Source organism: Neorhizobium tomejilense (assembly GCF_964254135.1).
GTDB lineage: Bacteria > Pseudomonadota > Alphaproteobacteria > Rhizobiales > Rhizobiaceae > Neorhizobium > Neorhizobium tomejilense.
This window is the reverse complement of the sequence record NZ_CAXUSO020000001.1, coordinates 662,891-882,065: the sequence shown is the minus strand read 5'-3', so window position 1 is coordinate 882,065 and position 219,175 is coordinate 662,891. Positions and strand designations below refer to the sequence as shown.

Sequence of the window (219,175 nt, the reverse complement as noted above, 5' to 3'; positions counted from 1 at the left end):
AAGACCGCCGTGAGATTGACTTCCAGAACCGCATCCCAGTCCTCGTCGCTCATGCGCACGAACAGGCCGTCCTTGGTGATACCGGCATTGTTGACGAGGATGTCAACGCCTTCGAGCTCGGCCTCGGCCTTTTCGCCGAGCGCCTTCACTTCGGCGCGGTCCGAGAGGTTGGCCGGAAAGATCTTGACCCGGTCACCGAGTTCGGAGGCGAGCGCCTCGAGCTTCTCGACGCGCGTGCCGTGCAGGCCGACTGTGGCGCCCCGGCTATGCAGCATCCGGGCGATCTCTTCGCCGAGCCCGCCGGTTGCGCCCGTCACCAATGCCTTGCGGCCGGTCAAATCAAACATGATCGTGTTCCTTCGCGTGTCTTTGGGTCTCAGCAGGGGGTTTCAGCCGAGAATGGCTGTGAGCGCGGCTTCGATATCGGCCGGCGTGTTGACGGCAATGCCGGAGATATTCTTGTCGATGCGACGGGCAAGGCCGGTCAGCACTTTTCCCGAGCCGATCTCGTAAAGGGTCGTCACGCCGTTGGCGCCGAACCATTCCACCGTCTCACGCCAACGGACCTGGCCGGTGACCTGGGTGACCAGCAGCTTGGCAATCTCGTCGGCATCGTAGACCGGTACGGCGCGTACGTTGGCGATGACCGGGACGACCGGGTTGTTCTTCGCCACCTTGTCGAGCGCGTGGCGCATTGCGTCGGCTGCCGGCGCCATCAGGTCGCTGTGGAAGGGTGCGGAGACCGGCAGCATGATGGCGCGCTTGGCGCCCTTTTCGGTCGCAAGCCCTGCTGCCTTTTCGACCGCTGCCTTGGAGCCGGAGATGACCAGCTGGCCGCCACCATTGTCGTTGGCGATCTGGCAGATGCCGGCCTCGCGCGCTTCGGCGCAGATCGCGTCGACATCGCCGTGCTCAAGGCCGATAATCGCCGCCATGGCGCCCTGCCCGACAGGCACCGCCGACTGCATGGCATCGCCACGGATGCGCAGCAGGCGTGCCGTATCGGCGAGCGAAAAGGTGCCGGCGGCGCAAAGAGCAGAGTATTCTCCGAGCGAATGGCCGGCAACGAAGGAGACCTTGTCGGCGAGCTTCAAGCCGCGCGCTTCCATCACCCGGATCGCTGCGACCGAGACGGCCATCAGCGCCGGCTGCGCGTTGGCGGTCAGCGTCAGCGTTTCTTCCGGTCCGTTCCACATGATGTCGGAGAGCTTCTGGCCGAGCGCCTCGTCGACTTCATCGAAGACGGCGCGGGCTTCGGGAAAAGCCTCCGCCAGATCCTTGCCCATGCCGACAGCCTGGCTGCCCTGGCCGGGGAACGTGAATGCGATCGTGCTCATGGGATGATTTCCTTCCCTTATGTTTTGCCCTCTCCATTCACATTCCGGCCCGGAGAGTCAAGGGCGGCGCGGTTTTCGGGGCCTTTTCCGGCCCGTTGTCCCCTTGCGCTTCGTCAAATCGCGCTTAGAGTGCCGCCGACTTTTTGAGGACGGGATCTGTCGGCATGAAATACAAGAAACTTGGGCGCACGGACCTCTCCGTGTCGGAAATCTGCCTCGGCACGATGACCTGGGGCACCCAGAATTCGGAAGCCGAAGCCCATGAACAGATGGACTACGCGTTCGAGAACGGCATCAACTTCTTCGACACCGCCGAGCTCTATCCGACCACGCCAGCCGGCCCCGCCACCTATGGCCGTACCGAGGAATATATCGGCACCTGGCTGAAGAAGAATGCGGCCAAGCGCAAGGACCTCGTCCTCGCCACGAAGATCGCCGGCAGCGGCCGCCCGCATATCCGCGACGGACGCGACATCGAGTCCGCCACCATCCGCCAGGCCGTCAACGCCAGCCTGACCCGCCTGCAGACCGATTATCTCGACCTCTACCAGATCCACTGGCCGAACCGCGGCACCTTCCATTTCCGCAATTCCTGGACCTTCGATGTTTCGCAGCAGGACCGCGACAAGGCCGCCGCCGAAATTGCCGAAATCCTCGAAACGCTCGGCGAGCTGGTGAAGGAAGGCAAGCTGCGGGCCGCCGGCCTGTCCAACGAAAGTGCCTGGGGCGCGATGAAATACCTGCGCCTGTCGGAGAAAAAGGCCCTGCCGCGCATCGCCTCGCTGCAGAACGAATACAATCTCCTCTACCGGCACTTCGATCTCGACCTTGCGGAGGTCGCCCATCACGAGGATGTCGGGCTGATGGCCTACTCGCCGCTCGCCGCCGGCCTCCTCACCGGCAAGTACCAGAACGGCGCAAGGCCGGAGGGCTCTCGGGCGACGATCAACACGGATCTCGGCGGCCGCCTGACACCGTACCAGGAGCCGGCCGTGAAGGCCTATCTCGAGGTCGCCGAAAAGCACGGCCTAGACCTCGCCCAGATGGCGCTCGCCTTCTGCCTGTCGCGCCCGTTCATGACGTCGATCATCATCGGCGCGACGTCGATGGCCCAGCTGAAGCACGACATGGCGGCTGCGGACGTCACGCTGTCGGACGACGTGTTCGCGGACATCGCCAGGGTTCATCGGCAGTATCCTATGCCGCTCTGATACGGCGATCTTCAGGTTTTGCTCGAGGGATGCTCTGCCGCCGCAAAGCATCCCTTTTTCTTTACCAAGCGCTTACCGCGCAAAGCGATGCCGCTGTTTTGCAGCCCTCAACTCCGATAAGCTGTTCTCAATCAATGTCCGGCATGATGGCGGGTGAAAGACAGGACCTGCGGCCTCTGGGCTGCATGCCGGAGGACAGAGCCATCACCAGTATCACCAACGCCTTCTACCGGAACTCCAATGCGGCGAGCTATGCATCGCTGCTGTTTTCCGGTCCGTCCGTTTCGGCAGGCCAGTCATCCGGCAGCGCCCAGGGCTTAGGCCCGGCCAGCGCGGGCGGCATCGAGCCCGACACGCAGGGACCGGCGCAGCGGGCGCTGGCGCGGATCGTCGAGATCCTGGCACTCGGCAAAGCCGACGACCCATCGGAGGTGAATGTCAGCGAAAGCCTCGGCTATATCACCCATGCCTCCGGCAGCGAAGGCGACGACAGTCTGACGATGACCGGCCGCGCCGTCTACGATGTCGATAGCGGAGCCGGTGACGATACGTTGAAGATCAAAACCGCCTCGCTCTCCGGCGTCGATGCCGGCGAAGGCGCCGACAAGATCGAGGCGAAGGCCGACCTGCTGCGTGGCATAGATGGCGGCGCCGGCAAGGACGACATCCAGCTTGCAGGAAAGCTGGCGATGGACGTGTCCGGTGGCAGCGGCGCCGACAGCATCCGGATATCGGCCGAAACGATGACCGGCATCGATGGTGGCGATGGCGACGATATCCTCTATCTCGAAGGACGCCGCATCTTTGCGTCCGGTGGCGCCGGCAACGACACGGTGACCATCCACCAGACCGGCAAACCGGCCGGCAAGGGCGTCGTCGAATACACGTTCGGCAAGAATGGCGGCCAGGACACGATCGCCACCGACGGCCCGATCTCGCTGCGGTTCGACGGTTATTTCGAGAAGGATGTCAGCATTTCGATCAAGGACAATGTGCTGACCGCCTCCTTCGAGGGCTCGGACGACAAGATCACAGTGACGCTCGACGAGAAGGCGCTGAAGGGCAGCGTCTTGTCCTATGGCTTCGCTTTCGAAAATGGACAGACCGTCCTCAAGATCGGCTGATCCAATCTTCCAAGCAAAAGCATGCCCCCCGGGACATTATCGGGGATATCGCCGGTTCTCCCGGCGATATCCGATAGTTATGTCCGATAGTTCACTCCGTCGGCGGTGCTGCTGGCTCGACGACGGGCTCGGGGACAGGGATCGGCACCGGCCGGAACGGCGCGGCATCGACCGGCAGGCCCGACAGGCGGATGATGGTCGGCAGCCCCCATTTGCGGCCGTTGACCTGTTCATCGGCGTTGAGGCCGGGCTTGCCGGCAGCGATCAGATCCGCCTCGACGCTGTCGAGCAGCTCATCCTTGTCGGGCGTCCATCCGGGCTCCAGGTTGAAGAACGACAGCGGATCGCCCTTCAGCAGCCCTGCAAAGGTCGCCGCGACGATGATCGAGCCGAGTGTGCCTAAGCGATCGCCGGCGCCGCCCACGGTCAGCGTCGAGCCCTCGACCTGGGGGTCGAATTCGGCCTCCCGCAGGATGTAGTACCAGAGGGCCTCCCGCTCATCCTCGTTGATCTTGATGATCGGGACGTCGAGCAGCTTGGCGACCTCGATCGCTGAAGGCAGCTGCATCCTGACGCCGCGTACCAGATTGCGGGCCGCCAGCACGTTGAGGATTCTGGTGTTGTCGCCCGGCTTGTCGGGATCCTCCGGCAGTTCGCGTAGCGCATTCGCCAGCACGCCGTCGAACTTGCGGGCAACCTGCGGGAATGTCGGCCGCACGGAGGACGACATCCTGAGGAACCAGTCCCACTGGACGACCCGGTCCGGGTGCAGCGCGCGAAACCCTCTGAGGTCCTCGGCATTGAACTTGAAGGTCGGCGTGAAGACGCCGACGCCCTTGGCGAAATTCGTCTGGTAGCCGTTGCGGACCAGCGAATGCCCGAACCGGTAGGCGGCGACCGAAAACTCCAGCGGCATGAACGGATTGTTCTTCCAGTCGTAGACGTCTTCGTAACCGAGCTCCCAGAAGGTGCGCCCGTTGCCGGCGTCGCGATCCTTGCGAAGCGCCCGCTTGTGGACGGAGGGATCGCAGATGCGAGCCATGTAGTCGTGCCAGATAATCCACTGGTAGAGCCGCCGCAGCGTCTTCCGTGCCGCTTCAAAGGCCTTCCTGGACGACATGCCCTTCTTGACCGCCGCCTTGACGAGCGTGTTATGGGCCAGAAGGAAGGCCAGGTGCAGCTGGGAGACAATGGCGTTCTCGTCATTGCGCGGGTCGCCGATCAGGGCGGTATCCTGGCCTGCGGCGCGCGGCAGATCCTTGAACGGCGTGCCGGCGATCTCGCTGATCCGAAAACAGCCCGGCGCAGTCTTGTCATAGAGATAGGGCTGCGCGTCCGGCCCCTGTCCGTAGATGCAATCGAGATCGAGCCTCGGCGTCCGGAAGTTATGGAGCCGGTTCGGATCGAGCTCGGCTTCGCTGAGCGGCGTCGTGTCCAGCGTCAGGTCATGGTCGATGAACTGACCGAAATAGACGTAACCTGACGGAAGTTTGGAGTCGCCCGCGGGCGGCGCCGTCGTATCGACCATCTTGGTCGCTACAAAATCCATGAAATAGGCTTCCAATGCCGCAGCACTACCTATCCCTGCACCTGTAAAACCGGTTGTATCCGGCTCCCAGCCCGGAAGCTCGGGAAACAACCGCCCGAAACCTCCCTGGTAAAATCGAGAACGTGGTGCGGTTACTTCAAAATTCTTCTCTCCATGATGCATAACAAATTCCCCTCCACCTTGGTTGAATACCCTCCAGCACTTTTCCCGCGGCGAACTATACTCCGATTACTCGGATTTTCAACCTGAAGATTTGTTAACTCTACCTTAAGTATAATTAAGATATCGCTAATTGATTACATTCGATGAACCGCCCTTGCCTTCTCTCTAAAAATCCGTATAAGCGCGCTGTTCGCAACACCCGGTCTTCTGGCTGGTGGCTGAACGGAGGGCAGGTTTGCCGCAAGGCAAGCCGCAGGGACCATAGGGTCCAAGCCTCCCGTGTCTCCGCTCTCGACCGTCTCGATACAACACTTTTCTTGCCTGGGGTTTCCCCGTTCAGGAGCAGTCGTTGAGGCTTAGCCGCCGAGGTCCGGGTAGACAACCGCAAGAAAAGGCAAAGCTACATGGCTCTTTACGAACACGTATTCCTTGCCCGGCAGGATATGTCCGCTCAGCAGGTTGATGCCCTCGTCGAACAGTACAAGGGCGTCATCGAAGCTAACGGCGGCAAAGTCGGGCGCATTGAAAACTGGGGCCTCAAGTCCCTCACCTACCGCATCAACAAGAACCGCAAGGCTCATTACGCCCTGATGGACATCGACGCACCGGCTCCGGCCGTGCACGAGATGGAACGCCAGATGCGCATCAACGAAGACATTCTTCGCTACATGACGATCGCCGTCGAGAAGCATGAAGAAGGTCCGTCGGCGATGATGCAGAAGCGCGACCGTGACGACCGCCCGCGCCGTGATGGCGACGACCGTGGTCCGCGCCGCGAATTCGGCGACCGTCCGCCGCGCCGCGAAGGCGGCTTCGGCGACCGTCCGGACCGTGGTCCGCGTGAAGGCGGCTTCGAGCGCCGTCCGCGCGAAGACCGTGCGTAATAGAGGCTAAGGAGAAAAGACCATGGCTGACGTATCATCATCCTCCTCCCAGGCACGCCGTCCGTTCCATCGCCGCCGCAAGACCTGCCCGTTCTCGGGTGCCAATGCGCCGAAGATCGACTACAAGGACGTACGCCTCCTGCAGCGCTACATTTCCGAGCGCGGCAAGATCGTTCCGTCCCGCATCACGGCCGTTTCCCAGAAGAAGCAGCGCGAACTCGCCCAGGCGATCAAGCGCGCCCGCTTCCTCGGCCTGCTGCCCTACGTCGTAGCGTAATTACGAATACCGGACCCGCTGATGAAGAGTCAGCGGGTCTATCCCTTCCGCGATGGGCGCGGATCGGAATTTCCAAATCCCATGTTGGGGATGAAGTACCTGAGAGATAGATTCAGGTGTGATCCCCTAACTGCTTCAAAAAGCAGGACAGCGAGACCGTGACGAACAAGATACAGACAGTGCTGCCCACCGGCATCCTTGCCGGCATTGCCGCCACCCTGCTCGTGCTGGGTGCGAATGCGCAGCTGTCGATCTTACTGTTCGTCCTCTATGCGGCCTCCGCCCTTCCGATCCTAGTCGCCGGCCTCGGCTGGGGCAATCGTGCCGCGATGATCGGAATATTGACCGCTTCCGTGCTTGGAGCCATCCTCGTATCACCCCTCTTTGCATTCGGGATGGTGATCTTCACGCTGGCCCCGGCCGGCTGGCTCAGCCACCTTGCCAATCTGGCTCGTCCAGCCGACGAGCTTGGCGGCCCGGACCATCTGATGGCCTGGTATCCGATCTCGGACATTCTGCTCCATCTGTGCGCCCTTGTTGCGATCGCAGCTTTCGCCCTAGGCGTCATGATGGGTTATGGACCAGAGGTCATCGACCAAGCATTTGATGGACTCGTCGCAGCTATTCAGGCCCAGGAGCCAACATTTACGGCCGACCAAGCCGGCATTGCCTATACAAAAAAATGGCTTCTGTTAGCTACGCCCTTGGTGATGAGCGGCTTCTGGGTCGTGCTGCTGTTTGCGGCGTTCTATATTGCCGTACGCATTGTCTCCCGTTCCGGTCGGGCTTTGCGTCCGCGTGAGGACATGCCCTCAGCGCTGCGTATGAACCGGCATGCAATCTTCATCTTCCTCGCAGGCATTGTCATGATCTTCGCGGGTGGCATTCCTGCCCTGATCGGCGCGACAATCTGCGGGACGTTCGGCGCCGGTTTTGTAATGGCAGGCTTCGCCTCCATCCATTTCCGAACCCAAGGCAAGAGCTGGCGGATTCCAGCGCTCGTCCTCTGCTACATGTCTTCCATTGTTACGCTGCCGGCGATCGCGATTCTCATTCTGGGACTTTCCGACACGCGACGGACGATTGCACTGACACCGGTCAAGGGTGCCAACCCTCCGACCACTCCTGAAAAAAACAAGATTGACTGATCGAAAGGAAACCTGAATCATGCAAGTCATTCTGCTTGAACGCGTACCGAAGCTTGGCCAGATGGGCGAAACCGTCAAGGTCCGCGACGGCTTTGCCCGTAACTACCTTCTGCCGCTCGGCAAGGCTCTCCGCTCCAACGAAGCCAACAAGAAGCGCTTCGAATCCGAGCGCGCCACTCTCGAAGCCCGCAACCTCGAGCGCAAGGGCGAAGCCCTGAAGGTCGCCGAAGTCCTCGACGGCAAGTCCTTCGTCGTCGTGCGCGCCGCCGGCGAAACCGGCCAGCTCTACGGCTCCGTCGCTGCCCGTGACATCGTCGACGCGCTGGCTGCCGAAGGCTTCACCATCGGCCGCAATCAGGTCGACCTCAACACGCCGATCAAGGAAATCGGCCTGCACAAGGTCTCGCTGCACCTGCATGCGGAAGTCGAAGTTTCGGTTGAACTGAACGTTGCCCGCTCCGCTGAAGAAGCCAGCCGCCAGTCCCAGGGCGAAAGCCTCACCTCGGCCGACGCCATCTACGGCGTCGACGAAGATGCGCTGCGTCCGGAAGACTTCTTCGATCCGGAAGCCGACGGCGCCGGCGACGACGAATAAGCTTCGTTCCAAAGACTGTTCAAAGAGCGCCCGGGCCGACAAGGTCCGGGCGTTTTTTTGTCTTTTTCGGGCTATAAAAGAGAGTGATCCCCCGAGTCGATTCGCTCCGGGAACACAGTCAAACGGATTTACGGTTTCCGACCGTTTTTCGCTTCGCAGCGCAGTTTTGCCTGTGAACTACTGTGGGAATCAATATTGCCGTTTCGTGACAGGCCAGACACCTCTAAGGGTACTGCCGGGGTACAGGGACAGAACGGAAAACACCATGAACGACGCAGTACGCAAGCTCGCCAACATCCAGCCGGCAGAGCCGCATTACCGCGAAGCCCCGAACAATATCGAGGCCGAACAGGCGCTTCTCGGCGCGATCCTGGTCAATAACGACGCCTATTACCGCGTCTCCGATTTTCTCAAGCCCGTCCATCTCTACGAGCCGCTGCACCGCAAGATCTTCGAGGTCGCCGGCGATATCATTCGGATGGGCAAGACCGCCAATCCGGTGACGATCAAGACCTTCCTGCCCGCCGACGACAAGGTCGGCGATCTGACGGTGGCGCAATATCTCGCGCGCCTCGCCTCCGAAGCCGTGTCGATCATCAACGCGGAAGACTACGGCCGGGCGATCTACGACCTGGCGCTCCGCCGCGCGCTGATCACCATCGGCGAGGACATGGTCAACATCGCCTTTGACGCGCCGCTCGACATGCCGCCGCAGACGCAGATCGAGGATACCGAACGCCGGCTGTTCGAGCTCGCGGAAAACGGTCGCTACGACGGCGGCTTCCAGTCGTTCAACGATGCGGTGGCGCTTGCCATCGACATGGCCGGCCAGGCCTTCGAGCGCGACGGCCATCTTTCCGGTGTCTCGACCGGCATCATGTCTCTCGACAGCAAGATGGGCGGGCTTCAGCGTTCCGACTTGATCGTGCTTGCAGGACGCCCCGGCATGGGCAAGACCTCGCTCGCCACCAACATCGCCTATAACATTGCCGCCTCCTACGAACCGGAAGTCCAGCCGGATGGATCGTTCAAGGCCAAGAACGGCGGCGTCGTCGGCTTCTATTCGCTCGAAATGTCGGCCGAGCAGCTCGCCACCCGTATCATCTCCGAGCAGACGGAAGTCTCCTCGTCAAAGATCCGCCGCGGTGACATTACCGAGGCCGATTTCGAAAAGCTCGTCGCCTGCTCACAGATGATGCAGAAGGTGCCGCTGTTCATCGACCAGACCGGCGGTATCTCGATCGCCCAGCTTTCCGCCCGCGCCCGCCGCCTCAAGCGCCAGCGCGGCCTCGACTGCCTGGTGGTCGACTATATCCAGCTGATGACCGGCTCGGGCAAGTCGGGCGAGAACCGCGTCCAGGAAATCACCCAGATCACAACGGGTCTGAAAGCGCTCGGCAAGGAGCTGAACGTGCCGATCATCGCGCTGTCGCAGCTCTCGCGCCAAGTGGAAAGCCGCGACGACAAACGCCCGCAGCTCTCCGACCTTCGCGAATCGGGCTCGATCGAGCAGGACGCCGACGTCGTGCTTTTCGTGTTCCGCGAGGAATATTACGTGAAGAACATGGAACCCCGCGACATCGCCGACCCGAAATATCCCGAATGGGAAGTGCTGATGGACAAGGTCAAGGGCACGGCGGACGTGATCATCGCCAAGCAGCGCCACGGACCGACCGGCACCGTCAAGCTCGCCTTCCAGTCGGAATACACCCGCTTCGCCGATCTGGCCGACCCGAGCTTTACACAGTACGAAGAGCATTGATCGAGGCGGTCGCATTCTCTCTTCTCCCCGGCGGGGAGAAGATGCCCGAAGGGCAGATGAGGGGGCCTTGCGGCAAACTCGACTTATTTTGGCTGGCGCCCCCTCATCCGGCTGCCGCCACCTTCTCCCCGCTGGGGAGAAGAGACATGCCGCGGCATGCGGATTTCGACCTACGCAGCGTTGCCTGAATTCCCGACGGCCTAAAGATTGTGCAGCGCGAAAGATTTTGCGGGCGCGGTCTTTTTCCTGCCTTCGAAACCGGTAGGATCGCTGCAACCGTTCTCATGCCCCCGATCCTCATGCCCTACGAGCCGACATGACCGATTTCGACAGCGAGCTTTCCTATCCCGACGATTTCGACATTGCGCCCGTCCGGCTGACGGTCGATCTGGGTGCGCTTGCCGACAATTGGCGGGAGATGGCGCGGCGTTCGGGAACGGCGCGGACGGCGGCTGTCGTCAAGGCGGATGCCTACGGGCTCGGGCTCGAGGATTGCGGCATAACGCTTTACGAGGCCGGCGCCCGGGATTTCTTCGTCGCTGTCGCGCGAGAAGGCGTGACGCTGCGCGCCTATGCACCCGACGCCCGCATCTATGTTCTCTCCGGGATATGGCCCGGCCAGGAGGCGATGTTCTTCGAACACGATCTGGTGCCGGTTCTGGCCTCGGAAGAACAACTCGCCTTCTGGATGTCGGTGACATCGGAATATGGCGACCATCCCTGCGCTTTGCAGGTGGATACCGGCTTCAACCGTCTCGGCCTGCCGCTTGAGGATGCGATCGCCTTTGCTGACGACGTGTCGCGGCCGGCAAGCTTCTCGCCGGTCCTGGTGCTGTCGCATCTCCATAGCGGCGACACGCCCTCCTCGCCCCTCAACCAGAAACAGCTTTCGGCTTTCCGGAAGGTCGCGGAGGCTTTCGAAGGAATCGAGACGAGCCTTTCGGCTTCCGCCGGGATCTTTCTGGGGCCGGACTATCATTTCGATCTCACCCGCCCGGGCATCGCGCTTTATGGCGGCGAGGCTGTCGTTGGGGTACCGAACCCGATGAAGCCGGTTGCCAAGGCGGAAGCGCGCATCATCCAGATCCGCGACGGGAAAAAGGGCGAGACGGTGAGTTACGGCGGCACCTACCAGCTCTCCCGCGACAGCCGGCTGGCGATCGTTTCCGCGGGTTATGCGGACGGCTACAGCCGAGCGCTCTCCGGCTCCGGCGTGCCGCTTCGCAAGACGGTCGCCCAGGGCGGTTTCGGCTTCGTCGCCGGCCGCAAGGTTCCGGTCATCGGCCGCATCACCATGGACCTGACGATCTTCGACGTCACCGACATCCCGGCATCGGAGATCCAGGCCGGCGACTATGTCGAACTGTTCGGTCCGAACATAGATCTCGACGACGTCGCCCGCGCCGCCGGCACGATCGGCTACGAACTGCTGACCAGCCTCGGTCTGCGCTACGAGCGGCGTTATCTATATCCCGAGGATTGATCGGCGCTCGCTTGCCTCTTGGAAGCGGAAATCCCTCGTGCTATACGAGAACAAAAGGAGATCGAAATGACCGAGATCCATCTGAGCGAGAAACAGCGGGCGTTTATCGACGCCCAAGTCGAGGCCGGAGTCTACAAGGATGCCAGCGAGGTTGTTGCGGCCGGTTTGCGCCAGCTTCAAGAAAAAACGGAAACGCTGAAGCGATTGATCCAGGAAGGGCTGGACGATGTCGAAGCGGGCCGAGTGATGAGTTTTGAAAACGGCGAGGAATTGACGGCGCACATTCTCAAGATGGCAGAGGAACGGAAGAATGCAAGCGCGCCGTCTCAACGTGTCCCAACGCGCGCTGACCGATCTTCTGGAAGATTATGAGTATACCTCGCAATTCAATCCGATAGCCGCAAGACGCCTGCTGGACGAGCTCAATGCCAAGATGGCCTCGTTGGCGGAACTCGGCCTTACCGGCAGTTCCCGAGAATTCGTTCCTGGATTGCGGGCCTTCCCCTTTCGCGGCAGGTGCATCTATTTCGTGATCGACGAAACGACGATGCATGTCCTGCGCGTTCTTCACGGACATCAGGACGTTTCTGCCGACAACTTCCCAACCGACGAAACCTGAATTCCCCATGGCAAAAGCAAAAACCCAATTCGTGTGCCAGAACTGCGGCACGGTGCATAACCGCTGGGCCGGCAAGTGTGACGGCTGCGGCGAGTGGAACACCATTATCGAAGACGACCAGATGGGCGGCATCGGTGGAGGCCCCGGCAAGGTGCCGAAGAAGGGCCGTGCCGTGGCACTCACCACATTGTCCGGCGAGACCGAGGAAGCGCCGCGCATCTTCACCGGCATTTCCGAACTCGACCGGGCGACCGGCGGCGGGTTCGTGCGCGGTTCGGCGGTGCTGGTCGGCGGTGATCCGGGCATCGGCAAGTCGACGCTCCTGATGCAGGCGGCGGCGGCCCTTTCCCGCCGCGGCCACCGGATCATCTATGTCTCGGGCGAAGAGGCGGTGGCGCAGGTGCGGCTGCGTGCCCAGCGGCTGGATGCCGCCGATACAGAAGTGCTGCTCGCGGCCGAAACCAATGTCGAGGACATTCTCGCCACGATCGGCGACGGCAAGCGCCCCGACCTCGTCATCATCGATTCGATCCAGACGTTATGGAGCGACACGGCCGATTCGGCGCCGGGCACCGTCACCCAGGTGCGCACCGGCGTGCAGGCGATGATCCGGTTTGCCAAGCAGACCGGTGCCGCCATGGTCCTTGTCGGCCACGTCACCAAGGAAGGCCAGATCGCCGGCCCGCGCGTCGTCGAGCACATGGTCGATGCGGTCCTCTATTTCGAAGGCGACCGCGGCCACCACTACCGCATCCTGCGCACCGTCAAGAACCGATTTGGCCCGACCGACGAGATCGGCGTCTTCGAAATGTCCGACAAGGGGCTTCGCGAAGTCACCAATCCGTCCGAACTTTTCCTCGGCGAGCGCAACTCGAAATCGCCAGGTGCCGCGGTCTTTGCCGGCATGGAGGGCACACGGCCGGTTCTGGTCGAGGTGCAGGCGCTGGTGGCGCCCACCTCGCTCGGCACGCCGCGCCGCGCCGTGGTCGGCTGGGATTCGTCGCGCCTGTCGATGATTCTCGCGGTCCTCGAGGCCCATTGCGGCGTCAAGCTCGGACAGCACGACGTGTATCTCAACGTCGCGGGCGGTTATCGCATCACCGAGCCTGCGGCCGACCTTGCGGTCGCTTCCGCACTGGTATCCTCGCTTGCCGGTCTTGCTCTGCCGGCCGATTGCGTCTATTTCGGCGAAATCAGCCTCTCGGGCGCGGTGCGGCCGGTTTCGCAGACCGCGCAACGCCTTAAGGAAGCTGAGAAACTTGGTTTTGCAGGAGCGATGCTGCCGGCCACGTCCGCGGAGGTGCCGAAGGGCGCGAACGGACGCTGGGTGACGATCGAGGACCTGCCGGATTTGGTATCCCGCATCGCGGGTTCCGCCGCCAAGCTGAGACAAACGCCGGAAGATGATTGATCTTCCGTTAACAAGCCCGCTGATGTATGACGGCTGCGGTAAGGCGGGGCGCCGGGCTTGAAGCCGGCAAGTCTTGAAGTCGGCAAGTCTGGAGTAGATCATATATGCCCATCACGATTTTCGATGGTATCGTCATCGCTGTGACGCTGTTTTCCGCCGTTCTCGCCATGGTTCGCGGTTTTTCGCGAGAGGTGCTGTCGATCGCAAGCTGGGCTGGCTCAGTCGCCGCCGCCTATTACCTCTACCCCCTGGTTCTGCCCTATGTGAAGCCGCACCTGAGTGACGAGCGCATCGCGATCGCCGCGTCCGCCGGTGCCATCTTCCTGATCGCGTTGATCATCATCTCGTTCATCACCACAAGGATCGCCGATTTCATCATCGACAGCCGCATCGGCGCGCTCGACCGGACGCTCGGTTTCCTGTTCGGCGCCGCCCGCGGCATCCTGCTGCTCGTCGTGGCCGTCGCATTCTGGAACTGGCTGGTGGCCGTCAATGCCCAGCCGACCTGGGTAACGCAGGCGAAATCGAAGCCGTTCCTCGACACGCTCGTCGCCCGCCTCGAAGCCGTGCTGCCCGCCGATATCGAGCCGCAGATCCGCGCCCGCATCCTCGGCCGCGGGGCAGCGCCAACCGATGGCGCTCCGGCTCAGGATCAACCGACGGCAGACGACGCGCCTGCGACAAATAATTGACGCGATCTTGCGCTTGATGCAGCGCAAAACGTCACCATTTGTGGTATCATTCGCATTCAAGTGAAAACAGGCTGGTTTCCGGGGAGGTTCTCCCCGGCCGGCCTTTCCATTTTTCCGACAGGGACAGGTTGTCCACAGGGATAAGGGGCCAAGATGAATCAGGCGGTTTCCGAGACGTTCGCCGAAGACAGCGTCAACGAGTGGGATGGCGATACGCTGCATGAAGAATGCGGCGTGTTCGGCATTCTCGGCCATCCCGAGGCTGCGACGCTAACGGCGCTCGGGCTGCACGCCCTGCAGCATCGCGGTCAGGAAGCGGCCGGCATCGTCTCCTTCGACGGCTTGCGCTTCCATTCAGAACGCCGCATGGGCCTCGTCGGCGACCATTATACCGATCCCGTCACCCTTGCCCGCCTGCCCGGCAATATCGCGATTGGCCACAACCGCTATTCGACCACCGGCGAAGTGGCGCTGCGCAACGTCCAGCCGCTGTTTGCCGAACTCGAAGTCGGTGGTATCGCGGTCGCCCATAACGGCAATTTCACCAACGGCCTGACCCTGCGCCGGCAGCTGATCGCCGGCGGCGCCATCTGTCAGTCGACCTCCGATACCGAAGTCGTCCTGCATCTCATCGCCCGCTCCCGTTATTCGTCGACCGCGGACCGGTTCATCGACGCGATCCGGCAGATGGAAGGCGGCTATTCGATGCTCGCCGTCACCCGCACCAAGCTGATCGCCGCGCGCGACCCCACCGGCATCCGCCCGCTGGTCATGGGCGAACTCGACGGCAAGCCGATCTTCGCGTCCGAGACCTGCGCGCTCGACATCATCGGCGCCAAGTTCGTCCGCGACGTGGAGAACGGCGAAGTCATCATCTGCGAAATCCAGGCGGACGGCTCCATCTCGATCGACGCCCGCAAGGCCGGCAACGGCCAGCCGGAACGGCTCTGCCTGTTCGAATACGTCTATTTCGCCCGCCCCGATTCCGTCGTCGGCGGCCGCAGCGTCTATGTGGCGCGCAAGAACATGGGCATCAACCTCGCCAAGGAAGCGCCGGTCGAAGCCGACGTCGTCGTGCCCGTGCCGGATGGCGGCACGCCTGCTGCTCTCGGCTACGCCCAGGAAAGCGGCATTCCGTTCGAATACGGCATCATCCGCAACCACTATGTCGGCCGCACCTTCATCGAGCCGACCCAGCAGATCCGCGCCTTCGGCGTCAAGCTCAAGCATTCCGCCAACCGGGCGATGATCGAGGGCAAGCGGGTCGTGCTGGTCGACGATTCGGTGGTGCGCGGCACCACGTCGCTGAAGATCGTCCGAATGATCCGCGATGCCGGCGCCAAGGAAGTGCATCTGCGCGTCGCCAGCCCGATGATCTATTACCCGGATTTCTACGGCATCGACACGCCGGACCGCGACAAGCTGCTTGCCAACCAGTACGACAGCCTGGAAGCCATGTGCCAATATATCGGCGCGGACAGCCTCGAATTCCTGTCGATCAACGGCCTCTACCGTGCCGTCGGCGGCGAAGACCGCAACAACGCCCGCCCGCAATTCACCGACCATTACTTCACCGGTGATTACCCCACCCGCCTGCTCGACAAGGACGGCGAGACGATGGGCCGCAAGGTTTCGGTACTGGCCAGCAACGGGTGAGACGAGCTTCCTCCCTGAAGCTGAAATTAAGCGCCGAGCCAGTTCGCCGCACCCACATCGGGAGCCGTGAAAGCCTCTCCCGCGCGCAAGGACTTGCGCGCACCGGATCGCTGTGACAAGCACAGGGCTACGGAGAGCGAGGCCGGGCTCCTGCGACAAGCAGCTGTCGCCTCCTCCACCAACATCCATCGGCGACTGTAATGACCGTCGCGCGCATTGCATTTGAGGGCGGAAAATCATGAATATCGATCTGAAGGGCAGGATCGCGCTGGTGACCGGCGCATCGCGGGGCATCGGCTATTTCACGGCGCTGGCACTCGCGAAAGCCGGCGCGCATGTGATCGCCACCGCGCGCACCGTCGGCGGCCTCGAGGATCTTGACGATGCGATCAAGGCGGCCGGCGGCACCGCCACGCTGGTTCCCTTCGACATCACCGACATGGCGGCGATCGACAAGCTCGGCGCCTCGATCTATGAGCGCTGGGGCAAGCTCGACATCCTCGTGGCGAACGCCGGCATCCTCGGCGTCATCTCGCCGCTCGGCCATATCGAGGCGAAGGTGTTCGAGAAGGTAATGCTGACCAACGTCACCGCCACCTGGCGACTGATCCGCTCGGTCGAGCCGCTGCTGACGAAATCCGATGCCGGCCGCGCGCTGATCCTGTCGTCCGGCGTCGCCTCCAAGGCGCCGGCTTTCTGGGGGGCCTATTCGATCTCCAAGGCGGCGGTCGAGAACATGGCCCGCATCTGGGCTGCCGAGACCGCCCACACGCCGCTCAAGGTCAACATCGTCAATCCCGGCGCCACCCGCACCGCCATGCGCGCCCAGGCCATGCCCGGCGAAGACCCCGAAACCCTGCCGCACCCGTCGGAAGTCGCCCAAAAGATCCTCTTCCTCGCCTCCCCCGATCTTCAGGATACTGGTCGCCTGTTCGTCGTGCGCGACAACAAGTTCGCGGATTTTCGCGCGCCGGAATAGAGGCGACCGCTCGCCGCAAGAAGCCTGGATGATGCAACCGCACCTTACCGACGAGCAAAGAGAGCAAGCGACGGCGACCGCCAATCTCGTCGCCGCGGCGATGGCCCGCCTTCATCGCGAACATGGGGACGCCGCCGTCATGGAGGCAATGCGGCTGATCAGCTCCGCCATGACCGACGACGCGCGGCGCAGGTCCATCGCCCAGGCCCTGCTCGACAACAGCAACCCGCCGACCGAAAGAGGCCGCTGAGGCGGCAGAACCCCGGACGCCGGCGCGCGTTTGCAACCCTGCCCTCCTCCTCCGAATTGCCATGACCGATACCCCATGTTTGAAAATCCGATTTTCTGCTATGCTGCAGGTCCTGCGATAGGGCGCAGGAACTTCATATTTCGGGGGAATATCTGATGAGAAACATCGCCTTCTATTTCTTCGGCGCGGCTGTGCTCTGTGTCACCGTCGGCATGTTCTGGGGCATTCACATGGCCATCTCCGGCGACCATCTGATGGCGCCGGCGCATGCCCATCTGAACCTGGTCGGCTGGACGACGATGGGGCTTTTCGGCCTCTACTACACGGTGACCCCGGCGGCTGCCGATACCGTGCTGTCGAAGATCCATCTCGGCTTTGCGGTTCTCGGCGTGCTCTGTATCGTGCCGGGCATCGCGATGGCGGTGTCCTCGGGCGGCGAGGCGCTTGCCGCGATCGGCTCGATCCTCACCGTCGTGTCGATGCTGATCTTTCTGTTCACCGTCGCCAGAAACGGCATCGGCCGCAAGACGGCGTAAGGCCGGTTTCGGAGATCCCGCGCGGGCAAAGCCCACTTGACCAAACGGCTTGCCCGCGCCATAACCACCTCCATGAAAACGGCGATTTCCATTTGTGGGATCATTATCCGCTAGCGTTCGCGCTGGCCCGGCCGTTTTCGTCTCTCGAAAAGCCTTGAAGACAAACGACCCGGCCGGAGCCGGATGCTTTCGTGTCTCCTGAACGCGAAAGCATCCGGCTCCTAGTTGATAGTGAGAGCGGGATGTCGTCCGAAAACCGCGTACACTTTTCGGCATCCCGCCCAGCCGGATGCTTGCCGTGCGAGACTTTGGGGAGATTTTTCGATGAGCATTTCGCTGAGGTTCTACAATACGCTGACCCGTGAAAAGACGGCGTTCGCGCCGATCGACCCCCAGAACGTACGCATGTATGTCTGCGGCCCGACGGTCTACGACTACGCCCATATCGGCAATGCCCGACCGGCCATCGTCTTCGACGTGCTTTTCCGGCTGCTCCGCCATGTCTATGGCGAGGCCCACGTCACCTATGCCCGCAACATCACCGACGTCGACGACAAGATCAATGCGCGGGCGCTGCGCGACCATCCCGGCCTGCCGCTCAACGAGGCGATCCGCCTCGTCACGGAAAAGACCGAGACGCAGTACCACGAGGACATCGCCCTGCTCGGCAATCTCGAACCGACCGTCGAGCCGCGCGCCACCGACACCATTGCCGAGATGATCGAGATCATCGAAAAGCTGATCGGCAACGGCCATGCCTATGTGGCAAAAGGCGAAGTGCTGTTCGACACCAAGTCGATGGCCGACTACGGCCAGCTTTCCAAACGTCCGCTCGACGAACAGCAGGCCGGCGCCCGCATCGCGGTCGATGCGCACAAGAAAAACCCGAGCGATTTCGTGCTGTGGAAGCTCTCCTCCCACAACGAACCCGGCTGGGAAAGCCCCTGGGGCCGCGGTCGTCCGGGCTGGCATATCGAGTGCTCGGCGATGAGCCGGCGTTATCTCGGCGAAGTGTTCGACATCCATGGCGGCGGGCTCGACCTGATCTTCCCGCACCATGAGAACGAGATCGCCCAGTCGCGCTGCGCCCACGGCACCGAGGTGATGGCGAATGTCTGGATGCATAACGGCTTCGTGCAGGTCGAAGGCCGCAAGATGTCGAAGTCCGAGGGCAATTTCATCACCATCTACGACCTGCTGCACACCGAGAAATTCGGCGGCCGCCAATGGCCGGGCGAGGTGCTGCGGCTTGCCATGCTGATGACGCACTATCGCGAGCCGATCGATTTTTCGGTGAAGCGGCTGGAAGAGGCCGAGCGCCTTCTCGCCAAATGGCCGGCGGCGGAAGCCTCCGGTGCCACGCCCTGCGATACGGTGATCAACGCGCTTGCCGACGACCTCAACACGGTTGCCGCCGTGCAGGCGCTGCACGCGCTGGCGCAAGAGGCCCACGGCGACCCGGACGCACTTGCGGTGTTTGCCGCCAGTGCCGCGTTTCTCGGCGTACTGCCTGAGAAAACCGAGGTCGACGAGGCACTGGCGTCCGCCGTCGATGCCCTGGTCGCCCTGCGGCTCGAAATGCTGAAGGCGAAAAATTTCGCCGAGGCCGACAAGATCCGCAACGAACTGTCGGACAAGGGCATCCAGCTGAAAGACGGCAAGGACCCGGCAACGGGTGAGAGGGTGACGACCTGGGAGGTGAAGCGCTAAGCTTCATCTCCCGAACAACGCGCGAGGAGCCAAGCGGTGATCGATCACATGGGTATCAAGGTCGCGGATTTCGACCGCGCCAAAGCATTCTACGACGCAGCCTTCGCGCCGCTCGGTGCCTCGCTGCTTTACATGGTTCCGGCTGAATATACGGGTGGCGCCAAGGTCGGCGGCTACGGGCGCGAGCGGCCGATCTATTGGCTCCATGAGGATAAGCCGGTTCTTGGTCACTCCCAGCATGTCGCGTTTACCGCCAACAGCCGCGCCGAGGTGGACGCCTTCTACGAAGCCGCAATCGCCGCCGGCGGCCGCGACAACGGTCCGCCCGGCCTGCGGACGCATTACCACCCGAACTATTACGGCGCCTTCGTCTTCGACCCCGATGGCAACAATATCGAGGCAGTGTGTCATGTGCAGGAAGGAACCCAAGGATGAGCGCAGCGATCCACACCGGTGGGTGTCAGTGCGGGGCGGTGCGCTACCGGGCAAAGGGCGAGATCGGATTTCCGCATCTGTGCCATTGCCGCATGTGCCAGAAGGCGGCGGGCAATTATTTCATGCCGCTCGGCGGGGTGATGCATGAAAATTTCAAGCTGACGCGCGGCGAGCCGGCGTGGTTCCGGTCGTCGGAAACCGTGCGGCGCGGGTTCTGCGAGAAATGCGGCACGCCGCTCTTTTATGACGGGTCGAGCGATCATATGAGCATCACGCTCGGTTCGCTCGACGATCCGCAATCGGTGAAGCCGGAGCTGCAGACCAATCTTACCCACAAGATGTCCTGGTTCGGCGAGCTCGACCACCTGCAACACGACATCGCCATGGACATGACCGAGGAACAGGAAAAGACTGTCTCGGCCAGCTGCAACCAGCACCCCGACCACGACACCGAGGTCTGGCCTCCAGGCAATCGACATGCGGAGGGCCAATCATGAGCGAAACCATCCGAACCGGCGGCTGCCAATGCGGCGCGATCCGCTTCCGGCTTGAAGGCGAGCCGTTCGATTCCTCGGTCTGCCATTGCCGCATGTGCCAGAAGGCCTTCGGCGCCTATTACGCGCCGCTGGTGGCGACCGGCGAGGCGAAGCTCACCTGGACGCGCGGCGAGCTGAAATATTTCCAGTCGTCGAACCACGTCCGGCGCGGCTTCTGCGGAGATTGCGGCACGCCGATGACCTACGAGGCGGCGGACGGGATCGCGATCTCCGCCGGCAGCTTCGACGATCCGACCCTGCTGCCGCCGGTCGTGCAGTTCGGCGTCGAGGGCAAGCTTCCCTTCGTCGACCGGCTGTCCGAATTGCCGGCGCGCCACACGATGGACGACATCGACACCGCCCCCTTCCTGGCCGATATCGTCTCCTACCAGCATCCCGACCACGACACCGAAATCTGGCCGCCGGAGAGCGGTCCGCCAGAAAACCAGCCACCGGAGAACAAGCGATGAGCGAAACCCTTAGAACAGGCGGCTGCCAGTGCGGCGCCGTGCGCTTCCGGATCCATGGTGAACTCGGCCGCGCCTCGATCTGCCATTGCCGCATGTGCCAGAAGGCCTTCGGCGGCTTTTTCGGGCCGCTGGTCACCGTGCCGAAGGACGGTGTCGAATGGACCCGCGCCGAGCCGAAATATTTCCAGTCCTCGGTCAATATCGACCGCGGTTTCTGCGAGAATTGCGGCACGCCGCTCACCTACCGCTATCCGGGCGGGCTGGACCTGGCGATCGGAGCCTTCGACAAGCGCGACGATCTCGCCCCGAAAATCCAGGTGAACTACGCCTCGCATATCCCGTGGGTGACGACGATCTTCGACCAGCCGGTCCGCGACAGCGGCGAGGACGCCGTCCAGCAGGAGCAGATCATCTCCTTCCAGCATCCCGATCACGATACTGAAAACTGGCCGGCAAAGGGTCTCCATCTATGACCGAAGTTCTGCGTACCCTCTACCCCGAGATCGAACCCTACGCGACAGGCCGGCTCGATGTCGGCGACGGTCATGTGATCTACTGGGAGCGGGTCGGCAAGCCGGGCGCGAAGCCCGCCGTCTTCCTGCATGGCGGCCCCGGCGGCGGCTGCAACCCCAACCAGCGCCGGCTCTTCAACCCGGACCTCTACGACGTGGTGCTGTTCGACCAGCGCGGCTGCGGTCGTTCCACCCCGCATGCAAGCCTCGAGGCCAACACGACCTGGCACCTGGTCGCCGATATCGAACGGCTGCGCGAAATGGTCGGCGTCGACAAATGGCAGGTGTTCGGCGGTTCCTGGGGCTCGACCCTGGCGCTCGCCTATGCAGAAACCCATCCCGAGCGGGTCACCGAACTTCTGGTGCGCGGCATTTATACCCTGACCCGGCCGGAGCTCGACTGGTACTACCAGTTCGGCGTCTCGGAAATGTTCCCGGACAAGTGGGAAGCCTTCGTCGCCCCCATTCCCGAAGCCGAGCGCCACGAGATGATGGCCGCCTATCACCGCCGCCTCACCGGCACCGACAAGGCCGAGCAGATCCGCTGCGCCAAGGCGTGGAGCGTCTGGGAGGGCTCGACCATCACGCTTCTGCCGAGCCCCGAGCTGGCGTCGGACCATGACGACGACCATTTCGCGCTCGCCTTCTCTCGCATCGAGAACCACTTCTTCATGAATGCCGGCTGGCTGGAAGACGGGCAACTCCTGCGCGACGCCACGAAGCTCAGGGGCATTCCCGGCGTCATCGTGCACGGCCGCTACGACATGCCCTGCCCGCTGAAATATGCCTGGCAGCTCTCTAAAGTCTGGACGGACGCGGATTTCCACATCATCGAGGGCGCCGGGCATGCTGTTTCGGAACCCGGCATCACCGACCAGCTGATCCGCGCGACGGACCGGTTTGCGGGGAAGATTTGACCGGTGTTCCTGCAGCCCCCTCACCCGGCCTCCGCTTCGCTCGGCCACCCTCTCCCCGCTGGGGAGAGGAAGAACGGCAACGGTGCGGCATATCTTCTTCTCCCCGGCGGGGAGAAGGTGGCGGCAGCCGGATGAGGGGGGTCGTGAAATTCGGACGCCTATTTCGGAACTGACACCGCTCCAGGAGGAGCACCCATGACACGCGAACGCATCTATCTCTTCGACACCACGCTGCGCGACGGGCAACAAACCCCCGGCGTCGATTTTTCCGTCGAGGACAAGATCGCCATCTCCAATCTGCTGGACGAGTTCGGCCTCGATTACGTCGAGGGCGGTTATCCCGGCGCCAATCCGACCGACACCGCCTTTTTCTCGCAGAAGCGCACGGTGAAATCGAAATTCGTCGCCTTCGGCATGACCAAGCGGGCCGGCATTTCGGCCTCAAACGATCCGGGACTGGCCGTCCTGCTGCAGGCGAAAAGCGACGCCACCTGTTTCGTCGCGAAAAGCTGGGACTATCACGTGCGCGTCGCGCTCGGCTGTTCGAACGAGGAGAACCTCGAGGCGATCCGTGATAGCGTCGAGGCCGCCCGCGACGCTGCCAAGGAGGCCCTGGTCGATTGCGAGCATTTCTTCGACGGCTACAAGGCCAATCCCGAATATGCGCTTGCCTGCGCCAGGACGGCCTATGAAGCCGGTGCGCGCTGGGTGGTGCTCTGCGACACCAATGGCGGCACCCAGCCGGGCGAAATCCGCGCCATCGTCGAGGCGGTGATCGCGTCGGGCATCCCCGGCACGTCGCTCGGCATCCATGCCCATGACGATACCGGCCAGGCGGTCGCCAATTCGCTTGCCGCGATCGAGGCAGGCTGTCGGCAGATCCAGGGGACGCTGAACGGCATCGGCGAACGCTGCGGCAATGCCAATCTGGTGACGATCATCGCAACGCTTGCCCTGAAGGACGCTTACACCACCCGGTTCGAGACGGCGATCGATGCCGAGCGGCTGACCGGGCTTACCCGCCTCAGCCACGCCTTCGACGAGCTCTTGAACCGCTCCCCGAACCACCAGGCGCCCTATGTCGGCGCCTCGGCGTTTGCCACCAAGGCCGGCATCCACGCCTCGGCGCTGCTGAAAGACCCGCGCACCTACGAACACGTGACGCCGGAAAGTGTCGGCAACCTGCGCAAGGTGATGGTGTCCGATCAGGGCGGCAAGTCGAACTTCATCAACGCGCTGAAGCGCCGCGGCATCGAGGTCGGCAAGGACGATCCGAAGCTCGACCAGTTGATCTCGATCGTCAAGGAACGCGAGGCGACCGGATACGCCTATGAAGGCGCCGACGCGAGTTTCGAGCTGCTCGCCCGCCGCACGCTCGGCACCATTCCGGAGTTCTTCTCCGTCGAAGGTTTTCGGGTGATGGTCGAGCGCCGGTTCGACAGCCACGGCCGCATCAAGATCGTCTCCGAAGCGGTGGTCAAACTCGTCGTCGACGGGCAGACGCTGATGTCGGTGGCCGAGGGCGACGGCCCGGTCAACGCGCTCGACCGGGCGCTGCGCAAGGATTTCGGCAAATACCAGCACGAGATCGACGACCTGGTGCTCGCCGACTTCAAGGTGCGTATCCTCAACGGCGGCACAGAGGCGATCACCCGCGTGCTGATCGAATCCACCGACGGCGACGGCGTGCGCTGGTGGACGGTCGGCGTCTCGGAAAACATCATCGACGCCTCGTTCCAGGCGCTGATGGATTCGGTCATCTACAAGCTGATGAAGAACCGGGAGCTCGCGGGCAAGATCGCGGCGGAGTGAGGCTGGAAGGGCGAGGCTGAGGCCGCCTCGCCATGTTCGAACCTTCACCGCCCGGCCATTTCGCGCAGGTCCTGGATGAGGCCGCCGGGACCAGTCTCGGCTGTCGCCGCGACGCCGATTTTGGTCAGCCAGCACCACATGCTGGTGCGATGGAAAAGGGTGTAGAGCCACAGCGCCCGCTCCATATCCGGATGGTCGGTCCGGCCGTAACCGTCAAGGATGGGCCGGTGGCTGCGCGGGTCCTCGTGCGAGGAGCAGAACAGGGCCTTGGCCAGATCGAAGAGCCTGTCCCCTGCCCGCGCATTGCCGAAATCGATGAGCCCGCTCAGCCGAAGATCTCCGGCACCGTCGCGCAACGCGAGCACATTGCCCTGATGGAAGTCATCGTGGCAGAGCACGGGGCCGCCGTTTTCGGCCAGGAGATCGAAACTGCCTTCGGCAAGGCGCTGCAGGTTTCGCCCGAGTTCGGCATCGCCGCCGAGATCGCGAAAACGCCGGAACACGTCTTCGAACGCCGCCGTCATATAGTCCGCATTGGTCGGACACGGCTTGTCGATCCCGTCGCCACGAATGTAGCCATAGGCTGGCATCGGCACGGCGTGAACCTGCCTCAGCAGCTCTCCCATCTGCCGATAAGCCTGCGCGATATCCGGTTCGCCCATCCAGTGGCGGAGCGAACGGCCGCGCAACAACGTCAACAGAGCGTAGCGCAACGGCAGAAGGGTGCGTGTTTCATCGACCCGCAGCCACCGGGGAACGGGCGGTATCGGCCCTTTCAGCCAGCCGGCCACTAGGTTCTCCTTCGTCGGCAGCCATTCGGGTTCATCCGGATAGATTTTGAGGACAAGCGAGCTGTGCTCGGCCCGCACGAGATCAATCCGGTAAACCTCGGTACTGCCGCCCTCGAGCCTGCTGAAACCGCTGGCGACAAAACCACGATCGAGGTGCCGGACGAGCCGATCAACGGTTTCCCCGTCGAGTTCGAGGGTCGTTCTTCGCTGCGGCGCCATTTCCACCGTCCAATGATTGCTATATTGGGTTACCGACTATCGACACTGTTGGAGCGTGGACAACGCGGCTCTCCATAAACTACGCAATCGCAACCTGCGGAAAGCCTGCCCATGACGGCGTCCCCGAATTTTCGTACCGAACCTTGACCGGCTCCAACCCGCCCTCATCGCTTGAACTGCTCGGCTGGTCCGATTTCTTTGCGGCTCAGGTCGAACTGGGCGAAGCGGATCTCGTGCCCCGGCGCGTCGCTTCGGTTCACCGGGCGCGCATCGATGCGATCGACATCAGCGGGCCAGTCGAGATCGAACTTCCGCCCAATAGCAATACCGCGGATTTTGCGGTCGGTGACTGGGTTCTTGCCGATCCGCTGACGGGCATGCTCGTGCGCCGTCTCGACCGGAAAACCGTGTTTCAACGGCGTGCGGAAGGCGGGCACGGCCAGCAGCTTGCCGCGGCCAATGTCGATACGCTGTTCATCGTCACCTCGTGCAATGCCGATTTCAACCCGGGACGGCTGGAACGTTACCTGATCATGGCCAATCAGGCCGGGACCAACCCGGTGATCGTACTGACCAAGGCCGACACGGTCGAAGATGCCGGCCCGTTCGAGGAACAGGCCAAGGTGCTGCAGCGCGACCTGCCGGTGGTCGTCCTGAACGCCCGATCCGAAGATGCCGTTGCCTTGCTGAAGCCCTGGTGCGGGGTCGGGCAGACCGTAGCGCTGGTGGGTTCCTCCGGCGTCGGAAAGTCGACGCTGGTAAATACCCTGGCGGGGCCGCAGTCCGACACGATGCAGAAGACCGGAAGCATCCGCGAACGTGATGCAAAGGGTCGTCACACCACGACGGCGCGGTCGCTGCATGCGATTGCCGGCGGCGGCTGGGTGATCGATACGCCGGGTATTCGGACGCTTTATGTCAGCGACGTCACCGACGGCATCGATACGCTGTTTGCCGAAATCACCGATCTGGCGCCGAATTGCCGGTTTCGCGATTGCACCCACGCTCACGAACCGGGCTGCGCCGTGCAGGCAGCCGTTGCCAAAGGCGAACTTTCCGCCGAGCGCCTGGAACGCTGGCGCAGCCTGCTTGCGGAAAACCGCGACAGGACGCCGGTGATGAGCGGGCCAAAGGGCAACAAGATCGTCCGCAAGAAGAAATACTGAAGGTTTCGCGCGCGAATACCCGCCCTGAAGGAGTTGGCAGGCCGCCCCGAATCCTGTGGTCCCGATCCGGGCCATTGTATTTCAGGGGTTTTCGTACCATATAGACGGCACATTGAGGCAGCCGCTCGCGGTAATGACGCAGCAGCGCCTGGCAACCAACCCCCTCACCATTTCATTAATCCAAAGAGGCTTCGGCATTCTGCCGGAGCATCGAGATCGGAGACGTTCATGTCTGATAAAAAAACAAACACCCCGGACCAGCCTTATCAGCCCATCCCCTTTGCCAAGAAACATCGCATTTCGGTTGAGGACGCGAAGGCTATCATCGAAAAGCACGGCGCAGACCGGAAGTCGGCCGACAAGGAAGCACGGCGCGTAGCCGTCTAATCCTTCTCGCCTGCAAGACGACTGGAAGAACCGGAGACTGAGGATGCCGCACCCGGCTATTGAACCTTCAGTCCCAGTTCCGCCAGGATATCTCCGGCCTGCTGCCGCGAGATCGTCGCTCCCTTGAACTTCCTGGCGTCGATCAGCTTCAGTCCGCCGAGGTCCGCGCCGCGCAGATCGGCCCCTTCGAACCTGGCATCGACGAGCCCCGTGTCCCGCAGGCTGCAGCCGTCGAACACGACGTCGCGAAAATCGCATTTCGATAGATCGGCAATGCTGAAATCGACCCGCTCGATCCGGGATTTCCGGAACGACAGTGCGGGAAGTCTCGCCTGCGCCAGGATCGTTTCCTTGAACGACAGGCCAAGCGACGCGATCCGCGTCAGGTTGGCACCGGTCAGCTTGCAGCCGACGAACCGGGTGTCGTTCATTTTGGCTTCCAAAAAAGCGGCGTTGTTGAAGTCGCAATTCCCGAACTCCACCTCGGCGAGGTTGGCGCCTGTAAAATTGGCGAACGCCCCCCGGCACCCCTCGAACTTCGCCCCTTCCAGGTCGGCGGCCCGCAGATTGACGGTCGTCATCCTGCAGTTTTTAAATTCCCAGCGCTGAAGATCGAGCCCCGACAGGTCCGCTTCCTCCAGCGTGCAGTCTTTCAGGACCACCGTGTTTCCGGCCGCCGTAAAGTCGAGCACCTCGGCGCGTCCTATCTGTTGTTCGGAAACCTCGATGGGATCCTGCTCCGCCATGACCTTCGCCTCCGCCGACATTCGCTCGGCGTGATTGATCAGAGATTCGGGTTGGAAACAATCGGCGAGGCGGAACAGTGGGGCACACTCCCTCTGATTGACCGCCTTAGTGGAAAAGTGGGCTGACGCTCTCACACCTCCTCAAAACTCAGCCCCCAATCCTCCTCGCCGTACCATTCGTCGCCCTGAGGCGGCCGATGCCAGCGCAGGCTGCGGACCTGATAGCCGCGGCGGGAGCGGAAGGCTTCCGCCAGCCCCTCGTGACGGCCTGGCGGAGGTGGCTGCTGGCCTTCCGCCCAGACGAAGGAGACGGGTTGCAGGAACCTGGCGCCAAAACCCGACGCACGCCGGTCGATCATCAGGAAACCCGCGGAACGGGTAAACCCGCTCCGTCGGCCGTTGTCGATCGCCGGAAAGCCGAGCGGGAAGAGCGCGCGCCCGGAAACCGCGAGATTGTCGATCCAGGCGGCCGGCGGGTGGTCGAGCGCGAAATTGGCGTAGATCACGTCCGCGTCCTCCTTCGGCCATTCGGTCGCGTCGCCGCGGACGAGTTGGACATTCGCGTAACCCGCCAGGTTCTGCCGTGCCTTGTCCGCGAGAGCCTCGTCATATTCGACGGCGGTCACCCGGCCCGACGGCCCCACGAGCTCGGCGATGATGGCCGTGTAATATCCGGTCCCGGCGCCGAGATGAGCGACGGTCTCGCCGTCGCGGATACCGAGCGCGTGAAGGGCTCCGGCATGCAGCGACGGCATGCCGTTGTTGACGCCCCGGCCCGTATCCAGCCCGACCAGCACATCCTGGTAAAGCACCAGCGGGTCGGTCGAAGCGAGCTCCCGGTAGTTGCGAAAGTCGTTGTAGACCCAGGGCGGCGGGCCGACGAATTGTTCGCGCGGCACCTTGGCGAAGGCCGCGAAAAGGCGCGCGTCCGCACTCACGCCGGCCTTCGCCAGGATCTGGCGGGCATAGATCTGCCGGTGCAACGGCTGGTTTTCGAAATCCATCCAACTCCTCCCTTCTGACAAGGGCTCACTGTCGCAAGCCAAGCCGACAGAATCGCGACAAACGATAGGTTCTTCAATGAAATGAATTGGTCCGGCTCAACCTATTCGTTTAAACGGGGGATAACCAGAACAACATACCGGAAACACCCCACATGGCCACCGACACCGCCGCGGCGACGACCGTGAAGAACGAAGATACGCCGCGTGGCTTCGCCTTCGGGCTGACGGCTTATTTCCTCTGGGGCTTCCTGCCGTTCTATCTGAAGGCCGTCGCCCATATTCCTTCGCTCGAAGTGCTGGCGCACCGGGCGATCTGGTCGGTGCCGGTCGCCGGGATCGTTCTGTTGATCCTGCGTCGCACGGGTGATCTCAAAGTGGCGGTGCAGAACCCGCGCATGCTGGCGATGGCATGCCTGACCGCCCTGATCATCATGGCGAACTGGGGCATCTATGTGTGGGCGGTTGCCGCCGGACGGGCGCTCGATGCGGCGCTCGGCTACTTCATCAATCCGCTGTTCAGCATTTTCCTGGCAGCGGTCCTGCTCAAGGAGCGGCTGGCGCCGGTTCAGCTCGCCGCGATCGGCCTTGTGGTGGTGGCGGTGGCGATCCTCACCTATGATGCGGGCGGATTGCCGTGGGTTTCGCTGGCGCTCACCTTCACCTGGGGGTTCTATGCGCTGTTCCGGAAAACCCTGCCGATCGGCCCGAACCAGGGTTTTTTCCTGGAAGTGCTGCTGATCAGCATTCCCTGCCTGCCCTATGTGATCTGGCTGGAATCGACCGGCCAGGGCCATCTCCTCAATTCGACCGGCTGGGACACGTTCATCCTGATGGCCGCCGGCATCGTCACCGCCGCACCCCTGATGATCTACGCCAACGGCGCAAAACTCCTGAAGCTCTCGACCATCGGCATCATGCAGTATATCGCGCCGACAATGATCTTCCTGATCGCCGTCTTCGCCTTCCACGAGCCGCTCAGCCCCGTGAAGCTCGGGGCCTTCGTCCTGATCTGGACGGCGCTGGCGATTTATACCTGGTCGCTTCTCAAGCAAGCGCGCGGCCGATAGGCCTTTCCCGGAGCATTCCCATGAAAATCAGCGATATCCCGTTCGGTACCACCGACTGGAGCGCCATTCCGAAGACAGAGCACAAGGGCGACACGGGGCTGGCGACCTGGCAGACCTGCCATTTCGGCGGGATCAGGGTGCGGATGGTCGAATATACCCCGGGCTATCTCGCCGACCACTGGTGCGTCAAAGGCCATATCCTGCTCTGCCTCGAAGGCGATCTGACGACCGAGCTCGCCGACGGCCGGGTCTTCGTGCTGACGCCCGGCATGAGTTATCAGGTGGCCGACGATGCCGAGCCCCACCGCTCATCGACATCGGTCGGCGCAAAACTTTTCATCGTCGACTAGGGCTCAAGCGCCGGCGCTCACAGCCTCGAAATCACCGCGCCCTCGCCGCTCGTCGGCGGGCGCTCCTCACCCTGCTCCAGGATCGCCGGAACGATGTCCTCGACGTCGGCGATGACCAACGGCTGGACGAGATGCGCGCGGTGGATGAACCCCTGTTCACGCATGTGGGTGATGAGGTCGAGCATCGGATCCCAGAAACCGCCGATATTGGCGAACACCATCGGCTTCTCATGCCGTCCGAGCTGCGCCCAGGTCATGATCTCGACGATCTCCTCCAAGGTGCCGATGCCGCCCGGCAGGGTCACGAAAGCGTCAGCGCGCTCGAACATCTTGTGCTTGCGCGCATGCATGTCCTCCGTCACAATCAGCTCGTTGAGCTGGCCGAGCGAATGGCGCGTGGCCTCCATGTCGACCAGGAATTCGGGAATGATGCCGGTGACCTGACCGCCGTTCGACAGAACGCCGGCCGCGACTGCACCCATGATGCCCTTGGTGCCTCCGCCATAGACAAGCCGAAGCCCGTGGGCGGCGATGGATTTTCCGAGCGCACGGCCGGCTGCAAGGTAGGCGGGATCGCGCCCCGGCTGCGAGCCGCAGTAAACGCAGATGGATCGAATCGGCACAGTTTTCTCCGCAACGCATTTCAAAGGGAGGGCCAAACCAGGCCCCGGTCGTCAAAATTGACGGGAAATGCCCGGAAGAGCAAGGGTTTATCGTGTGAAAAGCTTGTGAATGCGGGAGGAAAAGGTTAATCCGAATATGCGATGGCTATAGCTGTCGGGAGAGGCATTGATGATGAAAAACCGCGCCGGCTGGCTGGCTCTGATCGTATTGGCTATCGCATCGCTGCTGATGGTGTTCTTGGTGATGCCTGCGATAAACAAGGATTCCAAGCCGATCGGCGACGCGATCAATGCCGCGGGCAATGCCGTCAAGGACGCGGTGACGGAACCGCAGCCGACGGCCAGGGCGCCCGATGCCGCAAAGCCGGCCGACCAGGCCGCTGCCACGGCGCCGCAGACGGCTCAGCCCGCCGCGTCTTCCGCAGCAGGCCAGGCTGCAGCAATGACGCCGCCATCCTTCGACGTGCTGCGCGTCGAGCCGGATGGGTCGACCGTGATCGCCGGCCGCGCCGCGCCCCATTCCAAGCTCGAAGTTACCGATGGCACCGCGATCGTCGCCAAGGTCGACGTCGGCCCGAGCGGTGATTTCGCCGCCATCCTCGACAAGCCGCTGCCGCCCGGCGACCACCAGCTCGTGCTCAAGGCAATCGGCAAGGATGGCAAGACCATCCTGTCGGAGGAGACGGCGACCGTCTCGGTGCCCGCCGACAAGAACGGCAAGCTGCTCGCCATGGTCACCAAGCCCGGCAAGGCAAGCCGCCTGATCGCGACCCCGGACGCCGCAACTTCGCCTGGCACGAGTGCCGCACAGCCGGCAGCCCAGGCCGCGGCAGCTTCGCCCGCTACCAATCAGGCTCCGGCCAGCCCCGCGCTTGCCGCCCCCTCGGCCAATACCTCCGTTGTCGCCCTGCCGGCACCGCCGGCCGGCTCGTCCAATCTCGCATCTTCCGCGCCGAGCATACCGGTCTCGGCGCCCGCCTCCCCGGCGGCGACATCCGCTGCGCCTGAACTGCGCGTCACCGCTGTCGAAATCGAGGGCAACAAGATCTTCGTCGCCGGCAACACCAAGGCCGGCACCTTGCTGCGCGGCCAGGCCGACGGCCGGCCGATCGGTACCGCCCAGGCGGGCCAGGACGGCAGTTTCGTGATCGAAGGGGCGATCGACCTTGCCGTCGGCGACCACCGGATCGGCGTCGAGGTTGTCGGGGCCGGCGGACAGGCTCTGGTACGGGTCGAAGTGCCCTTCAACCGACCGGCCGGAGACCAGGTCGCTGCCGTCGCAGCGCCGCAGGCCGCCAATAACGGCATGTCGGCGGCCGACAGCGGCGCCTTCGACAAGCTGCGCAACGAAACGGTACGCGCCTTCAACCTGCTGCGCGGGCTTTACGACAACGGCCGCGTACCCTCGGCGGAACAGATGGCAGCCGCCCGCTCCGCCACTTCGATCGCCCTGAAATCGCTCTCCGAATATCGCCTGCCGGCCGATGCGGCCGCCTCCGCCCGGGTGCTTGCCGAAACCACCGTCCAGAACGCCGCGGCAGCGGTTGCCGCCCTCGACGCGCTTCCCAAGGATGTCGCAAGCGTCGGTGCCGGCCTGAAGCGGATCGGCGAAATGATCGCCCGCGCCGTCGGCCCGACCATCGCCCGCGAGCTGCAAGGCGTGCAGGCCACCACAGCCGCGCCGATGACGGTCACCGATGCCAGCGGCACCCGCACCATCCAGCAGGAGCCGCTGACCCAGAGCGAACGCAGTTCGGTGATCATCCGCCGCGGCGACACGCTCTGGCAGATCTCCCGCCGCGTCTACGGCCAGGGTGTGCGCTACACGACGATCTACCTCGCCAACGAGGCCCAGATCCGCAACCCCGACGTCATCCAGCCCGGCCAGATCTTTGGCGTGCCCGACGCGGCCCTGCCGGACGCTGAAGAACTCCATCGCCAGCGGATGATACAGCGCCGGTCGTAAGGGGGTGGGGCCTGGGGTATAGAAACCCCTGCTGACCCATTCGAGACATCGCCTGGGACTGCCATGGCTCCCCAACCTCCCTCATTCCTGTGCTTGTCACAGGAATCCAGCCGCGCCGCGTCGGCGGTGCGAAAGTCTCTTCCTGCGCATCTCCCCCGCCGAGAAACCGGGGACGATTTCCCCACCCCGTGAAAAACGCATCCAGCCCAACCACCGCCGCCGCCTCAATTCCACTCCCCCAAAAGACCCTTGGACGGCTAATGGCCACGCCGGCTGCCGTTGGGCCAGCTTGGCGCAGGTTAGGAGGAATACCGCGGTGATCAGGCGGCGTGCTCGCATATTATCTCCGGCTCTGATCCATGCCGCGCGGACAGGAGAAGAAAATGGTTTCCAGCATTAATTCCATTCGGACTTGGTCCTCTCAGGCGGCCCTCAATGCATTCAATGATGTCTCCAACAACAGGGCGCCCGGCAGCTCGGCGTCCGGCTCATCCTCCTCGTCGCTCGCCGACATCCTGTTTTCCAGCGGCAGCGGCGGTGACGACGACTACGAGGACGACAAGATCGCGGCGCTGATCGCCTCGCTGCAGCAGACCATCAACGGCAATGTCCCGGACACCGCAGGCGACGGATCGGTCGGCGACATGTCCAGCAGGGCGTTCATGAAGGCGCTGCAGGAGAAGCTGGAGGCGCTGAAGGCGAGCCCCGACAGCAAGGCGATGGCCGACGCAATGCAGAAGGCGCTCGACGCCGGCACGCTGAAGATGACCGACGCGGTCGCCGGCGACCAGATCACCGCCTGGGACATTACCGACGGCAAACAGACCTCGGCCGGCATTACCTCCGTCGACAAATCCGACTGGACCCAGTTCCTCAAGGACCGCCTGACACGGGACGAAAGCGGCAAGTTCGTGCGTAACGCCGACGGCAGCTATATCGAGAAGGCGACCGGGGCCAGCTCCTATTTCGGCATGGTCGGCGAGGCCTATTATTACATTTCCTGGCCGACGCCGGCAGCGACCACCAAGCCCGCCGCAGGCACCACGCCCGCCGCCTCCACGTCGCATCAGAGTGAGTATATCGGCAACTAGGCTGGAGGCCGCGTTTTCCTGTTCCCGCCCACGGACGATATTTGGCTGGACTACGACAGTTTGGTTGCTCGCGGCGTCGAACTCGTCAGACAACGAAAGAAAGCAGACTACGGCATCGTCGCAGTCTTCAAGGATCTTAACCGCAACCTCTGGGACCTGGTCGTGTTCAGCGACGGAAGAGCCTGAACCTCCACTAAAGCCGACGTCCAAGCAGGCTTCGCATTGCGGTTCCTGGGCGCTCGAATTTGCGGATAAAGCAAAGGCACAACTGGACATTGACACGGGTGAGCATGTATCAGTCTGCCACTCTCACAACCTATGAGCACAATGATGAGCCTCTTCAGGCGTACTCTTCTGGCCGCCGCGCTATTGCCTACCATCGCCCAAGCAGCCGACTGCCCTTCATCCAAGACGGCAAAGAACGGCTTCGTACTCGGACGGCTTGACGCGCTGAGCGAATTTCGCAAAGCCAAAGGACCACTTGTCCAGATAATCACCTCTTTCGGTGGGCCGGACAAGCAGATCGTTTATTCGTTCGAAGGGCTGTTCGATCTTTCCCGTGAGGATCGAAAAGAGAAGTATGCCAGATATCCTCTATCGGATCTGAGCAACATCCTTCCCCTTAAGAAGGGCGATCGTCACGCCATCAATTTCGTGCCCTTTGACGCGAAGAGATCGGCGGATGACTGGGTTCTGGAACTCACCGTTACTGCAGAGGAGACCGTCAGCGTCGGTCGCTGCAAGTACGACGTGTTTCGTGTAAAACAGGAAACAAAGCAGAATGGAAAGACGACCGAAAACCTGAGCTTCCTTTATTCACCCGATCTTCACGTGACCCTTGCCAAGATCTATGACGAAGGCACCGGCAACCAGGCCATCGTCGGCTACGAGCACATCAGGCCTCTTGCGCGTTGAGAGGATAGCCGCCTTAGGCCATAGGCACCAAAAGGCGGGACGTCCCCCACGAGGTGCGGCTTCAGGGCATCTTTCACGAAACCGTCATTGCAACATTCTTCCCCGGACCTTATGTGCGGGAGGCGTTTCGACGCCCCCGGCCCGGAGACATTGATGGCGAATAACAAGAAGACCATTTCGGCGGATGCCAGCAATCCGCTCGGTACGCTCGTCAACCTGTGGCCCTATATGTGGCCGGGAGGACGCGCCGACCTGAAGGCCCGCGTCGTCTGGGCGACCTTCTACCTCTTCCTCGCCAAGTTCGTGCTCCTGACGGTGCCCTATTTCTTCAAATGGGCGACGGACGCGCTGAACGGAAAATTGGATATGGCAGGTCTCCTGCCTGCCTTCCTGCTCGGCGCCGTGGTGTTGGTCATCGCGCTCAATTTCACCCGCATCCTGCAGGTCGGCCTCAACCAGTTGCGCGACGCGCTGTTTGCCTCGGTCGGGCAATATGCCGTACGCCAGCTCGCCTACCGTACCTTCGTGCACATGCACCAGCTGTCGCTGCGCTTCCACCTGGAACGCAAGACCGGCGGCCTGTCGCGGATCATCGAGCGCGGCACCAAGGGCATCGAGACGATCGTCCGCTTCACCATTCTCAACACCGTGCCGACTCTGCTCGAATTCCTGCTGACGGCCATCATCTTCTGGGTCAGTTACGGCTTCTGGTACGTTCTCGTCACCGCCGTCACGGTGGCGCTCTATATCTGGTTCACGGTGAAGGCCAGCGACTGGCGCATCGCCATCCGTCGCTCGATGAACGACAGCGACACCGACGCCAATACCAAGGCGATCGATTCGCTCCTCAATTTCGAGACCGTCAAATATTTCGGCAACGAGGAGATGGAAGCCAAGCGTTTCGATAGTTCGATGGCACGCTACGAGAAGGCGGCGACCGACGTCTGGACTTCTCTCGGCTGGCTCAACTTCGGCCAGGGCGTCATCTTCGGCCTCGGCACGACTGTCATGATGGTGATGTCGGCGCTGGCCGTGCAGCGCGGCGAGCAGACGATCGGCGATTTCGTGTTCGTCAACGCGCTGCTGTTGCAGCTTTCCGTCCCGCTCAACTTCATCGGTTTCGTCTACCGCGAAATCCGCCAGGGGCTGACCGATATCGAGCAGATGTTCGAGCTGCTCGAAGTGCAGCCGGAGGTCGTCGATCGGCCGGATGCCGCGCCTCTCGCCATCCCCCAAGGGTCGATTTCCTTCAAGGACGTGCATTTTTCCTATGATCCGGCCCGGCCGATCCTCAAAGGCGTCTCGTTCGACGTGCCGGCTGGCAAGACGGTGGCGATCGTCGGGCCCTCGGGCGCCGGCAAATCGACCATTTCCCGCCTGCTCTACCGGTTCTACGACATCCAGGGCGGATCGATCACCATCGACGGCCAGGACGTGCGGGACGTGACGCAGCATTCGCTGCGCGCGGCGATCGGCATGGTGCCGCAGGACACGGTGCTGTTCAACGATACGATCGCCTACAACATCCGCTACGGCCGCCCCTCGGCGAGCCAGGAAGAAATGCTTGCCGCCGCCGAAGTGGCGCAGATCGGTCACTTCATCAGCGCCCTGCCCGACGGTTTCGACACCAAGGTCGGCGAACGGGGCCTGAAACTTTCGGGCGGCGAGAAGCAGCGCGTGGCGATCGCCCGCACCGTCCTCAAAGCCCCGCCGATCCTGATCCTCGACGAGGCGACCTCGGCGCTCGACACAACGACCGAGCACGAGATCCAGTCGGCGCTCGACGTCGTCTCCAAGAACCGCACGACGCTGGTGATCGCCCACCGTCTTTCGACCGTCATCGGCGCCGACGAGATCATCGTCCTGCGCGACGGGCTGATCGCCGAGCGCGGCACGCACAGTTCGCTGCTCGAACAGAACGGGCTCTACGCCTCGATGTGGAACCGCCAGCGCGAAGCGGTGCAGGCCGAAGAGCAACTGCGCAAGGTGCGCGAAAGCGACGACCTCGGGGTCGTGCTGCGCGGCGTCCCGGCGGCGGAATAGGGCCGGCGGCGCAATGAACTTCGGAAAGGGACGGATCTCAACGTGAAACGATACCTCACTCCCCGCATGCTCGTCCTCGGCGGCATCGCGATCGCCTATATCCTGGTGCTGATCTTCTTCGGCTCGCCGCTACTCGCCTTCACCACCTGGATGGGCTGGGTCGATCCGCAGGCCGCGCGGTAAGCGGACGCACTGTTCACAGGGCGGCGACTGTTCATGTCGCGGTCGAGATGCCATCTAGCGTGTAACTTCAGACACAGTAAATTCACGGTGGTAACGCAATGAAAAAGATCGGCTTTCTCTCCTTCGGGCACTGGACGCCCTCGCCGCAGTCGCAGGCGCGCTCGGCATCCGACGTCCTGCTTCAATCCATTGATCTGGCGGTCGCCGCCGAAGAACTCGGCGCCGATGGCGCCTATTTCCGCGTCCACCATTTCGCGCGGCAGCTCGCCTCACCCTTCCCGCTTCTGTCGGCCGTGGGCGCCCGCACCAAGCGCATCGAGATCGGCACCGCCGTCATCGACATGCGTTATGAAAACCCGCTCTACATGGCGGAAGATGCCGGCGCTGCCGACCTCATCGCCGGCGGACGCCTGCAGCTCGGCATCAGCCGCGGCTCGCCGGAACAGGTGATCGACGGTTTCCGCTATTTCGGCTACCAGCCCGCGGAAGGCGAGACCGATGCCGATATGGGCAGGCGTCATGCGGAAGTGTTCTTCGACGTGCTGCGCGGCGAAGGTTTCGCCAAGCCCAACCCGCGGCCGATGTTCCCCAACCCGCCCGGCATGCTGCGCCTGGAGCCGCATTCGGCGGGCCTGCGCGACCGCATCTGGTGGGGTTCGAGTTCAAACTCGACCGCCGTCTGGGCAGCCAAGCTGGGCATGAACCTGCAGAGCTCGACGCTGAAGACCGACGAGAGCGGCAAGCCGTTCCACATCCAGCAGGCCGAGCAGATCCGCATCTATCGCGAGGCCTGGAAGGAAGCCGGCCACGCCCGCGAACCGCGCGTCTCCGTCAGCCGCAGCATCTTCGCGCTGATGAACGACACTGACCGCGCCTATTTCGGCGGCAGCGGCGAGAGCCAGGATCAGATCGGCAACATCGACCCGCAGACCCAGGCAATCTTCGGCCGCTCCTATGCCGCCGAGCCGGACAAGCTAATCGAACAGCTGAAGGCCGACGAGGCAATCGCCGAGGCAGATACGCTGCTGCTCACCGTGCCCAACCAGCTCGGCGTCGAGTACAACGCGCATGTGCTGGAGAGTATCTTGAAGCATGTGGCGCCGGGGCTGGGGTGGCGCTGAGATAGCCCACAGTCGGAGAACGCAGTTGCCGAAAGCTCCAGCGACCTCCTTGCGGGGATGTCGCTGGAGCCAGTAGGGGGCGGTGATGCGGCAGGCACGGCGGTCGGTTGGGATCGGCCTGCTGTAGCCTCAGCGATCACTTCGGCATTTCAAGCCAGGCGGTGTGTCCGGTCAGCCGGTGCATCCCGGCACGATATTCATCTTCCGAGGTCGACCAGCGCAGGCGGGCATATTCTTCCACATCCGGGCCGACCTGATAGCGAAGGCGACCCGTCGCGTCGACGGCCGCCGCATAGATCGCCTCGACCACCGATTGCTCTTGCGTCGAAGCGAACGGGTAGTTGATCATCGACTGCAGCATGTGGTCGAAATAGGGTTTATAGCTTTCCGGCAGCGGAGCCGCTTGTGATGCGGCCATTCCGGTGGCGGTGAAATTCGTGCTGCGCATCGCGCCCGGCTGGATCAGCCGGACCTTGATGTTCTGCGACGCCAGTTCGTAGGAGAGCGATTCGGACAGACCTTCCACGGCCTGCTTTGAGGCACTGTAGAGCGATAGCAGTGGCATGGCTGCGATCCCGACACCCGAACCGACGTTGACGATAGTGCCGCCGTTTCGCCGGTGAAGATGCGGCAACGCCGCCTGGATGACGTTCATCATGCCGAAGACATTGGTCTCGAAGATCTGGCGGATCGCCTCCGCCGGCGTCGCCTCGAAGATCGAGACCATGGTGATGCCGGCATTGTTGACGACCGCGTCGAGGCCGCCGAAGCGCTCTACGCCGGCCTGGATTGCGGCCTCTATGCTCGCCGGATCGGCGACGTCGAGGGCTGCGACCAGAATGCGGTCGGGATACTGATTGGCAAGATCCGGGTCCGGCCTGCGCATCGTCGCGATGACGTTCCAGCCCTTTCCCGCGAAATGGCTGGCGGTCATCTTTCCGAGGCCCGACGAGCAGCCGGTAATGAGAATGGTCTTGGTCATGATCTGGCTCCAATGTGTTGATGCGCCTTCACTAGACCAGCCAATCGGAACATTCTATAATGTAACATCCGACAATCATTACGGATCGTCCCGATGGATGCTCTTACCGACGTCATCAAGCTGCTTCGCCCGTCCACCGTTCTGCTCGGCAGCATGTCGGCCAGAGGGAGGTGGGGCGTTCGCGTGCCGGAACAGCCGGGGCCGACCTTCTACTTCATCACGGAAGGCCGGTGCTGGTTCAGGACCCATGACGGCGGCCCCGTCGAGCTGCAGGAGGGAGATTATATTCTCTCGGCTAGACCGCTTTCGGATTCGTTCCTCAGCGATATCAACGCGCAAACCGAGCTGTCGGACGATGCCTTCAAGGCCCGACATACCGTTGACGGCGAGATTCGTGTTGGCGAAGAGGGATCGGGACCAGCGACGCGTGTCCTCGGCGGCCTCATCCAATGTGATCCCGCCAATGCCGATCTGCTGATCGGGCTTCTGCCGCGTCTCGTACATGTGCGGGCCACGGAGCAGACTGGCGCGCGATTGCGGGCGCTGGTCTCCATGATCCTGGAGGAAGCCGGCGACACACGGCCCGGGCGCGACGCCGTCCTCTGCCGCCTGATCGAGGTCATGCTCATCGAGACCCTGCGCCGCGAGGCGGCCTGGGCGCCACATGCGGGCCTGCTGGGAGGGCTTGCCGATCCGCAGCTCGCCCAGGCGCTCGGCCATATCCATGCCGATGTCGCCCGCGGCTGGACGGTCGGCGAGCTGGCAAGGCGGGTCGGCATGTCGCGCTCGGTCTTCGCCCGCCGTTTTTCCGAGACTGTCGGCGTCGCGCCGGTCGAATATCTGCTCGGCTGGCGGATGGCGTTGGCGAAAGACGTGCTGCTGCGCGGCCGCGGATCGCTGGAGGAGATCGCCGGGGCGGTCGGCTACAAGTCAGCCAGCGCCTTCAGCACTGCCTTCAGCAACAGGGTCGGTTGTCCGCCGAGCGAATACGCATCGCATCTGCAGGCCGGGCGGAAATGAGGATCGGCATTTTTCCGGCATATCCGCGCTGCGGTTTCGGCGATACGGAACCGCATTGCCGCAAAAACGGTTTCGCTGTAGTCAGATGGCACTGACATACGGGAGAAAACGTTGATCAACCTCTTCGACACCATCCGCAACACGCTCGTGCCGATCCACAAGGAAGGTTACATCTTCGTCGCCGCCTTCTTCATCGCCTCGCTGATCCTCGGTTATATCGCCGAGCCGCTGTTCTGGATCGGCTTGGTGCTGACCTTGTGGTGCGCCTACTTCTTCCGCGATCCGGAACGGGCGGTGCCGCAGGACGACGATCTCATCCTCAGCCCTGCCGATGGCCGTATCAGCCATGTCGCCATGGTCGTGCCGCCGGTCGAACTGCAGCTGGGTTCCGAACCCATGCTGCGCATCTCGGTGTTCATGAACGTGTTCGACTGCCACATCAATCGCTCGCCGGTGCGCGGCCAGGTGTCGCGCATCGAATACCGCCCAGGCCAGTTCATCAATGCCGAACTCGACAAGGCCTCCGACGACAACGAGCGCAACGGCCTCGTCATCGAAACCCGCCACGGCAAGGTCGGGGTGGTCCAGATCGCCGGCCTGGTGGCGCGGCGCATCGTCTGCTGGGTGAAGCCGAGCGAACCGGTCAATGCCGGCGAACGATTCGGCCTGATCCGCTTCGGCTCGCGGCTCGACGTCTTCGTGCCGGCAGGCGGCCAGGCGCGCGTGTCCGTCGGCCAGCTCGCCATCGGCGGCGAAACCGTGCTTGCGGAATTCGGCTCGACCAAGGGCCCGATCATCAGCCGCCGCACGTAAAGGGAGCCAGAGCCTGATGGAGACGCCCGCCTCGCCGCCCTCGCCCCCTCATTCGCACAGGGAACACAACCGCCCGAACGAAGAGGCCCGCGGGCCGCGCCTGCGCGAAATCCCGCTCCGGCTGCTGGTGCCGAACCTGATCACCGTGCTTGCCATCTGCGCCGGCCTGACCGGGATAAGGCTCGCCTTCGAGGGGCGTTTCGAACTGGCGGTCGCCATGGTGCTGCTGGCCGCCTTCCTCGACGGCATCGACGGGCGCGTGGCACGGCTCCTGAAGGCCACCTCCAAATTCGGCGTGCAGATGGATTCGCTTGCCGACATCATCAATTTCGGCGTCGCGCCGGCATTGGTCTCCTACGCCTTCCTGCTCGACCAGGCACATTCGATCGGCTGGATCGCAGCCCTGCTCTATGCGATCGCCGCCGGCCTGCGCCTCGCCCGGTTCAACGTGATGGAAGACCGTAACATCAAGGCCGACTGGCAATCGGAATTTTTCGTCGGCGTACCGGCGCCGATGGGCGCCATGCTGGTGCTGCTGCCGGTCTATCTGGGCTTCCTCGGGCTCGAGGCGACGCCGGTCTTCGTTTATGTCAGCGTCGCCTATACGCTGCTGATCGGCTACCTGCTGGTGTCCCGCCTGCCCGTCTGGTCCGGCAAGTCGAGCCGTATCCGCCGCGACCTGATGCTGCCGATCATGCTCGCCGTGGTGCTCTATGTGGCGCTGCTGATGAGCTATACGTGGGAGGTGCTGTCGATCACCGTCGTCGGGTACCTCCTCGTCCTGCCGTTCAGCGCGCGCGCCTGGCACCGCCGCTACGGCACGATCACGATCGAGGATGACAGTGCTAACGTCTGAGGGCAGGCGCACTCGGTAAGTTGCAACTTCCGCGCAACAGTTTCCCGCAAGATGACAGTTCTACGAATACCGGGCGGCACTGCCGGCTTGCCGGCCACGATTCCGCCCGCTTTTATGGGAAAAGCCGCGATCGCAAAATGCAAACAAGAGATTCGCGTGTTGAGGAGACAGCCATGAGCACCGAGAAGAAGATTGAATCCAAACCGGAAATGACCACGCCCTACCGTCCGCTGGGCCTGAAGGCCGTGGTTGCGGCCGCCCTGATGCTGAACCGCAAGCCGAAGCTTACCCCTGCAGGCTGATCAGGCCCGCTGAGCCGGATCAGAGACCAGGCAAGCGACGAGTCATTCGCCGCTGAAAAAGCTCCACAGGAGTCCCAGCGCGAGAAGGCCCATGACGATGCCGATCACGACATCCAGCACCCGCCAGGCGGCGGGTCTGGCAAACAGCGGCGCCAGAAACCGCGCGCCGTAACCGAGCCCGAAGAACCAGACGAACGAGGCAATCGCCGCACCGGCGCCATAGGCCACGCGTCCCGCCCCTTCGAAGGCCGCAGACAGGCTGCCGAGCAGCACGACCGTATCCAGATAGACATGCGGGTTGAGGAAGGTGAAGGCCAGGCAGGTCAGAACCGCCGCCTTCAGCCCCATCGGTTCCGGCGCGCCCGCCACCAACGCGGCCGGTTTTACCGCCCGGCGGAAGGCCATCACGGCATAAAGCCCGAGAAACACCGCGCCGCCCAGCGTCACCACCGAGATCAGCACGGGAGATTGCGCGACGATCGTGCCGAGCCCGCCAACGCCGGCGGCGATCAACGTCGCATCCGACAGGGCGCAGATCAGGCAGAGGATGAAGACATGGGCGCGAATCAGCCCCTGGCGCAGGATGAAGGCGTTCTGGGCGCCGATGGCGATGATCAGCGAAGCCCCGAGTGCGAGGCCGGAAAGGCCGGCGGAAAACAGGTTCATGGCATTGTCCGTCTAGGGAGGAGGCCGAGGGATCAGAAAAGCGACATCTGGGTGGAGTCGGGTTTCGGCTTTTTCGGCGGCTCCTCTTCCGGTTGGGCGACCGCGACCGGTTTCTGCAGATCCGGACCCATATTCGCGACCTTGTTGACGAGATCGGAGACCGGCAGCGCCTCGAAGAAATCTTCCTGGACGGGCCGCATCAGGTCGGCCACATCGCGCGGCTCCTGCGTCCTGCAGTCGAGCCAGCGGGCAAAATCCTCAGGCGCGATGACGACCGGCATGCGGTCGTGGATGTGGCGGATGCCGCCATTCGCGGCCGTCGTCATGATCGCCGCCGTATCGACTTCGGAACCGTCGGCTGAAGACCAGGTCTCCATCAGGCCGGCAAAGGCGATGACGCCGCCGCGCTTGGGGCGGATCCAATAGGCCTGCGGCTTGACGCCGCTTTCCTTCGGCGGCCGCCGCCATTCGTAGAAACCGGTGGCCGGGATCAGGATGCGGCGATGGCGCATGGCGGCGCGGAAGGACGCCTTGCCGATCGCCGTCTCGGAGCGCGCGTTGATCAGCAGCGGAAACTCCTTCATGTCCTTCACCCAGCCGGGGATCAGACCCCAGCGGGCAAGGAAGGCACGGCGCTCCGGCAGGTTGCTGCCCGGCTCACGCTTTTCCGACGACATGACGACGAGGATCGGCTGGGTCGGCGCGATATTGTAGCGTGCCGGGAAATCGTCGAGATCCGCCAGGCTAAAGAATTCCGAAATATCCTTGGGGGTCGCCGTCAGGGCGTAGCGTCCGCACATGCGAACTATGTGGCATCGGGCTTTCGAAGGGTCAAGCGCCGATCAGGCGCTGATGTCATGCGCCTCTAGGGCCGAACAGGATGATCGCCCCGCCGACCAGGCACACAGTGACGCCGAGAATGTCCCAGCGGTCCGGCACCCGGGCCTCGATGGCCCAGAGCCAGAGGATCGAGGCGAGGATATAGATGGCGCCATAGGCCGCATAGGTGCGCCCCGCCGCCTCGCTCGGCACCAGCGCCAGCAGCCAGGCGAAAACGACCAGCGATACCATGCCCGGCACCAGCCACCAGACCGGCTTTTCCAGCCTGAGCCACGCCCAGAAGGCGAAACAACCGGCGATTTCGGCAAGGGCGGCGAGGAAGTAGAGGGTGTAGGTTTTCATCAATTGCCTACCCGAAATCCTGCGGCTTCACATCCTGCGCACCGTGCATGACCCGTAGAACCACGATCCGGTCGAGATAGGACCGATAGTAGATGCAGCGTTGCCGATAGGGAAAGCCGCGCAGGCCGGGCGAAATATGGTCACGCGGCGAACCGGTGAAATCCACCTCGGCGATCCAGGCGATCTTGGCGGTGATGTCCGCCAGGAATTCCCGGGCATAGAAGGGGCTGCTTTCTGCGATAAAGCGACGGATGGCACGCAGGTCTTCGCGCGCAAGAGGTGCTACGATGAGGCGCTTGGGGCTAATGACCGTCGCCTTCGCTCATGACGTCGGCAAGCAGGTCTGCACCCGAGGCATATTCCTCACCGAGGCCCGCTTCGATTTCCGCATCCGCCGCATTGATCGCATGGCGCAGCGACTGGATGCGCATCTCATAGTCCGCAAGCATACGTATGCCTGCCCGAACGGCTTCGGTCTCGGTGCCAAAGCGCCCGTTCTTGACCAGATCGGACAGGATGCCATCATAGGCGTCGCCCAACGAGAATGTTTTCGCACGTGCCATGGCAAGCTCCTTTGCATGAAGCATACGATGAAATACAATACTTTTACAATACCGGCTGGACGGATGCGGCAGGTCGGCCTCATTGGAACAGGCGACAGAGTTAGGGATGACGTCGATGGCGGAATATAATGTGAAAAGGCCGATCCAGCGTTGCCCGTCACATCCCGGCGCGTTGCTCGAGGAGATCATCACGGCAACCGGCAAGACAAAGGTCGAGATCGCCGGACTGCTCGGCATCTCCCGCCAGCAACTCTACGATATCCTGCGCGAGCGCAAGCCCGTCTCGCCGAATGTCGCAGCCCGGCTCGGGAAGATGTTCGGCGATGGTGCCGCTATCTGGCTGCGCATGCAGGCCGCCCATGACGCCTGGCACGCGGAACGCGAGGTGGATGTCAGCAATATTCCCACTTTAAGCGCGGCGTGAAGCATTCCCAGCCCATTGAACCATAAAGACCGTAACATGCCCTCCTCTCCCCAAGCCGCGTCCTCCGCCATTCTCGAACGGGATGGCCGGTTTCTGCTGATTCGGCGGGTGAACCCGCCGTCGATGGATCTGTTCGCGTTTCCGGGCGGGCGGGCGGAGCCCGGCGAGACGCCGGACCAGACGGCGGTGCGGGAATTTCTCGAGGAGACCGGCATTGCGGTGCGCAATCCCGTCCTCTTCGCGACCTACGATCTGAAGAGCGAGAAAGAGGACAGGCGGCATTTCTTTCTGTCGGTCTTCCGTGTGGAGGCCGATCCCGACGCCCAGGCGATCGCCGCCGACGATGCGACCGATGCCGGCTGGTATACGGTCGAGGAGATCCGCGGCCTGGCTGTGCCGGCGAGCGTGCTCGAATGCGCCGAGAGGCTGGCGGCGGAGATCAATGCCCGCTAAGAATGCTCGCAAAACCGGCGCGATCGCGCCGCATCGGGACCCGTTCATGAAGCTCATTCCGCGACTTGGCTGCCTGACGCTGCTGGCAATCCTGGCGGCGACGCCGCTTGCCGCCCAGCCGGCGAAACAGCAGCCGGCAGCGCCGCCCCCGTCTCCGCCGGCCGAGGAAAAGCCGGCGCCTTATGACGTACAACTGACGCGGCTTGCGGAAGTGCTCGGCTCGATCCAGTATCTTCGCACGCTGTGCGGCGTCCCGACATCCGAATGGCGCGCCTCGATGCAGCAACTGCTGGATGCCGATACCGGCACCGAACCGAAGCGCCGCGAGCGGTTGACGGCGGCCTTCAATCGGGGGTACCGGTCGTTTGCCGCCGTGCACACGTCCTGCACGGATGCGGCAAGGACCGCCGAGGAGCGTTATCGTATCGAAGGCGCAACACTTGCGACAGAAATCGCGGCGCGCTTCGGAAATTAGAGGATTATTTACCTCTTTTGGCAGGAGGCCGTGTCGTTTTGATAAAAGGCTGATAAAGTTTTTAACGGGCTAGTAATTAAACGGGCACCGAGGACGACAGAATGCAGACAGGCCGCAACGACATCGACGACATGATTGTGCATGAGAAGATGCAGGCTGCCTTGGAATATCAGAGTGAGGCATGGGCAGACGGCCGTGCCGACGGTATCGAGCCGGAAATCATCGCCGACGCAGCTCTCGTACTTGCCATGCGGGAAACCATCCGCATTCATGGAGAAATGGGCGCCGAAGCCATGCTCGATTCGCTCAAGAGCCGCATGCTCGCCGGCGAATTCTCCCCCGAGCGCACTGTTCAATAACGATAGAGGTTTCCCGTGCGGAATGCGGCGGAAACGACGATAGCCCAATTGATCCTCCGCCTTTCGGCGGCAACGATGCTTGCCGCGGCGGTCGGCGGCCACGCTCTTGCGCTCTCCGAGCTGCGCCCGAGCGACGAGCCCAGTCAGCCCGAGCAGGGACAGAGCCGCGCCATCCTCCAGGCTTTCGAAGGTACGACCCTGCCGCAGCCGGGTCCTGCGATCAATCGGTCGGCACAGGCCGGCGACGCCAAGACGACCGCCCCCCCGGCGGACCCCAACGCCGCCAAGCCCGCGCCGGCTGACAGCAAGCCGGCGGAGATCATCCGCGACATGACCAAGCTGCCGGCGCCGGTCAAGCACATGCGCGAACAGCTCGTCGAGGCCGCGGCCTCCGGCGACATCGCCCGCCTGCGCGCCCTGATGGGAACAGGTGCCACCCAGACGCAGGTCATGAACGGCGAGTTCGAGGACCCGATCGAAACGCTGAAGAGCTTTTCGGGCGACGCCGAAGGCCAGGAAATCCTCGCCATCCTGCTCGACATCCTGTCCACCGGTGCTGCGCATTTCGACGTCGGCACGCCGGACGAGGCCTATGTCTGGCCCTATTTCGCAGGAAAGCAGCTTTCGACGCTGACGCCGCCGGAACGGGTCGACCTTTTGCGCATCGTGACGGCCGGCGACCTCGCCGGCATGGAAGAGAACGGCAACTACAACTTCTTCCGCGCCGGCATCAGCCCGGACGGCAAATGGAAGTTCTTCTCCGGCGGCGACTGAGCGAGCGTGGATGCTTTGATGGGTGCAGAACAGTGCGCCCAGCCGATCTCCCCCCTTGAGGGGGAGATGTCCGGCAGGGCAGAGGGGTAAACCTCCCAGCACACTTCTTCCGCCACTGCATTTGCCGCACCGTTGCTACCCCCCTGTCACCTTCGGTGACATCTGCCCCTCAAGGGGGGAGATCAGGGATTGTGCCGCACCGGCTCGCCTCAACGAACTTTGTTGGCAATCTCCCCGAACGCCTTGCCGCCGCCCCTGCGAAGACTTAACTCTCAGGTTCAGAACAACCGGATTCCCGTGCCATGCCCGCCGCCTTTCTTCCCTCGCGAAGCCTGATCCGCCTCACCGGCAAGGATGCGCAAGATTTCCTGCAGGGGCTGATCACCACCGACATCGATTCGCTACCGGAAGGTGAAGCCCGGCCGGGCGCGCTCCTGACGCCGCAGGGCAAGATCCTGTTCGATTTCCTGGTCTGGCGGGAGGGAGACGGGTTTGTCATCGAGACCGAAACGGCCCAGCGCGAGACGCTGATGCGGCGGCTGACGATGTACAAGCTGCGCGCAGCCGTAGATATCACGGTCGGTCCGGAAGACGGTATCACCGTGTTCTGGGGTGATGATTCGGGCAAGGGCTCGGTGAAGGATGCGGCCTTTGCCAAGGCCGGAATCCCCCTCGCCCGCGCTCCCGGCAAGCTGGATGACGGGCCGGAAGAAACCTATCACGCGTTGCGGATCGAAGCCGGCATCTCTCTCTCCGGGCACGACTATGCGCTGCAGGACGCCTTTCCGCACGACGTGCTGCTCGACCAGACGAGCGGACTTTCCTTCCGCAAGGGCTGCTATGTCGGCCAGGAAGTGGTCTCCCGCATGCAGCATCGCGGCACGGCGCGGCGACGGGTCGCGATCGTTTCGGGCGAAGCCGCCCTGCCCGCTTCCGGCACCGAGATCATAGCCGGCGGCAAGCCGGTCGGCACGCTCGGATCGGTTGCCGGAAACAAGGGGCTGGCGATCGTGCGCATCGACCGCGTCGGCGACGCCTTGGCACGCGGCGTGCCGCTTTCCGCTGGCGACGTGACCGTCAGCCTGGCGCTTCCCGCCTGGAGCGGGCTCTCCTTCCCCGTCGAGGCTGAAGAGGCCGAGACGTGAGCCCAGCGATGACGGCACCACGTGCCTGGCAACGGATGCTGTCGGGACGCCGGCTCGACCTGCTCGATCCCTCGCCGCTCGACATCGAAATCTCCGATATCGCCCACGGGCTTGCCCGCGTCGCCCGCTGGAATGGCCAGACGCGCGGCGACCATGCCTTTTCCGTCGCCCAGCACTGCCTTGTCGTCGAGGAGATCTTCCGCCGCTGCAACGAGGCCTGCTCGGCCGATGCGCTGCAGATGACGATGCTGCACGATGCGCCGGAATATGTGATCGGCGACATGATCTCGCCGTTCAAATCGGTGGTCGGCGGCGGCTACAAGGCGGTCGAACAGCGGCTGGAGGCGGCGATCCACCTGCGCTTCGGCCTGCCGCCGCATCCGAGCCGCGAACTCAAAGCGCTGATCAAGAAGGCCGACACGATCGCTGCCTTTTTCGAGGCCACGGAACTTGCCGGCTTCTCGGTCACCGAGGCGCGGAAATTCTTCGGCCAGCCGCGCGGCATCACCCGCGACATGCTGCCGATCCAGCCAATGCCGGCGCTGACGGCGCAGCAGCTTTTCCTCGACCGGTTCCATCAGATCGAGGCCGAGCGCGCGGGCAAGACACCATGACCGCGATCGTCGTCTGCCCGCTGAGCTCCATCGCCGAGACCGCCGTCCGCCACAAGGCGCGCGAAATGGTGAGCCTGATCGCCGAGGGCCAGGACTTTCACCGGCCGGGCGTGATTGCCGCCGACCGCCACCTGAAGCTGGCGATGAACGACATCGGTTTTGCCGGCACGGGAGGTCTGATCGCGCCCAGCGAGGCGCATGTGGAAAGCCTGATCGGCTTTGTGCGCGACTGGGACCAGGCAGCGCCGATCGTCATCCATTGCTGGATGGGCGTCTCCCGTTCACCTGCCGCAGCGGTGATCGCCGTTCTCTCGCTACACCCGGAGGAGGACGATTTCGCGCTGGCTGCGAGGCTTCGCAGCGTCGCGCCGCATGCGACCCCGAATACGCGGCTGATCGAGATCGGTGACCGGCTGCTCGCCCGCAACGGCCGGCTGATTGCTGCCATCAAGGGGATCGGCCGCGGCGCCGAGACCGATGGCCGGGCCTCCTTCATCCTGCCGCTAAAAATCTCGCCTTGAACCAGAAAGTTGAATTTTCCTAATTGTTTAGCTCGGGGTTAAAAAGCTCCACTTTTATCTTGACGTCGCGGCCTGCTGCCCCAATTAACGGCGAAACTAAAATCAGGAGCAGACCGCCGGATGGACCAGGCGTCGGAATTCGTTGTGGCGACCAGGGCGGCGCTCGCTCAGTTGAGCGCGCTGGCGGTGCAATATTCCTTCTCCGCGGTCGGCGCGATCGTTCTCCTCATTCTCGGCTGGATGGCCGCCGGCCTGATCAGCCGCTGGGCTCATCGCGGCCTGTCGCGCATCCACGGCATTGACGCGACGCTGTCGCAATTCTTCTCCAACATCATCCGTTATGCGATGCTGGTTCTCGTCGTCGTCATGGTGCTCGGCCAGTTCGGTGTGCAGACGGCATCGGTGCTTGCGGCGCTGGGCGCGATCGGCCTTGCCGTCGGTCTCGCGCTGCAGGGCACGCTGCAGAACATCGCGGCGGGCATCATGCTCCTGGTCCTGCGACCGTTCCGGGTCGGCGAGAGCATCGAGACCGGCAGCGTCACCGGCACGATCGTCGATGTCGGGCTGTTTGCGACCGAGCTTCGGACCGCCGACGGCGTCTATCGGCTGGCGCCCAACTCGACATTGTGGAACGTGCCGATCACCAATTACAGCCGGCTGAAGACGCGCCGCAACGAGATTTCGGTCAGTATCGGCACCGACCGCGATATCGGCCGGACCCAGGCAAAACTGATGGCGATCGCCAGCGGCGACAGGCGGGTGCTGAAAGACCCGGCGCCGACCGTCTACGTCGCCGAATTCGATGCGGGCAGCGCCAAGCTGACGCTGCGCTACTGGACGAAGAGCAGCGACTGGTGGGAAACCGGCCGCGACCTGACCAGGGAGGTCAAGCTCGCCTTCGATAAATTCCCTGGCGACAAATTGCCGGAACAGATTCCAGACCCTCAGGTAGAAACCCGCAACGTCACCGGTGAGAGCGGACCTCCGGCTCCTCACGGTGCGGACGAACCGGTCACGCAGCGGACCTGAAGGAAAGGATGCATCGGGGCCGGCTTTTTACGAGGAAGCCGGCCCCGATGCCCAAATTTTCACGAGAATCGGCTCGGCGATCGCCGTCACACGGCCTTGAGGTCGTATTCCTCGCTGCCCGACCAGACGACGTCCCAGGACGCTCCCGGGCGTACGTTGCGGATGGCAGTCGGCTCGAAGGCGACGAGGCAGCGGCCTTGATCGTGCCGCACCGACGGATAGATCAGTCCGTCATGGCCGTCGCGCCTCAATCTTTCGGCAAGCGCCTGCCCCTGGGGATAACCGATCGCGAGATCCGGATCGAGCGCCGGGTGGCCGCGTTCGTCGGTGATGTCCGGATACTCGCCGATAAAATCCGCCAGCAGTTCCACATAACGCGCGGTCTCTTCGAAGAGGCCGATGAACCTCAGTTCCCGCGTCTTGTGGAAGGCGACCTCGGCGATCGACGTCATCGTGTCCCAGCTGCAGTACCAGGCGCCGCGGTTTTCGTCGTTGAAGCGGTTCCCGCCTTTTCTCGTATAGGTGAAAGCGGCGTTGATATGGGTGTTGCCGTAAACCTGCAGGTCGTGCCTGCGGCGTTTCCAGGCGAGCTCGCGGCGGTCGAGATGCAGGTTCAATCCCCGCTCGGCCGTCAGCCGGGCACTGGTCATGCCCTCGATCTCGGCAAGGATCGCCAATTCCTCGTCGCTATCGACCAGGCCGCGCAGGCTAGGCGGCTTGTGATAGGTCGCCGGGATCAGCCGCACCAGGCCCCGGTCGCTGACAGGCGTGACGATCACGCGCCGCCCCGCAGGGCGTCGAGGTAGTTTCGGACGGCAAGGAACTGCGGCAGCCCCTCCTCGATCAGCGTATCGATCGGGCGGGTACCGCGGAATAGCGGTCCCTCGTTCGGCAACGTCATCCATCTGGAAGCGATCGGATCGCTGAAATAGAGTTTTAAAGCCTTATAGATGCCGATGACGGCGCTGAGGCGCAGCATCTGGTCCTTGGTCAAGCCGCCGGAATAGCCGGGTTTCCGGGCACGTTTCCAAGTGCTTTCCGACATGTCGGCAAGGGCCGCCGCCTCGTTCACCGGCACGCCCCATTCGGCCACGACATTGCCGAAGGCCTTCAGCGCGACGGCCGTCAGCTGCTCTGCTTTTTCTTTTCTGGCGGCGACTTCCATGGGCAAGGCTCCTTTGAGTCGAGTGCAAATGTAGCTCATTTGCACTCGATGTAAAGGTCAAATGGCCCGTTTCGCTCGGAGGCTCCTCACTGCGACATGGTCGAGCGGTGGGCCCAGCCGGTCATGCGCCGCTCGATCCAGGCCATCAGCGCGTACATAGCGATACCTTCGACGGCGAGCATCAAGAGACCGGCGAAGACCAGCGGCACGTTGAACTGGCTCTGGGCCGAACTCATCATATTGCCGAGGCCGTAGTTTGAGGCGACGGTTTCCGAGACGACCGAGCCGACGAAGGCGAGCGTGATCGCCACCTTCAGCGAGCCGAAGAAATAGGGCATCGAGCGCGGAATGCCGACCTTCAGCATGATGTCGAGCTTCTTTGCGCCGAGCGCGCGCAGCACGTCCTCAGTCTCCGGCTCGATCGTGGCAAGGCCGGTCGCGACGTTGACGACGATCGGGAAGAAGGAGATCAGGAAGGCGGTTAATATGGCCGGTACGGCGCCGATGCCGAACCAGATGACCAGGATCGGCACGAGCGCCACTTTGGGGATGGCGTTGAAGCCGATCATCAACGGGTAGAGCCCGGCATAGATCGCCTTCGACCAGCCGATGAAGAGGCCGATCGCCAGGCCCGCGACGACGGCGATCGCGAAACCGACGGTGGTCGTATAAAGCGTCTGGAGAGAATTCTTCCAGATCGGCGACCAGTATTGGACGATCGCCTGAAAGACGCGGGAGGGCGCAGGAAGGATGGTCGGCGGCGTCTGCAGCACGATAACCAGCAGTTCCCAAAGGACGAAGAGCCCGATCGTGTAAAGCCAGGGGGCGAGCGTCACCCAGTTGATGCGCTGGGCAAGCGGCTTCGCCGGCGAGGCGGGAGCGGCGGTATTTCCGGTCACGATAATCATGCGACCACCCTCGCGCTGGCGATTTCGCCATGCAGTTCATGCACCATGTCGTTGAAGGCCTTTTCGTACATGACTTCCAGATCGCGGGGCCGCGCGAAAGGCACTGTATGTTCCTTCAGCACCTTGCCGGGACGGGCGCTCATTACGAAGATGCGGTCGGCGAGGAAGGTCGCCTCGCGCAGGTCGTGGGTGACGAGGACGATGGTGACGCCTTGGGCCGCGTGCAGGTCGCGGATGACGCACCACAGTTCTTCACGGGTAAAGGCGTCGAGCGCGCCAAAGGGTTCGTCGAGCATCAGCAGTTCGGGTTCGTGGATAAGTGCGCGGCAGAGATTGGCGCGCTGCTGCATGCCGCCTGAAAGCTGCCAGGGAAATTTCGAGCCGAACCCTTTCAGGCCGACGGTTTCGAGCAGGTGCTCGGCCTTCTCGACATATTCCTTCTTGTTGGCGCGCAGGCGGTGGCGGTGTCTCTCGACGATTTCGAGCGGCAGCAGGATGTTGTCGAGCGTGGTGCGCCAGGGCAGCATGGTCGGGTTCTGGAAGGCCATGCCGACGATCGAGACCGGCTTGGTCACCTGTTTGTCCGCCACGATCACCACGCCGCTCTGCGGGATGTGCAGGCCGGTGACCAGTTTCATCAGGGTCGACTTGCCGCAGCCGGACGGGCCGACGACGGCCGCGAACTCGCCCTTGCCGACCTTCATGGTGAGGCCGGAGACGGCAAGCGTGCCGGCCGGGCCGCCATAGCGCATGTCGACATTGTCGATGGAAACGAGGTGCGTCATTTGGTCTCCGTCTGCTGGCGGCTTGTTCCTCTTCTCCCCTCGGGGAGAAGGTGGCCCGGAGGGTCGGATGAGGGGGCGCCCGCCGCAGGTTCGGCCCTTCGCTTATCGCGCAAGGCGTCGCTACGCTCCTCCCCCTCATCTGCCCTATCGGGCATCTTCTCCCCGAGGGGAGAAGATAGATCCTATTACGGCAGCATACGCTCCGCCTTGGCAGGCAGGAAGCTGGCGTCGAAAACCTGCTCGGCCTTGACGTTGCCCTTGAGGCCCATGGAGACCTTCAGCGTGTCGATCGAGGCGGCAAGGCGGGCCGGGTCGATGCCGCCGAAGCCGTTGGCGACCACGTAGGGCGTCTTGATGTTCATCGCATTCGCCATCTTGAGGCGCTCGAGCTCGATATCCTTGTTGAGCGTCTCGTTGCGCTTGAGGACTGCGGTAACGCCCTCTTCCGGCTTGGCGACGGCATCGGCAAAACCCTTGGCAAGCGCCTTCAGGAAGCCCTTGACTGCGGCCGGGTTCTTGGCCGCGAAATCGGTGTTGATCAGCACCGCGTTGCCGTAAAGGTTGAGGCCGTGCTCGGCCATCAGGATGGTGGCGATGTCGTCATCCTTGATGCCCTGAGCCTTCAGGTTGAGGATGACCGAGAAGGCGAAACCGAAGACCGCATCGACCTTGCCCTGGGCGAGCATCGGCTCGCGGACCGGGAAGCCGATCGATTCCAGCGTGATCTTCGAATCGTCGATCTTGGCGACCTGCTTGAAGGCCTTCCACTGCGCGAAGGCACCATCCGGAGGAGGCGCGCCGAGCTTCTTGCCCTCCAGCGACTTCGGATCGGTGGTGATGCCGAGCGACTTGCGGCCGACGACCGCAAAGGTCGGGCGCTCGTAGACCATCATTGCGGCCTTGATCTTCTGGGAGCCGTCCTCGTCCAGGAACTTGATCAGCGAGTTGATGTCGCCGAAACCCATCTGGTAGGCGCCGGTGGCAACACGCGGGATCGCCTCGACCGAGCCGTTGCCGGTATCGATGGTGACGTCGAGGCCTTCGGCCTTGAAGTAACCCTTGTCCTGGGCGAGCAGGAAGCCGGCGGCCGGGCCTTCGAATTTCCAGTCGAGCGTGAACTTGACTGCGGTTTGCGCCACAGCCTGGCCGGCCGGCATGGAAAAGCCGGCGGCAAGCGCCAGCGCCGCGACGGCCGAGAGTTTTGAAAGCAGTCTGCGCGAGATCATGAAAGGTCGTCCCCCTGGAGTTTTTTGTGCGGATGGGCTGCATCCAAGCGCTTATTCGGGGGCCGCGCAAGTCGAAACTGCACATAAAACAATCATATTTTCATATCGCATACTCAATATGCATATGCAGCTTTGGTGCACATGACGCCGCCTATCTTTTCAGCAGGAGCCGCCGCGCCACCTGGGACCGTCCAGACCACGTTGCAAAGGACCTGCCGGCTACCGGATGCGGCAAACGGAACTCCGAAACGACAATAGTTTCCAAGGCTTCCGATTGGAAATTGGCTGTGGAACGGCTCTTCCCTTCCCTCGTCCGGCAATTGTATAAACGCACGACCGAACTCTTCACCTGCGAGCGTGCCGATGATCGAAATCCTCCTTCTGCTGCTGGTGATCCTAATGACAGGTCTCCACCGCAAGACATCGGCCCGGGTGACGTTGCTTGAAAAGGAGCTTGAGGCGGTCAAGGCGGATCTCCTGGCTCGGCAACCGGTTTTCGCTGCCACGCCCATGGCGGGGCCGGCGGCCGTTCCAGCCGCAGCAGCGGCTGTCACCACCGAGACGGTGGTCGTCGAAGAACCGCCTGCTCAGGCAGAGCCGGTGCCCGAGGCTGTTCCGGCTGCGCCCGCGGCCCTGCCGGAGGAGACGATCGCGGCAAGCACGACGGCCGAGGAGGCTCCGGCCATAGAAGAGGCTCCTGCCCCGGCTGTAGCGAGGGCACCGACGCCGGCCAAGCCGAAGACCAAAGAAAACCTCGAAAGCTATCTCGGTGCACGCTGGCCGGTCTGGGTCGGCGGCGTGGCCCTTGCCTTCGGCGGCATCTTCCTGGTGCGCGCCTCGATCGAGGCCGGGCTGCTCGGACCGGGCGCACGCCTCGTGCTCGCCTGCCTGTTCGGCCTCATCCTGATGGCCGGCGGCGAGATCGTCCGGCGCCGGGCGATGCCTCAGGTATCCGATCGGTTCAGCAATGCGATGATCCCCGGCGCGCTGACGGCGGCGGGTGCAGTGACGCTGCTGGGCGCGATCTATGCGGCCTACGGCGTTTACGGATTTATCGGCGCAACGCCGGCCTTCATCCTGCTCGCGCTCGTATCCTTCGCAACCATCGGACTGTCGCTGCTGCACGGGCAGGCGCTGGCCGGGCTCGGCCTGCTCGCTTCGCTGCTGACGCCGGCCCTGGTCGCCAGCGAACAACCGAACCCCAATGCGCTGTTCGCCTTCCTCTGCCTCACCTGGGTGGCCGTCAATGCCGCCTCGCGCTTCCGCCGCTGGACGATCGTGCCGATGCTCGCCAATATCGGCATCGGGCTTTGGGCGATCGCCTACACGTTCGGCGCCGCCGAGTTCGACCCGATGCCCTCGACCCTGACGCTGATCGTGATGATCGCCGGCACCGGCTTCTTCTGGCCGGGGGCCGCCTATGGCACCGACCGTGTGGCCAAAAGCGGCTGGAGCGGGATGCTCGGGCGCCAGCCGCTGGCCATCACGCTCTCGGTGGCGATCATGTCGGTGCTGCCGGCGCTCGCCATGCTGGTGGCGGACACGGTCACCGGCATCGATCCGTACTTCGCCTCCGCTGCCGTGATCGCGGCCCTCGCCGCCCTCGGCGCCAGCCGTGCCTATACGGTTTGGCCGGCGATGATCGCCGCCTGCGGGTCGGTGCTGGTCCTTGCCGTCGTGGCGCTGATGCTGCTCGATACCTATGTGCCGCAACCGGTCGGCAACGAACCGCTGCCGGTCGTGACCTATGCGACGGAAATCGCCATCAGCCTGCTGCTCGGGGCGGTGTTCACGCTGCTCGGCTTTGCGTTCCTGAAGCGCTTCCGCAGGGCGGAGCCGGAATTCTCGATGGTCTGGAGCGTGCTGATGTCCGGCGTGCCGGTGGCGCTGGCGACGATCAGCTTCCTCAATTTCGGCAATCTCGGACGCGACTGGACGCATGGGCTCTACGGGGCCGGCCTCGGCCTCGTGCTGCTGGCCGGTGCCGAATGGCTGTTCCGCGAGCGTGACGAGACGAGCGATGGACGCATCGACCGGGCGGCCAATTTCTTCATCGCCGGCTCGTTTGCCGGCTTCACGTTCGCGCTGCACGCGCTGACCAACGGCATCGTCACCACCATTTTCCTGTCCGTGCTGGGCTTTGCCTATGTACTGGGCATGCGGGCGCGGCCATGGCCGGCGCTTCCCTGGATGATGGCGGCGGCGATCCTGATCGTGTTCGGCCGGATCGCCTGGGAGCCGACGCTGATCGGCCAGAACAGTCTCGGCACCACGCCGTTCTTCAACGCGCTTCTGCCGGGCTACGGCATTCCGACGCTGCTGGCGATCGTGACGGCCTATCTGCTGAAGGATTCCGCCGATTTCCGCATCCGCAACCTCATGCAGACGCTTGCCTCGCTCGCCGCTCTCATGACGGTTGCCGTTCTGGTGCGCCACGCGATGAACGGCGGCGTGCTCGACGACCGGGTGCCGACGCTTGGCGAGCAGTCGATCTACACGCTGCTGACGGTCGGCTTCTCGGGCATATTGATGACGCTCGACCTCAAGTCGCCGAGCCCGGTGTTCCGCTGGGGTTCGATGATCGCCGGCGTGCTTGCGACGATCAACGTTCTGTCGCTGCACGTGTTTGCGCTCAACCCCTATTTCAGCGGCGAAAACACCGGCGCCTGGCCTTTCCTCAACCTGCTGCTGCTCGGTTATCTTCTGCCCGGCCTCGCCTATGCGCTCGTTGCCTATTACGCACGCGGGCGGCGGCCGATGCCCTACGTGGTCATGCTGGCGCTCGCAGGCGCGGTGCTCGGTTTCCTCTGGGCGACGCTTTCCGTGCGGCGCTTCTGGCAGGGTGAAAACATCGCCGACTGGAAGGGCTTCATTGCGGCCGAGACCTATACCTATTCGGTGGTCTGGCTGCTGATCGGCGTGGCGCTGCTGGCAATCGGCTCCAAGCTCGATGCCAAGAGCCTGCGGCTGGCTTCCGCCGGCCTCGTGCTGGTCGCGGTGATAAAGGTGTTCCTGGTCGACATGTCGAACCTTGAAGGGATTCTGCGGGCGCTGTCCTTCATCGGGCTTGGTGCGGTGCTGATCGGGATCGGGCTTTTCTACCAGCGCATTCTGGTGAACAAGAGCGGTGAACCCGCAGCTATCGATTCCCAGGAACCCGCTTCGTGACCGTTTCGCTTATCGCCGCCTTTTCACCCTTCGAGGCGCTTGCCGAGACCCTGATCCCGCATGCGACCGAAGGCGACGACGGCTCGCACGACATCGCCCATATCCTGCGCGTCTTCCGTAACGCGATGCGCATCCATGCCAAGGAGGGCGGCGACGGGCGGGTGCTGGCCGCTGCCGTGCTGCTGCATGATTGCGTTTCGGTGGAAAAGAACTCGCCGCTGCGGGCGCAGGCCTCGCGGCTGGCGGCGGAAAAGGCCGCAACCATCCTTGCCGATCTCGGCTGGGACAAGACGGATATCGCGGCCGTCGCGCATGCGGTGACGGCGCACAGCTTTTCCGCCAACATCTTGCCCGAGACGCTGGAGGCCAGGATATTGCAGGATGCGGACCGGCTGGATGCGATCGGCATGGTGGGGGCGGCGCGCTGTTTCTATATCGCCGGGCGCATGGGGTCCGGCCTCTACGACCCGGCCGATCCGCTCGCCAAACATCGCCCGCTCGACGACAAGGCGTTTGCGATCGACCATTTCGAGGTGAAACTGTTCAAGCTCGCCGACGGCTTCCAGACGGCGACGGGCCGCGCGCTTGCCACCGAGCGGCATGAGCGCCTGCGCCAGGTGCTCGACCTCTTCATCGACGAGATCTGAAGGAGAAACCATGCGGATCAGCGAACTCAACGTCTATCCCCTGAAAAGCGGCCGCGGCATTGCGCTTGACCACGCGGAGATCACGGCCGCGGGCATTCCCGGCGACCGGGAGATGATGGTCGTCGATCCGACAGGCATGTTCATCACCCAGCGGGAACTGCAGTCGCTTGCCCGGCTTCAGGTCTATCCGGGAACCGATGCCATGCGCTTCGCCATGGAAGGTCAGGGGGAGATCAGCGTCGCCCGACCGCCGGCTGAGCGGCGCATGGAAACCGTGGTGTGGAAATCCAGCGTCAATGCGGCGCTCGCCGACGATGCGGCCAATGCGGTGCTGTCGAAATGGCTCGGGCGCGATATCCGGCTGGTGTTCTTCGACAATGGGGCAAGGCGCGTCGCAAGCCCGGAATGGGCGGGCGACAATTCGCCGGTGACCTTTGCCGACGGCTACCAGGTGCTGGTGACCACGACCGGGTCGCTTGCCGCGCTCAATGCGGACATGGCGGCGAGAGGCGAAGGCGCGGTCGGCATGGAACGGTTCCGGCCGAACATCGTGCTCGACCACGACGAACCTTGGGCGGAGGACGGCTGGACCGGCATCGAAATCGCCGGCATCCGCTTCGATTTCGTCAAGCCCTGCGCCCGCTGCATCATGACCACCCAGGACCAGCAGACCGGTTCGCGCGACGTGCCGGACCCGATCCCCGCCATGGGCCGCATCCGCATGTCCGCCGACCGGCGCGTGCCCGGCCCGCTGTTCGGCTGGAACGCGGTGCCGCGCGGCACAGGCCATATCAAGGTCGGCGACATCGCGACGGTGGTTGCCGAGCGGGCGGAAGCCTGGGCGATCAAGCGGCGGGCCTGACACGACTGACGGAAATTGGTTGGCGGCGGAGGCTCTGGTTTGTCGAGGTGCCGCCCCTCATCCGCCTGCCGGCACCTTCTCCCCGTTTTGACCGGGAGAAGGAGTTATGCCGCACCGTCGCGGCTCCCCCTCGCCCCGTTAAAAACGGGGAGAGGGTCGCCGAGCGCAGCGGAGGCGGGGTGAGGGGCTCGCCTCCCCAAAGAGATCACTCAGCAGGATTGAGCGCCCCTGCCCCTGGCACCGCCTGCCGATCCGGCCGGCTCAACAATCCGTAACCGGCGAGCATGGTGGTGAGCGCCAACGCGCCGCCTGCGACGGCGACCCAGAAGCCGCTGGAGGCGCCGTAGGCATCGATCGTCCAGCCGGCGAGCGAGGAGCCGGCGGCAAAGCCGATGCTGACGCCGGTCATCGCATAGGTGATGCCTTCCGTGACCTGCGACGAGGGAACGATGCGCTCGATCAGGGTCATGGCGCTGATGAAGGTCGGCGAGATCGCCGCCCCGGCAAGGAAGATGACGGCCGTCAGCGCCCAGAGGCTGCCGACGAAAGGCATGGGCAGCGTGGTGACGGCGGCGACCAGGCTTGCGAAGAGCAGCCGGCGGGCCAGCGACGACTTGAACTTGATGGCGCCGAAGACGAGGCCGACCACGAAGGACCCGGCGGCATAAGCCGACAGGATGTAGCTGGCGGCACCCTTGTTGCCCAGCGCTTCCGAGAAGGCGACGACCGAGACTTCCGCCGTGCCGAAAATGGTGCCCATGCCGGCAAAAACCACGACCAGGAACCACATGGGCAGCAGCCGCATGACCGAACCACCGCCTTTCATCCGCTGCGGATCGACTTTCGGCTCGGTCGACTTCTGGACCACGAACAGCGCCGTGCCGACGGCGAGGAAAGCGGCGGAGGCGAGCACGCCCGCTTCCGGGAAGAGCGCGACGCTGAGGCCGATGCCGAAGACCGGGCCGCAGATATAGACGAGCTCGTCCATCACCGATTCGAAGGCGAAGGCGGTGTGCAGTTCCGGCCGGTCGCGATAGATTTCCGACCAGCGGGCGCGCACCAGCGCCATCATGCTCGGCATCAGCCCGGCGACGAAGGCGAAGGCGAACAGCGTCCAGTTCGGCCAGCGCATCCAGGCGGCGGCGGCAAGGCCGACAAGCGCCAGGAGAGTGATGATCGTGGTCGGCACCAGCACCGCCGACTGACCCCTGGCATCCACCCAGCGCGACACCTGCGGGGAGATGAAGGCGTTTGCGAGTGCGAAGGTGGCCGAGACCGCGCCGGCCAACCAATATTCGCCATGCGTCTGGGACAGCATGGCAACGAGGCCGATCGTCGTCATCGGCAGCGGCAGCCGCGCCACGAAAGCAGCGGCGGAAAAACCTTTGGTACCCGGCCTTGCGAATATTTCGCGATAGGGATTGGGCATAACCTGCTCCTTGGGTTATTTTGAATGAGGACTTACATACGCCGCGTATGTGAGCTAAATAGTCGCATACGTGCCGTATGTCAATTCACATACGGAACGTATGCGAATAATTCGGAGTCCGCATGGCAGAAAAGATGGCAGACAAGATCGCACCCGAGATGGCTCCCGGCACGGGCCCGAAGAGCGCCGCCAGGCCGCGCAAGGAAATGATCGCCGAAACGAAGGCCAAGCTGATCGCCGCCGCACGGCATGCGTTTGCGCGCCAAGGTTATGCGGAAGCCTCGATGGATGATTTCACCGCCGGCGCCGGGCTGACGCGCGGGGCGCTCTACCACCATTTCGGTGACAAGAAGGGCCTGCTGATGGCGGTGGTCACACAGATCGACGCAGAAATATCCGATCGGCTCTGCGAGATCTCGAGCCGGGCCGACAATACCTGGCGCGGCTTCGTCGACGAATGCGTCGCCTATATCGAGATGTCGCTGGAGCCGGAGATCCAGCGGATCATGCTGCTCGACGGCCCGGCGGTGCTCGGCGATCCGTCGCAATGGCCAAGCCAGAGCGCCTGCATCCGCACCACCACCGCAAGCCTCCAGAAACTGATCGACGACGGCACGATCCGCCCCGCCGACGCCGAAGCCACCGCCCGCCTCGTCAACGGCGCCACCTTGAGCGCCGCACTCTGGATCGCCAGTGCCGAGGACCCGGAGGCGGTGTCGAAGAAGGCGGTGGAGGCGTTTCTGACGCTGGTTTCGGGGTTGTTGGTGGAGAGGTGAGCGGGGGACGGGCCGATATCCATCACATTGCTCAGCCGACATCACCTCCCCCGGCTGCACGAAATAAACATGTATATTCTTGTTATTGACGGGATTTCGTTAAAGATGCTATTTTAGCTCTAAATGAGGTATCCCATGCTCTACAAGCTAGAGATTGAAAACTTCTTCTCTGTCCGCGATCCGCAGGTGCTCGATCTGACGGTCGATGGAAAAGTGCCTGATCCTGAAGGCCGCTATGGCCCCATCTTCGAGGGCGCGGACGTGCGCGCGCCGAAGGTCGTCGCGCTCTATGGCGCGAACGCCTCGGGCAAAACGACGGTGTTGCGCGCACTCGAATTCATTGTGACTATGATCCGCGACAGTGTAGCGCGCACGGTGCCGGGCTTCGCTGGTATTGAGCGTTTCAACGATGTGGAATCTGCCAATCGGCCGATCCGGTTCGCGATCGAGCTGGGCGGCATCATGAACCTGACGCCCGAAATCTTTCAGCGCGCCACGAACGGCGAAAAAGTCGAGAAAGGCACCTACCGCTACGAACTGGAAATTGAACTCAAGGAAGGGCTTGCGGTAAGGATCGCGTCTGAGGCGCTGCGCCAGAAGCCGAACGGCCAAGGGAAATGGCAGCGCGTCTATGAACGCGATGCCGAGGGCAAGGTGAAGGACTCCAAGACCTTTAGCCTCTCGGGATTCCAGCACCTCGTGAAAACACTCGCCGGCAATCATACGGTGCTGTCGTCGTTTGCGAAATTCCAACACCCGACCGCGCAGCTCCTCGTGGATACGGCGCGCAAGGCCTTCTTCCAAATTGAGCCTCTGCACTCCTTCGTCGATCGCGACGTGATCGACTATCTGAAGAACCAGCCCAACGTCGTCTCGCGACTGAAGGATGAGCTAAGCCGCATCGACGTGGGCGTGGAAGGGATGCGCTTTCAGAATACGGACAACGGGCCGCTGCTGCTTTTCAAGCACGCGGGGCTTGCGGTCGAAATGCCTTGGCTGATGGAAAGCCACGGCACGCGGGCCTTTATCAAGATGTTCCCGTTCATCATGAGCGCGCTCGACATGGGTGGTATCGCCGCGATCGACGAAATGGACGCTGCCATTCATCCGAACATGCTGCCCGAACTGGTGCGCTGGTTCTATGCGGCTTCGGGGCGCAACAAATTCGATGCACAGCTCTGGCTTTCCTGCCATTCGGCCTCGCTGCTCGATGACCTCAACAAGGAGGAAATCGTGATCTGCGAGAAGGACCGGCAGGGCCGCAGCCACCTTTACAGCCTCATGGACGTGAAGGTGCGCCGCGACGAGAACCACTACCGCAAATATCTGAGCGGTGCATACGGCGGGGTTCCACATCTCGGATGAGCCGTCGTCGCCCACCATACATCGAGCTTCGCCGTCCGGTATATATCGGCTGCGAGGGCGCGTCAGAAGTCGGTTATGCCGGTTTTCTGCAAGACCTGATTCGCGATGCCAATTTGCCGGTGCACCTGCACGTTGACGAATTGGGGCCGGGGACCGGCGATCCGCTATCGCGTATCGAAATGGCGGTGCTGCGCCTCAAGCTGCTTGAGAGGAAACGCAGTGCGCCCGCGGAACGCTTTGCGCTTTTGGATTTTGACCAGGCTGAGCGCGATCCGCAGCGCGCGGAGCGAACGCGCAAGCTCGCGGCCGACAACGGAATCACGATCCTCTGGCAACGGCCCTGTTTTGAGGCGATGCTGCTACGCCATCTGAAGGGCAAAGCGGCCAACCGGCCGCCCGATACGCCGGGGGCGATTAAGGCGCTCGAAAAGGAATGGCCGGAATACAAAAAGCCCATGACGCGCGCCAATCTGGCACGACGGATTGATCGGGATGCCGTCCTGCGGGCAGCACGTGTCGAGGCCGAACTGCAAGGCCTGCTCCGCTGCATCGGGGTGCTTTAGCGATCGGGACGCGCGCGACTTCCGCGCGATCGGCAGCGGTCAACTGGTGGCAACGGCCGCCTCACCACATCCACCTTCCGACCGGACATTCCGGAATCGACCCCAATCGACTACGGCTCCAAGCGAGGTTCATGTCCGCTTTCGGCAAAAGCGGCCACCCCACCCCCACTCCCCCGCCTCACGCATGGCAGCTATTCGCAAAAAGCAGGTTGTCCGGCCCCTTGCCGAACGGTCACAACGGGGTCATCACCATATGCTGCTCATGCGCCGGCCGGGTTTCCGGGCGGTTTCCCCGAAAGAGACTGCCTTCATGACCCCTCGGTCCACCGGCCTCATCTGCGCCATTGCGGCGGTGACGATCTTTTCGATGCAGGACGGGATTTCCAAACATCTGGGCAGCGCCTATCCGCCGATCTTCATCACCATGATCCGCTACTGGGCGTTCGCGGGCTTTGCGTTTGCACTGGCCAGCCGCTCGGCGGGCGGGGTGAAGGTTGCGGCGAACGCCCACCGGCCCTGGCTGCAGGTTGCCCGCGGCGCGCTTTTGGCGGTGCAGATCGTCATCTCGATCTTCTCCTTCTCGCATGTCGGGCTCGCGGCCAGCCACACGATGTTTGCGGCGACGCCGCTGGTAGTCGCCTGTCTTTCGGTGCCGTTTCTCGGCGAAAAGGTCGGCTGGCGGCGGTGGACGGCGATCGGCATCGGCTTTATCGGCATCCTTCTGATCGTCAACCCGCTCAACGCCACCTTCGACGCCCGGATCGTCATCCCGATGGTCGCGACGCTGATGTTCGGGCTCTATTCCGTGATGACCCGGCTTGCCAGCCGCACCGACACCTCCGACACGGCGTTTTTCTATACCGGCGTCGTCGGCGCGGTGACGATCACCGTCGTCGGCCCGTTCTACTGGACGCAGGTCACGCCCGCAGACTGGCTGTGGATGCTGGTGCTCTGCATCACCGGCATAAGCGGGCATTACCTTCTGATCCGCGCCTTCAACCTGCTCGATGCGGTGGTCGTGCAGCCGATGTCCTATATCCAGTCGGTGCTGGTCTGCCTGATCGGCGTCTTCGTGTTCGGCGAAGTGATGACCGCCAACATGATCCTCGGCGTCGCGATCGTCATCGGCGCCGGCATCTTCACCATCTGGCGGGAGGCCCGGCTCGGCCGCGCCGCGCCGCCGGCGATCGACCCGCCGGGCACGCCGTAAGGCAGCGCACCATCAATCCTGGTGATGGATTGATTGAGCAAAAGTTGTTTTAAGAACAGCGGCGCACGCGGTATGTTTTGCTCCTTGTGTTCGAGGAGATTCCCATGCCCACGTCCGCGTCGCCATCCGTGCTCCCCTCGAGGCCGAAACCGGCTTCCATGCCCTGGCTGATCATCGTCGCCGGCGCCCTGATCGCCATGCTGACCTTCGGCCCGCGCTCCGCCATGGGCTTCTTCCAGCTTCCGATGCTCTCCGACACCGGCTGGGACCGGTCCACCTTCGGGCTCGCCATGGCGATCCAGAACCTCGCCTGGGGGCTCGGCCAGCCCTTCTTCGGGGCGCTTGCCGACAAATACGGCACAGGCCGCGTCCTCACCATGTCCGGCGTGCTCTATGCCGCCGGCCTCATCATCATGGCCAATGCCAACGCGCCGGTCTGGCTGCATATCGGCGGGGGCGTGCTGATCGGCCTGGCGATCGCCGCCGGCTCCTTCAGCGTCATCCTTTCGGCCTTTGCCCGCAACGTGACGCCGGAGCAGCGCTCGATGGCCTTCGGCATCGGCACCGCCGCAGGCTCGGCCGGCATGTTCCTGTTTGCGCCGTTGAGCCAGGCGCTGATCAGCAATTTCGGCTGGTCCGACAGTCTGGTCTATCTGTCGGTGCTGATGCTGATCGTGCCGCTGCTCGCCTTTCCGCTACGCGGCAATGCAAACTCGGGAAGCCAGTCGCACAGCCAGTTCCAGCAATCGGTAGGGGCTGCCCTGAAGGAAGCCTTCGCTCATCAGAGCTATCTGCTCCTGACCGCCGGGTTCTTCGTCTGCGGTTTCCAGGTCGCCTTCATCACCGCGCATTTCCCGGCCTATCTCGGGGATATCGGCATCGCGCCCGCTTACGCGGTGATCGCCATGGCGCTGATCGGCTTCTTCAACATCATCGGCTCGCTCGGCGCGGGCTTTATCGGCCAGCGGTATTCCAAACCCTATTTCCTCGCCTACATCTATATCGCCCGGTCGATCGCAGTGACGGCCTTCCTCCTCCTGCCGCAAACGCCGACCTCGGTGATCGTGTTCGCGATCGTCATGGGGCTCCTGTGGCTCTCTACCGTGCCGCCGACCAACGGGCTCGTCGCCATCATGTTCGGCACGCGCCATCTCGGGCTCTTGGGCGGCCTCGTCTTCCTGTCGCACCAGGTGGGCTCGTTCCTCGGCGTGTGGATGGGCGGTTATCTCTACGACCGTTTCGGCTCCTACGATCCGGTCTGGTGGCTCGGCGTGGCACTCGGCCTTTTTGCCGCCGTCGTGCATTGGCCGATACAGGAAAAGGCGGTGGACCGCGGGGTATTGCAGCCGCAGCCAGCGGAGTAATGGCGGGCAAGCCTTAGCTGGCCTGACGTTCCGCGTCCTTCGAAAGCGCCTTCAGCGCCGCCTGGACGAAACCGTCGCGGGCGGCGTTTTCCGTCAGGCCGCGGGGCTCGTAGACGTGGCGGTGCAGGAAATAACCGGTGAGCCGGAAAGCCTCCGCCATGCTGTCGCGGTCGGCCGCCGAAGCAGCGCCTTCTCCGAGGAACCCCGGCAGGGCCAGCATGCGGTCGGCATAGGGCGTGCCGGCCTCGCGGGAAACGGCGCGGCCGCTTTTCGGCGAGACGTAGACGAGGTTTTCCCGTCCGCCGGTCGCCGCGCATTCGGTGAGGTCGAGGCCGAAACCGAGGTCGTTCAACACCGCGAGCTCGAAGCGCACAAAAAGCTCGCCGGCATCGGCGGGATCGTCGAAGGCATCGAGGATGATGTCCAGCGCATCGAAGAGATGCGGATGCGGGTCGCGCTCGGGCAGCAGGCGCAGCAGCGCGCCCATCGCCTGGACGCCGTAGACGGCGGTCGCCGTCTCCATCAGCTTGGCGGCGCGCAACCGGATCGGTTCCAGCTTGAACTCGCCAAGATGTTCGTCGAGCCGCGCGCGCCAGACCACTTCCACCCGGTTTCCGGCCTGCAGCACCGGCTGCATCGCCCGCGAACGACCGGAGCGGACGAGGCCCAGGTGCCTTCCGCGGTCACGGGTCATCAGCTCGGCGATGACGCTCGTCTCGCCGTGACGCTTGACGCCTATGATGATCGCTTCGTCCTGCCACTGCATGTATCTGTTCAAGCTCCTTTCGAGCCGATTCAACAATAGAGCATAAGTCCTTCGGACTGAATCGGTTTCTGCTGTCGCGCAGTTGCGTCAAAGATGCATATGCCCATGGGCTTGCCTGGAACAAATCGGCCTCCATTTGGATTCCTGTGCGAAAATTCGCACCGCCAAATACGACCCTTGGGAGCCCTCATGAAATACGCCCTCTTCGCCGCCGCCCTTCTGGCCGCCTCGCCTGCCACCCTTCTCCCCTCGCCGGCCGCCGCGCAATCGCAGCAGCTCGAGCAGGCCTGCATCACCGTCGCCAAAAATTTCCTGCTGGTGCCGTCGATCAAGACGGGCATCGTCCAGTCCTTTCCGGAACTGGATCCGCCTGGCGCGCGGCTCACCTATTCCACCCGCGAGGACGCCAAGCCGACCGATTTCACCAACCAGATCGAGTGCGAGTTCGACAAGGGGCAGCCGCCCTTCCGCCTGCAGCGCTTCTGCATTTCCGAGACCTGCTACGGACCCAACGAGCAGGACCAGGACAACCGACGCCGCTACCAGGAGGTCAGGGCGCTGATGGACCGGCAGAAGTGACCGGCAGGCCTATTTGCCGAGCACGTTGAGCGCCGAGGTGAGATAGCGTGCGGCGAGCATCTGGCGGCGTTTGGTGGCGAGCCAGAGGGCGGCGCGGCAATGGTGTTCCAGAGGATCGGTCGCGGCAACCGCCGCGGCCGCGGACTGGATGGCGACGGTGCCGGAATAAATATACGGAACGCCCTCGGCATCACGCAGACAACGGCCATTGGCGGTGACGTCGATCCGGCGCCCGTCCGGATGCGTGAGGCGGTAATTTTCCAGGTATGCACCACCGCCGACGATCGCGTCGTGGATTGCCTTGGCGACCCGTTGCCTGTCGCCCTCGTTGATGTAGCGGATGACCCTTTCGATGGGGGCGCCGGCGGCCAGTTCCTCTTCGGAAACGCCGAATATATCGGCGATCACCTGGTCGCCATACACTTTGTTCTCGGGGACGACCCAACTGTAGAAGCCGAGAGAATTCGGATCATCCGAGCCCGTTTCTTCCTCTCCCGATCCGACGTCCGACATTCATGACTCTCCGCGCCACTTTGTCGATAAATTGTATCGTCGGCTCTACGTTAACAAGTCATTATAATGATGGATAAAAACCGCTAGCTATCTACCCCGTCCGCAGGTGATGCCGGGAGGACTTGACGCCGCCATGCGGCGGCGTAGGCGGATAATGGCATTGCTCAGGATTTGGGAAATTCCAGTCCCATTTCGCGGAAACGTTCCGGATCGTCGCCCCAGTTCTCGCGGACCTTGACGAACAGGAAGAGATGGACCGGCTGTTCGAGGATCTCGGCCAGTTCCTTGCGGGATGCCGTGGAGATCGCCTTGATAGCGTCGCCGTTCTTGCCGAGCGCGATCTTCTTCTGGCTGTCACGCTCCACGTAGATCACCTGTTCGATGCGCACCGAACCGTCCTTGCGTTCCTCCCACTTCTCCGTCTCGACATGGCTGGCGTAGGGGAGTTCCTGATGTAGGCGCAGGAAGAGTTTTTCGCGGGTGATCTCGGCCGCCAGCTGGCGCATCGGCAGGTCCGAGATCTGGTCCTCGGGATAATACCAGGGGCCTTCCGGCAAGGTTTCGGCGAGATAATCCATCAGGTCGCCGCAGCCGGAGCCGGTGGTGGCCGAGACCATGAAGGTGCGCTCGAACGGCACGGCTTCGTTGGCCGCGGCGGCGAGCTTCAGCAGGTCTTCGTGGCGGACGCGGTCGATCTTGTTCAGGACCAGGACTTTTGGCTGGTGGACGTCCTTGAGGCCTTCGAGGATCGCCTCGGCGTCGCCGCGGATGCCGCGTTCACTGTCGATCAGGAGCAGGATCAGGTCGGCATCCTTGGCGCCGCCCCAGGCCGACGTCACCATGGCACGGTCGAGCCGGCGGCGCGGCTTGAAGATGCCGGGCGTATCCATGAAGACGATCTGGGCGTTGTTGTGGATGGCGATGCCGCGCACGATGGCGCGCGTCGTCTGCACCTTATGGCTGACGATCGAGACCTTGGCGCCGACGAGCCGGTTGAGCAGCGTCGATTTGCCGGCATTGGTCGGGCCGATCAGCGCCACGAAGCCGGAATGGGTCGCACCGGCGGATGTCTGGCCGGCTGCGTTCTCTTCACCGGTATTGTTGTCGTTCTCGGTCATGGTGTCCAATTCATTGTTCGGCAGCGGGTTTCTGCCACACGCCTTCGCGTTCGAGCATCTTGGTGGCGGCCACCTGTTCGGCGGCGCGCTTGGAGCGATCCACGCCGGTCTCCGGCGCCACGCCGGTTACCTCGACGGTCACCGTGAAACGGGGATCATGATCCGGGCCGGACCGTTCGTCCACCCGGTAGGCGGGCGTCAGGCCGAATTTCGCGTGCGCCCATTCCTGCAGCTCGGTCTTGGCATCACGCCGCGCGCCGTCTGCGCGGGTGGCGCGGCCTTCCCAGTACCTGATGATGAAGCCGCGGGCGGCTTCCAGCCCGCCATCCAGATAGAGGGCGGCGATCAGGCTTTCGACCACGTCGGCGCGCACGTTCATCATCCGCTTGCCGGTCAGCTTCTTGACGTCGGCGCCGGTACGGATGAACTTATGCAGTTCGAGTTCGTCGGCGACAACAGCGCAGCTATCGGCGCTGACCAGCTGGTTCAGACGCACCGAAAGCTCGCCTTCGGCGGCGGTGCGGAACGTCTTGAACAGCAGTTCGGCGACACAGAGGCCGAGCACGCGGTCGCCCAGGAATTCCAGCCGTTCGTAATTGGCACTCTTGGCCGACCCGGTGCTCGCGTGGGTGAGCGCCCGGTCGAGCCATTGCTTGTCGGCGAATTCATGACCTATGGCTTTTTCAAGCTGGCCGCGTTCCTCCGCCGAAAGCGTCTTGGACTTCATCACCGGACGACCTTGAAAATCCGATCCCAGCGCATGTTCGTCGGCCACTTCCAGATTTCACGGAACGATGTGTCGTTGCCGAGCGAGAAGAAGATGACGCTGGCGCGGCCGACCAGGTTCTCGGCCGGCACGTAACCGACGTCGAAACGGCTGTCGAGCGAGTTGTCGCGGTTGTCGCCCATGAAGAAATAGTGGCCGGCCGGGACGACGAATTCCTGGGTGTTGTCGCCGCGCGAAACCGGCGAATGGTCGAGTGTGTCATAGGTGACGCCGTTATCGAGCGTTTCGCGGAAGACCGGTACGTCGGTGCCCGGATCAAGGCTGTAATCGGAGGTGAAGGTGCCGTCGCCCTGTTTGGGAACCGGCTTGCCGTTGAGGAGCAGCACGCCGTTGGTAACCTGGACGCGGTCGCCCGGCAGGCCGATCAGGCGCTTGATATAGTCGATGTCCGGATGGCTCGGCAGGCGGAAGACGATGACGTCGCCGCGCTTGGGTTCACTGAATTCCAGGATACGGCCGGAGAACAGATTGGGCGAGAACGGCAGCGAATATTTCGAATAACCGTAGGCGAACTTGTTGACGAAGATATAGTCGCCAACGAGCAGGGACGGCATCATCGAGCCGGACGGGATGGTAAAAGGCTGGAACAGCACGGTGCGGATCACCATTGCCAGCAGGAGAGCCTGGATGATGACCTTGATGTTTTCCCAGAGGCTGTTCTGCGACTTGGTCTCGGCTTTGTCGGACACGTTTGACGTCTTTCTGTTCGGCTCGGCTGTTGCCAGCGGTTTTGCGTTCTCTAAACCCTTCGCAAAGCGGCGGCAATGGTCGATTAGGCCGCGAGGCGCGCTTCGATCACCACAAAGGCCTGCGCATAAGGGTATTCGTCGGTGATGGTGATGTGAATAACCGCTTCGTGGCCTGCCGGCATCATGCTCGCGAGACGTTCGGCGGCGCCATTGGTGAGCACCATGGTGGGCCGCCCGCCAGGCAGATTGACAACCCCCATATCCTTCCAGAACACGCCGTGAGCGATGCCGGTGCCGAGTGCCTTGGAGCACGCCTCCTTGGCGGCGAAACGCTTGGCATAGGAGGCCGCCCGGTTCTGGCGGCGGTCGGATTTCGCCCGCTCGATCTCGGTGAAACAGCGATGGGTAAAACGCTCGCCGAACCGTTCGATGGATTTCTCCACGCGTCTTATATCGATGAGGTCACTGCCCATGCCGATGATCATGAAATCTTCCTCGCGGCGCCCGGCCGGTTCTCGTCAGTCCTATACTGACTTGAGGGCTCCGGCCCGCGCCGTCAAGCGTTCCAGCCGCCGGTTGCGGAAACTGCGCACGCCCAGATAGGTGACGGCATAGAAAACCAGGCCGCACAAAATGCCCGGCGGCAGGGAGCCGATCAGCATCGGCTCCAGGATCGGCCGCCAGAGCTGCGAGACGTCGAGGTGGTGAACCAACCTGCCGAGATCGAGACTGTCATGGCCGGCGGCGTCGTGGCCAAGTATCGTCTCGCCAAGCTTCCAGGTGAGTGGCCAGATGATCGGACAGGTGATGGGATTGGCAAACGTGGTCCCAAGCGCCGCGGCGATCATGCTGCCGCCGAAGAGATAGGCGAGCGGGATCGCAAACAGGATGTGGAGGCCGAGAAACGGCGTCCAGGCGCTGACCACACCGATCGCAAGCCCGGCCGCAACCGCATGCGGCGAACCGCCGATGCGCATCACCTTCAGGCGATAATATGCGAGTACGCGGCGAAAGCCCTTGGGAGGCAGGACGGCACGGCGCAGTCTTTCACGAATTCCAAGCGGTGTACGGCGGCGAAACGGCATTGGGGCGCATCTGGTTCGGCAGCGGGATATTCATCCGTCAGCTGCGGGAATCTTCGGGCGAACAGGCTTTAGCCCAAGCCGAAGATGATGGCGAAAATTGGCCCGCCCTTTCATAAGAGCGGCTTTCGCAGAGGTGATCCAGTCACCGGTCGTATCGATGCGGGAAGACCTGCAGCAGCCGCGCGGCGTCATTTCCGCGCGAACGGGTGGCTGATCGGAACGTATAGCTTAAAAGGACGACTTGCGGAACATGCCGCGGTCGATCTGGCGCATGCGGTATTCGAGGTCGATCCGGTCGTTTGCTTCGTTCAGGTAAGCAACTTCACGGTCCTGGGTGGTAGGAACGCGGAAAGCGCGGGCGAACTTGCGTACTGAGTCAAACATGATGTCTTCTTTCTTTCTAATATTGCACTGCAGCAATATAAGACGGGGCATCATGTTTTACCAACGCCGCAACTGCCGGGCAGCCCTGCGTGGGAAGCATGGCGGGTTAATGGGGATGCGCAGGAAATAGGCGAGCGCCGAGTTCTCCAGTTCCATCATGCATAGGGAACGTGCGCTTTTGAGCATGTTTGGTATGATCGCAGGCACTATTTCGAGCACGGGTGTCGGAATCTCGTTTAGCCGGCCGTCTTCAAGACGGACATGCCATGGAGGACGACGATGACCATTACCATTACCGCTTTCGAACGGTCGCCCGACCGTGGCAGAGGGCTGGCGCGTGACATGCGCGTTCGCTGGGCGCTCGAGGAAGCGGGACAGCCTTATGACGTTCGCCTCGTTTCGTTCAAGGCGATAAAGGAACCCGCACATCTGGCGCTTCAGCCTTTCGGGCAGATCCCGACATATGAAGAAGGCGATCTCGCTCTCTTCGAGTCGGGAGCGATCGTACTCCATATCGCGGAACGCCACGGAGGCCTGCTGCCGGACGATGCGAATGCCCGGGCGCGGGCGATCGCATGGATGTTTGCCGCGCTCAACACCGTGGAGCCGCCGATCTTCGACCGCAGCCTTGCCAGGATCCTCGAGCGCGACGAGCCCTGGTATGAAAAGCGTCTGCGCTCCCTCGACGAGACCATCCGGAAACGGCTGGCCGATCTTTCCCGCCACCTTGGCGAGGCCGACTGGCTCGATGGCGAATTCAGTGCCGGCGACCTTCTGATGGTGTCGGTGCTGCTCCGGTTGAAAGCGTCATCGGATATCCTGGACGATTATCCAAACCTCTCCGCCTATGTCGTCCGCGGCGAAGCACGGCCCGCATACGAGCGCGCTTTCGCCGCCCAGTTGGCTGTTTTCACAGCCGCATCGGCCGGCTGACCAGGTCCGGCTCCGGGTTCGAAGCCATCATCCGGGTCTTTTTTGCTCGGCCTGCGGGGCCGATCCTAGCCTGAATCGAGAAAGCTCTATCGGCGGATTGGTGTCTTTCCGACTAGCCTTTTCCTTGGCTAAATCCCCCTCGGGCTTGTCGGGCGTGACGGCCGGCGGAAATGAGGAGGATGCCATGAATGATCGCAACGTATCGGTGAAGGAGATACGCCAGAACGAGAACCGCTTCCTGAGCTCCGACATTTTTGAATCAGGGCAGTATGTCTTCCCCCGCCGCAACGGCGAGGGCGTCCTCAGGGAAGAGGCGCGCGACATTCCGGTCTATCATCGCTGCGACGTGCTGGTCGTGGGTGGGGGACCATCCGGAACCGCCGCAGCGCTCGCCGCCGCGCGAACCGGCGCGGAGGTCGTGGTGCTGGAGCGCTACAATCATCTCGGCGGGCTTTCCACCGGAGGCGTGGTGATCTGGATCGACCGGATGACCGACTGGGACGGGCGGCAGGTCATTCGCGGCTTTGCCGAGGAGGTTCTCGGCCGCCTTCCCCCTGAAGCCGTCGCCGGGCCGGACAGGGGCCTATGGGGGCAGCGTGACGCGGATCTCGCCAAATACTGGCGGCTGCGCACATCCGCTTTCCACGGCATCGTCACCTGGGCGCCCACGATCGACCCTGAAAGACTGAAACTGACCTCGCAGGAAATGCTGATCGAGGCTGGCGTGCGGATCGTCTTCCATTCCTGGGCGGCGACACCGGTGGTCGAGGACGGCGCCGTAAAGGGCGTCATCTTCGAAAGCAAGGAAGGCCGCCAGGGGATCATGGCCAAGGTCGTCGTGGACTGCACCGGCGACGGCGACGTTTTTGCGCGCGCAGGAGCGAGTTTCGAGGCCGATATCGAGGAGGGCGACGTGCATCACTCGATGAATACCGGCTTCATGCTCGGCGGCGTGGACATGGCCACCTGGCTCGCCTTCCGATCGGAGCAGGAACAGGCGTTTGCCGACTTCAACACGCTCGGGCGCGGAGAACTCGGCTTCTTCCAGACGCCCTACGTTTCCTGGCGCAACGATATCGCGCTGTTCCTCGGGCCGCGGCAATCGGGGCTTTCGGCCCTCAACGTCGACGACATGACCGAAGTCGAAATCCGCTCGCACCGGTTCATGCAGTTACACTGCGAATTCTTCAGGAAAAATGCGCCGGGGTTCAAGGACGCTTATATGCTGCTCAGCGCGCCGCAGCTCGGCGTCCGGCACACGCGGCGGCTCGCCGGTGTCGGCCGGGTCGAGCGCAGCCAGTGGCCGGTCGGTGCCGTTCTGCCGGATGAAATCGGCGTCAGCCCCTCGGTCTCGCCGAAGTTTCCGGTGGTCTCAGTACCCTACGGCGCACTCGTGCCGGCAAGGCTGGACGGACTGCTGGCCGCCGGGCGGCACATCTCCTGCGATGCGAACAGCCACGGCTTCATGCGCGAAATTCCTCAGTGCTGGCTGACCGGACAGGCGGCGGGTGCTGCGGCGGGCATCGCGGCCAATCGCGGCGTCGCGCCGCGGGGTGTGGATATTGCCGAGCTGCAGTCGACCTTGCGCGCTCAAGGCGCCTTCGTGCGGGATGCCAGCGAGGCGGCTACGGTGGTGAGCCAGGCGGAAACGGTGCAGGGCTGATCTCAGCCTAGCTCCTGGGCCAGTCCGATGAGAAGCCCTCCGGGGCCACGGATGTAGCAGAGCCGATACACGTCCTGATAGTCGACGACTTCGCCGACGAGCTGCGCGCCGCGCGCGCGGAGCCTTTCGAGCGTCTGGTCGATGTCGTCCACGGTGAACATGACGCGGAGGTAGCCGAGCGCATTGACCGGGGCGTTCCGGTGATCTGCGACGACAGGCGGCGTGAGGAAGCGGGAGAGCTCGAGCCGGCTGTGGCCATCCGGCGTGCGCATCATGGCAATCTCGACATGCTGATTGCCCAGTCCGGTGACGCGCCCGGCCCATTCTCCCTCGATCGTCGCCTGCCCCTCGAGCTCAAGGCCGAGCTCGCGAAAGAAATCGATTGTCTCTGCGAGGTCCTCGACGACGATTCCGACGTTGTCCATCCGCTTGAGGGCCATGTTTCCGATCTCCAATGTGTCGTTTCAACCGAGAGGGTCTCGCCTCGTCAATCAAAGGACGCTCCAGACACCTCAACACCGACAGCCATCGATGCCCAATTCGCTGTTTTCCACATCAGAGGCTCGAATCGCGGGCACCTTTAAATTTCCGCCCCGTCTTCAAACGGTCTCTCAGTCATACACCCGCTTGACGTTCGCCACGCAGTCGAGGTCCTTCATCTGGCTCAACAGCTGGTTCAGCTGGCGCAGGTCCCAGACCTCGACTTCCATGGTGATCTCCGAGAAATCGGCGGCGCGGTTGCTGCCCATGGTCAGCGTGCGGATGTTGATATCGAGATGGGCGATCGTCTGGGTGACGGTCGCGAGCGTGCCCGGCTCGTTCAGCGTGTTGACCTCGATGCGTGCGAGGAAGCGGGACTTGTTGGCTTCGTCCAGATCCCAGCGCACGTCGATCCAGCGTTCCGGCTGGTCGTCGAACCGCTGTAGGGCGGAGGCCTGGATCGGGTAGATGGTAATACCCTTGTCCTTTTCCATGATGCCGACGATGCGATCGCCGGGCACTGCGCCGCTCGGCGCGAACCGCACCTGCAGATTGCCCGAAAGACCGCGGATCGGCAGCGGATCCGGCCCGGCCTCGATTTCCTCCGGGGAGACGCGCCGCTGGTTCGGCAGCTTGAAGATCATGCCCGAGGCACTGCGCATGTTGAACCAGCCGTCGTCGGTGGCCGGCTTCACCGTGACGCGTTCGTCCTTGTAATCCGGAAACACCGCGCGCAGCACGTCGAGCGAGGAGAGCTCGCCGCGCCCGACGGCGGCAATCGCGTCCTCGACATCCTTGTGGGCGAGCCGGGGCAGAGCGGGTTTCAGCGTATCGCGGGCAAAGACCTTTCCGGCGCGCTCGAAGGTGCGTTCCAGGATGCGGTGGCCGAGGCCGGCATATTGCTTGCGGATCGCCATGCGGGTGGCGCGGCGGATCGCCGAACGCGCCTTGCCCGTCACGACGATCTCTTCCCAGGCGGCAGGCGGCACCTGCACGCCGGAGCGGATGATCTCCACCTCGTCGCCGTTGTTGAGCCTCGTCACCAGTGGCATGATCCGGCCGTTGATCTTGGCACCGACCGTGGTGTTGCCGATATTGGTGTGGACCGCGTAGGCGAAGTCGATCGGGGTGGCGCCGCGCGGCAGCGCGATCAGCTTGCCTTTCGGCGTGAAGCAGAAGACCTGGTCCTGGAACAGTTCGAGCTTGGTATGCTCCAGGAACTCTTCCGGATTGTCGCCCTCGGCCAATGACTCGATCGTGTGGCGCAGCCAGGAATAGGCGTTGGATTCCTTCGGCAACAGCTCGCCGCCCTTCACCGCCCCTTGGCCGTCCTTGTAGAGCGCATGCGCGGCGATCCCGTATTCGGCGATCTCCTGCATCAGCTGGGTGCGGATCTGCAGCTCGATGCGCTGGCGGGACGGGCCGACGATCGTCGTGTGGATCGAGCGGTAGTCGTTCTGCTTCGGGTTGGAGATATAATCCTTGAAGCGGCCCGGCACGACACGCCACCGCGTATGGACGATGCCGAGCGCGCGATAACAGGACGGAATGTCGCCGACGACGATGCGGAACCCGTAGACATCCGAGAGCTGCTCGAAGGAGAGCGACTTCGACTGCATTTTGCGGAACACCGAATAGGGCTTCTTCTGGCGGCCCTTGACGAAGGCATCCTTGAGGCCGTTGGCGATCAGCAATTCCCGCAGCTCGTCCTCGATCTTCTTGATCAGGCCCTCGTTACGGGCTTCGAGATCGACAAGCCTCTGGGTGACGGTGTCGTAGGCCTCCGGGTTCATGTAGCGGAAGGAGAGCTCTTCCAGCTCGTCGCGCATGTCCTGCATGCCCATGCGGCCGGCAAGCGGCGCATAGATATCCATGGTCTCTTCGGAAATGCGCGCCTTCTGCTCGGCCTTCATATGCTCGAGCGTTCGCATGTTGTGCAGGCGGTCGGCGAGCTTGACGAGAAGGACGCGAACGTCGTCGGAAATGGCAAGCAACAGCTTGCGCAGGTTTTCCGCCTGTTTGGCTTTCTTGGAGACGAGGTCGAGGCGCTTCAGCTTGGTGAGGCCTTCGACCAGCCGGCCGATATCCTCGCCGAACAGTTCGTCGATCTCGGCACGGGTGGCGGTGGTGTCCTCGATCGTATCGTGCAGCAGGGCCACCGCGATCGTCGACTCGTCGAGATGCATGTCGGTGAGGATGGCTGCCACTTCGAGCGGATGGGAAATATAGGGGTCGCCGCTCGCGCGCTTCTGCTGACCATGCTTCTGCATGGCGTAGACATAGGCCTTGTTGAGCAGAGCTTCGTTGGCTTCGGGTTTGTATTTCTGAACCCGTTCCACCAGCTCGTATTGCCGCATCATCCTGAAAAATGTCCTCGATACCGCTTCAGTGCCTGCGAATGGGCACCGGACGAAAAGAAAATGGCGCGCCAACCGGATAGGTTGGCGCAGCCATCATAAAACATTCAAGCAGATTAGGGCGAGAGAATGAACGAAAACTTGCGAAGCGAATGTTTCGCTTAGTAATCGTCGCTCTTTTCCGGCGGCACGAGGCCTTCGATGCCGGCGAGCAGTTCCTCTTCCGACATCTGGTCGAAGGTAACGGCTTCCGGAGCGTCTTCTTCCTCGTCGCGATCCGAAGCGGTCGATCCGCTTCCGGCAGCGATCAGCGAAGCCGGATCGGGCTCGGGCTCGTCCACTTCCACATGCTTCTGCAGCGAATGGATGAGGTCTTCCTTGAGGTCGTCCGGGGAAAGCGTCTCATCGGCGATTTCGCGGAGAGCGACGACAGGATTTTTGTCATTGTCGCGGTCGATGGTGATCGAAGCGCCCTGCGAGATCTGGCGGGCGCGATGGCTCGCGAGCAGGACCAGTTCGAACCTGTTGTCGACTTTGTCAATGCAATCTTCTACTGTGACACGGGCCATTGCCTGTCCTTTGATCGGTGATTTTCGGAATTGATACGCCCGATACAGCCATTGCGCGGCAAATTCAAGTTTTTCCTGAGAATTGACTTTTGACAAGGCGCGCCGCGTCTTCTGGGGGCGCCCGCGAATTTCAACCTCAAGCTGCTTGGATTATTATGAATCGTGCCATAAATGACAGTTATATGAATAGTTCGTAATGTAGTGGATTATTCCGGAGATTTGGTTCGGCTTATATTGACCAGGCCTCCACCTGCCAAGCAGGTTGATAAGAAAAGGGGATGGAGACCACATGTTTGACCCAAGGGAGAAGATTGCTCTCTTCATAGACGGCGCAAATCTTTACGCTGCTTCGAAAAGCCTCGGTTTCGACATCGATTACCGCAAGTTGCTTAAAGCTTTTCAGAAGCGCGGTTATCTTCTACGTGCCTATTACTATACCGCGTTGATAGAAGATCAGGAATATTCCTCGATCCGGCCGCTGATCGACTGGCTCGACTACAACGGGTACAAGGTCGTCACCAAGCCCGCCAAAGAGTTCACCGACTCGATGGGCCGCCGCAAGATCAAGGGCAACATGGACATCGAGCTTGCGATCGATGCCATGGAACAGTCGGAAACCGTCGACCATCTGGTGCTGTTTTCCGGCGACGGCGACTTCACCACCCTGGTGGAAGCCCTGCAGCGAAAAGGCCGCAAGGTTTCCGTGGTTTCGACCATGGCGACCCAGCCTCCGATGATCGCCGACGACCTGCGCCGCCAGGCCGACCATTTCATCGACCTCGTGTCGCTCAAGGCGGAAGTCGGCCGCGACCCGTCCGAACGCCCGCCCCGTCCGGCGGAGTCGACCGAAACCACCGACGTCTGATCACCCGGCATCCGCACCACTAAAAAGAAGAATAGGCGCCCGTTTTTCGGCGGCGCCTTTTTTCGTTCTGGGCTAGAAAAGGTCCATGCTTTTCGAACGCCCTTCCGATGATCTTCTTTACGACGCGCTGGTCGCCCGCGACGCCTCCTATGAAGGCTTTGCCTGGGCGGCGGTGAAGACGACCGGCATTTTCTGCCGCCTCACCTGTCCGGCTCGCAAGCCGAAGCGGGAAAACACCAGTTTCTTCGAGACGATTGCCGAATGCCTGGAGGCCGGCTTCAGGCCCTGCAGCCGTTGCCGGCCGATGCTCAAGCTCGGCGAGGCGGATCCGATGGTGACGCGGCTGCTTTCGGCGCTCGATACGGAGCCTTTCCGCCGCTGGAGCGAGGAGGATGTCGTTTCGCTCGGCATCGACCCCTCCACCGCCCGGCGTGCCTTCAAGCGCCAGTTCGGCATGAGCTTCCTCGAGATCGCCAGGCTCAGGCGGATGGGCAAGGCGGCCGAGACGCTGAAGCAAGGGGCGAGCGTTCTCGATGCGCAGCTCGATGCCGGTTATGAATCCGGCAGCGGCTTCCGCAGCGCGGTGACCAAGCTGTTCGGTGCGGCGCCCGCCAATCTGCGGACCAAGGTGCTGCTCAGGGCAGACTGGATTGAAACGCCGATCGGGCCGATGATGGCGATCGCCGACCAGCATTCGCTGCACCTCCTCGAATTCGCCGAGCGCAAGGCGCTGCCGGCGGAAATCAACAAACTTCAAAAATTCACCGGCAGCGGCATCGTCATGGGACGCCATCCGCCGATCGATCAGATCGAGGCGGAGTTGAAGGCCTATTTCGCCGGCGAGGACCGTGGGTTCAAAACGCGGCTGGCGGGGCACGGCTCTCCCTTTCAGCGGCAGGTCTGGGAGGCGCTGCGGACGATCCCGGCCGGGGTGTCGACGACCTACGGAGCGGTCGCGGCCGAACTCAACCTCCCCTCCGCCACCCGCGCGGTGGCGGGCGCCAACGGCGCCAACCAGATCGCCATCGTCATTCCCTGCCACCGCCTGATCGGCGCCGACGGCAGCCTCACCGGTTATGGCGGCGGGCTGTGGCGCAAGCGCTGGCTGCTGGAACATGAGCGGCGGATGGCGGTAAGGAAGGGCTAGAAGCTCAGACCGGAGTGACGCCCTCAGCGAGGTCACGTCGATGCAGGCTCGGAAAGCTGAAGCCCCGATTGCGACTGGCGTTTTATTTTGTTGGCGCGGAAGATCGCCTCGACGATCAAGGACAGCGGCAGGCCGATGAAGAACGGGATGAAGAAATAGATCACCCGGAAGGCGACCAGGGAGCCGATCGAGGCCTGGTCCCCCATGACATGGCGGACGGTCGCTTCCAGCACGCCGAGACCGCCCGGCGCATGGGTGATCAATATCGCCAGGTTGGCGAGCACGAAGGCGGTGGCGGCTTTCAGATAACTCACGTCGGCACTGGCGGCCATGACTTCGCGCAGGCAGGCCGAGACCAGCGCGAAATTGATCGTGCCGATGACCACCTGGGCGACGGCGATCTTCAACGTCGGCATCTCGAAGGTCCAGGAACGAATCTTCAGCGGGGTGCGGACGAAGGCCGCAAGCACCAGGTAGCCGGCTGTCGCGACAAGACAGGCAAAACCAGTCGCAATGATCACGGTCTCGCTCAGGCCCAGTACCGAAGCGGCATCCTTCGGGTTGAGGACCATGACGATGCCCGACAGTATTGCCATGCCGATGCCGACCGTGACGCCCGACAGCAGCACGATTTTCGCCACGTCCTCGGTGCTCATGCCCCAATGGGCATAATAGCGGTAACGCAGCGCGCCGCTGCTCAAGCCGGAAAGACCGACGCTCTGGCCGATCGACAGCGCGATGAAGGAGGCAAGGCCGATCTTCGGATAGGCGAGGTCGTTCCTCACATATCGCACGCCGGCCCAATCGAAGCCCGAGAGGCAGAGATAGGAACCGAAGGCGAAAAGGAGCGCCATCAGGAGATTGTAAATGGGGATGGCGCGGACGGATTCGACGATGTCGGAGACCGAGTATTCGCGAAAGGTGTGATAAAGCAGATAGGCGGCGGCACTGACGCCGATCACCAGCATGCCATAAGTGAGGATTTTCTTTCGCGTCATAGCCCCGTTGCTCATTGCCCGCTCGCGCTCAGAGATGAAAAACGAACGGGCGAAGGTGGATTTTGTTCCTAGGGCTAGATTTCACAGCCGCTCGATGACGTGCGAAAAAGCGGGATCGTAGGGGTTATATCCGCGCGCAGGGCTGCGGAAGCCCGCCTCGGTCTCGGTCAGATCGCTGATGTCATCGACGTGAAACAGACGCCACCCGGAACCCGTTCCGGCAATCTGCCAAGCGCTGAGGGCAAGCGCGCCCTCACCGACATAACCGAGGATATGCGGCCGCACCTTGCGCTTCACGCCCTTGTAACGGAGTTCGATGATCCGCCGCCGCTCGATCGCACCGATGATGATATCCGGATAGCTTGTCTTCCGCACGAAAACTCCCTGATATCTCCCTTAACGGCTGGGAGGCATGGAAGTTCACGATCGATATATGGCGAAATGGCGCGGCGGAATTGAGCGGTTGTTCAGTTCGACTTCAACAGCCGCGACTTCTGGCGGTTCCAGTCGCGTTCCTTCTCGGTCTCGCGCTTATCATGCAGCTTTTTGCCCTTGGCGAGCGCGAGTTCGAGCTTGGCGCGGCCCTTTTCGTTGAAATAGATCTTCAACGGCACCAGCGTCATGCCTTCGCGATTGATGCCAACGCGCAGGCGGTTGATCTCACGCTTCGACAGGAGAAGCTTGCGGCGGCGGCGCGGTTCGTGATTGAAACGGTTGGCCTGCAGATATTCCGGCAGATGGGAATTGATCAGCCAGATTTCGTTGCCCTCGTCCGAGGCATAGGATTCGGCAATATTGGCCTTGCCTTCACGCAAAGACTTGACCTCCGTGCCGGTCAGGACCAGGCCGGCCTCATAGGTATCCAGGATTTCATAGTTGTAGCGGGCCTTGCGGTTCTCCGCGACAATCTTGTTGACCGTACGCTGGCTGCCTTTGGGGGCCATGGGTATATTCCGTTCCGCCCTTTTTATCCGAAAACAAATCCCCGCCCATGGGCAATGAGCGGGGTTACTTGTCTATGTAATGCGGCGAGAGCCGAAAGTGAAGCGGTGAGCGCGGAAGCGTCTCAGTTCAAGAGGCCGGCGTGACGCAGTGCCGCGTCGATTGCCGCTTCGGTTGCCGGTTCCAGCGTCGAGACCAGCGGCGAGCGGACCGTGCGGTTCATGCCGCGGATCCTGTTGAGGCCGTATTTGGCGCCGCAGAGGCCGGGTTCCAGGAAGATCGCCTTGTGCAGGGGCATCAGGCGATCCTGGTATTCGAGCGCCTTGGCATAATCGCCCGCAAGCGTCGCCGCCTGGAATTCCGCGCAGAGGCGCGGCGCGACATTGGCCGTCACCGAGATGCAGCCGACGCCGCCGTGGGCGTTGAAGCCGAGCGCTGACGCATCTTCCCCCGAGAGCTGCACGAAATCCTTGCCGCAGGTGATGCGCTGTTCCGAGACGCGCTCGATCTTGCCGGTCGCATCCTTGACGCCGACGATGTTCCGGTGCGCCTTCACCAGCGCGCCCATCGTTTCCGGCGACATGTCGATGACCGAACGCGGCGGGATGTTGTAGATGATGATCGGCAGTTTTGTCGCCTGCGCGATCGCCGAGAAATGCGCGATCAGGCCCTTCTGGGTCGGCTTGTTGTAGTAGGGCGTCACGACGAGCACGGCATCGGCGCCGGCCTTTTCCGCGTGCACGGCAAGCTCCACCGCCTCGCGCGTGTTGTTGGAGCCGGCACCGGCGATAACGGGAACCCGCTTTTTTGCCACTTCGATACAGAGTTCCACGACGCGCTTGTGCTCGTCATGGCTCAGCGTCGGCGATTCACCGGTGGTGCCGACAGGCACCAGACCGCTGCTGCCTTCGACGATCTGCCAATCCACATGCGCGGCAAAAGCCTGCTCATCCACCGCATCATCGGCGGTGAACGGAGTGACCAGCGCGGGCATCGATCCCTTGAACATGCAAAACTCCCAGTCGGCAGCGTCCATTCTGCTGCCGCAATCCATGACTATGAGGGCTCTCGACAACTTTGGACGGGCCGCGACGCAGCCGACCTTCCCGAAAGCCTTTCAGGTCGCGCACCATAAAGCGGCGGGAAAGCGGCGACAAGCGCAAGTGCCAGGGATTTCATATGGAATCTCATATAAGAAACCGCGCATTTTCATAAACGCGGTAAGCTTTCGTTAACGTGGCTGGCGGCTAATAAGGGGACGACCATTTTCGCGAGTTACCGGATGTACAGGCCTGTTCTGATCCTCGCAGCACTGGGGCTCGGCGCTGCGAGCATGCATGCATTTGCCGCATCGCCGCCCGAAAGCATGGCCCCCCTTCCCTATATGAAGCCCGAAAACCCGGTCGCGATCACCATGCCCGCCGCGATGCCGGTGCCGGTGCCGGACGTGACCGGCACGATCCCGAGGACGGATCCACTGGTCCTTGCTCCCCAGTTGAAAGTCGGGCTCGATGCGCTTGCCGGCAACGACATCGCCACCGCCCTTACCACACGCAACGGTCTAACCGAAGGCTCGCTCGACCGGCATATCCTCACCTGGGCGATCGCCACATCCGGCGCGCCGGGCGTGCCGTCCGGCGAGATCGCGGCGGCCCAGATGGAACTGAGGGGCTGGCCGGGCCTGAAGGGTCTGCGTGCCAATTCCGAACGCGCGCTTTATCGCGAAAACCCGCCCGCCCCGACCGTGCTCGCGGCCTTCGGCTCAACCCGGCCGGAAACCACCGAGGGCACGCTCATCCTCGCCCGCGCGCTCGTCGCCTCCGGCAAACAGGTCGAGGCCGCCCGGCCGCTTCGGCAGATCTGGTTGTCCGAGCCACTCGACAAGCCAACCGAAGACCGGATCCTCTCTGAATTCTCTGCGCTTCTCACCGCCGCCGACCACAAGGCGCGGATGGACTTCCTGATGTACAAGGGGCGTGCGGCACAGGCGAAGCGTTTTAGCGATCTCGGTAAGGCGCAATCGCTCTACAAGGCCTGGACCGCCGTCATCAGCAATGCCAAGAATGCCGAGGCGCTGCTGAACGGCGTCGACGGCTCCCTGAAGGACGATGCCGGCTATCTCTTCGCCCGCGTCGAATATCTTCGGCGGCAGGACAAATACCGGGACGCTGCGGGCCTGCTCGAAAAGGCCCCGCGCGACGCGGCCAAACTGGTCAACACGACGGAATGGTGGAACGAGCGCCGCATCGTGGCGCGTGGCCTCGCCGATCAGGGAGAGTTCAAGCTCGCCTACCGGACCGCGGCCAATTATGTCGCCGCTTCCTCCACCGATATCGTCGATGCGGAATTCCACGCCGGCTGGTATGCGCTGCGGGCGCTGCATGAGCCGGCAACCGCCGAGAAACATTTCCGCAAGATCCTTGATACCTCGAACAAGCCGCTTTCGGCGTCGCGCGCCCTCTACTGGCTCGGCCGCGCGGCGGAAGACGGCGGTCCGGGCAGCGCCAAGGAGTTCTTCGCCAAGGCGGCGCATTTCTCCAGCACGTTCTACGGCCAGCTTGCCGCCGCACGGCTCGACCTCAAGTCACTCGACGTCACCTATCCGACCGCGAGCGGGACCGACCGTCAGAATTTCGAAAGCCGCGAAGCCGTCCGGGCGATCGCAAGGCTCGAAGATGCCGGCCACGGCAAACGCGCCGCGGTACTCTATCGCGCGCTGGCGGAAGAAATGACCAGCCCGGGAGAGCTCGCGATCCTCGCGGCAAGAGCCGAATCGGAAGACAACCACGCCCTGTCGCTGCAGATCGGCAAGACCGCTTTCAGCCGCGGCATCGATGTGGCAGCACTCGCCTTCCCGATCGGCGTCATCCCGGCCGGCGCCGATATCGAAGGTTCCGGCAAGGCACTCGCCTATGCGATCGCCCGCCAGGAAAGCGCCTTCAACCCGGGCGCGGTTTCTCCCGCCAATGCCCGCGGCCTGTTGCAGATCCTGCCCGGCACGGCGCAGGGCGTCGCCAAGCGGCACGGCCTCACTTATGCGGCGGCGCGGCTGACCACGGATGCGGGCTACAATGCGACACTCGGCGCGCATTACCTCGGCGAGCAGATCGACACGTTCGGCGGCTCCTACATCCTCACCTTCATCGCCTACAACGCAGGCCCGAAGCGTGTGCCCGAATGGATTACCCGCTACGGCGACCCGCGCGGCAAGTCGCTCGACGAGGTGGTCGACTGGATCGAGCGCATCCCCTTCCCCGAAACCCGCAATTACGTGCAGCGGGTGATGGAGAACTACCAGGTCTACAAGACAAGGCTCGGGCAGAAGGCGGATATAGAAGCGGATCTGCGGTTCGGGCGGCGGTAGCAGGCTGCGGCTTGATCGAGTCTGGTCTTCACCTTCAGGTAAGAGGCGACGCGCGCTTAATTTCGAACAGCCATCCCTGTTGCAGCCGAAAGTCAATCAAAACAAAAAGCCCGGCACGAGGCCGGGCTTCTAAGCTTAATCCGATAAAATCAGATTAGAAGTCGCGCTGCAGGCGGACGATACCCTGTACCGTACCGTCTTCATCGCCAACTTCCGTGTAGTTTACAGCAACCTTGGCAGCGAAGTTTTCAACGATCTGGTAGTTGACGGTTACGCCAGCGCCCCAGGCATCATCGCCGAAGAAGTCGCCGTCTGCATCAGCTTCCGTATTCCAGATGTACTGGGCTTCCGGAATGATTTCGAGCTTGTCGGTCGCCTTGAAGGAATAGGCAACGGCCACAGCTGCTTCACCAGCACCGGTATCGGCTACGCCGTAGTAGGCATTCTCACCCGACGACCAGACACCGGAGAGGTAGAAGGTGCCCGGACCAACGGCCACGGAGCCGATCGCACGGATCGCGCCGTTTTCGGCGCTGAAGTCGTAGGAACCGAGCAGTTCGAGCTTGGCCGGGCCGATAGCCGCCTGAACGATAGCTTCGATACCGACGTTCTGGCCGCCGAGGCCCTGAAGACGAGACAGTTCGTCAACCTGGATGCCAGCCGTGAATGCAGAGCCGGTATAGGTGTAGGAGATCGACTGCAGACGGTTCGAACCGAGGTTGTCGAGCTCGCCCGGAAGGTCGTTAGCATCCCACCAGTTCAACCAGCGACCAACGCGGAAACCGCCGAGCTGGATATAGGCTTCGTTGATGTAGGCACCGGTCACACCGCCGCTACCGGCGGTAGCGTTGGAATCATAACCAACGTCCTGGTTGGCTTCGAAACGAACCGAAGCAACGGAGGTCAGCGTGCCGAGTTCGGTGTCGGACTTTGCCGTGAAGTCGAGCTGAGCGCGGCTGTACGAATCCCAGTCGCCGTTGTTGAAGCTATTCGTGTCCTCACCGAAGCCGACTTCGAAACGGACATAACCGCCGATCTTGAGGCAGGTTTCAGTACCCGGGATGTAGAAGTAACCAGTGCCGAACGCGTCGCAGACACGAACGTATTCCATAGGCTCCGGTTCGGCAGCGACGATGGCGTCGGCAGCCTGAGCACCGGAAACTGCCGCGAGAGCCGCTGCAGAACCGAGAAGAAGGCTCTTAATGTTCATTCTTTTGACCTCCAGTCAATTTCTCTGAATGCTAGTTCGCGCCCGACCTAAAATTGATCAAACGCGTAAAGGCCGCATAAGCAGCCCCATTCCCCAGTATCATCTCCCCATATGGAGGCCCTACATAGAGGCCAGCCATTTATAGAGAACTCCCCCGGTGAACCGGGGGAGTTCCGTGATGATTAGAACGTGCGATCGAGACGGACGAAACCATCCCAGAATTCTTCAGCAGCGCCCGAAGTTTCGTTGTAGTTCGCAGTAACCTTGGCAGTGAAGCCCGGAACGATCGTGTAATCGACCGTTACGCCAGCGCGCCAGGCGTCGTCGCCCGTGAATTCGCCGTCAGCATCGATTTCAGAGTTCCAGACGTAGGTACCGCCGGGAGTGATCGTCAGCTTGTCGGAGACCTTGAAAGCGTACGAAGCAGCGAGAGCCCATTCACCACGGTTGTAGTAGGCATTTTGGAAGTTCGCATCACCCACGCCGCTCGACCAGATGGCGAGAGCCTGCAGGGTACCCGGACCGACCGGAGCCGAGATGAGGGCACGAACTGCACCATTTTCAGCGCTGAAGTCATAAGCACCGAGAAGGTCGAAAGCTACGCCGCCGAACTTGGTCGTTACGATAGCTTCGATACCGACGTTCTGGCCACCAAGGCCCTGAACACGCGACAGTTCGTCAACCTGGACGCCGGCGGTGAAGGCAGAGCCCGTGTAGAAGTAGCCGACAGACTGCATGCGGGTGTTGGCGAAAGCACCGGAACCGGAGTTCCAATCGGACTCGCCGTTGATACCCTTATCCCAAGGGTTGTAGTAACGACCAACCTTGAAGCCGCCGAGCTGAATGTAGGCTTCATTGATGTAGGCGCCGTTGGCGCTGGCGTTGGAATCATAACCAACGTCCTGGTTGGCTTCGAAACGAACCGAAGCAACCGAGGTCAGCGTACCAAGTTCGGTGTCAGACTTCGCGGTGAAGTCGAGCTGAACGCGCGACCAGCTATCCCAGTCGGTGTCGTTGAACGAGTTCTGGTCCTGGCCGATGTTAGTTTCGAAACGGACATAACCGCCGATCTTGAGGCAGGTTTCGGTGCCCGGGATGTAGAAGTAGCCGGTGCCGAAAGCGTCGCAAACGCGAACGTATTCCATGGGCTCCGGTTCAGCAGCTACGATGGCGTCAGCTGCCTGAGCGCCGGAGACTGCTGCGAGGGCAGCAGCGGAGCCGAGAAGAAGGCTCTTGATGTTCATTTTTGACCTCCAGTCAAAGTTTCGTATGGGTCTGGGTTCTTTTGGCTGAAGGACAGCGTTCCCTGCCCCATCCCCGTCGATTGCTAGAAGAAGGACGATCCACCGCCTCGCTTCTGGATTTGAAAATACAAGACGGGGGAGGTCATGCAATCTGGAACTTCAATCGGGCGCCCTTCCGGTACCCGCTTCCCATAAGTCTGTTGCCGAAAGGACACAAAGCCGGGGACTGGCTTAGATGGTATTTTACGCTTTGTTAAGAAAGAGCTTATCTGGCAGCCACTTAGCGCCTCGGGAAAGCTCCGGAGGGGAATCACCTCGCTCACCACGGGGGCGCGACTGCGCGGTCCTGCGAGCAACACGCAAAGGTCGATCAGAACGGGATTGGATTTGAGGATTGGGTCGGCGTTTCGAGCCTGGAATGGCGGAGAAGATGGGATTCGAACCCACGATACCCTCTCGGGTATACTCCCTTAGCAGGGGAGCGCCTTCGACCACTCGGCCACCTCTCCGGTCGGGCCTGATTATTGGGAAACGATATCGATGGCAAGGTCTTTTATGGAAATGTCATGCGATTCCCACCGGTCACGACACGCGAATCGCAACAAGTGATTCCATTCCCGCAGCTTCAGTGATTCTCAGTAGCCCGAACGCTGCTTGCCGGCACCGCCGCCACGGCCGTAACGACCGGCCAGCGATCGCAGCGCGCCGGAAAACTCGGTGACATCGGCGCCGACGGCCACGAAGCTCGCGCCGAGATCGAGATAATGGCGGTTCAGGGTTTCGCTGAACGTCAGGATGCCGGCCGCCTTGCCGGATTTCACGATCGTGCCGATCGCCTTCTCGATCACCTCCTGGACCTCAGGGGCTTCCATGCGACCGAGATAACCCATGTCGGCCGAAAGATCGGCCGGGCCGATGAAGACGCCGTCGACGCCGTCCACCGCGGCGATGTTCTCCAGGTCGCGGATCGAGGCCATGGTTTCGGCCTGGACGATCAGGCAGATTTCGTCGGCGGCCGTCTCGGCATAGTCGGGAATTGAGTTAAAGCCGGAGGCGCGGGCGACGGCGGCACCGACGCCGCGCACGCCACGCGGCGGATAACGCACGGCCCGAACGAGTTCCCTCGCCTGCTCGGCCGAATCGACCATCGGCACGAGCAGCGTGCGGGCACCGATATCGAGCATCTGCTTGATGAGCCAGGTCTCGCCGACCGGCGGCCGGACGACGACTTCCGAAGGCGAGGTGGCAAGCGCCTGCAATTGCGCCAGAATGCTGCGCAGGTCGTTGGGGCCGTGTTCGCCGTCGATCACCAGCCAGTCGAAACCGGCATGGCCGGCAATCTCGGCCGTCAGTGCCTCTCCCATGTTCAGCCAGAGGCCGATCTGCGGCTGGCGGGCCTTCAGCGCCGCCTTGAAGTGATTCTTCGGAGACGGCATGGCGTTTCCCTTCAGGAGAGGAGCTGTTTCAGGTCGGCGGCCGGATCGGCGAGGATGGCGCGGCTCGGTTCAATGCCAGTGTCGAGCAGCTTCTTGCCGCTTACATAGGCCTTGGCATCGTTGATCGCGTCGACGGCGATGAAGCGGCCCTGACGGAAATACCAGATCGACAGGCTTCCCTCGCGGGTACCCTTGCGCACCAGCGTCTCGTCATACCCCATGTTGAAGCCGGCGATCTGCAGCTTCACATCGTACTGGTCGGACCAGAACCAGGGCTTTGCGTCATAGGGCGCCGAGCCGCCGGCAAGGATCGCCGCGGCGGCTTCCGCCTGGTCGACGGCGTTCTGTACCGATTCGAGACGGATGCGCTCGCCCTTCCAGGGCAGCATGGCGCAGTCGCCCATGGCGAAGATGGACGGATCCGAGGTGCGGGCGAACTCGTCGACGATCACGCCGTTGCCAACGTCGAGGCCACATTCCTGCGCCAGTTCGTCGTTCGGCTTGACGCCGATGCCGACGATGACGAAATCGACCTCGAGGGTGCTCCCGTCGGAGAGTTCAGCGGCGCGCACGTGTTTCCCTTCCGGGCCGCCTCCACCTACCAGGCGATGCAGGCCGGTCCTTTCGCGGATGATCACGCCGTGGCTGTCGTGAATGGCGCGCATCACGTCGGCGGTCTCTTTTGCAGCGACGCGCTGGAGGATGCGGTCGGCCATTTCGATCAGCGTCACTTCGAGGCCGAGATGGCGGGCGACGGCGGCCGCTTCGAGGCCTATATAACCGCCGCCTATAATAAGGAGCCGGCGGCCCGGCTTCATCTCGCCGGCGAGCAGGTCGGCATCGCGCTTGTCGCGCACGGTGAAGACGCCGTCGAGATCGCCGCCGACACTTGCCGGCAGCGTGCGCGGCGTGGATCCGGTGGCGAGTGCCAGGGTGTCGTATTTAAGCACGGCACCGTCCTGCATACGGACGGACTTTGCCTTGCGGTCGATCTCCTCGACATAGGTCGAGAGCAGAAGCTCGACATCGTTTTCGGCAAACCAGCTTTCGGGCCGGAAGGTCAGCCGCTCGAACTCCATTTCGCCGAGCAGATATTTCTTGGAGAGCGGCGGGCGCTGGTAGGGGATCACGTTTTCCGAACCGATGATCGTAATCGGCCGCGCATCCTTCAGGACCCGGAGTTTTGCAGCGAGCGCGAAACCCGCCTGGCCCGCACCAATTATCACCAACCTGCCCGTCACGTCTCGCTCCCCACACCGATCATGGTTTCGTTGATAGCACCACCAATCCGATCGCAAGGGGTATCCCCGCGACACAGGTCCGTCAACAACGCGACATGGCCGATTATGCGCAATGAGTTCGCAGCTGTCCCATACGGAAAGGAAAAACCGCCTCTACAGCGTTAAAACCGGGATTTGCCGTCAATATCCCCGCCGATCCGTCGCATTTTATCATTCCGTTTCAGAATGTGTCAGCGCAGGAGGAATATAGTCACAGAGTAGGAATGAAAACGGGAGGGTGTGATGCCCTTGACTATGGACCAGGACAGCAGAAAAGACGGCCCGCGCGACCGGGCCTTCGAGAAGTTCACGATCGACCGCCCCGGCAAGGTCATCCTTGTCGGCCATCATCTCAGCACCAAAACCAGCTTCCGCTGCCTGATCCGCAGCATCTCGCTCTACGGTGCGGAGATCGAGGTCGGCCCGACCCTGCCGATGCCCAACAACTTCTTCCTCGAAATCCTCGGCATCCATGACGACATCGGATGCACGGTGATCCGCCGCGAGGAAGAGAAGGTCACCGTCGGCTTCAACATGCTGATCGACGCCGAGTTTCTGCATCACGTGATCCGGCTGAGCTTCGAGACAAGTCATTAACGGGCAGATAGTCCCGCGGCCGGGGGGCCTTTTCCTCCCGCCGCTCATGGTCGCCGCTCGCCAGCCGCGACAGAAACGGCACGGCCCACAGCAGCCCGCCCCATTCGGCGCCCTCGAGTGGATCGGCCATTGGATGCCGAGGCCCGTTCAGGCAGCATCTGTCCTTTCCCTTGTTCAGCTGTTCCCAAAGTCTCACCCAGTTGAGAAGCATGGCGGTCACTCCATCTATGATGCGATGCCATCGAGCTAGTGATTTGCCGCGCGGCTTGTAGACGCGCCGGCGAAAGCTGCTTTTCATCCATGAACGATGGGAAGATCACCGGTGAAACGATAGGGTGCCTGATATGACGGACGCGGGCTGGGACGATCTCAAGCTGTTCCTGCATGTGGCGAGCGAAGGGGGCTTGAGCGCCGCCGCCGCCCGCACGGGCCTCAGTGCCCCGACGATCGGCCGGCGGATGCTAGCGCTCGAGCGGGCAACCGGCCGGAGCCTATTCGTGCGCAGCCAGCAGGGTTATCGGCTGGCGCCGGATGGCGAAACGCTGCTCGAACACGTCCGCGCCATGCAAAGGACCGCCGACAGCATCGCCGACTGGAACGCGCAGGCCTTTGCCATGCCGATCGTCTCGATCGGCGCCGATGCCTGGCTTTCCGGTTACATCAGCGAGCACACGCCGGAGATCAGGGGCAGAGAGGACCGGTTCCGGCTCTGCTGCAAGTCGTTGCACAAGGGCGTCGATTTCACCTATCGCGAGGCGGATATCGGGATCGTCGCCCGGAGGCCGGAATCAGGCAATGTGGCGATCCGCCGATCAGTCGTCGTCGCACACTCTATATATAGAGCGAAGAGCCTTGCCGAAGACGAGACCATGCCCTGGGTTTCGCTCGGCACCGACAACTCCCATTCCCCGGCCGATAAATGGGTGTTCCAGCATCACGAGGCTGATATTCGCACCTGGACCAATTCTCCGGATATCCTGCCGAGGCTGATCGCCCGCGGCAACGGGCGCGGCGTGCTGCCGTGCTTCATCGGCAATTCCGTTCCCGGCCTGGTCCGCGAGGGCGGCATCATCGCGGAGCTTACCTATACAATGTGGATCGTCGCCAATGACGACGACCGGCACCGGCCGGAGGTACGTCAGGTCATCGAAAGGCTCGACGCGCTTTTCAAACGGGAGGCGAAAAGATTTAGCGGCGATCAAGCCTAATCGAGCCCAAGCAGACTTGCATGCCGGTGAATCGATCCTATTGTGTGCCGGTTTTAAAAGAACCGGAACTGAAGTCCATGCCCGCATTCTCGCGCTTTACGCCGCTGATCAGCGCCCTTCCCGCCACCGTCCCCTTCGTCGGACCCGAGGCCATCGAGCGCAATCGCGGTCTCATGGTGAAGGCACGCATCGGCGCCAATGAAAATGGCTTCGGCCCTGCGCCTTCCGTCATCGAGGCGATCAGCGCTGCGGCGACAAGCACCTGGAAATATGCGGATCCGGAAAATTTCGAACTGAAGCAGGCGCTCGCCGCGCATCTGCGCTGTCAGATCAACAACATTGCCGTCGGCGAAGGCATAGACAGCCTGCTCGGGATGATCGTGCGGATGGTGATCGAGCCGGGCATGCCGGTCGTCACCTCGTTCGGCGCCTATCCGACGTTCAACTTCCACGTGGCCGGCCATGGCGGCCGGCTGGTGACGGTGCCTTACGTCGACGACCGCGAAAACCTCGATGGGCTGCTGGAAGCCGTTCGCCGTGAAAACGCGCCGCTGGTCTATTTCGCCAATCCCGACAATCCGATGGGAAGCTGGTGGGATGCCGACAGCATCATCGCTTTTGCCAAGGCGCTGCCGGAAACCTGCCTGATGATTCTCGACGAAGCCTATTGCGAGACAGGTCCTGCCGGCGCGACGCCCGATATCGCCGCCCTGATCGACCGGCCGAACATCATCCGCACCCGGACCTTCTCGAAGGCCTACGGCATGGCCGGCTCGCGGGTGGGTTATGCGATCTCGACGCCCGGCACTGCCGAGGCCTTCGACAAGATCCGCAATCATTTCGGCATGAACCGGATCGGTATCGCCTCGGCACTCGCGGCGCTGAAAGACCAGGCCTACCTCTCCCAGGTGATCGGGCAGATCAAGGCCTCGCGGGACCGGATCGCGGCAATCGCTGAAACCAACGGACTGAAGCCGCTGGCGTCCGCCACCAATTTCGTGGCGATCGATTGCGGCCGCGACGGCGCCTATGCACGCTCGATCGTCGATGGGCTGATGGAGCACGGGGTTTTCATCCGCATGCCGGGTGTTGCGCAGCTCAACCGCTGCATCCGCGTCAGCACGGGCCCGGAATCGGACATGGCGCTGTTCGAAGAAGCGCTGCCGAAGGTGCTGAAGGGCCTATAGGCTATACGAAAAATGACCGCGCCGGCCTTGTTCCTGCCGGTCGCGGTCTCAATTTCCGACGATCGTCCCCGTCCAGACCGACCGCCCTGTCTCCCAATCCCTCATGGGTGCTGTCTTTTGGATTGTTCTCCCGCCGGCCCTCTTGCGGGGCCGGTCAATTCGTCGAGCACGGCGCTCCTGAAGGCGCTCAATGCATGGTCATCCATTCGCGAGCGGCGCGGAGTGCCGTGGCCAGCTGCATCTTGCTCATCGTCTGAGCGAGGTCGGCGCGCAATTCGGCGGCGCGATCGGAGCCTTTGATCGCGGCAATGTTGAGCCATTTGTGTGCGGAGATCAGATCGACGTCGCAACCACGACCGGTCGCATACATCAGGCCCATTTCGCAGAAAGTGTCAGCGCGGGTTTCGCCACCCATGGTGGCCATTCCGGAATTGTTCATTTCAAAGCGTGCCATCGGTTTGATCCCTGTTAAAGCCTGTTGTTCGTCGTCTGCCCTGTTTTTGCCCTTTCGGGCTCCATCCGGATCACCGTCTTGAAGCGGCTGTTTCGATCCTTCCGGCCGGCGATTTTTTCCGCTCGTTTGATGACTTCACTATGCGCCCAACCTTCCAAAAGACGCCTAAAAAGCATGATTAATTCAACGAAAACAAAGTTCAAACGCTTCGTAAATTTGAGTTTTTGTTAAACATGGGATGCCTTGCATTTTAAGGAATTTGCGGAGATTTTTACGAAAAGTTTAGAAAACGATTTAAACCGATCGCTAACTACGAATACGGTTCGGTTGGACGAACCTGTCTCCAGGGCTGTGGAAAACCCCGGCCTTCCCGAGCGCTGAAATTCCGCCATATCGGGCCCAAACCCGTATTTACCTTTACGTGTGCGTAAGATAAATTTCGGCACGAGTTCGTCCAGAGGGGTGCGAACTGGAGGAAACCGCGCCGTCTGTCTGCTCTCGAAGCTCAGCGGCGGAAGCGAAGGAGGAGAACAATCATGATGCGCAGACTGATGCTTGTTGCAGTGCTGGCACTTGCCGCGACCGGAGCCCGAGCCGCAGAGCCGATCGAAGGCAATTGGAAGACCGCCAGCGGCGAGACCGCGGTGATCGGCAAATGCGGCACCGCCTATTGCGTGACGCTGAAGACCGGCAAACATTCGGGCAAGCAGATCGGCAAGCTCTCCGGCAAGGACGGCGAATATAGCGGCGAGATCACCGACCCCGCGGAGGACAAGACCTATAGCGGGTCCGGCTCGGTCAACGGCAATTCGCTCAAGATGAAAGGCTGCGTCCTCGCCATCCTTTGCAAGTCGCAGACCTGGACCCGCCTCTAAGCCGATCGCCCGAATATCGTCCCATATAGAAGTGCAGAAATGGCCGCGCCGGCAACGGCACGGCCATTTTTGGTTTCCAACCGTCAAGAGGTGCCTGAATATTTTGCTGCGCCGCATCAAGAAAAGGCAATTTGATCACGCGAACGGCATCGATTTGGGGCGTAAAAATCCGCGAAATTTCAATGTCACAGTTTTGTGAAAAGCTTGAATACCTATTGAACACTATTTACGCCACATAAAAGCCTCGAAAATGACATGATTTCCCGAAAATTACACGCAGTCGGTGCAATTCCTTTCGGAACCGGATATATTACTGATTTTACTTATTAATTATCTTACCAAATCGTAACTTAATCGATTTATTCGTGGCTTTTTCCGAGAAATAGCCACGATAAGCACGTTTTACGTGCATTTTTTCCAAGCAGTTTTCGCTGTCAACGTTTCGTTGACAGCAGTCGCCGAAATGGGGGGCTTTCGGATCGAACCGATCGGTCCGATATCAGCATCGCAAACAGAAATTCACTCTGGTTCGGACCCCAAGACCGAACCGAACATAACCCAAGGATAAAGACAATGACCAAGATCACTTCCGCATTCGCCGCAGCCCTTATCGCTTCGGCCTCGTTCGCTTCCGTCGCCCTCGCTGAAGGCGACTATTACGAAGGCGCCTCCAAGGCTTCCGCTACCGTCGACCATGTTCAGACCGGCAGCATTGCTCAGGATCAACAGAACCAGATCCCGGCTCCGATCGGTCGCGGCGACTACTACGACGGCGCAAACCGCCCGAACTAACCGCAGCTCATTCAAGATACCGAAACAATCTCCGCAGGCCAGGTCGCAAACTGAAAGCCGCGGGTAACTCTGAAGGGACTACCACCATGACCAAGATCACTTCCGCTATCGCCGCAGCCCTTATCGCTTCGGCCTCCTTCGCTTCCGCCGCTCTTGCTGAAGGCAACTACTACGAAGGCGTTACTCCGCCGTCGGCCGACCAGCAGCACCCGGCAACACATCAGAAGGCCAAGGGTTCGGCCAGCTACGGCTACACGGGCTCGGTCTCCAACGCCCAGGGTTCGAACCAGTCGTTCGACGGCACAGTCATCCTGAACCGTGGCGACTACTACGAAGGCGCAGTTCGTCCGAACTAACCGCAGCTCATTCAAGACACCGAAACAATCTCCGCAGGCCAGGTCGCAAACTGAAAGCCGCGGGTAACTCTGAAGGGACTACCACCATGACCAAGATCACTTCCGCTATCGCCGCAGCCCTTATCGCTTCGGCCTCCTTCGCTTCCGTCGCTCTCGCTGAAGGCGACTATTACGAAGGCGCCTCCAAGGCTTCCGCCACCGTCGACCACGTTCAGACCGGCAGCATCGGCCAGAAGGTTGATGCCCAGAAGGCCGACGTCAACAGCGGCGACTATTTCGACGGCGCAAACCGCCCGAGCTAATCGCAGCTCATTCAAGATACCGAAACAATTTCCGCAGGCCGGGTCGCAAACTTTGAAGCCGCGGAACACTCTGAAAGGACTACCACAATGACCAGAATCACTTCCGCTATCGCCGCAGCCTTCATCGCTTCGGCTTCCTTCGCCACCGCCGCTCTCGCCGATGAAGGCGACTATTACGAAGGTGCACAGCCCACCCAGCAGGCTCAGTCCGTCCATGGCGCCCGCGTCGACAGCTTCGGCTACACCGGTTCGATCGCTCGCGCCAAGGGTTCCGACCAGTCGAACCAGTCGTTCGACGGCACCGTCATCCTGGACCGTGGCGACTACTACCAAGGCGCAGTTCGTCCGAACTAACCGCCTCCTATTCAAGATATCGCACATATGTCCGCAGGCCGGGTCGCAAACTCACTGCCGCGGGCAACTCTGAAAGGCATAAGACAATGACAAAGATGACTTCCGCCCTCGCCGCAGCCCTGATTGCTTCGGTTTCGTTCGCCGGTGCAGCACTTGCTGAAGGCGACTACTACCAGGGCGCCCAAAAGACCGGACCAGCCACAACCATCGATCGCCTGAACACCGGCAGCATCGATCGCCAGGACGGCAAGCTTCCGTTCAACAATGGCGGTGGCCGCGATAACCGTGCTTCCGATCTGGACAACGGCGACTACTACAGCGGTGTCAACCGCCCGAACTAACTCTGAAGTTCGTTCACCGTCGATAGCCGCACAGAGCTTGCCCGGTGCGGGATCAAACAGACAGCAGACATACGGAAAAAATGAAATACCAGCCGCGCGAGCGGCTGGTATTCGCAGTTCATTCAAGACACCGATTGGAAAGACGGGTCGCAATCGTCTTTCCGGTGCGTGATGGCCGGACTCTGAAACCAGCCATCGAGTTCAAGATTAAGTGAAGCTTTTCCACGAATCAATCACGTTGATGCTCTTCTTCGTGAGATTTCCTGCATTTGGCACCGCGCCGCCGGTTTCCGGCAATATTACAGGCTTTTTGCCGTTCAAAAAAACCGCTAGTTGGCGGCTCCGCTCCATTTCTATTGGAACGATCCTCCCTTCCAGGGATTTGTACCTCGGACGGAGCGATGAACCTCTCGCTCCGCACCATAAGAACAGATGGAAAGGACAGGACAATGAGAACCTATCTGACTTCCGGTATTGCCGCTCTTATCATTTCAGCAGGTTTTACTGGTGCAGCCATGGCGCAGGATGCCGTCTATCCTGACCCGAACGGCCTGCCGCAATCGCCGCCGACCATCCAGCAGGATCGCGGCCAGGATCGCAGTCAGGGCGTGGATACCATGTCGACCGGCAGCATCTATCCGAGCACCGGCTACATGTACAACAACAACGCGAGCGGCAATGCCGATCTCGATGGTGGACAGGACGAAGGCGACTACTACGACGGTACGTTGCGTCCGCATAACTAAGCAGTTGCTTCAAGATACCGCATCCCGCGCAGGTCGCACCAATGCACGGGATGACCTCTCCACCGACAGACCAATTTCGAAGCCGGCCCTCGTGGCCGGCTTTTTCATGAACGCAGTGCTCTGCGGGATGTGCCTACTCCTCGGCGAGCGGATGAAACCAGCGACGGAGGTCATAGACGATTCGTCGCGCATTCCGCCCCCTTTCGGCGTTAACCATTCTGAACGCTGGATGAAACCCTCTCTCAGGGCGCATTCAGCCCCGCGCCTTTATTCTGCCGTCATTGGCTTTGGGGAGAGAACCATGACCATCCTTGCACGCCGCCTGACAATCGTAACGCTGATCATGACCATTTTCGCATTCGCCTTTGCCGCACTCGTCGCCGTTCCGGCGCGCAACGATCTGCGCGTGCATCTTGGCACCGGGGTGCCCTGCTATCATCCCGCCACGCCGAACTGCGTCGCGGCGCTTTGAAAAAGTTCAGGTGTTCAATCGGCGGGCGCCTTTCAACGTCGTTTGATTGTTATTGAGTTCTCTCTATAATAGCGCATGAACACACGAATCTTTTCCTTGACCCCGCTTTCCTTCATCAGCCCAAGCCCGGTAGAGCCGCGCGCCTTCGACAATCCGGTCGAAGCGGTCGATGCCCTGACCGAACTTTACGAACGCAATACGAAATTCCTGATCGATGCGTTTGGGGCGCTTGCCGATGGTGCTGCCGTGACCGGCCGCTACCGTGCCTGCTATCCGCAGGTCAGCATCGAGACGACCTCCTTCGGCCACGCCGACTCGCGCCTCTCCTACGGCCATGTCTCGTCGCCCGGCGTCTATACGACGACGATCACCCGGCCGAAGCTGTTCCGGCATTACCTGAAAGAGCAGCTCGGCCTCCTGATGCGCAACCACAGCGTTCCGGTGACGATTTCGGAATCGACGACACCGATCCCGCTGCATTTCGCCTTTAGCGAAGGCGCACACGTGGAGGCATCGGCGACCAGTTCGCTCGCCGACATCTCGTTGCGCGACCTCTTCGACACACCGGATCTCAACAACACCGACGACCTGATCGCCAATGGCGAATACGATCAGGTGCCCGGAGAGCCGGCGCCGCTTGCGCCGTTCACTGCCCAGCGCATCGACTATTCGCTGGCCCGGCTCAGCCACTATACGGCGACCAGCGCCGATCACTTCCAGAACTTCGTGCTGTTCACGAACTACCAGTTCTATATCGACGAATTCGCCACCTGGGCGCGCGAGATGATGGCGCGGGGCGGCGACGGCTATACGGCCTTCGTGGAGCCCGGCAATGTCGTCACGCTTGCAGGCAACGACAAGCCGGAAACCGACCCGGTCGTCCGCCTGCCGCAGATGCCTGCCTATCACCTGAAGAAAAAGGGTCATGCGGGCATCACGCTCGTCAATATCGGCGTCGGACCTTCGAACGCCAAGACGATCACTGACCATATCGCCGTGCTGCGACCGCATGCCTGGCTGATGGTCGGCCATTGCGCCGGCCTGCGCAACAGCCAGCGCCTCGGCGATTATGTGCTGGCCCATGCCTATGTGCGCGAGGACCACGTGCTCGACGACGACCTGCCTGTATGGATCCCGATCCCGGCGCTGGCCGAAGTGCAGCAGGCGCTCGAAAGCGCCGTCGAGGAGGTCACCGGCTACCAGGGCTTCGAACTGAAGCGGATCATGCGCACCGGCACGGTCGCGACGATCGACAACCGCAACTGGGAACTGCGCGACCAGCGCGGACCGGTGAAGCGCCTCTCCCAGTCGAGGGCAATCGCCCTGGACATGGAATCGGCGACGATCGCCGCCAACGGGTTCCGCTTCCGCGTGCCCTACGGGACGCTGCTCTGCGTCTCCGACCGGCCGCTGCATGGCGAACTGAAACTGCCCGGCATGGCGACCGCCTTCTACCGCACCCAGGTCAGCCAGCACCTGCAGATCGGCATCCGCGCCGTGCAGAAACTCGCGGCCATGCCGACAGAGACACTGCACTCGCGCAAGCTGAGAAGCTTTTATGAGACGGCGTTTCAGTGATGTTGTAAGGCCAGCCACCTTGGTGTATGATTTTCCGAATTCATACACACGAGGTGGCTATGCGCACCAATATCGAACTCGACGATGAACTGATCACCGAAGCTATGGAACTGACCGGCCTGCCGACGAAGAAGGCTACGGTGGAGCAGGCATTGAAGGATCTCGTTCGTATCCGCAGGCAGATGCGTGCGGTCGACAATCTCGAAGGCATCGGTTGGGATGGCGATCTCGATGACATGCGCAAAGACTCCATTCGCTTTGCCGATTGGGGCTTAGAGGGCCGCGAATGATCGTCGCCGACAGCTCGGTCTGGATCTCGTTATTTCGAAAAGACGATGTCGACGTCGCGGGTAGGCTGCGCTCCTTCATAGCCCAAGGCACTGTTCTTGTAGGCGATATCATCATGCTCGAAGTGCTCCAGGGCGCTCGCGATTACCATCAAGCCCGTTGGATCGAACAAAACTTCCGCGACTTTCCTGCCGCACAAATGCTGTCTCCCTCACTCGCAGTCAAGGCGGCGGCCAACTACCGGATTCTTCGGGATCGAGGCGTCACCGTGCGGAAGACGATAGATATGATTATCGGCACCTATTGCATCGAACGCGGCCACCGCCTGTTGCATAGGGACAAGGACTACTTGCCGATGGTCGAACATCTCGGCCTGCAGATCGCCTGATCACTCGACCTTTGTCGGCCTCGCCACCAGCAATGACAGCGCCGTCCCTACCAGCGACGAAACGATCACCAGCAGATGCGTGTTGACCGCCGCTTGGCCGAGTTCCGCCAGGGGCAGCCCGGCCGTGCCAGCGCCGAAGGCGATGGCGCCGGCGGTGATGCCGGCGGGATAGGTGCCGACGCCGGCCGGTGCATGCATGGGGAGCACCGAAGAAAGTTCGCCGCCGAGCGCGCCGCCGAAGCTTGCGGCGATGGAGAGACCACCCAGAAGGCCAAGCACCCAGGCGAGGACGGCGATCTTCGTGAACCAGTTGATCAGTGTCGCGCCCCAGGCGCGGGCGAAGGCTTTTGCGTCGAGCGGCAGGCCGGCTTCGACCTCGTCGAGCAGTTTTTTCACCTTGTCCGGCAGGACCTTGGCTGCAAACCGGAAGGCAGGGCCGCGCAGCGCGAAGGCGATAGCCGGCAGGATCAGGAAGGCGAGCCAGAGCGCCCAGGCCCAGAGCTTTCCTGTCTGCAGCGCCAGCCCCGTGCCGGCGGCGGCGAGCAGCGCATGCAGGTCGAAGAGCCGCATGACCAACAGCGCCGCGGTGCTGCGCGCAACGCCCAGGCCGAACTCGCGCTTCATCAGCAGCGGAAAGCTCGCTTCGCCGGTGCGGAAGGGCAGCATGATGTTGAGGAGGTTATGGACCTGGACAAGCCTCAGCAGCGTGCCGAACCGGCCACCGGTTTCCGCCGGAAAGTAGTCGTAGATGCGCCAGGTACGCAGGACATAAGTGCCGAGCAGCAGCGCCAGCGCTACCGCCGCCGAGCCCCAGCCGGCGCTGCTCCACAGCGACACGACGCTCTGCCAGCCCCAGGCCCATTGAATGAAGGCGGCGTAGACAAGGATGATCACCACCGTTGCGAGCGTCATCGCGTGGCGAATTATCCACGCCCGGCGGCTGGCAACCGGAGAATTCTTCATATAGTAGGGTGCCCCATGTGAAATTTCGGGTTTCGGCCATTATCAGAGGGCCTTCAAGCCCGTGGTTTAGGAGAAACGCAAGGTGCGTACAACAGCAGAGTCGGTGACCAGCCGCATCGAGACGGCCGAGCCGATCGAACTGTCCCTCGTCGTGCCCCTCTTCAACGAAGAAGAAAGCGTGCGCCCGCTGATCGAACGGATCTGCGCGGCGATGGCCGGCTACGCGGCGAGCTGGGAACTCATCCTCGTCGACGACGGCAGCACGGACGCGACGATCGCCAATGCCCGCGAAGCGCTGAACCGTCCCGGCCTCGACCTGAAGATCGTCGCGCTGCAGCGCAATTTCGGCCAGACGGCCGCCATGCAGGCCGGCATCAACCAAGCAAGCGGCCGGCTGATCGCCACGCTCGACGGCGACCTGCAGAACGACCCGAAGGACATTCCCGGCATGGTGGCCGAGCTGGAGCGGCGCGAGCTGGACCTGCTGGTCGGCTGGCGCAAGAACCGCCAGGACGGGCTGCTGCTGCGCAAGGTGCCCTCCTTCATCGCCAACCGGCTGATCGGCCGCATCACCGGCGTGCGGCTGCACGACTATGGCTGTTCCTTGAAGATCTATCGCGGGTCGGTGATCAAGCAGGTCAAGCTGATGGGCGAGATGCACCGCTTCATCCCCGCCTGGGTCGCGGGCGTAGTGCCGAGCTCGCGGATCGGCGAAATGCCGGTGACCCACCATGCGCGCCAGCACGGCGTTTCCAAATACGGGATTTCCCGCACCTTCCGGGTGATCCTCGATCTGCTGTCGGTGATGTTCTTCATGCGCTTCAAGGCACGGCCGGGGCATTTCTTCGGCTCGCTCGGCCTCGGGCTCGGCGCGCTGTCTGCGATCATCCTCTTTTACCTGTTCATCGACAAGTTCGTCATGGGCAACGACATCGGCACGCGGCCGCTGTTCCTCATCGGAGTCATGCTGTTCCTGTCGGCGGTACAGATGATCACCACCGGCATTATCGCGGAAATGATCGCCCGCACCTATTACCGCGATGACAACTCGCTCAGCTACATCGTCAGGGAAGTCTATGAGGGCGATGCGGCGCATCAGTGACGCGCTTGCCCGCCGTCCGGACCTCATCCTCTGGCTGATCGCTGCATATTATGTGCTGGCAATCGTCCTTCGGGTGCTGCGCTCGGAGGCGCTGGAAAGCGACGAGGCGGAACAGCTCTACCAGTCGCAGTTCCTGCTGATGGGCTACGGCCGTCAGCCGCCGTTGTACAACTGGCTGCAATACGGGGCCGTCCACCTGATCGGCCCGTCGGTCCTTGCGGTCGCGCTGGTCAAGAACCTGCTGCTGTTCCTCACCTGTGCGGTCTATGGGCTGGCGGCCCGGGTGTTGCTGAAAGACCGGCGGCTTGTCGCCATCGCCATGATCGGCGTGATCGCCATGCCGGCGGTCAGCGTCATGGCGCAAAGGGACCTGACGCATGCGATCGCCACGCTGTTTGCCGTCGCGCTGTTCTTTTATGGTTTCCTCAAGACGCTGACGCGGCCGACCCTTTGGACCTACCTGCTCACCGGCCTCGCGGTCGGGTTCGGGCTGATCGCCAAGTATAATTTCGTCATCGTGCCCGTCGCGGCGATCCTCGCCATCCTGCCGGAACCGGAGCTTCGCAAGCGCATTCTCGACTGGCGGCTGATCCCGGCGCTTGCCGTGACAGCGGTGATCTGCCTGCCGCATGGCCTTTGGGTGCTCGGAAACCTGGGCGAAGCGACGGCCGGGACGATCAAGGCGATGCGCGCGGACGCGTCGGGCAACCCCATTCTCGACCGGCTGTCCGGTATAGGCACGCTTCTGGCAGCGGTATTGACTGGCGGGCTGCCGGTGCTCGCCTTTTTCCTGATCGCCTTCCGGCGCCCGCTGGTCGATGCCTGGCAGGCGACGAACCAATGGACGCGGGTGATCGGGCGGACGCTCGCTATCTGCCTGATTGCTGTCGGGCTGATCGGGCTCGGTTTCGGCGCCACCAGCATCAGCGAGAAATGGCTGTCGCCGTTCCTGGTTCTGCTGCCGCTCTATCTGTGCCTGAAGCTCGAGGCGGCCAAGGCGGATACGAGCCGCAGCATCCCGCGGCTGCTGTTTCCGGTGGCGGCGCTGGCGCTCGGCTTCGTCGTCTACATCGCGCTCGGCAATGTCATCGGCCCGATGTTCGGCGATTATACCAAGGAAAACCTGCCGTCCGGGCCGTTCATCGAACAGGTGGTGGCGGAGCATGCCGGTGCCAAGCCGGCCTATGTGCTCACCGACGATCCCTATCTTGCCGGAAGCGCCCGGCTGGAACTGCCGCAGGCTCGCGTGCTGCTGCAAAGTTTCGGGCAGACGCCGCCGCTCGGCGAGGCGGAGAGAAACCAGCCGGGGCTGATCGTCTGGCAGGGAGGCGGGGAAATGCTCGATGCCCTTAAGCCATATCTGCAGGCGAACGGGGTCGCGGCGGAAGGCTTGGCGCCGGCGACCAAGGTCGTACCTTATCTCTTCTCGGGTGGACGGGACAGTGTCACGTTCGGTTATGCCTGGGTGCAGCCCGCGAAATAGGACAAGGGCTACTCGGTTACGCTGTCCCGCAGATGATCCAGCGCCGCCCGGAGCTTCTCGATTACCTCATCCACTTCCGAGCGGCTGATGGTCAGCGCCGGCGAGGCGAGCATGCGGTCAGCGGTGGCGCGCAGGATGAGGCCGTTTTCGACGCAGTGATTGCGCACCAGCGTGCCGATGTCGTCGGGCTTTGCATAACGGCGGCGGGTGGATTTATCCGCTGCAAGCTGCAGGCCGCCGATCAGGCCGGTGCTTTCGGCCTGGCCGACCACCGCGTGATCCTCCAGGCTCTTCCAGGCGACGGCAAAATAGGGGCCGATATCGTCGCGGACGCGCTCGACCAACCCCTCCTCCTCGATGATTCGGATGTTTTCCAGCGCGGCGGCAGCCGCAACCGGGTGACCGGAATAGGTGAAGCCATGATAGAAATCACCTAACTCCTCGGTCATCACGTCGGCGACGCGGTCGCTGACCAGCACGCCGCCGATCGGCAGGTAGCCGGAGGACAGGCCCTTGGCGATCGGCGCCAGATCCGGCTCGAAACCGAAATGCTGGTGGCCGAACCAGGTGCCCAGGCGGCCGAAACCGCAGATTACCTCGTCGGAAACGAGCAGGATGTTGCGCGCCTTGCAGATGCGGGCGATTTCCGGCCAGTAGGTCTCGGGCGGAATGATAACGCCCCCTGCCCCCTGGATCGGCTCGGCGACGAAGGCTGCGACCCGATCCTCGCCGAGTTCGTCGATCTTCGCCTCGAGCTCACGGGCGACCTTCAGGCCGAATTCGGCAGGCGAAAGATCGCCGCCCTCGGCATACCAATAGGGCTGGTTGATGTGGTGGATGCCTTCGATCGGCAGATTGCCCTGTTCGTGCATCAGCTTCATGCCGCCGAGCGAGGCGCCGGCGACCGTCGAGCCGTGATAGGCGTTCTTGCGAGCGATGACCAAGGTCTTCTCCGGCTTGCCCAGGGCCTTCCAATAGACCCGCGCCATGCGGAACCAGGTGTCGGTCGCCTCAGAGCCGGAATTGGTGAAGAAGACGCGCTTCAGCTTTTCGCCGGTATGGGAGGCGATCTTCTGGGCGAGCAATGCCGCCGGCGCCGTCGTGGTGCCGAAGAAGGTGTTGTAATAGGGCAGTTCCTGCATCTGGGCATAAGCGGCGTCGGCGATCGACTTGCGGCCGTAACCCACATTCACGCACCAGAGGCCGGCAAAGGCATCGAGATATTTCTTGCCCGTCGAATCGTAGATATGGACGCCTTCCGCACGCTGGATGACCCGCGCACCCTTGGCGTTCAGCTGCTTCATGTCCGAGAACGGGTGCAGGTGATGCGCGGCATCGATGGCGGCGAGATTGGAAAGCGGCGGCATATCGGTCATGACTGTCTCTCTGCCTTAGATTGTGCCGTCAATTCTTATCGGCTACGAACAGAGTTCCGCAACACCCCGCAGAAGACATTTCCCATGGCTGACGAGACCGCCCCGCCCCGCATCGAAATCCTGCTCGTCGGCATGAACGGCGACCTGCGCGGCAAGCAGATCCCGCTCGAGGCTGAAAAGAAGGTCTGGGACGGCACGGTGCGCCTCCCCTCCTCCACCCAGTCGCTGGATATCTGGGGCGACGACAACGACGACATCACCGGCCTGTCGCTGTCGGTCGGCGATCCGGACGGGATTTGCCTTGCCGACCGGCGTAGCCTTGCGCCGATGCCATGGGCGCCTGAAGGGTCGAAGCAGGTTCTCTCGACCATGCACGAATTCGATGGCACGCCTTCCTTCATGGATCCCCGCGCCATCCTCGCGGCCCTTCTCAAGCGTTTCGACGAACGCGGCCTGACGCCGGTCGTGGCGACCGAACTCGAATTCTACGTGATCGAGGACGACTGGCGCGAGACCGGCAGGCCGCGCCCGCCGGCCAGCCTCATGTATCGCGGCGAACCGAACGGCTTCCAGCTCTACGACATGAGGGCCGTCGATGCGCTCGAAGGCTATCTTCAGACGGTGCGGGCCTGGGCGAAACTCCAAGACCTGCCGGCCGATGCGACGACCGCGGAATTCGGGGCCGGTCAGTTCGAGATCAATCTTCTCCACCGCGCCGATGCACTGGCGGCCGCCGACGACTGCATCTACCTGAAACGCATCGCCGAACAGGCGGCCAGAAAGCATGGTCTCAAATCCACCTGCATGGCAAAACCCTACGCGGAGCATGCGGGCTCCGGCCTGCATGTGCATGCGAGCATCATCGACCGGGACGGCAACAATGTGCTGGATGCAAAGGGTGACGACCCGGTGCGGCTGAAGTCGGTTTGCGCCGGAATGTTGAAAACGATGCGCGATGCACAGCTGATCTTCGCACCGTTTGCCAATTCCTACCGCCGCTTCCAGCCGGGTTCGTTCGCGCCGGTCGATATCGACTGGGGCTACGGTCATCGGGGGACTGCTGTGCGCATTCCGGATGCCCAAGGGCCTGCCGCCCGCATCGAGCACCGCGTCGCCGGCGCCGACGTCAATCCGTACCTGCTGCTCACCGCCATCCTCGGCGGCATGCTTTTAGGATTGGACGAAACGCTCGATCCGGGCCCTGCAACAGAACCAGGCAAGGAGCCGCCGGCCGGTACAAACAAGCTGACGCACGATTTCCTGACGGCGGTCGAGGAGTTTTCCGCCTCGCCCTTCATCGCCGACGTGTTTGGAGCGCGCTATCAGAAGCTCTATGGCGACACGAAGCGCAAGGAGGCGATCACCTATCTGCGCACGGTCTCGGATTTCGACTACCAGACCTATCTGCCGCGGATTTAGGGCTTCATCCATGCTGCGTAGAGAATATCCTTCACGTCAACAAACATAAATACATCGCCTGGCTTGAAGCCGAATGCATCACTCCAGGCGGTGGCATATGAACCGAGTTCCATGCCGAGTTCACGTAAAGCCGTCTCGTCGCCGGTCTTGGCAGCGTTGATCTCTTCCTCCTTCATCGCTTTCATGAGGTCGCTATAGGTGCTGTTCCCCTCGCTGTCGGGAATGAAGACGATGATGCCGCTCTTGTCCTCGAACTTCACCGAAAGCTCGATCTCGTCTTCGGTGAAACGCTCGCGGTTCTTGACGATCATCTGAGGAAGCACGATTGCGAAGAGGTTTTCGCGCGAAATAGCACCGTCATGGGCCTCCTGCTGCTGTTTCACCAGCTGCATGAATTCCCATCCCCTTTCGGAGATTACCTGCTTCAGCGTCTGCTTGACGGTCAGGTCGGTGACCTTGAACTGATCCGAGTCGATAAACTCCATCGCCTCGGCGGCCAGTTCGCCCTTGGCGTCCAGTTCCATGAATGCGACGCTGATCGCAAAGGCGGCCTTCAGCGTCTCTTCAGCGGGCTCTCCGGTAATACCGTTTGCCACCTTGACGAGATCGGCTTTCTTTTCCTTGTCTTCGTCAGTTTCGGCAGGCTGGGCGTTCGCCTGCTGAAGGATCAGCAGTGCCCCAGGTTGAACAGCGGAGATGGAAGTCATGCCGGCCCTCGTCCGCGGCGCACCTCCCTTGATGGGCATTGCCGCGATTTGTCGGGCGCTTCATGGCCAGACCAACCAATGATTCTATCAATGGTTGAAAATCTAATGTTCCCCACTTAACGAGATATGAATAAGCGGATGCAAGAGGTTGTATTGCAGGCCCTGAACTCGCCCAGATTCCGCGATCTCCGGTAGCGTGAACAGGCATTGGCCGCACACGATCGATGTTTAAGCGAATGTTTCAACCTATCTTAAATTCATGGAGGCTAAGGACGCTTGATATTTGAAGTCTCGCGGCACATTCGATGCGTATTGTTATCGCCAAGTCACTCTTTGCCGGACTTTTGTCCCTGCTTGCATCTCTGGCTCTATCGTTTGCCTTCGTTCCGATGCTGGGCGGGGAAGTCGCCGGTGCCGGCCTGGTGATGACCATCGTTTGCCCGCTTGCTATCTCCATTCCCGCCTCGGCCGTGCTTTTCAGCCAGACAGAACGCGTTCGACGTGCGGAAGCCGTGGCCTCTGACGCACTCGCGAAACTGGCCGCCGCCTACGAGGAACTTCACTGGCAGTCCCGCCGGGACGGACTGACCGGGCTGTTGAATCGCAGCGCCTTCATGGAGGAGCTGCAGACCTTCAGCCGCGAGGGCGTAACCGGAGCCCTTATTTTTCTGGATCTCGACCATTTCAAGTCGATCAACGATCGCCACGGTCATGCAATCGGTGACGAGGTCCTTCGCCGCACCGGGCAGATACTCGCCGCGTATGACGGGCAATTCAACATAGCGGGCCGCCTCGGGGGCGAAGAGTTCGCTCTCTTTCAAGGTGGCCTGACCGTCGACGAGATGTTGAGGTGGTGCAAGGATGTCCGTGAACTCATCGAAGGCCTGGATGTGCGCTCCGCCTCACGATCGAACGTCCCGGTATCGGCCAGCATCGGAGCTATCCACTGTGCTCCTGGCTTCGATCCTCTTGAATGCCTCAGAGCCGCCGATGTGAACCTGTACGAGGCCAAATCGCTCGGGCGAAATCGGGTCGTTTCATCCATCTGAAGAGGCGGCAGGACGGTTCGGATACCGCCGCGAACCCGCTCAGATGCCGCTGCCGTCCCGTTCCTGCGTCACACGCTCCTGCGGCCGGTTGACCAGCACGGTCAGCTCGCCCGCATGGATCTTCAGGAGCACGTCGCGATCCATGGGCAGCAGCTCTCCGTCGATGACGCAGCGGATATCGTGGCGTTCGCGGGGGAAGTGCAGTTCCAGTTCGGTCGCCGTCATCGCCGTGACGGCCGCGTTTTCCTTCAGCCGGCCGCGCATGATATCCAACGTCAGCCGCACCACGCCCGCCGGCGTCAGCGGATCGGCGACATAGAAGCCGAGATGGCCTCCGGTCAGGCTGTCGGCGAACATCAGTGGGTCGCGGCCGAATTCATTGTTGGAGACGGAAATCGCCGAGACCTTGCGGTGCCCGATCTTGCCGCCGGCGTTGAACTCCACCTCGAATTCCGGCGGATTGAACATGACGCCGATCGCCGCCCGCGTACTCGCGCGTATCTTGCCCAGCCGCGAGGCGAAGGTCATCGAATTGCGGTAGCGCACCATGCGCGCATGCATGCCGGCAGAAAATTGATGCACGAAGCTCTTGCCGTTGGCGCTGGCGATATCGATGTTTTCCGGCGTGCCGTCGGCCAGCGCATCCAGCACCTGCCAGATATCGAGCGGCAGTCTCAGCGAGCGGGCGAAAAGGTTCATGGTACCGGCCGGAACGACGCCGAGCGTCAGGCCGCTTTTCCAGGCGATGCCGGCGGCCGCGGAGATCGTCCCGTCCCCACCACCGGCGATCAGCCCTTCGACGCCGGTCGTCGAGGCCGCCTTTTCCATGGTCGAGACCACGTCCTTGCCGGACACTACATGGCATTCGATCTCGTGACCGGCCGCCTTGAACGTCTCGGCTGCTCGAGCACAATAGGCGTCCATATCGGTGGTTCGGAAGGTACCGCCATCGCGGTTGAAGACGGCAAAAAGGTTCATTTGATCTCGCTTGCAGAGGAGCGGATTTGGCGCGGGACAACGGCCCATCAGAGAAATGGTTGCGACCGGGAGCTTTATCAACAAGCCCGCCGTCGCTTCAGGAAAAAACTCACAATCCCGTGAGGGCACGCCTGAATAAATGGCGGATACTACCGCAACGCACAATGCCATGTTAGCCTGAAGTCCGGTCGTTTCGATGACCCACTCACCTCCAGAGCGGGTGGATGCCTCCCACATCCTACCCGCGCCCTTTTTCCAGCAGATTCAATATTATGACCGATACTGCCGCCGATTTTCAATCCGCACGGGACCGTTCGGAAGCCCAGGATTTTGATGGTGCACCCGCTCTTTCGCGGCTCGCCGTCATCCTGATCGAGATCGCATTGGCGGTCGGAGGCTTCGGCATCGGCACCGGCGAATTCGCCATCATGGGCCTGTTGCCGGATGTCGCCTCCACCTATCAGGTCAGCATTCCGATGGCGGGGTACGTGATCAGCGCCTATGCTCTCGGCGTCGTCATCGGTGCGCCGATCATCGCGGTCGCCGCTGCCCGGATGACGCGGCGGTCGCTGCTGCTGATCCTGATGACGGTGTTCGCTCTCGGCAACATCTCGAGTGCCATGGCACCGGACTTCTGGAGCTTTACCGCGCTGCGATTCATCACCGGCCTGCCGCATGGCGCCTATTTCGGCGTCGCGGCTCTCGTGGCTGCCTCGATGGTGCCGCCCAACAAACGCGCCCGCGCCGTCGGCCGGGTGATGCTCGGCCTCACCGTCGCGACCCTGGTCGGCACGCCGATCGCCACCTTCATGGGACAGATGCTCAACTGGCGCGCCGCCTTCTTCCTGGTCGGCGGCATCGGCGTCGTGACGGTGGCACTGCTCTGGTATTTCCAGCCGCGCGACGCGGTGCATGAGGGCGCCAGCATCTGGCGCGAGCTCAGCGCCTTCGGCCGCGCGCAGGTATGGCTGACGCTCGGTATCGCGGCGGTCGGTTTCGGCGGCATGTTCTCGGTGTTCAGCTACATCGCCTCGACCACGACGGTGACGGCCGGAATGTCGGTCAGCATGGTGGCGATCGTGCTGACCCTGTTCGGCATCGGCATGAATGTCGGCAATATTGTCGGCTCGCGGCTGGCCGACCTGTCGCTCAAGGGCACGATCGGCGGCGTGATGCTGTTCAACATCGTCGTCATGGGCGCCTTCGGGCTGTGGGCGCAATATCCGGTCGTGCTCTGCCTCTGCGTCTTCCTGATCGGCTGCGGCTTCGCCGCAGGTCCCGCGCTACAGACCCGGCTGATGGATGTCGCCGCCGACGCGCAGACGCTTGCCGCCGCCTCCAACCATTCGGCCTTCAACATCGCCAATGCCCTCGGCGCCTGGCTCGGCGGGCTGGTGATAGCCTGGGGCTGGGGTTTTCCCGCGACCGGTTATGTGGGAGCGGTGCTATCGCTGCTCGGTTTTGGGGTGTTTGCGGTCTCGGCGATGCTCGACCGGAAGACCGCGGCGGCCTGAGAGCAAGTCTCCCCCTCACCCCGCCTCCGCTGACGCTCAGCGGACCTCTCCCCTAGGGGAGAGGATGATCGAGAGGTCGCGGCACATTCCCTCTTCTCCCCAGCGGGGAGAAGGTGGCCCGAAGGGTCGGATGAGGGGGTGGCTTGCGCTGCCGTCTCCCGTTAGAGTCCGCATGAACACGCAGCGCTTCGATGACTAAGCCGCTTTCGACGCTGCCTCTTCCTCCGGCATCACCATGTATTTCTGGCCATTCTCGCAGATGACGTGTTCCTTGCCCCAGAGGCGGAGCGCGGCGATGACCGGTTCCAGGCTGCGGCCGATCGGCGTCAGCGCATAATCGACGCGCGGCGGCACGACCGGAAATACGGTGCGCGACAGCAGACCCGCCTCTTCCAGTTCCCGCAGCTGCTTGGTCAGCATGCGCTGGGTGACCGCCGGAATACGGCGGCGCAGTTCGTTGAAGCGCAGCGTGCCGTCCTCCAGAAGATGATGAAGGATGACGCCCTTCCATTTTCCGTCGAGGAAACTCAGGGTCGATTCCACCGGGCAGCCAGGGAAATTGTCGGTCAGCTTGGCACGGGGTTTCGACATGGTCAGCGTCCTTTCACGGTATACTTTTCGGTACTATAGACCAAAAATGTGCATTCTTGCGCTCATTGAACATAGGCGCCATCTAGTCTCCGGACAACAGGACACGAACCAAGGAGACGTTCCATGCGCGCCGTCGGCTTCAATACTCCCCAGCCCATCACCGTCGAAACCTCGCTGATCGACATCGAGCTGCCCATGCCGGAGGCGGCGGGCCGCGACCTGCTCGTCGAGATCAAGGCTGTCTCGGTCAACCCGGTCGATACCAAGGTGCGCCGCTCGGCCGCGGTCGAACCCGGCCAGCACCGGATCCTCGGTTATGATGCTGCCGGCGTGGTGAAGGCGGTCGGCCCGGGCGTCAAACTCTTCAAGCCGGGCGACGAGGTCTATTATGCCGGCGTGATCAACCGGCCGGGCACTAATGCGGAATTCCATCTGGTCGACGAGCGCATCGTCGGCTTCAAGCCGAAGACCCTGAACTTCGAGGAGGCTGCCGCCCTGCCGCTGACGGCGATCACCGCCTATGAGACACTGTTCCACCGCATGAAGGTACAGGACAAGGTGGCGGGTGCCTGGAACGCGGTTCTGGTCATCGGCGGCGCCGGCGGGGTCGGCTCGATCGCCATCCAGCTCCTGCGCGAACTCTCCGACGTGACGGCGATCGGCACTGGCTCCCGGCCGGAGACGCAAGCCTGGATCAAGGAACTCGGCGCCCATCACGTGCTCGACCATTCGAAGCCTATGGCGCCGCAGCTCGCCCAGATGGCGATCGGCGCGCCCGCCTTCGTCTTCTCCACCACCCATACGGAAAACCATCTCAAGGACATCCTGGAGCTGATCGCACCGCAGGGCCGCCTGGCGCTGATCGACGACCCGAAGGAGCCGATGGACCTGCGCGACTTCAAGAGCAAGGCGCTGTCGGTGCATTGGGAAATGATGTTCGCCCGTGCCGTCTTCCAGACCGCGGACATGATCGAGCAGCACAAGCTCTTGAACCACGTCGCCGAACTGGTCGATGCCAAAAAGATCCGCACGACGCTTGCCGAAACCCTGGGGCCGATCAACGCCGCTAACCTGAAGAAGGCGCACGCGATGGTCGAAAGCAACCGCACCAAGGGCAAGCTCGTGCTTTCGGGCTTCTGACGGGGTCCTGTGAAAGAAACAAAGAAAGCCCGCCGTGGCTGAAACGGCGGGCTTTCTTAGCGGCCTGGCGGTGGATCAGGCCTGGATGACGACGACCTTGGCGCCGACATTGACGCGGCTGTAGAGATCGACGACGTCATGGTTCATCATGCGGATGCAGCCGCTCGACATGGCAAGCCCGATCGATTGCGGCTGGTTGGTGCCGTGGATGCGGAAATGCGTGTCGTTACCGCCGCGATAGAGATACATGGCGCGGGCGCCGAGCGGATTGTTCGGGCCACCAGGCATGCCGCCCGCCAGTTTCCGGTATCGCTCCTCGCGGCGCTGCATGTTTGCGGTCGGGGTCCAGGTCGGCCATTCGGCCTTGCGGCCGACATAGGCATTGCCGGCAAGCGCCAGTCCGGCCCGGCCGACACCGACGCCATACCGGATCGCGCGGCCGTTGCCGAGGATATAATAGGCGCGGCGGGCCGGCGTATCGACGACCACGGTGCCGGCGGCATACTGGCTGACATAGGCGACTTCGGTGCGGCGCAGCTCCGGCTTGATGTTTTCGACCGGCACGGTCTTCAGCGGAAACTGTTCGTTCGGCAGCGCTGCGTAATTCGTCTGATCGTTGATGGTGGAAGCGCAACCGGCAAGCAGAAGCGGCAGACCCGCAAGAAAGCCGCGACGGGAAATCGACATGAATGTGTCCTTGGTGCGTCGAGAGAATGACGCTGACCTTAAGAATATTATGGTTAATGAAGTGCTAAACGACCGATTGCTGCAGTCATCACGAACGCGTCAGAAGTAGACGGCGACCCGGTACGTGCGCATTGAATGTCGCATCAATTGATGCTATTTTTGATGATAAGGAGATCCGGCTATGCGTACGACCATAACCATTGATGACGAACTGCTTGAAAAGGCTCGCAAATACACGGGAGTTACCGAGACTCCAACCTTGATCCGGCTGGCTCTCGAAGGCCTCGTCCAGCGGGAGGCGGCTAGGCGCCTAGCCCAGCTTGGAGGAAGCGCACCCGACCTTGTGGCTCCTCCCCGGCGGCGCTTCGATCCGGTGGAACCGGAATGATTCTCGTCGACAGCTCGATCTGGGTAGATCATTTTCGGGCCGGCGACGCACACCTGCAGGCATTGCTAGATGCGGAAGAGGTTATCATTCATCCGTTCGTTATCGGCGAACTGTCCTTGGGACATATCCCCCAGTACGACGACGTCATGGTTATGTTGGGAGATTTGCCGAATATAGTCAAAGCGGACGACAACGAAGTAAGGCACATGATCCGCAGCAAGACACTCTTCGGAACAGGAATCGGTTATGTGGACGCACACCTGCTTGCGTCCGTGTTTCTTTCGGCTGGTCACGCACTATGGACGCGCGACAAGAAGCTCCACAAGATGGCGCATTCGCTTGGCATTGCTATGCCAAGCCATCTGCACTGAAACTCACATATTCGGATAGACCGGCCCTTCGCCGCCCTGCGGGGGGACCCAGTTGATGTTCTGGTTGGGGTCCTTGATGTCGCAGGTCTTGCAGTGGACGCAGTTCTGGGCGTTGATCACGTAAACTTGGCTGCCGTCCTTCTCCACCCACTCGTAGACGCCGGCTGGACAGTAGCGCGTCGAGGGACCGCCATAGACTTCCAGTTCAGAGCGCTTCTGCAGGTCCATGTCCCTCACCTGCAGATGGACCGGCTGGTCTTCTTCGTGGTTGGTGTTCGACAGGAAGACCGAGGACAGGCGGTCGAAGGTCAGCACGCCGTCCGGCTTCGGGTAGTCGATCTTCTTGTGCCGGGCGGCCGGTTCCAGCGAGGCTGCATCGGTCTTGCCGTGTTTCAGCGTGCCGAAGAAGGAGAAACCGAACAGCTGGTTGGTCCACATGTCGAGACCGCCGAGCGCGATGCCGAGGCCGGTGCCGAGTTTCGACCAGAGCGGCTTGACGTTGCGCACCCGTTTCAGGTCCGTGCCGATCGGCGTGGAGCGCCATTCGTTTTCGATCTCGACCACTTCGTCATTCGCACGGCCGGCTGCGATTGCCCTGGCGATGTTGTCGGCGGCCAGAATGCCGGACAGGACGGCGTTGTGGCTGCCCTTGATGCGCGGCACGTTGACGAGGCCGGCGGAACAGCCGATCAGCGCGCCGCCCGGGAAGGTCAGTTTCGGCACCGACTGATATCCGCCCTCCGTGATGGCGCGGGCGCCGTAGGAGAGGCGCTTCGCGCCCTCGAACGTTCCCCGGATCGCCTGGTGGGTCTTGAAGCGCTGGAATTCCTCGAACGGGTAGAGATACGGGTTCTTGTAGTTCAGGTGCACCACGAAGCCGACGGCGACGAGATTGTCCTCCAGGTGATACAGGAAGGAACCACCGCCGGTGGACAAGCCGAGCGGCCAGCCGAACGAGTGCTGCACCAGGCCCGGACGATGATTTTCCGGCTTCACCTGCCAGAGTTCCTTGAGGCCGATGCCGTATTTCTGGGGTTCGCGATCCTTCTGCAGGTCGAACCGCAGGATCAACTGCTTGGCGAGCGATCCGCGCACGCCCTCGCCGATCAGCGTGTATTTGCCGATCAGTTCCATGCCGCGGGTAAAGGCCGGGCCGGGCTCGCCATTGCGCTCGACGCCCATGTCGCCGGTCGCCACGCCCTTGACCGCGCCGTTCTCGTCATAGAGAACTTCGGTGGCGGCAAAGCCCGGATAGATCTCGACGCCCAGCGCTTCCGCCTTTTCGGCGAGCCAGCGACAGACGTTGCCGAGCGAGACGATGTAGTTGCCGTGATTGTTCATCAGCGGCGGCATCATGAAGTTCGGTAGGCGGATCGAGCCTGCCGGGCCCAAAAACAGAAAATGGTCGGCGGTGACCGGGGTCTTGAACGGATGACCGTCCTCCTCGCGCCAGCCGGGCAGCAGCGCGTCGATGCCCACCGGATCCACCACCGCGCCGGAGAGGATATGCGCGCCGACTTCCGAACCCTTTTCGAGCACGACGACGGTCAGGTCCGGATTGGCCTGCTTCAGGCGGATCGCGGCCGAAAGCCCCGCAGGACCCGCGCCGACGATCACCACGTCGAATTCCATGCTCTCGCGTTCTGGCAGTTCTTGCTCGTTCATATCCAACTCCGCTCGCCGGCCCCTTCCGGCTCTATTCAGGCAACCTGTTTGACAAAACCGCCCCGGCTTGTCGAGGCGGGAAAACGTCCTCTGCCTTGTCATTCGCGCAAACGGCGTTTCGGTTTTCTCATATTACGTTTACGTTCACGTCAATTATAGGCACCGAACCGCAGAAAGCAAGATCGACCTTTCGCGCCCGCCTGCCGCTGCTATAAAGGCCCGACAACCGATCACAGGAATTGGGGAAGGAACAGCATCATGGATCTCGGTCTCAACGGCAAACGCGCTCTCGTGCTCGCCTCGTCCCGCGGGCTTGGCCTCGGTATCGCCAAGGCGCTTGCGAGCGAAGGCGCCCACGTTCTCCTCGTCGGCCGCTCCGGCGAGCGGCTGGCGGACAATTGCAAGGCGATCAATGCCGAAGGCAAGGGCAAGGCAGACTGGGTCTGGGGCGACCTTTCCGAGGAGAATTTCGTCGAGGCGATGAAGGCCGCCGTCAAGGAAAAGCTCGGCGGAATCGACATCCTAGTCAACAATACCGGCGGTCCGACGCCGGGCACGACAGAAGACATGACCGCCGACAAGCTCGACATCTTCTTCCAGTCCATGGTGCTGCGCGTCATCACGCTCACCAACGCCCTCCTGCCGCAGATGAAGGAACAGGGTTTCGGCCGCATCCTGACCGTCGCCTCCTCCGGCGTCTTCGAGCCTATCGCCAATCTGGCGCTTTCCAACACGCTGCGCTCGGCGCTGGTTGGCTGGAACAAGACGATCGCGACCGAAGTGGCGGGTTTCGGCATTACCTGCAACATGCTGCTTCCCGGCCGCATTCATACCGATCGTATCGACGAGCTCGACGGCGCCAATGCCAAGCGCACCGACAAATCGGTGGAGGAAATCCGCTCCGCCTCGCTGAAGACCATTCCCGCCGGCCGGCTCGGCAAGGTCGAGGAATTCGCGGCCGCCGGTGCGTTCCTCTGCTCGGTCCCGGCAAGCTATGTCACCGGCACGATGCTCCGGGTCGACGGCGGCGCGTCGCGATCGATCTGAGGTTTGCGAAAGAGGGTTAAATCCAGGTCGTTAAACATTAAATCGAATTGGGGTGCCGCTGTTGGCGGTATCTCAATTCGCCTGAGCTAAGAGGCAAGCCGGCCCCCAAAATTAAAGGATCGCCGGCATGATCGAAAGTGTTTCGGGGGCGACCGAGGCTACCCCGCCCAGTGTACCCTCCGCCGTGCCTCACGCTGCGGCGCCTTCCTCGGCAGCCTCGATCTCGGCGACACTTGCGGCCGGACAGGTCGCGACCTATGCAGGCACCTGGGAAGCAGCAACTCGGCACGCAGCCGAGACCTCGGCGATCTCCGGCCGATCGGGAAACATGCATGCGCGAAGCCTGGAGGCCGTGGACGATGTCGTGGTCCGCAATCTTCTCGACAGCCTGTCGCCTTCGAGCCGGATCGCCGGCAGTTTCTTCCTGGCCGACGGCGAAGAACCGGCACCACGGTCGCTGATCGCCACCTATTACGAAGACGTCTGACCGGAGGCCTTTCCGGACGACCCGACATCACGCGAATGCGTCTCGCGGGAGCACCCGCCCACGCCTATGATCTCCAGACCCTGCCCTCGGAGATTCTTCCATGAAATTCACTCGACTTGCGCTTTCGATCATCGGCATCCTGATGGTGGTGATCGGCCTCATCTGGATCGGCCAGGGCACCGGCGCCTTCCCCTATCCTGCCAGCAGTTTCATGATCAACCAGACTCCCTGGATCATCAGGGGCGCCGGCGTCGCGATCGTCGGCCTTGCCGTCATCTGGAGCGCCCGGCGGTTCCTGCGCTAGTCCGGTTGGGCGCGCTTCTCCTGCGCAGCCGAAAGGCGAAGAAGATTAACTCCAGTTCATCTAAGCCCTTCATTACAAACCTTTAATCCGCTTTCACCGGTTAGTGAGCCGGTCGGTCAAACCTTGTCTTTTTTGCGCCGCAATAGGGGCTGTTCGATGTGCCGATACCATCGAGCACAACCACAGGCGAGCGGTCACCCATGAAGAAGATCTGGATTTTTGCCGGCATTCTTGTCGTTGCCGGCGTTGCGGGCTGGGAGTTCCGCGATCGGCTTCCCTTTCTTTCGTCCCTCAGCCAGCAGGCCTCTGCCGCTCCCGGCGAAGGCCAGCCGCAGGGCGCGCGCCGGCGCGGCGCAGGCGGTCCACCGCCGGCGGTCAAGACGGTCGCCGCCACCCGCACCGCCCTGCCGATGGACGTCACAGCCTCGGGTGCGGCCAATGCCGACGAGAATACCACGATCGCCGCCCAGCAACCGGGTATCGTGGTCAGCATCGCGGCAACCGACGGCACATTCGTCAAGACGGCCGACCTGATCGCCAAGCTCGACGACCGCACGGCCAAGGCCGCTTTGGACAAGGACAAGGCGCTGCTCGTCCGCGACCAGGCGACGCTCACCCAGGCCCAAACCGCGCTTATCCGCGCCAACGACCTGCTGCGCGGCAATGCCGGCACCCAGCAGACCGTCGACCAGGCGAAGGCGGCGCAGGATACCGCGGCCGCCACCGTGCAGAGCGACAATGCGGCGATTGCCTCCGATCAGATCGACCTCGACCATACCGATATCCGCGCGCCCTTCGACGGCAGGCTCGGAGATATCGACATCAGCACCGGCGCTTATCTCAGCGCCGGATCGGCGGTGGTGACGATCGCCAAATACGATCCGATCTACGTGAAATTCCACCTTCCCGAAGCCTATCTCGGCCAGCTCAAGCAGGGCGCGACGGCGAAGGCGGTAACGGTCGATGCCGTGCCGCAGGGCGGCGGCACTTCGGCCAAGGGAACCTTGAGCTTCTTCGACAACACTGTCGATCCGGCTTCGGGCACGATCCTCGCCAAGGCGCGGTTCGACAATCCGTCCGGAACGCTGTGGCCGGGGCAATCGCTGAATGTCACCGTGCATTTCCAGAGCGACGACAAGGACATCGTGGTGCCGACGGTGGCGGTCAATCCGGGCGTCGACAGCCCGTTCGTCTATGCGGTCGGCGACGACAGGAAGGTGCACGTGACGCCGGTGAAGGTGGCTCGCTCCAACGGTCCCGACACGGCGATTGCCAGCGGGCTGACCGGAGGCACGCATGTGGTGATCGAGGGCCAGGTGCAGCTCGTCGATGGCGCGACCGTCGTCGAGCAGTTCGGCAACGGCCAGAAGGCGGCCGGCGCCAAGGGCAATGAACAGGCGGTCGAAGTGGGGGCAGCGCAATGATCCCGCAATTCTGCATCCGCCGCCCGGTCGCCACCACGCTGCTCGCCATCGGCGCGGTGCTTGCCGGCCTTGCCGGTTATCAGCTGCTGCCCGTCGCCGCCCTGCCGCAGGTCGACTTCCCGACCATCAACGTCTCCGCGCAGCTGACCGGTGCGTCGCCACAGACGATGGCGACGGCGGTCTCGACGCCGCTGATCAAGCAGTTCGAGACGATCCCCGGGATCAGCGAGATCAGCGCCACCAACTCGCTCGGCAATACCTCGATCGTGCTGCAGTTCGATCTCAACCGCGATATCGACGCGGCAGCGGCCGACGTGCAGGCAGCGATCTCGCATGCGACCCGGCAGCTGCCGAACAACATGACGACGCCGCCGAGCTACCGCAAGACCAACCCGGCCGATGCGCCGGTTCTGCTCCTGTCGATCCGCAGCGATACGATGCCGCGCAGCAAGATCGACGAGATCGCGGAGGATGTGCTGTCCCCCTCGCTCTCCACGCTTCCCGGGGTCGCGGAAGTGTCGATCTTCGGCGCCCAGACCTATGCGGTGCGGGTCGAAGTCGACCCCAACAAGCTGCAGGCGCGCAATCTCGGCGTCGACAACGTCACCAATGCCATCTCCACCGCCAACAGCCAGGCGCCGGTCGGTTCGCTCGAGAACAATAGCCAGCGGCTGACCATCAATGCGGATACCCAGCGCACCAATGCCGACCAGTTCCGTTCGCTGGTGATCGCCAGCCCGAACGGCGCCCCGGTGCATCTCGGCGACGTCGCCAATGTTCAGGACAGCGTCGCCAATCTCGACGCGGGAAGCTGGTATGACGGCAACCAGTCGATCATCCTCGCCATCCAGCGCCAGCCGGATGCCAATACCGTCGATGTCGTCGATGCGGTGCGCGTCAAGCTGCCCGGACTGTCGGTCGAGCTGCCGGCCGCCGTGTCGATCAACGTCATGAACGACTCCTCGACAGCGATCCGTGCCTCGATCTCGGACGTGCAGTTCACGCTGATGCTGACGATCGGCCTCGTCGTGCTGGTCATCTATCTCTTCCTCGGCCGGATTACCGCCACCCTCGTCCCGGGGCTTGCCGTGCCGCTGTCGCTGATCACCACGTTCGGCGCCATGTATGTGCTCGGCTACAGTATCGACAACATCTCGCTGCTCGGGCTGACGCTTGCGGTCGGCCTGGTGGTGGACGATGCGATCGTCATGCTGGAAAACATCATGCGGCATGTCGAGGACGGCATGGCGCCGATGCAGGCGGCCCTGCAGGGGGCCGGCGAAGTCAGCTCGACGATCATTTCCATGTCGGTGTCGCTGATCGCGGTGTTCATCCCGATCCTGTTGATGGGCGGAGTGGTCGGGCGGCTGTTCAACGAGTTCGGCATGGTGGTGGCGCTCGCCATCGTCGCCTCGGCCGTCGTCTCGCTGACGGTGACGCCGATGCTCGGGTCGCGTCTATCCGGCGCCGAACATCACCCGGGCCTGGTGGTGCGTATCTTCGATGCCGGTTTCAGCCGCACGCTCAACGGCTATGACCGGGCGGTCGGCTGGTGCCTTCGGAACCGAGCGATCATCCTTCTCGTCTTCCTCGCCTCGGTCGGCGCCTCGGTCTATCTGTTCTGGACGTTGCCCACGAGCTTCTTCCCGCAGGAGGATATCGGCCGGCTGACGATCTCGACGCAGGCCCGCGAGGACATTTCCTATCCGGCGATGCGCGACCTGCAGGCGCAGGTGGCCGCCGCCGTGCAGAAGAACCCCGCGGTCAACCACGTCACCTCGATCGTCGGCAGCAACGGCCGCAGCTCGCTCAACAACGGCACGATCTGGGTGGAACTGAAGGATCGCGACCGGCGTCCGCCGCTCGACCAGACGCTGCGCGAACTCCGGCAGGCGACATCCGGGTTCGCGGGCATGAAGACCTTCATCACCCCGCAGCAGAGCCTGCGCTTCGGCGGCCGCGCGACGGCCAGCCAGTATCAGCTCGTCGTCCAGGCGCTGAATGCCTCGCAGACCACCGAATGGTCGGACAAGATCCAGGCCGCGATGCGCGCCGATCGCGCGCATTTCACCGACGTCACCTCCGACGCCCAGAACGATGCGATCGAGGCGAATATCAAGGTCGATCCGGAAAAGGCGGCCTCGTTCGGGATTACCGACGACGAGTTGCGCAAGACGCTGCAGATGGCTTTCGGCGGTTATACGGCCGCCGAAATCCAGTCGACCGGTGACAGTTACGACGTCATCACCGAATTCGACAATACCCAGCAGTGGAATGACCAGATGCTGCAGGGTGTCAGGGTGATGTCCTCGAACGGCTCGCTGGTGCCGCTCTCGAACTTCGCGACGGTGGTGCGCCAGACCGCACCGGTCACCATCAACCAGACCGGCCAGCTGGTCTCGACGACCGTGTCTTTCAACCTGCCGGCCGGCGTCTCGCTCTCCGATGCGACGGCGGCGGTCGACCAGATCAAAGCGAACCTGCAGATGCCGAACGACGTGTTCACCTCCTATGGCGGCACGGCGCAGATCTTTCAGCAGAGCCAGGGCAATACGCCCCTGCTGATCCTCGCCGCAGTGCTCACCATCTATGTGGTGCTCGGCGTGCTCTACGAGAGCTTCATCCACCCGCTGACGATCCTGTCGGGCCTGCCGGCTGCGGCCTTCGGAGCGTTGCTGGCACTAAAGCTGTTCGGTTTCGACCTGTCGATCATCGCGCTGATCGGGCTTCTGATGCTGATCGGCATCGTCAAGAAGAACGCGATCATGATGATCGACGTGGCGGTGGAGACGATGCGCTCGAAGGGGGAAACGGCAGCAGTCGCAATCCACGAGGCCTGCGTGCGCCGTTTCCGGCCGATCATGATGACGACCTTCTGCGCCCTGCTCGGCGCACTGCCGATCGCGCTCGGCACCGGTGCCTCGTCGGAACTGCGCCAGCCGCTGGGTATCGCCGTCGTTGGCGGGCTGATCGTTTCCCAGGCGCTGACGCTGTTCATCACGCCGGTCATCTTCGTGGAGATGGACCGGTTCGGGCGCTTCCTCGGAGGGCTCTGGACGAGGAAGGACAAGGACCTGCACGAGGCGAACGACGACGTGCCAAGGTCGATTGCGGCGGAGTGATGCCCTTGCCCGCCGTCTGAACGGGCCGGCGGGCGGGCGCCGGTGCAGGTAACCTTAATCGATAACCTGAACAACGGACTCCGTTTGCATTAGCCACCGCTAAAGCTTCTTATAGGTCGTGCAGCGTAGTACTGCGTACGCGCTGCGGCGGTCGGGCTTGGGGGTCGCCCGGCCGCTTTCAGTTTCAGGTAAGAGGCCGGAAAGTCAGAAACTTTCTGCCAGTTTCGGCAAATCCCTGATCAGCCCATCCCGCACCACGAAGCTGATCGGCTCGTTGGGGTACCGCTTTGTATCGACCAGCAGCCTTGCGAAGATGACACGCCGTTCGTCCTTCATTGCCCAGCCGACGAACCAGCCGAGCGGGCGGTCGTAATCGACCTTGCCGGCCTTGTCGCGCAGCCAGCCGGAACCGGTCTTGCCCTGGATGTCCCAGCCGTCGCCGGCATCGAAATGCGGCACGATCGCCAGCGTCATGTCGACCGCATGTTCGGAGATCGGCAGGCCGCCATTGAGGAAACGGCGCAGGAACTGGACCTGCTGGTCGGCCGAAATCTTCAGCGACGACATCAGCCAGGATTCGGTCAGGCCGTCGGTATTGCCCGGGCCGCCGGAGATATCGCGGTTGCCGTAGCCGAAGCGCTGGATGTAGTCCGCAAACTTGGGCTTGCCGAGCTTGCGGGCAATTTCCTGCGAGTACCAGACGATCGATTCCTTCTCCCAGATCAGCGGATCGACATCCTTCTTCACCCGCTCCGGGCCCTTGAACTTCGCCTGGTATTTCCAGCGCGGGTTCCGGGCGTCGGTCAGGATGCCAGCGTCGTAGCCCATCATGGCCAAAGGCAGTTTGAAGGTCGACTGGGGATAAAAGCCCTGATCACAGGTACCCTGCCGGTAAAGCGCATCGCCGCTCTCCTCGTCGATGATGACGGTGCAGCGGATCGGATCGGCGGCGCCAGCAGAGGTGCACTCAAGAAAAGTCGCGGTAATTCCGAGGGAAAATGCCAGAAGGAAAGAATTTCTGAAAGCCATCGTGGTGCTCCAAATGGGGTGACACGGCTTTTCTAGGTCGGCTTGCAAGCCCTAATCAAACGATGATATCTGCGGTCAGGCATGAATGAAATTAGGGCATGGCCATGGTTCGACCATATTTGCCGCTGAACGCGCTGCGGGCCTTCGAGGCGGCCGCGCGGCATCTCTCCTTCACCCGTGCGGCGATCGAACTCTGCGTCACCCAGGCCGCCGTCAGCCATCAGGTAAAGCTCCTCGAACAGCGGCTCGGCGTGACCCTGTTTCGCCGCCTGCCGCGCGGACTGATGATCACCGAGGAAGGGTTGGCGCTACTGCCGGCGTTGCAGGACAGTTTCGACCGCATGGCCGCGATGCTGGAGCGCTTCGAAGACGGGCATGTGCGCGAGGTGCTGAAGCTCGGTGCGGTCGGCACGCTGGCGGTCGGCTGGCTGCTGCCGCGGCTTCCCGATTTCCGGGAAAAATACCCGTTCATCGATCTGAGGCTTTCCACCAACAACAACCGCGTCGACATCGCCGCGGAGGGCCTCGACTACACGATCAAGTTCGGCAACGGCGCCTGGCACGATATCGAGGCGGATCCGCTGTTCGAGGCGCCGCTGTCCGTTCTCTGCATTCCGCCGATCGCAAGGCAGATCAAGACCCCGGAGGACGTCGCGCACCAGGTGCTGCTGCGCTCCTACCGCGCCGACGAATGGCCGGGCTGGTTCGAGGCGGCCCATGTCGCCCCGCCGCAGATCCGCGGGCTGGTGTTCGATAGTTCCGTGCTGATGGTCGAAGCGGCGATTCAAGGGGCTGGAGTGGCGCTCGCCCCTCCCCTGATGTTCTCCCGCCAGCTTGCCGCCGGCATGATCGAACAGCCGTTTCCAATCTATATTTCCAAGGGCAGCTACTGGCTGACCCGGCTCAAATCCCGCACCGTGACGCCCGCCATGGAGATGTTTGGGAACTGGCTTGCACAACAGGCGGCGATGACGCGGGCGAAAACCTAGGCCTCCTCCGCCGCCCGCCGCGCGGATTTCATCGCCTCGGTGATCGCCACGGTCTCAACGGAGACGCGGGTGACGCGCATCAGCAGATCGACGACCTTTTCCTTGTAGTCGGCGAAACGATAGGTGTTGAATTTTTCGCGGATGGTCGGGTCCTTCGGGGTCTTTTCCTTGTACTGGTCGAGGATCCATTCGAGCCCGGACCGGTTGCCGAGCCGATAACTCCAGACCTCAGGCGGAATGCCCGAGAGCGTCGTTTCCGCGTCAAGACGGATGATGCCGGCATCCTTGTCGGCCTTGAGGACGGTTTTCGGCGAGACGCCGGCCGCGCGGGCCTTTTCGTCGGGCGTATCGAGGCGTTGCAGCGGCCATGGCTCAACGGTCTCATAGCCGATATGCAGTTCCATCAACCGCCTGCCCCAGCCGGCCCAAGTCCAAAAATCCGGATAGAAGGGAATGCGCGGGAATTCACGCTTCAGGTTCAGCGCGTATTTTTCGCGATAGACCGGATCGTGCAGGACGCCGTAGACATAGTGGAAGATGTCTTCCTTGGTGATTTTTTCGGCCTTGCCGTAGTGGTCGCGGAACTGTTTTTGGCCCCAGTCGGTGATATTGTCGACGCGCTCGCCGGTGGAAGTGTAGCGGTAGAGGGGGAGTGAAAAGACGGGGTCGAGAGAAAGGAGCGCGTAGTTGACTGGCCCATCAGCCACTAAGGTAGTAAATGGAAGTCGGCTGCCAAATACTACCAATATATTAGGGTTCTTCTTGTTTAATTCAGCTCCGTATATCCTAGTATGAAGCTCCGTCAATCGATCACTCAGTGCCTTTTCCGCATAGTATTTTAGGCGCACGAACGGACGGTATATAGATGGGATTATCTTGGACTCGGTGAATTGCAATGGTGCCCTTTGCGCTATAAGTCCACTACTCCATTTGATTGACTTATCGTATTCTCCAAAAGGCCGTTTTGGTTTCGCAATTTCGTCATTAAATACAGAGATGAAATACTTCAGCCGAGCTGCGACATGGTCGGCACTATCGTCATATAACCACTCATCGCGATTAGTTTTGATAGCATTCGCACCAAGCTTAAATAGAGCTCTGTCACGACCGCTCACAGACGAGTTCTTTGTAGCTTTATCAAATAGAGGCAGAAAATCGCCCCACTGGTTTTCCGACAGATTCACCCAGTTCGCCTGCTTATCCGGTGCGATCCGCTCAAACCCGATTCCCGATAGCTTCGACGACCCCAAAAACGCCAACTTGTCTGCTGCCGTGTCGAATTCCGGCCGCCGGGCATAGAAAATCTTGCAGCCCTTCTGCTTGCGGCGCTTGACCATGAAGGAGATGGCGACGCCGGTCTGGATGCCGAAGACATTGTGCTTGGTGCCGGAGAGTTTCGGATTGGCGCGCACGTCGCCGCCGAGATCGACGACGTAGATCTCGCTGAACTCCTGTTCCACCGCCTTGCGGAAACCGTCGAAGGTTCGGCTTTCGATGAAACTCCGGTTGGTGATGAAGGCCAAAACCCCGTCGTCGTGCATGCGATCGGACGCCCACCGGAAGAAGCGGGCGTACATATCGTAGACCTTGGTCTTCTGCGCCGTCGAAAGCCGAATGTAGCTCGACTTGATCAGCTCATCGACCCGCTTGTAGTCGCGGTTCTTGTTGTTGTCGTTCTCGTTTGCCTGGTTTGCATTATAGGGCGGGTTGCCGATGATCACCGAAATCTTGCGGGCGTTCTGGCGCTTCACGCGGGCGACGTTCTCCTCCGACATGGCGCCGAAAAGTTCGTGCTGGTGTCCGGAGCGGATGCCCAGCCCGCCGACATTGTCCAGCGTGTCGACGAAACAGAGGTTCGGATATTCGGCGAACTGGCCGGTGATCGCAGCATAGGTCGCCTCGATATTCAGGTTGGCGACGTAATAGGGCAGGATCGCCACTTCGTTGGCATGCAGCTCGTTCTTGTATTTGTGGGCGAGCTTCTTCGGGTCGCCGCGAAAGCTTTCGAGAAGTTCGCAGATGAATGTGCCTGTGCCCGTCGCCGGGTCGAGGATCTCGACATGCTCGTCGATCAGGTTCTTGCCGAAATGTTTCTCGCAGAGCCAGTCGGCCCCTTCGATCATGAACTTGACGATCTCGTTCGGCGTATAGACGACGCCGAGGCGATCGGCCTTCTTCGGATCGTAGACCTTGTAGAAATTCTCGTAGATCAGCTTCAGGAAGGTCTGCTTTTCGGGATGGCTGTTGATCTGCGCCGCATTCGCCCGGATCGCCGCATAATAGGGTTCCAGCCCCTTCAGCGTGTCGCGCTTCACCGCGCCGGTGAAGAATTTCCCTTCGAGCGCATAGAGTTCCTTGGCAATGTTGTTCTCGTGGTGGAAATCACCCTCGTTGAAGATATGGGTGAAGATCTCCTCGGTCAGGATGTGCTGGATCAGCATTTCCCGGACATCCGCCTCGCCGAGCGTCGGATTGATGGTTTCCTGGCAGGTTTTCAGGAAACGGGCCGCCTCGGCCCGGAAGGCGGCATTGTCGCCATAGGCGGTGTCGATCCGCGCGCGCAGCGCATCGAGAACCGTCGGCAGATCGGCCTTGAACCGGGCGACCGCCTTGCGGAACTCAGCGATTTCCGGCCGCTCGTAGGAAAAGAACAGCGAGACCAGCCGCGACAGGCTCGCCGTATCGGTCATCGAGGCGCGGGTGACCTCCTGGCGGTTCTGGATCAGCACCGCCGTTTCGGAGTTTTCAAAGACGATATTGTCCTGCGGATAGCCCTTGGCGAGCTTCTTGCGGATCTCCTCGTCGAGATCGTCCTTGGTGTCCTTGGCCTCCCAATAGCCGAGGGGCACGCGAATATCGTGAAGGACGGTGCCGTCCGGATAGACGGTCGTCTTCAAAGTGGTCTGGACCGGATATTCCTCCAGGAAGACCAGCTTGTCGGACGCCGCCCACGAGTCCAGGAGGCGACGGAAGGCCGGGCGGATGATCTGTTCGTTGGAAAGGCCGGAAAACTTCCGCAGCCGATCGATCTCGGCAAGATATTGATTGATAAGCTGCTGACTCATGAATCCCCCTGAAGCCGGGACATTAGAACGCAGCGGCTCCAAGCGGAAGCGCGAAATCTTGCACACCCCACAACCGCTGCCAATGCGAAGCTTCCCCTTGCCATCCCGCCTGCCTTGTGCGATCACCCGCCCTCTCAAAAATTCCGGGGCGCCAGAAGCGCCCTTTTCGCATTCGGAACCTGCCGGCGCATTGCCGGGGGTTCCGGTTCAATGATCTTCGGTGGGTAAAAGGAGCACGGCGATGGCACGGGCGCTCGGGCTTGATTTCGGCACGACCAATACGGTTCTGGCACTGGCCGATGGCGGCAGCACCACGCATTCGATGCGTTTTTCCAGCGCCGCCGGCGAGAGCGATTCGATGCGCACGGCGCTCTCCTTCATGAAGGATCCGGTGATGGGGGCGCAGGCGCTGAAGGTCGAGGCCGGACAGGCGGCGATCCGCCAGTTCATCGACAATCCCGGCGACTGTCGCTTCCTGCAGTCGATCAAGACGTTTGCGGCAAGCGCGCTCTTCCAGGGCACGCTGGTGTTTGCCCGCCGGCACGTCTTCGAGGACCTGATGGAGATCTTCCTGAAGCGCCTGAAGATCTATGCCGAGGACAACTGGCCGACCGACGTGTCGCGGGTGATCGCCGGACGGCCGGTGCATTTCGCCGGCGCCAATCCGGATCCGAAGCTTGCGACCGAACGCTACAACGAGGCGCTGACGCGACTCGGTTTTCCGGAAATCCACTATGTCTACGAACCGGTCGCGGCCGCGTATTACTTTGCCCAGACGCTGAAGAGCGACGCCACCGTTCTCGTCGCCGATTTCGGCGGCGGCACCACCGACTATTCGCTGATCCGCTTCGAAACCAGGGCCGGCAAGCTGACCGCCACCCCGATCGGGCATTCAGGCGTCGGCGTCGCGGGCGACCATTTCGACTACCGGATGATCGACAACCTGGTGTCGCCGGAAATCGGCAAGGGCAGCAAGTTCAAGAGTTTCGACAAGGTTCTGGATGTGCCGGCCGGCTATTACGTCAATTTCGGCCGCTGGAACCAGCTGTCGATCTTCAAGACCAGCCGCGAATTCGCCGACCTGAAATCGCTGGTGCGCTCGGCGCTGGAGCCGGAAAAGCTCGAACTGTTCGTCGATCTCGTCGACCATGACGAAGGGTACCCGCTCTACCAGGCGATTTCGGCGACCAAGATGGCGCTGTCGGGAGCCGAGGAAGCGGAATTCAACTTCGCGCCGCTTGGGCGTGCCGGACGGAAAATGGTGAAGCGCACCGATTTCGAAGGCTGGATTGCCGAGGACCTCGGCCGAATCGAAGGTGCGCTCGACGAGGTTCTGGAAAAGACCGGCACCGCGCCTTCCGAGATCGACAAGGTGTTCCTCACCGGCGGCACCTCCTTCGTGCCGGCGGTGCGGCGGATCTTCACGCAGCGATTCGATGCCGGCAAGATCGAGACCGGCGGCGAACTGCTGTCGATCGCCCACGGCCTGGCGCTGATCGGCGAGAGCGACAATGTCGCGCAATGGGCGGCTTGAGGGGAAAAACGGACCCGCCCGTTGAGAGTATGAGGCGGTGCGAGGAGCCCCGCCCCCTTGTGGGGAGGGGTTGGGGAGGGGACTTCACCCGGTATGAAAACCCCGCCCGCCTGCCGGCCACCCTCCCCACAAGGGGGAGGGTTAAGATTGCAGCACCCTCCCCTATCGCCTTCTTCTGTCCAAAACCGGTTCCCTCTCCCACGCGACATGCTGTAGTGTGAATCAGATGAACCTCGCCAAAGACATGGACGCCTCCGAGCTCGCCGCCCTTCTGCATTTCTATGCGGATGCGGGCGTGGAGTGGCTTGTCGAGGATGAGCCGGTGGACCGGTTCGCGCAGTTTGCGGCCCAGAAGGCGGCGCAGGCCGATGCCAGGGCGCCCGCGTCTGCCCGGCAGCAGCAGCCGACGAACTATGAGCAGGCGCCGACCTCCCAGGCGGCCGCGGCAACGCCGAAACGGACCGCACCGACGGCGCGCGCGTCAGCACCTCCACCCGCCTCCGCGCCCGTATCGGTACCGGACGAACAGGCGGTCGCCTCGGCACGGTTTGCGGCCGAAAGCGCCCGTTCGCTCGACGAGCTCAGAACCGCGATCGAGGCCTTCAACGGTTGCAACCTGAAGAACGGGGCGCGCAACACGGTGTTTGCGAGCGGCAACCCCGCTTCCGGCATCATGATGATCGGCCCGATGCCGAATGCGGACGACGATCGCGACGGCATTCCCTTCTCCGGGCGGCAGGGGCAGTTGCTCGACCGCATGCTCGGCGCGATCGGGCTTTCCCGCGACAACGTTCTGCTGACCAATGTCATCCCATGGCGGCCGCCGGGCAACCGCATGCCCTCGCAGGCCGAGATGGATATCTGCCGGCCGTTCCTGGAGCGCCAGGTGGCGCTCGCCGAACCGAAGCTGCTGCTGCTGCTCGGCAATTTTCCGGCCCGTTTCTTCTTCGGCGGCAATGGGACGATCCATTCGATGCGTGGCGAATGGCGGGACATCGGTTTCGGCGGTGTGACGCTTTCGGCGATCGCTACCCTGCATCCGCAGGAACTGCTCGCGGCTCCCGCCAACAAGGCGCTCGCCTGGCAGGACCTTTTGATGTTCAAAATGCGTTTGTCGGCGCAGTGATTGCCCGCATTTCAGGCAGATTGAACCCTAATTTCAGTAAAGTTACGGAAATATGAAAAATGCCATGCAACCCGCGCATGGCAGTGCAGCGTTTTGCTGCATTGCAGAATCGATGCTGCATTGCAATATTAGGCCTGTGTCTTGGGAGGAATTCTAGGTTTAAGGAACCAAGGCCAATGACGACCCGCTTCCGCCCGATCCATTCGGGTTTCGAAACTCTTCGCATCGCCGGCCTGTCGCCGCGCTCGACGAAGGGCTATCACCATTTCGGCTCCGCGACGAACGAGCAGCTCACCTCCTGCGCCATGGCGCGCACGGTCGGCGTCACTCGTCCGGCTTCGGTCTTCGCCGATTTCCGCGAACGTTGATCGCGCGACCCAAGGAAGCATCAGCCATGACGGCCATCCTCCACCCGATCCGCACCCTGCGTGAGAACTTTTCTCACATCGGCGCTGCCGTGAACGCATCGCGCGAATACAGCCGCGCCGGTGCGGTCCGCGTCTCTACCGAAGCGGCCAACCCGGTCGCCGCGGCCATCCCGCTTTAAGCATCCGGCTTTTTTCAAGCCCCCGGGGTCAAGCCCCGGGCGGCGAAGCCTTGCGCGCCGCCTTCCGCTCGAGCCCCAATTGATGCTCGCGGTAGATGATGAAAATCCCCGCCGATACCGTGATCGCCGTCCCGACCAGCATGGCCGCCGTCGGCACATCCCCGAACAGAACATAGGCGATGCAAATCCCGAGAAGGATCGAGGTGTATTCGAACGGCGCGACCGTCGACACATCCGCATTGCGGTAGCTTTCGGTCAGCAAGATCTGGCCGACGCCGCCGCAGAACCCGGAACCGATCAGGAAAAGCTTCTCCGGCATCGTCAGCTCTGCCCAACCGAAGGGCAGGCTGAGCAGTGAAAACAGCGCACCCGAAAGCGAAAAATAGAGCACGATCGTCGCCGTCTTCTCGGTGCGCACGAGCTGGCGCGTCTGGATCATCGCAAAGCCGGCCAGCACCGCCGAGAGGATGACAGAGGCGGCGCCCATCGCCTGCTCCGAGCCCATTCCGCCCTGTTCGAACATGGTGAGCTTCGGCCAGGAGATGATCACCACCCCGACCATGCCGACCATGACCGCGCTCCAGCGGTAGATACGCACCGTCTCCTTCAGGAAGATGGCGGCGAAGACGACGGCCAGGAGCGGCGAGGAATAACCGATCGCGATCGCATCCGGCATCGGCAGGTGGACCAGGCCATAAAAGCCGAAAACCATCGACAGGATGCCGAGAAAACCGCGTTTCACATGGCCGGTCAGGCTGTTTGTGTGGAAGGCGCCGCGCAACTCGCCCTGGAAGGCGAGATAGACCATGATCGGCACGAGCGCGAAGGCGGAACGATAGAAGGTGATCTGGCCTGCCGGGATATCGGGACCTGCGGACTTGATACAGGTCTGCATCATCACGAAGATCACCACGGAGGTGACTTTGAACATGATCCCGCGCAGGGGATTCAGGGCATCGGCGGCCATCAACAACTCATGGGGATTCTTGGGGGATTTTCGGTGGAAATCCAGTCCGCACGGACAGGGCGTTTTGGAGAGGCGATCGGGGAAGATTCAGTTTGACGGCAAAGTAACGGAAAAGTGCCGTGAAGGGGATCAAAACTGATGATAGGTCGATCAATATCCGTGACCTTGTGAAAGATTGCGCGAAATACAGCGGATCAAAATCACGCTTTATTTTAGCCAAAGTTTCAACAATCGTTTAGCATTGCGTGCAATTATCCCCGCGGCGACGGGTGTGTGTGCCAGTTCGACAGGGAGTACTGCGAAACTCCCGACACCAATTTGAAGAGCCGGTTCAGGAAGCAACATGCGAACAGATACGGGCCAGATCGTTCATCTGGCAGATTACCGCCCCACCGACTTCGTCCTGGAACGCGTCGATCTGACCTTCGAGCTCGACCCAACCAACACCAAGGTTGATGCGCGGCTGATCTTCCACCGGCGCCAAGGTGTCGACCCTTCGGCGCCGCTGGTGCTGGATGGCGACGAACTGACGCTGTCCGGACTGCTGCTCGACCAGAACGAAGTGCCCGCGGCGCAATACGATGCGACGCCGGAAAGCCTGACCATCCGCGACCTGCCGGCCGACGCTCCCTTCGAAATCACCGTCACCACCTTCATCAATCCGGAAGCCAACACCCAGCTGATGGGCCTCTATCGGACCAACGGCATCTACTGCACCCAATGCGAGGCGGAAGGCTTCCGCCGCATCACCTATTTTCCGGACCGGCCGGACGTGCTGGCGCCCTATACGATCACCATCATCGGCGACAAGGCCGCCAACCCGGTCATGCTGTCGAACGGCAACTTCCTGGGCGGCGCCGGTTACGACGAGGGCCGCGCGTTTGCCGCCTGGTTCGACCCGCATCCGAAGCCGAGCTATCTCTTTGCGCTGGTCGCCGGCGATCTCGGCGTGGTCGAGGACACGTTCGTCACCATGTCCGAGCGTGAAGTGACACTGAAGATCTATGTGGAGCATGGCAAGGAGGCCCGCGCGGCTTACGCCATGGACGCGCTGAAGCGCTCGATGAAGTGGGACGAGGAACGGTTCGGCCGCGAATACGACCTCGACATCTTCATGATCGTCGCCGTGTCGGACTTCAACATGGGGGCCATGGAGAACAAGGGCCTCAACGTCTTCAACGACAAATACGTGCTCGCCGACCCGGAAACCGCGACCGACCAGGACTATGCCAATATCGAGGCGATCATCGCCCACGAATATTTCCACAACTGGACCGGCAACCGCATCACCTGCCGCGACTGGTTCCAGCTCTGCCTCAAGGAAGGCCTGACGGTCTATCGCGACCACGAGTTCTCAGCCGACCAGCGTTCGCGCGCGGTGAAGCGCATCGCCGAGGTGCGGCACCTGAAATCGGAGCAGTTCCCGGAAGACGCAGGTCCGCTCGCGCATCCGGTCCGCCCGACCAAATACCGCGAGATCAACAACTTCTACACGACCACGGTCTACGAAAAGGGTTCGGAAGTCACCCGGATGATCGCCACGCTGCTTGGCCGTGACGACTTCAAGGCGGGCATGGACCTCTATTTCGAGCGCCACGACGGGCAGGCCGCGACGGTCGAGGATTTCGTCAAGTCGTTCGAGGATGCGAGCGGCCGCGATCTCACGCAGTTCTCGCTCTGGTATCACCAGGCCGGCACGCCTCTGGTCACGGTGTCGAGCGAATACGACCAGGCAAGCGGCACCTTCAAGCTGTCTCTCGAGCAGATGATCCCGGCGCCCCCCGGCCAGACGGCCAAGGAGCCGATGCACATCCCGCTCTCCTTCGCGCTCATCCTCGACAACGGCTCGGCGGCAGTGCCGACCAAGGTCGCGGGGGGCGAAGTCACCGGCGAAGTGCTGCATCTGACCGAACGCCGGCAGACCTTCACCTTCTCGGGCATTTCCTCCCGTCCGGTCCTGTCGCTCAACCGTTCGTTCTCGGCGCCGATCAACCTGCATCTCGACCAGACGCCGGCCGATCTTGCCCATATCGCCCGCCACGACACCGACCTCTTCGCCCGCTGGCAGGCGCTGACCGATCTCGCCCTGCCGAACCTGATGCAGGCGGCGCGCAACGCGCGGGACGGCAAAAAAATCACCTGCGACCCGGCTTTCGTCGCGGCCCTTCTGGAAGCCGCCGGCGACGAGACCTTGGAACCCGCCTTCCGCGCCCAGGCGCTGACGCTGCCAAGCGAGGCCGACATCGCCCGCGAACTCGGCGGCAACAACGACCCGGATGCAATCCATGCGGGCCGCAACGCCATTCTTTCGGAAATTGCCAAGGCCGGAACCAGAACCTTCCTGCGCCTGTTCGAGGACATGAAGGTCAAGGGCGTCTTTACGCCGGATGCGGCAAGTGCGGGCAAGCGCTCGCTGCGCAATACCGCACTGTCCTACCTGACCTACGCGGAAGGAACGCCGGCCCGCGCGGCCGCAGCCTTCGCATCCGCCGACAACATGACTGATCTGGCCCAGGCGCTGGCGGTGCTTGCCCATCGTTTCCCGGACGCGCCGGAAACGACAGACGCGCTTGCCACGTTCCTCGCGCGCTTCGACGGCAATGCCCTTGTCGTCGACAAGTGGTTCTCGACCCAGGCGACCATTCCGGGTGCCGGCGCGCTTGCCCGTGTCAGGGCGCTGATGGAAAACCCGCGCTTCATCGCCAGCAATCCGAACCGGGTGCGCTCGCTGATCGGCACGTTCGCCTTCGGCAATCCGACCGGCTTCAACCGCGCCGACGGCGAAGGTTACCGGTTCCTGGCCGAGCAGATCCTGGCGATCGATCCGCGCAATCCGCAGCTCGCGGCCCGGATCCTGACCTCGATGCGCTCATGGCGATCGCTGGAACCGCAGCGCGCCGATCATGCACGGGCGGCGTTGACCACGATCGAACAGGCCGCAACGCTTTCCACCGACGTGCGAGACATCGTCGAGCGGATGCTGAAGGGCTGAGCCTGAGGCGCCGGCTTCAAGCGCCGGCGCATTTTTCCAGGAAGCGAGAAACCAGCGAGCGGCAATAGTCGGTCGTCAGCTCGCGATCGCCGAACAGGATGTGGTAGATGATCGGCGCGACGACGACGTCGATCGCTTCGCTCACGTCGAAGCCCGTCTCGCCCCTCGTCAAGGCGCGCTCGCGCAACGTCTCCAGGTGATCGTAGGTAAACTGGCAGCAGCGGCCCGCCGCGGCGCCTTCCATGCTGCCAAGCACATCCGCCAGCATCGAGCGTCCGACCTTCGACGACATTTCCTCGGCATATTGGAGAATGAAGGTTTCGAGGTCGGACCCCATCGCGCCGGTATCTTCCGGGTCGGCGACCGGCCGCATGCGCGCAACCGCGACATCCGCCAGGAGTTCCGACAGATCCCCCCAGCGGCGATAGATGGTCGACGGCGTCACGCCGGATTTTTCGGCGACCATCGGCACAGTGATCGCGCCGCGATCCATGGTCTTCAGCAGATCCCGTACCGTGCGGTGCACCTCCGACTGTATGCGGGCACTGCGGCCACCCTGGCGCACCATTTCCCTGGCCAATTTGTTCTCCTTGCCGGCACGTGCCGGAGATATGAAATTCCTTAACGCAAAGATATTGCATTAATCCGGCAATGCAACTACATGCGGCTAACGCTAATAATTTGCGTTAAGGTGAACCGCCATGAGCAGCATCCTCCCCTCGCCCAATTCCCCGTCCGCTTTCCGGATGACGGTCTACAGTTTCATATTCGCGATGCTGATCTCCGCGACCAGCAGCGCGCCGACGCCGCTCTATCATCTCTACCAGGAACTCTTTCATCTCTCGCCGGCGATGATCACCCTGATCTTCGGTTCCTACTCTTTCGCGCTGCTCGCGGCGCTTCTGACCGTCGGCGGGCTTTCGGACTATCTCGGGCGCCGCCCGCTGATCCTGCTTGCACTGATCTTCAACGCCGCGGCGCTGATCGTCTTCATGCTGGCTGAATCGGGCACGATGCTACTCGTCGGCCGTATCGTCCAGGGTTTCGCGACCGGCATCGCCTTCCCGACCTTCGGGGCGACGATCCTCGATACCGACAAGCGCCGGGGGCCGACGCTCAACAGCATCACCGCCTTTCTCGGCCTGATGGTCGGCACGCTTGCCGGCGGCACGCTCGTCGCCTTCGCACCCGCGCCGACGCACCTCATCTATGCGCTTCTTTTCATCGTGACGGTGGCCGGCATCATCGCACTTGCCTTCATGCCGGAGACCATCACCGGACGGCCGGGCGCGCTCGCCGCCATGCGCCCGCATATCAGCGTACCGCGGCGGGCCCGCGCGACGCTTCTGAAGGTCACGCCGGTCAATATCGCCGGCTGGGCGCTCGCGGGCTTCTATCTGTCGCTGATGCCGACGTTGGTCGCCGTTGCGACCGGCGTCACCTCGCCCTTCGTCGGCGGCACGGTCGTCGCCACGCTGATGCTCAGCGCCACCGCCTCGGTCTTCATCTTCCGCACATGGGCGCCACAGCAGGTTCTCCTCACCGGCGGGGCCACGCTGATAATCGGCGTCCTGATCACGCTCTCCGGGGTATACCTTGAGGCCGTCGGGTTCCTCTTCCTCGGCACCGCGGCCGCCGGCCTCGGCTTCGGATCGATCTTCTCGAACATTCTGAAGGTCGTCCTGCCCCTTGCCGAAAGCCACGAACGCGCCGGCCTCTTCGCAGCCTTCCTGGTCGAGAGCTACCTCGCGTTCTCGATCCCCGCGATAGCGGCGGGACTGATCGCCCCTACGCTCGGCCTCTCCAATGCCGCGTATATCTATGGCGGTGCAATCATCACGCTGGCGGTGATTTCGATCGCGGCCACACGCACCAACCTTTCCGAAAGCCCGGCCGTCTCCTGAGACGGCCGGTTTGCCGCCCCCGCGGGACTCTTCCGATTCGCAATTGAATCAAATCGTTAAAAAAATCTTAGCAAGCCTCTGGACACGAAGAATCACTAATGATTCATTAAGGCAGATTCGGGCGAGCGGCGCGCCGAATCACCATGAGGGATACCATGAAAACCATGTCGGACGTGCAGCGGGCAACCGCGGCCGAGGGGCGGCTGCGTCTAAAATTTCCAAGCCTTGGAAGTTTGCGGCGGGTCATCCCGGATGAGGCCCGACTTTCCGTCAAGCCCATCGCGCGGCAGATGCCGCGGGTGGAACTCGTTCTCAAGCGTTCGATCCCCCTTCTTATCATCGCCTTCCTCACCGTCGTTGCCGCGTCGCGCATTCTCGGCATCGTCTCTGAATACACGCGGATGGAAGATGCCGCACGGCAGGCAACCGCGCTGATGGCAGCCGCGGCGAGTGCTGCCTTCTCAGGCGACGCAACGGCACTCATCGGTCGGGACCGCGCCGCCGCGGAAAAACGCCTTGGGACCTTTCTGCCGCAGGAACGCCTGGAGGCCGAGGCCTTCTTCCTCTTCGTCGACGAAACCGGCCGGATCTTCGGCGGTACCAAGCAGGCCGCCAGCTATGTCGGCAGGCGCCTGACCTCCGTCCTGCCGGAAACCGCGGCACTGCGGCGGTTCGGCGACGAGAGCGGCGTGATCGAGACCTATTTCGGCGAAGTTCCGCACTATGCGGCGATCGAGATGGTCGGCAGCGAAGGCGCGCTGATCGTGGCGGCCTACTCGCTGGAGAGCATCAATCTTGCGTGGCGTCACGACGTCTCCCTCAACGTCACGCTCTTCACCGGCATTTCGGCGATCCTGCTGGTCATCCTCTACGCCTATTACATGCAGGTGAAACGCGCTCGCGAGGCCGACGAAACCTTCGTCGAATCCAACCTGCGCATCGAGACGGCGCTGTCGCGCGGCCGTTGCGGGCTTTGGGATTTCGACGTCAGCAACCGGCGCCTGTTCTGGTCCGGATCGATGTACGAGATGCTCGGCCTGCCGCCTGCTGGCAACGTGATCTCATTTACCGATGCCGCACGGATGATGCACCCGACCGACGGCAACATCTATGCGCTCGCCCGCGCCATCAGCCGCGGCAATGCCAAGCAGGTCGACCAGGTTTTTCGCATGCGCCATGCGGCCGGTCATTACGTCTGGATGCGCGCCCGCGCCCAGCTGGTGAAGACCAGCCAGGGGCGTACCCACGTCATCGGCATCGCCATGGACGTCACCGAACAGCATCGCCTTGCCCAGCGCTACGCCGAGGCCGACCAGCGTCTTGCGGACGCGATCGAATGCACTTCCGAAGCCTTCGTGCTCTGGGACAAGAACGACCGCCTGGTGATGTGCAACACCCATTTCCAGCAGGCTTACGGCCTGCCCGACAGCGTGCTGGTGCCCGGCACCGAGCGTCACGCGGTCAACGCCGCCGCAGCGCGCCCTGTCATCGAGCGCCGCGTCGCCGATCCGGACGGCAGCGGCCTTTCGCGCACCACGGAAGTGCAGCTCGCCGATGAGCGCTGGCTGCAGATCAACGAGCGCCGCACCCGCGACGGCGGCCTGGTCTCGGTCGGCACAGACATCACGCTGCTGAAGCGCCACCAGGAACGGCTGCGCGACAGCGAGCGCCGGCTGATGGCAACGATCGGCGACCTCTCCTCCTCGCAGAAGAAACTGGAGCGCCAGAAGTCCGAGCTTTCGATCGCCAACGCCAATTATCAGGCGGAAAAGGACCGTGCGGAGGCCGCCAACAAAGCCAAGTCGGAATTCCTCGCCAACATGTCGCACGAACTCAGGACCCCGCTCAACGCGATCCTCGGCTTCTCGGAAATCCTGACGAACGGCATGTTCGGACCGCTCGGCTCACCGAAATATTCGGAATATTCCAAGGACATCCACGATAGCGGCAAACATCTCCTCAACGTCATCAACGACATTCTCGACATGTCTAAGATCGAGGCAGGCCACATGCGCATCCAGTGCGAAGCGGTCGACCTGAAGCCGCTGATCGAGGAAAGCCTGCGCCTCACCTCGATCTCGGCCCAGGACAAGCAGATCGCCATCCATCAGCGCCTGTGCGACAGCCTCAACATGGTGGCCGATCGCCGCGCACTGAAGCAGGTGATGCTCAACATCCTCTCCAACGCGGTCAAGTTCACCAATCACGGCGGCAGGATCGAACTGCGTGCCCGCAAGATGGAAAAGGGGGTGCTGCTGACGATCGCCGACACCGGCATCGGCATTCCGATGGAAGCGCTCAACAAGATCGGCCAGCCGTTCGAGCAGGTGCAGAGCCAGTATGCCAAGAGCAAGGGCGGCTCGGGATTGGGGCTTGCCATTTCCCGCTCGCTGATCGGCCTGCACGGCGGCAAGATGCGTATCCGTTCACGGGTCGGCGAAGGCACGGTCGTCTCGCTGCTGATCCCTGACCAGCCCATGCTGGTCGGCCGCAAGCGGGTGGCGTGAATTGAACCGAGGGCTTTGCCTTCAGGTCGCCGCGGGCTTCTGCCACGAAGGTCAATCGGGCGGCAACCGCCAACAAGATCTTCCGCCTTACATATGGGCGATCTTGTTCTCAACTTCGGTCAATCTCGAACTGACCTCTTCGGCGAGGCGAGACGCATGTGAAGCGTCCTGCAAGGCGGTCAAAACTTCGTTGTACTGGCCCACGACATCGATTTGGGTTCGGCTAAGGTCACGAGCACGGTCATCGAGGAGTCTCTCGGTTTCCTCCATTCTCGAAGAGATTGCCTCGAGCCTGCCCGATGTCTCACTGTGCTGCCGAAGTGCGAGCTCGTGCAAAGTATTCATCTTACGATTGAGCTTAGTAATTTCCGTCTCAACCGAACCGAATTTTTCAATGGCGGCTTCAACCATGCCCAACGTTCTTTTTTGACCATTGAACATCGCTTCCATCAGCGCCAGCAATTTTGTCTCTTCGTTTTCACTCACTTCGAAAATCCTCTACTCCTTCTCAATATGGCATCCTCGCGTGTAAAGAACAAGGAAGTGGCCGATGCAGCGGGCGCTAGGGAGGCATCTCCGGCGTTGCAGTGGAGCTATTATTGTTAGTTGTGTTGGCGGTTGCTGCCAAATACCGGGCAAATGCGCCCCGTCACTTTGCTACAACGGTCTGAAATACCGCCCGCACCGCCTTCGACAGCCGCTTTACCTCGCCCTCCAGCGTGCGGATATCCGGGCAATTCCCTGCCCGGCAGACGCGCTCGACGAGCCCTGAAGGCGCTTCGCCCGGATCGAACGGTCCGTCGACGCAGAGCCGGACGATCTGCGAAAGCTCGGTGAAAAGCCGTAGCGCCTCGACGCAGATATCAAGATCGGCGGGCTTCATCAGCTTTTCGCCGAGCGCGTTCAGGGCTTCTTCCGTGCTGAAACCATAGGTATCGAGCATCACGCCCTTGGCCGGCGCTATCAGCCGCAGATACTGGGCGATGAACTCGATATCGATCAGGCCGCCGGGGACCAGCTTGAAATCCCAGATATCGCGCGGCGGCTTTTCCTTCTCGATCAGCTCGCGCATCTCGGCCACGTCCTTGGCGATCCTGGCGATATCCGGCTTGGTCGACAGCACTTCGCGGATCAGGCCTTTCGCCTCGTCGACGAGGCTTTCTTCGCCGCAGATCAGCCGGGCGCGGGTGAGCGCCATGTGTTCCCAGGTCCAGGCCTCCTGGCGCTGGTATTTACCGAATGCGTTGATGCGGGTGGCGACCGGCCCCTTGTTGCCCGACGGCCTCAAGCGCAGATCGACCTCGAAGATCACTCCCTCGGCCATCGGTGCCGAAAGCGCTGCGACCAGCCGCTGCGTCAGGCGGGTAAAATAGCGGCTGGAATCGAGCGGCTTGGCGCCCTCGCTTTCGATCGCCTCGCTATCGTAATCGTAGAGAAGGATGAGATCGACGTCGGAACCGGCAGTCAGTTCGAAACTGCCGAGCTTGCCCATGCCCATGACGGCGACGCGGCCGCCCGGATAAAGGCCATGGGCGCTGCGGATCTCCGCCGTCACCGCCTTCAGAGCGGCGTCGATCAGGAGGTCGGCGAGATGGGTGAAGGCACGTGCCGCCTGAGCACCCGAGATCGCGCCCGTCAGCAGCCGGATGCCGATCAAGAAACGCTGCTCGGCCGCAAAGATGCGCAGCCGGTCAAGCTTTTCCTCGTAGTGCCGGCCGGCGGTGAGGAATGCGGCCAGGCGATAGGAAAGATAGTCTCGGGTCGGCAATTCGGCCATCAGGCCGGGATCCAGCATGCCATCAAAGACATGCGGCTTGGAGGCGATGATATCGGCAAGCCGCGGCGCCGAGGACATGATCGTGACGATGAGCGCCAGCAGCGGCGGATTGTTGCCGATCAGCGAGAAGAGCTGGATGCCGGCCGGCAGGCCTTTCAGGAAGCTGTCGAACCTCAGCAACGCCTCGTCGGCACGTTTGCTCTCGCCGAACGCCATCAACAGCGCCGGCATCAGCTCGGTCAGCCTCTCGCGCGCCTCGGCCGATTGGGTCGCCCGGTAGCGGCCATAATGCCAGGTGCGGATGACGCGGGAAATGTCGGCCGGGCGTTCAAAGCCGAGCGAGGCGAGCGTCTTCAGCGTGCCCGGATCATCCTGCTGGCCGGTGAAGACGAGATTGCCGTCGCCGCCGGACAGTTTTGCCTCCTGTTCGAACAGCCGGGCATACCGTTTTTCGACGGTCTTCAGCATATGTTCCAGCCTGGCGGAAAAGCTGGCGGTATCGGCAAAACCGAGCATGAAGGCGATGCGCTTCAGTTCGGGCTCGGTTTGCGGCAGGTTGTGGGTCTGTTCGTCGTGGACCATCTGGATGCGGTGTTCGACATCGCGCAGGAACCAGTAGGCCTCGGTCAATTCGGCGGCGATGTCAGGCGCGATCCACCGCGCCTCGGCGAGCGCCTTCAGCGCCGCTTCGGTTTCGCGCGCCCGCAGGGGCGGCATGCGGCCGCCGGCGATCAGCTGCTGGGTCTGGGCGAAGAACTCGATCTCGCGGATGCCGCCGCGACCGAGCTTGACGTCATGGCCCTTCACGGCGATCGCGCCGTGGCCCTTGTGCACGTGGATCTGCCGCTTGATCGAATGGATGTCGGCGATCGCCGCATAATCGAGATATTTGCGGAACACGAAGGGGGTGAGCAGCCGCATGAAATTTTCGCCCCCCGCGATATCGCCGGCGATCGGCCGCGCCTTGATGAAGGCCGCCCGCTCCCAGTTCTGGCCGCGGCCCTCGTAATAGATCAGTGCCGCATCGAGCGAGACGGCGAGCGGCGTCGAGCCGGGATCCGGGCGCAGGCGCAGGTCGGTGCGGAACACGTAGCCGTCTGCCGTGCGTTCCTGCAGGATGCGGATCAGCCGTCGCATCATCCGGCCGTAGACTTCCGACCCGTCGAGCGGATCGGCGAGGATGCCTGTTTCAGGGTCGAAGAAGACGACGATATCGATGTCGGAGGAATAGTTGAGCTCGCGGCCGCCGAGCTTGCCCATGCCGAGCACGATCAGGCCCGAGCCCTTGCTCGGTTCTTCGAGGTCGGCGAGCTTCAGTTTGCCGCTCTCGTGACCGGCGGCCAGAAGGTGATCGATCGCCGCGGCGACGGAGGCTTCGGCAAACAAACTCAGCCAGCGCGTCGTGTCCCTGGCGGAAAAGATACGGGCTAGATCGGCGAGCGCGACAAGGAAGCTCAAGGCCCGCTTGCCGGCACGCAGCGCGGTCATCACCTCGTTTTCGGAGGGCGCCTTGCCGTCCGTCTTCTGCCAGGCCCGGCGAGCCGTATCCACCAGACGCTCCAGCGTCGGCTCCAGCGGCTCGGTGATTGCGATCGTCAACAGCCTTGGCGTGATGACCGCGGTATCGCGCAGATAAGGCGAGAGGGTGAAGGCAGCGACGATGAAATCCTTAAGCGCGCTGTCCTTGCCAAGCAGTTCCGCGACCGAAGGCTCGGACTTGCCGATATCCTTCAGGGCCGCCATCGCCGCCTTGGTCTCCGTCTGGTTCAGCGGGCGGATCACCTCCGCCTTCACCGTATCGAGCCGTTTTCCGGTCTCCGACACTGGCACCTCCCGTGATTCTTCCCTGGCGAAACTTAGGGCTTCGGCACGGGAAAGACCATGGTGACCGTCAGGCCGGGCGCCGCGGCATTGGTCTCGTCGGTGGCGGAGAATTCCAGCGAGCCACCATGCAGTTCCATCACCGCTTCGACCAGCGAGAGGCCAAGGCCGGTGCCAGGTTTGGAGCGGCTTTCGTCCAGGCGAAAGAACCGCTTGGTTACCTCGCCCCGCTTGTTGGCCGGGATGCCCGGACCGTTGTCGCAGACGGAGAGCCTGAGCGTGCCGTCGCTCCTGGCGAGCTTCACGCCGATCTTCGGCGTCTGGCTTCCCTCGGAAGCATATTTGATCGCATTGTCGAGGAGATTGAAGATCGCCTGGCCGATGAGCTCCCGGTTGCCGGTGACGACGAGACCCGGTTCGAGCTCGGTGGTGAGCGAAAGACCGGCCTCCTCCGCCGCCGGCTCGTAGAGTTCGGCGCTGTCGGCGGAGATCGCCGACAGATCGACATCGGACATTTCCGCAGCGATCGAACCCGCCTCGACACGGGAGATCATCAGCAGCGCGTTGAAGGTGCGGATAAGCTGGTCCGATTCGGCGATGATGCCTTCGAGGGCCGTCCGACGCACATCCGCGCGATCCTCGCCCAGCGCATCGGCCGCCTTGTTGCGCAATCTCGTCAGCGGCGTCTTGAGATCATGGGCGATGTTGTCGGAAACCTGGCGCAGACCCTCGTTCAGCTTCTCGATGCGTCCGAGCATGGCGTTCAGCGAATCCGACAGCCGATCGAATTCGTCGCCGGACTTGCCGACCGGCAGGCGCTGCGAAAGGTCGCCCGCCATGATCTTCTGGCTCGCCGCCGACATGCGGTCGATGCGTTTCAATGCATTGCGGCCGATGCCGAACCAGATCACCAGCGCTCCGACGCCCATGATGGCCAATGCCACCATCAGCGCCCGGCGCACAATGCCACGGAACCGGCTCGGATCGCCGAGATCGCGGCCGACCAGCAGCCGCAGACCGTTGTCGAGGCGGATGACGTTGGCGGTCGCCAGATGCCGGCCGCGGCGGTCCACTTCCGTATAGGGTTCATAGGTGAAGGGGATGTCCGTCCAGCCCTGCTCGTCGAGCACGCCGGGCTGCACGGCGGCGACGTTACCGGCGAGCATCTCGCCGTTGGGACCGGCGATCACATAGAGATTGGCGCCCGGCTGGCGGGCCCGCCGCTCCATCATCCGCAGGAGAAGGCTCACGCCCCCCCGTTCATAGGCGCGCTGTATCTCCTGCACTTCCTCCTGCAGCGACTGCCGCGTCTGCTGCGCCAGCAGCCGTTCGGACATCGCCGTCACGTAAATGACCAGGAATGCCGCACACAAGGCGAAGAGCAGGATATAGAGCGCCGACAGCCGCACGGCCGTCGAGCGGAACATCAGGCGGGCGCGTGCCAGCAACTCGGCTTACCCCTCGTCCTTGATCATGTAACCGGCACCGCGGATCGTCTTCAGAAGCGGCTTTTCGAAATCCTTCTCGATCTTCGATCTCAGCCGCGAGACATGCACGTCGATGACATTGGTCTGGGGATCGAAGTGATAGTCCCAGACGTTTTCGAGCAGCATGGTGCGGGTCACCACCTGGCCGGCATTCTTCATCAGATATTCCAGCAGGCGAAATTCCCGCGGCTGCAGCAGCACTTCCTTGCCGGCGCGCTTCACTTCGTGCGACAGCCGATCAAGCTCCAGGTCGCCGACCCGGTAGACCATGTCCTGTTCCGGCGTGCCCTTGCGGCGGCCGAGCACTTCGACGCGGGCGAGAAGTTCGGAGAAGGCGTAGGGCTTCGGCAGATAGTCGTCGCCGCCGGCGCGCAGGCCGGTCACGCGGTCGTCCACCTGGCCGAGCGCCGAAAGGATCAGCACCGGCGCATTGATGCCGCGCTTTCTCAACTCGCTGATGACAGACAGCCCGTCGCGGCGCGGCAGCATGCGGTCGATGACCATCACGTCGTAGGAATTCTCGGTCCCCATGAACAGGCCGCTCTCGCCGTCGCTTGCATGGTCGACCACTATCCCGGCCTCGCGAAAGGCCTTGGTCATGTAGGCTGCCGCCTCCAAGTCGTCTTCTATCACCAGAATCTTCATGTGCGGGACAATAGCGTCCGCGCCTGTCTTTGCACTACGGGAATCTGCGGTGCCGGCAGAATATCGGGTATCCGTCTCCATCACTCGCTCCATGGAAAGAAGAAGGGCGCCGACCGTTGCCGGCGGCGCCCCTGACCTTGCGACCTATTTGGGAAATCAGCCTTCGTTGATCGGCAGGGCGACAAAGCGGCTGGTATTGTTTTCACCAGCCACCTGGAACAGCGCGCGGGTGCGGCCATCCTTGCGGGCCTGGTCGAGAACCTTGCCGACATCGGCGGCGCTGGTGACCTTGCGGTTGTTGACCGAGACGATCTTTTCCCCGGTCTTCAGGCCGCGGGCAGCGGCTTCGCTGTCCGGATCGACGTCGGTGACCGAGAGACCGGAACCGTCCTCGGCCGGAGCGACAGTGATGCCGAGGCTCGCAAGCGCCTTGTCGCTGGAGGGCGCCGGGGCGTCGGGCTGCTTCGGCGTGGCCGCGGCGGCTTCGTCGCTCTGGAGATTGCCCAGCGTGACCGGGATCTTCTGCGCCTTGCCGTCGCGCCACAGGTCGACATCGACCTTGGTGTTGGGGCCGAAGGCGGCGACGCGCTTGGCGAGATCACGGGCATCCTTGATCGGCTGGCCGTTGACGGCGGTGATGACGTCGCCTTCCTTGATGCCGGCCTTCTGGCCCGGAGAGCCTTCCTGCGGAGCGACGACGAGAGCGCCGGACGCTTCCTTGAGGCCGAGCGAATCGGCGATGTCCTGGGTGACCGGCTGGATCTGCACGCCGAGCCAGCCGCGATCGACCTTGCCGTCCTTCATCAGGTCGGCAACGACGTCCTTGGCGGTGGAAGACGGGATCGCGAACGCAATGCCGACATTGCCGCCCGAGGGCGAGAAGATCGCGGTGTTGATGCCCACCACTTCGCCGGAGAGGTTGAAGGTCGGGCCGCCGGAATTGCCGCGGTTCACGGCCGCATCCACCTGGATGTAGTCGTCATAGGGACCGGAGCCGATGTCGCGGCCGCGGGCCGAAACGATGCCTGCGGTGACCGTACCGCCAAGGCCGAACGGGTTGCCGACGGCAACCACCCAGTCGCCGACACGGACCTTCGAGTCGTCCGCAAAGTTGACATAGGTGAACTTGCGGCTGGTGGCGTCGACCTTGAGCACGGCGAGATCGGTACGGCTGTCCTTGCCGACCAGCTTGGCTTCGAGTTCCGTGCCATCGTTCAAAACGACCGTGTAGGCGGAACCGTCCGAAACGACGTGGTTGTTGGTGACGACATAACCGTCTTCGGAGATGAAGAACCCGGAGCCCTGTGCCGCCGGGCGCAGACGGTGAGGACGGTTGCCGTCCTGACCCCGCGGACCGTTGCGGTCGGCGCGATCCTGGTTGCGGTTGTTGCGGTCGCCCGGAGCACCCGGAGCGCCCGGCACCTGGCCGCCGAATTCACGAAAGAACCGCTTCAGCGGATGGTCGTCGGGAAGCTGGTCGAAACCGCGGCCGCCGAAACTGAACGAACTGGTGTCGTCGGAAACGGGTTGGGCGTCGGACTGGACGCGCACCGAAACGACGGCGGGGGAAACGGCCGAAACGACATCGGCAAAGCTCGGGGCCTGCGGTGCGGTGACGCTGACCGGAGCAGCAAGGGACTGCGTGACCTGAGCCGGGATGCCGCTCGAGAGCATGACCGCGGCAAGACCAGCAACCGTGGTGGTCTTCAAGACGGTCTTCAGAGAGGGACGTCCGATATTGCGCATGTTTTAAGCTACCTTCTTCTCTTCAGTCATTTTGGCCGGAGGTCAGCCAGGCGGTGGATGACAAGAGATATAGGCGCTCGCAGGTTAACTGCAGGTGGCGGACGAATGAAATATTGGTAATGTTTGCAGCGGTCTGTTTTGGGCGCCTATTTTTTCAGAAGCTCTTCGATGCGCGCCTGTTCCTCGGCGGAGAGCGCCGCAACCGCGCGTTGGCTGGGACGCGTGCGGACAAAAACCAGGATCGCCACGCCACCGACCAGCAGCAGCAGGACGGGAGTGGCCCACAGGATCATCGTCTTGGCGCTGAGCCGCGGCTTCAGGAGCACGAATTCGCCGTAGCGGGACACGACGTAGTCGATCACCTGATCGTCCGTGTCGCCGTTCGCTAGCCGTTCGCGCACAAGCACGCGCAGGTCGCGGGCAAGCTCCGCATTGGAGTCGTCGATCGACTGGTTCTGGCACACCATGCAGCGCAACTGCGCCGAAAGATTTCGGGCGCGCTGCTCGAGCACGGGGTTGGAGAGCACTTCGTCGGGGTTGACCGCGAAGGCCGGGAGGGGGGCGAGGAGAGCCAAGAGAAGTAGGAAGGATCGGAAAAGAGCGCCGGCGGACTGGCATCCTCCCCTCTTCTCCCCCACGGGGAGAAGGTGGCCCGAAGGGTCGGATGAGGGGGGCATAGCCATCGATACCCAATCATATAACTTGTGCCGTGAGGCCCCCTCATCGCCTCGCATACGCTCGGCACTTCTCCCCGCTGGGGAGAAGAGGGAGGTTGCCGCACCGGCCTGCTGAAACACGCTCACTCCGCCGCCTCCAGCCTGGCCTTGACCGGCTTCGCCTTCCGGCTCGGCGCACCCACACGCAGTCTCCGGTCCGACAGCGAGACAAATCCGCCGACCATCATCACCAGAGCGCCGCCCCAGATGCAGAGGATGAACGGCTTCCACCAGATGCGCACGACCATGCCGCCGCTTTCCATCGCGTCGCCGAGCGAGACATAGAGCTGGCTGAGCCCGAAGGTGAGGATGCCGGCCTCCGTCGTCGGCATGCGCCGCGCCGTATAAAGCCGTTTCGACGACCAGACGTCCGCCACCTGCACCCCGCCGCGGCTGACGGCGAAATGTCCGCGGCTCTCGGTATAGTTCGGCCCAACTGCGTCGCGCAGCCCGTCATAGGTCAGCGAATAACCGCCGGCGTCGACGGAAGCGCCCTGCTTCATCTCCACCACCGTCTCGGTGCCGAAGGTCGTTGCTGCGAAAATACCGAGCACCGTCACTCCGAGGCCGAAATGGGCGATCGCCGTGCCGAACACCGAACGCGGCAGGCCGGCCAGCCGTTTCAGGCCGACCGACAGCCCGACCTTGGCAAAATTGCCGCGATACCAGAGGTCGGCGAACGCGCCGATCATGCCCCAGAAACCCAGCACCAGGCCGAAGATCGCCAGAACCGGTCCGCCGTTCTGGATATAGAAGAAGGCAAGGCCCGCTGCCAGTGCCAGACCGGCGAAGACATACAGCCGCTGCAGGGCGCCCAGAAGATCGCCGCGCTTCCAGGCGAGCACCGGACCGAACGGCACGGCGACCAGGAGCGGCAGCATCAGCAGGCCGAAGGTCATGTTGAAGAACGGCGCGCCGACCGAGATCTTTTCGCCGGTCAGCGTTTCGAGGACGAGCGGATAGAGCGTGCCGGTCAGCACGGTTGCCGTCGCCACCGTCAGGATCAGGTTGTTGAGCACCAGCGCACCCTCGCGCGAGATCGGTGCGAAAATGCCGCCCGCCTTCAGCATCGGCGCCCGCCAGGCAAACAGCGCGAAGGCGCCGCCGATGAAGATGCCGAGAATGCAGAGGATGAAGATGCCGCGGGTCGGATCGGTCGCAAACGAATGCACCGAAGTCAGCACGCCCGAGCGCACCAGGAAGGTGCCGAGCAGCGACAGCGAAAAGGTCATGATCGCCAGAAGCACGGTCCAGATCTTCAGCGCCTCGCGCTTTTCCATGACCAGCGCCGAATGGAGCAGCGCCGTGCCCGCGAGCCAGGGCATGAAGGAGGCGTTCTCGACCGGGTCCCAGAACCACCAGCCGCCCCAGCCGAGTTCGTAATAGGCCCAGTAGGAACCCATGGCGATGCCGGCGGTGAGGAAGGTCCAGGCGGCGAGCGTCCACGGCCGCACCCAGCGGGCCCAGGCGGCATCGATGCGGCCTTCCAAGAGCGCCGCGACCGCGAACGAAAAGCAGACCGAGAAGCCCACATAACCGAGGTAGAGAAGCGGCGGATGAACCGCCAGGCCGAGGTCCTGCAGCACCGGATTGAGGTCCTGTCCCTCGGCCGGCGCCGGATCGAGGCGCAGGAACGGATTGGAGGTCAGGAGGATGAAGAACAGGAAGGCGGTCGAGATCCAGGCCTGGACAGCCAGAACGTTGGCCCTCAGCGTATCCGGCAGATTGCGGCCGAAGACAGCGACGAGCGCGCTGAAGAACACTAGGATCAGCAGCCAGAGCAGCATCGACCCTTCGTGATTGCCCCAGACGCCCGAGAACTTGTAGATCAGCGGCATCAGCGAATGGGAATTCTCCCAGACGTTCGCGACCGAGAAATCCGAGACCATGTAGGCCCAGGTCAGTACGCCGAAGGAAAAGGCCACGAGCGCGAACAGCACCAGTGAGCCGGTTGGGGCCAGCGCCATCATCGCGGCATCGCCGCGCCGAGCGCCGGCGACCGGCAGCACCGAGACGATCAGCGCGGTTGCGAGCGCCAGAACAAGTGCATAGTGGCCGATCTCGATGATCATCTCGTTGCCGTCCCCTTGGCGCCATCAGGCTGACCCTGGTTGCCTTGGCCCTCGTTCCAGACGCCCTGCGCCTTCAGTCGGTCCGCGACTTCCTTGGGCATGTAGTTCTCGTCGTGCTTGGCGAGCACGCTGTCGGCCACGAAACCGTGCGATGCCGCATCGAACGCGCCTTCGGTCACCACGCCCTGGCCTTCGCGAAACAGGTCCGGCAGGATGCCCGTGTAGGTGACCGGTACGCTGCCGGTTCCGTCCGTTACCGTAAAACTCACCGTCGAGCCCTGGCCGCGCTTCACCGATCCTTCGGCCACCAGCCCGCCGAGCCTGATGCGGGTGCCGGGCTTGACATCGGCCTTGGCGAGATCGGCCGGCATGAAGAAATAGGCGACCGACTGGCTGAAGGCGAACATGACGAGCAGCACCGCGACGAGGATGAAGCTCATGCCGCCCGCGATCACCGCCAGCCGTTTCTGTTTGCGCGTCATTGCGCCACTCCTTCGACGGTGATCCCCATCTCGTTGGCGAGCGCCACCAGCTCGCCTGATGACGGGAACTGCTTGAGGCCGCTCTTCAAGGCGTCCTCAGCCCTGGATTTGTCGCCGAGCACGGAATAGGAGCGCACCAGCCTCACCCAGCCTTCGAGATTGTTCGGGTCCTGTTTCAGCCGTTCCGCAAGACTATCGACCATGCCGCGGATCATCGCCTGCCGATCGCCCTGCGACATGTTTGCGGCCGCCGCCACATCTGCCTGGGACGGATTGCCAGGCGCCTGCGCCGTGTCCTTTTCCGTCACGATGGTGCCGCCGTTCTTGACGATATGCTGGTTGATGAGCTGCATCCACGGCGCATCGGCCGGCGAGCCCTTGGCAATCGTCTCGAACTGGGCCCTTGCCTCTGCCGCCCTGCCGGCCTGTTCGAAGCCGAGGCCGACATAGAAACGTGAACGCGGATTGTCCGGATCGAGCTCCACCGCCTGCTCGAAGGCGGAACGCGCGTCCTCGGTGACGATCCCGTCATTCGATGCGACTAGAGTTTCGCCGAGCCCGGCCAGCCGGACGGGACTTGGCCCAAGAATGCGGATCGCATTGCGATAGGCCATCTCGGCGTCGCCAAGCCGCATGGAGCGGAAATAGATCGGCGCAAGCAGATCCCAGCCGGCGCCGTCATTGGGATTTTCGGCCAGATGCCGCTCCGCCTTGGCGACCAGCAGCGCGACATTGTTGCCGGGATTGGCAAGCCGCGCTTCAAGCGGCTGGTCCGGCAGCCCGGGATTGCCGAGCGCCAGGTAAAGACAGAGCCCGACGAGGGGCGGCACCAGCGTGACCACAGTGGTGGCGAGCGCATATTTTCGCGCCTTCGGAGCGGCGATCTCCTTGCCCTCCCCGGCGCCGGCCGCGGCCAGCAGCCGGCGGCCGATTTCGGCGCGGGCGTATTCCGCTTCCTCCGCATTGATCAGCCCTTGGGCCCGGTCGCGGTCCAGTTCGGCCAGCTGGTCGCGATAGACCGCGACCTCTCCGGCACGGTCAGCAGACGCTGTTTTGGTGGCTCGGGCGAAAGGCAGAATGAGGATTGCCGCAACGGCCGCCGTCAGAGCTGCGAGGATGATCCATAAAACCATAGTGGCCCAATACTGCAACGGCCCGCGCTTTCCAACAGCGCAGCCGGCGTTGACGCGAATTTGAGGCCTTTGGCCGCAAGTTCAAGCCTGCATATGGGGCCGATCCGATCTGGCGGCCATGACCCATGTCAAACGGCCGCAGAGGAAATCAGGTGAGCGGCGTCCAGGTGCCGTTGGAATTGCGGCAGGCAGCGCCCCGCGCCGTCATGTCGCGGCCATTCATGGTTACCGTATGGCGATACTGACGGCAGTTCTGGGTGCCTACCTGATAGGGGGCGTTGGCGATCACCTGGCCGTTCGCGTCGTCACCCTTCCAGGTGATTACTTCGCCGCCCGCCGCCCCTTCCAAGGCGCGATATTCCGCCTCGAGGGCGCGGGAACGGTCGCTTGCCGATAGCGTTGCGCCGCTGCGGCCGACGATGCCGCCCTGCAGCGCGGAAATATAGGATGTGGATGGCGAGGGCCGCGGTGTCAGCAGGCCGCGCGTGCCGCCGGTCCCCGCTCCTGAAGACGTGCCGCAACCTGCCAGCAGGCCGGCAACCACAAGCGATGAAACGGTATTTCGAAGGCTCAATAATCGCATCGTGTCGGAAACCGGTCGCGGCTCGTTTTCTTCGGAAAGCTCGCCGAGACTGGTCCGGTCCCGGCATGGCATCATTAAGGCGTCATTGGGAAAACACACAAATCCGACGATCTTTCAGTCTCCCCGCATATTAGCAGACATATGGAAATGCCTCTTCCGACAAAGATATAGCAGGCGATCCATCCGTCCATAAGCAATGGCAGGGAATAGGCCGATGTTGCCCTTACGCCACAGTCATGCTGGACCGTGTTGCGAATATCGGACGATCACGGACCTTCCTTGGCGACGCTCGGAAGCAGAAGCTGCGCTCTCAGGCCACCCCGTGCTCCGCGCGTCAGCTCGACCGAGCCGTGATACTCGCCGGTGATCTCGCGCACGATCGACAGTCCGAGCCCGGCGCCCGGCTTGCTCTCGTCGAGGCGCCTGCCGCGTTTCATCGCTTCATGGATCTGATCCGGCTCCAGTCCCGGGCCATCGTCCTCGACAGCGACCTCGACCCAGGAGCGGCGCGCGGTTTCGCCTTCGCCGGATTGAGGTCCGGATGTGGGCGTCGCGGTGATCCAGACGCCGGTTTCGCAGAAGCGTGCGGCATTTTCGAGCAGGTTGCCGACGGTCTCCTCGACGTCCTGCTGTTCCATGGCAAGCGCCACGCCCGGCGGAAAGACCGACAGGTGGAACTCCTTTTCCGGATTGAGCCGCCGCATCACCCTGACCAGGCGTTCCAGCGCCGGCTCGAGCTCGGTCCGGGCAAGCAGCGATTCACGCTGGGCGGCGATGCGCGCACGGTTCAGGTAGGATTGCACCTGCGCCTGCATTCCCTCCGCCTGCGACCGCACCATGTCCGACTGCACCTTTTCGACGGCACGCGATTCGTTGAGCAGAACCGCGATCGGCGTCTTCAGCGAATGGGCGAGATTGCCGACCTGCATGCGTGCCCGCTCGACGATGCGGCGGTTGCTTTCGATCAGTGCGTTGATATCGCTCGCAAGCGGCATGATTTCGCGCGGAAACTCGCCTTCCAGCCGCTCCGCCTCGCCGCGCCGCACCTTTTCGAGCGAGCGCCGTGCGCCGTCGAGCGGCTGCAGCCCGTAAAGGATCGCCAGGCCGTTGACGACCAGGCTGCCGAAACCGAAGACGGCAAGGGCGATATAGAGACTGCGGGTAAAGGCCTGGATATCCTCCTCGACAACCGCGAGATTGCCCGACACGCGGAAGCGCGCGGCGCGGCCTTCGCCGTCGAGTACGACTTCGGTTTCAGCGACCAGAACATGGTTCTTGTAGGCGTCGATCGCGGGATAGAAGCGCTCGTAGCGATTGTTGAAGGGTACCGCCAGGATCGACGGCACGCTGATGTTCGACGTGCCGAGCGAGGAGGAGGACAGCGGCGTGGCTGCGAAGGTGCCGAGGGGCTCGATGATCCAGTACCAGCCGGTCTCGGGCTGCGAGAAACGCAGGTCGCCGAGCTGAGGGCTGCCGGCGAGCTTGTTGTCGTCACCGATCGTGATCGAGTTGATGACGTTATAGAGTTGGGCGCGCAGGAGGTCGGTGAAGGCGCGTTCGGCCGACTGCCGGTAGAGCTGCGAGATGACGATCGAAATGACGACCAGAGCCAGCGCCGACCACAACGTGGCCAGAAGCAGCACGCGGGCAGTCAGCGATCTTGGTCCGATCATCCGGAATTTAGGGCGCATCGTTTGGCGCTTGCATCCTGTAGCCGAGTCCGCGGACCGTTTCGATGAGGTCGACACCGAGCTTCTTGCGAAGCCGGCCCACGAAAACTTCGATCGTATTGGAATCGCGGTCGAAATCCTGATCATACATATGCTCCACAAGCTCGGTGCGGGAAACGACCTGCCCCATGTGATGCATCAGGTAGGACAGCAGCCTGAATTCGTGCGAGGTGAGCTTCAGCGCGATGCCTTCGACGCTTGCCTTGGAAGCCTTGGTATCGAGCCGCACGGGCCCGCAGACGATTTCGGAGGACGAGTGCCCCGCCGCCCGGCGGATCAGCGCCCGAACGCGGGCCAGTACCTCCTCCACATGGAAGGGTTTTGCGACATAGTCGTCGGCACCGGCATCGATGCCTGCCACCTTGTCGCTCCAGCGGTCGCGGGCCGTCAGCATCAGAACCGGCATGCCCTTGCCTCCGGCACGCCATTTCTCGACGACGGTGATGCCGTCCATGACCGGCAGGCCGATATCGAGGATCACCGCGTCATAAGGCTCGGTTTCGCCCAGATAATGGCCTTCCTCGCCATCGAAGGCCTGGTCGACCACATAACCCGACTCCTTCAGGGCGTCGGAGAGCTGCCGGTTGAGATTGACGTCGTCTTCGACCACCAGAATGCGCATGCACCGCCCCTCGAATGATATGCCGGCAGTTGATCGCCGCCGGAGCCGCCTTACATCGGAACCCTGACGGTTACCTTGCGCGGTCTTTGATTGCCATCGCCTTGGACGAGCACCGTCACGACACAGGTCTGGCCATCGGAGGAGGGCTGAGCGGAAAGAAGCCGCCCGCCGGTTTCGCGCACCACGCGCGACGCCGCCGAGCCGCAATCGCCTGCGACGAGGACGAGATAATCACTCGCAGCGACCTTTTCCGGCAAAAAGCCGGCGAAACCGGCAAGGCCGGCGGTCAATATCGCGATGATTGGCAGTCGCGCCATGGTTACAATTTCCACTCACAAGACAAACAGGATTCATGTCCAAAGCATGTGATGGATTATGTAGCCAAAGGCGGCTGAATGGCAAATGAATGGTCCGTAATGCTTTCCTTCATCGGGCTATTTTCCCCTGATTCCGGTCTGGGCCGCGATACGACCGTAGATCGCGAAAAACCCGCCGGCAGCCCCCGCCAGCGTCACCGCAAGCTCTGCGAGGTCTGCCTGGACATCTGCTCCGAGCTGAATACCCGTGACTTGCAGAAGCGAGGCGGCGACCGCAATCAACCCGCCCCAGACCGTTTTCGACTGATACCACACCTTCATGCCATCCATGTTTATCTCCTTGTTTCAACCTAGAATACAACGACCGCCTCGGCCGGGACGCCGAGCGGGACCGCCCGGCCCATCTGCCGGACCCGCAACGAAAGGCTCGATTGGATACCGCCGAAATCGGCAATCTCGTCGGCCGCCGGATAGATGAAGGCGGGCTCCGTCACCTCGACCATGCGCCTGATAATGGTTCCGTCCAGCACCTCGAGCCGGTAGCGCTCCTCAGGCTCGTCCAGGGGAATTTCGATCCCGTCCCAATTGTCCGCCTCGACCCGGCCACGCCTCACCCAGGTCAACCGGGCATCGCCGCCAAGCTGCCGCTCGCCGCGGATATGTACCGGCGAAAGCGGCGTCTCGGCGCGCATGCCTCCCGCAAAGCCATGCGGGCCGGAACGCCCGCCCGCCTGCCCCAAGCTTTCCGCCAGCCAGTTCATGGCCAGACCGCGCTCCTCCGCCGACAGTCCCAGCGGCACAACGGCCTCGTCGAGCACGACGACGGCTGCACCCGCCGCGGCTCCCGCCAACATGGCATCCTCGGTCCCCGCCAGCCCGCGCAACAGGTTCGACAGCGACCAGCGATTCGGGCTGATCTCTTCGGCTGCAGCAAAGCCAAGCACTTCCCAGGCGCCGTTCTGCGCTTTCACGGCAACACGGTTTTCGCCATTCAACACCGCCTGCTCGTCCGCCGACGACAGGCCACCGAAAAACAGTTCGATCTCCATGGTCAGACCACGATCGAAGCGCCCGATCGCGCCGTCCGAAAGCGGCGCCACCAGAATGCCGACCCTTGCCGGCCGGTCGAGCACCGAGCGCGTGCGATACCCTTCCGTCGTCACGGAGGAGGATAACGCCATCCGCCGCCACGGTCGGCAGAAACCCGCAACGCGGGCGAAGCTCGCTGCCTCGCCGGGCGCAAACCGCGGCAGATCGAGAAAGTGCAGTACAGGCGCAAATGCGTCGGAGACGGCGCTACCGCCATTCCTGTGCCCCTCTCCGACAGCATAATTCAACGGCGCGAGCGGCGCATGATGCCGCGCCTCGATCCGCCGCGCCGCGCCCTCTTCGATCCGTTCGATGATGAACGTTCCTTCCGGGCCAGCGGCATCCGGCAGAGCCAGCCGCACCGCATCGCCGGGCTCGACGGCAATATCCGCCGGCGAAAGCGCAAAACTCAACGACCGCCTCGCGACCCTGTGCGTGCGCAGCAGCGTCTCGACCGCACCGAGCGACGTCTCCTCCGGCAGCACGGCCGGCAGGTCGTAGCTGAGGATGCGTTGGCTTTCCGCCCGCGCCCGCCGCGAGCGCACACCCGCCTGTTCGTAGTCCAGGCTCGGATTGTAGGAGGTCAGCACCGCCTCCGCCGCAAAATCGCTGTCATGCCCGCGGTTTTCCGACCACAGCGGCTCATCCTCGATATCGGCAATGACGGCGATCTCCTTGGCCGCCAGGCTCGCCGTCAACCGCGACCGGAAGCGCAGCCTGCCGCCGTCTTCGGCAACATCCACCTGAAAGACCTCGAGCAACGGCTCCAGAAGCGCCCTCGCGGAAGTCACCTCGCCCTGCACGTAGCCAGTCAGGTCACCACTCACTTCAGAAACCTCGAAATCTTCAAAACCATGTTCGGTCAGGATCGCGGCGATGGCATCGGCGAGCGTAGTTCCTCCTAGCCGGCCATTGAGCCAATGGCCCGTGCGCCAGTTGCCGCCATCGCTCCAGGCCGAAAGATCGCCGGGAAAGGCCGGAACAGGCCGGGCATCCCAGGTCCAGACAAAGACGTGGCCTGGATCGACCATGCCGGCCGGCGCCGCATGGCCCTGCCACCAGCCATGATGCGCTTCCAGGAACCGCCGCTGCATGCTGTCCGACCGCCCGCCGCTCGAAAAATACGGCAGAGCGCTTTCGGCCGATTTCGGGTCGGTAAAGACGTTCGGCTGATTGGCGCCCTTGTCGACCGCCGGGCAGCCGAGTTCGGTAAACCAGATCGGCTTCATGCCGGGCACCCAGGCCGTGGGCATTGCAGTCTCGGCACCGCCCACACGGTCATGATGCCGGTTCGACCACCAGCCCAAGAGATCCTTGTAACGATAGACCCACGGCTTGCCCGCCAGCCCGTCCGAAATTGGCGACCGCACCCGGTTCCGCCGGTCCGCATTGCTCGCGTAATACCAGTCGAAACCCTCGCCGGCGCCGATCTGCGCAGCCATCGCTTGGGCATCATCCGCGAGCCGAAAAACATCCGGATTGTCCGCGACAAGATCCTCGTCGCGCCAATCGGCGAGCGGCATATAGTTGTCGATGCCGACCGCATCGATATCCGCCGAAGCCCAAAGCGGATCGAGATGGAAATGCACCTCGTCCGAACCGTCCTGCGGATGATAGCCGAAATATTCGCTCCAGTCGGCGCCGTAGGTGAGCTTCGTCCCCGGCCCGACGATCGCCCGCACATCCGCCGCAAGCCCAACCAGTTGCTGCACGAAAGGAAAGGCCCCCGTCTCGTCGCGCAATTGCGTCAGCCCGCGTAGTTCCGAGCCGAGGATGAAACCATCGACCCCGCCCGTGGCCGCCGCCAGGCCGGCATAATGCAGCACCATGCGCCGGTATCCCTCGGAGCCGGCGCTGAAAACCTGCACCTGCGTCCGTGCATCAGCGGTCTTATCCGCCGACGCCGGAAAACAGGTGATCCGCCCGCGCCAGGGAAAGGCCGCCTGCTCCACCCCGCCATAGGGATCCGGCCGGCCGTTGCCGGGCGGGATATCCATCATCACGAACGGATAGAGATAGACCTTCAGCCCACGCGCCCTGAGGTCGGTGATCGCCTGAGCCACGCTCGCATCGCTCGGCGTGCCGCCGAAAGCTGGTCCGCTATCCTGGCTCACCAGATGCGCGCCGTCGCGCGACATCCCGGCCACCGACCACTCCGCGCTCTCCTCCCACCGCCCGGGCACTTCGACACCGGGCACAATCCGGCAAAACCCTGCCCTGAGATCCGTCCCGAACCAGGAGACCACCAGCGCCACCCGTTCGAGGTTGGGGCAGAGCGCCTGCAACTCATCGAGCGACGCCTGCCAATCGGTGCCGGCCGCCAGCGTATGGCGATTGAGAATGCGCCCGCTGCCCTCGCCTGTCTTCTCCGTCACCGGCACAGTCGCATAACCATGCTCCGTCGCGCCCGGCGTGACCGTCACGGCGCGTATCTGATGTTCGAGCCTGCCGACCGGCCGCAGCACCTCGAACTGCAGGAGCGGGATGCGATTGCCGAAACTGTCGAGCGGCAGCCGTTCGAACACGACATAGGCCAGCCCGCGATAGGCCGGCGCATTGCCCTCGCCCTGCTTCGCCTCGATCAGCGGATCGGGCAATTGCTCTCCGTCGCCACGGTAGACCCGCATCTCGATTGCCGTCAGATCGAGTTCACGCCCATCGGCCCAGACCCGCCGTACGCCGGCGATCGGCCCCTCGCAGAGCCCGACCGCCAGGTTTGCGAAATAGCGGAACGTCTCCACCCGCGGCCCGCTGGTCGCCTTGCCGCCGGAGCGCTCGTGCGTTACCTCTTCCTCGAAACGCGTCGCCCAGATCAGCGTGCCGCCGATCCGCGCCGTCCCGTAGATGCGGTTGATCGCCGTTCCTTCATCAGCACCCGGAATGCGTGCAGTCGCAAGACGCGGCCCGGAGATGGTCGTGCCGCTGCCGCCGATCAGCGCCCGATCGACCATGCTGCCGGCCAGCGCCCCTGCCGCCCGCCCGATGATCGCACCGACCGGACCGAACACACTGCCGAGCGCCGCACCCGCCGCCTGGAAAAGGATAGTGGCCATAGAAATACCTCGCCGCCGCCCAGCGCTGCCACTGGATGCTCGCTCAGATTGTGCTAGCGTCAGGAAATTCGGGAGCAGAAGCAGCACGCGCCGCGCCAGCCGGCGCATCGGCGAGGACAGGCCGCGCCGACCCAGGCAAGGGCCTTGCTCTCGAAAATGGAGGTAATGTTATGAGGCTCAGGCCGATTGGCATTACGCTTATCTTGAAGGTGACCCGGACGGGCTGGTCTATAGCCGTCCGGATCAATTTCAAAACATAAGCAAACGGTGGGCGGAGCAGCAACTCCGCTCACCACTCCAGAAAGATACTCCAAGCGGCATTTCTTTTCAATGAGACGCCAAGGGAAACCGGTACACGCCCGCAACCCGTCGCCGCCACGATGGTACCAGCGCCGAACGCGTCACGGCCGATTGCTCATAGGCGTGGATGAAATGCTGCGGCCCGACCAGTACCCCGGCGTGTTTCGCCGGACAGTCCGGTCGCCAGCGGAACAGCAGGACATCTCCCTGCTCCGCCTCAGCCAACGGCACGCTTGGCCCGAAGAGCCGCGCGGCCGCGTCCGCGAGCCGGTCTTCACCGCTCCGCTCCGCCCAATCGGGCGCATAGGCGGGCACCGTCTCCGGCTCCTCGCCGTAAAGCTCGCGCCAGATCCCGCGGATCAGCCCGATGCAATCGCAGCCGACGCCCTTCGTTGCGCCCTGATGCCGGTAGGGTGTGCCGATCCATCCCTCGGCCAGCGCCACGACGCGCTCGCTTTGCCCGCTCATTGGAAGATCGGGCCCCCGTCGTGGACCCGCTCCCCGTCGGCATAGGAATAGGCGAAATCGGCGCCCGGGACATGTGGGAAGCCGCGAAAATTCAGATGGTTGGCAAAGCGCCTCTTGCAAGTCGCAAAGGACTTGTCGCAACCGGCGGTGACCGTGAACGTATGGCCCGCCGCAACCGGCTGCTCCAGCGGCAACCAGAAAGTTAGCTCCACCGAACCGTCCGCGCTCTTTTCATGCGCGTCGACATCGACCGCCACGCCGCCCGCAAACGTCAGCACGCCCTGCCGAAAGAAATCGCTCGCGAAACTGCCGAGGCCCGAGACGACAATCCGGCTGGCATCCTTTACCGCGATTACCGCCCCTTCGCCGCGCCACAGATCAAGGTCCACACCACAACGGGCATCCCCAAGACTTGCGTCACAGCGCCGGTTATAGACGCGCCCCTGCGGCTGGCTCAACCGATGCGCCAGACTGCGCAGTTCTGCGCGAAACTGCCCGCCGGCGCGGGAAACCTCGCCGATCTCCCGCATGTTCAAGAGCACATGCTGATCCGCCGCCGCCCAGTTGACGAGAAACAGCTCCACCCGCGCACCGTCATACCTGCCGGTCGCCAGATCCTGCTCGCGGATCGCCGCATTCGAAAATCCGCCGGCCACCTCGTCGGCACCCGCCGAAAGCCCCGTTGCCGCTTCTGCCTCGCTTGCCGAAAAGCCACTCGCCGCCAGGAAGGTCGTCCCATCAAATATCAGGTCGTGGTCATGTTCGGTAAATCCCAGCACCGCCCCGTCACGCCGCGTCACCCGCCATGCATGGCAGGTGGTGGTCGTCTCCTGCGCCAGATGTTCGGCCAGATCAGTCGGTACCGTTCTCATGCCAAAACCTCCGTCAGCGGAATGGTTGGAATATGCCCGGCATCGAAATGCGCGAGGTTGACATCGATCCGGTCCGTATCGAACCGCACCGGCACGTCGAATTCGTAACCCGCCCGCACCGCGACCCCGACCGGCGGAACATGCCCGGCGGCAAAGGTGACGATCCCCGTCGCCGCATCGACGGACCAGGCCTCCGCTGGTACTGCGACGCCGTCCACCGACAAGGTGACGGTTCCGGCGACCGGCTTGGCGATCCGCCTCGTCCAGCTCCCCGCGCCATCCGCGTAGGTTTTGACGATCTGGAAAGCCGCGGTCTCCCCGTCGCCCGTGCCGATCGCCTGGTCGGTCGCCGATACCGCCTCGCCCGGCGCGCAGGATTTCCCGTCGACCGGATCGCGGAACCGAAAGCCGTAAAGCTGCCCGCCCCGCGCCTCGAAAAACTCCAGCACCGCATAAAGATCGGTGAGCGATTTCACCCCCGAACCGGCATCATAGCTGCGCCTTGAATCCCTCCAGCGTTGGTTGCGCTGCTCGCGCCCGTTGGAAAGATTGACGATATCGGTGCGCCGCACCGGCCCGCCGGTTGCCCCGAGCGCCAGGCGCAACGGAAACCGAACCTCGTGAAAACCGCTCATCTCATCCTCGCAACATCATCGTCACAAGCCGCGCCGTCCGCGCGAAACGCTGCGCGCCAGCATGGCGGAAATCTGCCCTTCGCTTTTCCGAAAGCTCGCGGCATCGCTCGCCGTCACGTTGAAGACGATCTGCGGCGTGGCCCCGCCGGCGGCCGCAACGCCGAGAGAGCCGTCCGGCCCGCGCCTGAGCGGCAGGATCGCTTCCGCCCCCGCCTCGCCCATCAGGCCCATGTCGCCGCCCATCGGAAAGAAGCTCGGGGAGCGCACGACACCGCCGTCGGCAAACGGCGTCACCGACCCGACAAGCCCGCCGATCGCATTGCCCAGCATGTTTTCGAGCGGCCTGAGGCCAGCGGCCAGCGCGATGTCCGAAAGCCGGTTGCCGAGCCCCTTGAGTACGTCCTCAAGCCCGCGCCCGCCTGTCGTCGCGGACCGCAGCGCCCCGGTCAGCGCCGCACCGAAGCGCTGCGAGCGGACTTCGAGATCCGCCATCACGCCGGTCAGCGCCTCCGCACCGGACAGGGTGCCGGCCAAACTATTGTCGTCTTCCATGGTGAACTCCCGTTTCGTCGCCGCGCCCTGACTCATCCGTCCGGAAACGCCCGCATCAGCGCGTCCAGCCCGGCCTTCTCCATACCCGCGCCACGTCCCCTCAGTCCGCCGGCCATGGCAGAAAACTCGACCGGCGTCAGCGCCCAGAAATCCCTCGGCGGAAGCCGCAGCAGGCAGAGGCCGGCATGCATCACCGCATCCCAGGGAAACGGTCGCCTCGCCTCTTCGATCGCAGTTGCGGCAGAGGAGCCACTCGAAGCTCCTCCTGCGACTGCTCCGATTCCCGCTGCGGCACTCAAGGGTTTGCCGCGGCCTCCTTGCCCGGCGCCCCAAACGTCGCCGCTAGCAGATCGCCGACAATCCGCGCATAACCTAAAATTCCGCCCTCGATACTCATCGCCGCCACCTCGTCGTCGGAGAGCAGATTGCCGCCGCCCCTCAGGCCGGCACCGATCAGCCGGATCATGTCCGCCGCCTTCAGCCGCCCGGAAGAAAACCGGTCCGCCAGCCCGTTGAGGTCGCTGACGGAAAACGCAGTTTCCAGTTCCGCCAATGCGCCAAGCGTCAGGCAGAGAATGCGGCGGTCGCCGTCGATCACCGCCTCCACCTCGCCGCGCCTGCGGTTTGCGTGCCCGCCCGCCATCACAGCACTCCGAAGGTCAGGCTGCCGGCTGATTCCAACGCCAGTTCAAAGCGGATCTCGCCGTTGTGCTCGCCGGAATATTCGAGCGCCGTCACCTGGAAGGGCCCGGTCAACGTGCCGAAGGCCGGGATCAGGATCTGCCAGGCCAGAATGCTGCCGGCAAAGAACGCCGCCCGCACCAGCGCGTCGCTTTCCTGGTCCTTGAAAATGCCGGCGCCGGTCAGAGAAGCGCGCTGCACGCCGGCGCCGCCCAGCAACTCACGCCAGCGCCCGGCGCTTTCGGCATCGGTGATGTCGACGGTCTCGGCATTGAAGGCGAGCCGCTTCGAGCGCAACCCCGCCACCGTCAGGAACGCGCCGTCATTGTCGATCTTCAAGAGCAGGTCCTTGCCCTTCTGCGCCACCATGTGGAAGTCCTTTCCGCTGTTATCCGTTTGTCGCTTCCGCACCGTAAAAAGCGGTGCTAGAGCATCGGGCGCTCAACCATCCCTTTCGCGAATGCCTCCCGCCGCCATGCCCAAAATCCTCCCGCTGCGCTCGGCGCAGACGATCGCCGTGCTCGCCGTCACCCAGATCATTTCCTGGGGCACGACCTTCGATATGCTCGGGGTCATGGGCCGCATCGTCGCACCGGAACTCGACCTTCCGAACGAGGTCGTGTTCTTCGGCCTGTCGATCATGATGCTGGTCAGTGCGCTTGCCGGTCCCGCGACCGGGCGGCTGCTCGGCCGCCATGGTGCAGCAAAAGTCATGGCCGGTGCATCCGTCATCTTCGCGATCGGCCTGCTGCTGCTCGCGAGCGCCCACGAAATCCTGGTCTACGGTCTCGCCTGGATCGTCATCGGCTTCGGCGGTGCGCTCGGCCTGTCGGCGCCGGCCTATACGGCGGTCGTCGAGCGTGAGGGGCTGGACGGCAAGCGCGTCATCGCCATCCTGATGCTGTTCACCGGGCTTTCGGCGACCATTTTCTGGCCGGCCCTGGCGCTGATGAACGATCTCGTCGGCTGGCGGATGACGTTTGTATTCTCGGCCCTGCTGCAGCTCTTCATCTGCCTGCCGCTCTATCTGTTCGGTCTTCCCAAACCGATCGACCGCAACGAGCAAAGCCAAGCTACGGATACGACCCCTGTCGATTTCACGCCGCCGGAACGTCGTCGCGCTTTTTTCCTGGTGGCGGCGGCAACGGCGATCAGTTCGTTCATCAGTTTCGGCCTGTCGCCCTCGCTGCTGGCCCTGCTGCAACAGGCCGGCGCCTCGCCGGCGCTCGCGCTGCAACTCGGCTCGGCACGTGGCGCGATCGGCGTTTCGGCCCGCTTCGTCGACATGGCTCTCGGCAGACGCGGCAATGCGCTGCTCACTTCGCTCGTCGGCACCGGCCTGATCCTCTTCAGCTTCCTGCTTACCGCGACCGTCACGTCCTCTGCCCCGGTCCTGGTAGTCTTCATGCTGCTCTATAGCTTCGGTACCGGCGTGCTCGCCGTCGCCCGTGCACTCCTGCCGCTGTCGCTCTTCTCGCCCCGCGAATTCGGCCTGCAATCGGCCCGCCTGTCGCTGCCGCAGAACCTTGCCACTGCCGCGGCCCCGGTCATCTTCACCGCCATCCTCGACCGCGCCGGCGTCACCGCGGCGCTTGTGACCGGCGCCGTGCTCTCGGCAATCTCGCTGGTATTGGTGCTGATGCTGGTGGGGCTGGTGCGGCGGGCGAATGCGCGGGCGGCCGAACCTAGTCCCGCTTCATGATCCTGTTCTTCCGCTCGCGATCCAGGTCGATGATGCGGCCGCGCATCTGCTCGAAGAATTCCTTCGGCAGCATGCCATAGTCCCAACGGCTTGGATCGTCCGGACGCGGTCTCAGGTCGTAACCGGGCCACAGGAACCGGTTGAGTTCATCCAGCCGCAGCCAATGACGGCCGTCGTCGAAGCCGAGGCTTTTGCAGATCGCAGCAGGTATTTCAAGCGAGGCCTTCGGATTGTCGCCACGAGGCGGCGAATGCGTCACCGGCGCCACGATCGTCTGGATCGCGCCTGCCTGGTTATACGCGGCGACAACGATGGCGCAGGGACGATCCTTGCCCGCCTCCACTGAGCCGCGATCTTCCTCGCTGCTCCAGAGGAACGCGTAACGAATGACGAGACCCGGCCTGGGCTCCGGAAAACTCACCTGGCAATCGAGCCATATTCGGCATCACGGATAGCAGAGAGCGTCTCCTCGTCGAGTTCACCGACCGTCAGGATTTCCCGTTCCTTGCGCTTCAGCGTCTCGTAATGGGCAAGCTCGCTGGCGGAGAGATAAGCACCCACCACGCGCCCGTGACTGGTGACACTGATCACCTTGGCGCTGATCGCCTCGTCCTGATATCTTGCAAAATTGCGGGCGAATTCCGTCGCCGCAACGCGGAGGGGTTCAGTCATGAAGCTGCTCCTTGGCTCCACTTAAAATACGCAAAATGCGTAATTTACGCAAGCCTATTCCGTCACCGCCCGATACCGCATCTCCGCCAGATAGAACTTCGTCTTCGGCTCCCGCCGCGTCCTTGTGCCCACCTGCAGCAGGTTCACCAGCACCGCGCCCTCCAGCGCCAGCGCCACATCGTGCAGCAGGGCGTGCACCAGGCCGGCAATCTCCTGTGCTTGGCGCCGTCCCTCGCCATCCGACCAGATTTCCAGAACCAGAAGATGTTCCTCGCCGGCCTCGCTGGCGGTCGAAAAATCCTGTGTCTCCATCTCGCCAAACACCACGCAGGGCAGCTTTGCCCGCGGCAGAAGCCGGTCGCGGATGCCGTCGGCACCGACGATCGCGGTCAGCGCCGCATCATTGGCAAGCGTCTGATGGATCGCCTGCAGAAGCGCGTTTCCCGCCGTCATCGGGTTTCCTCCTCGCATTGGCAGACGAGATAACGCCGCGTCTCGTCCGGATCGTGCACCAGCTTCACCAGGAAGGTCCGCGCGCCCTTGCGAAACCGCTGCCCGGCTGAAATGCCATCGCGAAACCGCACCCAGATGCGGTGGCTGATGGTGCCGGTCTCTGCGGCCGCCTGTTCGGCTACCACGAACGAAACCGGCTCGATCCGTGCCCACAGCGAGAGCGTCACCTCCCAGGCCACCGTCGCGCCGCCCTGCCCGTCCGGCACCGCCTGCGGCGCCTCGAGGTCGAGCCTTGCGGTCATCAGCCCGGGATCGAAGAACAGGACCATCAGAACCTCCGCATCCGAAAGGGTGCGATCAGCCGCTCGTAGCCGTCGGGAATGCCGGCCGGCTGGTTCTCCGGCGAAACGACGCCGCGGAAGGCGAACATGTGGCCGATATGGATCGACACCGCCCGTTTCAGCGTGTCCGGCACATCGGTGCCCGCCTCGCCGAAACCGGCCGAAAAGTCGATCTCGATGCCGTTGACCGACCTGCCCGGCGCCGGCGGGTGCCGTAGCCACAGCCGCGCCGGCCGGCCCTTGCCGTCGAGCAGATGATCTTCCAGTGGAACTTCAAGCGCCGTCCCGTCAGCGTCATAAACCGTAACGTTCTGAATCTCTTGCACCGGCGATCTCGAAATCCGGATCACCCCGTCCGCCGGCCAGCGGTCGAGATGGAGCCGCCAGGCTTGAGAGATCAGGCAAAGCCCGGTCTCCCGCTCCAGGTGTTCGCGGGCGGTGCTGATCAGCGAGGCCAGCAGCGCATCCTCATCGCTTCCATCGAGACGCAGATGCGCCTTCACCTCGGCAAGCGTCAGCGGCTCCGCGGAAGGCGGAGTGGTTTGGGCGTAGGTCATGGGGATCCTGGAGAGCTTGGCCGGCGCCGGCTCCGCATACTCCGTCATCCTCGGGCTCGACCCGAGGATCCAAGCCGAGCCCGATGGGTATCAATGCGGAGAGGCGCCACGCTAGAAAGGCTGGATCCTCGGGTCGAGCCCGAGCAACTGTGTTGTTGGTGTCAAGCTTGGAAGGGTTTTCGGTCCCTCATTGCGGCGTTAAGTGCGACGAGCAACCGTCTTGCTATGGCGATCAGGACAAGTTTTGGAGGTTTGCCGGCATTGCGCATGGCTTGGAATATGCGCTTAAAGGGACCTGACCGACAGGCCGCAAGTGCAGCCATATAGAGCGCGTCGCGGACGCGTTTGCGCCCGCCCCATATGCAGCGTTTGCCGCGCATGGCACCTGAATCGCATGCGATCGGTGCGAGGCCGGCAAGAGCTGCGACGGAACGGCGGTCACGACGACCCAGTTCCGGCATATAGGCTAGAAGCACGCTTGCCGTCTGCAGACCGACGCCCGGCGCCGAACGCAGGATCGCCTGATCTTCAGCCAGAGCCTCGACCTGGGTCACCAGGATGTCGATCCGGACATTGATGGCGGCGATCTGCCGGTCGAGCACTTCCATCATCTGTCGCAGGCTCTCGTCGATGTCCCGGCAATGGGGCTGGGCGAGACGGATGCGCTCGCTCTTGCGCATTGCCACAAGTTGGTCGCGCCGCTCGACAAGGGTTCGAAGAACCTGACGGGCTGCGTCAGGCTTGGCCTCGGGAGCCAGAGACATGGTCGCTCCATAAAGGGCAAGCATGCGTGCGTCGACCCGGTCGGTCTTGGCAAGAAAGCCTGCCGCTCTCGCAAACTGGCGTGCCTTGCGGGGATTGGCGCGATGGAAGGCCAATCCCGCCTGATGCAGCTGTCGGCAAAGTGCCCGGTCATAAGGCCCGGTCGCCTCCAGGACGCCGAAGGCCTGATACTCGGCGACAAAGCCGATGAGTGCCTGATGGCCTTGGCTGTCATTGTCAAACCGACGGACCATACCGGCGGGGTGAAGAAAACAATCCAGAAACGACTTGGAAATGTCGATCCCGACGACGCAAGATGGTAAGCTCATGAGACCCATCCTTATCCTGCGGGATCGCCGCGCCAACGGCCTCCCGGTCAACTGTTCGGGTGGAAGCATGTCTAAAGGCGGCGTACCGCGCTCGGGCACGGTCTCTCAGACCAAGGATGACGAAGGTACGCCGCCGGCCTGCTCAGATTCAACTCAAAGCAAAACCAACGCAACAGATAAGGATGACGGAGGCCGAATTATGCCGCAGCAAACTTCACCACCTTGATCGCCTCGAAATTCTGCACGCCGCCGCCGACGCGCTTGGTGGTGTAGAAGAGCACATAGGGTTTCGCCGAATAGGGATCGCGCAGGATACGCACGCCCGCCCGGTCGACGACGAGATAACCGGAGCGGAAATCCCCGAACGCGATCGAGAGCGAGTTCTCCGCCACGTCGGGCATCTCTTCGGCCTCGGCGATCGGAAAGCCCATCAGCGAGGCCGGCTGGCCGGCCGATACCGGCGGGTGCCAGAGATAGTTGCCGTCGCCGTCCTTGAACTTGCGGATGTCGCCCTGTGCCTTGCGGTTCATCATGAACGTGCCGTTCTGACGATGGCCGGCCTTCAGCGCATAGATGACCTCGATCAGCGTGTCCGAAGGACCCGTCGATTTCCAGCCGCCCGCCACACCGGTGGCGATATGGCCGATATTGCCCCAGCTCCAGGAGCCTTCCGCCACCGTCGGATAGGACAGAAATCCTTTCGGCTTGTTGGTGCCGTCACCGCGGATGAAGGCGTCGCCCTCCTGCTCGGCAAATACGATGTCCACCTCGCCGGCGATCCAGGCCTCGATATCGACCGCCGAGTCATCCAGCAGCGACTGCGTCGCCGCCGGCATCGCATAGAGTTCCATGGTCGGGAAGGAGAGTTCGGTGAGCTGCGGCGTATTGGTCTGCGGCCGCGCCGCGGTCTCGGCCACCCAGCCGGTCGAAAGCCCGGCCGCCGCAAACGGCTTCTTCAATACGGCGGAGGATACGGTGCGCACGGTCGAGAGCGCCCGCATCGGCGACACTGCCGATATCCGCCGGCCGATTTCCGTGTCGGTTTCCGGCGGGACGAGATAACCGCCGTCGGCACCGGTTCCGCCCGAAAACGCCTTGGCCTCCAGCTCGCGCAGACCGTTCTCCTCGCCGCGGCGGACATAGGCGTCGAAGGCCGCCTTGTGCTCCACGGCCTCGGCCGAAAGCTCCGAACCGCCGCGGCCGAGTTGCGGCCTGGCCTTCTTCAGCACCAGCTGGTCGAGAACCTTCTTCTGGTCGTCGACGGCACGGTTGATGCGGTCCATCTTGTCGCGGGTCACAACGTCGGCGGTCAGCTTCTGCTCGATCTCGCCGAGGCGCCGGTCGTTGACCTCCTTGAAGGCCTCGAACGCCTCCATGAATTCGTCGAAGGCCGCCGTCACCGTTTCCGGCACGGCCTTTACTTCGGGCGCCACGCTTGCCATCGTTCTCGCCTGCTCGGTCATATCGCTTTTCCTTTGAAGGTTGATTTCATCATCATCTTCGCCGCCCGCCGCATCTGGCGGACGAGCTCGGTTTCCCTGTCGCGGAAGAACCGCGCATGCTTGATGTTGGAGACCCGGGCCGATGGCAGCATCGGAAAGGTCACCACCGAGATTTCCCACAGATCGGCCTCGAGGATTTTGCGCACGCCCGTCTTGGCGTCGGTGCGGGCCTTGACCGTGCGGAACCCGATCGACAGCCCGTCGAGCGCGCCGGATTTCATCAGCGCCAGCACCTCGCGGGAGCGGGCGACGCCCGGCGACAGCATGCCTTCGACGTAAAGCCCGCGGGCATCCTCGCGGATCGTCCGCCAGGCGCCGATCGGCTCGGAAGGGTCGTGCTGGTAGAGCATCCGCACCCCCGGCGCCCCACGCTCGACGAGGCAATTGCGAAAGGCGCCGCGCTCGATCGTATCCTTGCCGAGGTCGACTTCGCCGAAGACGCTGGCATAACCGGAGAAAACCCCGTCGCCGGTAAGCCCTGCGAGTTCCAGATTGGCAAATTTGCGCGCGTTCGGGCGCGGCCCGCGATAAGCGTGCATCGGGATTCTCCTAACGATTGAATTGGAGCCAGCCCCTCATCCGCCTGCCGGCACCTTCTCCCCGTTGTCACGGGGAGAAGGAACACGCGGTGACGCCCTGGCATGCCAACGGCGTCAGAGATGAGGGAAACGGGCGCGTCGTACTTCCTTCTCCCCGCATGCGGGGAGAAGGTGCCGGCAGGCGGATGAGGGGCTCCGGGCGAAGACCGAAGTTAAGCCCCGCCGCCCCGTCCCCCATATCTGACGGCAATCCGCGCCAGCGCGCCCAGCACCCACCAGGCACAAAGACTGGCCGCCGCCGACCCCGTCAGCATCACTTCCGCTCCTGAAAGCTCCCCGCCGATCCCCAGCCTTTCCACCAGCCAAATCCCGGTCGGGCCGCCGAAGATCATTCCGCAGCTCAAGCCCGTCAGAAACCGGCTCGCTGCCTCGCGGCGGCTCTTCGGCAGCAGATAGATCAGCGACACGCCGGCTCCCGCCGTGGCGCCCACCGCCTTGGCGGCCCAGATGCCGGCCAGGGCGCCCGGATCGTTTCCGAGGTCAGCCATTTTTAATCTCTCTTGTTTATGATGCACGCATACGGACCGAACGCGCTGCTGCCATGCAATCAGCCGTTCCGCGCTCGACGCAGGGTCGGCGGATCCAGTTTCCATGAATGTTCAGAATCGCTTGGCGCTACCTGCTGGAAAGTTGAGTCCGGCACTTCGCAAGTTGAGTGAGTAGCAACAGACGCGTCGAGAAACGCCAAGCCGCCCGTCTACTCCGCGTAGACGTCCTCGTCCTCATCGGGCCGATCATCCTGCCTGCCGTGCCTGACGATCAGGATCAGCACGCCGTCGGAATCGACTTCGTACTCGATGAGATAGGGCGTAATGACCAAGACCCTGACGCCATTGGAGCCCGGCTTGATCTTGCCGATCTCCGGATGCTGCGACAGAAGCGACCGGGCATTCTGCAATTTCCTGTTCAGTTCCCGCGCCGCCGGAGCGCTGAACCTGCCGAGGTAGGTCCGCTCGGACCTGATGTAGTCCGCAGCCATCGTGGAGATGCGGACTTTCTTCATGCGGCATCGGTCCGGGATTTTTCATCCGCAGCATTCAAGCCGTCCAGTTCGTCGAGAAGGTCGTCCATATCCATGACCTTGCCGTCGCGCACGTCCTGGCGCGCCGCGGCAATTTCCAGAAGCTCGCTTCCCTCCGTGGTCAGGTAGGCTTTCAGCGCCCGGACGATCACCCAGGATCGGCTTCTGTCCGCTGTCTCAGCGATCTTCTCGATGTCCTCAAGGATGTCGAGCGGCAGGCGCAGCGTGATCGGGTCTGAAAGAACGGGCTTGGCCATGACAGCCTCCATTTTGTAATACAGCGTATTACAATCTACACCCCTTCCTTACGGATTAATACCCCACCGCCTCGCGCTTCTCTTCGTCGCTCAGGAACGCCGCCGCACCGACCCTCGCCCACAGCGCCTCGCGCTCGGCGGAAAGGCCGGCGATCCGGTCGAGGTCCGGTTCCAGCCGCAGCCGCTCGCCATAGGCCTCCGACAGCCAGGCGGAAAAGCTCGCGGCCGTTCGCGCAATTAATGGCAGCACCGTGAGCCGGTAGAAGGCACGGTTGGCCTCCTGGTAATTGGCATAGGTGTTGTCGCCGGGAATGCCAATCAGCATCGGCGGCACGCCGAAGGCGAGCGCTATGTCGCGGGCGGCGCCGTTCTTCGCCTCGATGAAATCCATGTCCTTCGGCGACAGGCCCATCGCCTTCCAGTCGAGCCCGCCTTCGAGCAGCAGCGGCCGACCGGCATTGACGGCGCCGGAATAACCCGCCTCCAGCTCGTCCTTCAGCCGCTCGTACTGGTCGGCAGACAAGTTGCCGCCGTCCTTCGGCTGGTAGACCAGCGCGCCGGAAGGTCTTGCGGAATTGTCGAGCAACGCCTTGTTCCAGCTGGCCGCCGCATTGTGCAGGTCGAGCGCGGCACCCGCCGCCCCGAGCGGCGGAAAGCCGCAATGGTCGTCCAGCGGATGAAACAGTTTCAGATGCAGCAGCGCCAGACCATCGCTCTCTGCCGGTAGCCGCCGCGTGGTGCCGCCGGCGCGATAGTCGTAACCCGCCACCCAGCCGTCGCGGCCCTCGACCACGCTCACCCGGTCGGGCCGGAGCAGATGCAGTTCGCGTAAGCTCCCGCCGATCGACAGCGGCTCGACATAGGCATTGCCGGAAAGCGCCAGGTGCCCGTAGAGCGCCTCGAAAAAGTCAGGTCCGCCCTGCCGGCCGTTCGGCCGCGTCAAGAGCGCCAGCGCCGGATGTTCGGCAAGCTCCGTCGCCCCGTCATAGGCAAGCCACGGCACGGCTGCGGCGGCTTCGGCGATCATCCGCACCGCCCGATAGGCGACCGGGTTCTTCATGAACCCTGCCCGCGCCAGCGCCGCATAGGACCGCCCCGACCACTGCGCCGCTCCCTCGCCGGACACGATCGCGAAACCGGAAGCCATCTTGGTCTCGGCCCTTTGGATGTCGGCTCCCTGGATTTCAGGCACGGTCTGTCGCCCACCCGTGGAAAACCACGGGCGCCGGAATGGAGATTTCATCGTGACTTGTCCTTTTCGCTCGCGGGCGCCAAGGCCCGCTTCAGGGAAGCGGCAGGGGCGCCTTCACCGCACTTTCGCTGTCGAAATCGGCCGCCAAACGCATCTCCCGGATCGGCCGGACGATATCGATCGATGCCTGGTAGGCCGGATGCGCCTTGTAGGCGGCAAGCGCCGCCGCATCCTCGAATTCGCCGTAGACGACCAGGTCGACCTCGTTGCCGAGCTGGTCGCTCTTCACGTTGGTGCCGATCTCCAGGGTCAGCGCATGCGGGTTGCCGGTCAGCAGGGAAAGACCTGCCCGTACCCGTTCGATCTCGCCCGTTTGCGCCGTGAAAAATACGATATGGCGTATCATGGAACCTCCAGCAAAGCGGAGGCCTCGCTATCACGGGCTGCCACGGGCGACAATGCGGCCTATTGCAGCGCCTCGGCGAACACCCGCGCATGCCGCGCCACCAGGTCCGCCCGATCGTTCCCGTTGATGATTTTTCTGGCGCCCACCCAGTCGGCTCGCCCTTGCCCGAAATAGTCGCCGAGCTTGCGGCCGGTGAAACTGCCGCGCCGCATGCCCTCGATCAGGATCGCCACCGAGACCGGCATTTCCATCGCCCGGCCCGGATCGGCCACCAGGTCGATACCGGTCACAGCGGACATCGCCTCGTAGTTCCGCCTGTGGGTGAGCTGCACCAGTCCGCGGCCGAGCCAGCTTTTTCCTTCCGCGTCCGGCCGCCAGTAGGGCGTCTTCACCGACCCGAGCCGGCCCGCGGCAAAAGCCTCGTCCAGACGCGTGATCGCCGACCTGTCGCTGGCCGCCAGGGTTTCCCGGACGGGCTGCATGGTGGCGGCCGTCTCGTGAAAGGCGGTCGCCAGCACATAGGAAAGCGGCTGCGCCTCATCTTGGCCATCCCTTTCCCGCCAGGCGTCGAGAATCGCCGTCAGCCCCTTCACCTGACCTGTGACGAGCCGGCCCTTGAAGAGCTTCGTCCGTACCAAATCAAAGAAAGCATGCCGGTTGTGCGCCATCTGGAACCTACTCCCATACCGCGTTGCAGGGTTTCAATCGGTTTAGAAAAACTAAATCGTTTTAAGCCTTTAGGCGGCAGTTTACTTTTTTCTAATGATGTGGAACCAACGGCTCCACACGACGTTCTTGTCGGCTTTCTAAACAACAGGAGATCATGATGATGCAGCAGCCCGCACCGGCCGCCCCTTCCAAGCCGATCCCGCAGCATGTCGTCGAGCGGATCGAATCCGAGTGGAAGCAGATGCGCGAAAGCGCCCAGCCGAAGCCGGTTACCCCGCGCTGATCATCATCAATTAAGCGACGAGCCGCGCTCAAACTCCACGCACGCGCGGCTCTCCATGACCTTCCAGCATCAGCGCCGTCAGCGCCCAGACCAGCGCATCGAGCCGGTCGGGCGAACGGCCTGAAGACAGGCCGTCCGGGCCGAAGTCGCACATCTGATCTTCGAGCTCGGCAAACCGGCCGGCATGCGCCACCCGCCCCTGTTCGTAGAGGGCTGCCACCGGCTCGGCGCGCAGGAATTTGCCGCGCGTCGCCCGCACCATCGTCACCGGCAACACCGCATCGACACTTTTCAGCATCGCCGTCACCATCTCGCCGCCCTGGTTCACCTCGGCCACCACCCGGTCCGCCTGGAAGCGCACATAGGCCCGCGCCACCGCGTTCGCCCAGCCCGCCGGGGTTTTGCCTTCGACCGAACAATCGGCCAGCACCACCGCCCGGCCGCTCGCCTCCAGGCCGGCGACGACGATGCCGCAGCAGGAATGTTGGCCCGAACCCGAAGGGGGATCGACGGCGACCACGATGCGCCTGAGCGCACCGGTAAAGCGGATCGTGAAGGCTTCGAGGGCGGCGCGTTTCCACAGCGCATCCTCGCGGTCCTCGATCAGCTCGCCGGCCAGTTCCTGCCGTCCGAGTCGCGTTCCTCCGTAACGTGCCTCCAGCGCCGAAATGAAGCCGGGTGAAAGGTTGCCCGCATTGGCCTGGGTCGAGATCCGGACGAGCTGCGTGCCGGGATCGGCGATCAGCCGTTTCAGGATCGGCACCGGCCGCGGCGTCGTCGTCACCAACTGGCGCGGATCGGCCCCGAGCCGCAGCCCGAACTGCAGCATGTCGAAGGTTTCCTCCGCATGCCGCCATTTGGCGAGCTCGTCGCACCAGGCAAAATGAAACTGCGGTCCGCGGAGGCTCTCCGGGTCTTCCGAGGAAAAGATCTGCGCGATCGCCCCGTTCGGCCAGACCAGCCTCCGGCGCGAGATCTCGAAATCCGGCCGTTTGCTTCGGGCAATCCGGCAGATGCCGGACACCCCGTCGATCATCACCTCACGGGCATCGCCCAGCGTTTCCGCCACCAGCGCGATCCTGAGATCCGACCTGCTGCCGGCCGATGCGAGCCCATGGATCCACTCCGCGCCGGCCCGCGTCTTCCCCGACCCGCGCCCACCCATGATCAACCAGGTGCGCCAGTCGCCCTCGGGCGGCTTTTGGTCGCGGCGGCCGGCATGGCGCCAGTCCCGGCTTACGGCGCAGGAATGACGTGAGTTGGTGCTATCACGCCACTTGCGTAAAGAACCTGCGGAGGACGACGATGGTTCAACGATCTCCCTCTTCTCCCCGGCGGGGAGAAGGTGGTCCGAAGGACCGGATGAGGGGGGCGAAGCCACCTTCCCGCTCACCATTTCCACTTCAGGCATTCCTCGGTCCACCAGATCGACCGCTCCAGCGTCGCCGGCCCCCTCATCCCCTCGCTTCGCTCGGGACTTCTCCCCGCTGGGGAGAAGAGGGAGTTCGATGCACCCGCCCGCTCCGACCTCAATAACAGTCGTTTCGGCCGTCCCTTCATCACAGCCAGGCTCAGCGAGCACCGCATAACCCTTTGCCATTGCTCCATTCATCTGAGCCCGCAAGCTGCTGATCCGGTCCATCTTTTCCCCGTATTCAGCCAGCGTTTCGATCGTCCCAGCTTCGACAACGTCTTCAACCGGTGTCAGGCGATGCCGTTCGATCCCCTCCCGCACCGCCGGGCTCACCGATATCAATACCGGCCGCGAGACAGCGCTTCTCAAAACGCTCCTGGGCGCGCTGCTCGATAAGTTCCTCGACCTCACGCACGGCCTCCTCATACCCACCCTCGTCCGCATCGCGCTCGGCGGCCTCGTCGCGGTCGCGGGCGAGCTGGCGTTGCAGGCTGTCGACCTTTTCGAGCGTGCGGACGATCAGCGACATGGCGTCGGTCGCGGCCTTCACATCGGCACGCGCCAGTTTCTGGGCGGCGTCGTCGCCATCTGTGAGCGCCGCCTCCGCCGCGGTCCGCATCCGCCGGAAGGTCGAGAACTGGTCGCGCATCTCGACGGTCATCTCGTTCAGGAGCCGCCGCAGTTCCTCGCCGGGAGAGAATGCGCCTTCGGCCGATTTGATCTCCAGCAGCACGCCGCGCACCGCGTTCGACAGCACAGAATCATCCATGACGACCGCGTCGCCATAGACCGGCGCCTCCGTCCAGAGCCCGAAAAGCGCCGGATCGAACGTCTCGAATTCATCCATCTGGGATATCCCCGGGGCCAAAACAGGAGCCAAATGAGGGCCAAAATTTCGGCGCAGAAAATCCCGCCGCGCCCGTTTCCGGTCGCTGCGCGTCCCCGCTGCCGATTGTCGAGATAAAAAGAAGGCCCGGCTTTGGGACCGGGCCAATTTGACTGGAAGTCTTGCCACCGGCTATCCACCGGCGCAATTCTTCGACTGTGCCTAGAACCTACCAAACAACCGTCACGCCGTCAAGGACTATTTTCCTAATTAGCAAAAATTAATTTACGGACGGATCACGTCCCGCAGAACGTCTGCGTCACCCGCTCCTCAGGCTTCGGCGGCTGCATGTAGCTCACGAATTCCGGCCGCTCCTCGAATGGCTTTTCCAGCGCCTCCAGCAACCGTTCGAAGAAACTGTAATCGCCGTAATTGGCGGCCGATAGGGCTTCCTGGACCTTGTGATTGCGGGGGATGACCGCCGGGTTGACCGAGCGCAGGGCGTCAGCCAGTTCGCCGACCGGCCGCGCTTCCGTGGTCAACCGCTCGCGCCAGTCCGCAAGCCAGGCCTGCGCCTTGTCGGGATGGGCAAAGCAACCCAGGAACGCCTCTTCCCGGCCCTCCGCCGCGTCGGCAAGCCGCCGGAAGGCCAGCGTGAAATCCGCCTGCCCCTCATGCATGGCCGCCAGCAGCGCCTGGATCAGGTCGCCATCGCCCTCAGCCTCGGTCGCAAGGCCGATCTTCGCGCGGAAAACCCCGATCCACTCTTTCTGGAACCGCTCGCCGAACGCCTTCAGCACGGCGTTTGCCGCCTCAACTGCCTTTTCCTCGTCCTCGTCCAGCAGCGGCAGCAGGCATTCCGCCAGCCGCGCGATGTTCCACTGGCCGATGCCCGGCTGGTTGCGATAGGCGTAGCGGCCGCCTTGGTCGATCGAGGAAAACACCTTCATCGGGTCGTATTCGTCGAGAAAGGCGCAGGGCCCGAAATCGATCGTCTCGCCTGATATCGTCATGTTGTCGGTGTTCATCACCCCGTGGATGAAACCGATACCCATCCAGCGGGCGATCAGATCCGCCTGCCGTGCCGCTACACCCTGCAGCAGCGCCAGATAGGGGTTTTCCGCGGTTTTAAGCTCCGGGTAGTGCCGCTCGATGACGTAGTCGGCGAGCAATTTGATCCCGTCATTGTCGCCGCGGGCGGCAAAAAACTGGAAGGTGCCGATCCGCACATGGCTTGCCGCGACGCGCACGAACACCGCGCCCTGCTCCACCGTCTCGCGATAGACCTGTTCGCCGGTCGCGACAGCCGCCAAGGCCCGTGTCGCCGGCACGCCGAGCGCATTCATCGCCTCGGAGACGATATATTCGCGCAGCACCGGTCCCAAAGCCGCACGTCCGTCGCCTCTGCGGGAATAGGGCGTCGGTCCGGCGCCCTTTAGCTGGATGTCGCGACGTTTGCCGTTGCGGTCGACGACCTCGCCCAGCAATATCGCCCGCCCATCACCCAGCTGCGGCACAAAATTGCCGAACTGGTGGCCGGCATAGGCCATGGCGATCGGCATGGCACCGGGCGGCACGACATTGCCGGCAAGGATCGCCGCCAGCCGGACGGGATCGGAAAAGTCCGCCTCGACGCCCAGCTCTTCTGCCAGCGACCCGTTGAATTTCAGAAGCTTCGGCCCCTCCACCGGCTCGGGATAGACGGAGGCGAAAAACCTGTCCGGCAGGCGGGCATAGGAATTGTCGAACTGGAACACGGGAAGGTCTCCTTTGGCCGCCGGGATGCGGCGACCTTTTCTTCAAATATGGGAAATCTGTCCCGTCGAACAAGCGAAATGCGCTTTTGTTGCGCCGCTCAAGCCTTGGTCAGCCGCACCCCGAACCCGAGGAGGAAGGTCAGCAGCGCACCGGTAGCCGCAGTCCCGTAGAGCCACAGGGCCGGCCCGCCGGCGTTGCCGTTTTCCAGCGCCGAAACCAGGCCGGTCGCGCTTGCGATCATCCCGGCGATCCCAGCGCCAATCGCATAACCGGCGGTCGAAATCGTCGGCAGCAAGGCACTTGCGAGATCGCGCTCCTGCCTTGCTGCCGCTTCCATCGCCGCCTGGTTGACGCTTGCCCAGGCGACGCCGAAGCCCGTACCGATCGCCACCTGGCCCGCCAGCAGCAGCACCAGCGAGCCGCTCGCAAACGCGGCCGCGAGGCAGAGGAAACCGGCCAATTGAAACAATGCGCCTGCGCGCATCCACCGATGCCGCGGAGCAAGCGCCGTAATCCTGCTCGCGACCACTGCGACAGCACTCCAGGAGAGCGCCATGGTCACCACCAGATAACCGACGACGGACGGCCGGAAACCGAAGACGGCGTCGATCATCAGCGCCAGGTAGACGCTGCCGACAGAGTGGCTCGCCGACATCAGGAACAGCACCCAGAACCCGTGCCCGAGAACCGAACCGAGCCGGAAGGCGCCTTCCGGAAACAGCCTTGGCCCGATCCGCCCGTCGAGCTTCAGCGCCGGCAGGAACAGGCCCGCCCCTGCCACCACCGCCACTGCCTGCATCGCCCCTCCGGTCACCACCGACGACAGCGACAGGACGAAGGAGGCGGCAAGGCAGAGCGAAATGGTGGCGGCGGAGAGCGGCACCGGCGCCGCCTCCGTCACCCTCACCTTCGCGGTCAGCGCAAACACGGCCAGCAGCAGCACGAACGGCGAGACGGCCAGGAAAGACGCCCGCCAGGAATAGGCCTCGGTCAGAAGCCCGCCCGCCAATGGCCCGGCAATCGCCGCCACCGCCCAGACGATCGCCTCCACCGCAAACACCTTTGCGATCAGCGCTGAGGGAAAATTGGCCGGGATGAGGCTGTAGCAGATCGCCACGATCAGCCCGTCGGCAATGCCCTGCAGCAGGCGCCCGGCCATGATCCAGGAAAAAGCCGGCGCCGACAGCGCCAGCAGCCCGCCGGCCGCAAAGACCAGCGCCGAAAGAAGCAGAATGAAACGCGCGCCGAACCGGTCGCGCATCGCCGCCGCACCCGTGCCGCCGGCGATCGAGCCGAGGAAATAGAGCGTATAGGCCCAGCTGAAATAACCCGTGCCGCCGATCTCTCTTGCTGCCGGCGGCAGCGCCGCGACGATCGCGAACTGGTTGAAGGCATGCAGCCCGATCCCCGCCGAGATCAGCCCCAGCATCGCCCCTTCGCGGCCCTTGAGAAGCCTCGACCAGCCCACATTGATATCCTGCAACACGCCCTGCCTCTTATCCGTTTTTTCAGTCCCGGGGACGCTACAACCTCAACCATGATTGAGGTCAAGGGATGAGTCGAAAATTAAAATTACGCATTTTCAGTATCTTAAGGCGTAATTGCAGATTTTTTCCGATGTTGTATTTTAGCTACAGCTTTCCAAGCAAACCGCTCTATTTGCGTTTTTGCCAACCAATCGGAGGGAATATCCATGAAGGCTCTTTTCATCCTTGCAGCGTCGGCCGCCATGACCGCCTCTTCCGTTGCTTACGCAGCCGACGCCGTCGAGCAAATCCCGCAGGCTCCTCAAGCCGTCGAAACGCCCGTCGTGTTCTCCTGGAACGGCCCCTATATCGGTGCCCACACGGGATATGCCTGGGGCGACGGTGATGCCCCCGGCGGCGGTTCGGACGATTTCGACAGCTGGAGGCTTGGCGGCTTCGTCGGTTATAACTGGCAGTTCTCCAGCGGTTTCGTGGCCGGTATCGAAGGCGACGTCAACTATGACTGGAACGAGAACAGCTATGCCGGCGGCATCGACGTCGACACCGGGTTCTCCGGTTCGGTTCGCGGCCGTGTCGGTTACGCCATGGACCGGGCGCTGATCTTCGCGGCAGCCGGCTGGACGGCCACCACCGCCCATATCGACGGCGGCGGTTTTGACGACGACGACATGCTCAACGGCTGGACGGTCGGCGCCGGCGTCGATTACGCCTTCACCGACAATATCTTCGGCCGCCTCGAATACCGCTACAACGACTTCGGCAACGGCAGCCTCGCAGGCGCCGATTTCGACTTCAGCCAGCACGTGATCAACGTCGGCATCGGCGTCAAGTTCTAAGCCGCGGCTTCGGGATACGTTCAATGCTCCACCTTGCGAAAAGGTGGAGCAAGATTTCGAGGGGTGGCGGGCGTCCTCAGGGGCGGGCCAGTACCTTGAAGGCGATGAACTGCGTCTTCTGTTCCTTTGAGAAATTGTTGTCGGAAACAAAAATCAGCAGATCGCTGCCATCGGTGCCCTTGGCGAAGGTGACGGCCTCGATATTGTCCGGTTGCAGGCCGATCGCCCGCATGTCGAGCACCTGGGCCTTGCGCACCGGCACGATGGCCGCCTCTGTACCGGCGAGCGAAGGGATCGCCGAGACATCGGTGGCGCCCTCGGTATCGACCATGAAGATCTTGATCGAACTGCCGAACCCTTGCGCAAAACCGCGCTCGACCACCAGAAGACGGTGGTCGTCGAGGCTCAGGATTTCCGAAGCTCCGTTGTCGTTATAACCCTTGTCGACGGTCGGCGCCTGGGGGATCGGCGCGATCGGATAGACATATTCGGCCTTCGGCCTGCCGCTTGCCGCGTCGTAGCGGATCATGCGGGCGAGCGTGCCGCGGGTGAGCCCGGAGATCGGGCCGTCCTGGAACAGCGCCGATTCGACCTCCACCATCAGGTCACCGCCGGGCAGCGTGGCAAGCCCCTCGAAGGCGAGGTTGTCGCGAACACCGGCGGACTTGTCGGCGGTCGGCATAAAAGCCTTGGGAAGCTCGAACTCGCGCACGAAGGCGCCGTCCCGGTCGGCGACACGGACGAAGGGCGGCAGAAGCTGCTTAACGTCGCCTTCGCTCGACCAGTAGATACCGTCCTTGCCGAACCGGACCGATTCCGGATCGACGCTCTTGGCTGCAAAAGCCTCGCCGTTCCTGTCCTTCAGGGTCACGGTCTTGATCACCTTCACATCGGAGATGCCGGCCGCGCTCGCCTCGATCGAAAGCTCGTAGAACCGGGCCGGCGACCGCTCGGAACGGTCGTCGGAAATGGCGATATAGCGATTGCTTGCCGGGTCGTAATCAAGGCCGGACAGGCCGCCGAACTCGACGCCGTCGAACAGCGTGCCGGTCGGGATGCTAAATTCACCGGCGAAGGAAAGCCCGATCGCCGCCTTGCAATCGCCGAACGGGCAAGGAGTTGCGACCGTCACGCCGGGCTCGGCGGCATGGGCAACGGGCGCGAAGAGGATGGCGAGGGCAACGGTTGAAAACAGCGCTTTGAGCATGATGGGTGTCCGGCAATTCGAGGCGGGTGAAAAACGGAGACCCGCCTCACGAATGAAAGCCAGTCCCGCAGTTGCTTCTTCCTCTGCCACGCGAGTTTTGCGGACGTATAACGGTCGGCCGTCAGAATGTTGAAATTTTCGTGACGGGCGGTGGGGAAGACCTCAGACCGCTGCTCTTTCCGGCGAATACCCAGCCTCGCGGATCGCCTCTTCGGCCTTCGCGGCGTCGCCTTCGATCGCCACCGTCTTGGCCGTCAGATCAATCGCCACCGCCGCGCCCGGCAGGGCTTCCGCCAGCGCGCCGCGCACGGTTTTTTCGCAATGGCCACAGGTCATGTCCGGCACGGTGAAAATCGCAGTCATCCGAATCTCCTTGTTCGTTAGATGTGTTGTGCAGCTTCCCATGGAGGGAAGGTCAAGGGCATTTGAGGAATGGAGCCGGTGCGGCATGCTCCAGATGATCTCCCCCCTTGAGGGGGAGATGTCACCGAAGGTGACAGAGGGGGGTGGCGCCGGTGCGGCAAAACATTCGGCCGAAGAATATGCGGAGCGGTCACCCCCCTCTGCCCTGCCGGGCATCTCCCCCTCAAGGGGGGAGATCGGAAGGAGGCGAGGTCCTGCCTCATCCGAGTGCGGGGCATCAGGCATCCTGCCTCGTCTTTTTCCTACCCGCCGGAACGGGTGCATCGGCCGCTCCATCCCCCGCCAGGTCATCGAGGATCGGGCAGTTGGGGCGGTTGTCGCCGCCGCAGCAGTTGGCAAGGTGTTTCAGCGTCTTCAGCATGCCCTGCATCTCGGCGATGCGTCGTTCGAGATCGCCGATATGGGCGGTCGCGACGTCCTTGACGGCAGCGCTTTCGCGGCTCTTGTCCTGCCAGAGTTTCAGCAGCGTCTCGGTCTCTTCGAGCGAAAAGCCGAGATTGCGGGCCCGCTTGATGAAGCGCAGGATGTGCACCTCCTCCTCGCCATAGACCCGATAATTGTTGCCGCTGCGGCCCATCGGGCGGATCAGGCCGATCTCCTCGTAATAACGGATCATCTTGGCCGAAACGCCGGACGCATTCGAAGCTTCGCCGATATTCATCTGGTTTCTCCCACTTTCACCGCCTTCAGCCGCAGCGCGTTGCCGAGCACGAAGACGCTCGACAGTGCCATGGCGCCAGCGGCGATCATCGGCGACAGCAGCCAGCCGAAGGCCGGGTAAAGCACCCCGGCCGCGACCGGCACCAGCGCCACGTTGTAACCGAAGGCCCAGAACAGGTTCTGCTTGATGTTGGTCATGGTCGCGCGGCTCATGGCGATCGCCGAAACGGCGCCGGACAGATCGCCGCCGACCAGAACCACGTCGGCGCTTTCGATCGCCACGTCCGTGCCAGTGCCGATGGCGATGCCGATATCGGCTTCGGCGAGCGCCGGCGCGTCGTTGATGCCGTCGCCGACGAAGGCAAGCTTTTTCACGCCCTGCTCCCCCTTGGCCCGCATCTCGTGGATCGCCTTCACCTTGCCTTCCGGCAGGACCTCGGCAACGACCTTGTCTATGCCGACCTGTCTTGCAATCGCCTCCGCCGTGCGGCGGTTGTCGCCGGTCACCATCACCGTTTCGACGCCCATCGCCTGCAACGCCCTGATCGCGTCGCGGCTTGAGGGTTTCAGCGGATCGGCAACCGCGATCACGGCGGCCAGCTTGCCGTCGACAGCGGCATAAAGCGGTGACTTGCCCTCGTCGCCGAGCCTTGCGGCGGCTTGCGCAAACACCTCAACCGAAAGCCCCAGCTTTTCCATGAACCGGTCGGCGCCGACCGAGATCCTGCGACCGTCCGCCTCCGCCTCGATGCCGTAGCCGGTCACCGACGAGAAGCGTTCCGCCTTCGGCACGGTCAGGCCCTTGGCCTCGGCCGCCTTGACGATCGCCTCGGCGATCGGGTGTTCGGACTGCGCCTCGACGCTCGCGACCAATGCCAGCACCTCGTCCTCGGCAAAACCTTGCGCGGTCACCAGGTCGGTCAGTTCCGGCCGGCCCTTGGTGACGGTGCCAGTCTTGTCGAACACGACCAGCTGGACATTGCGCAGTTCCTGCAGCGCCTCGCCCTTGCGAAACAGCACGCCGAGTTCGGCCGCACGGCCGCCGCCGACGACGATCGAGGTGGGCACCGCAAGCCCCATGGCGCAGGGGCAGGCGATGATCAGCACGGCGACCGCATTGGCCAGCGCATGGGCGAGCGCCGGTTCGGGGCCGACGAATAACCAGACGGCGAAGGTGAGAACGGCCAGCACGATCACCGCCGGCACGAACCAGGCCGTCACCCGATCGACCAGCCCCTGGATCGGCAGTTTCGACCCTTGAGCCTGTTCGACCATGCGGATGATCTGGGCCAGCATCGTATCGCGGCCGACCTTGTCGGCCCGGAAACGAAAGGCGCCGGTCTTGTTGATCGTGCCGCCGACCACGGTCGCGCCGGCCGCCTTTTCGACCGGCAGAGGCTCGCCCGAAATCATCGATTCGTCGACATTCGAGGAGCCATCGATGACGGTGCCGTCGACCGGAATCCGCTCGCCCGGCCGGATCACCAGCACGTCGCCGGCGACCACCTGTTCGGCGGGGATGTCCAGCAGCTTGCCGTCGCGTTCGACGCGGGCGGTCTTCGCCTGCAGCCGGCTCAGCTTCTCGATCGCCTCGCCGGTGCGGCCCGTGGCGCGGGCCTCGAGCAGCCGGCCGAACAGGATCAGCGTGACGATCACCGTCGCGGCTTCGTAATAAACGAAGCGCGCGCTTTCCGGTAGCAGGTCCGGGGCAAACGTCGTCACCAGCGAATAACCGTAGGCCGCCAGCACGCCGACCGCGACCAGCGAATTCATCTCCGGCACGCCGCGCAGCAGCGCCGGCAGGCCGAGCTTCAGGAAACGGAAGCCCGGGCCAAAGACAACCACCGTCGCCAGTGCGAAATAGAGATAATAAAGGTTCTGCGTCTCGATCACGCCCATCAGCCAGTGGTGGAACGGATCGTAGACGTGGCCGGCCATTTCCAGCACGAAGAGCGGCAGGGTCAGTACGAAGGCGATTGCCAGGTCGCGCTTCAGCACGCCCTCCTCGCCCTGGTGCATATGCATGTGGTCATGCCCGCCGGCATGGCCCGCCGCCTGGTCGTGCCCCATGGCGGCATGGTCCATGTGGGCTTCCGGTGCGGAAGGCCCGTGGTGGTGCTCATGCCCGGCATGTGCCGTCGGCGCCACAGGCGGCATCATGCCCGCCTCGCGCATCGCATGGTCGATGGCGCCTGGCGGGATTTCGTAACCAACCTTCCTGATCGCCTTCGTCAGTTCCTCCGGCGAAAAGCCCTCGGCCGATTCCACCGTCAGTTTCTTGGTCGCGAAGTTGACGGCGCTCCTGTCTATGCCCGGCACTTTCGCGGCAGCGTTCTCGACGCGGCGCACGCAGGAGGCGCAGGTCATGCCCTCAACGGGAACGGTAAAAGGCTCGGCTTTGTGGATCGGCTTGACGGTCTGGTTCACGGGCGCAATCTCCCCTTTTTTTGTCGGGATGTTTTACTGTCCCGCACTATGTGGAGCTTCCCATCATGGGAAGGTCAAGGGGTAGTTGTGGATATTCTCAAGGGCGGCAGAAACCGGCGGGTCGGGCAGCGGGGACGGGGCCATTACCGCAGCCCTCAGTCGCCGCTTTCACGATAAGATCGTACAGATGGTACTTCTTTCCGAGCAGCCGTATTCCACCCTGAGAATAGTGTCCCGCATCCGCATAAAGGGAGACGCCATCCTCGGAAACCCGGCAGGTCGTGCCGTTGCACCGGCCGCTGCCCAGATCGATCACCGGATAGTCCCGCGCCACGACATTCATGATGTCCATCGCAACGCGGCCTCGCCGGTTCACGTCGTCAGCAGACAGATCGCAGTGGTTGGCCGCGATGCCCAGCAATCGTGAACGGGCAACACAACTGCCGACATCGGTGCCCGTCTGTGGAGGTTGCGCGAAAACCACGGGGTTCAATCCCATTTGCCGCAGGCCGGACAAGGACGCTAAAAAGCTGTCCAGAAGCAGCGTCCGGCTTGCCGGCACACTCTGTCCATCCTTCCGAACGAACGTTTCAGTTTCCGTATAGATATCGAGATTGACGCCTATCGCGACGTATCGAAGCGTCCTGGTTGCCGCCATGGCGTCGAGGACGTCCCTGTTCCGGGACAGGCAGCTTTCAGGCGACCTGCGACCGTCGCTGGTAACCGGGTAGGCAATGTCGGTGAACGGTCCGCAAAGGCTTTTGGTGAACTGCACGAGTTTGACATCGGGGGCCGACGCCAGGATTCCTTCCACGAGATGGGCGCCGAAGGAATCTCCCCACACCGCGATCTCCGGACTATCCGACGTGGAGCATTCGGGCGCCATCTTGCCGTTACAGTTTTCGCTCAGACCTTTGCTCACCTCGGTCATCTCGTAAAGACCCGGCGCCCTGAACGCAGCGCCGTCGGTCATTTCGAACATGATCCCGGAAGCGATGCTGGCGGCTCCCGTAACCCCGGCCAGAGTGACGAAAGCCCTTGTGCCGACGCGGTTCCCGTCGCGAAACGGCCGCTCGACGAGATAGTAGCTCACAACCGCAAGCAACGCCGTGACGCCAAGCAGAAGAGCGGACGTTGAAGCGCTCAGGTCATCCGTGAACAGTCGCAAGCGCGCGAAGGCGAGGACCGGCTGATGCCAGAGATAGAGGCTGTAACTGATCAAACCGACAAAGACCAAGGCTCTTGCGGAAAGAAGCCGTCCAGCGAGATTTTCTGAGGATGAAAACAGAAGAACCAGCGCGGTTCCGACCACGACAGGCAGCGTCTGCCAGCCGGGATAATACGGTCCGCCTTCAACGAAGAAGCAGGACAGGACGATCATCGCGAGACCGCAAGCCGCCGCCACACCGCCGTGGCGGGCTTTTTCTCGATCGAAACTCGCCAGGCTGATGCTGGCGCCAACGCCAAGCTCCCAGAAGCGCGTGGGCAGAAGATAGAAATTCGCCGCAGGATCGAACAGCGGCACGACCTGCGTGGCAAGGAAACTCGCTGCGCTCAACAGGAGGATGGCCGCCAGAACAAACTGGCGGCGAAACCGGTGCAACGCCATGAGAACAACAGGAAATATGATGTAGAACTGTTCTTCTACCCCGAGGGACCACGTATGCAAAAGCGGCTTCAGGTCGTTGCTTGCATCGAAATAGCCGGTTTTACTCCAAAAATAGAAGTTCGAAACGAACAGAGTCACCTGATAGAGGCTGCGGCCGAAGTCGCGCAGCTCATAGGGAAGCATCCATGCCCATGCAAAAGGCAGACAAGCCAGGCAGACGCAAACAAGCGCCGGAATGATCCGTCGCAGGCGCCGCTCGTAGAAGCGGACGAGGCTGAACTTCCGCGCTTCGACTTCGCCATACATGATCGATGTAATCAGATAACCGCTGATGACGAAGAAGACGTCGACGCCGACAAATCCGCCGCGGAAACCCAAACCACCGTGGAATATGAGGACAGGAACCACAGCGACGGCCCGCAGGCCATCGATTTCCGGTCTGTATTTCATTCTACAACCCAATGCGGCATCAATTCACGACAGCCGAGCGCATCGATCGATTGCACTCGCTCATGCCTGAGCCAATTGCGACTTCGCACATGCGTGCACGTCATCCAGCAAAGGAATGTGGCCAATTTAACCCGAACGCACTTTGCGAGGCGTTCACGGCTCCTGCCGACCGCCACCGCCGAAGCTCGGCGCGTTCAGGCCTGAAAGCAGCAGCACCAGTTCCGCCTGGCGGGTGGTGCCGGTTTTCAGCATGATCTTCTTCAGGTGCGAGCGGGCGGTCTCGAGCGAGATGCCCAGCGCGGCGGCGGCCATTTCCGGCGTCTGGGCCATGGCGATGCCGCGCGCCACGCGGGCTTCGGCGGGGGTGAGGTCGAATAGGCCGCAGAGCACCCGCATGTCCGGCGGGCCGACCTGCCCCACCTGGGTGACGGCGAGCACCGCCATCGAACGGGAGAAGATGTCGCGGGCGGCGCGGCGGATCGGCAGAAGATGCAGGATCAGCGGCGGCGCGCCGTCGCGGCCCGCCATCGGCAGCGACTGCACGGTCGGCGTGGCCTGCGCCTTGTAGTGCTCTATCGCCCCGTCGAGGAGAGCACTGGCACCCGTCCCCTCCAGCACCAACCGATCGCCGGCGCCGGTGCGGATGCGCGGGCTCAGTGCCTCCATCTCCGGGTTCATTGCAATTGCCTGGCCGCCGTCGCCGATGACCGCCGCCGGCAGTCCGAGCAGCGACAGCGTCTCGGTCATCGAACGCGCCTCGGAAAAGGCAAGCCGCGACGCCATATAGGCGGCCCGGGCGAGATCCGGCTTCAGGAGATCGAGGCGCGCCAGCTGTTCGTCGGAGAAATGCGTCAGGCCCTTGGCGCGCATCAGGGTGATGACGATGACGTGCCCGGTCGGCTCCTGGAAAGCCCAGCCCGCCTCCCATTGCATGCCGTGCGGCTCGATGATGTCGCGCTGGATCGCATCATTGGCAAATTCCTCCGCGCTCAGGAGATCGGTCACGCGGACGAACGAAAAGGGCGAACGCTCCATTCCGCGCGCGGGCCGGACATTGTCGAACCGGTGCTCGCTCTTGACGAACTCGGCAAACGCGTCGGCGATATTGGGAGTGGTGACGTAACGATGATTGCCGCTGCCGTCGATGGTGAAGATCGAGGCGGTGCTGGACCCTGCCTCCCGGGCTATCCTCTCGCAAGTTTCCGTCCAAAGCTCAGGAACCAGGGCTGCCTCGTAGAGGCGGTCTGCCAGCGTGCCTTCTGCATTCATCTAGGTGCCATCGAATGAATTCGGAATGAATCTTGACTGTCACCGTAGTCTTAGCGTTTCTGCACGCTCGGGCATACTGGTAGAATTACCTGAAAAACCTGTCTTGCCCATCTTAACTTATGTCATTGACACGTAATAAACCTGTGCTTCGTGCGGGTTCCTGCGCCTTCCTCGCTCGCCGGTTTAGCCCCGAGGGCTATCGATCCGGCATCGGGCAAGGAACGGACAATCGCCGGCAACAGGACGCAGGACCCGGCTTTCAGTCGGTGTTGCGGTTCATTCGGGCGCGGCGATCCGGATAGGACGCGTTCCGACCGGAGCGCCGGTGGCGCGGTCGATGGTGACCGGATCGATCTCCGTTCCGGTTTCGGCGTCGAAGAACCGGGTGACCTTGCCGCCGCCGCGATGCTTGCGCCCCCATGCGCCGATCGCAAACAGAACCGGCAGAAAGTCCCGGCCGGCTTCGGTCAGCAGATATTCGTCCCGTGGCGGACGGTCGGAATAGCGCCGTTTCTCCAAAAGCCCCTCCTCCGTCAGGCCTGAAAGCCGTCCGGTCAGCATGGTCGGCGCAATGCCGAGGCTCTTGCGAAACTCGTCGAAGCGGGTCAGCCCCGCATGGGCGTCGCGCATGATCAGCATGCTCCACGCGTCCCCCACAAGCGCCAGGCTCCGGGCGATCAGACAGGGCTGGTCGGAAAGATTCTTCATGTCGATATCTTTTTAGTAGTGACTTGATACTGATTTGATAGTAACTGATCGCTCAACGATGTTCCATCACAAAATGAAAGCGAAACCGATGAGCAAGAAAAAACGTGGCATTGCCCTGGTTACGGGTGCCTCCTCAGGAATAGGACTGGTGACGGCGCAGGCGCTGCGGCGGGATGGCTATCAGGTCTTCGGCACCAGCCGGAAGCCGATGCCGGACACGGCGGACGGGGTGACGATGCTGGTCTGCGACGTGACCGACGACGCATCGGTCGAAAGTGCCGTTAACGAGGTTCTGCGCCGCGCGGGGCGGATCGATCTTCTTGTCAACAATGCCGGGGTCGGCCTGCTTGGCGGTGCCGAGGAATCCACGATCGAGCAGGCGAAGGCCCTGTTCGACGTCAACGTGTTCGGCACCATCCGGATGACGAATGCGGTCCTGCCCGTGATGAGGGGCCAGCAGAAGGGCCGCATCGTCAACCTGAGTTCGATACTGGGGATGATCCCGGCTCCTTTCAACGGCCTTTATGCATCGACCAAACACGCCGTCGAAGGGTATTCGGAGTCCCTCGACCATGAAGTGCGGAACCAGAGCATCCGCGTCGTGCTTGTCGAGCCCGGCTTGACCCGCACCGCCTTCGAGGAGAATCTGACCCGCGCCGACCGCCCGCTTTCCGTCTATGATACAGTTCGCGCCGGTGCGGAACGGCTGATGCAGGAAGCCGTCGCGAAGGGAGATGCACCGGAAGTGGTCGCCGAAGCCGTCCTGAAGGCCGCCAATGCGGCATCGCCCAAACGGCGCTACACTGCCGGGAAAATGGCGGGACAGGTCCGTTTCATACGTCGCTTCCTGCCCGAAAACATCGTCGACAAGAACCTTCGGAAGTTCAACGGGCTCTCCGCCTGAGCATTCATCGCAGGCCCGCCGGCGATGCCGGCCACCACGGAAACGGAAGTCAGTCCGATGAAATCATTCCTGATCGATCGCTATCGCAAAGGCGGCGCCCTGCGGCCCGGCGAAATACCCGAGCCGGCATTGCGCGACAACGACGTCCTGGTGGAGGTTCATGCCGCCGGAGTGAACGCCCTGGACAACAAGATCAGGGACGGCGAATTCAAGCTTATCCTGCCCTACCGCCTTCCGCTGGTGCTGGGCAATGATGTGGCAGGCGTCGTCGTCCGGGTCGGACCCAAAGTCCGGAAGTTCAAGCCGGGAGACGAGGTCTATGCACGTCCGGCCCAGGACCGCATCGGCACGTTTGCCGAATATATCGCCATGGACGAGGCCGATGTGGCGAGAAAGCCCGGCAATCTCACCATGGTAGAGGCCGCATCCATTCCGCTTGTCGCGCTGACGGCATGGCAGGTCCTTATCGAGCGCGCCAACCTGCAGAAGGGGCAGAAGGTCCTGATCCATGCCGGCTCGGGCGGCGTCGGCACCATCGCGATCCAGCTCGCCAAGCATCTCGGGGCCTATGTGGCGACGACCACGAGCACCGCCAATATCGCCCTCGCGAAAAGTCTCGGGGCGGACGTCGTCGTCGATTACAGGAAAGACGACTTCGAGAAGGTGCTGCAGGGCTACGACGTCGTGCTGAACAGCCTGGGCAAGGACACGCTCGAAAAATCTTTGGACGTATTGAAGCCGGGCGGCAAGCTGGTCTCGATTTCCGGCCCGCCCGATCCGGATTTCGCCCGGCAGAACGACTCCGGCTGGCTGCTTCAACAGGCCATGCGCCTGCTGAGCTTCGGCATCAGGCGAAAAGCGGGACGCCGGAAGATCGGCTATTCGTTCCTCTTCATGACGGCGAACGGCGGCCAGCTCGCACAGATCACCTCGCTGATCGAAGCGGGCCACATCCGCCCGGTGATGGACCGGGTCTTCCCGTTCGACAAGACCAACGAGGCGCTGGACTATGTCGAAACAGGCCGCGCCAAGGGCAAGGTCGTCATCGCAGTGAAGTGACGTCGTTCAGGCTGTAGAAGCGGCGAAGCCAGCCATACTGAGAACAGCCGATGACGGGCTAGCCGTCGCCTATCCTTAATTCCGGCTCCTCGGCGCAAATCGCGGCGAGGAAATCGACGAATTGCCGCACTCGGGAGGGCATGCGCCGTCCGGCAACGGTAACGGCGTTGATCGGAAAGAGCGGCGGCGCATGCTGGTCCAAAATTCGCACAACCTCGCCGGTGGCCAGCACATCCGTGAACAACCAGCTCGCGTGGTGGGCGATACCAAGGCCCGCGAGGACCGCGCCGCGGACATGCTCGGCGTCGTTCGTGCGGAACGCTCCGCCGCCGTCGACCGTGACCTGCCGACTGTCTACCTGGAAACCCCACCCGATGATATCGCCCTGGTAGACATAGCTGATACGCTGGTGGGTGCGCAGTTCGTCCAGCGTTTGCGGCGTGCCGTGTTGGGCAACATAGCCGGCGGAGGCCAGGGTTATCATCCGCATGTCGCCGATGCGCCGGGCGACGAGTGCTGAATCCGCAAGCCGACCGATACGGATCGCGACGTCTATTCCCTCCTCGATAAGGTCAACGTGCCGCCCGGAGACTTCCATCTCGATCGCGACGTCAGGGAACCGGTTCCTGAAATCCGCCAGCCGGGGAATAACGAACATCCTCCCGAAGGCTGGCGAGAGGGTCACGCGGACCCAGCCCCGAGGGGGCCGACTGCCCTTCAAGAACCCTTTCTTCGACAAAGTCGAGATCCTGAAGGATACGGACGGTGGCCTCGTAATATTCCTGTCCTGCGGGCGTCACGGCAAGGGCACGCGAACTTCTCGCAAGGAGTTGCGTCCCGAGACGCGCTTCGAGCGCAGCAAGCTGTTTGCTGACCGTCGGTTGGCTGACGTTCAGGTCCCGCGCTGCCTGCGAAAAGCTTCCGCTTTCGACGACGCGCACGAACATCCGCATCGCATCTAGCTTATCCATCAGTTTTATTCCGAACGAGACCGATCGAGCTGACTGAGCAAGTCATGACCCGGCGGCATGGAATACATCGATGAATTCCAAAATGGAATAGATGACATTCATAAGGCATGGCTGCCATTCGCCAAGGGAATATGAGACTCGACATTCGGTCGCCCTTTCACGGGCCCGGAACCGAAAGGAAGAGTTATGACAATCAAGATTTATGGCGATGCTGGCTCGGGCAGCTTGCGTCGCGTGAACGCCGCTGCGAAGATCATGGGCGTTGAACTCAAACGCGTTAACGTTGACCTCTTCAAAGGCGAGAGCCAGACCGACGAGTTCAAATCACGTCTCAATCCCCACGGTCTGACGCCGGTCCTGGAGGATGGCGACACCATTCTCTGGGAATCTTCTGCGATCAATCTGTATCTCGCCAACAAGGTGAATTCGCCGCTGGTCGGAACCACGCAGGAGGAGCGCTTCCAGGTGCTTCAGTGGATGTTCTGGTCGGGCGAGCAGTGGCGCACCTTCACCACCACCATCTTCGATGAGCGCGTGGGGAAGACGGTCATGGGCGTACCGAAGGACGAGTCCCTCATCAAATTTGCCGAGGGCAAGATCCGCGCTGCAGCGAAGGTACTCGACCGGCATCTTGAAGGCCGCAAGTTCATGGTCGGCAATGGGTTGACCTTTGCCGATATCGATATCGCGGCTCCCTTCTCCCAGGTCGATCGTGCAAAGTTTCCGTTCAAGGAATATCCAAACCTGGTCGCTTGGCACGACAATCTTCTCCAGTCGTTCCCGGCGTGGGCGGAGACGAAGGCTGAGGTTGACAACCGTATGGAGAGCTTCCTGGCAAGTGTCGGCGTGAAACTGTAATTTCTGGCCCTCTTGTCTGGCTGGCGCGCGCATGAAGATGGTGCGCGCTGGCCGGAATCGCGACGATCCTGTCAGCGGCGCGGTGGGCGGCTTATGGCCACCGACCATCTCTCCAGTGTTCAAACCAGATCAGCGTTCCTCGCCCACGGTCAGCGGCCAGTCGACCACGTAGTCCTCGAAATCTTCCACATCGACCTCGTTTTCGCTGACCGTGCGGCCGCGGGCGGAGATGCCGGCCTGGTGCACGGTGTTCGGATCGCCCGAAACCAGCGGATGCCACCAATAGAGGTCCTCGCCGTCGCGGACGAGGCGATAACCGCAGGTCGGCGGCAGCCAGGTGATCTCGTTGACCGTCGTCGGGGTGAGCTGGATACAGTCCGGCACTGTCGCCTGGCGGTGCTGGTAATCCTTGCAGCGACAGCTCTCCCCGTCGAGCAGACGGCAGGCGACGGAGGTGAAGACGACGTCGCCTGAGTCCCAGTCCTCGAGCTTGTTGAGACAACAGAGCCCGCAACCGTCGCACAGGCTTTCCCATTCATTTTGGCTCAGCTGGTCGAGCCGCTTGGTCTTCCAGAAAGGTTCGTCGGTCATCGTGGATATCACATTTGCGGCAGGGCGGAACAAATCCGCGCATCTGCATTTTACCTGTTGCGATTTTGATATCGCGCATCAACCATTTGTCAGCTAAAGCTGATTAACGGTGAGAGGCTAGAGCTCTTGATCCCTTGAAGGGACCGCGTCAAGCACAACTCATCGAAAGGGCGGGGAATTCCGAAGGTGCAGGACGAGCCAAAGTCATCCGACGACCGGCCGCGCGGCAAGCGCCACCTGCTGCTGCGCATCGATTCCTGGATCGATTCCACCGTCTGGAATCTCGGTTTCCGGCTCGGCGAGATCTGGGAGGAGATCACCATCTTCTTCCGCCGGTTTCGCGTGCGGGGCTGGAAACGCCTCGGCTTCGAACTCGCCGGCGAGGCGATGACCCTGGGCACCGCGGGTTTCGTGGTGCTCCTGGCGCTCGCCCAGCCCGCTTTCGAGGAAACCCACGAGGACTGGCGCAACCGCGGCGATTTCGCCGTCACCTTCCTCGACCGCTACGGCAACATCATCGGCCATCGCGGCATCATCCACGAAGACTCCGTGCCGATCGACGAATTACCGGACCACCTGATCAAGGCGGTGCTGGCGACCGAGGACCGCCGCTTCTTCGACCATTTCGGCATCGATTTCTTCGGCCTTGCCCGCGCCATGAGCGAAAACGCCAAGGCCGGCGGCGTTGTGCAGGGCGGCTCGACGCTCACCCAGCAGCTTGCCAAGAACCTGTTCCTTACCAACGAACGGTCGATCGAACGCAAGATCAAGGAAGCCTTCCTGTCGCTGTGGCTGGAAGCCAACCTCTCCAAGAAGGAGATCCTGTCGCTCTATCTCGACCGCGCCTATATGGGCGGCGGCACGTTCGGGGCGGCGGCGGCGGCACAATTCTATTTCGGCAAGAACATCGCGGAAGTGAACCTTGCCGAGAGCGCCATGCTCGCCGGCCTGTTCAAGGCGCCGGCCAAATATGCGCCGCATGTCAACCTGCCGGCTGCCCGCGCCCGGGCCAACGAAGTGCTCTCCAACCTCGTGCAGAGCGGGATGATGACCGAAGGCCAGGTGATCGCCGCCCGCCGCGGCCCGGCGACCGTCGTCGACCGCGCCGACGTCAAGGCGCCGGACTATTTCCTCGACTGGGCCTTCGACGAAGTGCAGCGGCTGGCGCAGGCCGGCAAGTTCCACGAACATTCGGTCGTGGTGCGCACGACGATCGACATGGGCCTGCAGCAGGCCTCGGAATCGGCGGTGGAATCGAGCCTGCGCGAATATGGCGAGAGCTTCAAGGTGAAGCAGGGCGCCCTCGTGATGATCGAGAACGGCGGGGCCGTGCGCGCCATGGTCGGCGGCCGCGACTACGGCGAAAGCCAGTTCAACCGCGCCGCCAAGGCGCTGCGCCAGCCGGGTTCGTCCTTCAAGCTCTATACCTATTCGGCGGCGATGGAGAACGGCTTCAAGCCGGAATCGACGATTTCAGACGCGCCGATCACCTGGAACGGCTGGTCGCCACAGAACTACGCGCGCTCCTACAAGGGCAAGGTGACGCTGCTGTCGGCCATGGCGCAGTCGCTCAATACCGTGCCGGTCAGGCTCGCCAAGGACTATCTGGGCACCGACGTGATCGTCAAGACAGCCAAGGCCTTCGGTGTCGAAACGCCGCTCAGGAAGGACAAGACCATCCCGCTCGGCACCTCGGAAATGACGGTGCTCGACCAGGCGACGGGCTACGCCGTGATGCCGGCCGGCGGCATGGAATCGCGCCGCCACGGCATCGAGCAGGTTCTCGGCTACGGCGGCGACGTGCTCTACGATTTCAACCGCGACGAACGGCCGGCCAAGCGCGTGCTCTCCGAGCAGGCGACATCGTCGATGAACCGCATCCTGACGCAGATCCCGGTGATCGGCACGGCCCGCAGGGCGGCGCTCGACGGCGGCATCGTCACGGCCGGCAAGACCGGTACCTCGCAGAGCTATCGCGACGCCTGGTTCATCGGGTTTACCGGCAATTACACGACCGCGGTCTGGTTCGGTAACGACGACTTCACCTCGATGGACAACATGACCGGCGGCTCGCTGCCGGCCTCGACCTTCAAGACAGTGATGGACTATGCCCACCAGGGCATCGAGCTGCGCGCCATTCCCGGCATCGACAACCCGCTGCCGACCGGGGACCACAAGGGCAACGCCGTCGCCAAGAAGAAGGATGGCACTCCCGATACCGGATTGCAGGCGCTCATCCGCCCGCGTTCCCTGTCGGCCGAATCCACCCGCCTGCTGCGGCAGATCGCCGGAAAGCTGAAAGAAGCCGGGCGGCTCGGACCTGCCACCGCCAAGGTGGCCGACAAGACCGCGACGGGATCGCTCGCCGAGGCGACGGCCGTCAGTTCCAGAAACCCCTGACCCCCTGGCTTCCGAGCTTGCCGCGCATGGTCGCGGCGACGCAGAGCGCAGTCACGCCTTCGTGCAGGCCGCCCTCGGTCAGCTTGCCGAAGGCGAACCGGTCCCGCTCCGACAGGCCGCCGCCCGCCTGCGAAAGCCAGGCACGGAATTCCGCGCTGCGCTCGGCCTGCCCCACCTCCTGCCCCATCAGGTCGAAAAAGCGGATATAGCTGTCGACCGCGAGGTTCTTGACCGGCGGGCTCGTCCAGCCCTCCCGCGCCGGCTGGGGAAGGCAGATCTCGATACCGTCGACGATGGCGCGGCGCGCCTCCGTCGGCTGGCTTTCAGTCAGCGTCATGAAGTCGAGGGAAATGTCCTTCGGGGTCGAAGGCCCCGGCGCCGGTTTCAGGTGGTAATAGGCACCCGAAAATCCAGCAGCCACGGCTATCAATGCACCGGTCGCCATCATCCATGTTCTCATCGTCTCTGCTCCGGAACGTCGTCGCAGACACGGTAGCCAAGGAATGAACCGGGCAAGGTACAGGCGGTTTTTAGTCACAGGAACCGCTCGAAACAACCTTATCAAAGGGTTAACCCTAAGATCATCCCTGTTTGGGAATGGCACGCAAAGGCCCTGGATGACCAATCCCGGCACAGGCAGCGGGCCTCTCGCCGCCGATCCGGCGGGGATCGGAGGAAGGACGGCGGGCGATTCTTGAAGGATACACAGGGAGCGATTCGCTCCGCGCCGGGAGCCAAGAGGCGAGCGTGCCGGAAAGACACAGCCCACCCATTCCTTCGCAATAGAATCAATGCTAACCCTCTGGCACAGCTGTCCGAGGGCCAAAGCAAACCCGTGTTCCGTGTTCCCTTCCTCATCGCGATCGCGCTCACCATCGCCTTCGGCGGCGGGATATGGTCCACTCTCGTGGCACTGGATGCCACGATCGGTTTCGGTGCGATCAAGCTCGGCTCGTGGGAAGCCTTTCCTGACGCGCAGACCGCGCAGGCGGACCCTTACGCGAAATCGCACCGGGCCAGCGCCGGCAAGCTCATCTACGCGAGCGCCGAAGGCCTCACCTTCATCGCCTCGGTCGACCAGGCCGGGGAGCGGCTGACCGGAAACTGCTCCTATCGCCTCACCGGCCACACGCCGCCGGCGCGTTTCTGGACGCTGTTTGCCGCAGCCCCCGGTGCTGCCCCGCCCTCGGCGCAATCGGACCTGCCGACGGCTCTCAATTCCCGCATCGTGCTGCGCAACAGCAGCAGCGACGGCGGTTTCGACATCGCGATTTCCGCAACCGCCAAGCCGGGCAACTGGCTGGCGGTCACGACGCCCGGCGTGTTCCGGCTGACGCTGACGCTGTTCGACACGCCGACGGCCGGCAGCTCCGGCCTGATTGACCTCACCATGCCGCGCATCGAGAAGACCGGGTGCGGCAATGTCTAGAAGCCTTGGGTTCGGAAGTCCGCGATTTAGACGCTGGGGGTTTAGAAGGCTGGGATTTAGAAGTCTGCGCCCGAGAGGTTTGGGATTGGGGTCCAGGGACTTCGCGTCCCGGAAGGCCGATTCCCGGGGTTTTGCGCTAAAGGTTCTGCTGGCGGTGATCACCGGGCTCGTCGGTGCGGCGCTGCTGCACCTGATCATCGTGCTGGCGCTGCCCGATTTCAGCGAGCGCGACGCCTATACGCGGGTGCTGGCGGAAGGCGAGATCTATCGTTTCTACCGGCTGGGGGAGAAGCCGGACCGGGCCGGGCTTTCCAAGGACGACCCGTTCGTCGATGCGGCGGTCTGCGCCTTCGATATCTCGGAAGGGCCGGTGAGGCTGACGGCCGCCAATGGCGGCGTGCCCTTCTGGTCGCTCGGCGTCTACGACCAGTCGTCCAACGAGGTGTTCAGCATCAATGACCGGACGTCGGCCGGCGGCGTGCTGGATGTGGTGATCGCGTCGCCGATGCAGCTGACGGCATTGCGCAAGGCGCTGCCGCAGGCGGTTTCGCAGTCGATCCTGGTGGAAGCACGGGCGGAGGAGGGATATGTGGTCTTGAGAAGTCTCGTCCCGCAACCAAGCTTTGCGGGTATCGTGTCGCAATTCCTGAACCAGGCTACCTGCGCGCCCTTCGAATGGCGCTCCCGAAGCCGGTTCTGATCTCCGTTTGCCGACTATTCGGCACGCACCGCGTGGTTTTCAGCCTTGCGGTCGCCAAAATCCTCGAAACGTTCGTATCGCACGCCGGTGAACAGCAGAACCTGTCCGGCGTTGTCGCTTTCGCCGATCCTGATCTGCGGCCGGCGCGCATGCTCGCTGCGCCATCTGTTCAGTATTACGATCTCTGCCATGCTCGTCTCCGTTTAAGGAATTCGAGACGGATGAAGACGGACCGATCTCACCCTGCCCTCTCCAAGGGCCTGACGCTTCCCGAGACAGAAGTCCGGGCATCCGCGCCTTTCTCGCCTGTGCGCCTTGTTCGAAAGCGCAACGACATTTCGACATGAACGGCCGGTTCCGCCTGAACCGGCCGCTATCGGGAAGGTCCCAGGGACGCGGGGCCATTCGGCATTTGAAACGCGGCAAATACGCGCCGGTTACCCCTGGATTCAGCCAGACCACCGTTAACAATGTATTACTGCTAATATAGCACTTGCTACCGGTACATGTCTGTTGTCCGACCCCAAAACGCAGAAGCGTCGGTTTGGTTCGCAGCCTTTGAAAGCGTGGATCGGACCTGCGATTTCCTGGCAAAACAGCGGGACTGCAAGAAATTACCGGCGTATCGAAACGAACCATTTTTACAGACCGTTAACCCTCCAAGAGTTAGCATCCGGTTAAACCAAGGCGACCCCATTCTGCAGATGTTCTCACAGCTGCGTGAGCGGACGGCGCGCCACCGGGAGTTTCCCAGGCAAGGTACGATGAGAACGCCAGGCGAGCTTTTCCGGCACACCTGACCGGCGTTCGGCACTCCGGATTTGTTTTGCGTTGATTGCGAGTTTGCCAGTGACGAATGAGTTTCGAGACCTTGAAAGGCCCCAGGCCATGCGTAAAAAGGATGTGGTGCTGATGGCCACCGTGACGAGCTTCGAAAGTCTTCCGTACCCTTCGCGGTCGGAACTTCGACAGTTCGCCGAGCTCTTCGCACCCCTGTTTTCCGCATCGTCCGAAGAGGCCCGCCGCGATGCGGTCGCGGCGCTCTCGCAATGCAAGACCGTGCCACCGGCCGTCGCCTTCTTCATCGCCAGCCAGCCGATCGCGGTTGCAGCACCTTTCCTCACCTCCTCGACCTGCCTTTCCGACGATGCGCTGATCGCCATCGCCCGCACCCAAGGGGAAGCGCATGCCCGCGCCATCGTGCGCCGCGAGGCGCTGTCGCCGACGGTGATCGACGCGCTGGTGGGCTTGCGCCACGACCGCACCAAGCGCAGCGATGCGCCCGAAAACCTCGGCGCGCTCCTGCCGCTGAGGCCGACGCCGGAAATGGTCGACGAGGCCGAGCGCAACACGCGCGAGGAACTGCTGCGCAACCGCATCAAGGCGCTTGCCGGCCATGTCGACCGGCCCGCCGCAGACCGACTGGGCTTGCGCAACCTGTCGCCGATCCAGGAGGCGCTGCTCGTCCGCTTCGCCCGCGACCGCGAGACCGGGCTGTTTGCGACCGTGCTTGCCGACACGCTTTCCGCCAGCCACTGGCTTTCGGAGCGGATCATGCTCGACATATCCGGCCAGCAGCTCGCGGCGACGCTGAGGGGCCTGGCGATGGACAAGGACGATGCGCTGTTCATCCTGCAGCGGCTCTACGACCATCTGGGTGCGGAACAGGACGGGGTGACACGCGCCACCGCGCTCTGGGACGGGCTCGACGAGGACGAATGCGGCAAACGCGTCGAGGCCTGGCGCCGCGCCGACAGCTACACCTACCCGGAACAGCAGCATCAGCCGATGTTCGCCGACAACCGCGCGGAGGATAGCTGCCAGCCGCGCGTGGTCCGCACCACCGCCAGCGCCCGCAAGCCGTTCAACGGCCTCTACCGGGTGCGCTAAAAGCCTAGCCGGGCTTCACAACTTCGAACAGATCCGCGACGTCGTCGATCTCCAGTTCCAGCAGCCAGAGATCCGGATCGAAGCGCATTTCGCGCGACAACATCTCGCGGATGGCTTCCGGCTCGGCCCGTTCCGCCCTCACCTCGAATTTGCGCCCACTGTCGTCCTCGTCGCCGAAGAAGTTCTGCGGGGCTGGTGCGTAGAGCGTTTCCAGCCCGTCGCGAAAACGCTGGCGGATGAAGATCGCGCCCGCCGCCTCCGCACCCTTCTTTTCGACGGCCGCAAAACCGCCGAGCCCGAAGACGCGGCGGATCATGGCGGAGACGACGATTTCGGATTTCAGGCGCATGGCCCCTCATACGGTGCTTCGAGACCGGGCGCAAACCTGCCTCGCACCAATTTTACCCGGATATAACTATTGCCATAATATTACCCGGGTGATATTAGCTGCCCTTCCACCAAGGAAGGCACGGGACATGAACACCATCGACAGGAAAGCGGCGATCTCCGCCTACAAGGAACGCAAGGCTCCGGCCGGCATCTACGCCATCCGTTTTGCACCCATGGGGCAGCGATGGATCGGCCGCTCCGGAGACCTCGACAAGATCCAGAACCGCATCTGGTTCACGCTCCGGCACAGCAGCCATGTGAGCAAGAGCCTGCAGGCGGCCTGGAATGCCAACCGGCCGGAGGATTTCGCGATCGAGCGGCTGGAGGAGATCGACGAGGAGCTGACCGGCTACTTGCGCGACCGGACGCTGAAGGACCGACATCTGCACTGGGCTTGGGAGCTCGGCGCCGAGGCGGTCTGAGCCCTTCCACGGGAACCAGGCAACGGAAGTCCCTGAGAAGAAACGGAAAATCGCGCTGCCGCGCCCTTTCCTTTCGCCCACTGCACCATATTTACACAGGCGGTGTCGTACGGCACTGTCATGAAAAGGAGTTTGGGGCTTGGCTACTTCCGCATTGATCAGCATTCTGATCACCTTCCTGGTGATCGTCCTGGTTCTCTATCTCGTCGCGCGCCTGCCGATCGATGGCCGCGCGAAGCAGATCGCGCAGATCATCATCATCATCATCGGCATCATTTCGCTGCTGAAATATCTCGCCGTGTTCTAAAGGCAGAGATGCGCCCGGCCATGCCGGGCGCCATCCAACCGGTGCGATGAGGATCACGCCGTCATTGCATTTGTACGCCGGTATTCCTGCGTTACTCCGCCGAAACCCCAGGCGTCGGCCTCGACCTCGTGGACGATGACATAGGTGGCGGGCGGTATCTCGCCGAGGCTCTGCTTCAAAAGCGCGTCCATCGCCTCGATGAAACGCTTCTTCTCCTCGGCCGTATTGGTGCCGAGCGTGACATTGGCCTCCACATGCGCGGCCACTTCCAGAGGTTCGCCGCCGACGGTCCAGCCGGAAAGATCGACCTCCTCCACCAGGACCGCGGTGACCTCGCGGCGCTTGCGCATGATCGTGTTCATCAGCACCGTGGTTTCCTGCTGCAGCCGGCGCCTGGCTTCCGGTTCGATGCTTTTGCCGGCGATGATGACGTGAACGAAGGGCATGACGTTCTCCTTTTCGGATTTCTGTTGACGCCGCTATCTTCTCCCCGCACAATCGTTTTGAAAATCGCGAAGTTTTAAACAAACTCTTTTGCAGAACTCAACGATCATGCTGCCCATCAACCTCGATATCGACACGTTGAGAAGTTTTGCCCTCGGCCTGGAACTCGGCAGTTTCGCCAAGGCCGCCGACCGGCTCGGCCGCTCCCCTTCGGCGATCAGCCTGCAATTGAAGAAGCTCGAGGAACAGGTGGGCGAAACCCTGCTGCAGAAGCAGGGCCGTGGGCTTGTGCTGACCGAAGCAGGCGAAATCCTGCTTGGTTATGCCAGGCGCATCCTGGAACTCAACGACGAGGCGCGGGCGGCGGTGCGCGGCGTCGGCAAGCTCGAAGGCTGGGTCAGGATCGGCGTGCCGCAGGATTTCGCCGAAACCTGGCTTCCCGACCTGCTCGGCCGCTTTTCAAAAGTCCATCCGAAGGTGCGGGTCGAGGCGCGCGTCGACCGAGGTGTCGCGATGGTACAGGCGATCGACAAGGGCGAACTCGACGTGGCGCTGACCTGGGGCACGCTCGCCAGCCCGCGGGCGCAGATCGTCGCAAGGCGCGACATCGCCTGGATCGGCCCGGATGGTTTCCGGCATATGCCCGGAGACGCACTTGCGATCGTCGCCTTCGATCCGCCCTGCGCCTTCCGCAAGGCCGCCATCGATGCGCTCGATCGGAACGGCATCGCCTGGCGCCACGCGTTCGCCAGCCCGAGCCTTGCCGGCCTCTGGGCCGCGGTCACCGCAGGGCTTGGCGTCACCCCCCGGATCGTCGAGGGCAAACCGGCGCAGCTTGCCGCGCTTGATGCGAAAGACGCGGGCCTGCCCGATCTCGGCGCGATCGAGCTTGCGCTGCACGTCGCCGAAACCCGCCTCGCCCCACCTGCCGAAGAGCTGAAACGGCTGGTGCTGGAAGCGGTGGCGATGCGTTGAGCGGCGAGCTCTCGCCGCTGGAAACATCGAACATTCGGGAGATTGGAGGACATCACCTTCCTGGTAATCGTCCTGGTTCTCTATCTGCGCCATGTGTGGACATGGCGGCACGACTAGATCTCGACGAGCGTGTTAAGGCATTTGCTGGATGCTGCCACTGCCTCTGATCTCCGAGCGACGCATGGTCGGGCGCCCGAAAAGTTCAATATCGCCACTCCCGGAAATCGAAACGTCCGCATCGACCTGTGCAGTCAGCCTGGCATCGCCGCTGCCACGAATGTCCACCTTTACCGACTTTGCAGTCAGATCCCCGAACTGCGCCTCGCCCGACCCGGAAATGCGCAGATCGACCGCGTCGGCGGTTCCCGTGGCGGTAACATCGCCGCTGCCTTCGATGGTCACCTGAAGCTTCGGCTGGTTGATTTGCGACAGGGTCAGATCACCACTACCACGCAGTTCCCATATGGAGATCGACGGGCCTGACAGCTCAACCTCAAGCCGCGAGGCAAACCAACCGGGATCGCAATCCAGGCCCAGCACGCCAGCTTCGAACCGCACATTGTCAAGCAAAGCGGGGTCGCCGCTGATGACGGCCTCTGCTCTATCGCCTGGTTGATAATGGACGGAAGCCGGCATATGGATCGCCAGACTGTCGCTTGTCGCAAATGGGAGCGTAACCTGCCGTCGTGCCGAGGTCGCCGGCCCGCAGGTCGATTTCCCTATGCCCCACAAACCCGCCGCATCGGTCCAGCTCGGGCCTGCAAGCGCGATTCCGATCGTCAAAAAAGCAGCGGCGCCAATGAGGCCCGTCGTTGCGACAAATGCCAATGTCCGAGTCATATCGAGGCTCCCTCCGTGAAATATGTCGAAAGTTTCAAACGCCGTGCCGGTCCGGTTGGGCCAGACGGAAATGCAATCGGGCATAGTGGCCAAGCATGCGGGTGCCGGCACTTATTCCCATCAAAAGCAAAGCGCCGCCGCCCAGGAAGCCGCTCACAAGTCCGACGCCGATGAACAGGCGCGCCAACAGATGCGTCAGGGCTCCGCCCGGATCGAAGAGCAAAGCCGTGAAGACGATCTTCAACCCGACCGCGCCAATCGCCACCAGCACGATGGCAAAGGCCATCACCAGCACGATCGCCACGATCAGCAATGGCAGCAGCAGAAGCAGGTCGACGATGGCGAGGCCGGCCAATGCCATCATGGCGCCCATGAGGTTGGACAGGCTCCAATGGGTTTCAAAACGCCGCAGCCCGATATCGGCGCGCAGTTCCCGGGCGATCCTCGCCGGATCGCCCAGTGCGGCGGCGACCTCCGCTTCACTGCGTCCATCGGCGTTGGATTCGGCGAAATGGGCCGAATAGTCGGCGACGATCTCTTCAACCTCCTCGGGCGGAAGACCGGCAAGCCCCTGTTTCAGCCTGCTCAGAAAGGCATCCCTGGTCATCATATATCCTCAACAAGTTTATCGACAGCGGCAGCGAAGGATCGCCAGTCATTGCGATGGGCCTCGAAAACCGTCCGGCCAAGCGGTGTCAGCCGGTAATATTTGCGGGGCGGCCCGCTGCTTGATTCCACGATGCGCGTGGCAACCAGGCCTTCATTCTGCATTCGACGCATCAAAGGATAGATCGTGCCTTCGCCCATGCCGACAGCGGTGACGAGGGTACTGGCAATCTCGTAGCCATAACTTTCCCCCCGCGACAGCACCGCCAGGACGCAGAGATCGAGCGCGCCCTTTCGCAGTTGAATTTGGATTGAGTCAGTCATCCCGTTCCTCATATTTACATACTATCTATAACACGCTACCTGTTAATGCAAGGTAGCAAGACAGATTGCTGAATATTGCACCCTGCACAATCGCAATACGGCGAGCCGCCGGTCGACAAGGACGGGCCGGCGGACTTCCTTGGTAAATTGGAGCAACGACTATGACGTACCTACGCCTGGCCCTGGCGGCCGCCTTTTGTCTCGCTGTGTCCTCTGCCCATGCAGCGGGATTGAAGCTCCTTCATATCCCTGGCGGGCAAGGGGAGGATCCGGCAATCGATGCGGCGATGTGGTCACCCTGTGCCGAGGCGCCTGCAGATGTGCGGATCGAAGGGCTGACGGTGCCGGCAGTCCTGGATTGTCTGATTGCCGGAGAGAAGCTGCCGCTCGTTATCATCTCGCACGGCTATGGTGGCTGGTACCTTGGCCACCATGACACGGCCGAAGCCTTGGCGGACGCCGGCTTTGTCGTCGTTGCCGTCAATCATCCGCACGCGAATTATGCCGATATGAGCCGCGCTGACGGTTTGGGCGCGTTGATCGGACGTCCTGTCGATATCAAGAGAACCGTTGATTTCATGCTTATGGCCTCACCTGATGCCGCTAAGATAGATCCGCAGCGTGTCGGCTTCTATGGGTTCTCTCAAGGCGGCTATACGGGCCTTGTCATCGCCGGGGCCAATCCGGATTTCAGCAAATTGCCGCCGCGTTGCGCGGACCCGAAAGCAACCGGCTGCCCGCAAACCAATCAAGTCCGACGTTCACAACAAAGGCCGCTACCTCAGTCGCTAACTCATGATCCCCGCATCAGAGCAATGGTAGTCGCTGACCCTCTCAGCGTTGTCCTTCAGACCACGGACAGTGTGAAGAACGTCACGATTCCGCTTCAGCTATGGGGATCGGAGCTGGGAGGGGGTGGCGGAGCATCGCCGGAAGATGTCGCGACACTTGCACGTGTATTGCCCGAAAAGCCTGACTTTCGGATAGTGTCTAATGCCGTCCATCTGTCGTTTTTGACGCTGTGCCCCAAGAACCGTCAGTTTTCGGAGGTGTGTATCGACGCTCTCGGCTTCGACCGTGCCGCCTTCCACAGGGAGTTTAATGCCGAAGTGATCGCATTCTTCCGGCAAAATCTGAGGGAGTGAACCGGCGAAAATGCCATTCCTGCCCGCAACGGAGCATCACCAGTGGCTATTGGCTTCGCCCCAATAACGAAATTCGGGAGATTGGGCGCAGCCGCCCCTACAGCGCGCCGATCGACTTCAGCTTCTTCAGCACCAGCTCGTCGGGCTCCCCGGTTTCGGGCAGGCGGTAGTGGCGCTGGAAGCGGCGGATGGCGGCCTTGGTCTGGGTGCCGGCGACGCCGTCGACCTCGACATCCGCATAGGCGATGTTCGACAGGCCGCGCTGGATCTGCAGCACGAGGTTCGTGGGCTGAACGGGGGCGTTCGGCTTCTGGGAGACGGGCGTGGCCACGGGCCTGCCGGAACTGGAGGCCCCGTTCGGGATATTGGCGGGCGGCGTCATCGTCGGCTTGCGCTCGGAGGCGCGGATTGCGGCGGCAACCGGGTCTTCGCCGCGCGCATTGGCGCTCTCGGCCGGGCGGGCGGGCGAGACAGGCCGGGGCGGCTGGACCAGGGACTGCGCAGGCCTTGCCGGCGCGGCCGGTGTGGCGCGTGCTGTCTCGGCGGGTTTTGGCGCTGCGGGCTGAGCGTCAGGAGGGGTTGCCGGCTGGGCGGCGGCCTGCTGCGGCGCCGGGCGCGGCATCGGCGCGACAACCGTCGGCGCGGGCGCTGCCGTCTGGGCAGGTGCTGCGGCTGGCATTGCGGTCGGCGCGGCGGCCGGAGCCGGCGCTACGACGGTCGGATCGGCCCGCTCGATACGAAACGTGGTGACATCGGCGGGCGCGGTGCGCCTTGCCGGACGATAACCGGCGATCTGGTTCGGGTTCTTGGCGTCGCGGGTGGCGAGGAACGGGGACGGATGGCCGCCCGGTTGGTACCAGAGCGCATTGCCGGCGACGAAGGAGAAGACGATGCCGAAGGCAGCGCAGCCGAACAGGGTCTTCGGCCGGCGCGCAGCAGCACGCGCTCCCGCCAGCAGCAGGTTCGACAGAATGCCCGGTTGCTTGACAGTTTTTTTTCTGTCAGGCGATTTTCGCTTCCGCGCGGTCATCGATAAAATCCTGTTCGTCCATCATGGCCGCATGCCGGGCTGCCCTCAGCCGCGGCGGGAATTCGACTTTTTCCTCCCGGGAGTCATCCCGTTTTGCTTCGACGCCCGAGCCGTCTGCCGGCAGGGAGATCGTCACCACGGTCCCCTCGCCCGGACGGCTGACGATCGTAAAACGACCGCCATGCAGCGCCACCAGACCTTTTACCAGAGAAAGTCCGAGACCGGTACCTTCGTAGGTGCGGGTATAGGCGTTTTCCACCTGCATGAACGGCTGGCCGATATATTGCAGCTTTTCCGCCGCGATGCCGATGCCGGTGTCGCTGACCGAAATCTTGACGTCATCGCCCTCGAGCACGGCGTCGATCGACACCACGCCGCCGGGGCCGGTGAACTTGATCGCATTGCCGGCCAGGTTGATGAGAATCTGCTGCACGGCGCGGCGGTCGGCGATCACTTCGCCGAGCCCGCGGGGCGCGCGGCTCGTCAGCGTCACGCCCTTTTCGCGGGCGGTCAGATCGAGCATGGCACGGCAGGTTTCCACGGCTTCGGCGATGGCGAAGGGTTCGGCGAGCAGTTCGTAACGGCCGGCCTCGATCTTCGACATGTCGAGCATGGTGTTGACGACGGACAGGAGATGGCCGCCGGACTGGCGGATCAGGCCGACATATTCGCGCTGGCGGTCGTTTTCGAGCCGGCCGAAATATTCACCGATGAGCACGTCGGAAAAACCGAGAATGGCGTTGAGCGGGGTGCGCAGCTCGTGGCTGACGGCAGCGAGGAACCTCGACTTCGCCTCATGGGCGGAGCGCGCCTCGGCGACATTGGCCGCGGCTTCCAGACGGAGCTGCTCTTCTTCCGACATGTCGCGCGCCTGCGCCAGGACGTAGAGGAGTTCTCCTTCGCCATCGCGGATGGCGGTCATGTCGAGGCGAACGGACAGGAACTGGCGGCCGGCCGCCGAGTATGGCCGTTCGATGCGGATATCGGCAGCGGCGCTTGGCACACCCTGGCGCAGCATGTCGAAAGCCTGGACGAGGCCGATCCGGTCGGACACGTGGACGCGCTCGGCAAGCGGCTCACCGGCCGCCTCGCGCAGGCTTGGCGGAAACAGATGCTGATCGCGACCGCCGGTCTTCACCAGCAGGCCATGCGGATCGAGAATGAGCGACAGGCCCGGCATCGCATCGAAGGCAGCGTCTTCCGGCGCAGGCTGAGCAACGGGAGCCACGGCATGGCGCGGAAAGGCGAAGGACGCGGCCGCGGCCAGAAGGAAAAGCGACAGAACCAGCGCCACGCCGACGGGCAGGGCCAGCGCCGGCGGCAGGAGCAGCGCAAGCGCCGGCGGCACGGTGACGAATGCGGCAAGGCCACAGAACACGAGCCGGCGGAACTGGGCAATTTCACCGGGACGCGCGGTGTCGCCCTCGCCGAGGCGCGTCAGCCAGCGGCTTGCGGTCTCGTCGACCAGCATGACCGCCTTTCCGGCAATGTTACTCAATACGCGCACGCAAAACCCTGCACAGACTCGTTTATCGAAGCCGACAATAGGCCCCCGTGGCTTAAGGAAAGGATAAAAGAAGGGGTGTCTGGAAGTCCCGCAATGGGCCAAAATCCGGCTTTGGGACAGAAGGACCAAGCCTTCTGAGCTTGTGGTTAACGCGACGTAAGCGGCGGATTTGCTTCGATTTTTCGCAATGCGTTAACCTTTGTGGCAAACCAGCCCCCGACAAAGCCCGGGGTTTCGGGCGGACCGCCGCAATTATGCTTAACATCGATCGCTAAAATTCGATTCAAGTTCGCTGCAAAGACGCTGCAAATGCCGATATTTCGCATTTTAAGCAAATTTGCCGAAAAACCGAACGATCCCGTCAAAGCCATATTTGCTTCCCGGCGGTACAACCATGTTCAAGACCGGCACAGATCCGGCGGCCCGCTCGAGACCCAAGAGCGGGAAAAACAGGTGGATAGAACGATGTGGTTTCTCATCAAGGGAAGTATGTGGTTCGCGGCGGTGCTGGTAGTGCTCTCCTACTTCAGCAGCAAGCCGGCGACCGAGACCGACGGGCTTTCGCCCCTGCAGGTCAGCAATGCATTTTCGGCTGCGACCGAAGCCTATCAATATGTGAGCGCCATCTGCACCGAAAAGCCTGAGGTCTGCGAAAAGGGTGCCGAGACCTTCTCGGCGCTCGGCACGAGGGCCAGGCAGGGCGCCCAGGTCGCCTTCGAGCTGCTCGACAAGCAGTTCGGCGACAAGGGCACCCGGACCGCGGTGCTTGCCGATCCGGAGCCGACCCCATTCCCGGCCAAACAGGCTGAAACGGCAGCCGCTACCGGCGCCGATACGATCTTCACCGGCACCGTGCCGGTCCCGCAGAAACGGCCGACCCACTAATCCCTCGCACCAGGTCGGCGCACCAGATCGGCCTGATACCGGACGTCTGATCCGAATTCGAATTTCAAAGCTTGCACCGGGCTCTCAATGCCACGGTTCCCGGTGCCTGATCTGCCTGCCCTGTCATTCAGCATTTGCTGACGCCGTGAGGTTTACCCCTCACGGCGTTTTTTTTGCTTTTATCCCGGCCTGCAGTGCCTATATGGAGCGGATAGAAGAACCGGAGCGCTTATGGCCAGCCTCGAGCAGATCATCGAAGATTTCGAATACCTCGACGAGTGGGAAGACCGCTATCGTTACGTGATCGAACTCGGCAAGGCGCTGCCGGACCTTCCCGACGACCAGAAGACCGCGGAGAACAAGGTGCAGGGCTGCGCGAGCCAGGTCTGGCTGGTCAGCCATCTCGGGGACGGCAGCGCCGACCCGGTGATGACCTTCGACGGCGATTCGGACGCCCATATCGTTCGCGGCCTCGTCGCCATCGTGCTCGCCGTCTATTCAGGCAGGACCGCCTCCCAGATCGCCGCCACAGACGCGATCGAAATCTTCGACCGCATCGGCCTGGTCGAACACCTGTCGTCCCAGCGCGCCAACGGGCTGCGTTCGATGGTCAAGCGCATCCGGGAAGAGGCGCGGATCAGGGCTGCGGCTTAGGGCGCAAAGCCCCCTCGCCCCTGCCCTCGGGCCAGGTGGCGAGCGCTTGCTCGGCAACGGCCTCCAGCGTGTCGCGACTGAAGCCGGCCTTGGCCTGCACCGCCATGCCGTGAAGAACGGCCATCAGGAATGCCGCAAGGGTGTCGGGCCTCGCCGTCTCCGGCAGGTCGCCCTCGGCCTTTGCCCGCTCGAAGCGTTCGCGAAGCTGCGCCTCGCCTTCAGCGCGCGACTCTATCAAGGCCTGGCGGACAGGCTCCGCTTCATCCGATCCCGCCAGCACCCCCTGGATGGCGAGGCATCCCGTATGGTCGGGATAACGGGTGGTGAGGTCGATCGCACCCTGCAGAACGTGCGCCGCAACCTCGCGCGCCGTGGGCAACTGGAGTGCCGCGGGAAGATAGTCCACATAGCGCTCGTAGTAGCGTGCCAGGACCTTGCGGAAGAGCGCTTCCTTGTTGCCGAAGGCGGAATAGAGGGCCGGCCTTTCGACACCTGCCGCCTCCGTCAGGTCGGCATAGGAGGCACCTTCATAGCCCTTGCGCCAGAAGACGCATAACGCGGCGTCGAGCGCCTTCTCCACATCGAATTCGCGATGGCGTCCCATCAGCTCTGTCCTGTTATTTTCATAACGATCGTTATTAAACGGCTTGACCGGCCCTGTCAAATTCCATACCGATCGTTATCGTAACATACGTTATGAAATTGGGCGCCGCTTGGCAGGATCGAGCGGAGCCCTCGTCGAATTGGGAAAGGATACTCATGTCCAACATATTCAAGGGGAAGGTCGTCCTCATTACCGGCGGCTCGCGCGGCCTGGGTGCCGCGACGGCGGAAGCCTTCGCCGATCACGGAGCGGACGTCGCGATCAGCTACGCGGCCTCGGCCGACAAGGCGAAGGCCGTCGTGGAAAAGCTCAGGGCAAAGGGCGTTCGCGCGATTGCGGTCAAGAGCGACCAGGCCGACCTTTCTTCCGCAAAACCGCTGATCGACAGGGTGATGGCGGAATTCGGCAGGCTCGACATCCTCGTCAACAATGCCGGCATCGCCATCCAGGGCCAGATGGTCGACGATCCGGAACTCGACTGGGACAACTATAATCGCCAGTGGCAGGTCAACGTGCTCGGCACGATCGCCAACACCCGCGCGGCGGCGCAAAAGCTGACCGACGGCGGCCGGATCATCTTCGTCGGCTCCCTCCTCGGCTCCTACGTCCCCTTCCCCGGTGTCGCCGACTATACCGGAACCAAGTGGGCGCTTGCCGGCTATGCGAAGGGCATCGCGCGCGACCTCGGGCCTCGCAATATCACCGTGAACGTGGTTCAGCCGGGAATCATGCCGACGGACATGGCGGCAGACGTTGCCGGCGAGCTTCCGAACCGCGACGCCATTCTCGACATGCATCCGATCCGCCGCATCGCAACCCTCGAGGAAGTGGCCGAAACCATCTGCTTCCTGGCGGGACCCCATGCGGGCTACATCAACGGCGAGACCGTGAATGTAGCCGGCGGTCTCGGGATCTGAGCGCCGAAGCCCGGACCTTCGACGGAGAGGCCCGGTCACCAGTCTGAAAATCCCTGAGCTTCAAATGAAGCTCAGGGATTTGGCGTCAAGGGATCAGGCTTCCGCTGCTTTGGCAGCCATTGTGGCCTTTGCCCACCAGACCAGCTCGTCGAGCGCCGTTTTGGCAGACGGCAGCAGATTTGCCTCGATCTCCTCGATCGGCTTGTTGCCGCCCCTGGGGGCGACCGCCATGAAGTCTCCGCCACCGATATGGACGGCGGCGTGGGTCGATACCATCTGCAGCTCGACCCCGATGCCGCGCAGGTGTTCCACGGCGCGCGACGCGCCCGTGCCGCCATAACCGATGGCGGTAAAGGGCTTCCGGATCCATTCCTTGTAAGCCTGGTCGAGGGCGTTCTTGAGCACGCCGGTGAGCGAGTGATTGTATTCGGCGACCACGAAAATGTAGCCGTCAAAGCGGCCGACGGTTTCCTGCCAGCGGACAGCTTCCGGATTTTGGCTCGGCATCCACATGTTCGAGGCCATCTCGTCGAAGAACGGCAGCGGATGGTCGCGCAGATCGACCAGTTCGACCTCTATGTCGTCACGCGCCTGCGCCTGCTTCAACATCCACTGTGCCGGCTTGTCGGCAAAGCGGGTGGGGCGGGTAGAGCCGATAATGACCGCGATTTTGGGCTTCGGAACCATGGTATCCTCATGTATGTTGGTTTCTGTCCGTAACCATCTATCCGAGGATCCGGTGCCCCATCAAGACAGCACTTTTCGGAAACCAGGTAACCGCGAGGATACCGTGTCCTGCGGGCCGATCAGCCGCATGCTGGCCCGGATCAGCGACAAGTGGACGCTTCTGGTCGTGCGCGTTCTGGGTAACGGCCCTCTTCGCTTCAATGCACTGAAGCGCGAGATCGGTGAGATCAGCCAGAAGATGCTGGCTTCCACTCTTCGCGATCTCGAGGAGAATGGTTTCGTGACGCGGACCGTCACCCCGACGACGCCTCCGCAGGTGGAATATGCCCTGACGGACCTCGGCCGGGATTTCTGGGAACCAGTCCAGGCGCTGGCCGACTGGACCCATGCGAACTCCCCGAGGATCGACGCCGCCCGCGCCGCCTATGCAGCGAAACGGGCGGCGCAGTAGGCCGGTGCTTCTGGCATTTGCAGCGTCAGCCTGACAAGTCTTCTCCGTCACAGGACCGGCCGGTAATCCTCGGCTCCCCAGTGGTGGTTCTGGCGGCGTTTTGCCGGAGCCGGCGGCGCATAATGGCGGGCGAGCGCCAGCAGCGCGGTACGCAGCATGAGTTTGGCCGAGCGGGCCGGCCATTGGCGTTCGCGTTCCACCGTCTCAAGACCCTTCGCAAAGCAGCAGACATCCACCGCGACGCCGGAAAGTTCCGGCCCCATCGCTTCCACCGCCCTCGAAAAACGGTTGCGGGCCGATATCGCGCTGTCGGCGATGTCGGCCTGGCCGCCGGCGGTGCCCTTGGCGCGGGTGGCGAGCCGCGGCTCCCAAGAGGCGGTAACGCGGGGCTGGAGCTGTCCGCGAGTGAAATCGGTGAGCAGCCGCTCGCCCGCTTCCAAGGCTTCGGCCGGCAAAAAGGGTTTTCCGTCGCGGTCCTTCATCCGTGCGATCACGCCGAGCGGTGATTCGGCCAGGTTCCGGCGCACCGGCTGGCGGGCGCCGTCGATCTCGGCCGAAGCCATGACGATCTCGCCATGCTGCTCGACGAAGGCCTCCTCGCCGGTCACCAGCGCACGGCGCAGGAAGCTGGACGCCGCCGCACTTGCGGCAATCCTTCCGTCGCCAAGCTGCGCCAGCCCGAGCGAGCGGGCCTGGGCGATCACCGCTTCGGGATAGGCTCGTTCCTCCGCCCCGACGAGCCTGATCTCACCCGCCTCACCCGCCGTGATCGCGCAGTCGCCGCGGGCGAGCTGGCGGATCAGTCGCAGGAGGTGCCGCCTGAGGGTCGGGTCCGCGGCCTTGTCCATCACGGGTTTCCGGATTGCTTCAGTCATGGGCCGCTACCTCCGAGAGGCCGAAAACGGCGGTGACGATGCGCTCGACGGCCGAGACGAACTCGTCGAAGGCGAGGTCGTCGCGGCGATCCTCGACCACGTGGCAGGCGTGACCGACGGTGGTGCGGTCGCGGCCGAAAGCCTCGCCGATGTCGCTCATCGAAATCTGGAGCGCCACATGGCAGACATACATGGCGATCTGGCGCACATGGCAGGAAAGCCGGCGCCGGTCGCGGCGCAGCATCACCCTATCGCCGAAAAGCTGTACCAGCTCCGAGACCATCTGGCGGACGATGCGGCAGGCGCTCTTGAGCGGCAGGCTGGCTGGAAGCATCGGCGAACCGGCCGTGTCCAGCGGCACGGGCGGGGAAAACGGCAAAGAGGAAGGCGGGACGGAGGGCTGGAAATATCTCTCGAAAGGCATGACAACTCCTCAATTAATAGGAATTAATTCATACACCCTAGAGCAAAAACGGGGACGCTGGAAACCGCCTCCACGCAATTATAGGCTGAAATTGTTGATAATTTCCACAAGCTCCCGAAAGATAATGGGATTTTTTTCCTTTACCCATCCCCGCGATGCCTGTTTCAAAAAAGAAAAACCGGGCACTCAATCGGCCCGGTTCTTTATCCGCATCTTTACGTCGATGCCAAAACCAGCCACCCCGCCGCTGTTGCGATCGGTCCTCATCGGGCTGGTCTCAAATCCTCCCTGCCTTGTCGGGCGTCGCCCCGGATCAGGCCTTGCCGCGCTTGCGGCGCTGGCCGAGACCCATTTCCTTGGCGAGCCTGGAGCGGGCTTCCGCATAAGCGGGGGCCACCATCGGATAGTCGGCCGGCAGGCCCCACTTCTCGCGATACTCTTCCGGCGTCATGTTGTAGTGAGTCATCAGATGCCGCTTCAGCGACTTGAACTTCTGCCCGTCCTCCAGGCAGATGAGATAGTCATCCTCGATCGATTTCTTGATCGGAACCGGGGGCTTCGGCTTTTCGATGGCCACGACAACCGGTGCCGGCGAAGAGGTGTTGCTCAACGCCGAATGCACGTCCGCGATCAAATTCGAAAGATCGCTGACTGGCACAACATGGTTGCTCACATAGGCGGCCACAATATCTGCGGTCAGCTCTACCAGCAGATCCGGGCTTTTGCCCAATGCGACGTCTGTCATTTCCTGTCTCCTGTTTAAGTGACTGGCTGGCCCCGCGACCTCCGCGACACCTGCCCGTTCGTAGAGTCTCCCGGAGAAAACCTATGCCGCCCCGCCGTCTTGCGACCGAAGCCTACCCCTAAGCTTCATGCGGAAAAGAAAACGGTTCACACCGGATATTGCGCTCGATTGGAACCTTCCCTTGCGTGTGAACGGCGTTATTGTTCCTCATCGGAAGAACTTGTCGACTCACCAAAATGACGAGGGAACGCCTAATCTAGAACAACATCTGCACTCTACTTGTAATGAAGTACCACTGCTTCGCTTCATCTCCAAGTGCGAATTTTGCCGGTTACCAGCCTTTCTGCCGCCTATATCGCCCCTACATCAGCTTTACTGATGAATAGATGGGCATTTGCTCAGTCGCGACAGGGTTATAACTCGGTCCAGAAGGGATTATATTCGCTTATCGTAATCCTTCATTTCATCCCGGACGGACTCAGCGCAAAGTGGATAGCCAACCTTGTGTGCTGCCATAGCGAGCAGATGCGCCGAAATCGGCGCTGTCAGCACGAAGAAAAAGAAGCCTGCAAGCGCTCTTGCAAAAGTCGGCAGATCGCCCGCATGGACGCCGACCGCAAGCAACAGGAGCCCGGAGCCGACCGTGCCCGCCTTGGATGCGGCGTGCATGCGGGTATAGAGGTCCGGCAGACGATTGAGGCCGATCGCCGCCACCAGCGCGAACCCGGCGCCGCCAAGGGTCAGAAGAGCGGTGATCGCGGCCAATAGAATATCCATCATTTCTTCGCCTTCCGCCGGACGGCCGGCCCGGTGCCGGATGGGCGCCTTGCCGCGGATTTGCGTCGCGATTCGGGCACCGACGCCGTGAACGTCTTCATCATGTCTCCCTTCGGCGCCTCCCTGTTGCCGCGCGACAGGATGAACCGCGCAAAAGCCACGGTCGCGAGGAAGCCGACGAGGCCGAGCGAGATGGCGATATCGATATAGAGCGTGAAGCCGGTGCGGACGGCGATCAGCGCGATGAAGCCGATGACGATGCCGGTCAGCATGTCGAGCGCCACGACCCGGTCGGGAAGCGTCGGCCCCTTGATCACCCGCCACACGGTGAGCAGGAAGGATAAGCCAAGCACCACAAGCGCCAGCCAGACCGCGTAGGAAATGATCATTTCAGCCGTCGTCATCGGAACGCCTCCATGATCTTGCGCTCGAAGCCGTTGGCGATATCCCGTTTCGTGGCTTCGACATCGGAACAGTCGATCGCGTGGACGAACAGCGTCTTGCGGTCCTCGGAGACGTCGACCGACAGCGTGCCGGGGGTCAGCGTGATGAGGTTGGCAAGCAGGGTGATCTCGAAATCACGGGTGACGGTCAGCGGGAAGGCAAAGATGCCGGGCTTCAGGTCCATGTGCGGCCTCATCACCAGCACCGCCACCTTCCAGGCCGACAGCGCCAGTTCCTTCAGGAACAGGGCGAGCAGCGACAGGATGCGGCCGAGCCGCCGCCAGTAACCGCGGGCGCCCATCTCGTCGCGGACGATCCAGAGCACGAGCGTCGACAGCGCAAAACCGAAGATCAGGTTATGCAGCGTGGCGCTGCCGGTGACCGCGACCCAGACGACAGCAAAGACCAGTGACAGGATATAAGTGATCATCGCGCTGTCCCTCCCGGGAAGACCGACTGGATATAGGCCGCGGGCTCGCCGAGCCCCGCCGCCGCCCTCTGGGCGAGATCGAGCAGCGGTTCCGGCAGCAGGCCGAAAAGAACGACGAGCGCGGTCAGGCAGCCGAGCGGCAGGGCGATACGCCAATCGGCGGGCGAGCCGGCCGGAACGGCGGCCTCGGGAACAGGGTCGGGCTGCGGCCGCCAAAAGGCAAGCAGGAAGACGCGGGCGAGCGCCAGCGTGACCAGGAAGGCGGAAAGGAGGATCGCCGCGGCCAGCCACCAGGCGCCGATATCGAGCGAGGCTTTCAGGAGCGCCACCTTGGGCCACAGGCCGGAGAGCGGCGGCAGGCCGGAGGCGGCGAGGAACAGCAGGAAGGCGGCGGCCGAGAACCACGGCGCCTTCCGGTATAGCCCGCCGAGGCCGGAGAGCGCCCAGGTGCCGCCGAGCCGGCCGACTTCCCCCGACACCAGATAAAGCGCGGTCATGGTCACCACCGAATGCAGCGCGTAGAGGATGGCGCCGCTGACGGCCGCCGGCGTGCCGATCGCGACGCCCGCCATCATGTTGCCGATGCCGGCGATGACCACGTAACCAACGAGCCGGCGGATATCGTTCTGCGCCAGGGCGCCGAGCGCACCGACCAGCATGGTCAGCGCCGCCGAGATGGCGACGATCAGGCTCAATGCCTCGCGCTCGACGGGGAAGAGCATGATGGTGACGCGGATCAGCGAATAGATGCCGACCTTGGTGAGCAGCCCGCCGAACAGCGCCGACACGACCACGCGCGGCGTGTGATAGGAGGCCGGCAGCCAGAAATTCACCGGAAAGGCGGCGGCCTTCATCGCAAACGCCAGGATGAACAGTGCCGTCAGCGTCGTCAGCGGCGCGGTCTCGCGCAGGCCTGCCGCCTTGCGGGCGATATCGGCCATGTTGAGCGTGCCGAAGATCGCATAGAGGTAACCGACCGCGATCAGAAACAGGGTCGTGCCGATCAGGTTGAGGACCGCGTATTTCAGCGCGCCGTCGATCTGCTCCGGCTGCGAGCCGAGGATCAGGAGGCCGAAGGACGAGATCAGCAGGACCTCGAACCAGACATAGAGGTTGAAGATGTCGCCAGTCAGGAACGCGCCCGTGACGCCGGCCATCAGCAGCATCAGGAACGGATAGAAGCCGTAGCGCCGGCCGCTCGCGTCGATATCGGCGAGCGCGAATATGCCGGCGGCAAGTGCGACGACGGCCGCCGCGAGCGCCATGACCGCGCCGAAAAGGTCGGCGGTAAACGCGATGCCGAACGGCGGCAGCCAGCGGCCCATCACCATGGTGACCGGACCATGCACCGAGACGCGCCAGAGCAGAGCGGCATCGAGGAGGACGAGCAGTGCCAGCCCGGCAATCGCGATGCCGCCATGCAGGCGGACGGACTTGCGCACCATCATCAGCACGGCGCCGAGGCCGATCATCAGCGCGACGGGGAGAACGACCAGCCAGTCGGGAAACGCCGGGGCGGCGAGGATCAGGGCTGCGGAGAGGTCGACGGAAGGAGAGGCCATCAGTGGACGCCTCCCGGTGGACTGCCGGTTTTCCCAGGTCGAGCCATTCGCCCCGACCCGCTCTTGCAGTCTCCCGCGAGCGCAAGGCGATGCCATATGGGATGCGAGGCGGTGCGTGGAGCCCCTCCCCCTTGTGGGGAGGGGTTGGGGAGGGGTCTTCGCCGCGAATAAAACCCCTCCCGCCTGCCGGCCACCCTCCCCACAAGGGGGAGGGTTAAGGGTGCCGGACCGCCTCGCGTCCCATATCGCTCAACAGAAAGTGGAGAGATAGCGAGCGGGGAGCCAGCCCCTGGCCGATCCCCCCCCATGTGGGGGAGATGCCCGGCAGGGCAGAGGGGGGTGCCGAGGGCGAGAGAACCGATGGCGTAGCAACAAGTATCCAGCGAAAACTGCAAAACCATCCTCTCAGTATCCCAGCGGCGGGAGTGGTTCTTGCCGCGGTTCGGCGAGCCGCATCTCGTCGGTATCGTCGGTGCCGAGTTCCTGGTAGGCGCGGTAGGTCAGCACCAGGAGGAAGGCGAAGAAGGAAAACGAGATGACGATCGCCGTCAGGATCAGCGCCTGCGGCAGGGGATTGGCGGCGCCTGGCGACAGCGTGTCCATGCCGGCCGGGATGATCGGCGGCACTTCGCGGGTGAGCCGGCCGGCGGTGAAGAGCAGCAAGTTGACCGCGTTGCCGAGCAGCACCACGCCCAGGAGGATGCGCACCGTGGATTTCGACAGGATGAGGTAGATGGCGCCCGCAAAGAACAGGCCGATCAGGATCGAAAACAGTGCTTCCATCAGTCCTCCCCTTCCGCGTCGGAGCCCGGCTCCTGTTCGAGCGCAAGCGCGATCGAGGTGATCGCCCCGACCACGACCAGATAGACGCCGATATCGAAGGACATCACGGTCGAGAGCGGCAGCTCCACGTCGAAAATGACCGGATAGACCCAGAGCCCGGTCATGAACGGCACGCCGAAGAAGATGGACAGCACGCCGGAAAGGGTGGCGAGCAGCAGGCCGAAACCGGCGATCGCCATCGGATGGAACCGGATCGCGCGGCGTACCGACGGCACGCCGAAGGCGATGCCGTAGATCGCCAGCGCCGAGGCCGCAATCAACCCGCCGATGAACCCGCCGCCAGGTTCGTTATGGCCGCGCAGCAGGACGAAGACGGAGAACAGCAGCATCAACGCGGTCAGAGAGGGGGCGACGGTGCGCAGGATGAGAGTGTTCATGGATGAGCACCTCGTGCGTTGGTTGCCACCACTTCTTTGAGGTTGAACAAGGTCCGTTCCCTTCGCAGGTCGAACCCTGCAAGCCCCCCTCGGCCCTGCCGGGCATCTCCCCCTCGGGTGGGGAGATCGGCTGGGCGCACGGGCATCGCTCTAGCCGCAACGTTTGAGATGGCCGAAATCTCACCGCGAGTCGATCTCCCCCCTTGAGGGGGAGATGCCCGGCAGGGCAGAGGGGGGTAAGCCACACCCGTCAACGCCGCGTCTCCATTTTGTCGTCCGCAACCTTTTTGCCCGCCCTCACCCGGATCAGTGCCAGGACCGCGAGCGCGGTCACCATCACCACCGCGATCTCGCCCAGCGTATCCGTGCCGCGGAAGTCGACGATGATGACGTTGACGACGTTGGCGCCGTGGGCGACGGTCTTGGAATAGGTGTTGAAAAAATCGGTGAGCACCGTGTCGAACGGCGCCTGCGTCGATTTCAAAAGCAGCAGCGTGAAGCCGAGGCCGCAGGCGACCGCAACCATGCCGTCGAAGAGCGACTGTCCCAGGGGCCGATGATCCCGCGGGGTGAGCCGCAGCCGCGTCATCACCAGCGCGAGGATGACGACCGACAGGGTCTCGACCATGAACTGGGTGAACGACAGGTCCGGTGCGCCGAACAGCAGGAAGATGACCGCGACGGCAAAACCCTGGATGCCGAGCGAGACGATCGCCGTCAGCCGGTCTTTTGCGCGCAGCACGGCGATGAGGCCGATCACCGCGATTGCGAAGAACGCCGCTTCCTGGACCAATAGCTCTTCCGGCCAGGCGGGCATCGCCGGCAGTTCGCCGAACAGGAAGGGCGGGACGAGCAGCGTCACGGCCAGCAGGATGAAGGTGGCGGTGATGTAGATTTCCAGCCGACCCGGCTGGACGAGACGGGTGACGGCGACGGATAACCGCACCAGGCCGGAGACGACATGATCGAAACCTCGGTCCGGTCCGGGGCCAAGGCTTTCCACCGCCCGCACCATGAAGGCCCGAAGGTCCGTCAGCCGCCAGAAGGCGAGCGCGCCGAGCAACACGGTGATCACCGACAGAAGCAGCGGCAGGCCCAGATGCGGCACCGTCGAAATGTCGATGACGATCTTCTGGTCGGTGACCGCGCTTGCCATCGGCGAGGAGATGTAACGATGGGCCAGCCCGGAAAAGAGTGCGGCAGCCAGGCCGAGCACCGAGAGAACCACCGGGCCCAGCCAGAGCGTCATTGGTCCTTCGTGGGCATGTTTCGGCGTCTCGACATGGGGACCGAGAAAGGGTTTCAGCGCCACGGCGAAGCCAATCGCGAACATCAGCGCATTGCCGATGACGGCGAGGCCGGTGAAAAACACGGCGCGTGGATTGCCGGCGGCGAGTGCCGCATAGATCTCCTCCTTGGCGAGGAAACCGAAGAACAGCGGCAGGCCGCCCATCGAGAGCGCCGCCAAAAGCGCCGCGCCGAAGGTGACCGGCATGGCGGCGCGCAGGCCCCCGAGCTTGGTGACGTCGCGGGTGCCGGCCTCATGATCCACCGTGCCGGCGACCATGAACAGCGCGCCCTTGAACAGCGAATGGGCGACGAGATAAAGCACCGCCGCCTCGACCGCATGAGCCGAACCGAAGCCGGTCAGCATGACCAGGAGACCGAGCGAGGCCATGGTCGTATAGGCGAGCATCAGCTTCAGGTCCGTCTGGCGGACGGCGAGGAACGTGCCGGCAATCAGCGTGATACCGCCGAAGAAGGGCAGCAGGATCACCCAGGCGGGCGTATCCCCCATGACCGGGTTCAGCCGCATCAGCAGATAGACGCCGGCTTTCACCATGGTCGCCGAATGCAGGTAGGCCGAGACAGGCGTCGGCGCTTCCATGGCGTTCGGCAGCCAGAAATGGAACGGAAACTGCGCCGACTTGGTGAAGGCGCCGGCAAGCACCAGCAGCAGGGTTGCAAGATAGAACGGGCTCTGGCGCAGCCCGTCGCCGAGATGCACGAGCAGCGAAAGCTGGGTGACGCCGGTTATGTTCCAGAGGAAGACGAGGCCGGCGAGCAGGCAGAGCCCGCCGCCGCCGGTGACCACCAGCGCCTGAAGTGCTGCACGCCGCGCCGCCTCCCGCTCGTGATCGAAGCCGATCAGCAGGAAGGAGGTGATCGAGGTCAGCTCCCAATAGACGAACAACATCAGAAAACTGTCGGAGACCACGAGGCCGAGCATGGCGCCCATGAAGGCGAGGATGAAGGCCATGAAGCGCCCCTGCCCCTCATGCCCCTTCATGTATCCGCCGGAATAAAGGACGATCAGGGTGCCGATGCCGGTGATGAGAAGCGCGAAGGTGAGCGACAGGCCATCGAGGAACCAGGAGAAGGAGAGGTTGAAGCTCGGCGCCCAGGCATACCCCCCGGTCACCACCTCGCCGGCGGCGATTTCGGGCAGGAAGGTGCAGAAATGCGCAAATGCGAGCGCCGGGGCCAGTGCCAAAACCCAGGCGGCCTTGTCGCCCAGAAAGCGGGTGAGGACAGGCGCCAGAACGGAAGCGAGGAAGGGAAGGAAGAGTGCGAAGAACGTCAACGCCGGCGCATTGGCAGCCATGTCATCTCCACGCTTCAGAAGCCCCACACCGCCCGACCGTTCGGAGGCAAGTGATTTTCTATGGGAAACCTGGCCTCGCCTCAAGCGGAACCGGACGAAACACACAGAAACGCGCGTTTTCGGGAATTCGATGGCAAGGGCGATCAGCGCTTAAAGGGGCGCCTTCGCGCCATTGGCGGTCATAGCTCCGTGTAGATCCGGTAAAGGACCAGAGCGGCCAATGCTATCACTGCGACGGCAAAGGCCTGCTCCACCCGCCGGAGCCACCGCGACTTCGCTGGCGCCCCGGAAAAA

235 protein-coding genes and 1 tRNA gene (1 of these 236 only partly in view) are annotated in these 219,175 nt (G+C 62.8%); 113 read left to right on the top strand and 123 right to left on the bottom strand.

The genetic code is table 11. From position 1 onward, the window contains the following. Both fabG and fabD read right to left on the bottom strand, forming a co-directional pair. Positions 1-347: the beginning of a 3-oxoacyl-[acyl-carrier-protein] reductase gene (gene fabG / locus ACSQ3G_RS04610; RefSeq protein ID WP_046636468.1), read on the bottom strand. Its footprint begins 391 nt before the window's first position; 347 of the gene's 738 nt are visible here — the first part of the coding sequence; its start codon is at positions 345-347; the stop codon falls past the left edge of the window. Between the two features lie 42 nt (positions 348-389). Then, positions 390-1,337: an ACP S-malonyltransferase gene (gene fabD / locus ACSQ3G_RS04605; RefSeq protein ID WP_436109215.1), complete on the bottom strand. Its 948-nt coding sequence runs from the start codon at positions 1,335-1,337 to the stop codon at positions 390-392. Between the two features lie 164 nt (positions 1,338-1,501). Between fabD and ACSQ3G_RS04600 the strand changes: the two genes are divergently transcribed. Further along, positions 1,502-2,548, top strand: a complete 1,047-nt coding sequence (locus tag ACSQ3G_RS04600) for an aldo/keto reductase (protein ID WP_436109214.1) — start codon at positions 1,502-1,504, stop codon at positions 2,546-2,548. A 185-nt stretch (positions 2,549-2,733) separates the two neighbouring features. Then, complete coding sequence (locus ACSQ3G_RS04595; protein ID WP_436109213.1) at positions 2,734-3,672, top strand: RTX toxin; 939 nt, start codon at positions 2,734-2,736, stop codon at positions 3,670-3,672. 91 nt (positions 3,673-3,763) lie between these two features. Here the strand turns inward: ACSQ3G_RS04595 and ACSQ3G_RS04590 are convergent, their stop codons facing one another. Then, positions 3,764-5,221 carry a peroxidase family protein gene (locus ACSQ3G_RS04590; protein ID WP_436109212.1) on the bottom strand — a complete coding sequence of 486 codons (1,458 nt, stop codon included), beginning with the start codon at positions 5,219-5,221 and terminating at the stop codon, positions 3,764-3,766. Positions 5,222-5,787: 566 nt separating this feature from the next. Here ACSQ3G_RS04590 and rpsF point away from each other — a divergent pair. From rpsF to cimA, 21 genes are all read left to right on the top strand, one after another. Further along, complete coding sequence (gene rpsF, locus ACSQ3G_RS04585) at positions 5,788-6,267, top strand: 30S ribosomal protein S6 (protein WP_046636463.1); 480 nt, start codon at positions 5,788-5,790, stop codon at positions 6,265-6,267. Positions 6,268-6,289: 22 nt separating this feature from the next. After that, positions 6,290-6,544: a 30S ribosomal protein S18 gene (gene rpsR / locus ACSQ3G_RS04580; protein WP_007771634.1), complete on the top strand. Its 255-nt coding sequence runs from the start codon at positions 6,290-6,292 to the stop codon at positions 6,542-6,544. A gap of 158 nt (positions 6,545-6,702) precedes the next feature. After that, positions 6,703-7,692 carry a DUF2232 domain-containing protein gene (locus ACSQ3G_RS04575; protein WP_436109211.1) on the top strand — a complete coding sequence of 330 codons (990 nt, stop codon included), beginning with the start codon at positions 6,703-6,705 and terminating at the stop codon, positions 7,690-7,692. Positions 7,693-7,711: 19 nt separating this feature from the next. Continuing rightward, positions 7,712-8,287: a 50S ribosomal protein L9 gene (gene rplI, locus ACSQ3G_RS04570; RefSeq protein ID WP_105402905.1), complete on the top strand. Its 576-nt coding sequence runs from the start codon at positions 7,712-7,714 to the stop codon at positions 8,285-8,287. A 265-nt stretch (positions 8,288-8,552) separates the two neighbouring features. Beyond that, the gene (locus ACSQ3G_RS04565; RefSeq protein ID WP_046605633.1) at positions 8,553-10,049 is read left to right on the top strand and encodes a replicative DNA helicase; all 1,497 of its coding nucleotides are present in this window, start codon (positions 8,553-8,555) and stop codon (positions 10,047-10,049) included. A 316-nt stretch (positions 10,050-10,365) separates the two neighbouring features. After that, entirely contained in the window at positions 10,366-11,532 is a 1,167-nt protein-coding gene (gene alr, locus ACSQ3G_RS04560; protein WP_436109210.1) for an alanine racemase, read from the top strand. Positions 11,533-11,598: 66 nt separating this feature from the next. Beyond that, a complete protein-coding gene (locus tag ACSQ3G_RS04555) occupies positions 11,599-11,904 on the top strand; it encodes a type II toxin-antitoxin system ParD family antitoxin (protein ID WP_436109209.1) in 306 nt (101 codons plus the stop codon). Further along, positions 11,843-12,151, top strand: a complete 309-nt coding sequence (locus ACSQ3G_RS04550; RefSeq protein ID WP_436109208.1) for a type II toxin-antitoxin system RelE/ParE family toxin — start codon at positions 11,843-11,845, stop codon at positions 12,149-12,151. Before ACSQ3G_RS04555 ends, ACSQ3G_RS04550 begins: the two co-directional genes overlap by 62 nt. Before the next feature lie 7 nt (positions 12,152-12,158). Next, positions 12,159-13,562, top strand: coding sequence for a DNA repair protein RadA (radA, locus tag ACSQ3G_RS04545; RefSeq protein WP_436109207.1), 1,404 nt, complete (start codon positions 12,159-12,161; stop codon positions 13,560-13,562). Between the two features lie 104 nt (positions 13,563-13,666). Next, positions 13,667-14,254 carry a CvpA family protein gene (locus tag ACSQ3G_RS04540; RefSeq protein ID WP_436109206.1) on the top strand — a complete coding sequence of 196 codons (588 nt, stop codon included), beginning with the start codon at positions 13,667-13,669 and terminating at the stop codon, positions 14,252-14,254. Between the two features lie 153 nt (positions 14,255-14,407). Further along, a complete protein-coding gene (gene purF, locus ACSQ3G_RS04535; protein WP_436109205.1) occupies positions 14,408-15,910 on the top strand; it encodes an amidophosphoribosyltransferase in 1,503 nt (500 codons plus the stop codon). Positions 15,911-16,148: 238 nt separating this feature from the next. After that, complete coding sequence (locus tag ACSQ3G_RS04530) at positions 16,149-16,889, top strand: SDR family NAD(P)-dependent oxidoreductase (protein WP_436109204.1); 741 nt, start codon at positions 16,149-16,151, stop codon at positions 16,887-16,889. A 28-nt stretch (positions 16,890-16,917) separates the two neighbouring features. After that, the gene (locus ACSQ3G_RS04525; protein WP_046636453.1) at positions 16,918-17,139 is read left to right on the top strand and encodes a hypothetical protein; all 222 of its coding nucleotides are present in this window, start codon (positions 16,918-16,920) and stop codon (positions 17,137-17,139) included. A gap of 155 nt (positions 17,140-17,294) precedes the next feature. After that, positions 17,295-17,675, top strand: coding sequence for a hypothetical protein (locus ACSQ3G_RS04520; protein WP_436109203.1), 381 nt, complete (start codon positions 17,295-17,297; stop codon positions 17,673-17,675). Between the two features lie 324 nt (positions 17,676-17,999). After that, entirely contained in the window at positions 18,000-19,385 is a 1,386-nt protein-coding gene (gene cysS, locus ACSQ3G_RS04515; protein WP_436109202.1) for a cysteine--tRNA ligase, read from the top strand. A 36-nt stretch (positions 19,386-19,421) separates the two neighbouring features. Next, the gene (locus ACSQ3G_RS04510) at positions 19,422-19,820 is read left to right on the top strand and encodes a VOC family protein (RefSeq protein ID WP_436109201.1); all 399 of its coding nucleotides are present in this window, start codon (positions 19,422-19,424) and stop codon (positions 19,818-19,820) included. Then, on the top strand, positions 19,817-20,317 hold the full coding sequence (locus ACSQ3G_RS04505; RefSeq protein WP_436109200.1) for a GFA family protein: 501 nt from the start codon (positions 19,817-19,819) through the stop codon (positions 20,315-20,317). The genes ACSQ3G_RS04510 and ACSQ3G_RS04505 overlap by 4 nt, the downstream gene beginning before the upstream one ends. Then, positions 20,314-20,826: a GFA family protein gene (locus tag ACSQ3G_RS04500; RefSeq protein WP_436109199.1), complete on the top strand. Its 513-nt coding sequence runs from the start codon at positions 20,314-20,316 to the stop codon at positions 20,824-20,826. Before ACSQ3G_RS04505 ends, ACSQ3G_RS04500 begins: the two co-directional genes overlap by 4 nt. Then, the gene (locus tag ACSQ3G_RS04495; RefSeq protein ID WP_046667886.1) at positions 20,823-21,299 is read left to right on the top strand and encodes a GFA family protein; all 477 of its coding nucleotides are present in this window, start codon (positions 20,823-20,825) and stop codon (positions 21,297-21,299) included. The genes ACSQ3G_RS04500 and ACSQ3G_RS04495 overlap by 4 nt, the downstream gene beginning before the upstream one ends. Continuing rightward, complete coding sequence (gene pip / locus ACSQ3G_RS04490) at positions 21,296-22,255, top strand: prolyl aminopeptidase (protein ID WP_436109198.1); 960 nt, start codon at positions 21,296-21,298, stop codon at positions 22,253-22,255. The genes ACSQ3G_RS04495 and pip overlap by 4 nt, the downstream gene beginning before the upstream one ends. A 195-nt stretch (positions 22,256-22,450) precedes the next feature. Next, a complete protein-coding gene (cimA, locus tag ACSQ3G_RS04485; RefSeq protein ID WP_436109197.1) occupies positions 22,451-24,067 on the top strand; it encodes a citramalate synthase in 1,617 nt (538 codons plus the stop codon). Positions 24,068-24,111: 44 nt separating this feature from the next. On the opposite strand, the gene ACSQ3G_RS04480 is transcribed toward cimA, so the two are convergent. After that, positions 24,112-25,077, bottom strand: a complete 966-nt coding sequence (locus ACSQ3G_RS04480) for a phosphotransferase family protein (protein ID WP_436109196.1) — start codon at positions 25,075-25,077, stop codon at positions 24,112-24,114. A gap of 143 nt (positions 25,078-25,220) precedes the next feature. On the opposite strand from ACSQ3G_RS04480, the gene rsgA reads away from it, so the two are divergent. Both rsgA and ACSQ3G_RS04470 read left to right on the top strand, forming a co-directional pair. Further along, the gene (rsgA, locus tag ACSQ3G_RS04475; protein WP_436109195.1) at positions 25,221-26,243 is read left to right on the top strand and encodes a ribosome small subunit-dependent GTPase A; all 1,023 of its coding nucleotides are present in this window, start codon (positions 25,221-25,223) and stop codon (positions 26,241-26,243) included. 228 nt (positions 26,244-26,471) lie between these two features. Further along, positions 26,472-26,630, top strand: a complete 159-nt coding sequence (locus tag ACSQ3G_RS04470) for a hypothetical protein (RefSeq protein ID WP_172724107.1) — start codon at positions 26,472-26,474, stop codon at positions 26,628-26,630. Between the two features lie 56 nt (positions 26,631-26,686). Here ACSQ3G_RS04470 and ACSQ3G_RS04465 read toward each other — a convergent pair whose 3' ends face one another. After that, positions 26,687-27,376 (bottom strand): pentapeptide repeat-containing protein, encoded by a 690-nt coding sequence (locus tag ACSQ3G_RS04465; RefSeq protein WP_436109194.1) that lies wholly within the window; start codon positions 27,374-27,376, stop codon positions 26,687-26,689. Positions 27,377-27,507: 131 nt separating this feature from the next. After that, positions 27,508-28,380 (bottom strand): protein-L-isoaspartate O-methyltransferase family protein, encoded by an 873-nt coding sequence (locus ACSQ3G_RS04460; RefSeq protein ID WP_436109193.1) that lies wholly within the window; start codon positions 28,378-28,380, stop codon positions 27,508-27,510. 152 nt (positions 28,381-28,532) lie between these two features. Here ACSQ3G_RS04460 and rarD point away from each other — a divergent pair, with 152 nt between their 5' ends. Then, on the top strand, positions 28,533-29,447 hold the full coding sequence (rarD, locus tag ACSQ3G_RS04455) for an EamA family transporter RarD (RefSeq protein ID WP_046638463.1): 915 nt from the start codon (positions 28,533-28,535) through the stop codon (positions 29,445-29,447). A gap of 20 nt (positions 29,448-29,467) precedes the next feature. Beyond that, positions 29,468-29,797: a DHCW motif cupin fold protein gene (locus ACSQ3G_RS04450; protein WP_436109192.1), complete on the top strand. Its 330-nt coding sequence runs from the start codon at positions 29,468-29,470 to the stop codon at positions 29,795-29,797. 17 nt (positions 29,798-29,814) lie between these two features. Here ACSQ3G_RS04450 and ACSQ3G_RS04445 read toward each other — a convergent pair whose 3' ends face one another. Next, positions 29,815-30,444, bottom strand: coding sequence for an LOG family protein (locus ACSQ3G_RS04445; protein ID WP_105402890.1), 630 nt, complete (start codon positions 30,442-30,444; stop codon positions 29,815-29,817). A 145-nt stretch (positions 30,445-30,589) separates the two neighbouring features. On the opposite strand from ACSQ3G_RS04445, the gene ACSQ3G_RS04440 reads away from it, so the two are divergent. The 6 genes from ACSQ3G_RS04440 to ACSQ3G_RS04415 all read left to right on the top strand — a co-directional run bounded on the left by ACSQ3G_RS04440 (position 30,590) and on the right by ACSQ3G_RS04415 (position 37,739). Beyond that, positions 30,590-32,386: a LysM peptidoglycan-binding domain-containing protein gene (locus tag ACSQ3G_RS04440; protein ID WP_436109191.1), complete on the top strand. Its 1,797-nt coding sequence runs from the start codon at positions 30,590-30,592 to the stop codon at positions 32,384-32,386. Between the two features lie 383 nt (positions 32,387-32,769). Then, a complete protein-coding gene (locus ACSQ3G_RS04435) occupies positions 32,770-33,477 on the top strand; it encodes a hypothetical protein (protein ID WP_436109190.1) in 708 nt (235 codons plus the stop codon). Positions 33,478-33,807: 330 nt separating this feature from the next. Next, positions 33,808-34,392 carry a PH domain-containing protein gene (locus ACSQ3G_RS04430; protein WP_436109189.1) on the top strand — a complete coding sequence of 195 codons (585 nt, stop codon included), beginning with the start codon at positions 33,808-33,810 and terminating at the stop codon, positions 34,390-34,392. 153 nt (positions 34,393-34,545) lie between these two features. Further along, positions 34,546-36,435, top strand: coding sequence for an ABCB family ABC transporter ATP-binding protein/permease (locus tag ACSQ3G_RS04425; protein WP_436109188.1), 1,890 nt, complete (start codon positions 34,546-34,548; stop codon positions 36,433-36,435). A 42-nt stretch (positions 36,436-36,477) separates the two neighbouring features. Continuing rightward, the gene (locus ACSQ3G_RS04420; RefSeq protein ID WP_172745642.1) at positions 36,478-36,618 is read left to right on the top strand and encodes a hypothetical protein; all 141 of its coding nucleotides are present in this window, start codon (positions 36,478-36,480) and stop codon (positions 36,616-36,618) included. A 98-nt stretch (positions 36,619-36,716) separates the two neighbouring features. Beyond that, the gene (locus ACSQ3G_RS04415) at positions 36,717-37,739 is read left to right on the top strand and encodes an LLM class flavin-dependent oxidoreductase (RefSeq protein WP_436109187.1); all 1,023 of its coding nucleotides are present in this window, start codon (positions 36,717-36,719) and stop codon (positions 37,737-37,739) included. Between the two features lie 136 nt (positions 37,740-37,875). On the opposite strand, the gene ACSQ3G_RS04410 is transcribed toward ACSQ3G_RS04415, so the two are convergent. Beyond that, positions 37,876-38,721: an SDR family oxidoreductase gene (locus tag ACSQ3G_RS04410; RefSeq protein ID WP_105402885.1), complete on the bottom strand. Its 846-nt coding sequence runs from the start codon at positions 38,719-38,721 to the stop codon at positions 37,876-37,878. Positions 38,722-38,814: 93 nt separating this feature from the next. Between ACSQ3G_RS04410 and ACSQ3G_RS04405 the strand changes: the two genes are divergently transcribed. The 4 genes from ACSQ3G_RS04405 (at position 38,815) to ACSQ3G_RS04390 (ending at position 41,712) form a co-directional block, all read left to right on the top strand. Further along, a complete protein-coding gene (locus tag ACSQ3G_RS04405; protein WP_105421249.1) occupies positions 38,815-39,741 on the top strand; it encodes an AraC family transcriptional regulator in 927 nt (308 codons plus the stop codon). Positions 39,742-39,855: 114 nt separating this feature from the next. Further along, complete coding sequence (locus tag ACSQ3G_RS04400) at positions 39,856-40,554, top strand: phosphatidylserine decarboxylase (protein WP_046630072.1); 699 nt, start codon at positions 39,856-39,858, stop codon at positions 40,552-40,554. A gap of 16 nt (positions 40,555-40,570) precedes the next feature. Next, positions 40,571-41,410 (top strand): CDP-diacylglycerol--serine O-phosphatidyltransferase, encoded by an 840-nt coding sequence (gene pssA / locus ACSQ3G_RS04395; RefSeq protein WP_105402883.1) that lies wholly within the window; start codon positions 40,571-40,573, stop codon positions 41,408-41,410. A 173-nt stretch (positions 41,411-41,583) separates the two neighbouring features. Next, a complete protein-coding gene (locus tag ACSQ3G_RS04390) occupies positions 41,584-41,712 on the top strand; it encodes a hypothetical protein (RefSeq protein ID WP_255759033.1) in 129 nt (42 codons plus the stop codon). A gap of 42 nt (positions 41,713-41,754) precedes the next feature. Here ACSQ3G_RS04390 and ACSQ3G_RS04385 read toward each other — a convergent pair whose 3' ends face one another. Genes ACSQ3G_RS04385 through ACSQ3G_RS04365 form a run of 5 tightly spaced genes read right to left on the bottom strand, consistent with a single transcriptional unit; the run spans position 41,755 to position 44,123 of the window. Continuing rightward, on the bottom strand, positions 41,755-42,372 hold the full coding sequence (locus ACSQ3G_RS04385) for a LysE/ArgO family amino acid transporter (protein WP_436111669.1): 618 nt from the start codon (positions 42,370-42,372) through the stop codon (positions 41,755-41,757). Between the two features lie 38 nt (positions 42,373-42,410). Continuing rightward, positions 42,411-43,178, bottom strand: a complete 768-nt coding sequence (locus ACSQ3G_RS04380; RefSeq protein WP_436109186.1) for an SOS response-associated peptidase — start codon at positions 43,176-43,178, stop codon at positions 42,411-42,413. Between the two features lie 55 nt (positions 43,179-43,233). After that, positions 43,234-43,560, bottom strand: coding sequence for a YnfA family protein (locus ACSQ3G_RS04375; RefSeq protein WP_436109185.1), 327 nt, complete (start codon positions 43,558-43,560; stop codon positions 43,234-43,236). Between the two features lie 7 nt (positions 43,561-43,567). Next, positions 43,568-43,849, bottom strand: a complete 282-nt coding sequence (locus ACSQ3G_RS04370; RefSeq protein WP_436111668.1) for a type II toxin-antitoxin system RelE/ParE family toxin — start codon at positions 43,847-43,849, stop codon at positions 43,568-43,570. 13 nt (positions 43,850-43,862) lie between these two features. Beyond that, positions 43,863-44,123, bottom strand: coding sequence for a ribbon-helix-helix domain-containing protein (locus ACSQ3G_RS04365; protein ID WP_105403012.1), 261 nt, complete (start codon positions 44,121-44,123; stop codon positions 43,863-43,865). Positions 44,124-44,229: 106 nt separating this feature from the next. On the opposite strand from ACSQ3G_RS04365, the gene ACSQ3G_RS04360 reads away from it, so the two are divergent. The 9 genes from ACSQ3G_RS04360 (at position 44,230) to ACSQ3G_RS04320 (ending at position 49,917) form a co-directional block, all read left to right on the top strand. Then, entirely contained in the window at positions 44,230-44,547 is a 318-nt protein-coding gene (locus ACSQ3G_RS04360; RefSeq protein ID WP_436109184.1) for a HigA family addiction module antitoxin, read from the top strand. A gap of 36 nt (positions 44,548-44,583) precedes the next feature. Continuing rightward, a complete protein-coding gene (locus tag ACSQ3G_RS04355) occupies positions 44,584-45,000 on the top strand; it encodes an NUDIX domain-containing protein (RefSeq protein ID WP_436109183.1) in 417 nt (138 codons plus the stop codon). Between the two features lie 46 nt (positions 45,001-45,046). Then, a complete protein-coding gene (locus ACSQ3G_RS04350; protein WP_436111667.1) occupies positions 45,047-45,475 on the top strand; it encodes a TIGR02301 family protein in 429 nt (142 codons plus the stop codon). Positions 45,476-45,576: 101 nt separating this feature from the next. Next, the gene (locus tag ACSQ3G_RS04345; RefSeq protein WP_007752665.1) at positions 45,577-45,834 is read left to right on the top strand and encodes a hypothetical protein; all 258 of its coding nucleotides are present in this window, start codon (positions 45,577-45,579) and stop codon (positions 45,832-45,834) included. Between the two features lie 75 nt (positions 45,835-45,909). After that, positions 45,910-46,608 carry a hypothetical protein gene (locus ACSQ3G_RS04340; protein ID WP_436111666.1) on the top strand — a complete coding sequence of 233 codons (699 nt, stop codon included), beginning with the start codon at positions 45,910-45,912 and terminating at the stop codon, positions 46,606-46,608. A gap of 302 nt (positions 46,609-46,910) precedes the next feature. Then, positions 46,911-47,753 (top strand): CAF17-like 4Fe-4S cluster assembly/insertion protein YgfZ, encoded by an 843-nt coding sequence (gene ygfZ, locus ACSQ3G_RS04335; RefSeq protein WP_436109182.1) that lies wholly within the window; start codon positions 46,911-46,913, stop codon positions 47,751-47,753. Between the two features lie 8 nt (positions 47,754-47,761). Further along, complete coding sequence (locus ACSQ3G_RS04330; protein ID WP_436109181.1) at positions 47,762-48,367, top strand: YfbR-like 5'-deoxynucleotidase; 606 nt, start codon at positions 47,762-47,764, stop codon at positions 48,365-48,367. Continuing rightward, on the top strand, positions 48,364-48,888 hold the full coding sequence (locus tag ACSQ3G_RS04325; protein ID WP_105402874.1) for a tyrosine phosphatase family protein: 525 nt from the start codon (positions 48,364-48,366) through the stop codon (positions 48,886-48,888). The genes ACSQ3G_RS04330 and ACSQ3G_RS04325 overlap by 4 nt, the downstream gene beginning before the upstream one ends. Before the next feature lie 120 nt (positions 48,889-49,008). Then, positions 49,009-49,917 (top strand): mechanosensitive ion channel family protein, encoded by a 909-nt coding sequence (locus ACSQ3G_RS04320; protein ID WP_436109180.1) that lies wholly within the window; start codon positions 49,009-49,011, stop codon positions 49,915-49,917. Between the two features lie 86 nt (positions 49,918-50,003). Here ACSQ3G_RS04320 and ACSQ3G_RS04315 read toward each other — a convergent pair whose 3' ends face one another. The 5 genes from ACSQ3G_RS04315 to ACSQ3G_RS04295 form a co-directional block, all read right to left on the bottom strand. After that, positions 50,004-50,696: an RES family NAD+ phosphorylase gene (locus tag ACSQ3G_RS04315; protein ID WP_436109179.1), complete on the bottom strand. Its 693-nt coding sequence runs from the start codon at positions 50,694-50,696 to the stop codon at positions 50,004-50,006. Next, a complete protein-coding gene (locus tag ACSQ3G_RS04310) occupies positions 50,693-51,082 on the bottom strand; it encodes an MbcA/ParS/Xre antitoxin family protein (protein ID WP_105426748.1) in 390 nt (129 codons plus the stop codon). The genes ACSQ3G_RS04315 and ACSQ3G_RS04310 overlap by 4 nt, the downstream gene beginning before the upstream one ends. A gap of 86 nt (positions 51,083-51,168) precedes the next feature. Beyond that, positions 51,169-51,990 (bottom strand): ABC transporter permease, encoded by an 822-nt coding sequence (locus ACSQ3G_RS04305; protein ID WP_436109178.1) that lies wholly within the window; start codon positions 51,988-51,990, stop codon positions 51,169-51,171. Continuing rightward, a complete protein-coding gene (locus tag ACSQ3G_RS04300; protein ID WP_436109177.1) occupies positions 51,987-52,775 on the bottom strand; it encodes an ABC transporter ATP-binding protein in 789 nt (262 codons plus the stop codon). Before ACSQ3G_RS04300 ends, ACSQ3G_RS04305 begins: the two co-directional genes overlap by 4 nt. A gap of 185 nt (positions 52,776-52,960) precedes the next feature. Then, positions 52,961-54,001 carry an ABC transporter substrate-binding protein gene (locus ACSQ3G_RS04295; RefSeq protein WP_436109176.1) on the bottom strand — a complete coding sequence of 347 codons (1,041 nt, stop codon included), beginning with the start codon at positions 53,999-54,001 and terminating at the stop codon, positions 52,961-52,963. Positions 54,002-54,364: 363 nt separating this feature from the next. Here ACSQ3G_RS04295 and ACSQ3G_RS04290 point away from each other — a divergent pair, with 363 nt between their 5' ends. Genes ACSQ3G_RS04290 through ACSQ3G_RS04280 form a run of 3 tightly spaced genes read left to right on the top strand, consistent with a single transcriptional unit; the run spans position 54,365 to position 58,678 of the window. Then, positions 54,365-57,169, top strand: coding sequence for a DUF2339 domain-containing protein (locus ACSQ3G_RS04290; RefSeq protein WP_436109175.1), 2,805 nt, complete (start codon positions 54,365-54,367; stop codon positions 57,167-57,169). Then, positions 57,166-57,816 carry an HD domain-containing protein gene (locus tag ACSQ3G_RS04285; RefSeq protein WP_436109174.1) on the top strand — a complete coding sequence of 217 codons (651 nt, stop codon included), beginning with the start codon at positions 57,166-57,168 and terminating at the stop codon, positions 57,814-57,816. Before ACSQ3G_RS04290 ends, ACSQ3G_RS04285 begins: the two co-directional genes overlap by 4 nt. Positions 57,817-57,826: 10 nt before the next feature. Next, positions 57,827-58,678 (top strand): MOSC domain-containing protein, encoded by an 852-nt coding sequence (locus tag ACSQ3G_RS04280; RefSeq protein ID WP_436109173.1) that lies wholly within the window; start codon positions 57,827-57,829, stop codon positions 58,676-58,678. Positions 58,679-58,883: 205 nt separating this feature from the next. Here ACSQ3G_RS04280 and ACSQ3G_RS04275 read toward each other — a convergent pair whose 3' ends face one another. Beyond that, the gene (locus tag ACSQ3G_RS04275) at positions 58,884-60,107 is read right to left on the bottom strand and encodes an MFS transporter (RefSeq protein ID WP_436109172.1); all 1,224 of its coding nucleotides are present in this window, start codon (positions 60,105-60,107) and stop codon (positions 58,884-58,886) included. 206 nt (positions 60,108-60,313) lie between these two features. Between ACSQ3G_RS04275 and ACSQ3G_RS04270 the strand changes: the two genes are divergently transcribed. The 5 genes from ACSQ3G_RS04270 to ACSQ3G_RS04250 all read left to right on the top strand — a co-directional run bounded on the left by ACSQ3G_RS04270 (position 60,314) and on the right by ACSQ3G_RS04250 (position 65,385). Beyond that, positions 60,314-60,883: a TetR/AcrR family transcriptional regulator gene (locus ACSQ3G_RS04270; RefSeq protein WP_498072574.1), complete on the top strand. Its 570-nt coding sequence runs from the start codon at positions 60,314-60,316 to the stop codon at positions 60,881-60,883. A 135-nt stretch (positions 60,884-61,018) separates the two neighbouring features. Then, a complete protein-coding gene (locus ACSQ3G_RS04265) occupies positions 61,019-62,248 on the top strand; it encodes an AAA family ATPase (protein ID WP_436109171.1) in 1,230 nt (409 codons plus the stop codon). Next, positions 62,245-62,811, top strand: coding sequence for a hypothetical protein (locus ACSQ3G_RS04260; protein WP_436109170.1), 567 nt, complete (start codon positions 62,245-62,247; stop codon positions 62,809-62,811). Before ACSQ3G_RS04265 ends, ACSQ3G_RS04260 begins: the two co-directional genes overlap by 4 nt. Before the next feature lie 310 nt (positions 62,812-63,121). After that, a complete protein-coding gene (locus tag ACSQ3G_RS04255) occupies positions 63,122-64,021 on the top strand; it encodes a DMT family transporter (protein WP_436109169.1) in 900 nt (299 codons plus the stop codon). Positions 64,022-64,125: 104 nt separating this feature from the next. Next, entirely contained in the window at positions 64,126-65,385 is a 1,260-nt protein-coding gene (locus ACSQ3G_RS04250; protein ID WP_105402861.1) for an MFS transporter, read from the top strand. Between the two features lie 13 nt (positions 65,386-65,398). On the opposite strand, the gene recO is transcribed toward ACSQ3G_RS04250, so the two are convergent. Next, positions 65,399-66,151 carry a DNA repair protein RecO gene (recO, locus tag ACSQ3G_RS04245; RefSeq protein WP_436111664.1) on the bottom strand — a complete coding sequence of 251 codons (753 nt, stop codon included), beginning with the start codon at positions 66,149-66,151 and terminating at the stop codon, positions 65,399-65,401. Between the two features lie 189 nt (positions 66,152-66,340). Here recO and ACSQ3G_RS04240 point away from each other — a divergent pair, with 189 nt between their 5' ends. After that, entirely contained in the window at positions 66,341-66,730 is a 390-nt protein-coding gene (locus ACSQ3G_RS04240; RefSeq protein WP_105435446.1) for a hypothetical protein, read from the top strand. Positions 66,731-66,739: 9 nt separating this feature from the next. Here the strand turns inward: ACSQ3G_RS04240 and ACSQ3G_RS04235 are convergent, their stop codons facing one another. The 7 genes from ACSQ3G_RS04235 to ACSQ3G_RS04205 all read right to left on the bottom strand — a co-directional run bounded on the left by ACSQ3G_RS04235 (position 66,740) and on the right by ACSQ3G_RS04205 (position 71,306). Next, the gene (locus ACSQ3G_RS04235) at positions 66,740-67,243 is read right to left on the bottom strand and encodes a PAS domain-containing protein (protein ID WP_436109168.1); all 504 of its coding nucleotides are present in this window, start codon (positions 67,241-67,243) and stop codon (positions 66,740-66,742) included. A 164-nt stretch (positions 67,244-67,407) separates the two neighbouring features. Further along, positions 67,408-68,361 carry a GTPase Era gene (era, locus tag ACSQ3G_RS04230; protein ID WP_436109167.1) on the bottom strand — a complete coding sequence of 318 codons (954 nt, stop codon included), beginning with the start codon at positions 68,359-68,361 and terminating at the stop codon, positions 67,408-67,410. A gap of 10 nt (positions 68,362-68,371) precedes the next feature. Further along, positions 68,372-69,091, bottom strand: a complete 720-nt coding sequence (rnc, locus tag ACSQ3G_RS04225) for a ribonuclease III (protein ID WP_436111663.1) — start codon at positions 69,089-69,091, stop codon at positions 68,372-68,374. Beyond that, on the bottom strand, positions 69,088-69,837 hold the full coding sequence (lepB, locus tag ACSQ3G_RS04220; RefSeq protein ID WP_046605691.1) for a signal peptidase I: 750 nt from the start codon (positions 69,835-69,837) through the stop codon (positions 69,088-69,090). Before lepB ends, rnc begins: the two co-directional genes overlap by 4 nt. A gap of 83 nt (positions 69,838-69,920) precedes the next feature. Further along, complete coding sequence (gene acpS, locus ACSQ3G_RS04215; protein ID WP_037080909.1) at positions 69,921-70,322, bottom strand: holo-ACP synthase; 402 nt, start codon at positions 70,320-70,322, stop codon at positions 69,921-69,923. A gap of 39 nt (positions 70,323-70,361) precedes the next feature. Further along, entirely contained in the window at positions 70,362-70,922 is a 561-nt protein-coding gene (locus tag ACSQ3G_RS04210; RefSeq protein ID WP_436109166.1) for a DUF2062 domain-containing protein, read from the bottom strand. Positions 70,923-71,150: 228 nt separating this feature from the next. Next, a complete protein-coding gene (locus ACSQ3G_RS04205) occupies positions 71,151-71,306 on the bottom strand; it encodes a DUF3563 family protein (RefSeq protein ID WP_080951252.1) in 156 nt (51 codons plus the stop codon). 279 nt (positions 71,307-71,585) lie between these two features. Here ACSQ3G_RS04205 and ACSQ3G_RS04200 point away from each other — a divergent pair, with 279 nt between their 5' ends. Together ACSQ3G_RS04200 and ACSQ3G_RS04195 are read left to right on the top strand one after the other, a co-directional pair. After that, entirely contained in the window at positions 71,586-72,239 is a 654-nt protein-coding gene (locus tag ACSQ3G_RS04200; RefSeq protein WP_436109165.1) for a glutathione S-transferase family protein, read from the top strand. Between the two features lie 184 nt (positions 72,240-72,423). Next, positions 72,424-73,902 (top strand): FAD-dependent oxidoreductase, encoded by a 1,479-nt coding sequence (locus ACSQ3G_RS04195; RefSeq protein WP_436109164.1) that lies wholly within the window; start codon positions 72,424-72,426, stop codon positions 73,900-73,902. 2 nt (positions 73,903-73,904) lie between these two features. Here ACSQ3G_RS04195 and ACSQ3G_RS04190 read toward each other — a convergent pair whose 3' ends face one another. From ACSQ3G_RS04190 to rpoZ, 3 genes are all read right to left on the bottom strand, one after another. Then, positions 73,905-74,342: a VOC family protein gene (locus ACSQ3G_RS04190; RefSeq protein ID WP_436109163.1), complete on the bottom strand. Its 438-nt coding sequence runs from the start codon at positions 74,340-74,342 to the stop codon at positions 73,905-73,907. Positions 74,343-74,513: 171 nt separating this feature from the next. Then, on the bottom strand, positions 74,514-76,742 hold the full coding sequence (locus tag ACSQ3G_RS04185; RefSeq protein ID WP_046637507.1) for a RelA/SpoT family protein: 2,229 nt from the start codon (positions 76,740-76,742) through the stop codon (positions 74,514-74,516). 158 nt (positions 76,743-76,900) lie between these two features. Beyond that, complete coding sequence (gene rpoZ, locus ACSQ3G_RS04180; RefSeq protein WP_046629916.1) at positions 76,901-77,308, bottom strand: DNA-directed RNA polymerase subunit omega; 408 nt, start codon at positions 77,306-77,308, stop codon at positions 76,901-76,903. A 289-nt stretch (positions 77,309-77,597) separates the two neighbouring features. Between rpoZ and ACSQ3G_RS04175 the strand changes: the two genes are divergently transcribed. Continuing rightward, positions 77,598-78,173: a LabA-like NYN domain-containing protein gene (locus ACSQ3G_RS04175; protein ID WP_105402855.1), complete on the top strand. Its 576-nt coding sequence runs from the start codon at positions 77,598-77,600 to the stop codon at positions 78,171-78,173. Positions 78,174-78,258: 85 nt separating this feature from the next. Next, the gene (locus ACSQ3G_RS04170) at positions 78,259-79,320 is read left to right on the top strand and encodes a bifunctional transcriptional activator/DNA repair enzyme AdaA (RefSeq protein WP_436109162.1); all 1,062 of its coding nucleotides are present in this window, start codon (positions 78,259-78,261) and stop codon (positions 79,318-79,320) included. A 32-nt stretch (positions 79,321-79,352) separates the two neighbouring features. On the opposite strand, the gene ACSQ3G_RS04165 is transcribed toward ACSQ3G_RS04170, so the two are convergent. From ACSQ3G_RS04165 to dapA, 4 genes are all read right to left on the bottom strand, one after another. After that, positions 79,353-80,318: a lysylphosphatidylglycerol synthase transmembrane domain-containing protein gene (locus ACSQ3G_RS04165; protein ID WP_436109161.1), complete on the bottom strand. Its 966-nt coding sequence runs from the start codon at positions 80,316-80,318 to the stop codon at positions 79,353-79,355. Between the two features lie 81 nt (positions 80,319-80,399). Beyond that, positions 80,400-80,693 (bottom strand): WYL domain-containing protein, encoded by a 294-nt coding sequence (locus ACSQ3G_RS04160; RefSeq protein WP_436109160.1) that lies wholly within the window; start codon positions 80,691-80,693, stop codon positions 80,400-80,402. Between the two features lie 92 nt (positions 80,694-80,785). After that, a complete protein-coding gene (gene smpB, locus ACSQ3G_RS04155; RefSeq protein WP_105402852.1) occupies positions 80,786-81,262 on the bottom strand; it encodes an SsrA-binding protein SmpB in 477 nt (158 codons plus the stop codon). A 122-nt stretch (positions 81,263-81,384) separates the two neighbouring features. Continuing rightward, complete coding sequence (gene dapA, locus ACSQ3G_RS04150; RefSeq protein WP_436109159.1) at positions 81,385-82,269, bottom strand: 4-hydroxy-tetrahydrodipicolinate synthase; 885 nt, start codon at positions 82,267-82,269, stop codon at positions 81,385-81,387. 273 nt (positions 82,270-82,542) lie between these two features. Between dapA and ACSQ3G_RS04145 the strand changes: the two genes are divergently transcribed. Beyond that, the gene (locus ACSQ3G_RS04145) at positions 82,543-84,624 is read left to right on the top strand and encodes a lytic transglycosylase domain-containing protein (RefSeq protein ID WP_436109158.1); all 2,082 of its coding nucleotides are present in this window, start codon (positions 82,543-82,545) and stop codon (positions 84,622-84,624) included. A gap of 154 nt (positions 84,625-84,778) precedes the next feature. Here the strand turns inward: ACSQ3G_RS04145 and ACSQ3G_RS04140 are convergent, their stop codons facing one another. The 5 genes from ACSQ3G_RS04140 to ACSQ3G_RS04120 all read right to left on the bottom strand — a co-directional run bounded on the left by ACSQ3G_RS04140 (position 84,779) and on the right by ACSQ3G_RS04120 (position 89,755). Further along, entirely contained in the window at positions 84,779-85,834 is a 1,056-nt protein-coding gene (locus ACSQ3G_RS04140; protein ID WP_436109157.1) for a porin, read from the bottom strand. Positions 85,835-86,016: 182 nt separating this feature from the next. Beyond that, entirely contained in the window at positions 86,017-87,078 is a 1,062-nt protein-coding gene (locus tag ACSQ3G_RS04135; protein WP_436109156.1) for a porin, read from the bottom strand. 419 nt (positions 87,079-87,497) lie between these two features. After that, positions 87,498-87,587: transfer RNA gene (locus ACSQ3G_RS04130), tRNA-Ser, on the bottom strand. A 126-nt stretch (positions 87,588-87,713) separates the two neighbouring features. Beyond that, positions 87,714-88,514, bottom strand: coding sequence for an aldolase/citrate lyase family protein (locus tag ACSQ3G_RS04125; RefSeq protein WP_436109155.1), 801 nt, complete (start codon positions 88,512-88,514; stop codon positions 87,714-87,716). Between the two features lie 11 nt (positions 88,515-88,525). Beyond that, entirely contained in the window at positions 88,526-89,755 is a 1,230-nt protein-coding gene (locus ACSQ3G_RS04120; RefSeq protein ID WP_436109154.1) for an NAD(P)/FAD-dependent oxidoreductase, read from the bottom strand. Positions 89,756-90,037: 282 nt separating this feature from the next. On the opposite strand from ACSQ3G_RS04120, the gene ACSQ3G_RS04115 reads away from it, so the two are divergent. From ACSQ3G_RS04115 to ACSQ3G_RS04105, 3 genes are all read left to right on the top strand, one after another. Further along, on the top strand, positions 90,038-90,391 hold the full coding sequence (locus tag ACSQ3G_RS04115; protein WP_436109153.1) for a PilZ domain-containing protein: 354 nt from the start codon (positions 90,038-90,040) through the stop codon (positions 90,389-90,391). A gap of 344 nt (positions 90,392-90,735) precedes the next feature. Continuing rightward, positions 90,736-91,599 (top strand): LysR family transcriptional regulator, encoded by an 864-nt coding sequence (locus ACSQ3G_RS04110; RefSeq protein WP_436109152.1) that lies wholly within the window; start codon positions 90,736-90,738, stop codon positions 91,597-91,599. 77 nt (positions 91,600-91,676) lie between these two features. Next, entirely contained in the window at positions 91,677-92,786 is a 1,110-nt protein-coding gene (locus ACSQ3G_RS04105) for a pyridoxal phosphate-dependent aminotransferase (protein ID WP_436109151.1), read from the top strand. A 187-nt stretch (positions 92,787-92,973) separates the two neighbouring features. Here ACSQ3G_RS04105 and ACSQ3G_RS04100 read toward each other — a convergent pair whose 3' ends face one another. Continuing rightward, positions 92,974-93,240 (bottom strand): sel1 repeat family protein, encoded by a 267-nt coding sequence (locus tag ACSQ3G_RS04100; RefSeq protein ID WP_436109150.1) that lies wholly within the window; start codon positions 93,238-93,240, stop codon positions 92,974-92,976. A 536-nt stretch (positions 93,241-93,776) separates the two neighbouring features. Here ACSQ3G_RS04100 and ACSQ3G_RS04095 point away from each other — a divergent pair. The 11 genes from ACSQ3G_RS04095 (at position 93,777) to vapC (ending at position 99,732) form a co-directional block, all read left to right on the top strand. Further along, a complete protein-coding gene (locus ACSQ3G_RS04095) occupies positions 93,777-94,115 on the top strand; it encodes a DUF2147 domain-containing protein (RefSeq protein ID WP_046629900.1) in 339 nt (112 codons plus the stop codon). A 573-nt stretch (positions 94,116-94,688) separates the two neighbouring features. Continuing rightward, positions 94,689-94,907, top strand: a complete 219-nt coding sequence (locus ACSQ3G_RS04090; protein ID WP_436109149.1) for a hypothetical protein — start codon at positions 94,689-94,691, stop codon at positions 94,905-94,907. A gap of 86 nt (positions 94,908-94,993) precedes the next feature. After that, positions 94,994-95,263 (top strand): hypothetical protein, encoded by a 270-nt coding sequence (locus ACSQ3G_RS04085; protein WP_436109148.1) that lies wholly within the window; start codon positions 94,994-94,996, stop codon positions 95,261-95,263. Positions 95,264-95,349: 86 nt separating this feature from the next. Next, complete coding sequence (locus ACSQ3G_RS04080; protein WP_105402840.1) at positions 95,350-95,565, top strand: hypothetical protein; 216 nt, start codon at positions 95,350-95,352, stop codon at positions 95,563-95,565. Positions 95,566-95,652: 87 nt separating this feature from the next. Continuing rightward, positions 95,653-95,919: a hypothetical protein gene (locus ACSQ3G_RS04075; protein WP_105437210.1), complete on the top strand. Its 267-nt coding sequence runs from the start codon at positions 95,653-95,655 to the stop codon at positions 95,917-95,919. 86 nt (positions 95,920-96,005) lie between these two features. Continuing rightward, positions 96,006-96,260: a hypothetical protein gene (locus tag ACSQ3G_RS04070; RefSeq protein ID WP_105437209.1), complete on the top strand. Its 255-nt coding sequence runs from the start codon at positions 96,006-96,008 to the stop codon at positions 96,258-96,260. Positions 96,261-96,709: 449 nt separating this feature from the next. Then, a complete protein-coding gene (locus ACSQ3G_RS04065) occupies positions 96,710-97,006 on the top strand; it encodes a hypothetical protein (protein WP_436109147.1) in 297 nt (98 codons plus the stop codon). Between the two features lie 301 nt (positions 97,007-97,307). Beyond that, positions 97,308-97,478 (top strand): hypothetical protein, encoded by a 171-nt coding sequence (locus tag ACSQ3G_RS04060; RefSeq protein ID WP_156376348.1) that lies wholly within the window; start codon positions 97,308-97,310, stop codon positions 97,476-97,478. A gap of 75 nt (positions 97,479-97,553) precedes the next feature. Continuing rightward, positions 97,554-99,056: an AMP nucleosidase gene (gene amn, locus ACSQ3G_RS04055; RefSeq protein ID WP_105437208.1), complete on the top strand. Its 1,503-nt coding sequence runs from the start codon at positions 97,554-97,556 to the stop codon at positions 99,054-99,056. Between the two features lie 59 nt (positions 99,057-99,115). Next, positions 99,116-99,346, top strand: coding sequence for a type II toxin-antitoxin system VapB family antitoxin (locus ACSQ3G_RS04050; RefSeq protein ID WP_105402835.1), 231 nt, complete (start codon positions 99,116-99,118; stop codon positions 99,344-99,346). Next, on the top strand, positions 99,343-99,732 hold the full coding sequence (vapC, locus tag ACSQ3G_RS04045) for a type II toxin-antitoxin system VapC family toxin (RefSeq protein WP_105427203.1): 390 nt from the start codon (positions 99,343-99,345) through the stop codon (positions 99,730-99,732). The genes ACSQ3G_RS04050 and vapC overlap by 4 nt, the downstream gene beginning before the upstream one ends. Here the strand turns inward: vapC and ACSQ3G_RS04040 are convergent, their stop codons facing one another. Continuing rightward, positions 99,733-100,695: a lysylphosphatidylglycerol synthase transmembrane domain-containing protein gene (locus ACSQ3G_RS04040; RefSeq protein ID WP_436109146.1), complete on the bottom strand. Its 963-nt coding sequence runs from the start codon at positions 100,693-100,695 to the stop codon at positions 99,733-99,735. Between the two features lie 82 nt (positions 100,696-100,777). Between ACSQ3G_RS04040 and ACSQ3G_RS04035 the strand changes: the two genes are divergently transcribed. Beyond that, entirely contained in the window at positions 100,778-101,797 is a 1,020-nt protein-coding gene (locus ACSQ3G_RS04035) for a glycosyltransferase family 2 protein (protein ID WP_436109145.1), read from the top strand. Further along, positions 101,781-103,280: an ArnT family glycosyltransferase gene (locus tag ACSQ3G_RS04030; protein WP_436109144.1), complete on the top strand. Its 1,500-nt coding sequence runs from the start codon at positions 101,781-101,783 to the stop codon at positions 103,278-103,280. The genes ACSQ3G_RS04035 and ACSQ3G_RS04030 overlap by 17 nt, the downstream gene beginning before the upstream one ends. Positions 103,281-103,288: 8 nt before the next feature. Here the strand turns inward: ACSQ3G_RS04030 and ACSQ3G_RS04025 are convergent, their stop codons facing one another. Further along, a complete protein-coding gene (locus ACSQ3G_RS04025; protein WP_436109143.1) occupies positions 103,289-104,656 on the bottom strand; it encodes an aspartate aminotransferase family protein in 1,368 nt (455 codons plus the stop codon). A gap of 84 nt (positions 104,657-104,740) precedes the next feature. Between ACSQ3G_RS04025 and ACSQ3G_RS04020 the strand changes: the two genes are divergently transcribed. Next, complete coding sequence (locus ACSQ3G_RS04020) at positions 104,741-106,075, top strand: glutamine synthetase family protein (protein WP_436109142.1); 1,335 nt, start codon at positions 104,741-104,743, stop codon at positions 106,073-106,075. Here the strand turns inward: ACSQ3G_RS04020 and ACSQ3G_RS04015 are convergent. Continuing rightward, the gene (locus ACSQ3G_RS04015) at positions 106,072-106,782 is read right to left on the bottom strand and encodes a hypothetical protein (protein ID WP_172746811.1); all 711 of its coding nucleotides are present in this window, start codon (positions 106,780-106,782) and stop codon (positions 106,072-106,074) included. The genes ACSQ3G_RS04020 and ACSQ3G_RS04015 overlap by 4 nt on opposite strands. A gap of 305 nt (positions 106,783-107,087) precedes the next feature. Here ACSQ3G_RS04015 and ACSQ3G_RS04010 point away from each other — a divergent pair, with 305 nt between their 5' ends. After that, on the top strand, positions 107,088-107,831 hold the full coding sequence (locus ACSQ3G_RS04010; protein WP_436109141.1) for a GGDEF domain-containing protein: 744 nt from the start codon (positions 107,088-107,090) through the stop codon (positions 107,829-107,831). Between the two features lie 39 nt (positions 107,832-107,870). Here the strand turns inward: ACSQ3G_RS04010 and ACSQ3G_RS04005 are convergent, their stop codons facing one another. Beyond that, the gene (locus tag ACSQ3G_RS04005) at positions 107,871-108,809 is read right to left on the bottom strand and encodes a diacylglycerol/lipid kinase family protein (RefSeq protein WP_436109140.1); all 939 of its coding nucleotides are present in this window, start codon (positions 108,807-108,809) and stop codon (positions 107,871-107,873) included. Positions 108,810-109,081: 272 nt separating this feature from the next. Between ACSQ3G_RS04005 and ACSQ3G_RS04000 the strand changes: the two genes are divergently transcribed. Beyond that, complete coding sequence (locus ACSQ3G_RS04000) at positions 109,082-110,323, top strand: MFS transporter (RefSeq protein WP_436109139.1); 1,242 nt, start codon at positions 109,082-109,084, stop codon at positions 110,321-110,323. A 195-nt stretch (positions 110,324-110,518) separates the two neighbouring features. Here the strand turns inward: ACSQ3G_RS04000 and ACSQ3G_RS03995 are convergent, their stop codons facing one another. Continuing rightward, entirely contained in the window at positions 110,519-110,914 is a 396-nt protein-coding gene (locus tag ACSQ3G_RS03995) for a winged helix-turn-helix transcriptional regulator (protein ID WP_105441034.1), read from the bottom strand. Positions 110,915-111,037: 123 nt separating this feature from the next. Here ACSQ3G_RS03995 and ACSQ3G_RS03990 point away from each other — a divergent pair, with 123 nt between their 5' ends. Further along, positions 111,038-112,054 (top strand): zinc-binding alcohol dehydrogenase family protein, encoded by a 1,017-nt coding sequence (locus tag ACSQ3G_RS03990; protein ID WP_436109138.1) that lies wholly within the window; start codon positions 111,038-111,040, stop codon positions 112,052-112,054. 75 nt (positions 112,055-112,129) lie between these two features. On the opposite strand, the gene ACSQ3G_RS03985 is transcribed toward ACSQ3G_RS03990, so the two are convergent. Next, positions 112,130-112,741: a L,D-transpeptidase gene (locus ACSQ3G_RS03985; RefSeq protein ID WP_046668448.1), complete on the bottom strand. Its 612-nt coding sequence runs from the start codon at positions 112,739-112,741 to the stop codon at positions 112,130-112,132. Between the two features lie 181 nt (positions 112,742-112,922). On the opposite strand from ACSQ3G_RS03985, the gene ACSQ3G_RS03980 reads away from it, so the two are divergent. Together ACSQ3G_RS03980 and ACSQ3G_RS03975 are read left to right on the top strand one after the other, a co-directional pair. Continuing rightward, positions 112,923-113,129 (top strand): type II toxin-antitoxin system VapB family antitoxin, encoded by a 207-nt coding sequence (locus ACSQ3G_RS03980; protein WP_436109137.1) that lies wholly within the window; start codon positions 112,923-112,925, stop codon positions 113,127-113,129. Beyond that, positions 113,126-113,500 carry a type II toxin-antitoxin system VapC family toxin gene (locus tag ACSQ3G_RS03975; protein ID WP_436109136.1) on the top strand — a complete coding sequence of 125 codons (375 nt, stop codon included), beginning with the start codon at positions 113,126-113,128 and terminating at the stop codon, positions 113,498-113,500. The genes ACSQ3G_RS03980 and ACSQ3G_RS03975 overlap by 4 nt, the downstream gene beginning before the upstream one ends. A 3-nt stretch (positions 113,501-113,503) precedes the next feature. Here ACSQ3G_RS03975 and ACSQ3G_RS03970 read toward each other — a convergent pair whose 3' ends face one another. Then, complete coding sequence (locus ACSQ3G_RS03970; RefSeq protein WP_436109135.1) at positions 113,504-115,165, bottom strand: electron transfer flavoprotein-ubiquinone oxidoreductase; 1,662 nt, start codon at positions 115,163-115,165, stop codon at positions 113,504-113,506. A gap of 258 nt (positions 115,166-115,423) precedes the next feature. Here ACSQ3G_RS03970 and ACSQ3G_RS03965 point away from each other — a divergent pair, with 258 nt between their 5' ends. From ACSQ3G_RS03965 to ACSQ3G_RS03945, 5 genes are all read left to right on the top strand, one after another. Continuing rightward, positions 115,424-116,212, top strand: coding sequence for an SDR family oxidoreductase (locus tag ACSQ3G_RS03965; RefSeq protein ID WP_436109134.1), 789 nt, complete (start codon positions 115,424-115,426; stop codon positions 116,210-116,212). A 127-nt stretch (positions 116,213-116,339) separates the two neighbouring features. Continuing rightward, a complete protein-coding gene (locus ACSQ3G_RS03960) occupies positions 116,340-116,699 on the top strand; it encodes a hypothetical protein (RefSeq protein WP_436109133.1) in 360 nt (119 codons plus the stop codon). A gap of 100 nt (positions 116,700-116,799) precedes the next feature. After that, entirely contained in the window at positions 116,800-117,003 is a 204-nt protein-coding gene (locus ACSQ3G_RS03955; protein WP_436109132.1) for a hypothetical protein, read from the top strand. Between the two features lie 200 nt (positions 117,004-117,203). Beyond that, positions 117,204-118,427, top strand: a complete 1,224-nt coding sequence (locus ACSQ3G_RS03950) for an efflux RND transporter periplasmic adaptor subunit (RefSeq protein WP_436109131.1) — start codon at positions 117,204-117,206, stop codon at positions 118,425-118,427. After that, on the top strand, positions 118,424-121,549 hold the full coding sequence (locus ACSQ3G_RS03945; RefSeq protein ID WP_436109130.1) for an efflux RND transporter permease subunit: 3,126 nt from the start codon (positions 118,424-118,426) through the stop codon (positions 121,547-121,549). Before ACSQ3G_RS03950 ends, ACSQ3G_RS03945 begins: the two co-directional genes overlap by 4 nt. A 204-nt stretch (positions 121,550-121,753) precedes the next feature. Here ACSQ3G_RS03945 and blaOXA read toward each other — a convergent pair whose 3' ends face one another. Beyond that, complete coding sequence (gene blaOXA / locus ACSQ3G_RS03940) at positions 121,754-122,578, bottom strand: class D beta-lactamase (protein ID WP_436109129.1); 825 nt, start codon at positions 122,576-122,578, stop codon at positions 121,754-121,756. A 104-nt stretch (positions 122,579-122,682) separates the two neighbouring features. On the opposite strand from blaOXA, the gene ACSQ3G_RS03935 reads away from it, so the two are divergent. Beyond that, positions 122,683-123,567, top strand: a complete 885-nt coding sequence (locus ACSQ3G_RS03935; RefSeq protein ID WP_436109128.1) for a LysR substrate-binding domain-containing protein — start codon at positions 122,683-122,685, stop codon at positions 123,565-123,567. Here ACSQ3G_RS03935 and ACSQ3G_RS03930 read toward each other — a convergent pair. After that, a complete protein-coding gene (locus ACSQ3G_RS03930) occupies positions 123,564-126,632 on the bottom strand; it encodes a type ISP restriction/modification enzyme (protein ID WP_436109127.1) in 3,069 nt (1,022 codons plus the stop codon). The two genes, ACSQ3G_RS03935 and ACSQ3G_RS03930, sit on opposite strands and share 4 nt — an antisense overlap. Before the next feature lie 241 nt (positions 126,633-126,873). Between ACSQ3G_RS03930 and ACSQ3G_RS03925 the strand changes: the two genes are divergently transcribed. From ACSQ3G_RS03925 to ACSQ3G_RS03910, 4 genes are all read left to right on the top strand, one after another. After that, the gene (locus tag ACSQ3G_RS03925) at positions 126,874-128,166 is read left to right on the top strand and encodes an Hsp70 family protein (protein ID WP_436109126.1); all 1,293 of its coding nucleotides are present in this window, start codon (positions 126,874-126,876) and stop codon (positions 128,164-128,166) included. A gap of 226 nt (positions 128,167-128,392) precedes the next feature. Then, complete coding sequence (locus ACSQ3G_RS03920) at positions 128,393-129,292, top strand: uracil-DNA glycosylase (protein ID WP_436109125.1); 900 nt, start codon at positions 128,393-128,395, stop codon at positions 129,290-129,292. A gap of 176 nt (positions 129,293-129,468) precedes the next feature. Then, positions 129,469-129,660: a hypothetical protein gene (locus tag ACSQ3G_RS03915; protein ID WP_046637552.1), complete on the top strand. Its 192-nt coding sequence runs from the start codon at positions 129,469-129,471 to the stop codon at positions 129,658-129,660. A 26-nt stretch (positions 129,661-129,686) separates the two neighbouring features. Next, positions 129,687-129,839 (top strand): hypothetical protein, encoded by a 153-nt coding sequence (locus ACSQ3G_RS03910; protein ID WP_436109124.1) that lies wholly within the window; start codon positions 129,687-129,689, stop codon positions 129,837-129,839. A gap of 28 nt (positions 129,840-129,867) precedes the next feature. Here ACSQ3G_RS03910 and ACSQ3G_RS03905 read toward each other — a convergent pair whose 3' ends face one another. Next, positions 129,868-130,806: a DMT family transporter gene (locus ACSQ3G_RS03905; protein ID WP_105432214.1), complete on the bottom strand. Its 939-nt coding sequence runs from the start codon at positions 130,804-130,806 to the stop codon at positions 129,868-129,870. Between the two features lie 343 nt (positions 130,807-131,149). Here ACSQ3G_RS03905 and pepN point away from each other — a divergent pair, with 343 nt between their 5' ends. Beyond that, positions 131,150-133,798 (top strand): aminopeptidase N, encoded by a 2,649-nt coding sequence (gene pepN, locus ACSQ3G_RS03900; protein WP_436109123.1) that lies wholly within the window; start codon positions 131,150-131,152, stop codon positions 133,796-133,798. A 16-nt stretch (positions 133,799-133,814) separates the two neighbouring features. Here the strand turns inward: pepN and ACSQ3G_RS03895 are convergent, their stop codons facing one another. Next, entirely contained in the window at positions 133,815-134,378 is a 564-nt protein-coding gene (locus tag ACSQ3G_RS03895) for a TetR-like C-terminal domain-containing protein (RefSeq protein WP_436109122.1), read from the bottom strand. 121 nt (positions 134,379-134,499) lie between these two features. Here ACSQ3G_RS03895 and ACSQ3G_RS03890 point away from each other — a divergent pair, with 121 nt between their 5' ends. Both ACSQ3G_RS03890 and ACSQ3G_RS03885 read left to right on the top strand, forming a co-directional pair. Then, entirely contained in the window at positions 134,500-135,702 is a 1,203-nt protein-coding gene (locus ACSQ3G_RS03890; RefSeq protein WP_436109121.1) for an MFS transporter, read from the top strand. A gap of 164 nt (positions 135,703-135,866) precedes the next feature. After that, positions 135,867-138,209 (top strand): PAS domain-containing sensor histidine kinase, encoded by a 2,343-nt coding sequence (locus tag ACSQ3G_RS03885; RefSeq protein WP_436111662.1) that lies wholly within the window; start codon positions 135,867-135,869, stop codon positions 138,207-138,209. An 87-nt stretch (positions 138,210-138,296) separates the two neighbouring features. Here the strand turns inward: ACSQ3G_RS03885 and ACSQ3G_RS03880 are convergent, their stop codons facing one another. The 22 genes from ACSQ3G_RS03880 to ACSQ3G_RS03775 form a co-directional block, all read right to left on the bottom strand. Further along, a complete protein-coding gene (locus ACSQ3G_RS03880; RefSeq protein WP_436109120.1) occupies positions 138,297-138,695 on the bottom strand; it encodes a hypothetical protein in 399 nt (132 codons plus the stop codon). Positions 138,696-138,858: 163 nt separating this feature from the next. Continuing rightward, positions 138,859-141,810: a bifunctional [glutamine synthetase] adenylyltransferase/[glutamine synthetase]-adenylyl-L-tyrosine phosphorylase gene (locus ACSQ3G_RS03875; RefSeq protein WP_436109119.1), complete on the bottom strand. Its 2,952-nt coding sequence runs from the start codon at positions 141,808-141,810 to the stop codon at positions 138,859-138,861. A gap of 32 nt (positions 141,811-141,842) precedes the next feature. Beyond that, positions 141,843-143,234, bottom strand: a complete 1,392-nt coding sequence (locus ACSQ3G_RS03870; RefSeq protein WP_172724116.1) for a sensor histidine kinase — start codon at positions 143,232-143,234, stop codon at positions 141,843-141,845. Between the two features lie 27 nt (positions 143,235-143,261). Continuing rightward, positions 143,262-144,020 carry a response regulator transcription factor gene (locus ACSQ3G_RS03865; RefSeq protein WP_280114037.1) on the bottom strand — a complete coding sequence of 253 codons (759 nt, stop codon included), beginning with the start codon at positions 144,018-144,020 and terminating at the stop codon, positions 143,262-143,264. 75 nt (positions 144,021-144,095) lie between these two features. Further along, a complete protein-coding gene (locus ACSQ3G_RS03860; protein WP_105421112.1) occupies positions 144,096-145,685 on the bottom strand; it encodes a Do family serine endopeptidase in 1,590 nt (529 codons plus the stop codon). A gap of 146 nt (positions 145,686-145,831) precedes the next feature. Then, positions 145,832-146,260 (bottom strand): cytochrome c-type biogenesis protein, encoded by a 429-nt coding sequence (locus tag ACSQ3G_RS03855; protein WP_436109118.1) that lies wholly within the window; start codon positions 146,258-146,260, stop codon positions 145,832-145,834. Between the two features lie 224 nt (positions 146,261-146,484). After that, the gene (locus ACSQ3G_RS03850) at positions 146,485-148,473 is read right to left on the bottom strand and encodes a heme lyase CcmF/NrfE family subunit (protein WP_436109117.1); all 1,989 of its coding nucleotides are present in this window, start codon (positions 148,471-148,473) and stop codon (positions 146,485-146,487) included. Continuing rightward, on the bottom strand, positions 148,470-148,955 hold the full coding sequence (ccmE, locus tag ACSQ3G_RS03845) for a cytochrome c maturation protein CcmE (RefSeq protein WP_436109116.1): 486 nt from the start codon (positions 148,953-148,955) through the stop codon (positions 148,470-148,472). The genes ACSQ3G_RS03850 and ccmE overlap by 4 nt, the downstream gene beginning before the upstream one ends. Next, positions 148,952-150,088 carry a c-type cytochrome biogenesis protein CcmI gene (gene ccmI / locus ACSQ3G_RS03840; RefSeq protein WP_436109115.1) on the bottom strand — a complete coding sequence of 379 codons (1,137 nt, stop codon included), beginning with the start codon at positions 150,086-150,088 and terminating at the stop codon, positions 148,952-148,954. The genes ccmE and ccmI overlap by 4 nt, the downstream gene beginning before the upstream one ends. Positions 150,089-150,236: 148 nt before the next feature. Then, positions 150,237-150,671 (bottom strand): RT0821/Lpp0805 family surface protein, encoded by a 435-nt coding sequence (locus tag ACSQ3G_RS03835; RefSeq protein ID WP_105427910.1) that lies wholly within the window; start codon positions 150,669-150,671, stop codon positions 150,237-150,239. Between the two features lie 266 nt (positions 150,672-150,937). After that, complete coding sequence (locus ACSQ3G_RS03830; RefSeq protein WP_425352032.1) at positions 150,938-152,344, bottom strand: ATP-binding protein; 1,407 nt, start codon at positions 152,342-152,344, stop codon at positions 150,938-150,940. 7 nt (positions 152,345-152,351) lie between these two features. Beyond that, entirely contained in the window at positions 152,352-153,023 is a 672-nt protein-coding gene (locus tag ACSQ3G_RS03825; protein ID WP_105441013.1) for a response regulator transcription factor, read from the bottom strand. 50 nt (positions 153,024-153,073) lie between these two features. Then, complete coding sequence (locus ACSQ3G_RS03820; protein WP_436109114.1) at positions 153,074-153,340, bottom strand: hypothetical protein; 267 nt, start codon at positions 153,338-153,340, stop codon at positions 153,074-153,076. Between the two features lie 117 nt (positions 153,341-153,457). Beyond that, the gene (locus ACSQ3G_RS03815) at positions 153,458-153,670 is read right to left on the bottom strand and encodes a hypothetical protein (RefSeq protein ID WP_046637563.1); all 213 of its coding nucleotides are present in this window, start codon (positions 153,668-153,670) and stop codon (positions 153,458-153,460) included. A 20-nt stretch (positions 153,671-153,690) separates the two neighbouring features. Continuing rightward, complete coding sequence (locus tag ACSQ3G_RS03810; RefSeq protein WP_436109113.1) at positions 153,691-157,482, bottom strand: baseplate multidomain protein megatron; 3,792 nt, start codon at positions 157,480-157,482, stop codon at positions 153,691-153,693. A 327-nt stretch (positions 157,483-157,809) separates the two neighbouring features. Continuing rightward, positions 157,810-158,250, bottom strand: a complete 441-nt coding sequence (locus tag ACSQ3G_RS03805; protein WP_436109112.1) for an NlpC/P60 family protein — start codon at positions 158,248-158,250, stop codon at positions 157,810-157,812. Beyond that, positions 158,247-159,122, bottom strand: a complete 876-nt coding sequence (locus tag ACSQ3G_RS03800; protein ID WP_436109111.1) for a phage/gene transfer agent baseplate hub protein — start codon at positions 159,120-159,122, stop codon at positions 158,247-158,249. The genes ACSQ3G_RS03805 and ACSQ3G_RS03800 overlap by 4 nt, the downstream gene beginning before the upstream one ends. Then, positions 159,119-159,757 (bottom strand): phage distal tail protein, Rcc01695 family, encoded by a 639-nt coding sequence (locus ACSQ3G_RS03795; protein WP_436109110.1) that lies wholly within the window; start codon positions 159,755-159,757, stop codon positions 159,119-159,121. Before ACSQ3G_RS03795 ends, ACSQ3G_RS03800 begins: the two co-directional genes overlap by 4 nt. 21 nt (positions 159,758-159,778) lie before the next feature. Continuing rightward, positions 159,779-160,309: a phage tail tape measure protein gene (locus tag ACSQ3G_RS03790; RefSeq protein ID WP_436109109.1), complete on the bottom strand. Its 531-nt coding sequence runs from the start codon at positions 160,307-160,309 to the stop codon at positions 159,779-159,781. 32 nt (positions 160,310-160,341) lie between these two features. Continuing rightward, complete coding sequence (locus tag ACSQ3G_RS03785) at positions 160,342-160,608, bottom strand: rcc01693 family protein (RefSeq protein ID WP_436109108.1); 267 nt, start codon at positions 160,606-160,608, stop codon at positions 160,342-160,344. After that, positions 160,605-160,952, bottom strand: a complete 348-nt coding sequence (locus tag ACSQ3G_RS03780; protein ID WP_436109107.1) for a gene transfer agent family protein — start codon at positions 160,950-160,952, stop codon at positions 160,605-160,607. Before ACSQ3G_RS03780 ends, ACSQ3G_RS03785 begins: the two co-directional genes overlap by 4 nt. Then, a complete protein-coding gene (locus ACSQ3G_RS03775) occupies positions 160,952-161,359 on the bottom strand; it encodes a phage major tail protein, TP901-1 family (protein WP_046637570.1) in 408 nt (135 codons plus the stop codon). The genes ACSQ3G_RS03780 and ACSQ3G_RS03775 overlap by 1 nt, the downstream gene beginning before the upstream one ends. A gap of 106 nt (positions 161,360-161,465) precedes the next feature. On the opposite strand from ACSQ3G_RS03775, the gene ACSQ3G_RS03770 reads away from it, so the two are divergent. Beyond that, entirely contained in the window at positions 161,466-162,692 is a 1,227-nt protein-coding gene (locus ACSQ3G_RS03770) for an MFS transporter (RefSeq protein ID WP_436109106.1), read from the top strand. Here the strand turns inward: ACSQ3G_RS03770 and ACSQ3G_RS03765 are convergent. The 14 genes from ACSQ3G_RS03765 to ACSQ3G_RS03700 all read right to left on the bottom strand — a co-directional run bounded on the left by ACSQ3G_RS03765 (position 162,676) and on the right by ACSQ3G_RS03700 (position 171,451). Beyond that, positions 162,676-163,113, bottom strand: coding sequence for a hypothetical protein (locus tag ACSQ3G_RS03765; protein ID WP_436109105.1), 438 nt, complete (start codon positions 163,111-163,113; stop codon positions 162,676-162,678). The two genes, ACSQ3G_RS03770 and ACSQ3G_RS03765, sit on opposite strands and share 17 nt — an antisense overlap. Next, entirely contained in the window at positions 163,110-163,364 is a 255-nt protein-coding gene (locus ACSQ3G_RS03760; RefSeq protein WP_105405036.1) for a hypothetical protein, read from the bottom strand. The genes ACSQ3G_RS03765 and ACSQ3G_RS03760 overlap by 4 nt, the downstream gene beginning before the upstream one ends. Positions 163,365-163,418: 54 nt before the next feature. Then, complete coding sequence (locus ACSQ3G_RS03755) at positions 163,419-163,817, bottom strand: DUF3168 domain-containing protein (protein ID WP_436109104.1); 399 nt, start codon at positions 163,815-163,817, stop codon at positions 163,419-163,421. Beyond that, the gene (locus tag ACSQ3G_RS03750; protein ID WP_371674740.1) at positions 163,814-164,146 is read right to left on the bottom strand and encodes a phage head closure protein; all 333 of its coding nucleotides are present in this window, start codon (positions 164,144-164,146) and stop codon (positions 163,814-163,816) included. The genes ACSQ3G_RS03755 and ACSQ3G_RS03750 overlap by 4 nt, the downstream gene beginning before the upstream one ends. After that, a complete protein-coding gene (locus ACSQ3G_RS03745; protein ID WP_436109103.1) occupies positions 164,146-164,715 on the bottom strand; it encodes a head-tail connector protein in 570 nt (189 codons plus the stop codon). The genes ACSQ3G_RS03750 and ACSQ3G_RS03745 overlap by 1 nt, the downstream gene beginning before the upstream one ends. 161 nt (positions 164,716-164,876) lie before the next feature. Then, on the bottom strand, positions 164,877-165,806 hold the full coding sequence (locus ACSQ3G_RS03740; protein WP_436109102.1) for an IS110 family RNA-guided transposase: 930 nt from the start codon (positions 165,804-165,806) through the stop codon (positions 164,877-164,879). Between the two features lie 197 nt (positions 165,807-166,003). Next, positions 166,004-167,269 carry a phage major capsid protein gene (locus tag ACSQ3G_RS03735; RefSeq protein ID WP_436109101.1) on the bottom strand — a complete coding sequence of 422 codons (1,266 nt, stop codon included), beginning with the start codon at positions 167,267-167,269 and terminating at the stop codon, positions 166,004-166,006. Next, on the bottom strand, positions 167,266-167,847 hold the full coding sequence (locus ACSQ3G_RS03730) for an HK97 family phage prohead protease (protein ID WP_436109100.1): 582 nt from the start codon (positions 167,845-167,847) through the stop codon (positions 167,266-167,268). Before ACSQ3G_RS03730 ends, ACSQ3G_RS03735 begins: the two co-directional genes overlap by 4 nt. Before the next feature lie 212 nt (positions 167,848-168,059). Continuing rightward, entirely contained in the window at positions 168,060-168,395 is a 336-nt protein-coding gene (locus ACSQ3G_RS03725) for a DUF6107 family protein (RefSeq protein ID WP_436109099.1), read from the bottom strand. A gap of 209 nt (positions 168,396-168,604) precedes the next feature. Continuing rightward, a complete protein-coding gene (locus ACSQ3G_RS03720) occupies positions 168,605-168,910 on the bottom strand; it encodes a type II toxin-antitoxin system RelE/ParE family toxin (RefSeq protein ID WP_436109098.1) in 306 nt (101 codons plus the stop codon). After that, entirely contained in the window at positions 168,907-169,185 is a 279-nt protein-coding gene (locus ACSQ3G_RS03715; protein ID WP_105405091.1) for a CopG family ribbon-helix-helix protein, read from the bottom strand. The genes ACSQ3G_RS03720 and ACSQ3G_RS03715 overlap by 4 nt, the downstream gene beginning before the upstream one ends. 55 nt (positions 169,186-169,240) lie before the next feature. Further along, complete coding sequence (locus tag ACSQ3G_RS03710; RefSeq protein WP_436109097.1) at positions 169,241-170,428, bottom strand: phage portal protein; 1,188 nt, start codon at positions 170,426-170,428, stop codon at positions 169,241-169,243. Positions 170,429-170,468: 40 nt separating this feature from the next. Next, on the bottom strand, positions 170,469-170,783 hold the full coding sequence (locus tag ACSQ3G_RS03705) for a Dabb family protein (protein WP_436109096.1): 315 nt from the start codon (positions 170,781-170,783) through the stop codon (positions 170,469-170,471). A gap of 59 nt (positions 170,784-170,842) precedes the next feature. Next, positions 170,843-171,451 (bottom strand): hypothetical protein, encoded by a 609-nt coding sequence (locus ACSQ3G_RS03700; protein ID WP_436109095.1) that lies wholly within the window; start codon positions 171,449-171,451, stop codon positions 170,843-170,845. A 155-nt stretch (positions 171,452-171,606) separates the two neighbouring features. On the opposite strand from ACSQ3G_RS03700, the gene ACSQ3G_RS03695 reads away from it, so the two are divergent. Further along, positions 171,607-171,735: a hypothetical protein gene (locus ACSQ3G_RS03695; protein WP_258719024.1), complete on the top strand. Its 129-nt coding sequence runs from the start codon at positions 171,607-171,609 to the stop codon at positions 171,733-171,735. Positions 171,736-171,763: 28 nt separating this feature from the next. Here the strand turns inward: ACSQ3G_RS03695 and ACSQ3G_RS03690 are convergent, their stop codons facing one another. The 4 genes from ACSQ3G_RS03690 to ACSQ3G_RS03675 all read right to left on the bottom strand — a co-directional run bounded on the left by ACSQ3G_RS03690 (position 171,764) and on the right by ACSQ3G_RS03675 (position 177,219). Continuing rightward, complete coding sequence (locus tag ACSQ3G_RS03690) at positions 171,764-173,131, bottom strand: DNA-packaging protein (RefSeq protein ID WP_498072573.1); 1,368 nt, start codon at positions 173,129-173,131, stop codon at positions 171,764-171,766. A 298-nt stretch (positions 173,132-173,429) separates the two neighbouring features. Beyond that, positions 173,430-173,996 (bottom strand): hypothetical protein, encoded by a 567-nt coding sequence (locus ACSQ3G_RS03685; RefSeq protein ID WP_436109094.1) that lies wholly within the window; start codon positions 173,994-173,996, stop codon positions 173,430-173,432. 275 nt (positions 173,997-174,271) lie between these two features. Beyond that, positions 174,272-175,732 carry a protein adenylyltransferase SelO gene (locus tag ACSQ3G_RS03680; protein ID WP_436109093.1) on the bottom strand — a complete coding sequence of 487 codons (1,461 nt, stop codon included), beginning with the start codon at positions 175,730-175,732 and terminating at the stop codon, positions 174,272-174,274. 98 nt (positions 175,733-175,830) lie between these two features. Then, positions 175,831-177,219, bottom strand: coding sequence for an MFS transporter (locus ACSQ3G_RS03675; protein ID WP_436109092.1), 1,389 nt, complete (start codon positions 177,217-177,219; stop codon positions 175,831-175,833). A gap of 207 nt (positions 177,220-177,426) precedes the next feature. On the opposite strand from ACSQ3G_RS03675, the gene ACSQ3G_RS03670 reads away from it, so the two are divergent. Beyond that, the gene (locus ACSQ3G_RS03670; RefSeq protein ID WP_046668488.1) at positions 177,427-178,056 is read left to right on the top strand and encodes an outer membrane protein; all 630 of its coding nucleotides are present in this window, start codon (positions 177,427-177,429) and stop codon (positions 178,054-178,056) included. A gap of 76 nt (positions 178,057-178,132) precedes the next feature. On the opposite strand, the gene ACSQ3G_RS03665 is transcribed toward ACSQ3G_RS03670, so the two are convergent. From ACSQ3G_RS03665 to ACSQ3G_RS03635, 7 genes are all read right to left on the bottom strand, one after another. Next, the gene (locus ACSQ3G_RS03665) at positions 178,133-179,263 is read right to left on the bottom strand and encodes an esterase-like activity of phytase family protein (protein WP_436109091.1); all 1,131 of its coding nucleotides are present in this window, start codon (positions 179,261-179,263) and stop codon (positions 178,133-178,135) included. 162 nt (positions 179,264-179,425) lie between these two features. Then, positions 179,426-179,626, bottom strand: coding sequence for a heavy-metal-associated domain-containing protein (locus ACSQ3G_RS03660; protein WP_038541227.1), 201 nt, complete (start codon positions 179,624-179,626; stop codon positions 179,426-179,428). Between the two features lie 277 nt (positions 179,627-179,903). After that, complete coding sequence (gene cueR / locus ACSQ3G_RS03655) at positions 179,904-180,347, bottom strand: Cu(I)-responsive transcriptional regulator (RefSeq protein ID WP_436109090.1); 444 nt, start codon at positions 180,345-180,347, stop codon at positions 179,904-179,906. Next, a complete protein-coding gene (locus ACSQ3G_RS03650; protein ID WP_436109089.1) occupies positions 180,344-182,773 on the bottom strand; it encodes a heavy metal translocating P-type ATPase in 2,430 nt (809 codons plus the stop codon). Before ACSQ3G_RS03650 ends, cueR begins: the two co-directional genes overlap by 4 nt. 97 nt (positions 182,774-182,870) lie before the next feature. Continuing rightward, complete coding sequence (locus ACSQ3G_RS03645) at positions 182,871-184,832, bottom strand: acyltransferase family protein (protein ID WP_436109088.1); 1,962 nt, start codon at positions 184,830-184,832, stop codon at positions 182,871-182,873. A gap of 153 nt (positions 184,833-184,985) precedes the next feature. Continuing rightward, complete coding sequence (locus tag ACSQ3G_RS03640) at positions 184,986-186,101, bottom strand: helix-turn-helix transcriptional regulator (RefSeq protein ID WP_436109087.1); 1,116 nt, start codon at positions 186,099-186,101, stop codon at positions 184,986-184,988. 276 nt (positions 186,102-186,377) lie between these two features. Then, the gene (locus ACSQ3G_RS03635) at positions 186,378-186,809 is read right to left on the bottom strand and encodes a winged helix-turn-helix transcriptional regulator (protein ID WP_046638365.1); all 432 of its coding nucleotides are present in this window, start codon (positions 186,807-186,809) and stop codon (positions 186,378-186,380) included. A gap of 88 nt (positions 186,810-186,897) precedes the next feature. Here ACSQ3G_RS03635 and ACSQ3G_RS03630 point away from each other — a divergent pair, with 88 nt between their 5' ends. Together ACSQ3G_RS03630 and ACSQ3G_RS03625 are read left to right on the top strand one after the other, a co-directional pair. After that, positions 186,898-187,713, top strand: coding sequence for an oxidoreductase (locus ACSQ3G_RS03630; RefSeq protein ID WP_436109086.1), 816 nt, complete (start codon positions 186,898-186,900; stop codon positions 187,711-187,713). Positions 187,714-187,770: 57 nt separating this feature from the next. Further along, complete coding sequence (locus ACSQ3G_RS03625; protein WP_436109085.1) at positions 187,771-188,772, top strand: NADP-dependent oxidoreductase; 1,002 nt, start codon at positions 187,771-187,773, stop codon at positions 188,770-188,772. Positions 188,773-188,830: 58 nt separating this feature from the next. Here the strand turns inward: ACSQ3G_RS03625 and ACSQ3G_RS03620 are convergent, their stop codons facing one another. Both ACSQ3G_RS03620 and ACSQ3G_RS03615 read right to left on the bottom strand, forming a co-directional pair. After that, entirely contained in the window at positions 188,831-189,430 is a 600-nt protein-coding gene (locus ACSQ3G_RS03620) for a substrate binding domain-containing protein (protein WP_436109084.1), read from the bottom strand. Continuing rightward, on the bottom strand, positions 189,384-189,743 hold the full coding sequence (locus ACSQ3G_RS03615) for a LysR family transcriptional regulator (protein ID WP_436109083.1): 360 nt from the start codon (positions 189,741-189,743) through the stop codon (positions 189,384-189,386). Before ACSQ3G_RS03615 ends, ACSQ3G_RS03620 begins: the two co-directional genes overlap by 47 nt. Positions 189,744-189,929: 186 nt before the next feature. Here ACSQ3G_RS03615 and ACSQ3G_RS03610 point away from each other — a divergent pair, with 186 nt between their 5' ends. After that, entirely contained in the window at positions 189,930-190,601 is a 672-nt protein-coding gene (locus tag ACSQ3G_RS03610; protein ID WP_436109082.1) for a glutathione S-transferase family protein, read from the top strand. A 129-nt stretch (positions 190,602-190,730) separates the two neighbouring features. Here ACSQ3G_RS03610 and ACSQ3G_RS03605 read toward each other — a convergent pair whose 3' ends face one another. Next, a complete protein-coding gene (locus tag ACSQ3G_RS03605) occupies positions 190,731-191,192 on the bottom strand; it encodes a YcgN family cysteine cluster protein (protein WP_436109081.1) in 462 nt (153 codons plus the stop codon). A gap of 186 nt (positions 191,193-191,378) precedes the next feature. On the opposite strand from ACSQ3G_RS03605, the gene ACSQ3G_RS03600 reads away from it, so the two are divergent. Beyond that, positions 191,379-193,592, top strand: a complete 2,214-nt coding sequence (locus ACSQ3G_RS03600; RefSeq protein WP_105405397.1) for a transglycosylase domain-containing protein — start codon at positions 191,379-191,381, stop codon at positions 193,590-193,592. Here ACSQ3G_RS03600 and ACSQ3G_RS03595 read toward each other — a convergent pair. Continuing rightward, positions 193,573-194,052, bottom strand: a complete 480-nt coding sequence (locus ACSQ3G_RS03595; protein ID WP_436109080.1) for a hypothetical protein — start codon at positions 194,050-194,052, stop codon at positions 193,573-193,575. The genes ACSQ3G_RS03600 and ACSQ3G_RS03595 overlap by 20 nt on opposite strands. Positions 194,053-194,427: 375 nt before the next feature. Between ACSQ3G_RS03595 and ACSQ3G_RS03590 the strand changes: the two genes are divergently transcribed. Beyond that, positions 194,428-195,021 carry a DUF1214 domain-containing protein gene (locus ACSQ3G_RS03590; RefSeq protein WP_105427569.1) on the top strand — a complete coding sequence of 198 codons (594 nt, stop codon included), beginning with the start codon at positions 194,428-194,430 and terminating at the stop codon, positions 195,019-195,021. A gap of 85 nt (positions 195,022-195,106) precedes the next feature. Beyond that, the gene (locus ACSQ3G_RS03585) at positions 195,107-195,721 is read left to right on the top strand and encodes a DUF1254 domain-containing protein (protein WP_436109079.1); all 615 of its coding nucleotides are present in this window, start codon (positions 195,107-195,109) and stop codon (positions 195,719-195,721) included. 14 nt (positions 195,722-195,735) lie between these two features. Here the strand turns inward: ACSQ3G_RS03585 and ACSQ3G_RS03580 are convergent, their stop codons facing one another. Beyond that, positions 195,736-195,912 (bottom strand): hypothetical protein, encoded by a 177-nt coding sequence (locus ACSQ3G_RS03580; protein ID WP_172724197.1) that lies wholly within the window; start codon positions 195,910-195,912, stop codon positions 195,736-195,738. 658 nt (positions 195,913-196,570) lie between these two features. Between ACSQ3G_RS03580 and ACSQ3G_RS03575 the strand changes: the two genes are divergently transcribed. After that, entirely contained in the window at positions 196,571-197,611 is a 1,041-nt protein-coding gene (locus ACSQ3G_RS03575) for a DUF2336 domain-containing protein (RefSeq protein ID WP_436109078.1), read from the top strand. A gap of 4 nt (positions 197,612-197,615) precedes the next feature. Here ACSQ3G_RS03575 and ACSQ3G_RS03570 read toward each other — a convergent pair whose 3' ends face one another. Then, the gene (locus tag ACSQ3G_RS03570; protein WP_436109077.1) at positions 197,616-197,960 is read right to left on the bottom strand and encodes a DUF1491 family protein; all 345 of its coding nucleotides are present in this window, start codon (positions 197,958-197,960) and stop codon (positions 197,616-197,618) included. A 127-nt stretch (positions 197,961-198,087) separates the two neighbouring features. Between ACSQ3G_RS03570 and ACSQ3G_RS03565 the strand changes: the two genes are divergently transcribed. Beyond that, the gene (locus ACSQ3G_RS03565) at positions 198,088-198,423 is read left to right on the top strand and encodes a GIY-YIG nuclease family protein (RefSeq protein WP_436109076.1); all 336 of its coding nucleotides are present in this window, start codon (positions 198,088-198,090) and stop codon (positions 198,421-198,423) included. 139 nt (positions 198,424-198,562) lie between these two features. Continuing rightward, positions 198,563-198,730, top strand: a complete 168-nt coding sequence (locus tag ACSQ3G_RS03560) for a Thivi_2564 family membrane protein (RefSeq protein WP_007772654.1) — start codon at positions 198,563-198,565, stop codon at positions 198,728-198,730. Between the two features lie 53 nt (positions 198,731-198,783). Here ACSQ3G_RS03560 and ACSQ3G_RS03555 read toward each other — a convergent pair whose 3' ends face one another. After that, entirely contained in the window at positions 198,784-199,176 is a 393-nt protein-coding gene (locus tag ACSQ3G_RS03555; protein ID WP_436109075.1) for a tautomerase family protein, read from the bottom strand. Positions 199,177-199,282: 106 nt separating this feature from the next. Here ACSQ3G_RS03555 and ACSQ3G_RS03550 point away from each other — a divergent pair, with 106 nt between their 5' ends. Further along, on the top strand, positions 199,283-200,149 hold the full coding sequence (locus ACSQ3G_RS03550) for a LysR substrate-binding domain-containing protein (protein WP_105423528.1): 867 nt from the start codon (positions 199,283-199,285) through the stop codon (positions 200,147-200,149). Between the two features lie 132 nt (positions 200,150-200,281). Here ACSQ3G_RS03550 and ACSQ3G_RS03545 read toward each other — a convergent pair whose 3' ends face one another. The 3 genes from ACSQ3G_RS03545 to ACSQ3G_RS03535 are packed head-to-tail and all read right to left on the bottom strand — an operon-like array spanning position 200,282 to position 201,919. Then, positions 200,282-200,989 carry a head GIN domain-containing protein gene (locus ACSQ3G_RS03545; RefSeq protein WP_436109074.1) on the bottom strand — a complete coding sequence of 236 codons (708 nt, stop codon included), beginning with the start codon at positions 200,987-200,989 and terminating at the stop codon, positions 200,282-200,284. Between the two features lie 34 nt (positions 200,990-201,023). Continuing rightward, on the bottom strand, positions 201,024-201,596 hold the full coding sequence (locus ACSQ3G_RS03540) for a DUF1700 domain-containing protein (RefSeq protein ID WP_436109073.1): 573 nt from the start codon (positions 201,594-201,596) through the stop codon (positions 201,024-201,026). Further along, entirely contained in the window at positions 201,596-201,919 is a 324-nt protein-coding gene (locus ACSQ3G_RS03535; RefSeq protein ID WP_038541175.1) for a PadR family transcriptional regulator, read from the bottom strand. The genes ACSQ3G_RS03540 and ACSQ3G_RS03535 overlap by 1 nt, the downstream gene beginning before the upstream one ends. Positions 201,920-202,080: 161 nt before the next feature. On the opposite strand from ACSQ3G_RS03535, the gene ACSQ3G_RS03530 reads away from it, so the two are divergent. Then, positions 202,081-203,064, top strand: a complete 984-nt coding sequence (locus ACSQ3G_RS03530) for an alpha/beta hydrolase family protein (RefSeq protein WP_436109072.1) — start codon at positions 202,081-202,083, stop codon at positions 203,062-203,064. 97 nt (positions 203,065-203,161) lie between these two features. On the opposite strand, the gene ACSQ3G_RS03525 is transcribed toward ACSQ3G_RS03530, so the two are convergent. The 3 genes from ACSQ3G_RS03525 to ACSQ3G_RS03515 form a co-directional block, all read right to left on the bottom strand. Continuing rightward, complete coding sequence (locus tag ACSQ3G_RS03525; protein ID WP_436109071.1) at positions 203,162-204,094, bottom strand: peptidoglycan-binding domain-containing protein; 933 nt, start codon at positions 204,092-204,094, stop codon at positions 203,162-203,164. Beyond that, positions 204,066-205,601 (bottom strand): sensor histidine kinase, encoded by a 1,536-nt coding sequence (locus ACSQ3G_RS03520; protein WP_436109070.1) that lies wholly within the window; start codon positions 205,599-205,601, stop codon positions 204,066-204,068. The genes ACSQ3G_RS03525 and ACSQ3G_RS03520 overlap by 29 nt, the downstream gene beginning before the upstream one ends. A gap of 146 nt (positions 205,602-205,747) precedes the next feature. Then, positions 205,748-205,972: a hypothetical protein gene (locus ACSQ3G_RS03515; protein WP_436109069.1), complete on the bottom strand. Its 225-nt coding sequence runs from the start codon at positions 205,970-205,972 to the stop codon at positions 205,748-205,750. Between the two features lie 94 nt (positions 205,973-206,066). Between ACSQ3G_RS03515 and ACSQ3G_RS03510 the strand changes: the two genes are divergently transcribed. Both ACSQ3G_RS03510 and ACSQ3G_RS03505 read left to right on the top strand, forming a co-directional pair. Then, positions 206,067-206,486 carry a DUF5330 domain-containing protein gene (locus ACSQ3G_RS03510; protein WP_046631663.1) on the top strand — a complete coding sequence of 140 codons (420 nt, stop codon included), beginning with the start codon at positions 206,067-206,069 and terminating at the stop codon, positions 206,484-206,486. A 231-nt stretch (positions 206,487-206,717) separates the two neighbouring features. Then, entirely contained in the window at positions 206,718-207,140 is a 423-nt protein-coding gene (locus tag ACSQ3G_RS03505) for a SufE family protein (RefSeq protein ID WP_046669534.1), read from the top strand. Here ACSQ3G_RS03505 and ACSQ3G_RS03500 read toward each other — a convergent pair. Beyond that, positions 207,124-207,744, bottom strand: coding sequence for a TetR/AcrR family transcriptional regulator (locus tag ACSQ3G_RS03500; protein ID WP_436109068.1), 621 nt, complete (start codon positions 207,742-207,744; stop codon positions 207,124-207,126). The two genes, ACSQ3G_RS03505 and ACSQ3G_RS03500, sit on opposite strands and share 17 nt — an antisense overlap. Positions 207,745-207,899: 155 nt before the next feature. Between ACSQ3G_RS03500 and ACSQ3G_RS03495 the strand changes: the two genes are divergently transcribed. After that, positions 207,900-208,661 (top strand): SDR family NAD(P)-dependent oxidoreductase, encoded by a 762-nt coding sequence (locus ACSQ3G_RS03495; protein WP_436109067.1) that lies wholly within the window; start codon positions 207,900-207,902, stop codon positions 208,659-208,661. Between the two features lie 93 nt (positions 208,662-208,754). On the opposite strand, the gene ACSQ3G_RS03490 is transcribed toward ACSQ3G_RS03495, so the two are convergent. Further along, complete coding sequence (locus tag ACSQ3G_RS03490) at positions 208,755-209,348, bottom strand: NADPH-dependent FMN reductase (protein ID WP_436109066.1); 594 nt, start codon at positions 209,346-209,348, stop codon at positions 208,755-208,757. 127 nt (positions 209,349-209,475) lie between these two features. Here ACSQ3G_RS03490 and ACSQ3G_RS03485 point away from each other — a divergent pair, with 127 nt between their 5' ends. After that, a complete protein-coding gene (locus tag ACSQ3G_RS03485; RefSeq protein WP_245437525.1) occupies positions 209,476-209,799 on the top strand; it encodes a winged helix-turn-helix transcriptional regulator in 324 nt (107 codons plus the stop codon). Between the two features lie 47 nt (positions 209,800-209,846). Here ACSQ3G_RS03485 and ACSQ3G_RS03480 read toward each other — a convergent pair whose 3' ends face one another. From ACSQ3G_RS03480 to ACSQ3G_RS03435, 10 genes are all read right to left on the bottom strand, one after another. After that, complete coding sequence (locus ACSQ3G_RS03480; RefSeq protein ID WP_436109065.1) at positions 209,847-210,674, bottom strand: DUF6456 domain-containing protein; 828 nt, start codon at positions 210,672-210,674, stop codon at positions 209,847-209,849. Next, entirely contained in the window at positions 210,667-211,098 is a 432-nt protein-coding gene (locus ACSQ3G_RS03475) for a helix-turn-helix domain-containing protein (RefSeq protein WP_436109064.1), read from the bottom strand. Before ACSQ3G_RS03475 ends, ACSQ3G_RS03480 begins: the two co-directional genes overlap by 8 nt. Positions 211,099-211,411: 313 nt before the next feature. Continuing rightward, positions 211,412-211,843: a Ros/MucR family transcriptional regulator gene (locus ACSQ3G_RS03470; protein ID WP_037083991.1), complete on the bottom strand. Its 432-nt coding sequence runs from the start codon at positions 211,841-211,843 to the stop codon at positions 211,412-211,414. A 435-nt stretch (positions 211,844-212,278) separates the two neighbouring features. Continuing rightward, on the bottom strand, positions 212,279-212,623 hold the full coding sequence (gene mnhG, locus ACSQ3G_RS03465; protein WP_436109063.1) for a monovalent cation/H(+) antiporter subunit G: 345 nt from the start codon (positions 212,621-212,623) through the stop codon (positions 212,279-212,281). Continuing rightward, positions 212,620-213,024 (bottom strand): cation:proton antiporter, encoded by a 405-nt coding sequence (locus tag ACSQ3G_RS03460; protein WP_436109062.1) that lies wholly within the window; start codon positions 213,022-213,024, stop codon positions 212,620-212,622. Before ACSQ3G_RS03460 ends, mnhG begins: the two co-directional genes overlap by 4 nt. Continuing rightward, the gene (locus tag ACSQ3G_RS03455; protein ID WP_436109061.1) at positions 213,021-213,494 is read right to left on the bottom strand and encodes a Na+/H+ antiporter subunit E; all 474 of its coding nucleotides are present in this window, start codon (positions 213,492-213,494) and stop codon (positions 213,021-213,023) included. The genes ACSQ3G_RS03460 and ACSQ3G_RS03455 overlap by 4 nt, the downstream gene beginning before the upstream one ends. Beyond that, positions 213,491-215,056 carry a Na+/H+ antiporter subunit D gene (locus ACSQ3G_RS03450; protein ID WP_436109060.1) on the bottom strand — a complete coding sequence of 522 codons (1,566 nt, stop codon included), beginning with the start codon at positions 215,054-215,056 and terminating at the stop codon, positions 213,491-213,493. Before ACSQ3G_RS03450 ends, ACSQ3G_RS03455 begins: the two co-directional genes overlap by 4 nt. A gap of 405 nt (positions 215,057-215,461) precedes the next feature. After that, entirely contained in the window at positions 215,462-215,839 is a 378-nt protein-coding gene (locus ACSQ3G_RS03445; RefSeq protein ID WP_046669525.1) for a Na+/H+ antiporter subunit C, read from the bottom strand. Continuing rightward, on the bottom strand, positions 215,839-216,276 hold the full coding sequence (locus ACSQ3G_RS03440; protein ID WP_436109059.1) for a Na+/H+ antiporter subunit B: 438 nt from the start codon (positions 216,274-216,276) through the stop codon (positions 215,839-215,841). The genes ACSQ3G_RS03445 and ACSQ3G_RS03440 overlap by 1 nt, the downstream gene beginning before the upstream one ends. Before the next feature lie 250 nt (positions 216,277-216,526). After that, positions 216,527-218,881, bottom strand: a complete 2,355-nt coding sequence (locus ACSQ3G_RS03435) for a putative monovalent cation/H+ antiporter subunit A (protein WP_436109058.1) — start codon at positions 218,879-218,881, stop codon at positions 216,527-216,529. Positions 218,882-219,175 lie beyond the last annotated feature (294 nt).

Bases quoted from the DNA above. Each gene is read 5' to 3' on its own strand.
- fabD (WP_436109215.1), bottom strand. From the start codon at position 1,337: ATGAGCACGATCGCATTCACGTTCCCCGGCCAGGGCAGCCAGGCTGTC.
- ACSQ3G_RS04600 (WP_436109214.1), top strand. From the start codon at position 1,502: ATGAAATACAAGAAACTTGGGCGCACGGACCTCTCCGTGTCGGAAATC.
- ACSQ3G_RS04595 (WP_436109213.1), top strand. From the start codon at position 2,734: ATGCCGGAGGACAGAGCCATCACCAGTATCACCAACGCCTTCTACCGG.
- ACSQ3G_RS04590 (WP_436109212.1), bottom strand. From the start codon at position 5,221: ATGGATTTTGTAGCGACCAAGATGGTCGATACGACGGCGCCGCCCGCG.
- rpsF (WP_046636463.1), top strand. From the start codon at position 5,788: ATGGCTCTTTACGAACACGTATTCCTTGCCCGGCAGGATATGTCCGCT.
- rpsR (WP_007771634.1), top strand. From the start codon at position 6,290: ATGGCTGACGTATCATCATCCTCCTCCCAGGCACGCCGTCCGTTCCAT.
- rplI (WP_105402905.1), top strand. From the start codon at position 7,712: ATGCAAGTCATTCTGCTTGAACGCGTACCGAAGCTTGGCCAGATGGGC.
- ACSQ3G_RS04565 (WP_046605633.1), top strand. From the start codon at position 8,553: ATGAACGACGCAGTACGCAAGCTCGCCAACATCCAGCCGGCAGAGCCG.
- alr (WP_436109210.1), top strand. From the start codon at position 10,366: ATGACCGATTTCGACAGCGAGCTTTCCTATCCCGACGATTTCGACATT.
- ACSQ3G_RS04555 (WP_436109209.1), top strand. From the start codon at position 11,599: ATGACCGAGATCCATCTGAGCGAGAAACAGCGGGCGTTTATCGACGCC.
- ACSQ3G_RS04550 (WP_436109208.1), top strand. From the start codon at position 11,843: ATGCAAGCGCGCCGTCTCAACGTGTCCCAACGCGCGCTGACCGATCTT.
- radA (WP_436109207.1), top strand. From the start codon at position 12,159: ATGGCAAAAGCAAAAACCCAATTCGTGTGCCAGAACTGCGGCACGGTG.
- ACSQ3G_RS04540 (WP_436109206.1), top strand. From the start codon at position 13,667: ATGCCCATCACGATTTTCGATGGTATCGTCATCGCTGTGACGCTGTTT.
- purF (WP_436109205.1), top strand. From the start codon at position 14,408: ATGAATCAGGCGGTTTCCGAGACGTTCGCCGAAGACAGCGTCAACGAG.
- ACSQ3G_RS04530 (WP_436109204.1), top strand. From the start codon at position 16,149: ATGAATATCGATCTGAAGGGCAGGATCGCGCTGGTGACCGGCGCATCG.
- ACSQ3G_RS04525 (WP_046636453.1), top strand. From the start codon at position 16,918: ATGATGCAACCGCACCTTACCGACGAGCAAAGAGAGCAAGCGACGGCG.
- ACSQ3G_RS04520 (WP_436109203.1), top strand. From the start codon at position 17,295: ATGAGAAACATCGCCTTCTATTTCTTCGGCGCGGCTGTGCTCTGTGTC.
- cysS (WP_436109202.1), top strand. From the start codon at position 18,000: ATGAGCATTTCGCTGAGGTTCTACAATACGCTGACCCGTGAAAAGACG.
- ACSQ3G_RS04505 (WP_436109200.1), top strand. From the start codon at position 19,817: ATGAGCGCAGCGATCCACACCGGTGGGTGTCAGTGCGGGGCGGTGCGC.
- ACSQ3G_RS04500 (WP_436109199.1), top strand. From the start codon at position 20,314: ATGAGCGAAACCATCCGAACCGGCGGCTGCCAATGCGGCGCGATCCGC.
- ACSQ3G_RS04495 (WP_046667886.1), top strand. From the start codon at position 20,823: ATGAGCGAAACCCTTAGAACAGGCGGCTGCCAGTGCGGCGCCGTGCGC.
- pip (WP_436109198.1), top strand. From the start codon at position 21,296: ATGACCGAAGTTCTGCGTACCCTCTACCCCGAGATCGAACCCTACGCG.
- cimA (WP_436109197.1), top strand. From the start codon at position 22,451: ATGACACGCGAACGCATCTATCTCTTCGACACCACGCTGCGCGACGGG.
- ACSQ3G_RS04480 (WP_436109196.1), bottom strand. From the start codon at position 25,077: ATGGCGCCGCAGCGAAGAACGACCCTCGAACTCGACGGGGAAACCGTT.
- ACSQ3G_RS04470 (WP_172724107.1), top strand. From the start codon at position 26,472: ATGTCTGATAAAAAAACAAACACCCCGGACCAGCCTTATCAGCCCATC.
- ACSQ3G_RS04465 (WP_436109194.1), bottom strand. From the start codon at position 27,376: ATGGCGGAGCAGGATCCCATCGAGGTTTCCGAACAACAGATAGGACGC.
- ACSQ3G_RS04460 (WP_436109193.1), bottom strand. From the start codon at position 28,380: ATGGATTTCGAAAACCAGCCGTTGCACCGGCAGATCTATGCCCGCCAG.
- rarD (WP_046638463.1), top strand. From the start codon at position 28,533: ATGGCCACCGACACCGCCGCGGCGACGACCGTGAAGAACGAAGATACG.
- ACSQ3G_RS04450 (WP_436109192.1), top strand. From the start codon at position 29,468: ATGAAAATCAGCGATATCCCGTTCGGTACCACCGACTGGAGCGCCATT.
- ACSQ3G_RS04440 (WP_436109191.1), top strand. From the start codon at position 30,590: ATGATGAAAAACCGCGCCGGCTGGCTGGCTCTGATCGTATTGGCTATC.
- ACSQ3G_RS04435 (WP_436109190.1), top strand. From the start codon at position 32,770: ATGGTTTCCAGCATTAATTCCATTCGGACTTGGTCCTCTCAGGCGGCC.
- ACSQ3G_RS04430 (WP_436109189.1), top strand. From the start codon at position 33,808: ATGAGCCTCTTCAGGCGTACTCTTCTGGCCGCCGCGCTATTGCCTACC.
- ACSQ3G_RS04425 (WP_436109188.1), top strand. From the start codon at position 34,546: ATGGCGAATAACAAGAAGACCATTTCGGCGGATGCCAGCAATCCGCTC.
- ACSQ3G_RS04415 (WP_436109187.1), top strand. From the start codon at position 36,717: ATGAAAAAGATCGGCTTTCTCTCCTTCGGGCACTGGACGCCCTCGCCG.
- ACSQ3G_RS04410 (WP_105402885.1), bottom strand. From the start codon at position 38,721: ATGACCAAGACCATTCTCATTACCGGCTGCTCGTCGGGCCTCGGAAAG.
- ACSQ3G_RS04405 (WP_105421249.1), top strand. From the start codon at position 38,815: ATGGATGCTCTTACCGACGTCATCAAGCTGCTTCGCCCGTCCACCGTT.
- pssA (WP_105402883.1), top strand. From the start codon at position 40,571: ATGGAGACGCCCGCCTCGCCGCCCTCGCCCCCTCATTCGCACAGGGAA.
- ACSQ3G_RS04390 (WP_255759033.1), top strand. From the start codon at position 41,584: ATGAGCACCGAGAAGAAGATTGAATCCAAACCGGAAATGACCACGCCC.
- ACSQ3G_RS04380 (WP_436109186.1), bottom strand. From the start codon at position 43,178: ATGTGCGGACGCTACGCCCTGACGGCGACCCCCAAGGATATTTCGGAA.
- ACSQ3G_RS04375 (WP_436109185.1), bottom strand. From the start codon at position 43,560: ATGAAAACCTACACCCTCTACTTCCTCGCCGCCCTTGCCGAAATCGCC.
- ACSQ3G_RS04365 (WP_105403012.1), bottom strand. From the start codon at position 44,123: ATGGCACGTGCGAAAACATTCTCGTTGGGCGACGCCTATGATGGCATC.
- ACSQ3G_RS04360 (WP_436109184.1), top strand. From the start codon at position 44,230: ATGACGTCGATGGCGGAATATAATGTGAAAAGGCCGATCCAGCGTTGC.
- ACSQ3G_RS04355 (WP_436109183.1), top strand. From the start codon at position 44,584: ATGCCCTCCTCTCCCCAAGCCGCGTCCTCCGCCATTCTCGAACGGGAT.
- ACSQ3G_RS04350 (WP_436111667.1), top strand. From the start codon at position 45,047: ATGAAGCTCATTCCGCGACTTGGCTGCCTGACGCTGCTGGCAATCCTG.
- ACSQ3G_RS04345 (WP_007752665.1), top strand. From the start codon at position 45,577: ATGCAGACAGGCCGCAACGACATCGACGACATGATTGTGCATGAGAAG.
- ACSQ3G_RS04340 (WP_436111666.1), top strand. From the start codon at position 45,910: ATGCTTGCCGCGGCGGTCGGCGGCCACGCTCTTGCGCTCTCCGAGCTG.
- ygfZ (WP_436109182.1), top strand. From the start codon at position 46,911: ATGCCCGCCGCCTTTCTTCCCTCGCGAAGCCTGATCCGCCTCACCGGC.
- ACSQ3G_RS04330 (WP_436109181.1), top strand. From the start codon at position 47,762: ATGACGGCACCACGTGCCTGGCAACGGATGCTGTCGGGACGCCGGCTC.
- ACSQ3G_RS04325 (WP_105402874.1), top strand. From the start codon at position 48,364: ATGACCGCGATCGTCGTCTGCCCGCTGAGCTCCATCGCCGAGACCGCC.
- ACSQ3G_RS04320 (WP_436109180.1), top strand. From the start codon at position 49,009: ATGGACCAGGCGTCGGAATTCGTTGTGGCGACCAGGGCGGCGCTCGCT.
- ACSQ3G_RS04310 (WP_105426748.1), bottom strand. From the start codon at position 51,082: ATGGAAGTCGCCGCCAGAAAAGAAAAAGCAGAGCAGCTGACGGCCGTC.
- ACSQ3G_RS04305 (WP_436109178.1), bottom strand. From the start codon at position 51,990: ATGATTATCGTGACCGGAAATACCGCCGCTCCCGCCTCGCCGGCGAAG.
- ACSQ3G_RS04300 (WP_436109177.1), bottom strand. From the start codon at position 52,775: ATGACGCACCTCGTTTCCATCGACAATGTCGACATGCGCTATGGCGGC.
- ACSQ3G_RS04295 (WP_436109176.1), bottom strand. From the start codon at position 54,001: ATGATCTCGCGCAGACTGCTTTCAAAACTCTCGGCCGTCGCGGCGCTG.
- ACSQ3G_RS04290 (WP_436109175.1), top strand. From the start codon at position 54,365: ATGATCGAAATCCTCCTTCTGCTGCTGGTGATCCTAATGACAGGTCTC.
- ACSQ3G_RS04280 (WP_436109173.1), top strand. From the start codon at position 57,827: ATGCGGATCAGCGAACTCAACGTCTATCCCCTGAAAAGCGGCCGCGGC.
- ACSQ3G_RS04275 (WP_436109172.1), bottom strand. From the start codon at position 60,107: ATGCCCAATCCCTATCGCGAAATATTCGCAAGGCCGGGTACCAAAGGT.
- ACSQ3G_RS04270 (WP_498072574.1), top strand. From the start codon at position 60,314: ATGATCGCCGAAACGAAGGCCAAGCTGATCGCCGCCGCACGGCATGCG.
- ACSQ3G_RS04265 (WP_436109171.1), top strand. From the start codon at position 61,019: ATGCTCTACAAGCTAGAGATTGAAAACTTCTTCTCTGTCCGCGATCCG.
- ACSQ3G_RS04260 (WP_436109170.1), top strand. From the start codon at position 62,245: ATGAGCCGTCGTCGCCCACCATACATCGAGCTTCGCCGTCCGGTATAT.
- ACSQ3G_RS04255 (WP_436109169.1), top strand. From the start codon at position 63,122: ATGACCCCTCGGTCCACCGGCCTCATCTGCGCCATTGCGGCGGTGACG.
- ACSQ3G_RS04250 (WP_105402861.1), top strand. From the start codon at position 64,126: ATGCCCACGTCCGCGTCGCCATCCGTGCTCCCCTCGAGGCCGAAACCG.
- recO (WP_436111664.1), bottom strand. From the start codon at position 66,151: ATGCAGTGGCAGGACGAAGCGATCATCATAGGCGTCAAGCGTCACGGC.
- ACSQ3G_RS04240 (WP_105435446.1), top strand. From the start codon at position 66,341: ATGAAATACGCCCTCTTCGCCGCCGCCCTTCTGGCCGCCTCGCCTGCC.
- ACSQ3G_RS04235 (WP_436109168.1), bottom strand. From the start codon at position 67,243: ATGTCGGACGTCGGATCGGGAGAGGAAGAAACGGGCTCGGATGATCCG.
- era (WP_436109167.1), bottom strand. From the start codon at position 68,361: ATGACCGAGAACGACAACAATACCGGTGAAGAGAACGCAGCCGGCCAG.
- acpS (WP_037080909.1), bottom strand. From the start codon at position 70,322: ATGATCATCGGCATGGGCAGTGACCTCATCGATATAAGACGCGTGGAG.
- ACSQ3G_RS04210 (WP_436109166.1), bottom strand. From the start codon at position 70,922: ATGCCGTTTCGCCGCCGTACACCGCTTGGAATTCGTGAAAGACTGCGC.
- ACSQ3G_RS04205 (WP_080951252.1), bottom strand. From the start codon at position 71,306: ATGTTTGACTCAGTACGCAAGTTCGCCCGCGCTTTCCGCGTTCCTACC.
- ACSQ3G_RS04200 (WP_436109165.1), top strand. From the start codon at position 71,586: ATGACCATTACCATTACCGCTTTCGAACGGTCGCCCGACCGTGGCAGA.
- ACSQ3G_RS04195 (WP_436109164.1), top strand. From the start codon at position 72,424: ATGAATGATCGCAACGTATCGGTGAAGGAGATACGCCAGAACGAGAAC.
- ACSQ3G_RS04190 (WP_436109163.1), bottom strand. From the start codon at position 74,342: ATGGCCCTCAAGCGGATGGACAACGTCGGAATCGTCGTCGAGGACCTC.
- ACSQ3G_RS04185 (WP_046637507.1), bottom strand. From the start codon at position 76,742: ATGATGCGGCAATACGAGCTGGTGGAACGGGTTCAGAAATACAAACCC.
- rpoZ (WP_046629916.1), bottom strand. From the start codon at position 77,308: ATGGCCCGTGTCACAGTAGAAGATTGCATTGACAAAGTCGACAACAGG.
- ACSQ3G_RS04175 (WP_105402855.1), top strand. From the start codon at position 77,598: ATGTTTGACCCAAGGGAGAAGATTGCTCTCTTCATAGACGGCGCAAAT.
- ACSQ3G_RS04170 (WP_436109162.1), top strand. From the start codon at position 78,259: ATGCTTTTCGAACGCCCTTCCGATGATCTTCTTTACGACGCGCTGGTC.
- ACSQ3G_RS04165 (WP_436109161.1), bottom strand. From the start codon at position 80,318: ATGACGCGAAAGAAAATCCTCACTTATGGCATGCTGGTGATCGGCGTC.
- smpB (WP_105402852.1), bottom strand. From the start codon at position 81,262: ATGGCCCCCAAAGGCAGCCAGCGTACGGTCAACAAGATTGTCGCGGAG.
- dapA (WP_436109159.1), bottom strand. From the start codon at position 82,269: ATGTTCAAGGGATCGATGCCCGCGCTGGTCACTCCGTTCACCGCCGAT.
- ACSQ3G_RS04145 (WP_436109158.1), top strand. From the start codon at position 82,543: ATGTACAGGCCTGTTCTGATCCTCGCAGCACTGGGGCTCGGCGCTGCG.
- ACSQ3G_RS04140 (WP_436109157.1), bottom strand. From the start codon at position 85,834: ATGAACATTAAGAGCCTTCTTCTCGGTTCTGCAGCGGCTCTCGCGGCA.
- ACSQ3G_RS04135 (WP_436109156.1), bottom strand. From the start codon at position 87,078: ATGAACATCAAGAGCCTTCTTCTCGGCTCCGCTGCTGCCCTCGCAGCA.
- ACSQ3G_RS04125 (WP_436109155.1), bottom strand. From the start codon at position 88,514: ATGCCGTCTCCGAAGAATCACTTCAAGGCGGCGCTGAAGGCCCGCCAG.
- ACSQ3G_RS04115 (WP_436109153.1), top strand. From the start codon at position 90,038: ATGCCCTTGACTATGGACCAGGACAGCAGAAAAGACGGCCCGCGCGAC.
- ACSQ3G_RS04110 (WP_436109152.1), top strand. From the start codon at position 90,736: ATGACGGACGCGGGCTGGGACGATCTCAAGCTGTTCCTGCATGTGGCG.
- ACSQ3G_RS04105 (WP_436109151.1), top strand. From the start codon at position 91,677: ATGCCCGCATTCTCGCGCTTTACGCCGCTGATCAGCGCCCTTCCCGCC.
- ACSQ3G_RS04100 (WP_436109150.1), bottom strand. From the start codon at position 93,240: ATGGCACGCTTTGAAATGAACAATTCCGGAATGGCCACCATGGGTGGC.
- ACSQ3G_RS04095 (WP_046629900.1), top strand. From the start codon at position 93,777: ATGATGCGCAGACTGATGCTTGTTGCAGTGCTGGCACTTGCCGCGACC.
- ACSQ3G_RS04090 (WP_436109149.1), top strand. From the start codon at position 94,689: ATGACCAAGATCACTTCCGCATTCGCCGCAGCCCTTATCGCTTCGGCC.
- ACSQ3G_RS04085 (WP_436109148.1), top strand. From the start codon at position 94,994: ATGACCAAGATCACTTCCGCTATCGCCGCAGCCCTTATCGCTTCGGCC.
- ACSQ3G_RS04080 (WP_105402840.1), top strand. From the start codon at position 95,350: ATGACCAAGATCACTTCCGCTATCGCCGCAGCCCTTATCGCTTCGGCC.
- ACSQ3G_RS04075 (WP_105437210.1), top strand. From the start codon at position 95,653: ATGACCAGAATCACTTCCGCTATCGCCGCAGCCTTCATCGCTTCGGCT.
- ACSQ3G_RS04070 (WP_105437209.1), top strand. From the start codon at position 96,006: ATGACAAAGATGACTTCCGCCCTCGCCGCAGCCCTGATTGCTTCGGTT.
- ACSQ3G_RS04065 (WP_436109147.1), top strand. From the start codon at position 96,710: ATGAGAACCTATCTGACTTCCGGTATTGCCGCTCTTATCATTTCAGCA.
- ACSQ3G_RS04060 (WP_156376348.1), top strand. From the start codon at position 97,308: ATGACCATCCTTGCACGCCGCCTGACAATCGTAACGCTGATCATGACC.
- amn (WP_105437208.1), top strand. From the start codon at position 97,554: ATGAACACACGAATCTTTTCCTTGACCCCGCTTTCCTTCATCAGCCCA.
- ACSQ3G_RS04050 (WP_105402835.1), top strand. From the start codon at position 99,116: ATGCGCACCAATATCGAACTCGACGATGAACTGATCACCGAAGCTATG.
- vapC (WP_105427203.1), top strand. From the start codon at position 99,343: ATGATCGTCGCCGACAGCTCGGTCTGGATCTCGTTATTTCGAAAAGAC.
- ACSQ3G_RS04040 (WP_436109146.1), bottom strand. From the start codon at position 100,695: ATGAAGAATTCTCCGGTTGCCAGCCGCCGGGCGTGGATAATTCGCCAC.
- ACSQ3G_RS04030 (WP_436109144.1), top strand. From the start codon at position 101,781: ATGCGGCGCATCAGTGACGCGCTTGCCCGCCGTCCGGACCTCATCCTC.
- ACSQ3G_RS04025 (WP_436109143.1), bottom strand. From the start codon at position 104,656: ATGACCGATATGCCGCCGCTTTCCAATCTCGCCGCCATCGATGCCGCG.
- ACSQ3G_RS04020 (WP_436109142.1), top strand. From the start codon at position 104,741: ATGGCTGACGAGACCGCCCCGCCCCGCATCGAAATCCTGCTCGTCGGC.
- ACSQ3G_RS04015 (WP_172746811.1), bottom strand. From the start codon at position 106,782: ATGACTTCCATCTCCGCTGTTCAACCTGGGGCACTGCTGATCCTTCAG.
- ACSQ3G_RS04010 (WP_436109141.1), top strand. From the start codon at position 107,088: ATGCGTATTGTTATCGCCAAGTCACTCTTTGCCGGACTTTTGTCCCTG.
- ACSQ3G_RS04005 (WP_436109140.1), bottom strand. From the start codon at position 108,809: ATGAACCTTTTTGCCGTCTTCAACCGCGATGGCGGTACCTTCCGAACC.
- ACSQ3G_RS04000 (WP_436109139.1), top strand. From the start codon at position 109,082: ATGACCGATACTGCCGCCGATTTTCAATCCGCACGGGACCGTTCGGAA.
- ACSQ3G_RS03995 (WP_105441034.1), bottom strand. From the start codon at position 110,914: ATGTCGAAACCCCGTGCCAAGCTGACCGACAATTTCCCTGGCTGCCCG.
- ACSQ3G_RS03990 (WP_436109138.1), top strand. From the start codon at position 111,038: ATGCGCGCCGTCGGCTTCAATACTCCCCAGCCCATCACCGTCGAAACC.
- ACSQ3G_RS03985 (WP_046668448.1), bottom strand. From the start codon at position 112,741: ATGTCGATTTCCCGTCGCGGCTTTCTTGCGGGTCTGCCGCTTCTGCTT.
- ACSQ3G_RS03980 (WP_436109137.1), top strand. From the start codon at position 112,923: ATGCGTACGACCATAACCATTGATGACGAACTGCTTGAAAAGGCTCGC.
- ACSQ3G_RS03975 (WP_436109136.1), top strand. From the start codon at position 113,126: ATGATTCTCGTCGACAGCTCGATCTGGGTAGATCATTTTCGGGCCGGC.
- ACSQ3G_RS03970 (WP_436109135.1), bottom strand. From the start codon at position 115,165: ATGAACGAGCAAGAACTGCCAGAACGCGAGAGCATGGAATTCGACGTG.
- ACSQ3G_RS03965 (WP_436109134.1), top strand. From the start codon at position 115,424: ATGGATCTCGGTCTCAACGGCAAACGCGCTCTCGTGCTCGCCTCGTCC.
- ACSQ3G_RS03960 (WP_436109133.1), top strand. From the start codon at position 116,340: ATGATCGAAAGTGTTTCGGGGGCGACCGAGGCTACCCCGCCCAGTGTA.
- ACSQ3G_RS03955 (WP_436109132.1), top strand. From the start codon at position 116,800: ATGAAATTCACTCGACTTGCGCTTTCGATCATCGGCATCCTGATGGTG.
- ACSQ3G_RS03950 (WP_436109131.1), top strand. From the start codon at position 117,204: ATGAAGAAGATCTGGATTTTTGCCGGCATTCTTGTCGTTGCCGGCGTT.
- ACSQ3G_RS03945 (WP_436109130.1), top strand. From the start codon at position 118,424: ATGATCCCGCAATTCTGCATCCGCCGCCCGGTCGCCACCACGCTGCTC.
- blaOXA (WP_436109129.1), bottom strand. From the start codon at position 122,578: ATGGCTTTCAGAAATTCTTTCCTTCTGGCATTTTCCCTCGGAATTACC.
- ACSQ3G_RS03935 (WP_436109128.1), top strand. From the start codon at position 122,683: ATGGTTCGACCATATTTGCCGCTGAACGCGCTGCGGGCCTTCGAGGCG.
- ACSQ3G_RS03930 (WP_436109127.1), bottom strand. From the start codon at position 126,632: ATGAGTCAGCAGCTTATCAATCAATATCTTGCCGAGATCGATCGGCTG.
- ACSQ3G_RS03925 (WP_436109126.1), top strand. From the start codon at position 126,874: ATGGCACGGGCGCTCGGGCTTGATTTCGGCACGACCAATACGGTTCTG.
- ACSQ3G_RS03920 (WP_436109125.1), top strand. From the start codon at position 128,393: ATGAACCTCGCCAAAGACATGGACGCCTCCGAGCTCGCCGCCCTTCTG.
- ACSQ3G_RS03915 (WP_046637552.1), top strand. From the start codon at position 129,469: ATGACGACCCGCTTCCGCCCGATCCATTCGGGTTTCGAAACTCTTCGC.
- ACSQ3G_RS03910 (WP_436109124.1), top strand. From the start codon at position 129,687: ATGACGGCCATCCTCCACCCGATCCGCACCCTGCGTGAGAACTTTTCT.
- ACSQ3G_RS03905 (WP_105432214.1), bottom strand. From the start codon at position 130,806: ATGGCCGCCGATGCCCTGAATCCCCTGCGCGGGATCATGTTCAAAGTC.
- pepN (WP_436109123.1), top strand. From the start codon at position 131,150: ATGCGAACAGATACGGGCCAGATCGTTCATCTGGCAGATTACCGCCCC.
- ACSQ3G_RS03890 (WP_436109121.1), top strand. From the start codon at position 134,500: ATGAGCAGCATCCTCCCCTCGCCCAATTCCCCGTCCGCTTTCCGGATG.
- ACSQ3G_RS03885 (WP_436111662.1), top strand. From the start codon at position 135,867: ATGTCGGACGTGCAGCGGGCAACCGCGGCCGAGGGGCGGCTGCGTCTA.
- ACSQ3G_RS03870 (WP_172724116.1), bottom strand. From the start codon at position 143,234: ATGTTCCGCTCGACGGCCGTGCGGCTGTCGGCGCTCTATATCCTGCTC.
- ACSQ3G_RS03865 (WP_280114037.1), bottom strand. From the start codon at position 144,020: ATGGAGACGGATACCCGATATTCTGCCGGCACCGCAGATTCCCGTAGT.
- ACSQ3G_RS03860 (WP_105421112.1), bottom strand. From the start codon at position 145,685: ATGCGCAATATCGGACGTCCCTCTCTGAAGACCGTCTTGAAGACCACC.
- ACSQ3G_RS03850 (WP_436109117.1), bottom strand. From the start codon at position 148,473: ATGATCATCGAGATCGGCCACTATGCACTTGTTCTGGCGCTCGCAACC.
- ccmE (WP_436109116.1), bottom strand. From the start codon at position 148,955: ATGACGCGCAAACAGAAACGGCTGGCGGTGATCGCGGGCGGCATGAGC.
- ccmI (WP_436109115.1), bottom strand. From the start codon at position 150,088: ATGGTTTTATGGATCATCCTCGCAGCTCTGACGGCGGCCGTTGCGGCA.
- ACSQ3G_RS03835 (WP_105427910.1), bottom strand. From the start codon at position 150,671: ATGCGATTATTGAGCCTTCGAAATACCGTTTCATCGCTTGTGGTTGCC.
- ACSQ3G_RS03830 (WP_425352032.1), bottom strand. From the start codon at position 152,344: ATGATCGGACCAAGATCGCTGACTGCCCGCGTGCTGCTTCTGGCCACG.
- ACSQ3G_RS03825 (WP_105441013.1), bottom strand. From the start codon at position 153,023: ATGCGCATTCTGGTGGTCGAAGACGACGTCAATCTCAACCGGCAGCTC.
- ACSQ3G_RS03820 (WP_436109114.1), bottom strand. From the start codon at position 153,340: ATGGCGCGACTGCCAATCATCGCGATATTGACCGCCGGCCTTGCCGGT.
- ACSQ3G_RS03815 (WP_046637563.1), bottom strand. From the start codon at position 153,670: ATGGATGGCATGAAGGTGTGGTATCAGTCGAAAACGGTCTGGGGCGGG.
- ACSQ3G_RS03810 (WP_436109113.1), bottom strand. From the start codon at position 157,482: ATGGCCACTATCCTTTTCCAGGCGGCGGGTGCGGCGCTCGGCAGTGTG.
- ACSQ3G_RS03805 (WP_436109112.1), bottom strand. From the start codon at position 158,250: ATGAGCGGGCAAAGCGAGCGCGTCGTGGCGCTGGCCGAGGGATGGATC.
- ACSQ3G_RS03800 (WP_436109111.1), bottom strand. From the start codon at position 159,122: ATGAGAACGGTACCGACTGATCTGGCCGAACATCTGGCGCAGGAGACG.
- ACSQ3G_RS03795 (WP_436109110.1), bottom strand. From the start codon at position 159,757: ATGAGCGGTTTTCACGAGGTTCGGTTTCCGTTGCGCCTGGCGCTCGGG.
- ACSQ3G_RS03790 (WP_436109109.1), bottom strand. From the start codon at position 160,309: ATGGAAGACGACAATAGTTTGGCCGGCACCCTGTCCGGTGCGGAGGCG.
- ACSQ3G_RS03780 (WP_436109107.1), bottom strand. From the start codon at position 160,952: ATGGCGGGCGGGCACGCAAACCGCAGGCGCGGCGAGGTGGAGGCGGTG.
- ACSQ3G_RS03775 (WP_046637570.1), bottom strand. From the start codon at position 161,359: ATGGTGGCGCAGAAGGGCAAGGACCTGCTCTTGAAGATCGACAATGAC.
- ACSQ3G_RS03770 (WP_436109106.1), top strand. From the start codon at position 161,466: ATGCCCAAAATCCTCCCGCTGCGCTCGGCGCAGACGATCGCCGTGCTC.
- ACSQ3G_RS03760 (WP_105405036.1), bottom strand. From the start codon at position 163,364: ATGACTGAACCCCTCCGCGTTGCGGCGACGGAATTCGCCCGCAATTTT.
- ACSQ3G_RS03755 (WP_436109104.1), bottom strand. From the start codon at position 163,817: ATGACGGCGGGAAACGCGCTTCTGCAGGCGATCCATCAGACGCTTGCC.
- ACSQ3G_RS03750 (WP_371674740.1), bottom strand. From the start codon at position 164,146: ATGGTCCTGTTCTTCGATCCCGGGCTGATGACCGCAAGGCTCGACCTC.
- ACSQ3G_RS03745 (WP_436109103.1), bottom strand. From the start codon at position 164,715: ATGACCTACGCCCAAACCACTCCGCCTTCCGCGGAGCCGCTGACGCTT.
- ACSQ3G_RS03740 (WP_436109102.1), bottom strand. From the start codon at position 165,806: ATGAGCTTACCATCTTGCGTCGTCGGGATCGACATTTCCAAGTCGTTT.
- ACSQ3G_RS03735 (WP_436109101.1), bottom strand. From the start codon at position 167,269: ATGACCGAGCAGGCGAGAACGATGGCAAGCGTGGCGCCCGAAGTAAAG.
- ACSQ3G_RS03730 (WP_436109100.1), bottom strand. From the start codon at position 167,847: ATGCACGCTTATCGCGGGCCGCGCCCGAACGCGCGCAAATTTGCCAAT.
- ACSQ3G_RS03725 (WP_436109099.1), bottom strand. From the start codon at position 168,395: ATGGCTGACCTCGGAAACGATCCGGGCGCCCTGGCCGGCATCTGGGCC.
- ACSQ3G_RS03720 (WP_436109098.1), bottom strand. From the start codon at position 168,910: ATGAAGAAAGTCCGCATCTCCACGATGGCTGCGGACTACATCAGGTCC.
- ACSQ3G_RS03715 (WP_105405091.1), bottom strand. From the start codon at position 169,185: ATGGCCAAGCCCGTTCTTTCAGACCCGATCACGCTGCGCCTGCCGCTC.
- ACSQ3G_RS03710 (WP_436109097.1), bottom strand. From the start codon at position 170,428: ATGAAATCTCCATTCCGGCGCCCGTGGTTTTCCACGGGTGGGCGACAG.
- ACSQ3G_RS03705 (WP_436109096.1), bottom strand. From the start codon at position 170,783: ATGATACGCCATATCGTATTTTTCACGGCGCAAACGGGCGAGATCGAA.
- ACSQ3G_RS03700 (WP_436109095.1), bottom strand. From the start codon at position 171,451: ATGGCGCACAACCGGCATGCTTTCTTTGATTTGGTACGGACGAAGCTC.
- ACSQ3G_RS03695 (WP_258719024.1), top strand. From the start codon at position 171,607: ATGATGATGCAGCAGCCCGCACCGGCCGCCCCTTCCAAGCCGATCCCG.
- ACSQ3G_RS03690 (WP_498072573.1), bottom strand. From the start codon at position 173,131: ATGGTGAGCGGGAAGGTGGCTTCGCCCCCCTCATCCGGTCCTTCGGAC.
- ACSQ3G_RS03685 (WP_436109094.1), bottom strand. From the start codon at position 173,996: ATGGATGAATTCGAGACGTTCGATCCGGCGCTTTTCGGGCTCTGGACG.
- ACSQ3G_RS03670 (WP_046668488.1), top strand. From the start codon at position 177,427: ATGAAGGCTCTTTTCATCCTTGCAGCGTCGGCCGCCATGACCGCCTCT.
- ACSQ3G_RS03665 (WP_436109091.1), bottom strand. From the start codon at position 179,263: ATGCTCAAAGCGCTGTTTTCAACCGTTGCCCTCGCCATCCTCTTCGCG.
- ACSQ3G_RS03660 (WP_038541227.1), bottom strand. From the start codon at position 179,626: ATGACTGCGATTTTCACCGTGCCGGACATGACCTGTGGCCATTGCGAA.
- cueR (WP_436109090.1), bottom strand. From the start codon at position 180,347: ATGAATATCGGCGAAGCTTCGAATGCGTCCGGCGTTTCGGCCAAGATG.
- ACSQ3G_RS03645 (WP_436109088.1), bottom strand. From the start codon at position 184,832: ATGAAATACAGACCGGAAATCGATGGCCTGCGGGCCGTCGCTGTGGTT.
- ACSQ3G_RS03640 (WP_436109087.1), bottom strand. From the start codon at position 186,101: ATGAATGCAGAAGGCACGCTGGCAGACCGCCTCTACGAGGCAGCCCTG.
- ACSQ3G_RS03635 (WP_046638365.1), bottom strand. From the start codon at position 186,809: ATGAAGAATCTTTCCGACCAGCCCTGTCTGATCGCCCGGAGCCTGGCG.
- ACSQ3G_RS03630 (WP_436109086.1), top strand. From the start codon at position 186,898: ATGAGCAAGAAAAAACGTGGCATTGCCCTGGTTACGGGTGCCTCCTCA.
- ACSQ3G_RS03625 (WP_436109085.1), top strand. From the start codon at position 187,771: ATGAAATCATTCCTGATCGATCGCTATCGCAAAGGCGGCGCCCTGCGG.
- ACSQ3G_RS03620 (WP_436109084.1), bottom strand. From the start codon at position 189,430: ATGTTCGTTATTCCCCGGCTGGCGGATTTCAGGAACCGGTTCCCTGAC.
- ACSQ3G_RS03615 (WP_436109083.1), bottom strand. From the start codon at position 189,743: ATGGATAAGCTAGATGCGATGCGGATGTTCGTGCGCGTCGTCGAAAGC.
- ACSQ3G_RS03610 (WP_436109082.1), top strand. From the start codon at position 189,930: ATGACAATCAAGATTTATGGCGATGCTGGCTCGGGCAGCTTGCGTCGC.
- ACSQ3G_RS03605 (WP_436109081.1), bottom strand. From the start codon at position 191,192: ATGACCGACGAACCTTTCTGGAAGACCAAGCGGCTCGACCAGCTGAGC.
- ACSQ3G_RS03595 (WP_436109080.1), bottom strand. From the start codon at position 194,052: ATGAGAACATGGATGATGGCGACCGGTGCATTGATAGCCGTGGCTGCT.
- ACSQ3G_RS03580 (WP_172724197.1), bottom strand. From the start codon at position 195,912: ATGGCAGAGATCGTAATACTGAACAGATGGCGCAGCGAGCATGCGCGC.
- ACSQ3G_RS03570 (WP_436109077.1), bottom strand. From the start codon at position 197,960: ATGCGCCTGAAATCCGAAATCGTCGTCTCCGCCATGATCCGCCGCGTC.
- ACSQ3G_RS03565 (WP_436109076.1), top strand. From the start codon at position 198,088: ATGAACACCATCGACAGGAAAGCGGCGATCTCCGCCTACAAGGAACGC.
- ACSQ3G_RS03555 (WP_436109075.1), bottom strand. From the start codon at position 199,176: ATGCCCTTCGTTCACGTCATCATCGCCGGCAAAAGCATCGAACCGGAA.
- ACSQ3G_RS03550 (WP_105423528.1), top strand. From the start codon at position 199,283: ATGCTGCCCATCAACCTCGATATCGACACGTTGAGAAGTTTTGCCCTC.
- ACSQ3G_RS03545 (WP_436109074.1), bottom strand. From the start codon at position 200,989: ATGACTCGGACATTGGCATTTGTCGCAACGACGGGCCTCATTGGCGCC.
- ACSQ3G_RS03540 (WP_436109073.1), bottom strand. From the start codon at position 201,596: ATGACCAGGGATGCCTTTCTGAGCAGGCTGAAACAGGGGCTTGCCGGT.
- ACSQ3G_RS03535 (WP_038541175.1), bottom strand. From the start codon at position 201,919: ATGACTGACTCAATCCAAATTCAACTGCGAAAGGGCGCGCTCGATCTC.
- ACSQ3G_RS03530 (WP_436109072.1), top strand. From the start codon at position 202,081: ATGACGTACCTACGCCTGGCCCTGGCGGCCGCCTTTTGTCTCGCTGTG.
- ACSQ3G_RS03525 (WP_436109071.1), bottom strand. From the start codon at position 204,094: ATGACCGCGCGGAAGCGAAAATCGCCTGACAGAAAAAAAACTGTCAAG.
- ACSQ3G_RS03515 (WP_436109069.1), bottom strand. From the start codon at position 205,972: ATGGCTTTGACGGGATCGTTCGGTTTTTCGGCAAATTTGCTTAAAATG.
- ACSQ3G_RS03510 (WP_046631663.1), top strand. From the start codon at position 206,067: ATGTGGTTTCTCATCAAGGGAAGTATGTGGTTCGCGGCGGTGCTGGTA.
- ACSQ3G_RS03505 (WP_046669534.1), top strand. From the start codon at position 206,718: ATGGCCAGCCTCGAGCAGATCATCGAAGATTTCGAATACCTCGACGAG.
- ACSQ3G_RS03500 (WP_436109068.1), bottom strand. From the start codon at position 207,744: ATGGGACGCCATCGCGAATTCGATGTGGAGAAGGCGCTCGACGCCGCG.
- ACSQ3G_RS03495 (WP_436109067.1), top strand. From the start codon at position 207,900: ATGTCCAACATATTCAAGGGGAAGGTCGTCCTCATTACCGGCGGCTCG.
- ACSQ3G_RS03490 (WP_436109066.1), bottom strand. From the start codon at position 209,348: ATGGTTCCGAAGCCCAAAATCGCGGTCATTATCGGCTCTACCCGCCCC.
- ACSQ3G_RS03485 (WP_245437525.1), top strand. From the start codon at position 209,476: ATGCTGGCCCGGATCAGCGACAAGTGGACGCTTCTGGTCGTGCGCGTT.
- ACSQ3G_RS03480 (WP_436109065.1), bottom strand. From the start codon at position 210,674: ATGACTGAAGCAATCCGGAAACCCGTGATGGACAAGGCCGCGGACCCG.
- ACSQ3G_RS03475 (WP_436109064.1), bottom strand. From the start codon at position 211,098: ATGCCTTTCGAGAGATATTTCCAGCCCTCCGTCCCGCCTTCCTCTTTG.
- ACSQ3G_RS03470 (WP_037083991.1), bottom strand. From the start codon at position 211,843: ATGACAGACGTCGCATTGGGCAAAAGCCCGGATCTGCTGGTAGAGCTG.
- mnhG (WP_436109063.1), bottom strand. From the start codon at position 212,623: ATGATGGATATTCTATTGGCCGCGATCACCGCTCTTCTGACCCTTGGC.
- ACSQ3G_RS03460 (WP_436109062.1), bottom strand. From the start codon at position 213,024: ATGACGACGGCTGAAATGATCATTTCCTACGCGGTCTGGCTGGCGCTT.
- ACSQ3G_RS03455 (WP_436109061.1), bottom strand. From the start codon at position 213,494: ATGATCACTTATATCCTGTCACTGGTCTTTGCTGTCGTCTGGGTCGCG.
- ACSQ3G_RS03450 (WP_436109060.1), bottom strand. From the start codon at position 215,056: ATGGCCTCTCCTTCCGTCGACCTCTCCGCAGCCCTGATCCTCGCCGCC.
- ACSQ3G_RS03445 (WP_046669525.1), bottom strand. From the start codon at position 215,839: ATGGAAGCACTGTTTTCGATCCTGATCGGCCTGTTCTTTGCGGGCGCC.
- ACSQ3G_RS03440 (WP_436109059.1), bottom strand. From the start codon at position 216,276: ATGAACACTCTCATCCTGCGCACCGTCGCCCCCTCTCTGACCGCGTTG.
- ACSQ3G_RS03435 (WP_436109058.1), bottom strand. From the start codon at position 218,881: ATGGCTGCCAATGCGCCGGCGTTGACGTTCTTCGCACTCTTCCTTCCC.